General features: G+C 72.9%; 177 protein-coding genes, 1 tRNA gene and 2 pseudogenes (1 of these 180 cut by a window edge). 117 read left to right on the forward strand and 63 right to left on the reverse strand.

What is annotated here, in order from left to right; genetic code table 11:
* Both FHS88_RS08755 and FHS88_RS08760 read left to right on the forward strand, forming a co-directional pair.
* Window positions 1-1,116, forward strand: the 3' portion of a protein-coding gene (locus FHS88_RS08755) for an amidohydrolase (protein ID WP_184483650.1). 36 nt of this gene lie to the left of the window's left edge; the window shows 1,116 of its 1,152 coding nt (coding positions 37-1,152); its start codon lies off the left edge, out of view; its stop codon occupies window positions 1,114-1,116.
* A 213-nt stretch (window positions 1,117-1,329) separates the two neighbouring features.
* Entirely contained in the window at window positions 1,330-2,760 is a 1,431-nt protein-coding gene (locus tag FHS88_RS08760) for an FAD-dependent oxidoreductase (protein WP_184483651.1), read from the forward strand.
* Window positions 2,761-2,816: 56 nt separating this feature from the next.
* On the opposite strand, the gene FHS88_RS08765 is transcribed toward FHS88_RS08760, so the two are convergent.
* Window positions 2,817-3,770, reverse strand: a complete 954-nt coding sequence (locus FHS88_RS08765; protein WP_184483653.1) for an alpha/beta hydrolase — start codon at window positions 3,768-3,770, stop codon at window positions 2,817-2,819.
* A 104-nt stretch (window positions 3,771-3,874) separates the two neighbouring features.
* Between FHS88_RS08765 and FHS88_RS08770 the strand changes: the two genes are divergently transcribed.
* Entirely contained in the window at window positions 3,875-6,508 is a 2,634-nt protein-coding gene (locus FHS88_RS08770) for a bifunctional acetate--CoA ligase family protein/GNAT family N-acetyltransferase (protein WP_184483655.1), read from the forward strand.
* 220 nt (window positions 6,509-6,728) lie between these two features.
* On the opposite strand, the gene FHS88_RS08775 is transcribed toward FHS88_RS08770, so the two are convergent.
* Together FHS88_RS08775 and FHS88_RS08780 are read right to left on the reverse strand one after the other, a co-directional pair.
* Window positions 6,729-7,607 (reverse strand): helix-turn-helix domain-containing protein, encoded by an 879-nt coding sequence (locus FHS88_RS08775; RefSeq protein WP_184483657.1) that lies wholly within the window; start codon window positions 7,605-7,607, stop codon window positions 6,729-6,731.
* A 262-nt stretch (window positions 7,608-7,869) separates the two neighbouring features.
* Window positions 7,870-8,754: a 2-hydroxy-3-oxopropionate reductase gene (locus FHS88_RS08780; RefSeq protein ID WP_184483659.1), complete on the reverse strand. Its 885-nt coding sequence runs from the start codon at window positions 8,752-8,754 to the stop codon at window positions 7,870-7,872.
* Window positions 8,755-8,963: 209 nt separating this feature from the next.
* Here FHS88_RS08780 and FHS88_RS08785 point away from each other — a divergent pair, with 209 nt between their 5' ends.
* Window positions 8,964-9,524 (forward strand): hypothetical protein, encoded by a 561-nt coding sequence (locus tag FHS88_RS08785; protein ID WP_184483661.1) that lies wholly within the window; start codon window positions 8,964-8,966, stop codon window positions 9,522-9,524.
* Here the strand turns inward: FHS88_RS08785 and otnI are convergent.
* Window positions 9,506-10,291, reverse strand: coding sequence for a 2-oxo-tetronate isomerase (gene otnI / locus FHS88_RS08790; protein WP_184483663.1), 786 nt, complete (start codon window positions 10,289-10,291; stop codon window positions 9,506-9,508). The genes FHS88_RS08785 and otnI overlap by 19 nt on opposite strands.
* Window positions 10,292-10,401: 110 nt before the next feature.
* Between otnI and FHS88_RS08795 the strand changes: the two are divergent.
* The 6 genes and pseudogenes from FHS88_RS08795 to FHS88_RS08820 form a co-directional block, all read left to right on the forward strand.
* Window positions 10,402-11,349 (forward strand): annotated as a pseudogene (locus tag FHS88_RS08795) (AI-2E family transporter); the annotation flags it as partial.
* Between the two features lie 196 nt (window positions 11,350-11,545).
* A complete protein-coding gene (locus FHS88_RS08800; RefSeq protein WP_184483665.1) occupies window positions 11,546-13,129 on the forward strand; it encodes an ABC transporter substrate-binding protein in 1,584 nt (527 codons plus the stop codon).
* A 54-nt stretch (window positions 13,130-13,183) separates the two neighbouring features.
* Window positions 13,184-14,167: an ABC transporter permease gene (locus FHS88_RS08805; protein WP_184483667.1), complete on the forward strand. Its 984-nt coding sequence runs from the start codon at window positions 13,184-13,186 to the stop codon at window positions 14,165-14,167.
* Window positions 14,168-14,170: 3 nt separating this feature from the next.
* Window positions 14,171-15,085 carry an ABC transporter permease gene (locus FHS88_RS08810; RefSeq protein ID WP_184483669.1) on the forward strand — a complete coding sequence of 305 codons (915 nt, stop codon included), beginning with the start codon at window positions 14,171-14,173 and terminating at the stop codon, window positions 15,083-15,085.
* A complete protein-coding gene (locus FHS88_RS08815; RefSeq protein WP_184483670.1) occupies window positions 15,085-16,071 on the forward strand; it encodes an ABC transporter ATP-binding protein in 987 nt (328 codons plus the stop codon). The genes FHS88_RS08810 and FHS88_RS08815 overlap by 1 nt, the downstream gene beginning before the upstream one ends.
* Entirely contained in the window at window positions 16,064-17,095 is a 1,032-nt protein-coding gene (locus tag FHS88_RS08820) for an ABC transporter ATP-binding protein (RefSeq protein WP_338146476.1), read from the forward strand. The genes FHS88_RS08815 and FHS88_RS08820 overlap by 8 nt, the downstream gene beginning before the upstream one ends.
* Window positions 17,096-17,144: 49 nt before the next feature.
* On the opposite strand, the gene ggt is transcribed toward FHS88_RS08820, so the two are convergent.
* Window positions 17,145-18,827, reverse strand: coding sequence for a gamma-glutamyltransferase (gene ggt / locus FHS88_RS08825; RefSeq protein ID WP_184483672.1), 1,683 nt, complete (start codon window positions 18,825-18,827; stop codon window positions 17,145-17,147).
* A 17-nt stretch (window positions 18,828-18,844) separates the two neighbouring features.
* Here ggt and FHS88_RS08830 point away from each other — a divergent pair, with 17 nt between their 5' ends.
* Window positions 18,845-19,237: a YraN family protein gene (locus tag FHS88_RS08830; protein ID WP_184483674.1), complete on the forward strand. Its 393-nt coding sequence runs from the start codon at window positions 18,845-18,847 to the stop codon at window positions 19,235-19,237.
* 34 nt (window positions 19,238-19,271) lie between these two features.
* On the opposite strand, the gene FHS88_RS08835 is transcribed toward FHS88_RS08830, so the two are convergent.
* Genes FHS88_RS08835 through FHS88_RS08850 form a run of 4 tightly spaced genes read right to left on the reverse strand, consistent with a single transcriptional unit; the run spans window position 19,272 to window position 23,878 of the window.
* On the reverse strand, window positions 19,272-20,789 hold the full coding sequence (locus tag FHS88_RS08835) for a YifB family Mg chelatase-like AAA ATPase (RefSeq protein WP_184483676.1): 1,518 nt from the start codon (window positions 20,787-20,789) through the stop codon (window positions 19,272-19,274).
* Between the two features lie 52 nt (window positions 20,790-20,841).
* A complete protein-coding gene (locus tag FHS88_RS08840; RefSeq protein ID WP_184483678.1) occupies window positions 20,842-21,825 on the reverse strand; it encodes an OmpA family protein in 984 nt (327 codons plus the stop codon).
* Window positions 21,813-22,847 carry a dipeptidase gene (locus tag FHS88_RS08845; RefSeq protein ID WP_184483680.1) on the reverse strand — a complete coding sequence of 345 codons (1,035 nt, stop codon included), beginning with the start codon at window positions 22,845-22,847 and terminating at the stop codon, window positions 21,813-21,815. Before FHS88_RS08845 ends, FHS88_RS08840 begins: the two co-directional genes overlap by 13 nt.
* Entirely contained in the window at window positions 22,844-23,878 is a 1,035-nt protein-coding gene (locus FHS88_RS08850; RefSeq protein ID WP_184483682.1) for a histone deacetylase family protein, read from the reverse strand. The genes FHS88_RS08845 and FHS88_RS08850 overlap by 4 nt, the downstream gene beginning before the upstream one ends.
* Before the next feature lie 116 nt (window positions 23,879-23,994).
* Between FHS88_RS08850 and FHS88_RS08855 the strand changes: the two genes are divergently transcribed.
* From FHS88_RS08855 to FHS88_RS08890, 8 genes are read left to right on the forward strand one after another with little or no spacing between them, the layout of a single operon-like run.
* Window positions 23,995-25,581 (forward strand): ABC transporter substrate-binding protein, encoded by a 1,587-nt coding sequence (locus FHS88_RS08855; protein WP_246419744.1) that lies wholly within the window; start codon window positions 23,995-23,997, stop codon window positions 25,579-25,581.
* A gap of 3 nt (window positions 25,582-25,584) precedes the next feature.
* The gene (locus FHS88_RS08860) at window positions 25,585-26,571 is read left to right on the forward strand and encodes an ABC transporter permease (protein WP_184483684.1); all 987 of its coding nucleotides are present in this window, start codon (window positions 25,585-25,587) and stop codon (window positions 26,569-26,571) included.
* On the forward strand, window positions 26,568-27,413 hold the full coding sequence (locus FHS88_RS08865) for an ABC transporter permease (protein ID WP_184483686.1): 846 nt from the start codon (window positions 26,568-26,570) through the stop codon (window positions 27,411-27,413). The genes FHS88_RS08860 and FHS88_RS08865 overlap by 4 nt, the downstream gene beginning before the upstream one ends.
* A complete protein-coding gene (locus FHS88_RS08870; protein WP_184483688.1) occupies window positions 27,410-29,020 on the forward strand; it encodes an ABC transporter ATP-binding protein in 1,611 nt (536 codons plus the stop codon). The genes FHS88_RS08865 and FHS88_RS08870 overlap by 4 nt, the downstream gene beginning before the upstream one ends.
* A gap of 11 nt (window positions 29,021-29,031) precedes the next feature.
* Window positions 29,032-30,327, forward strand: coding sequence for an ArgE/DapE family deacylase (locus tag FHS88_RS08875; protein ID WP_184483690.1), 1,296 nt, complete (start codon window positions 29,032-29,034; stop codon window positions 30,325-30,327).
* Entirely contained in the window at window positions 30,324-31,580 is a 1,257-nt protein-coding gene (locus tag FHS88_RS08880) for a Zn-dependent hydrolase (RefSeq protein WP_211842523.1), read from the forward strand. Before FHS88_RS08875 ends, FHS88_RS08880 begins: the two co-directional genes overlap by 4 nt.
* A gap of 4 nt (window positions 31,581-31,584) precedes the next feature.
* Entirely contained in the window at window positions 31,585-33,084 is a 1,500-nt protein-coding gene (locus FHS88_RS08885; RefSeq protein WP_184483694.1) for a M81 family metallopeptidase, read from the forward strand.
* Entirely contained in the window at window positions 33,081-33,881 is an 801-nt protein-coding gene (locus FHS88_RS08890) for a dienelactone hydrolase family protein (RefSeq protein WP_184483696.1), read from the forward strand. Before FHS88_RS08885 ends, FHS88_RS08890 begins: the two co-directional genes overlap by 4 nt.
* A gap of 231 nt (window positions 33,882-34,112) precedes the next feature.
* On the opposite strand, the gene FHS88_RS08895 is transcribed toward FHS88_RS08890, so the two are convergent.
* The gene (locus FHS88_RS08895; RefSeq protein WP_184483698.1) at window positions 34,113-34,418 is read right to left on the reverse strand and encodes a hypothetical protein; all 306 of its coding nucleotides are present in this window, start codon (window positions 34,416-34,418) and stop codon (window positions 34,113-34,115) included.
* 166 nt (window positions 34,419-34,584) lie between these two features.
* Here FHS88_RS08895 and rpiB point away from each other — a divergent pair, with 166 nt between their 5' ends.
* The 10 genes from rpiB (at window position 34,585) to thiL (ending at window position 42,950) form a co-directional block, all read left to right on the forward strand.
* Window positions 34,585-35,055 (forward strand): ribose 5-phosphate isomerase B, encoded by a 471-nt coding sequence (gene rpiB, locus FHS88_RS08900; RefSeq protein WP_246419746.1) that lies wholly within the window; start codon window positions 34,585-34,587, stop codon window positions 35,053-35,055.
* 552 nt (window positions 35,056-35,607) lie between these two features.
* Window positions 35,608-36,948, forward strand: coding sequence for a serine hydroxymethyltransferase (gene glyA / locus FHS88_RS08905; protein ID WP_184484004.1), 1,341 nt, complete (start codon window positions 35,608-35,610; stop codon window positions 36,946-36,948).
* A 10-nt stretch (window positions 36,949-36,958) separates the two neighbouring features.
* Window positions 36,959-37,423, forward strand: a complete 465-nt coding sequence (nrdR, locus tag FHS88_RS08910) for a transcriptional regulator NrdR (RefSeq protein WP_184483700.1) — start codon at window positions 36,959-36,961, stop codon at window positions 37,421-37,423.
* A 12-nt stretch (window positions 37,424-37,435) separates the two neighbouring features.
* A complete protein-coding gene (locus FHS88_RS08915) occupies window positions 37,436-38,104 on the forward strand; it encodes a zinc metallopeptidase (protein WP_184483702.1) in 669 nt (222 codons plus the stop codon).
* 48 nt (window positions 38,105-38,152) lie between these two features.
* The gene (gene ribD, locus FHS88_RS08920) at window positions 38,153-39,262 is read left to right on the forward strand and encodes a bifunctional diaminohydroxyphosphoribosylaminopyrimidine deaminase/5-amino-6-(5-phosphoribosylamino)uracil reductase RibD (RefSeq protein WP_184483704.1); all 1,110 of its coding nucleotides are present in this window, start codon (window positions 38,153-38,155) and stop codon (window positions 39,260-39,262) included.
* A complete protein-coding gene (locus FHS88_RS08925) occupies window positions 39,262-39,873 on the forward strand; it encodes a riboflavin synthase (protein ID WP_184483706.1) in 612 nt (203 codons plus the stop codon). Before ribD ends, FHS88_RS08925 begins: the two co-directional genes overlap by 1 nt.
* Window positions 39,870-41,009, forward strand: coding sequence for a 3,4-dihydroxy-2-butanone-4-phosphate synthase (ribB, locus tag FHS88_RS08930; protein WP_184483708.1), 1,140 nt, complete (start codon window positions 39,870-39,872; stop codon window positions 41,007-41,009). The genes FHS88_RS08925 and ribB overlap by 4 nt, the downstream gene beginning before the upstream one ends.
* A complete protein-coding gene (locus FHS88_RS08935) occupies window positions 41,006-41,491 on the forward strand; it encodes a 6,7-dimethyl-8-ribityllumazine synthase (protein ID WP_184483710.1) in 486 nt (161 codons plus the stop codon). The genes ribB and FHS88_RS08935 overlap by 4 nt, the downstream gene beginning before the upstream one ends.
* Entirely contained in the window at window positions 41,488-41,985 is a 498-nt protein-coding gene (nusB, locus tag FHS88_RS08940; protein ID WP_184483712.1) for a transcription antitermination factor NusB, read from the forward strand. The genes FHS88_RS08935 and nusB overlap by 4 nt, the downstream gene beginning before the upstream one ends.
* Window positions 41,982-42,950, forward strand: a complete 969-nt coding sequence (gene thiL / locus FHS88_RS08945) for a thiamine-phosphate kinase (protein WP_184483714.1) — start codon at window positions 41,982-41,984, stop codon at window positions 42,948-42,950. The genes nusB and thiL overlap by 4 nt, the downstream gene beginning before the upstream one ends.
* 58 nt (window positions 42,951-43,008) lie before the next feature.
* Here the strand turns inward: thiL and FHS88_RS08950 are convergent, their stop codons facing one another.
* Window positions 43,009-43,560, reverse strand: coding sequence for an outer membrane protein assembly factor BamE (locus FHS88_RS08950; protein WP_246419748.1), 552 nt, complete (start codon window positions 43,558-43,560; stop codon window positions 43,009-43,011).
* Between FHS88_RS08950 and FHS88_RS08955 the strand changes: the two genes are divergently transcribed.
* The 11 genes and pseudogenes from FHS88_RS08955 to FHS88_RS09005 all read left to right on the forward strand — a co-directional run bounded on the left by FHS88_RS08955 (window position 43,559) and on the right by FHS88_RS09005 (window position 50,956).
* On the forward strand, window positions 43,559-44,161 hold the full coding sequence (locus FHS88_RS08955; protein WP_246419750.1) for a ubiquinol-cytochrome C chaperone family protein: 603 nt from the start codon (window positions 43,559-43,561) through the stop codon (window positions 44,159-44,161). The two genes, FHS88_RS08950 and FHS88_RS08955, sit on opposite strands and share 2 nt — an antisense overlap.
* Window positions 44,151-44,651 (forward strand): YceD family protein, encoded by a 501-nt coding sequence (locus tag FHS88_RS08960; protein ID WP_184483716.1) that lies wholly within the window; start codon window positions 44,151-44,153, stop codon window positions 44,649-44,651. The genes FHS88_RS08955 and FHS88_RS08960 overlap by 11 nt, the downstream gene beginning before the upstream one ends.
* 107 nt (window positions 44,652-44,758) lie before the next feature.
* Entirely contained in the window at window positions 44,759-44,959 is a 201-nt protein-coding gene (rpmF, locus tag FHS88_RS08965; protein ID WP_184483717.1) for a 50S ribosomal protein L32, read from the forward strand.
* Between the two features lie 39 nt (window positions 44,960-44,998).
* A complete protein-coding gene (plsX, locus tag FHS88_RS08970; protein WP_338146481.1) occupies window positions 44,999-46,051 on the forward strand; it encodes a phosphate acyltransferase PlsX in 1,053 nt (350 codons plus the stop codon).
* Between the two features lie 15 nt (window positions 46,052-46,066).
* Window positions 46,067-47,047 carry a beta-ketoacyl-ACP synthase III gene (locus FHS88_RS08975; protein WP_272872811.1) on the forward strand — a complete coding sequence of 327 codons (981 nt, stop codon included), beginning with the start codon at window positions 46,067-46,069 and terminating at the stop codon, window positions 47,045-47,047.
* A 153-nt stretch (window positions 47,048-47,200) separates the two neighbouring features.
* Complete coding sequence (gene dctP / locus FHS88_RS08980; protein WP_184483719.1) at window positions 47,201-48,223, forward strand: TRAP transporter substrate-binding protein DctP; 1,023 nt, start codon at window positions 47,201-47,203, stop codon at window positions 48,221-48,223.
* A 13-nt stretch (window positions 48,224-48,236) separates the two neighbouring features.
* Window positions 48,237-48,746, forward strand: a complete 510-nt coding sequence (locus tag FHS88_RS08985) for a TRAP transporter small permease (RefSeq protein WP_184483721.1) — start codon at window positions 48,237-48,239, stop codon at window positions 48,744-48,746.
* Between the two features lie 3 nt (window positions 48,747-48,749).
* On the forward strand, window positions 48,750-50,024 hold the full coding sequence (locus tag FHS88_RS08990; protein ID WP_184483723.1) for a TRAP transporter large permease: 1,275 nt from the start codon (window positions 48,750-48,752) through the stop codon (window positions 50,022-50,024).
* Window positions 50,025-50,105: 81 nt separating this feature from the next.
* The gene (locus FHS88_RS08995) at window positions 50,106-50,411 is read left to right on the forward strand and encodes an integration host factor subunit alpha (RefSeq protein ID WP_184483725.1); all 306 of its coding nucleotides are present in this window, start codon (window positions 50,106-50,108) and stop codon (window positions 50,409-50,411) included.
* Window positions 50,408-50,767: pseudogene (locus FHS88_RS09000) on the forward strand (MerR family transcriptional regulator); the annotation flags it as partial. The gene FHS88_RS08995 and the pseudogene FHS88_RS09000, both read left to right, overlap by 4 nt.
* 112 nt (window positions 50,768-50,879) lie before the next feature.
* Window positions 50,880-50,956: transfer RNA gene (locus tag FHS88_RS09005), tRNA-Pro, on the forward strand.
* Window positions 50,957-51,014: 58 nt separating this feature from the next.
* Here FHS88_RS09005 and FHS88_RS09010 read toward each other — a convergent pair.
* The 4 genes from FHS88_RS09010 to FHS88_RS09025 form a co-directional block, all read right to left on the reverse strand.
* Entirely contained in the window at window positions 51,015-52,598 is a 1,584-nt protein-coding gene (locus FHS88_RS09010; protein ID WP_184483729.1) for an ABC transporter substrate-binding protein, read from the reverse strand.
* A 74-nt stretch (window positions 52,599-52,672) separates the two neighbouring features.
* Window positions 52,673-53,614 carry a dimethyl sulfoxide reductase anchor subunit family protein gene (locus FHS88_RS09015; protein ID WP_184483731.1) on the reverse strand — a complete coding sequence of 314 codons (942 nt, stop codon included), beginning with the start codon at window positions 53,612-53,614 and terminating at the stop codon, window positions 52,673-52,675.
* Window positions 53,611-54,354, reverse strand: coding sequence for a 4Fe-4S dicluster domain-containing protein (locus tag FHS88_RS09020; RefSeq protein ID WP_338146483.1), 744 nt, complete (start codon window positions 54,352-54,354; stop codon window positions 53,611-53,613). The genes FHS88_RS09015 and FHS88_RS09020 overlap by 4 nt, the downstream gene beginning before the upstream one ends.
* The gene (locus FHS88_RS09025) at window positions 54,351-57,206 is read right to left on the reverse strand and encodes a molybdopterin oxidoreductase family protein (RefSeq protein ID WP_211842398.1); all 2,856 of its coding nucleotides are present in this window, start codon (window positions 57,204-57,206) and stop codon (window positions 54,351-54,353) included. The genes FHS88_RS09020 and FHS88_RS09025 overlap by 4 nt, the downstream gene beginning before the upstream one ends.
* A 123-nt stretch (window positions 57,207-57,329) precedes the next feature.
* On the opposite strand from FHS88_RS09025, the gene FHS88_RS09030 reads away from it, so the two are divergent.
* The 17 genes from FHS88_RS09030 (at window position 57,330) to FHS88_RS09110 (ending at window position 72,112) form a co-directional block, all read left to right on the forward strand.
* Window positions 57,330-57,947: an SOUL family heme-binding protein gene (locus tag FHS88_RS09030; RefSeq protein WP_184483737.1), complete on the forward strand. Its 618-nt coding sequence runs from the start codon at window positions 57,330-57,332 to the stop codon at window positions 57,945-57,947.
* 4 nt (window positions 57,948-57,951) lie between these two features.
* A complete protein-coding gene (locus FHS88_RS09035; protein ID WP_184483739.1) occupies window positions 57,952-58,875 on the forward strand; it encodes a nucleoside hydrolase in 924 nt (307 codons plus the stop codon).
* A gap of 177 nt (window positions 58,876-59,052) precedes the next feature.
* On the forward strand, window positions 59,053-59,238 hold the full coding sequence (locus FHS88_RS09040; protein WP_184483741.1) for a Flp family type IVb pilin: 186 nt from the start codon (window positions 59,053-59,055) through the stop codon (window positions 59,236-59,238).
* A 100-nt stretch (window positions 59,239-59,338) separates the two neighbouring features.
* Complete coding sequence (locus tag FHS88_RS09045) at window positions 59,339-59,866, forward strand: prepilin peptidase (RefSeq protein WP_184483743.1); 528 nt, start codon at window positions 59,339-59,341, stop codon at window positions 59,864-59,866.
* A gap of 3 nt (window positions 59,867-59,869) precedes the next feature.
* Window positions 59,870-60,727, forward strand: a complete 858-nt coding sequence (gene cpaB, locus FHS88_RS09050) for a Flp pilus assembly protein CpaB (protein WP_184483745.1) — start codon at window positions 59,870-59,872, stop codon at window positions 60,725-60,727.
* Window positions 60,724-62,160, forward strand: a complete 1,437-nt coding sequence (locus FHS88_RS09055) for a type II and III secretion system protein family protein (RefSeq protein WP_184483747.1) — start codon at window positions 60,724-60,726, stop codon at window positions 62,158-62,160. The genes cpaB and FHS88_RS09055 overlap by 4 nt, the downstream gene beginning before the upstream one ends.
* 11 nt (window positions 62,161-62,171) lie before the next feature.
* Complete coding sequence (locus tag FHS88_RS09060; RefSeq protein ID WP_184483749.1) at window positions 62,172-62,483, forward strand: hypothetical protein; 312 nt, start codon at window positions 62,172-62,174, stop codon at window positions 62,481-62,483.
* Window positions 62,470-63,711, forward strand: a complete 1,242-nt coding sequence (locus FHS88_RS09065) for an AAA family ATPase (protein WP_184483751.1) — start codon at window positions 62,470-62,472, stop codon at window positions 63,709-63,711. Before FHS88_RS09060 ends, FHS88_RS09065 begins: the two co-directional genes overlap by 14 nt.
* Complete coding sequence (locus FHS88_RS09070) at window positions 63,699-65,102, forward strand: CpaF family protein (protein WP_184483753.1); 1,404 nt, start codon at window positions 63,699-63,701, stop codon at window positions 65,100-65,102. The genes FHS88_RS09065 and FHS88_RS09070 overlap by 13 nt, the downstream gene beginning before the upstream one ends.
* Window positions 65,099-66,064 (forward strand): type II secretion system F family protein, encoded by a 966-nt coding sequence (locus tag FHS88_RS09075; RefSeq protein ID WP_184483755.1) that lies wholly within the window; start codon window positions 65,099-65,101, stop codon window positions 66,062-66,064. The genes FHS88_RS09070 and FHS88_RS09075 overlap by 4 nt, the downstream gene beginning before the upstream one ends.
* On the forward strand, window positions 66,061-66,981 hold the full coding sequence (locus tag FHS88_RS09080; protein ID WP_184483757.1) for a type II secretion system F family protein: 921 nt from the start codon (window positions 66,061-66,063) through the stop codon (window positions 66,979-66,981). The genes FHS88_RS09075 and FHS88_RS09080 overlap by 4 nt, the downstream gene beginning before the upstream one ends.
* A 17-nt stretch (window positions 66,982-66,998) precedes the next feature.
* Window positions 66,999-67,718 carry a tetratricopeptide repeat protein gene (locus FHS88_RS09085; RefSeq protein ID WP_184483759.1) on the forward strand — a complete coding sequence of 240 codons (720 nt, stop codon included), beginning with the start codon at window positions 66,999-67,001 and terminating at the stop codon, window positions 67,716-67,718.
* Window positions 67,715-68,203, forward strand: a complete 489-nt coding sequence (locus FHS88_RS09090; protein ID WP_184483761.1) for a TadE/TadG family type IV pilus assembly protein — start codon at window positions 67,715-67,717, stop codon at window positions 68,201-68,203. The genes FHS88_RS09085 and FHS88_RS09090 overlap by 4 nt, the downstream gene beginning before the upstream one ends.
* The gene (locus FHS88_RS09095) at window positions 68,181-68,753 is read left to right on the forward strand and encodes a TadE/TadG family type IV pilus assembly protein (protein ID WP_184483763.1); all 573 of its coding nucleotides are present in this window, start codon (window positions 68,181-68,183) and stop codon (window positions 68,751-68,753) included. The genes FHS88_RS09090 and FHS88_RS09095 overlap by 23 nt, the downstream gene beginning before the upstream one ends.
* Entirely contained in the window at window positions 68,750-70,270 is a 1,521-nt protein-coding gene (locus FHS88_RS09100; RefSeq protein ID WP_184483765.1) for a pilus assembly protein TadG-related protein, read from the forward strand. Before FHS88_RS09095 ends, FHS88_RS09100 begins: the two co-directional genes overlap by 4 nt.
* A 73-nt stretch (window positions 70,271-70,343) precedes the next feature.
* Window positions 70,344-71,249: a polysaccharide deacetylase family protein gene (locus FHS88_RS09105; protein ID WP_184483767.1), complete on the forward strand. Its 906-nt coding sequence runs from the start codon at window positions 70,344-70,346 to the stop codon at window positions 71,247-71,249.
* Window positions 71,246-72,112, forward strand: coding sequence for an aldolase/citrate lyase family protein (locus FHS88_RS09110; RefSeq protein ID WP_184483769.1), 867 nt, complete (start codon window positions 71,246-71,248; stop codon window positions 72,110-72,112). The genes FHS88_RS09105 and FHS88_RS09110 overlap by 4 nt, the downstream gene beginning before the upstream one ends.
* Here the strand turns inward: FHS88_RS09110 and FHS88_RS09115 are convergent.
* Window positions 72,109-72,864 (reverse strand): SDR family oxidoreductase, encoded by a 756-nt coding sequence (locus FHS88_RS09115; protein WP_184483771.1) that lies wholly within the window; start codon window positions 72,862-72,864, stop codon window positions 72,109-72,111. The genes FHS88_RS09110 and FHS88_RS09115 overlap by 4 nt on opposite strands.
* Before the next feature lie 51 nt (window positions 72,865-72,915).
* On the opposite strand from FHS88_RS09115, the gene FHS88_RS09120 reads away from it, so the two are divergent.
* On the forward strand, window positions 72,916-73,857 hold the full coding sequence (locus FHS88_RS09120; protein WP_184483772.1) for a 2-hydroxyacid dehydrogenase: 942 nt from the start codon (window positions 72,916-72,918) through the stop codon (window positions 73,855-73,857).
* Window positions 73,854-74,879, forward strand: a complete 1,026-nt coding sequence (locus tag FHS88_RS09125) for an alcohol dehydrogenase catalytic domain-containing protein (RefSeq protein ID WP_184483774.1) — start codon at window positions 73,854-73,856, stop codon at window positions 74,877-74,879. Before FHS88_RS09120 ends, FHS88_RS09125 begins: the two co-directional genes overlap by 4 nt.
* Window positions 74,880-75,020: 141 nt before the next feature.
* Here FHS88_RS09125 and FHS88_RS09130 read toward each other — a convergent pair whose 3' ends face one another.
* The gene (locus FHS88_RS09130; RefSeq protein ID WP_184483776.1) at window positions 75,021-76,262 is read right to left on the reverse strand and encodes a CaiB/BaiF CoA transferase family protein; all 1,242 of its coding nucleotides are present in this window, start codon (window positions 76,260-76,262) and stop codon (window positions 75,021-75,023) included.
* Between the two features lie 141 nt (window positions 76,263-76,403).
* Between FHS88_RS09130 and FHS88_RS09135 the strand changes: the two genes are divergently transcribed.
* Both FHS88_RS09135 and FHS88_RS09140 read left to right on the forward strand, forming a co-directional pair.
* Entirely contained in the window at window positions 76,404-76,886 is a 483-nt protein-coding gene (locus tag FHS88_RS09135) for a hypothetical protein (protein WP_184483778.1), read from the forward strand.
* Window positions 76,887-77,025: 139 nt separating this feature from the next.
* On the forward strand, window positions 77,026-77,592 hold the full coding sequence (locus tag FHS88_RS09140) for a J domain-containing protein (protein WP_184483780.1): 567 nt from the start codon (window positions 77,026-77,028) through the stop codon (window positions 77,590-77,592).
* Between the two features lie 38 nt (window positions 77,593-77,630).
* Here FHS88_RS09140 and bcp read toward each other — a convergent pair whose 3' ends face one another.
* The gene (gene bcp / locus FHS88_RS09145; RefSeq protein ID WP_184483782.1) at window positions 77,631-78,098 is read right to left on the reverse strand and encodes a thioredoxin-dependent thiol peroxidase; all 468 of its coding nucleotides are present in this window, start codon (window positions 78,096-78,098) and stop codon (window positions 77,631-77,633) included.
* Complete coding sequence (locus FHS88_RS09150; protein ID WP_184483784.1) at window positions 78,095-81,085, reverse strand: bifunctional [glutamine synthetase] adenylyltransferase/[glutamine synthetase]-adenylyl-L-tyrosine phosphorylase; 2,991 nt, start codon at window positions 81,083-81,085, stop codon at window positions 78,095-78,097. Before FHS88_RS09150 ends, bcp begins: the two co-directional genes overlap by 4 nt.
* A gap of 17 nt (window positions 81,086-81,102) precedes the next feature.
* On the opposite strand from FHS88_RS09150, the gene FHS88_RS21205 reads away from it, so the two are divergent.
* From FHS88_RS21205 to FHS88_RS09165, 3 genes are all read left to right on the forward strand, one after another.
* Entirely contained in the window at window positions 81,103-84,318 is a 3,216-nt protein-coding gene (locus tag FHS88_RS21205; protein WP_184483786.1) for a YhdP family protein, read from the forward strand.
* Between the two features lie 71 nt (window positions 84,319-84,389).
* The gene (locus tag FHS88_RS09160; RefSeq protein ID WP_211842821.1) at window positions 84,390-85,691 is read left to right on the forward strand and encodes an aspartate aminotransferase family protein; all 1,302 of its coding nucleotides are present in this window, start codon (window positions 84,390-84,392) and stop codon (window positions 85,689-85,691) included.
* A 37-nt stretch (window positions 85,692-85,728) separates the two neighbouring features.
* The gene (locus FHS88_RS09165) at window positions 85,729-86,205 is read left to right on the forward strand and encodes a TspO/MBR family protein (protein ID WP_184483788.1); all 477 of its coding nucleotides are present in this window, start codon (window positions 85,729-85,731) and stop codon (window positions 86,203-86,205) included.
* A gap of 6 nt (window positions 86,206-86,211) precedes the next feature.
* Here FHS88_RS09165 and upp read toward each other — a convergent pair whose 3' ends face one another.
* Window positions 86,212-86,865, reverse strand: a complete 654-nt coding sequence (gene upp, locus FHS88_RS09170) for a uracil phosphoribosyltransferase (RefSeq protein WP_184483790.1) — start codon at window positions 86,863-86,865, stop codon at window positions 86,212-86,214.
* A gap of 120 nt (window positions 86,866-86,985) precedes the next feature.
* Between upp and FHS88_RS09175 the strand changes: the two genes are divergently transcribed.
* Window positions 86,986-88,260 (forward strand): nucleotide sugar dehydrogenase, encoded by a 1,275-nt coding sequence (locus tag FHS88_RS09175; protein WP_184483792.1) that lies wholly within the window; start codon window positions 86,986-86,988, stop codon window positions 88,258-88,260.
* A 233-nt stretch (window positions 88,261-88,493) separates the two neighbouring features.
* Here FHS88_RS09175 and FHS88_RS09180 read toward each other — a convergent pair whose 3' ends face one another.
* Both FHS88_RS09180 and FHS88_RS09185 read right to left on the reverse strand, forming a co-directional pair.
* Window positions 88,494-90,848 carry a glycosyltransferase gene (locus tag FHS88_RS09180; protein WP_184483794.1) on the reverse strand — a complete coding sequence of 785 codons (2,355 nt, stop codon included), beginning with the start codon at window positions 90,846-90,848 and terminating at the stop codon, window positions 88,494-88,496.
* Window positions 90,849-90,855: 7 nt separating this feature from the next.
* Window positions 90,856-92,493 carry a thiamine pyrophosphate-binding protein gene (locus FHS88_RS09185; protein WP_184483796.1) on the reverse strand — a complete coding sequence of 546 codons (1,638 nt, stop codon included), beginning with the start codon at window positions 92,491-92,493 and terminating at the stop codon, window positions 90,856-90,858.
* 158 nt (window positions 92,494-92,651) lie between these two features.
* Here FHS88_RS09185 and FHS88_RS09190 point away from each other — a divergent pair, with 158 nt between their 5' ends.
* Window positions 92,652-93,632, forward strand: a complete 981-nt coding sequence (locus FHS88_RS09190) for a Bug family tripartite tricarboxylate transporter substrate binding protein (RefSeq protein WP_184483798.1) — start codon at window positions 92,652-92,654, stop codon at window positions 93,630-93,632.
* A gap of 160 nt (window positions 93,633-93,792) precedes the next feature.
* Entirely contained in the window at window positions 93,793-94,776 is a 984-nt protein-coding gene (locus FHS88_RS09195) for a Bug family tripartite tricarboxylate transporter substrate binding protein (RefSeq protein WP_184483800.1), read from the forward strand.
* A 19-nt stretch (window positions 94,777-94,795) separates the two neighbouring features.
* On the opposite strand, the gene FHS88_RS09200 is transcribed toward FHS88_RS09195, so the two are convergent.
* The 3 genes from FHS88_RS09200 to FHS88_RS09210 form a co-directional block, all read right to left on the reverse strand.
* Window positions 94,796-96,856, reverse strand: a complete 2,061-nt coding sequence (locus tag FHS88_RS09200; protein ID WP_184483802.1) for a hypothetical protein — start codon at window positions 96,854-96,856, stop codon at window positions 94,796-94,798.
* 85 nt (window positions 96,857-96,941) lie between these two features.
* Window positions 96,942-97,577 (reverse strand): dioxygenase family protein, encoded by a 636-nt coding sequence (locus FHS88_RS09205; protein WP_184483804.1) that lies wholly within the window; start codon window positions 97,575-97,577, stop codon window positions 96,942-96,944.
* 55 nt (window positions 97,578-97,632) lie between these two features.
* Window positions 97,633-98,217, reverse strand: coding sequence for a LysE family translocator (locus FHS88_RS09210; protein WP_184483806.1), 585 nt, complete (start codon window positions 98,215-98,217; stop codon window positions 97,633-97,635).
* A gap of 97 nt (window positions 98,218-98,314) precedes the next feature.
* Here FHS88_RS09210 and FHS88_RS09215 point away from each other — a divergent pair, with 97 nt between their 5' ends.
* Together FHS88_RS09215 and FHS88_RS09220 are read left to right on the forward strand one after the other, a co-directional pair.
* Window positions 98,315-98,782: a RidA family protein gene (locus tag FHS88_RS09215; RefSeq protein WP_184483808.1), complete on the forward strand. Its 468-nt coding sequence runs from the start codon at window positions 98,315-98,317 to the stop codon at window positions 98,780-98,782.
* Window positions 98,769-99,176 carry a hypothetical protein gene (locus FHS88_RS09220; RefSeq protein WP_184483810.1) on the forward strand — a complete coding sequence of 136 codons (408 nt, stop codon included), beginning with the start codon at window positions 98,769-98,771 and terminating at the stop codon, window positions 99,174-99,176. The genes FHS88_RS09215 and FHS88_RS09220 overlap by 14 nt, the downstream gene beginning before the upstream one ends.
* 46 nt (window positions 99,177-99,222) lie before the next feature.
* Here the strand turns inward: FHS88_RS09220 and FHS88_RS09225 are convergent, their stop codons facing one another.
* Window positions 99,223-100,677: an N-acyl-D-amino-acid deacylase family protein gene (locus FHS88_RS09225; RefSeq protein ID WP_184483812.1), complete on the reverse strand. Its 1,455-nt coding sequence runs from the start codon at window positions 100,675-100,677 to the stop codon at window positions 99,223-99,225.
* 152 nt (window positions 100,678-100,829) lie between these two features.
* Here FHS88_RS09225 and FHS88_RS09230 point away from each other — a divergent pair, with 152 nt between their 5' ends.
* Complete coding sequence (locus FHS88_RS09230; protein WP_184483814.1) at window positions 100,830-102,068, forward strand: ABC transporter substrate-binding protein; 1,239 nt, start codon at window positions 100,830-100,832, stop codon at window positions 102,066-102,068.
* A 180-nt stretch (window positions 102,069-102,248) separates the two neighbouring features.
* Entirely contained in the window at window positions 102,249-104,660 is a 2,412-nt protein-coding gene (locus FHS88_RS09235; RefSeq protein WP_246419752.1) for a recombinase, read from the forward strand.
* Between the two features lie 320 nt (window positions 104,661-104,980).
* Here the strand turns inward: FHS88_RS09235 and FHS88_RS09240 are convergent, their stop codons facing one another.
* The 5 genes from FHS88_RS09240 to FHS88_RS09265 all read right to left on the reverse strand — a co-directional run bounded on the left by FHS88_RS09240 (window position 104,981) and on the right by FHS88_RS09265 (window position 112,252).
* Window positions 104,981-106,192, reverse strand: a complete 1,212-nt coding sequence (locus tag FHS88_RS09240) for a hypothetical protein (protein ID WP_184483816.1) — start codon at window positions 106,190-106,192, stop codon at window positions 104,981-104,983.
* Window positions 106,189-108,678, reverse strand: a complete 2,490-nt coding sequence (locus FHS88_RS21300; protein ID WP_456306781.1) for an MATE family efflux transporter — start codon at window positions 108,676-108,678, stop codon at window positions 106,189-106,191. Before FHS88_RS21300 ends, FHS88_RS09240 begins: the two co-directional genes overlap by 4 nt.
* Window positions 108,675-109,613 carry a 2-hydroxyacid dehydrogenase gene (locus tag FHS88_RS09255; RefSeq protein WP_184483820.1) on the reverse strand — a complete coding sequence of 313 codons (939 nt, stop codon included), beginning with the start codon at window positions 109,611-109,613 and terminating at the stop codon, window positions 108,675-108,677. Before FHS88_RS09255 ends, FHS88_RS21300 begins: the two co-directional genes overlap by 4 nt.
* Window positions 109,614-109,860: 247 nt before the next feature.
* Window positions 109,861-111,150, reverse strand: a complete 1,290-nt coding sequence (gene eno / locus FHS88_RS09260) for a phosphopyruvate hydratase (protein ID WP_184483822.1) — start codon at window positions 111,148-111,150, stop codon at window positions 109,861-109,863.
* A 94-nt stretch (window positions 111,151-111,244) separates the two neighbouring features.
* Window positions 111,245-112,252 (reverse strand): phosphotransferase family protein, encoded by a 1,008-nt coding sequence (locus FHS88_RS09265; RefSeq protein ID WP_184483824.1) that lies wholly within the window; start codon window positions 112,250-112,252, stop codon window positions 111,245-111,247.
* Window positions 112,253-112,421: 169 nt separating this feature from the next.
* Between FHS88_RS09265 and FHS88_RS09270 the strand changes: the two genes are divergently transcribed.
* From FHS88_RS09270 to FHS88_RS09285, 4 genes are all read left to right on the forward strand, one after another.
* Window positions 112,422-113,390, forward strand: coding sequence for a S1C family serine protease (locus FHS88_RS09270; RefSeq protein WP_184483826.1), 969 nt, complete (start codon window positions 112,422-112,424; stop codon window positions 113,388-113,390).
* A complete protein-coding gene (locus tag FHS88_RS09275; protein WP_184483828.1) occupies window positions 113,390-113,944 on the forward strand; it encodes a cupin domain-containing protein in 555 nt (184 codons plus the stop codon). The genes FHS88_RS09270 and FHS88_RS09275 overlap by 1 nt, the downstream gene beginning before the upstream one ends.
* A gap of 60 nt (window positions 113,945-114,004) precedes the next feature.
* Window positions 114,005-114,340, forward strand: a complete 336-nt coding sequence (locus FHS88_RS09280; RefSeq protein ID WP_184483830.1) for a hypothetical protein — start codon at window positions 114,005-114,007, stop codon at window positions 114,338-114,340.
* Window positions 114,341-114,663: 323 nt separating this feature from the next.
* Window positions 114,664-116,085, forward strand: a complete 1,422-nt coding sequence (locus tag FHS88_RS09285; protein ID WP_184483832.1) for a M20 family metallopeptidase — start codon at window positions 114,664-114,666, stop codon at window positions 116,083-116,085.
* A gap of 9 nt (window positions 116,086-116,094) precedes the next feature.
* Here the strand turns inward: FHS88_RS09285 and FHS88_RS09290 are convergent, their stop codons facing one another.
* From FHS88_RS09290 to FHS88_RS09315, 6 genes are all read right to left on the reverse strand, one after another.
* On the reverse strand, window positions 116,095-116,793 hold the full coding sequence (locus tag FHS88_RS09290; RefSeq protein ID WP_184483834.1) for an ABC transporter ATP-binding protein: 699 nt from the start codon (window positions 116,791-116,793) through the stop codon (window positions 116,095-116,097).
* A complete protein-coding gene (locus tag FHS88_RS09295; RefSeq protein WP_184483836.1) occupies window positions 116,790-117,923 on the reverse strand; it encodes an ABC transporter permease in 1,134 nt (377 codons plus the stop codon). Before FHS88_RS09295 ends, FHS88_RS09290 begins: the two co-directional genes overlap by 4 nt.
* On the reverse strand, window positions 117,920-119,065 hold the full coding sequence (locus tag FHS88_RS09300) for an efflux RND transporter periplasmic adaptor subunit (protein WP_184483838.1): 1,146 nt from the start codon (window positions 119,063-119,065) through the stop codon (window positions 117,920-117,922). Before FHS88_RS09300 ends, FHS88_RS09295 begins: the two co-directional genes overlap by 4 nt.
* A 136-nt stretch (window positions 119,066-119,201) precedes the next feature.
* Window positions 119,202-120,014, reverse strand: a complete 813-nt coding sequence (locus FHS88_RS09305) for a DUF169 domain-containing protein (RefSeq protein WP_184483840.1) — start codon at window positions 120,012-120,014, stop codon at window positions 119,202-119,204.
* A gap of 111 nt (window positions 120,015-120,125) precedes the next feature.
* Window positions 120,126-120,938: a DUF6065 family protein gene (locus FHS88_RS09310; protein ID WP_184483842.1), complete on the reverse strand. Its 813-nt coding sequence runs from the start codon at window positions 120,936-120,938 to the stop codon at window positions 120,126-120,128.
* 75 nt (window positions 120,939-121,013) lie between these two features.
* Window positions 121,014-121,352, reverse strand: coding sequence for a hypothetical protein (locus tag FHS88_RS09315; RefSeq protein WP_184483844.1), 339 nt, complete (start codon window positions 121,350-121,352; stop codon window positions 121,014-121,016).
* Between the two features lie 482 nt (window positions 121,353-121,834).
* Here FHS88_RS09315 and FHS88_RS09320 point away from each other — a divergent pair, with 482 nt between their 5' ends.
* Window positions 121,835-123,790 (forward strand): BTAD domain-containing putative transcriptional regulator, encoded by a 1,956-nt coding sequence (locus FHS88_RS09320; RefSeq protein ID WP_184483846.1) that lies wholly within the window; start codon window positions 121,835-121,837, stop codon window positions 123,788-123,790.
* 21 nt (window positions 123,791-123,811) lie between these two features.
* On the opposite strand, the gene FHS88_RS09325 is transcribed toward FHS88_RS09320, so the two are convergent.
* From FHS88_RS09325 to FHS88_RS09335, 3 genes are read right to left on the reverse strand one after another with little or no spacing between them, the layout of a single operon-like run.
* Window positions 123,812-124,651, reverse strand: a complete 840-nt coding sequence (locus tag FHS88_RS09325) for an alpha/beta hydrolase (RefSeq protein WP_338146485.1) — start codon at window positions 124,649-124,651, stop codon at window positions 123,812-123,814.
* Window positions 124,648-125,619, reverse strand: a complete 972-nt coding sequence (locus tag FHS88_RS09330) for a D-2-hydroxyacid dehydrogenase family protein (RefSeq protein WP_184483848.1) — start codon at window positions 125,617-125,619, stop codon at window positions 124,648-124,650. Before FHS88_RS09330 ends, FHS88_RS09325 begins: the two co-directional genes overlap by 4 nt.
* 55 nt (window positions 125,620-125,674) lie before the next feature.
* Complete coding sequence (locus tag FHS88_RS09335) at window positions 125,675-126,121, reverse strand: acyl-CoA thioesterase (RefSeq protein ID WP_184483850.1); 447 nt, start codon at window positions 126,119-126,121, stop codon at window positions 125,675-125,677.
* 289 nt (window positions 126,122-126,410) lie between these two features.
* Here FHS88_RS09335 and minC point away from each other — a divergent pair, with 289 nt between their 5' ends.
* The 8 genes from minC to FHS88_RS09375 all read left to right on the forward strand — a co-directional run bounded on the left by minC (window position 126,411) and on the right by FHS88_RS09375 (window position 133,764).
* Complete coding sequence (minC, locus tag FHS88_RS09340) at window positions 126,411-127,184, forward strand: septum site-determining protein MinC (protein WP_184483852.1); 774 nt, start codon at window positions 126,411-126,413, stop codon at window positions 127,182-127,184.
* A gap of 24 nt (window positions 127,185-127,208) precedes the next feature.
* Window positions 127,209-128,027, forward strand: a complete 819-nt coding sequence (minD, locus tag FHS88_RS09345; RefSeq protein ID WP_184483854.1) for a septum site-determining protein MinD — start codon at window positions 127,209-127,211, stop codon at window positions 128,025-128,027.
* Window positions 128,027-128,314 carry a cell division topological specificity factor MinE gene (gene minE / locus FHS88_RS09350; protein ID WP_184483856.1) on the forward strand — a complete coding sequence of 96 codons (288 nt, stop codon included), beginning with the start codon at window positions 128,027-128,029 and terminating at the stop codon, window positions 128,312-128,314. The genes minD and minE overlap by 1 nt, the downstream gene beginning before the upstream one ends.
* A gap of 78 nt (window positions 128,315-128,392) precedes the next feature.
* Window positions 128,393-130,000, forward strand: a complete 1,608-nt coding sequence (locus FHS88_RS09355) for a gamma-glutamyltransferase family protein (protein WP_184483858.1) — start codon at window positions 128,393-128,395, stop codon at window positions 129,998-130,000.
* A 59-nt stretch (window positions 130,001-130,059) separates the two neighbouring features.
* Entirely contained in the window at window positions 130,060-130,965 is a 906-nt protein-coding gene (locus FHS88_RS09360) for an ABC transporter permease (RefSeq protein WP_246419758.1), read from the forward strand.
* Window positions 130,962-131,828, forward strand: coding sequence for an ABC transporter permease (locus tag FHS88_RS09365; RefSeq protein ID WP_184483862.1), 867 nt, complete (start codon window positions 130,962-130,964; stop codon window positions 131,826-131,828). The genes FHS88_RS09360 and FHS88_RS09365 overlap by 4 nt, the downstream gene beginning before the upstream one ends.
* Window positions 131,825-132,802: an oligopeptide/dipeptide ABC transporter ATP-binding protein gene (locus FHS88_RS09370; RefSeq protein WP_184483864.1), complete on the forward strand. Its 978-nt coding sequence runs from the start codon at window positions 131,825-131,827 to the stop codon at window positions 132,800-132,802. The genes FHS88_RS09365 and FHS88_RS09370 overlap by 4 nt, the downstream gene beginning before the upstream one ends.
* Window positions 132,799-133,764 carry an oligopeptide/dipeptide ABC transporter ATP-binding protein gene (locus FHS88_RS09375; RefSeq protein WP_184483866.1) on the forward strand — a complete coding sequence of 322 codons (966 nt, stop codon included), beginning with the start codon at window positions 132,799-132,801 and terminating at the stop codon, window positions 133,762-133,764. Before FHS88_RS09370 ends, FHS88_RS09375 begins: the two co-directional genes overlap by 4 nt.
* 28 nt (window positions 133,765-133,792) lie before the next feature.
* Here FHS88_RS09375 and FHS88_RS09380 read toward each other — a convergent pair whose 3' ends face one another.
* Entirely contained in the window at window positions 133,793-135,340 is a 1,548-nt protein-coding gene (locus tag FHS88_RS09380) for an ABC transporter substrate-binding protein (RefSeq protein WP_184483868.1), read from the reverse strand.
* A gap of 154 nt (window positions 135,341-135,494) precedes the next feature.
* Between FHS88_RS09380 and FHS88_RS09385 the strand changes: the two genes are divergently transcribed.
* Window positions 135,495-136,667: a 4-hydroxybenzoate 3-monooxygenase gene (locus tag FHS88_RS09385; protein ID WP_184483871.1), complete on the forward strand. Its 1,173-nt coding sequence runs from the start codon at window positions 135,495-135,497 to the stop codon at window positions 136,665-136,667.
* Here the strand turns inward: FHS88_RS09385 and FHS88_RS09390 are convergent.
* Complete coding sequence (locus FHS88_RS09390; protein ID WP_184483873.1) at window positions 136,655-137,632, reverse strand: Gfo/Idh/MocA family protein; 978 nt, start codon at window positions 137,630-137,632, stop codon at window positions 136,655-136,657. The genes FHS88_RS09385 and FHS88_RS09390 overlap by 13 nt on opposite strands.
* Before the next feature lie 107 nt (window positions 137,633-137,739).
* Between FHS88_RS09390 and FHS88_RS09395 the strand changes: the two genes are divergently transcribed.
* Window positions 137,740-138,633, forward strand: coding sequence for an NAD(P)-dependent oxidoreductase (locus FHS88_RS09395; protein ID WP_184483875.1), 894 nt, complete (start codon window positions 137,740-137,742; stop codon window positions 138,631-138,633).
* Here the strand turns inward: FHS88_RS09395 and FHS88_RS09400 are convergent.
* From FHS88_RS09400 to FHS88_RS09410, 3 genes are all read right to left on the reverse strand, one after another.
* Entirely contained in the window at window positions 138,630-140,138 is a 1,509-nt protein-coding gene (locus FHS88_RS09400; protein WP_184483877.1) for an amidohydrolase family protein, read from the reverse strand. The two genes, FHS88_RS09395 and FHS88_RS09400, sit on opposite strands and share 4 nt — an antisense overlap.
* 90 nt (window positions 140,139-140,228) lie before the next feature.
* A complete protein-coding gene (locus tag FHS88_RS09405) occupies window positions 140,229-141,305 on the reverse strand; it encodes a tartrate dehydrogenase (RefSeq protein ID WP_184483879.1) in 1,077 nt (358 codons plus the stop codon).
* 57 nt (window positions 141,306-141,362) lie between these two features.
* Entirely contained in the window at window positions 141,363-142,082 is a 720-nt protein-coding gene (locus FHS88_RS09410; protein ID WP_184483881.1) for a DUF1028 domain-containing protein, read from the reverse strand.
* A gap of 107 nt (window positions 142,083-142,189) precedes the next feature.
* Here FHS88_RS09410 and FHS88_RS09415 point away from each other — a divergent pair, with 107 nt between their 5' ends.
* Entirely contained in the window at window positions 142,190-143,200 is a 1,011-nt protein-coding gene (locus tag FHS88_RS09415) for a Bug family tripartite tricarboxylate transporter substrate binding protein (RefSeq protein ID WP_184483883.1), read from the forward strand.
* A gap of 46 nt (window positions 143,201-143,246) precedes the next feature.
* Here the strand turns inward: FHS88_RS09415 and FHS88_RS09420 are convergent, their stop codons facing one another.
* The 3 genes from FHS88_RS09420 to FHS88_RS09430 are packed head-to-tail and all read right to left on the reverse strand — an operon-like array spanning window position 143,247 to window position 145,830.
* On the reverse strand, window positions 143,247-143,972 hold the full coding sequence (locus FHS88_RS09420) for a haloacid dehalogenase type II (RefSeq protein ID WP_184483885.1): 726 nt from the start codon (window positions 143,970-143,972) through the stop codon (window positions 143,247-143,249).
* Entirely contained in the window at window positions 143,969-144,847 is an 879-nt protein-coding gene (locus tag FHS88_RS09425) for an isocitrate lyase/PEP mutase family protein (protein WP_184483887.1), read from the reverse strand. The genes FHS88_RS09420 and FHS88_RS09425 overlap by 4 nt, the downstream gene beginning before the upstream one ends.
* An 11-nt stretch (window positions 144,848-144,858) precedes the next feature.
* Window positions 144,859-145,830, reverse strand: coding sequence for a Bug family tripartite tricarboxylate transporter substrate binding protein (locus FHS88_RS09430; protein ID WP_184483889.1), 972 nt, complete (start codon window positions 145,828-145,830; stop codon window positions 144,859-144,861).
* Window positions 145,831-145,930: 100 nt separating this feature from the next.
* On the opposite strand from FHS88_RS09430, the gene FHS88_RS09435 reads away from it, so the two are divergent.
* Complete coding sequence (locus tag FHS88_RS09435) at window positions 145,931-146,308, forward strand: nuclear transport factor 2 family protein (protein WP_184483891.1); 378 nt, start codon at window positions 145,931-145,933, stop codon at window positions 146,306-146,308.
* Between the two features lie 7 nt (window positions 146,309-146,315).
* Here FHS88_RS09435 and FHS88_RS09440 read toward each other — a convergent pair whose 3' ends face one another.
* Genes FHS88_RS09440 through FHS88_RS09450 form a run of 3 tightly spaced genes read right to left on the reverse strand, consistent with a single transcriptional unit; the run spans window position 146,316 to window position 149,111 of the window.
* Entirely contained in the window at window positions 146,316-147,302 is a 987-nt protein-coding gene (locus FHS88_RS09440) for a Bug family tripartite tricarboxylate transporter substrate binding protein (protein WP_184483893.1), read from the reverse strand.
* A 22-nt stretch (window positions 147,303-147,324) separates the two neighbouring features.
* Entirely contained in the window at window positions 147,325-148,233 is a 909-nt protein-coding gene (locus FHS88_RS09445; protein ID WP_184483895.1) for a fumarylacetoacetate hydrolase family protein, read from the reverse strand.
* On the reverse strand, window positions 148,230-149,111 hold the full coding sequence (locus FHS88_RS09450; RefSeq protein WP_184483897.1) for a TauD/TfdA dioxygenase family protein: 882 nt from the start codon (window positions 149,109-149,111) through the stop codon (window positions 148,230-148,232). The genes FHS88_RS09445 and FHS88_RS09450 overlap by 4 nt, the downstream gene beginning before the upstream one ends.
* A 108-nt stretch (window positions 149,112-149,219) precedes the next feature.
* Between FHS88_RS09450 and FHS88_RS09455 the strand changes: the two genes are divergently transcribed.
* Window positions 149,220-150,470 carry an NAD(P)/FAD-dependent oxidoreductase gene (locus tag FHS88_RS09455; RefSeq protein WP_184483899.1) on the forward strand — a complete coding sequence of 417 codons (1,251 nt, stop codon included), beginning with the start codon at window positions 149,220-149,222 and terminating at the stop codon, window positions 150,468-150,470.
* Between the two features lie 6 nt (window positions 150,471-150,476).
* Here the strand turns inward: FHS88_RS09455 and FHS88_RS09460 are convergent, their stop codons facing one another.
* The 5 genes from FHS88_RS09460 to FHS88_RS09480 form a co-directional block, all read right to left on the reverse strand.
* On the reverse strand, window positions 150,477-151,010 hold the full coding sequence (locus tag FHS88_RS09460; RefSeq protein WP_184483901.1) for a hypothetical protein: 534 nt from the start codon (window positions 151,008-151,010) through the stop codon (window positions 150,477-150,479).
* An 81-nt stretch (window positions 151,011-151,091) separates the two neighbouring features.
* Window positions 151,092-152,240: an iron-containing alcohol dehydrogenase gene (locus tag FHS88_RS09465; RefSeq protein WP_184483903.1), complete on the reverse strand. Its 1,149-nt coding sequence runs from the start codon at window positions 152,238-152,240 to the stop codon at window positions 151,092-151,094.
* A 31-nt stretch (window positions 152,241-152,271) separates the two neighbouring features.
* Window positions 152,272-153,144: an SDR family oxidoreductase gene (locus tag FHS88_RS09470; RefSeq protein WP_184483905.1), complete on the reverse strand. Its 873-nt coding sequence runs from the start codon at window positions 153,142-153,144 to the stop codon at window positions 152,272-152,274.
* A gap of 5 nt (window positions 153,145-153,149) precedes the next feature.
* Window positions 153,150-153,935, reverse strand: a complete 786-nt coding sequence (locus FHS88_RS09475; protein WP_184483907.1) for an enoyl-CoA hydratase — start codon at window positions 153,933-153,935, stop codon at window positions 153,150-153,152.
* Between the two features lie 21 nt (window positions 153,936-153,956).
* The gene (locus FHS88_RS09480) at window positions 153,957-155,366 is read right to left on the reverse strand and encodes an amidase (RefSeq protein ID WP_184483909.1); all 1,410 of its coding nucleotides are present in this window, start codon (window positions 155,364-155,366) and stop codon (window positions 153,957-153,959) included.
* A 117-nt stretch (window positions 155,367-155,483) separates the two neighbouring features.
* On the opposite strand from FHS88_RS09480, the gene FHS88_RS09485 reads away from it, so the two are divergent.
* Complete coding sequence (locus FHS88_RS09485) at window positions 155,484-156,233, forward strand: SDR family oxidoreductase (protein WP_184483911.1); 750 nt, start codon at window positions 155,484-155,486, stop codon at window positions 156,231-156,233.
* An 84-nt stretch (window positions 156,234-156,317) separates the two neighbouring features.
* Here FHS88_RS09485 and FHS88_RS09490 read toward each other — a convergent pair whose 3' ends face one another.
* Window positions 156,318-157,655: an aspartate aminotransferase family protein gene (locus tag FHS88_RS09490; RefSeq protein ID WP_184483913.1), complete on the reverse strand. Its 1,338-nt coding sequence runs from the start codon at window positions 157,653-157,655 to the stop codon at window positions 156,318-156,320.
* 192 nt (window positions 157,656-157,847) lie between these two features.
* Here FHS88_RS09490 and FHS88_RS09495 point away from each other — a divergent pair, with 192 nt between their 5' ends.
* The 5 genes from FHS88_RS09495 to FHS88_RS09515 are packed head-to-tail and all read left to right on the forward strand — an operon-like array spanning window position 157,848 to window position 162,799.
* A complete protein-coding gene (locus FHS88_RS09495; RefSeq protein ID WP_338146489.1) occupies window positions 157,848-158,957 on the forward strand; it encodes an NAD(P)/FAD-dependent oxidoreductase in 1,110 nt (369 codons plus the stop codon).
* 16 nt (window positions 158,958-158,973) lie between these two features.
* Window positions 158,974-159,234: a (2Fe-2S)-binding protein gene (locus tag FHS88_RS09500; RefSeq protein WP_338146490.1), complete on the forward strand. Its 261-nt coding sequence runs from the start codon at window positions 158,974-158,976 to the stop codon at window positions 159,232-159,234.
* Window positions 159,231-160,610, forward strand: coding sequence for an FAD-dependent oxidoreductase (locus FHS88_RS09505; protein WP_184483918.1), 1,380 nt, complete (start codon window positions 159,231-159,233; stop codon window positions 160,608-160,610). Before FHS88_RS09500 ends, FHS88_RS09505 begins: the two co-directional genes overlap by 4 nt.
* A 59-nt stretch (window positions 160,611-160,669) precedes the next feature.
* Window positions 160,670-162,208 (forward strand): L,D-transpeptidase family protein, encoded by a 1,539-nt coding sequence (locus FHS88_RS09510; protein ID WP_184483920.1) that lies wholly within the window; start codon window positions 160,670-160,672, stop codon window positions 162,206-162,208.
* A gap of 3 nt (window positions 162,209-162,211) precedes the next feature.
* Window positions 162,212-162,799, forward strand: a complete 588-nt coding sequence (locus FHS88_RS09515) for a DUF882 domain-containing protein (protein WP_184483922.1) — start codon at window positions 162,212-162,214, stop codon at window positions 162,797-162,799.
* A 16-nt stretch (window positions 162,800-162,815) separates the two neighbouring features.
* Here FHS88_RS09515 and mepA read toward each other — a convergent pair whose 3' ends face one another.
* A complete protein-coding gene (mepA, locus tag FHS88_RS09520; RefSeq protein WP_246419763.1) occupies window positions 162,816-163,604 on the reverse strand; it encodes a penicillin-insensitive murein endopeptidase in 789 nt (262 codons plus the stop codon).
* Window positions 163,605-163,722: 118 nt separating this feature from the next.
* Here mepA and galE point away from each other — a divergent pair, with 118 nt between their 5' ends.
* Entirely contained in the window at window positions 163,723-164,718 is a 996-nt protein-coding gene (gene galE / locus FHS88_RS09525) for a UDP-glucose 4-epimerase GalE (protein ID WP_184483926.1), read from the forward strand.
* A 132-nt stretch (window positions 164,719-164,850) separates the two neighbouring features.
* On the opposite strand, the gene FHS88_RS09530 is transcribed toward galE, so the two are convergent.
* Genes FHS88_RS09530 through FHS88_RS09540 form a run of 3 tightly spaced genes read right to left on the reverse strand, consistent with a single transcriptional unit; the run spans window position 164,851 to window position 168,287 of the window.
* Window positions 164,851-165,138: a hypothetical protein gene (locus FHS88_RS09530; RefSeq protein ID WP_184483928.1), complete on the reverse strand. Its 288-nt coding sequence runs from the start codon at window positions 165,136-165,138 to the stop codon at window positions 164,851-164,853.
* Window positions 165,139-165,153: 15 nt separating this feature from the next.
* A complete protein-coding gene (locus tag FHS88_RS09535) occupies window positions 165,154-166,527 on the reverse strand; it encodes an HlyD family type I secretion periplasmic adaptor subunit (protein ID WP_184483930.1) in 1,374 nt (457 codons plus the stop codon).
* The gene (locus tag FHS88_RS09540) at window positions 166,524-168,287 is read right to left on the reverse strand and encodes a type I secretion system permease/ATPase (protein ID WP_184483932.1); all 1,764 of its coding nucleotides are present in this window, start codon (window positions 168,285-168,287) and stop codon (window positions 166,524-166,526) included. Before FHS88_RS09540 ends, FHS88_RS09535 begins: the two co-directional genes overlap by 4 nt.
* A 264-nt stretch (window positions 168,288-168,551) precedes the next feature.
* Between FHS88_RS09540 and FHS88_RS09545 the strand changes: the two genes are divergently transcribed.
* A complete protein-coding gene (locus tag FHS88_RS09545) occupies window positions 168,552-169,754 on the forward strand; it encodes a glycosyltransferase family 2 protein (protein WP_184483934.1) in 1,203 nt (400 codons plus the stop codon).
* Here FHS88_RS09545 and FHS88_RS09550 read toward each other — a convergent pair whose 3' ends face one another.
* The gene (locus FHS88_RS09550; RefSeq protein WP_184483936.1) at window positions 169,755-170,198 is read right to left on the reverse strand and encodes a GtrA family protein; all 444 of its coding nucleotides are present in this window, start codon (window positions 170,196-170,198) and stop codon (window positions 169,755-169,757) included.
* An 86-nt stretch (window positions 170,199-170,284) separates the two neighbouring features.
* Between FHS88_RS09550 and FHS88_RS09555 the strand changes: the two genes are divergently transcribed.
* The 18 genes from FHS88_RS09555 to FHS88_RS09640 all read left to right on the forward strand — a co-directional run bounded on the left by FHS88_RS09555 (window position 170,285) and on the right by FHS88_RS09640 (window position 191,645).
* Window positions 170,285-171,142, forward strand: coding sequence for an NAD(P)-dependent oxidoreductase (locus FHS88_RS09555; RefSeq protein ID WP_184483938.1), 858 nt, complete (start codon window positions 170,285-170,287; stop codon window positions 171,140-171,142).
* A complete protein-coding gene (locus FHS88_RS09560; protein WP_184483940.1) occupies window positions 171,139-172,665 on the forward strand; it encodes an aldehyde dehydrogenase family protein in 1,527 nt (508 codons plus the stop codon). The genes FHS88_RS09555 and FHS88_RS09560 overlap by 4 nt, the downstream gene beginning before the upstream one ends.
* An 87-nt stretch (window positions 172,666-172,752) precedes the next feature.
* Window positions 172,753-174,348: an ABC transporter substrate-binding protein gene (locus FHS88_RS09565; protein WP_184483942.1), complete on the forward strand. Its 1,596-nt coding sequence runs from the start codon at window positions 172,753-172,755 to the stop codon at window positions 174,346-174,348.
* Between the two features lie 110 nt (window positions 174,349-174,458).
* A complete protein-coding gene (locus tag FHS88_RS09570; protein WP_184483944.1) occupies window positions 174,459-176,051 on the forward strand; it encodes an ABC transporter substrate-binding protein in 1,593 nt (530 codons plus the stop codon).
* 2 nt (window positions 176,052-176,053) lie between these two features.
* Entirely contained in the window at window positions 176,054-177,649 is a 1,596-nt protein-coding gene (locus tag FHS88_RS09575; RefSeq protein WP_184483947.1) for an ABC transporter substrate-binding protein, read from the forward strand.
* A gap of 167 nt (window positions 177,650-177,816) precedes the next feature.
* The gene (locus tag FHS88_RS09580) at window positions 177,817-179,421 is read left to right on the forward strand and encodes an ABC transporter substrate-binding protein (RefSeq protein WP_184483949.1); all 1,605 of its coding nucleotides are present in this window, start codon (window positions 177,817-177,819) and stop codon (window positions 179,419-179,421) included.
* A gap of 24 nt (window positions 179,422-179,445) precedes the next feature.
* Window positions 179,446-180,387 carry an ABC transporter permease gene (locus tag FHS88_RS09585; protein ID WP_184483951.1) on the forward strand — a complete coding sequence of 314 codons (942 nt, stop codon included), beginning with the start codon at window positions 179,446-179,448 and terminating at the stop codon, window positions 180,385-180,387.
* Window positions 180,387-181,316, forward strand: a complete 930-nt coding sequence (locus FHS88_RS09590; RefSeq protein ID WP_184483953.1) for an ABC transporter permease — start codon at window positions 180,387-180,389, stop codon at window positions 181,314-181,316. Before FHS88_RS09585 ends, FHS88_RS09590 begins: the two co-directional genes overlap by 1 nt.
* Window positions 181,317-181,323: 7 nt before the next feature.
* Window positions 181,324-182,313 carry an ABC transporter ATP-binding protein gene (locus tag FHS88_RS09595; protein WP_184483955.1) on the forward strand — a complete coding sequence of 330 codons (990 nt, stop codon included), beginning with the start codon at window positions 181,324-181,326 and terminating at the stop codon, window positions 182,311-182,313.
* Window positions 182,310-183,341 carry an ABC transporter ATP-binding protein gene (locus FHS88_RS09600; RefSeq protein WP_184483957.1) on the forward strand — a complete coding sequence of 344 codons (1,032 nt, stop codon included), beginning with the start codon at window positions 182,310-182,312 and terminating at the stop codon, window positions 183,339-183,341. The genes FHS88_RS09595 and FHS88_RS09600 overlap by 4 nt, the downstream gene beginning before the upstream one ends.
* A gap of 178 nt (window positions 183,342-183,519) precedes the next feature.
* Window positions 183,520-184,023: a (2Fe-2S)-binding protein gene (locus FHS88_RS09605; protein ID WP_184483959.1), complete on the forward strand. Its 504-nt coding sequence runs from the start codon at window positions 183,520-183,522 to the stop codon at window positions 184,021-184,023.
* Between the two features lie 91 nt (window positions 184,024-184,114).
* A complete protein-coding gene (locus tag FHS88_RS09610) occupies window positions 184,115-186,505 on the forward strand; it encodes a xanthine dehydrogenase family protein molybdopterin-binding subunit (protein WP_184483961.1) in 2,391 nt (796 codons plus the stop codon).
* An 11-nt stretch (window positions 186,506-186,516) separates the two neighbouring features.
* A complete protein-coding gene (locus FHS88_RS09615; RefSeq protein WP_184483963.1) occupies window positions 186,517-187,308 on the forward strand; it encodes an FAD binding domain-containing protein in 792 nt (263 codons plus the stop codon).
* A gap of 106 nt (window positions 187,309-187,414) precedes the next feature.
* Window positions 187,415-187,819 (forward strand): oxalurate catabolism protein HpxZ, encoded by a 405-nt coding sequence (gene hpxZ, locus FHS88_RS09620; protein ID WP_184483965.1) that lies wholly within the window; start codon window positions 187,415-187,417, stop codon window positions 187,817-187,819.
* A 5-nt stretch (window positions 187,820-187,824) separates the two neighbouring features.
* Window positions 187,825-188,475, forward strand: coding sequence for a 2-hydroxychromene-2-carboxylate isomerase (locus tag FHS88_RS09625; protein ID WP_184483967.1), 651 nt, complete (start codon window positions 187,825-187,827; stop codon window positions 188,473-188,475).
* The gene (locus tag FHS88_RS09630; RefSeq protein ID WP_184483970.1) at window positions 188,472-189,734 is read left to right on the forward strand and encodes an NAD(P)/FAD-dependent oxidoreductase; all 1,263 of its coding nucleotides are present in this window, start codon (window positions 188,472-188,474) and stop codon (window positions 189,732-189,734) included. The genes FHS88_RS09625 and FHS88_RS09630 overlap by 4 nt, the downstream gene beginning before the upstream one ends.
* Before the next feature lie 160 nt (window positions 189,735-189,894).
* On the forward strand, window positions 189,895-190,641 hold the full coding sequence (locus FHS88_RS09635; protein WP_184483972.1) for a cold shock domain-containing protein: 747 nt from the start codon (window positions 189,895-189,897) through the stop codon (window positions 190,639-190,641).
* A gap of 167 nt (window positions 190,642-190,808) precedes the next feature.
* Window positions 190,809-191,645 (forward strand): flagellin, encoded by an 837-nt coding sequence (locus FHS88_RS09640; protein WP_184483974.1) that lies wholly within the window; start codon window positions 190,809-190,811, stop codon window positions 191,643-191,645.
* Here the strand turns inward: FHS88_RS09640 and FHS88_RS09645 are convergent, their stop codons facing one another.
* The gene (locus FHS88_RS09645) at window positions 191,646-192,389 is read right to left on the reverse strand and encodes an aspartate/glutamate racemase family protein (RefSeq protein WP_184483976.1); all 744 of its coding nucleotides are present in this window, start codon (window positions 192,387-192,389) and stop codon (window positions 191,646-191,648) included.
* Between the two features lie 177 nt (window positions 192,390-192,566).
* On the opposite strand from FHS88_RS09645, the gene FHS88_RS09650 reads away from it, so the two are divergent.
* Together FHS88_RS09650 and FHS88_RS09655 are read left to right on the forward strand one after the other, a co-directional pair.
* Complete coding sequence (locus FHS88_RS09650; RefSeq protein WP_184483977.1) at window positions 192,567-193,556, forward strand: Bug family tripartite tricarboxylate transporter substrate binding protein; 990 nt, start codon at window positions 192,567-192,569, stop codon at window positions 193,554-193,556.
* A gap of 49 nt (window positions 193,557-193,605) precedes the next feature.
* Window positions 193,606-194,481: an alpha/beta hydrolase gene (locus FHS88_RS09655; protein WP_184483979.1), complete on the forward strand. Its 876-nt coding sequence runs from the start codon at window positions 193,606-193,608 to the stop codon at window positions 194,479-194,481.
* Window positions 194,482-194,705: the final 224 nt, after the last annotated feature.

Raw genomic sequence — 194,705 nt, forward strand, 5'->3', positions numbered from 1 at the left:
CGACGGCATCTGCACGCCAACCCGGGCCTGACGCTCCATGAAAGCGAAACCGCCGCCTTCGTGGCCGCACGGTTGCGTGAGATGGGAATCACCGACATCGCCGAAGGTGTGGGCGGCCACGGCGTGGTGGCAACCCTGCGGCGGGGCGGGGGCAACCGCTCGGTGGGCCTGCGCGGGGACATGGACGCGCTGCCGATCCAGGAGCAGAACGAGGATCTCCCCTGGAAATCCACCATCCCCGGGGTGATGCATGCCTGCGGGCATGACGGGCACACCACGGCGCTGCTCGGCGCGGCGCGGATGCTGCTGGATGACCCCGACTGGACCGGCACGGTGCGGCTGGTGTTCCAGCCCGCCGAGGAAGGCGGCGGCGGGGCGCGCAACATGATCGCCGACGGGCTGTTCGAGCGCTTCCCGATGGAGCGCATCTTCGGCTGGCACAACTGGCCGGGGCTGCCGGCCGGGACCATCGCCGTGCATGAGCGCGCCGTGATGGCCGCGGGCGCGCGGTTCGAGATCGTCTTCGACGGCCATGCGGGCCATGCCGCGCTGCCGCACCTGACGCGCGACCCGATGGTCGCGGCGGGCCATGCCATCGTGGCGGTGCAGTCCATCGTGGCGCGCAACCTCGACCCGCTGCAGGGCGGGGTGGTGAGCATCACGGTGGTCGAGGGCGGGGAGGCGCAGAACCAGATCACCGCGCGCGTCACGCTCAAGGGCACGGCGCGCTGGCTGCGCGACGAGGACGGCGAGACGATCCGCGAGGGGCTCGAGCGCGTGGCGAAGGGCATCGCGGCCACCTTCGGCGTGCAGGCGGGCTTCTCCTTCCGCCAGGGCGTGGGCGTGACGGCCAACCACCCGGCCGAGCGCGACCTCGCGGCCGCGGCGGCCGAGGCCGTCTCGGAGGTGCGGCGCGACCTGCCGCCGGCCATGACGGGGGAGGATTTCGCCTGGTTCCTCAAGCGCGTGCCCGGCGCCTTCGTCTGGATCGGCAACGGGCCGGCGGAGGACGGGCGCGAGCTGCACAATGCACGCTACGACTTCAACGACGCGATCCTGCCCGTCGCGGCGCGCTTCCTGGCCGAGACGGCGAAGCGGGCGCTCGCGGGGGGCTGAGCGCGGGGGCGTAGGTCCGGCGCCTCGCCCGCCGGAAGGGGTGCATCCCGCGCGGCCCGGGGCCGCCAATGGTCCGCCGGGTCCGCTCCTGCCTTGCGCGGGGGTGGCGGCGCGGGGTCGTGGCCTGAGGGCCGCCGGCCGTGAGAAGGCTGCGCCGTGCCGGGGATCGGCGGCCCTCCCGCCAGGGGCGGCGGGGGCCTATGGTGCGGCGCGATGAAGCATGATCCCGCACCGGGGCTGATCGCCCTCGAATCCCGTCTGGCCGAGGCGCTGGAGCGGCTGCAGGAGCCCGCCCCGGACTGGGTGCCCGAGACGACGGCCCCCGATGGCCGCGCCGCGCTCGATGTCGCGATCCTGGGCGCGGGGATGGCGGGGCTCGCCGCGGGGCTCGCGCTGCGGCGCGAGGGGGTGCGGCGGGTGGCGCTGTTCGACCCCGCGCCGGCGGGGCTGGAAGGCCCCTGGGCGACCTATGCGCGGATGCGGACGCTGCGCAGCCCGAAGCAGCTCGCCGGTCCGGCGCTCGGGCTCGACGCGCTGACCTTCCGCGCCTGGTTCGAGGCGCAGCACGGTGCAGCCGCCTGGGAGGCGCTGGGCAAGATCCCGACCGGGATGTGGATGGACTACCTGCGCTGGTACCGGCGCGTCTCGGGCCTCGATGTGCGCAACGGCGTGGGTGTGGCGCGCATCGTGCCGGAGGGCGCGCTGTTCCGGCTGGCGCTGGCCGATGGCGGGGTGGCCTTCGCGCGGCATGTGGTGCTGGCGACGGGGCGGGACGGGCTCGGCGGGCCGCGCATCCTGGACGGCTTCGCGCCGGAATGGCGCGGGCGGTTCTGGGCGCATTCGGCCGATGCGGTGGATTTCGCCGCGCTCGCCGGTAGGCATGTGGTGGTGGTGGGGGCCGGGGCCTCGGCCTTCGACAACGCGGCTGCCGCGCTGGAGGCGGGCTGCGGGCGGATGACGATGCTGCTGCGGCGCCAGGCGCTGCCGCGGGTGAACTCCTCGAAGGCGCTGGACAGCCGCGGCTTCTGGCATGGCTGGTTCGGCCTGCCGGCGGAATGGCGCTGGCGGCTGATGCTCGCGGTGGAACGGCGCCAGACCCCACCGCCGCATGAGAGCGTCCGGCGCGTGGCCGAGCACGCGAACGCGACGCTGCTGACCGGGGCGGGGATCGAGGCCGTGGCGCGGGAGGGCGAGGCGCTGGTGCTGACAACGCCGCGCGGGGCCGTGCGGGCGGATTTCGTTATCCTCGGCACCGGCTTCCTGCAGGATGTGACGTTGCGGCCGGAACTGGCTGAGGTGGCGGGCGACATCCGGCTCTGGCGCGATGCCTACGCGCCGCCGGCGGAGGAGCGGGACGAGGCGCTGGCGCTGAATCCCTGGCTCGACGAGGGCTTCGCCTTCACGGAACGGGTGCCCGGTGCGGCGCCGCACCTCGCGCGGCTGCATTGCTTCAACTTCGCCGCGACGCTCAGCCACGGGAAGGTGACGGGCGACGTGCCGGCGATCTCGGCCGGGGCGCAGCGCCTGGCGCAGGCGGTGTGCGCGCGGCTGCTCGCGGCCGACATCGCCGGGCATGCGGAGCGGCATGCGGCCTTCGACGAGCCGGAGATCACGGGCGAGGAATGGCCGGGGGTGGCGCTGTAAGTCCCAGAGAAGGTTGAGGGGGTTGCGGGGGGAGAAGTTCCCTTCTCCCCCCGCCTTCAGCCGAGCCGCCGCGCGAGCCATTCCCCCGCCTCGCGCACCGCCTGATCGGCCTTCCCCACATGCCCGATCGCGCGCAGGAACCCGTGCAGCGTGCCGGGGAAGGTCCGGGCTTCGACCGCAACGCCCGCCGCCCGCAGGCGCTTCTCCATCGCGTGGTTCTCCGCCGCCAGCACGTCGAGTTCCGCGACATGCAGCAGGCAGGGCGGCAGGCCGGCGAGGTCGGCGCGCAGCGGGGCGGCCAGCGGGTGCAGGCGGTCGGCCTCGCGGGGCGCGTAGCAGCGCCAGTAGAACGCCATCTTCTCGCGCGTCAGGGTGTGGCCGGTGGCGAACTTGACGTAGGACGGCGTGTCGGTGCGGCTGTCGAAGACGCCGTAGTTGAGCAGCAGGCCGCGCAGCGCGAGGCAGGGGTCGGTCTCGCGCAACAGCAGCGCGGTGGCGAGCGCGAGGTTGCCGCCCGCCGAATCCCCGCCGATGACGATGCGCGCGGGGTCGAGCCCCCATTCCGGACCGTGCCGCGCGACCCATCGCACCACGGCGGCGCACTCCTCGAGCGCCTGCGGGAAGGGCGCTTCGGGGCTGAGGGCGTAGTCGGGGCCGAGCACCGCGCAGCCCGCGGCGGCGGCATAGGCGCGCATGATGTGGTCGTGGGTGTCCACGCTGCCCCAGACCCAGCCGCCGCCATGGATGTAGACCAGCACGGGCAGGCCGGCCCCGGTGGTCGGGCGATGCAGGCGGCAGAGCAGGCGGCGGCCGCGGATGGGCAGCCAGCGGTCGCTGCTCTCGGCCATGCGGGGGCCGCCCGCGGCGGCGAGCGCGAGGCCGGGCCCGTCATTGGAGACCCGCGCGGCATCGAGCGGCAGTTCGAGCCGCACCGGCGGGAAGGCGCGGGCGCGTTCTTCCATCATGGCGGTGAAGGCGCGCATCTCGGGGTCCCAGCGGTCCTGGCTCATGCTGCTCTCCTTGTGGCGGTGGGAGTGGACGCGCGGCCGGGCGGCGCGGCAAGGGGGCGACGCGGTTGCCCGCGACGGCGCGGGCGATCATGCTGCGGCGCAGGATGCTGCCGAGCCTGCACGCGCCCCGGCGGGGGGGCTTCCGCGACACGGCGCTGCTGCGGCCGGGCAGCGTGGTGCTGGTCGCGGCCGACGGCAGCGCCGAGGCGCCGGTGCTGGCGCGCAATCTCGCAGCGGGGGGGTTCCGGGGCCGGCTGATGGCCGTGGGCCCGGCCTGGCCGGGCTTGGAATCCTTCCCCGATATCGCTGCGCTGCCCGCAACACCCGACCTCGCCGTGCTCTGCCTGCCACCACCCGCACTCGCGGCGGCGATGCGCGCCCTGGCGGAGAAGGGCTGCCATGCCGCCATGGTGCCGGGGCCCGCGCCGGACCTCGGGGCGCTGGAGGCGGCAACGGGGGTGCGGGCGCTCGGGCAGGGTTCCTTCGGCGTGGCGGTGCCGGGGATCGGGCTGAACGCCACGCTTTCGCACATCCCGATCGGGAAGGGGCGGCTCGGCCTCGTGACGCAATCCTCGGCCATCGCGCGGGCGGTGCTGGACTGGGCGGCGGCGGAGAGCGTGGGCTTCAGCCATGTCGTCGGCATCGGCGGCAACCACGGCATCGGCTTCGCGGCGATCCTCGACTGGCTGGCGCGGGACCCGGGGACGGGGGCGATCCTGCTCGACCTGCGCCGCATCCGGAACCGGCGGATGTTCGTCTCGGCGGCGCGGGCGGCGGCGCGGACGCGGCCGGTGGTGGCGCTGCGCGCGGGCGGGCGGCTGGCCGACGCCTCGGGTGAGGCGGATGCGGTGATGGAGGCGGCGCTGCGCCGCGCGGGGGTGCTGCGCGTGGCGGGGCTCGAGGACCTCTTCGCCGCGGCCGAGACGCTGGCGCGGGTCCGCGTGCCGATGCGCGCCGGGCGGCCCGGGTCGGGGGACCGCATCGCGGTGGTGACGAACGGCGTCGGGCTCGGCGTGCTGGCCTCGGATGCGGCGCTGACGGGCGGGGCGCGGCTCGCGGCGCTTTCGGGGCCGGAGGTTGCCGCGCTCGCGCTCGGGCTGCCGGAGGGCGTCGGCGGGGCCAACCCGCTGGTGCTCGGCCCCGGGGAGGCGGTGCGGCTGGGCGAGGCGGCGGCGATGCTCGCCGCGCTGCCGGAGGTGGATGCGGTGGTGGCGCTGCACGCGCCCACGCCCGAGGCGGACCCCGATGTGGTGCGCGAGGCGCTGGCCGCGGCGGTGAGGGCCAACCGGGGGGCGCCGATCCTGGTCGGCTGGCCCGGCCAGGCGACGGCGGGGCCGCAGCGGGCGCGGCTGGCCGAGGCCGGTGTCGCCGCCTTCCCCACGCCCGAGGCGGCCGTGCGCGGCGTGCTCCATCTGGTGCAGGACCGGCGCAACCGCGCCGCGGCGGCGGAACTGCCGGCGCGGGAGGTGCTGGAACTCGCCCCCGACAGGTCGCGGGTCGAGAGCATCTTGGCTGCCGTGCGCGCCGCCGGCCGGCTCGACCTGACCGAGGAGGAGGCGCTGGCGGTGCTCGCCGCCTATGGGCTGCCGACGGTGCCGGGGCGGGCCGTGGCGGGGCCGGAGGAGGCGGCGGATGCCGCGGCGATGCTGGGCTTCCCCGTGGTGCTGAAGGTGCTGAGCCCGGACATCGCGCGCAAGACGGAGGTGGGGGGCGTCGTGCTCGGCCTCGGCTCGGCGGCGGCGGTGCGGCAGGCGGCGGTGGCGATGGCCGCGCGCGTCGCGGCGGCGCGGCCCGGGGCGCGCATCACCGGTTTCCTGGTGCAGCGCCAGGCCGGGCGGGGGCAGGAGCTGCGCCTCAGGCTCGGCGAGGATGCGATGTTCGGCCCCTGGATCGCCTTCGGCCGTGGCGGGACGGCGGCGGAGATCGACCCCGATGAGGGCTTCGACCTGCCGCCGCTGAACCTGCCGCTCGCGCACGCGCTGATCCGGCGCACGCGCACGGCGCGGCTGCTGGCCGGCTGGCGGGACCATCCGCCGGCGAACATCCCGGCGATCGCGGATGCGCTGGTGCGGCTGTCGCAGATCGCGGTGGATTTCCCCGCGATCCGCACGGTCGGGATCAACCCGCTGGTCGCGGACGGGGAAGGGGTGATGGCGCTCGACGCCTCCATCGCGCTGCGGCCGGAGGGCGAGCGCGGCTTCCTCGCGATCCCGCCCTATCCGTCCGACCTCGCGCGGCCCTGGCGGGGCAGGGACGGGCGCGAGGTGATGGTGCGGCCGATCCGCCCCGAGGATGCGGAGGCCCATGCCGAGGCCTTCCGGCGGCTGAGCGCGGAGGACATCCGCTACCGCTTCTTCTCGGCGCTGGCGGAACTGAGCCCGGAGCAGATCGCGCGGCTGACGCAGATCGACTACGACCGGGAGATGGCCTTCGTGGCGGTGGAGCGCGGCCCCGCCGGTGCGGACCGCACCGTGGGGGTGGCGCGCCTGATCCGCGAGCCGGGCGGGGAGCGCGGGGAGTTCGCGGTGATCGTGGACCCGGCCTGGAAGGGGCAGGGCCTCGCGCGGCACCTGATGGAGCGGCTGTTCGACTGGGGCCGCGCGACCGGGCTCGCGGAGATCGAGGGCAGCGTGCTGGCGGAGAACCGGCCGATGATCGCCTTCGTGCGGGCGCTGGGCTTCAGCGTGCAGCCGAGCGCGGAGGACCCCGAGGTGGTGGTGGCGCGCAAGCGGCTGTGACGCGCCGGGGCGAGGGCTTCGCCGTCCCGCCTGGCGGCGTGGCGCGTGCGGCCGATTCCCGGCCGACAACGGATCATCCGCGGCTGCCCGCAGGGTGGCAGGACGAGGCTTGGCTCGCGGACGCCGCACCCGCCCCGCGCGCGATGCCGGCCGGCGAAGGGCCAGACCATTCGCGCGCCGGTCCGGGGCAGGCGGTTGCGGGCCGTCGGCCCGCCCGTGGTCAGCCGCCGGCCAGCGTCTTGACCAGGGCGCGCAGGCGGGCGGCGGCCTCGGGGCCCTTGAGGGCGTCGCGCCAGGCGGCCTCGGCGACGCGCTGGTGGGTGCCCACCGCCTCGTCCGCGGCGGTGATGAAGGAGACTCCGGTCGTCGCCGTGGGATGGGCATCGGCGGCGAAGGCGCTGCCCACGACATGGGCGCGTTCGCGCCCGCGCATCACCATGAAGGAGGCGGAGGGCTCGGGGCCGGAGATCAGGCCGATCTGCAGGCCGATCGGCACGCTTTCCATGTGCTCGGCGATGGCCTCGGCCTCGGCGCGGGCGGCGAGGCGGCAGCGCATCCGCGCACGGTCGGAGACGGCGAGCCCCGCGGCGACGCCGTCGGTCAGCATGCGGGCGATCGCGCCTTCGGAGAGGATGGCGATGATGTTCGGCTTGCGGGAGAGGTGCAGGCGCTTGCGCGCGGTCAGCAGGCCGAGCATCTGCTCGGTCTGGGTGCGCGCGAGGAGGCGGTCGGGGGAGGCGTCGGCGACCTCGGTCCAGGCCTCGGCCAGCGCGCCGTCGAAGGCGTCTGTGGTCACGGGGTAGCAGAGGGCGCCGCCGACCTGGAGCACCTGGTCGGACTGCTCCTCGACCTGGCGGAGCCGCTCCTGGAAGGCGGCGGGGCGGCCGAAATACTCGACGCCGATGCCGAGCAGCGAGAGCGGCGAGATCTTGAGCAGTTCGGCCAGCCGCCGGATCGTGTCCAGCTTGATGACCTCGCCCTTCTCGTAGCGATAGAGGGCGGCGCGCGAGACGCCGAGGCGGGCGGCGATCTCCTCGGCGCGCAGGCCGGATTCGAGACGGTAGGCCCGCAATTGCTGGCCGATTTCGGCGAAACGCATGGCACTCTCCGCGGGGGAACGGTCAAAAGACCTTAACGAAGTTCAAGACGTTTTTCGAGACGAAATCTCATTCCCCGCTTCGGCGTATCGTAATCCGTTCCAGGCGCGTGGCCGTTGCCGCGCCGGTGGCCCTGCGGGCGCGGCGGGGGGGGGCGCCGCGCGCGCGGTTCCATGGCCGCGACCTGCGGGATCGGGGATGCGCGCGCGGAGCCTGCGACGCCGATGGGCGGCGGGCGAGGGCCGGAGCCCCGCCCGCCGGGCATCAGCCCTCCTCGGCGACCTTGTGCGCGGCGAGCGTCTCCAGCGCCTTGACCAGCCCCGAATGGTCGAGGTCGGCCCCGCCGGCGGCCGCGACCGCGGAGAAGAGCTGCTGGGTCGAGGCGGTGTTGGGCAGCGCCACGCCGAGGTCCCGCCCCGCCTGCAGCGCGAGGTTCAGGTCCTTCTGGTGCAGCCTGATGCGGAAGCCGGGGGCGAAGGTGCGCTTGATCATGCGCTCCCCGTGCAGTTCGAGGATGCGGGAGGTGGCGAGCCCGCCCATCAGCGCCTGGCGCACCTTGGCCGGGTCGGCACCCGCCTTGGAGGCGAAGGTCAGCGCCTCGGCCACCGCCTCGATGGTGAGCGCGACGATGATCTGGTTGGCGACCTTGCAGGTCTGCCCCGCGCCGACCGGGCCGACCAGGGTGATGTTCTTGCCCATCGCCTCGAAGAGCGGCCTGGCGCGGGCGAAGGCGGCCTCGGTCCCGCCGCACATGATGGTGAGGCTCGCCTGCTTCGCGCCCACCTCGCCGCCGGAGACGGGGGCATCCACGTAGTCGCCACCGAGGGCCGCGATCCGTTCGGCGAACTGCTTGGTGGCGGTCGGGCTGATCGAGGACATGTCGATCAACAGCGTGCCGGGCTTCAGCCCCTCGGCCACGCCGCCCGCGCCGAACAGCACCGCCTCCACATCCGGCGTGTCGGGGACCATGAGGATCACGGCCTCCGCCCCGGCGGCGGCGGTGCGGGCATCGGGGGCGACGGCGAAGTTGGCGCGGTCCTCGGCGGTGAGGCTGCGGCGCTCGACGACCGTGATATCGTGGCCCGCGGCCTTGAGGTGCCCGGCCATGGGGCGGCCCATGATGCCGAGGCCGATGAACGCGATCTTCATTGGGGTCTCTCCATTCACCTGGGCGCCACGGACGCGGCGCCGGAACCGACTGGCGGGGGGCGAGACATAGCCGAGGGTGGGGTGGAGGAACATGCCGCGCCCGGGCGACTCGAACGGCTGCAAAAAAATCCGTGGTCGAGTCAATGACCGTGATGGTAGATATCCCCAGCAGCATGGTCCAAAAAATGGCGAAGTGCCCATTTTCGCGAATGCGCGCGGCGGCGATGGCCGGGCTGGCCGGGCTGGCGCTCGGCCTCGCCACGACGCCCGCCTCGGCGCAGGACAGCTTCGTGCGCGTCACCGATCCGGGGTCGGGGCGGCCGGTGCTCTCGGTGCTCGGTTCGGGCCTCGGCATGGACTATGCCGCGCTGGTGCTGGAGATGGGCTGCCCCTCCGGGCCGGCCTGGACGGTCGAGGTCGCGGGGCTGCAGGCCCCGCGGGGCAGCCCGGTCGCCTTCGGCTTCTCCGATGCGGCGGGGCGCTGGGCCGGGGTGTCGCCGGCCGCCGTGGCCTTCGGCGAGGACCGGGTGAGCGTGCGGCTCGACCGCGGCGCCTTCCGCGCCGCGCTCGCCCGCGCCCGTGCGGCCGAGCCCGGCGCCGCGGCGGCCGAGGCCCGCATCGTGATCGGCGAGCAGATCGGCGTCGCGGTGAACCGCGAGGCGCTGGTGCGCGAGATGACGGCCTTCGCGCGCGACTGCGCGCTTGCCGCCGCGGATCCGCCCGGCCCGTCGGCGGAGCGCGCCCCCGGCCCTCAGGCCGCGCGCCGGTAGGGCGCGAACCAGCCGAGGCCCGCCGTCGTCTCCCCGGCCGGGCGGTATTCGCAGCCGATCCAGCCCCGGAAGCCGAGTTCGTCGATCCGGCGGAACACGAAGGGCCAGTTCACCTCCCCCGTGCCGGGCTCGTTGCGGCCCGGATTGTCGGCCACCTGCATGTGGGCGATCAGCGGCAGGTGCTTCTCCACGCGCTTGACGATGTCCCCCTCGGTGATCTGGCAGTGGTAGAGGTCGAATTGCATCCCGACCTTCTCCGGCCCGACGGCGTTGATGATCGCCGCCGCCTGGTCGGTGGTGTTGAGGAAGAAGCCGGGGATGTCGCGGTGGTTGATCGGCTCGATCACCGGTTTCACGCCCGCCTTGGCGCATTCCTCCGCCGCCCAGGCGAGGTTGGCGCCATAGACCGCGGTCAGCGTGTCATGCGGCACGCCCTCGGGCTTGAGGCCGGCCATGACGTGCAGGCGCGGGCAGGACAGCGCGGCGCAGTAGTCGAGCGCCTTGAGGATGGCGTCGCGGAACTCGGCCTGGCGGCCGGGCAGGGCGGCCATGCCGCGCTCGCCCTTCGCCCAGTCCCCCGGGGGCGCGTTGAAGAGCACCTGCCTGAGGCCGTTGTCCCTGAGGCGCGTGGCGATCTCGGCGGCGGGGAACTCGTAGGGGAAGAGGAACTCCACCGCCTCGAAGCCGGCCCGGGCGGCGAGCGCGAAGCGGTCGAGGAAGGGCGCCTCGTTGAACATCATGGACAGGTTCGCGGCGAAACGCGGCATGGCGGCGGGATCCTCGTGGCCTGACGAAAGGGGGCGGAGGCTAGCGGCGCGCGGGGCGCGCGGCCAGCCTCGCGCCCGGGGCCGGGCTGGGGCAGGATCGCGCCATGGCCATGGACACCCCGCGCGTGGCGCGGATCATCGGGATCGCGGCGCTGGCGGCACTCGGCGTCGCCTGCCTTCTGGTGCTGCGGCCCTTCGTCTCGGCGCTGCTCTGGGCGGTCATCCTCGCCTTCTCGACCTGGCCGGTCTTCGCCTTCCTCCGCGAAAGGCTGCGCCTGCCCGCCGGCGTCGCGGCGGGGGTGATGGTGGCGGCGCTGTTCGTGCTGGTGGGCCTGCCCATCGCGCTCGCCACGCCGACCAGCCGGGAGGAGATCGCCTCCCTGCAGGCGAGCTTCGAGGCGCTGCTGGTGCGCGGCCTGCCCGAGCTCGGCGCCTGGCTCTCGGGGCTGCCGGTGGTCGGGCCCTGGGTGCAGGACTGGATCGGGGAGGGCGAGTTCGACCTGCTCGGCCTGACGGGGCTGCTCAGGCCCCATGCGGGGGTCATCACGCAGCAGGCGGTCGCGCTGCTGCTCGCGGCGCTGTCGGGGCTCGCGGAGCTGCTGCTCGCGATCCTCTTCGCCTTCTTCTTCTACCGCGACGGCCCCGCCATGGCCGCGCGGGCGGAGGCGCTGCTCGCGCGGCTGGGCGGCGGCATGGGCGCGCGCATGCTGCGACTGAGCGCGGATGTGACGCGCGGCGTGGTCTGGGGGCTGGTGGGCACGGCGGTGGCGCAGGGCGTGCTGACCACGATCGGTCTCGCCGTCGCGGGCGTGCCGCAGCCGGTGCTGCTCGGCGTGGTCGCGGGGGTGATTTCGATCTTCCCGGTGGGCGCGCCGCTGGTCTGGATCCCCGCGAGCCTGTGGCTCTTCACCCAAGGCGAGACGGGATGGGGGATCTTCATGGCGCTCTATGGGGGGCTCGTGATCTCCTCGGTGGACAACATCATCCGGCCCTGGGCGATCGCGCGCGGGGCGCGGCTGCCGCTGCTGCTGACCCTGCTCGGGGCGGTGGGCGGCGTCTTCGCCTTCGGCTTCCTCGGGCTGTTCCTGGGCCCCGTGGTGCTGGCGGTGGGCTTCACGCTCGTGCTGGAATTCGCCGGCCAGGCGCCGGGGGAGGGGCAGACCCCTTCCCCCCCCGCCGGCCGGCGGCCTATAGGCGCCGCCTTCTGGGAGCAGCCGGGCCGGTTGACCGGTGCCGGAACGAGGGGAGATCACGATGCGAAAGTGGCTTTGGGCGGCCGCGCTGGCCGTCGGTCTCGGGGCCGCGGGCGCCGATGCGCGCACGGTGCGCTGGTCGGCCTCGGGCGATCCGAACACGATGGATCCGCACAGCCAGAACCTCGGCACCGTGACCATGGTGCTGCAGCAGATCTACGATGCGCTGATCAGCCGCACGCAGGATCTGGGCCTCGCCCCCGGCCTCGCGACACGCTGGGAGCAGCAGGAGCCGACGCGCTGGCGCTTCTGGCTGCGCGAGGGCGTGAAGTTCCACGAGGGCCAGGCCTTCACCGCCGACGACGTGGTGTTCTCCGTCACGCGCGCCCAGCAGCCGACCTCGAACTACGGCATCTTCGTGGACACGATCGACCGCGCCGTGCAGGTCGAGCCGCTGGTGGTGGACATCATCACCCGCGTGCCGGACCCGATCCTGCCGAACAAGATCGCCTCCCTGATGATCATGTCGCGCTCCTGGGCCGAGCAGCACAACGCGACGCGGCCGCAGAACACCCGCCAGCGGGAGGAGATGCACACCACCCGCAACACCAACGGCACCGGCGCCTTCCGCCTCGCCTCGCGCGAGCCCGACGTGCGCACCGTGCTTGCGCGCAACAACGACTGGTGGGGCTGGAACGAGCCCGCGAGCCGCGAGGCGAACATCACCGAGATCGTCTATCGGCCGATCTCCTCGGACGCGACGCGCATCGCGGCCCTGCTCTCGGGTGAGATCGACTTCGTGCTCGACCCGCCGCTGCAGGACCTCAACCGCCTGCGCCAGGCGCAGAACATCCGCGTGCTCGAAGGGCCGGAGGTGCGGACCATCTTCCTCGCGATGGACGTGCACCGCGACCGGCTGCTCTATTCCGACGTGACGGACCGCAACCCGTTCAAGGACCTGCGGGTGCGCCGCGCGCTCTATCACGCGATCGACATCCAGGCGATCCATCGCACGGTGATGCGCGGCCAGTCGGTGGTGACCGGCACCTTCTTCCCGCCGCAGGTCAACGGCTATTCGCGCGAGGAGGATGTGCGCCTGCCCTTCGACGCCAACCGCGCCCGCGCGCTGCTGGCCGAGGCGGGCTATCCGAACGGCTTCGGCTTCACGCTCGACTGCCCGAACAACCGCTACATCAACGACGAGCAGATCTGCCAGGCGATCGTGGCGATGTGGGCGCGCATCGGGGTGCGCGCGCAGCTCAACGCGATGCCGCTCGGGCCGTTCTTCGCCAAGATCCAGCGCGAGGACACCTCGATGTACCTGCTGGGCTGGGGCGTGCCGACGCTCGATGCGCTCTATTCCTTCCAGTCGCTGCTGCGCACCCGCGACGGCGGCCAGGGCAACGGCATCTGGAACTACGGGCGCTATTCCAACCCGCACATGGACCAGCTCATCGACATCATGGTGAACCAGTCGGGGCAGGCGCGGAACAACGCGATCCGCGAGGCGCTGCGCATCTACCGCGAGGACGTGCCGCACATCCCGCTGCACCACCAGATGATCCCGTGGGCGATGCGGGCCAACTTCCAGATCCCGCACATGGCCAACAACCAGCCCTATTTCCGCTGGGCGCGCATGAACTGACCCGCGGGCGCGGGCGCGCGGGGCAGCCCGCCGCGCCCGCGCCGGAGCACACTGATGTTCGCCTTCATCCTCAGCCGCATCCTGCAGGCGCTGCCCGTGATGTTCACGGTGGCGCTGATCTCCTTCGCGATGTTCGCCTATGTGGGCGATCCGGTCGCCATCATGCTCGGGCAGGACTACACCCAGGCGCAGCGTGACGCGCTGGTCGCCGAGCTCGGGCTCGACCAGCCCTTCTGGGTGCAGTTCGCCACCTTCGTCGTCAACGCGGCGCAGGGGGAGTTCGGCCTGTCCTACCGGCTCTCCCGCCCGGTGGCGGAGCTGATCGCCGAGCGCGCGCCGGCGACCCTCGAACTCGCCTTCACCGCGGCCGGGATCGCGCTGCTGGTCGGCGTGCCGATGGGGGTCTACACGGGGCTCTACCGCAATTCCTGGCTGTCGCGCTTCTTCCTCACCTTCAGTCTCGTCGGGGTGTCTCTGCCGACCTTCCTGATCGGCATCCTGCTCATCCTCGTCTTCGCCGTATGGCTCGGCTGGCTGCCCTCCTTCGGGCGCGGGGACACGGTGCGGATCGGCTTCTGGACGACGGGCTTCCTGACGGTTTCGGGGCTGAAGGCGCTGATCCTGCCGGCCATCACGCTCGGGCTGTTCCAGCTCACGCTGATCATGCGGCTGGTGCGGGCCGAGATGCTGGAGGTGCTGCGCACCGACTACATCAAGTTCGCCCGCGCGCGGGGATTGCCGAACCGCGTGGTGCATTTCGGCCATGCGCTGAAGAACACGCTGGTGCCGGTCATCACCATGGTCGGGTTGCAGCTCGGCGCCATCATCGCCTTCGCCATCGTGACGGAGACCGTCTTCCAGTGGCCGGGCATGGGGCTGCTCTTCATCCAGTCCGTCGGTGCGGCCGACATCCCGGTGATGAGCGCCTATCTGCTGCTGATCGCCCTCGTCTTCGTCACCATCAACCTGATCGTGGACCTTCTCTACTACGCGGTGGACCCGCGGCTGCGGATCGGGCGCGGGAAGGGGGGGCACTGAGCCATGGCCGCTGCCATCAGGCGCTTCCTCGATTCCGATCTCTGGTGGTCCTTCACGCGATCGCCGGTGACGGTGCTTTCGGCCATCGTGGCGGCGATGTGCATCCTGGGCGCGGCCTTCGCCCCCTGGATCGCGCCGCACAACCCCTTCGACCTCGCCTCGCTGAACCTGATCGACGCCTTCAAGCCGCCGGCCTGGCACGAGGACGGCGCGCGCGAGTTCCTGCTCGGGACGGACAACCAGGGGCGGGACATGCTCTCGGCCATCATGTACGGGGCGCGCGTCTCGCTTCTGGTGGGCATCTCGGCCACCGCCTTTGCGACGCTGCTCGGCGTCACGCTCGGGCTGCTCGCGGGCTATGTGGGCGGCACGCTCGACAGCCTGCTGATGCGCATCTGCGACATCCAGCTCACCTTCCCCTCGATCCTGGTGGCGCTGCTGGTGGACGGGGTGGTGCGCGCGATCCTGCCGCGCGAGGTGCATGCCGAGATCGCGCTGTTCGTCGTGATCTTCGCCATCGGCATCAGCGAATGGCCGAAATTCGCGCGCACGGTGCGCGGCTCGACGCTGGTCGAGCGCAACAAGGAGTACGTGCAGGCCGCGCGGGTGATCGGCGTGCCGCGCGCGCGCATCATGGTCAGCCATGTGCTGCCCAACGTCATGGGGCCGGTGCTGGTGGTGGCCACGCTGAACCTCGGGCTCGCGATCCTCGCGGAAGCGACGCTCTCCTTCCTCGGGGTCGGCGTGCCGCCGACCCAGCCCTCGCTCGGCACGCTGATCAGGATCGGCAACGACTTCCTGTTCTCGGGCGAGTGGTGGATCACGATCTTCCCGGGCCTCGCCCTCATCGCCATGGTGCTGTCGGTCAACCTTCTGGGCGACTGGCTGCGCGACGCGCTCAATCCGAAGCTGCGCTGATGTCGAACGCCGCACCCCTGCTGCAGGTGAGGAACCTGCGCGTCGAGTTCCCGACCAGGCGCGGAACGCTGGTCGCGCTCGACGACGTGTCCTTCGAGATCGCGCCGGGCGAGGTGCTCGGCGTGGTAGGCGAATCCGGGGCGGGCAAGTCCATGACGGGCGCTGCCATCATCGGACTGCTCGAGCCGCCGGGGCGCATCGCCGGCGGGCAAATCCTTCTCGACGGGCGGCGCATCGACAACCTCCGCTACGAGGAGATGCGCCGCATCCGCGGCAAGGAGATCGGTGCGATCTTCCAGGACCCGCTGACCACGCTGAACCCGCTCTACACCGTGGGGCGGCAGCTCGCGGAGACGATGACGACGCACCTTCCGATCGGCCCGGCCGAGGCGCGCAGGCGCGCGATCGAGTGGCTGGAGCTCGTCGGCATCCCGGCCGCGGCGCAGCGCATCGACAGCTACCCGCACGAGTTCTCCGGCGGGATGCGCCAGCGCGTGGTGATCGCGCTCGCGCTCTGCGCAGAGCCGCGGCTGATCGTGGCGGACGAGCCGACCACGGCGCTCGATGTCTCGATCCAGGCGCAGGTCATAGCGCTGCTCAAGCGCCTCGCGCGCGAGAAGGGGACGGCGATGATGCTCGTCACCCACGACATGGGCGTGATCGCGGAGACGGCGGACCGTGTCGCGGTGATGTATGCCGGGCGGATCGTCGAGATCGGGCCGGTGCGGGAGGTGGTGAAGCATGCGAACCATCCCTATTCGGCGGGGCTGATGGCCTCGATCCCGCCGCTCGACCGGCGGGTGGAGCGGCTCGCGCAGATCGACGGCGCCATGCCGCGCCTTTCGGCGATCCCCGAGGGCTGCGCCTACAATCCGCGATGCCCGCAGGTGTTCGAGAAGTGCCGGAGGCAGCGGCCCGAGCTGATGGATGCGGCCACCACGCGCGCCGCCTGCTGGCTGTTCGACACGGAGACGGACCGTGAGTGACGCGACGCCGATGTTCGAGGCGCGCGACCTCGCGCGCTACTTCGACGTGTCGCGGCCGCTGCTGCAGCGGCTGATCGCGCGCGAGGGCCGGCGCACGCTGCGCGCGGTGGACGGCATCTCCTTCACGATCCCGAAGGGGACGACGCTTTCGCTGGTGGGGGAATCGGGCTGCGGCAAGTCCACCGTGGCGCGGCTCGCGGTCGGTCTCTATGCGCCGACGGCCGGCGAGGTGCGCTTCGACGGGCAGGATCTCGCGCAGGCGCGCAGCATGGCCGAGCAGCGCCGGCGCATGCAGATGATCTTCCAGGATCCCTACGCCTCGCTCAATCCGCGCTGGCGCGTGGCGGACATCATCGCCGAGCCGATCCGTGCCTTCGGCCTCGTGCGTTCCCGCGCCGAGCAGGAGAGCCGGGTCGCTGAGCTGCTGACGCAGGTCGGGCTCTCGCCGCTCGATGGGCAGAAGTTCCCGCACGAGTTCTCGGGCGGGCAGCGGCAGCGCATCTCGATCGCCCGCGCGCTCTCCTCGAACCCCGAATTCCTGGTCTGCGACGAGCCGACGAGCGCGCTCGACGTGAGCGTGCAGGCGCAGATCCTGAACCTGATGAAGGAACTGCAGCAGCGCTTCGGCCTGACCTACCTCTTCATCAGCCACAACCTCGCGGTGGTGCGGCAGGTCAGCGACCGGATCGGGGTGATGTATCTCGGGCGGCTGGCGGAACTCGCGCCGGCCGAGACGCTCTTCCGAGCGCCGCGCCACCCCTACACGCGCGCGCTGATGGAGGCGATCCCGGACCTCGACATGACGGGGCGGGAGCGCGTGCCGGTGGGCGGCGAGGTGCCCTCGCCGATCACGCCGCCTTCGGGCTGCGCCTTCCATCCGCGCTGCCCGCTCGCGAACGAGCGATGCCGGCGCGAGAGGCCCGAGCTCAAGCCCGCGGGCGAGGCGATGGTGGCCTGCCACGCGGTGGAGGAAGGCCGCGACGACGCGATGCCGATGCCCGCCATCGCGCGCAACGCGGCGTGAAGCCAGGCCGCGCGGCGGGGCAGGGGGGCGGGTTTCCCCTCCCCGATCCTCAGTCGCCGATCGCCACGCCCTCGCGCCGCGGATCGGCGCCGCCCGCGAGCCCCTCGGGCGTGACGCGGATGATCTGAAGCCCCGAGGGCATGTCGCGGATCTGCACCTCGTGCCCGCGCGCGCGCAGCGCAGGCGCGAGCGCCGCGGCGGGCGTCTCGGCCTCGAGTTCGATGGCACTGCCCTGGGTGACGATGCGCGGCAGGGTGGCCGCCTCCTGCGCGGGCATCTCCCAATCCAGCAGCGCCACCACGGCCTGCGCGACATAGCCGATGATGCGCGCCCCGCCGGGTGAGCCGAGCACCGCATGCAGCCGCCCCGCGGCGTCGATGATGATGGTCGGCGCCATGGAGGAGCGCGGGCGCTTGCCCGGCTCGACGCGGTTGGCCACGGGGCGGCCGTCGCGCTCGGGCAGGAAGGAGAAGTCGGTCAGCTCGTTGTTGAGCAGGAAGCCGCGCACCATGATGCGCGAACCGAACAGCGCCTCGATGGTGGTGGTCATGGAGACGGCGTTGCCGTGCGCGTCCACGATCGAGAGGTGGCTGGTGCCGCTGCCGAACTCCTCGGCCTGCGGGGCGAAGCGCGTCTCGCGCCAGGGCGGGTTGCCGGGGCGCGGGTTCGCGAGCGCGCGGTCGCGGTCCATCAGCTGCGCGCGGGCGGTCAGGTAGGCGGGATCGAGCAGCCCGCGGACCGGGACCGGGACGAAATCGGCATCCGCGAGCCAGGCGTTGCGGTCGGCGAAGGCGAGGCGGCCGGCCTCGGCGAGCCAATGCGCCGCATCCGTCCCGCGCGGATCGAGCCGCGGCATGTCGGTATGCGCGAGCAGGCCGAGGATCTGCGCCACCGCGACGCCGCCCGAGGAAGGCGGCGGAAAGCCGCAGACGCGGTGGCGGCGATAGGCGGTGCACACGGGCTCGCGCAGGCGCGGCGCATAGGCGGCGAGGTCGGCGGTGGTCATCGCGCCCGGGAGCGAGGGGTGGCGCGCGACGGCGGCGACGATATCCTCCGCGATCGGGCCGCGGGCCAGCGCGGCGGCGCCCTGCTCCGCTATGGCGCGCAGCGTGGCGGCCAGCGCGGGGTTGCGCAGGCGATGCCCGGCGGGCAGCGGCAGCCCGGCCTCGGTGAAGAAATAGGCGGCGGCGCCGGGGTCGCGGCGCAGCAGCAGCATGTCGGAGGCGATGTCGCGCGCGAGGCGCTCGCTGATCGGGAAGCCCTCCTCCGCGAGGCGGATGGCGGGCGCGATCAGCCGCGGCCAGGCCAGGCGGCCATGGGCGCGATGCGCGGCTTCGAGCATGGCGACGGTCCCGGGCACGCCGACCGCGCGCCCGCTCGCCATCGCCTGCAGGAAGGGGATGGGGCGGCCGTCGCGCAGCAGCAGGTCGGGGCCGGCGGCGGCAGGGGCGGTCTCGCGCCCGTCCCAGGCGGCGATGCGGCCGGTGGCGCGGTCGAAGTGCAGCAGCAGCGCGCCGCCGCCGATGCCCGAAGATTGCGGCTCGACGAGGGTGAGGACCATCTGCACGGCGATGGCCGCGTCGAGCGCCGTGCCGCCCTCGCGCAGCACGGCGAGGCCGGCCTCGGCGGCGAGCGGATGGCCGGCGGCGACCATGTGGCGGCGCGCGGGCGTTCCCGCCTGGGCGATGCCGGTGAGGAGGAGCAGCAGCAGGATGGCGCGGCGGAGCAGCATCGCCGCATGATAGCCCCATGGCGGAACCGGGCGACACGGCGCGGCGGATGCTGCGGGGGCGGCGGGCGAACGCAGCGGGGCGCGAGGCCGAGGCAGCCGCGGCGGCGGCGCTCGCGCGCGAGGGGTGGGTGGTGCTGGCGCGCCGCGCGCGCACGCCCGCGGGGGAGCTCGACCTGGTCGCCGAGCGCGAGGGGCTGCTCGCCTTCGTCGAGGTGAAGGCGCGGCCTTCGCTGGGCGAGGCGGCCTTCGCGCTGGGCGCGCGGCAGCGGGCGCGGCTCGCCGCGGCGGCGGAGTGCTGGCTGGCGGCGAATCCCGGCCATGGCGCCGCGGGGATGCGCTTCGATGTGGTCCTGGTGGCCGCGGACGGGACGGTGCGGCGGATCGCCGATGCGTTCCGCCAGGGCGAGTGACGGGCAGGGACGCACTGCGCGCCCGACGCGGCGCTCAGGCCGCCGCGCGGCCGGGCATCCGGTGCCGGAAGGCGAGCGCCTCGGCCACATGGGCGCGGCGGATGCTCGTGCTGCCGGCGAGGTCGGCGATGCTGCGCGCGACGCGCAGCATGCGCACATGGGCGCGGGAGGAGAGGCGCAGCCGCGTCGCGGCGGTCTCGAGCAGCGTGCCGGCCTCGGCTTCGAGCAGCGGCAGCAGGTGTTCCAGCGCGGCCTCGGCATTGCTGCGCGGGCCGTCCTCGCCCCAGCGGGCGCGCTGGGCGGCGCGCGCGGCATGCACGCGCGCGGCGACGGCGGCGGAGGTCTCGCCCGCGGGCGCGCGCGCGAGTTCGGCGGGCGCGATCGGCATCACCTCGATGGTGAGGTCCATGCGGTCGAGCAGCGGCCCCGACAGGCGGCCCTGGTAGTCCTCCCCGCAGCGCGGCGCGCGGGCGCATTCGCGGCCCGGCTCGCCGAGATGGCCGCAGCGGCAGGGGTTCATCGCGGCGATGCACTGGAAGCGCGCGGGGTAGGTGACATGCGCGTGCACGCGGCTGATGGTGGTGCGGCCGGTCTCCATGGGCTGCCGCAGGGCTTCCAGCGCGGGGCGCGGGAACTCGGGCCATTCGTCGAGGAACAGCACGCCGCGATGGGCGAGGCTGATCTCCCCCGGCCGCGCGCGGGCGCCGCCGCCGACCAGCGCGGGCATGGAGGCGGAGTGGTGCGGCTCGCGGAAGGGCGGGCGGGTGACGAGGCGGCCGCCTTCGAGCAGGCCGGCGATGGAATGCACGAGCGAGACCTCGAGCGCCTCGGCCGGGGAGAGGTCGGGCAGCAGGCCTGGCAGGCGCGCGGCGAGCATGGACTTGCCCGCCCCCGGCGGGCCGATCATCAGCAGGTTGTGCCCGCCCGCGGCGGCGATCTCGAGGGCGCGCTTCGCGCTCTCCTGCCCCTTCACCTCCGAAAGGCAGGGGCCGCCGCGCAGGGCCGGGGCGGGCGCGGGCGGCGCGGGCGGCGCCAGCACCTGCGTGCCGCGGAAATGGTTGAGAAGCGCATGGATGCAGGGCGCGGCGAGCACCTCGATGCGGCCCGCCCAGGCGGCCTCGCCGCCCTGCGCGGCGGGGCAGATCAGGCCGAGGTCGCGCTCCGAGGCGCCGAGGGCCGCGGGCAGCACGCCGGCGACCGGCATGATGGCGCCGTCGAGCGAGAGTTCGCCGAGCGCCGCATAGCCCGCCGCCTCCTCCTTCGGGATGATCTCCATCGCCGCGAGCAGCGCCAGCGCGATCGGCAGGTCGTAGTGCGAGCCCTCCTTGAGGATGTCGGCCGGGGCGAGGTTCACCAGCACGCGCCTGGGCGGAAGCGAGAGGCCGAGGCCCGTGAGAGCGGCGCGGACGCGCTCGCGGCTCTCGGTCACCGCCTTGTCCGGCAGGCCGACGAGGAGGAAGGCGGGCAGGCCGGGGGCGATCTGAACCTGCACCTCGACCGGCACCGGCTCGATGCCGGAGAAGGCGAAGGTGGCGATGCGGGCGATGGTCATGGCGTCGCGCCAGCGTGGCGCGAGGCGGGGCGAATATCAACCTATACGATTTTCAGCGGCGGACGATTTCCACCCTTCGGTTCTGCGCGCGCCCCTGTTCGGTGTCGTTGGCGGCGACGGGCGCGGCCATGCCGGCGCCGAAGGCGGTCAGCCGCGCGGCGGGAATGCCGAAGTCGCGCGTCAGGGCCGCGACCACCGCCGCGGCGCGCCGGCGCGAGAGATCGAGGTTGTAGTCGAAAGCGCCCTGGTTGTCGGTATGCCCGGTGACGATGACCGAGACGGCGGGGTTGGCGCGGAGATACTTCGCGATCTCCTCGAGGGTGGGGCGCGATTCGGGGCGGGGCTCGGCGCGGTCGGTGTCGAAGCGGATGCCGTAGAGCGCGACGCGCCCGGTGGCCGCGATGGCGCGTTCCATCGCCGCGGCATCGACGAAGACGATGCGGTCGGTCTCCATCGGGCGCGTCTCGACCACGTCGATGAGCGTCACGGGCGGGCGGTTGCCCCCGCCCGGCACCGACAGGATGGCCACCCAGACATCGCCCTGCGGCCGTTCGAGCCGCAGCGCGGCATAGGCCTGGCCGTCCCAGTTCGAGGGCATGTTCGCGTTGACCGGTTGCGCCTCGGTCACCGCGAACCAGAGGTCGGCCCCGGTGCCGCCGCAGCCGCGCCCCTCGCAGGCGAAGACGGTGCGGAAGCCGTCCCGCTCCATGCGCTGCTGCCAGTTGCGCACGAGTTCGAGCGGCGAGCGCCCCTCGGGGCCCTCGTAGCGCATGCGCAGCGCGCGGCCTGCCACCGCGGTGCTGTTGGCCTCGGTGGCGCGCGGCCCGCCGGGGACGCGGTGGGCGCCCAGCACCTGGCCGGTGACGATGCGCATCTCGGCATAGTCGCGCTGCTGGCGCAGGCGCTGCACGGCGCCCTCGTAGCGCCCGACCATCGGGTGGTCGGCCCCGCCGGCCGGGGCTGGCGCGGCGCGCTGCTGCGCGGCGGCGGGCAGCGCGAGGAGCGCCGCGAGCGCGGCGACGATCAGCCTTCGCATGCGCGGGCCGCGATGCGCATCAGGCGGCGGAAATTGCCCGACCAGAGCAGCTCGATCTCGCGCGGGCCATAGCCTCGCGAGCGCAACTCGGCGGTGAGGTTCATCGTCTCCCCCGCATCCTTCCAGCCCGGCAGGCCGCCGCCGCCGTCGAAATCCGAGGACAGGCCGACATGGTCTATGCCGATTCGTGCCACGGCGTAGTCCACGTGGTCCACCATGTCCTTCACCGTCGCGGGCGACTTGCCGCCGGGCGGGGCGGGGCGGAGGAAGGCGTCGAGCGCGGTGATCTGGATCAGGCCGCCGGTCGCGCGCAGCATGTCGAGCTGCTCGTCGTCGAGGTTGCGCGGATGGTCGCAGAGCGCCCGGCAGCAGGAATGGGTGGCGACGACCGGCACGCGGGAGAGCTCGGCCGCCTGCATCATCGTGGTCTTGGCGGCGTGGGAGACGTCCACGAGCATGCCGATGCGGTTCATCTCGCGGATGGCGTCGCGGCCGAGGCCCGAGAGGCCGCCATGCTCGGCCTCGGCGTCGCCGAGTTCGGGCTTGGGGCGAGCGGCGTCGGCGAGGTCGTTGTGGCCGTCATGGGTGAGGGTGAGGTAGATCGCGCCGAGGTCGCGCCAGAGGCGCAGGCGCGAGAGGTCGCGCGCGAGCGCGTTGCCGTTCTCGACCGCCGAGAGCACGCAGAGCGCGCCGGCGGCATGCGCGGCCTCGAGTTCGGCGGCGCTGCGGCAGAAGATGCGCGTCGTGCCGTCGGCGCGGGCGCGGATGTGGCGCAGCATCGCCTCGGCGCGCGCGGCGGCGTTCGTCAGGCCCTCGATGTCGCGCCGGCCCTGCGGCGTGTAGGCGATGAACACCGCGGCCTTGAGACCGCCGCGGCGCATCTTCGGGAAATCCACGCGGCGGTCGGACTCGGAGGCGGGATCCGGCGGGTCTGGCCAGCGGATGTCGATATGCGTGTCGAGGGTGAGTGTCGCGGCGTGGATCGCGGCGGCATCCGTGGCGGCGGGCAGGGCGTCGGTCATGCGGCGCTCCAGCCGGTCAGGAAGCGTTCGAGCAGGGTGCCGATGACATCCACGTTGTAGCCGCCCTCCTGCGTGATGACGGTGGGCAGGCGCAGCGCGCCGATCATGGCGCCGGCGCGCAGGAAGCCCTCCTCGGTGACGGCGAGCGCGCCGAGGGGTTCGTCCTTCGAGGCATCGAAGCCGAGGGCGAGCACCAGCGCATCGGCCTTGAAGTCGCGGATGGGCGCGAGGGCGTAGCGCAGCGCGTCGAGCCAGCCTTCGTCGGGCGTGCCGAAGGGCAGGGGCAGGTTCATGTTGCGGCCATCCCCGGCACCAGCGCCGCGTTCGGCCGTGCGCCCGACGAACCAGGGATAGTAGTTGTCCGGGTCGGCATGGATGGAGATGGTCAGCACGTCGCCGCGCTCCCAGAAGATGCCCTGGGTGCCGTTGCCGTGGTGGCTGTCGATATCGAGGATGGCGACGCGCGCGGCCCCCGCATCCCGCAGGTGCTGCGCGGCGAGGGCGGCGTTGTTCACGTAGCAATGACCGCCCGCGCGTGCGGCATAGGCGTGATGGCCGGGCGGGCGGCAGAGCGCATAGGCGGTGCCGCCCTTCGCGGCCTCCGCCGCCGCGGCGAGCGCGCAGGCCGCCGCAGCCTGGATCGCCGCCCAGGAGCCGGGGCCTATGGGGCAGGCGGTGTCGGCGGTGTACCAGCCGGTGCGGGCGATGATGTTCGCCCCCGTGCGTCCGCCCTGGGCGACCATCTCCGGCACCGGATGGATGTTTGCCACGACCTCCGGCCCGGGATCGGGCAGCTTCGCCCATTCCGCCGCGGCGGTGGCGAGGAAGTCGAGGTAGTCGGCGCGGTGCACGGAAGCGAGCGCGCCGGGTGGGAGCGGCGGGGGCACGGCGGGGGCGAGGCCGAGGCGGTGCAGCGCGGCCTCGAGCGCGGCGGCGCGGGCCGGCACCTCGAAGTTGCGCCGCACCCGGCCGCGCTGGAGGAAGAACTCGGGCGTGTGGCCTGCCTGGTCGGGATGCGCGAAGGTCTTCATGCTGCCGCGAGGCTAGGCAGCGCCGGGCGGCTTGTCCACGCGGGGGCGGGCGGCGCGGCTTGTGGATGGCAGCGGCGCGGGGATAGCCTGCGGCCTTCGTCAAGGGAGACGACACGATGACCCTTTCGCGCCGCGGCCTGCTGGCCGCCGCTTCCGCACCCGTCCTGATGAGCGTGCAGGACGCGCTTGCCCAGGGCGTCGCGCCGCGCCGCGGCGGCACGCTGCAGATGATGCTGACCCCCGAGCCGCCGGTGCTGCAGATCGGCGTGAACCAGCAGGGGCCGACGCTGGTCGCAGCACCCAAGATGTTCCAGGGGCTGCTGACCTTCTCGCCGACGCTCGAGCCGCAGCCGCTGCTGGCCAAGTCCTGGACGATCAGCCCGGACGGCAAGGAATACGTCTTCAGCCTGCAGGAAGGCGTGAAGTGGCACGACGGCCAGCCCTTCACGGCCGATGACGTCGTCTTCTCCATCACGAAGTTCCACATGGAACTCGCGCCGCGCGCGCGCGCGATCTTCCAGCTCATCGAGACCTGCGAGGCGCGCGACCCGCTGACCGTGCGCATCGTGCTGAAGCAGCCCTTCCAGCCCTTCCTGCTGATGTTCGACGCCACCGCCGCGGCGATGGTGCCCAAGCACCTCTTCGACGGGCGGGACTACCGCACCGCGCCCGCGGTGCAGCGGCCCGTGGGCACGGGGCCCTTCCGCTTCGTCGAATGGCAGCGCGGCAACTTCATCCGCCTCGACCGCAACGAGGAGTACTGGAAGCCGGGGCAGCCCTATCTCGACAGCATCATCTACCGCATCATCCCCGACAGCCAGAGCCGGCGCCTCGCCCTCGAATCCGGGCAGGTGCTGCTGAGCCAGACCAACGACATAGAGCCCTTCGACATCCCCGCGCTGCGCCAGCGCCAGAACCTCGAGGTGCATACCGCGGGGTGGGAATACTTCTCGCCGCTGTCCTGGATCGAGCTGAACCACCGCGTGAAGCCGCTCGACGACGCGCGGGTGCGGCGGGCCATGTCCATGGCGATCGACCGCAACTTCATCGTCAACCGGCTGTGGTTTGGCGTGGGCAAGCCGGCGACCAACCCGGTGGCGAGCACCACGCGCTTCCACGATCCGGCCGCGCGCCTGCCCGCCTTCAACGTGGCCGAGGCGAACCGCATCCTCGACCAGGCGGGATACCCGCGCAATGCGCAGGGCGTGCGCTTCACGCTCAAGCACATGGCGCTGCCCTATGGCGAGATCTGGACGCGGCTTTCGGAATACCTGCGCCAGGCGATGCGCAACATCGGCATCGCCTTCGAGATGGAGAGCACCGACGCCGGCTCCTGGGCGAGGCGCGTGGGCAACTGGGAATACGAGACGACGATCAACTTCGTCTACCAGTTCGGCGACCCGACGCTCGGCGTGGAGCGGACCTATGTCAGCACCAACATCCAGCGCGTGACCTTCACCAACACCGGCGGCTACGCCAACCCCCAGGTGGATGCGCTGTTCCTGCGTGCCCGCACCTCCGCCGCCGCGGCCGAGCGGCAGGCGGCGTTCAGCGAGGTGCAGAAGCTGCTGATCGAGGAGGTTCCGCAGATCTGGCTGATGGAGCTCTCCTTCCCCACCATCCACGACCGGCGCGTGCGCAACGTGATCACCACCGGTCTCGGCGTGCACAAATCCTTCGACGACGTGTTCATCGCCGGCTGAGGAATGGAGCTTTCGAGGCTGCCGGGCTTCCTGCTGAGGCGCGGCATCAAGGCGGCGGTCGTGATCCTCGCGATCGTCGTCTGCAACTTCCTTCTGATCCACGCCGCGCCCGGCGATCCGGCGAGCGTCATCGCCGGGCAATCCGGCGCGGCGGACGAGCGGTTCCTCGCGCAGCTGCGCGAGCAGTTCGGGCTGGACAAGCCCTTCCACGTGCAGCTCTGGATCTACCTCAAGGGCGTGCTGACGCTTGACCTCGGCTTCAGCCACCGCCAGCAGCAGCCGGTGTGGACGCTGATCAGCGACCGCCTGCCGGCGACGCTGCTGCTGACCGGGGCGGCCTTCGCCTTCGCGGTGACGGCGGGGGTCACGCTCGGCACGCTGGCCGCGCGGCGCGTGGGGCGCTGGGCGGATTCCGTCATCACCGTCATCGCGCTCACCTTCTACGCGACGCCGATCTTCTGGGTCGGGCTGATGCTGGTGCTGTTCTTCTCGGTCTGGCTGGAATGGCTGCCGAGCTTCGGCATGGCGACGGTGGGCGTGGAGCTGAGTGGCCTCGCGGCGGTGCTGGATGTGGGCAAGCACCTGATCCTGCCGGCGGCGACGCTCGGGCTGTTCTACCTCGCGGTCTATGCGCGGCTGACGCGCGCGACGATGCTGGAGGTGGCGGACCAGGACTTCGTCAAGACCGCGCGGGCCAAGGGCGTGCCGGAGGGTCAGGTGGTGCGGCGGCATGTGCTGCGCAACGCGCTGCTGCCGGTGATCACCTTCGCGGGCATCCAGGCGGGGCAGCTGATCGGCGGCTCGATCCTGGTCGAGACGGTCTTCGCCTGGCCCGGCATCGGGCGGCTCGCCTTCGACGCGCTGCTCGCGCGGGACTATGCCGTGCTGCTCGGCGTGTTCTTCTGCACATCGGTGATGGTGGTGCTGTTCAACCTGCTGACCGACCTGCTCTACGCCGTGGTGGACCCGCGCGTGGAGGTGGAGGGATGAGCGACTTCTGGCGGCGCTTCCGCCGCAACCGCGGCGCGGTGGTCGGGCTCGTGATCCTCGTGCTGGTCTTCCTGCTCGCGGCCTTCGCGCCGCTGCTCTTTCCCGGCAGCCCCTGGGACATGGCGACCGCGCCCTTCGTGCCGCCGGGCGAGGAGGGGATGCTGCTCGGCTCGGACAGCCTGGGGCGGGACGTGGCGGCGGGCATCGCGCATGGGGCGCGCATCTCGCTGATGGTGGGCGCGGTCTCGACCATCGCGGCGCTGTCGATCGGCGTGAGCCTGGGCGCGATCGCGGGCTATCTGGGCGGGATCGCGGATGACGCGGTGATGCGCTTCACCGAGTTCTTCCAGACCATCCCCTCCTTCGTCTTCGCCATCCTGCTGGTGGCGATCTTCACGCCGAGCATCGGCTCGGTCGTCTTCGCCATAGCCGTGGTGTCCTGGCCGCCGGTGGCGCGCGTGGTGCGCGCCGAGTTCCTCTCGCTGCGCTCGCGCGAGTTCGTCCAGGCGGCGGAGGTGCTGGGAAAGTCGCGCCTGTCCATCGTGCTGACGGACATCCTGCCCAATGCGCTCTCGCCCATCGTGGTGCTGTCCTCGCTGATGGTGGCATCGGCGATCCTGCTCGAGAGCGCGCTCTCCTTCCTCGGCCTGGGCGATCCGAACCTCATGACCTGGGGCTTCCTGATCGGGGCGGGGCGGAGCGTGATCCGCCTCGCCTGGTGGATGAGCGTGTTTCCCGGGCTCGCCATCTTCCTCACCGTGCTGGCGCTGAACCTGGTGGGGGAGGGGCTGTCGGATGCGCTGAACCCGCGGCTGGCGCGCCAGCGGGGAGGCGCGGCATGAGCCTGCTCGCAGTCGAGGGGCTGACGGTCGGCCTGCCCGCGGGCGGGGACCGGCCACATGCGGTCGAGGACATCACGCTCCGCGTGGATGCGGGCGAGATCCTCTGCGTCGTGGGTGAATCGGGCTCGGGCAAGTCCATCACGGCGAATGCGGTGATGGGGCTGCTGCCGAAGGGGCTGCCGGTGAAGGCCGGGCGCATCGCCTTCGAGGGGCAGGATCTGCTCGCCCTCAGCCCCGAAGGCATGCGCCGGCTGCGCGGCGCGCGGCTCGCGATGATCTTCCAGGAGCCGATGACGGCGCTCAATCCGGTGATGCGCGTGGGCGAGCAGATCGCCGAGGCGATGCGCGTCCATGGCGCGGGGGCCGATGCTGCGAGGCGCGTGCCGGAGTTGCTCGCGGCGGTGAACCTGCCGGACCCGGCGGCGACCGCGCGCTCCTACCCGTTCCGGCTCTCGGGCGGGCAGCGGCAGCGGGTGATGATCGCCATGGCGCTCGCGCTCGAACCCTCGCTGCTGATCGCGGACGAGCCGACCACCGCGCTCGATGTCACGACGCAGATGCAGATCCTGCGCCTGATCCGCGAGATCCAGTCGCGCCGCGGCACGGGCGTGATGTTCATCACCCATGATTTCGGCGTGGTGGCCGAGATCGCGGACCGCGTGGCGGTGATGCAGCACGGGCGAATCGTCGAGCAGGGTCCGGCGGCCGAGGTGCTGAACCGGCCCCAGCATCCCTATACCCGGGCGCTGATCGCCGCCGTCCCGCATGGGGCGGCCGCCGCCGCGCCGCCGCCGGCCGACGCGCCGCTGGTGCTGCAGGCGAAGGGCATCGAGAAGACCTATCGCCGCCCGGGCGGCTGGTTCGGGCCGCGGCCCGTGGTGCGCGCGGTGCACGACGCCGACTTCGTGCTGCGCAAGGGCGAGACGCTGGGGCTGGTGGGCGAGTCCGGTTCGGGCAAGTCCACGCTCGCGCGCTGCGTCGTGCGGCTGGTCGAGCCTGAGAAGGGCGAGATCCTCTTCGAGGGGGGCGATCTGCGCCCGCTCTCGCGCGGGGCGTGGAAGCCCTATCGGAAGAAGATCCAGATGGTGTTCCAGGACCCCTTCGCCTCGCTCAACCCGCGCCGGCGGGTGGGCGAGATCATCGCCGAGGGGCCGATCACGCACGGCACGCCGCGCGAGGCGGCGCTGCGGCGCGCGCGGGAACTGCTCGCGCTGGTGCAGCTCGATGCCGGCGCGATGGATCGCTACCCGCACGAGTTTTCCGGCGGGCAGCGCCAGCGCATCGGCATTGCGCGCGCCCTCGCCATGGAGCCGGAACTGCTGATCGCCGACGAGCCGGTCTCGGCCCTCGATGTCAGCGTTCAGGCGCAGGTGCTCGCGCTGCTGGCCGACATCCGCGCGCGCCTCGGCCTGACCATGCTGTTCATCACGCATGACCTGCGCGTCGCCGCGCAGGTCTGCGACCGGATCGCGGTGATGCAGCGCGGGGCGATCGTGGAGCAGGGCGCGACGGCGGAGGTGTTCGGCAACCCGAAGCATCCCTATACGCAGCAATTGCTGGACAGCATCCCGGGGCGCGCCTGGACGCCGCCCGTGATCGCCGCCTGAGGAGCACGCCAATGACCGAACCGCTCGATCCCGGCGCGCGCCGCGCGATCCTCGAGGCCGTGGATGCGCTGCGCGAGGATGCGCTGCGGATGCTGGAACGCCTGGTGCGCTGCCCGTCCACGCTGGGCAATGAGCAGTCCGCGCTGAACGAGATGGCGCGGATCTACGAGGGGCTCGGCCTCTCGCCGCGGCGCGTGCCGACCGATGTGGCCGCTCTCGCCGCGCATCCCGGCTTCTCGCCGCCGCTTGTGCCCTATGAGGGGCGGGACAATGTCGTCGCGGTGTTCACGCCGCGCGAGCGCAAGGGGCGCAGCCTCGCGCTGCAGGGCCATGTGGACGTGGTGCCGGAAGGCGCGGCCGACATGTGGGCCACGCCGCCCTACGAGCCCTCCATCCGCGGCGGGCGCATGTACGGGCGCGGCGCGGGGGACATGAAGGCGGGCATCGTCTCCTATGTGACGGCCTTCAGGGCGCTGCGCCTCGCCGGTTTGCAGCCCGCGGCCGAGGTGCAGATGCAGTCGGTGATCGAGGAGGAATGCACCGGCAATGGCGCGCTCGCCGCCATGCTGGCGCTGCCCAAGGCCGATGCCGTCATCATCCCCGAGCCGGGCCCCGGCCTGCCCGCGATCTACACCGCCGAGGTCGGCGTGGTCTGGGCCTGGGTCACGGTCTCGGGCCGGCCTGCCCATGTGCGCGACATGCAGGCGGGGATCAACGCCATCAAGGCGGCGAACGCCATCGCCGCGCGCTTCGAGGACTACCAGGCGGAGATGAACCGCGCCGAGCGCATCCACCCCGCCTTCCGCGGCGTGAACCACCCGGTGAACGTCAATCTCGGCACCATCGAGGGTGGCGAGTGGAACAGCTCCGTGCCGACGCGCTGCCGCATCGGCCTGCGCGTGGGCGTGATGATGGGGCGCACGGCGGCGCAGACCAAGGCCGACATCGAGCGCATCGTCGCCGACGCAGCGGCCGATCCGGCGCTCATGGGCGCGACCGTGCGGCTGGAGTTCAGGGGCTTCATGGCGGACCCGTGCGTGTTCGACATGGAGGCGCCGATCGTGCGTCTCGCGCGGCGCAACTTCGCCGATGTCTCGGGCGGCGCCTTGCGCGACTATCCGGCGACGGGGCTGACGGATGGACGCTTCTTCGCGCTCTACCAGGGCACGCCGGTCGCCTGCTTCGGCCCCGACGCGCAGGAGATCCACGGCATTGACGAGAGCGTGGGGCTCGACTCGATGCACGACATCACGCGCACCATCGCGCTGACCATGGCCGAATGGTGCGGGCTGGAGAAGGCCGCATGACGACGAACGTCCCCCTTTCGGGGCAGCGCCTCTGGGACAGCCTGATGGAGATGGCGCGGATCGGCGCCACGCCGAAGGGCGGCTGCAACCGCCAGACGCTGACCGACCTCGATTCCGAAGGCCGCCACCTGCTGCGCCGCTGGGCTGAGGCGGCGGGCTGCACGCTGCGGGTGGACCGCGTCGGCAACATGATGCTGACGCGGCCCGGGCGCGACCCCTCGCGCAAGCCGGTCGCCTTCGGCAGCCATCTCGACACCCAGCCCACGGGCGGGAAGTTCGACGGCGTGCTCGGCGTGCTGGCGGGGCTCGAGATCCTGCGCGCCGTGCACGAGGCGGGGATCGAGACCGAGGCGCCGCTGATGCTCGTCAACTTCACCAACGAGGAAGGCGCGCGCTTCTCGCCGCCGATGATGGGCAGCGGCGCGGCCATGGGCCTTTTCACCGAGGCCGAGGTGCTGGCCAAGCAGGACAGCGAGGGCAGGACCTTCGGCGCGGAACTCGCGCGCATCGGCTGGCAGGGGGAGGCGGATCCCGCGATCCTGCGAGACATCGCCGCCTTCATCGAACTGCATATCGAGCAGGGCAGGCTGCTCGAGGATGCCGGCTGCGCGATCGGCGTCGTCACCCATGCGCTGGCGCAGAACTGGCTGGAGGTGACGGTCGAGGGCGAGGAGGCGCATGGCGGCTCGCCCATGGCCGGCCGGCGCGACGCGATGATGGCCGCGGCGCCGCTGATCGCGGCGATCGAGCAGATCGCGCTCGCCACCCGCACCGCGGAGGGCGAGCCGGGGCGCGCGACGGTCGGGCGCCTGAGCGTCTATCCCGACAGCCGCAACATCGCGCCTTCGCGCGTGTGGTTCTCGGTGGATACGCGGCACCACGACCCCGCGCTGCTCGCGCGCATGGCGGAGGCGATCCGCGCGCGCGCGGCGGGCGTCGCCGCGTCGCGCGGGGTGCGGATCGCGGTGGCGGATTTCTGGCATTCGCCTCTCACGCCCTTCGATGCGACGCTGGTCGGGCGCGTGCGGGATGCGGCGCGGCGCCTCGGCTACCGGCACATGGACATGCCGACCGGCATCGGCCACGACGCGGTCTACGTCGCGCGGCGCGTGCCGACGGCGATGATCTTCTGCCCCTGCCATGGCGGCCTCAGCCACAACGAGGCCGAGAGCATCACCCCGGAATGGGCGGAAGCCGGGATGCGCGTGCTGGCCGATGCGGTGCTCGCCACCGCGGGCATCGCGAAGGGCTGACCCCATGACCCGCATCGCCATCGGCGGCTTCCTGCACGAGAGCCATTCCTTCGCGCCGCTGCCCACGGGCTGGGCCGAGTTCGTGAAGCCCGGCGGCTTTCCGCCGCTGCAGAAGCGCGACACGCTGCTCGACGCGCTGCGCCCCACCTCCTGCCCCGCCGCCGGGGCCATCATGGTGGCCGAGGAGGAGGGTGTCACGATCGCCCCGCTCGCCTGGGGCTTCGCCAACCCCGCCGGGCCCGTCACCGCCGAGGCCTTCGAGCGCATCGCCGCACTCATCATCGCCGCGCTGTCGGATGCGCTGGAGGAAGGGCCGCTCGACGGCGTCTATCTCGACCTGCACGGCGCGATGGTCGCGGTCGGCTTCGACGATGCGGAAGCCGAGCTGCTGCGCCGCGTGCGCGCGGTGGTCGGGCCGGATGTGCCGATCGCCGCGAGCCTCGATCCGCACGCCAACATGACCGCGGCGATGGTCGCGCATGCGGATGTGCTGGTGCCCTTCCGCACCTATCCGCATGTGGACATGAAGCCGGCCGGGGCGCAGGCCGCGCGGCTGCTGCTGCGCATGATCCGCGAGCGCCGCCGCCCGGCCAAGGCGTTCCGCGAGATCGACTATTGGACGCCGCTTCCCGCGCAATGCACCATGGTCGCGCCGATGGCCGAGGTGATGGCGGAACGCGCCCGCCTCGCCGAGGCGCCGGGCATGTGGGAACTCGGCTTCTGCTTCGGCTTCCCCTACGCGGATTTCCCGGGCTGCGGCATGGCCATCGCCGCCTTCGCCGACACGACGGAGCAGGCGGCCGAGGCGGCGGACGCGCTGGCCGGATTCATCGCGGCGAAGGAGCCGGAATTCGCCCTCGGCGTGCTGCCGGCGGCCGAGGGCGTGGCGCGCGCCATGGCCGGTTCGGGCAAGGGGCCGGTCGTCCTGGCCGACACCCAGGACAATCCAGGCGGCGGTGGGCATGGGGACACCACCGGGCTGCTCGCCGAACTCATCCGCCAGGGCGCCGAGGGCGCGGTGCTCGCGCCGATGAACGACGCCGAGGCCGCCGCCGCCTGCCATGCGGCGGGGGAGGGGGCGACGGTCACGCTCGATCTCGGCGGCAGGAGCGACGGCGCGCCGCTCGCCGTCACCGCGCTGGTCGAGCGCCTGAGCGACGGGCGCTTCACCCTGACCGGGCCGATGGGCAGGGGCAACCCGGCCGATCTCGGGCCCTCGGCGCTGATCCGGGTCGCGCCGGGCGTGCGCGTGATCGTGGTCAGCCGCAAGATGCAGGCGCATGACCAGGCGATCTTCCGCTTCCTCGGCATCGAGCCGGCGGAGCAGGGGATCGTCGCGGTGAAGTCGAGCGTGCATTTCCGTGCCGATTTCCAGCCCATCGCGCGGGAGGTGATCGTGGTGGCCGCGCCGGGGCCGGTGGTGGCCGACCCGGCGGTGCTGCCCTTCACCAATCTCCGCCCCGGGCTGCGGCTGCGGCCCGGCGACAACCGGCGCACGCCGTGATCGCGCGGCTGCTGGCCACGGCGCTGATGCTCGCCCCCTTCGCGGCGCGGGGCGAGGTGGTCTCGATCCACGCCGAGGATGGCGCCGCCTTGCGCGCCATGGTCGTCGAGCCGGCCGCGGGGGTGGCGCGCCGGCCGGCGGTGGTGGCGCTGCATGGCTGCACCGGCCTCGCGGCGCCCGACCGCCCGCTGCGGCTGCCGGCGCGCGAGACGGACTGGGCCGCGCGGCTTTCCGCGCTCGGGCACCGGGTGGTCTTTCCCGACAGTTTCGGCAGCCGCGGCCTGGGCCCCGCCTGCGGGCGGGCGGAGCATCCGGTGCGCCCCGGGGGCCTGCGCGCCGGGGATGCGCGCGCGGCCCTCGCCTGGGCGGCGGCGCAGGCGGACGAGCCGCCGGGCGGGGGCATCCTGATGGGCTGGTCGCATGGCGGCAGCACGGTGCTGGCGACGCTCGGCGCGCCGCTGCCGCCGGGCCTGCTGCGGGCGGCGATCGCCTTCTATCCGGGCTGCGGCGCGCTGCTCGCGGGTGCGCCGGGCTGGGCTGCGCCGGTGCCGCTGCTGATGCTGCTGGGCGAGGCGGATGACTGGACGCCGGCGCATCGCTGCGAGGCCCTGGCCGCGCGGGCGCCGGAGCGGATCGAGCTCCGCGTCTTTGCCGGCGCGCACCACAATTTCGACCATCCAGGGATACCCATCCGCTCCCGCCTGCTGCCCAACGGCCAGACGGTGACGACGGGCACCGATGCGGCGGCGCGGGAGGGCGCGATCGCGGCGGTCCTGGGCTTCCTCGCAAGGCGCTGAGGCCGCGGAACACGGGTCTGACCTTCGTCCGCGGGGCATCTGCCCGTCATGCCGCGCGCGGCCGGCCCCACAGCCCCGCGCCCCGTCGCAGCGGGTGATCCGTGCAGCGGAGCATAAGGTCATGCCGTTCGCCTGCCTGTTTCGGCGCAGGGCCGCTGCAGCAGCCCTCCGGGGGCTTCTTCCGCAGGCCGGATGCCGCCCCGCCGCAAGCGTAGCCACGCGCTCCGGGCATCAAGGGCGGTCCGCGCCGAGGGCCGCGAGCGCGGGCGCCAGCGACGCCGGCGGCGCACCTGCCGGCCAGGTGACGCTGTGCCCCTGGCCCTCTCGCCTCAGCGTGAGGGAGCAGGTGAGGTTGCCGGGCGGGGCGGAGGCGAGCCGCTCGAAGCCCGCCGCCTCCAGCAGCGCGAGGATCTCGGCGTAGGACGGCCCTTGGCGCGGAACGGGCACGGCCTCCAGCGGCGCGCCGGCGCGGGCGCGGCGCAGGGCGAAGGCGCTCCCGTCCGGCAGCAGGCGCAGGCCGGAGCCGCCGCCGGTCACGCCGCCGCCGCAGAACCGATCGATGGCGTCCGCGGGTTGCGCGGCGGCGGGCGCGGCGGGGAGCAGCAGCGCGAGGAGCAGGGCGCGCGCCGGCCCTTGCCCGCGGCGGGGCCTGCGCCGATAAGGCGCTGCCGCCGGGCCGGGGCGCTGCCGGCTGTCCCCGGCCATGGCGGACGATCTCCGCGGGAACAGCATCATGGACACCATCGCCATCGCCTCCGACCATGCCGGTCCGCAGCTCCGCGCCGAGTTGCGCGCGGCCCTCGAAGCGGCGGGCCATGCGGTGCTGGACCTCGGCACGGACGGCACGCAGTCGGTGGACTATCCCGATTTCGCCGCCGCCGTCTGCCGCGCCGTGACCGAGGGCCGGGCGCGCTTCGGCGTGCTGGTCTGCGGGACCGGCATCGGCATGGCGATCGCGGCGAACCGCCACCGGGGCATCCGCGCCGCGGTGCTGCACGACACCACCGAGGCGCGGCTGACGCGGGCGCACAACGACGCCAACGTGGCCTGCTTTGGCGCGCGGACCACGGGCGTGGAGACGGCGCTGGACGCGCTCCGGGCCTTCCTCGCGCAGCCCTTCGAGGGCGGGCGGCATGAGCGGCGGGTCGCGAAGATCGAGGCGCAGAACGGTTAGGGCGGCGGCGTCTCGCCCGCCTGGGCGCGGCGCGCGGCGGGCCCGCGGCCTGCGCGGGGCGAGCCCGGTGCCGGAGGGCGACGCGGCGAGCTTCGGCCCGGATCCGGCGTTCCCGCCGCGGAGGCGGGGACGAGCCGCCCGCGTCCGTGTGCTGGCCATGGCCGGCAGCGATCCCCGGCCCGCTGGGCGTGCCTGGGCGGGCGCGGAGGCTCTCACGACAGGGGCTGGAACGGCGCCCGATGCCGGCGCGAGACGCGGCGGTCGCGGTCCGGGCCGTTGTTTGCCCGTGGAGTCGCGCCGGCAGGGCAGTGTCGCGCCGGCCATGCCCCGGCCGGAGCGGCCGTGCCGCGTGCCGCCGTGGCCCGTTCGCGGCGCGGAGGGCAGCGCGTCCCGGGCCGCGCGAACCCTTCGGAAACCGCGCCTTGGCGGGCGCTTCCGGCGCGCGCCCCCGGTCCGTCGCGGGCCTTCGGATGCAGGCGTCCGGAGCCGCGCCCGCATGTGATGGCTGCGCCTTGCCAAGCCCGCCCGGCCCGGCGCACAACCGCCGGCATGATGCGACCCGCCCCCGCCCCCCTTCGCGCGCCGGAAGGCCCCGTCTCCGGCGTCGCGCCCGCAGCCGCCTTCTTCGCCGCCGGCCTCGCTGAGGCGGACCCCGACCTCGCCGCCGCGGTGGCGCAGGAACTGGCCCGCCAGCAGGACGGGATCGAGCTGATCGCCTCGGAGAACATCGTCTCGAAGGCGGTGCTCGAGGCACAGGGCAGCGTGCTGACCAACAAATATGCCGAGGGCTATCCCGGCCGGCGCTACTACGGCGGCTGCGAGGCGGTGGATGTGGCGGAACGGCTCGCGATCGAGCGCGCCTGCGCGCTGTTCGGCTGCGGCTTCGCCAATGTCCAGCCGCATTCCGGGGCACAGGCCAACCAGGCCGTCTTCCTCGCGCTGCTGCAGCCGGGCGATGCCTTCATGGGCCTCGACCTCGCCGCCGGCGGGCACCTGACGCATGGCTCGCCCGCCAACCTCTCGGGCAAGTGGTTCAGGCCGGTGCCCTACACGGTGCGCCGCGAGGACCAGCGCATCGACATGGAGGAGGTCGCGCGCATCGCGCGGGAGAGCCGCCCGAAGCTGATCATCGCCGGCGGCTCGGCCTATGCCCGGCACTGGGATTTCGCGCGCTTCCGGCAGATCGCCGACGAGGTGGGCGCGTATTTCATGGTGGACATGGCGCATTTCGCGGGCCTCGTGGCCGGCGGGGCGCATCCCTCGCCCTTCCCGCACGCGCATGTGGTGACCACCACCACGCACAAGACGCTGCGCGGCCCGCGTGGGGGCATGATCCTCACCAATGACGAGGCGCTGGCGAAGCGGTTCAACTCGGCCGTCTTCCCGGGGCTGCAGGGCGGGCCGCTGATGCATGTCATCGCCGCCAAGGCGGTCGCCTTCGGGGAGGCGCTGCGGCCCGAGTTCCGCGCCTATGCCGCCGCCGTCGTCGCCAACGCCCAGGCGCTGGCCGAGGAGCTGAAGGCCCAGGGCCTCGACCTCGTGACCGGCGGGACCGACAACCACCTGCTGCTGGTGGACCTGCGGCCCAAGCGCCTGACCGGCAAGGTCGCGGAGGCGGCGCTGAACCGCGCCCACCTGACCTGCAACAAGAACGCCATTCCCTTCGACCCGGAGAAGCCGATGGTCACCTCCGGCGTGCGCCTCGGCAGCCCGGCCGGCACCACGCGCGGCTTCGGCGTCGCGGAGTTCCGACAGATCGGCCGGCTGATCGGCGAGGTGCTCGACGGCGCGGTGGCCGCCTCCAACGCCGATGGCGTGAATGCGGCGGTGGAGGCCGCGGTCAAGGCGAAGGTGCTGGAGCTCTGCCGCCGCTTCCCGGTCTATCCGGGCTGAGGGGCGCGCGATGAAGTGCCCCTTCTGCGGCGCCGAGGACACCCAGGTGAAGGACAGCCGCCCGGCCGAGGACGGGGCGGCGATCCGGCGCCGGCGGGCCTGCGCCTCCTGCGGGGCGCGCTTCACCACCTTCGAGCGGGTGCAGCTGCGCGAGATCACGGTGCTCAAGACCGATGGCCGCCGCGTGCCCTTCGACCGCGAGAAGCTCGCGCGCTCGATCCGCGTGGCCTGCCGCAAGCGGCCGGTGGACGAGGACCGGATCGAGCGTCTGGTCAATTCCATCCAGCGCCGCCTGGAGACCGAGGGCGAGACCGAGATCCCCTCGCGCAAGATCGGCGAGATCGTGATGGAGAGCCTGCGCGAGCTCGACCAGGTGGCCTATGTCCGCTTCGCCTCGGTCTATCGCAACTTCAGCGAGGCGAAGGATTTCCAGGCCTTCCTCGGCGAGCTCGGCTCCGCGGGCAGCGCGGACTGAGCCATCGCGCCGATGATCCCGGCGCTGATCCTGCTGGTCCTCGCGCTGGTCCTCGGGCCGACGGCCTATGTGCGCTGGGTGATGGCCCGCCACGCCGCCGACCGGCCCGACCTGCCGGGCACGGGCGGCGAGTTCGCCCGGCACCTGCTCGACGAGGCCGGGCTGCACCACGTCGCGGTGGAAGCGACCGACGAGGGCGACCACTACGATCCGGCCGTGCCGGCGGTGCGGCTTGCGCCCGGGCATCTCCATGGGCGCTCGGTCACGGCGGCGGCGGTGGCGGCGCATGAGGTGGCGCACGCCGTGCAGCACGCCGAGGGATCGCGGCTCTTTGCCCTGCGCCTTGCGCTGATGCGCGCGGTGACGCCGCTGCGCCTTGCCGCCGCGGTGGCGCTGACCGTGCTGCCGCTGGGCGGCGCGGCGGCGGGGGCGGGGCATCTCGTGCTGCCCTCGCTGCTGCTGGCGCTGGCGCTGTTCGGGCTGTCGGTGCTGGTGCATCTCGTCACCCTGCCGCTCGAGTTCGATGCCTCCTTCGGCCGGGCGCTGCCGGCGATCACGCGGGGCGGGTATCTCTCGGGGCGCGACCTCGGCGCGGCGCGCGCGGTGCTGCGCGCGGCGGCGCTGACCTATGCCGCGGGCGCATTCCTGTCGGTGCTGCAACTCGCGCGGGTGGTGCGGTAGGGCGGCTTGCCGGCGGGGCGGGGAAGGTGGACAACCCCGCAGCCCCCGATGTCCGACGACCTGCACCACATGCGCGCCGCGCTGGCCCTGGCCCGGAGGGGCCTCGGCAACACCTGGCCGAACCCGGCGGTGGGCTGCGTGCTGGTGCGCGATGGCCGGGTGGTCGGGCGCGGCTGGACCCAGCCCGGCGGGCGGCCCCATGCCGAGACCGAGGCGCTGCGCCGCGCCGGTTCGCGGGCGCGCGGGGCGACGGCCTATGTCACCCTCGAGCCCTGCTCCCATCACGGCCGCACGCCGCCCTGCTGCGACGCGCTGGAGGCGGCGGGCGTCGCGCGGGTGGTGGTGGCGATGCGCGACCCCGACCCCCGGGTGGACGGGCGCGGCCTCGCGAGGCTGCGCGCCGCGGGCATCGTGGTGGAGGAGGGGCTCTGCGCCGAGGAGGCCCGCGCGCTCAATGCCGGCTTCTTCCGCCGCATCGAGGCCGGGCTGCCGGTGCTCACGCTGAAACTGGCCTCCACGCTCGACGGGCGGATCGCCACCGCGGCGGGGGAGAGCCGCTGGATCACCGGGCCCGCGGCGCGGCGCGCGGTGCATGCGCTGCGCGCGCGGCACGATGCCATCCTGGTGGGCTCGGGCACGGTGCTGGCCGACGACCCGGACCTGACCTGCCGCATCCCGGGGATGGAGCGCGTGCCGATGCTGCGCGTGGTGGCCGATGCGCGGCTGCGCACGCCGCTCTCGGCGCGGCTGGTGGCGACGGCCCGCGCCACGCCCACCTGCATCGTGACCGTGCCGGGCCATCCGCCTGCCGCCCTCGCGCCCTTCTTTGCCGCCGGGGTGGCGGTGCAGACGGCCCCGGCCGGCGAGGGCGGGGGGCTCGACCTGCGCGCGCTGCTCGCCGCCCTGGCCCAGCGCGGGGTGACGCGGGTGCTGGCCGAGGGCGGGGCGGGGCTCGCCGCGGGGCTGCTGCGGGCGGGGCTGGTTGACCGGCTCGCCTGGTTCCACGCGCCGGGGGTGCTGGGGGCCGAGGGGCTCCCGGCGGCCGAGGGCTTGCGCGTCGGGGCGCTTGCCGCCATGCCCCGCTTCCGGCGCGTTGCGCTCGCCCCCCTCGGCGCCGATGTGCTGACCGAGTTCGAACGCATCGAGGAGATGCCCTGATGTTCACCGGGATCGTGACGGCCCTCGGCACGGTGCGGGAGGTGCAGCCGATCGGCGGCGGGCACGACCTGCGCCTCGTGATCGGCACCGCGCCCGAGTTCCTCGCCCGGCCCGTCCCGGCCGCGATCGGCGCCTCGATCGCCTGTTCCGGGGTGTGCCTGACGGTGGTGCATCTCGCCGCCGACGCTTTCTCGGTGGACTGCTCGGCCGAGACGGTGGCGAAGACCACGGTGGGCGGCTGGAGGCCGGGGACGCGGGTGAATCTGGAACGCGCGTTGCGCCTGGGCGACGAGCTCGGCGGCCATCTGGTCGCGGGGCATGTGGACGGGGTGGCGGAGGTGGTCTCGGCCACGCCGGAGAACGCATCGGTGCGCTGGCGCTTCCGCGTGCCGGCGGCGATCGCGCCCTATATCGCGCCCAAGGGGTCGGTCGCGATCGACGGCGTCTCGCTGACGGTCAACGAGGTTGACGGGGAGGTGTTCGGCGTCAACATCATCCCGCACACCGCCGCGGTCACCACCTTCGGGACGCTGCAACCGGGGGACAGGGTGAACATCGAGGCCGACATGATGGCGCGCTACGTGGCGCGCCTCCGGGAGTATCAGCGATGAGCACGACGGATGCGGGCCAGCCCGTCCGCACCTCCTTCCACGACTTCATCTCGCCGACCGAGGACCTGCTCGAGGAGGCCCGCCGCGGCCGCATGTTCATCCTGGTGGATGACGAGGACCGCGAGAACGAGGGCGACCTCGTCATCCCCGCGCAGTTCGCCACACCGGATGCGATCAACTTCATGGCCCGACATGCCCGCGGGCTGATCTGCCTCGCGCTGACCCAGGCGCGCGTCGAGCAGCTCGCGCTGCCGCTGATGGCGCAGTCGAACGGCACGCGGCACCAGACCGCCTTCACCGTCTCGATCGAGGCGCGCGAGGGCGTGACGACGGGCATCAGCGCGGCCGACCGCGCGCGCACGGTCGCTGTCGCCATCAACCCGGAACTCGGGCGCGAGCACATCGTGACACCCGGCCATGTCTTCCCGCTGGTGGCGCGCGAGGGCGGCACGCTGGTGCGCGCGGGCCACACCGAGGCGGCGGTGGATTTCGCCCGCCTCGCGGGACTCAATCCCTCGGGCGTGATCTGCGAGATCATGAACGACGACGGCACCATGGCGCGCATGCCGGACCTGGTGGCCTTCGCGCAGCATCACGGCCTCAAGCTCGGCACCATCGCCGACCTGATCGCCTATCGCCGGCGGACCGAGCGGCTGGTGCAGCGCGTGGAGGATTGCACGCTGCAGCAGGCGGTGGGCGGCGAGTGGCGGGCGGTGGTCTATTCGAGCACCGTCGCGCGGGGCGAGCATCTCGCTCTGGTCAAGGGCGATGTCGCGGGCGGCGAGCCGGTCCTGGTGCGCATGCACGCCGTCTCCCTGCTGAACGACATCGTGGCCGGGCACGGCACGGAGGAACTGCACGGCGCGATGCGCATGATCGCGGCCGAGGGGCGCGGCGTGGTGGTGCTGCTGCGCGACACGCGCGCCGATGCGGTCTCCGACCAGGTGCGGCGCGGGCGCGGGCGCGCGGCGGCGCCCGAGCTGCGCGACTACGGCATCGGCGCGCAGATCCTGGCCGATCTCGGCGTCACGCGCATGATCCGCCTGTCCAACCATCCGCGCCCGATCGTCGGCCTCGAGGGCTACGGCATCGAGGATGTCGAGACGCGGCCCATCGTGAAGGACGGCGCGGCGTGAGCACCCTCGATGCCCCCGAGCGCGGCGCGGCCGCGCTGGCCGGCCCCGCGCCGCGCATCCTGGTGATCCAGGCGCCCTATTACCGCGAGGTGGTGGAGGGGATGCTGCGCGGCGCGCGCCGCGTGCTGGCCGATGTGAAGGCGAGCGTCGAGGTCGTCGAGGTCGCGGGCGGCTACGAGCTTCCCGCGGCCCTGGCGATGGCGCTGAAGGTGCCGGGACGCTGGGACGGCTTCCTGCTGCTCGGCTGCGTGGTGAAGGGGGAGACCGACCACTACACCTTCATCTGCGAGGCGATCTGCCACGGCGTGATGGAGATTTCCACGCGCAGCGGCGCGGCGATCGGCTTCGGGCTGCTGACGGTGGACACGCTCGCCCAGGCCGAGGCGCGCTCGCGCGACGACCGCATGAACAAGGGCGCGGAGGCGGCCCATGCGGTGCTTGGCCAGGTCGCGCTGGCGCGGCGCTGGGGGCTTGCGGGATGAGCCAGAACCGCCCGAAGCCCGCCGGCCGGCCGCGCACCGGCGCGCGAGTCGCCGCCGTGCAGGCGCTGTTCCAGTCCGAGCAGACCGGCGAGAGCGCCGAGACGGTCGCGCAGCAGTTCATCCGCCACCGCATCGGCGCGGGCGAGGGCGGGGAGGCCTTCGAGGAGGGCCGCGTGCCGCTCGCCCATGTGCCGCTGTTCGAGGCCATCCTGACGGCGGCGGCCTCGCGCGCCGAGGAGGCGGATGCCGCGATCCGCGCCCATGTCGCGAAGGACTGGACGCTCGAGCGCCTCGATCCCGTCCTGCGCGCGCTGCTGCGCGCCGCGGCGGCCGAGCTGCTGGCGCCACGCGAGCCGCCGGCGCGCGTCGTGATCAACGAGTACATCGACATCGCGCGCGGCTTCCTCGACGAGGAGACCTGCCGCTTCGCCAATGGCGTGCTCGATGCCATGGCCCATGCGCTGCGGCCGGCGGAGTTCGGGGCGGCGCGGTGAGCCTGCCGGCGGAGTTCGCGCTGATCGCGCGGCATTTCCGGCCGCTGGCCGGGGAGGGGGCGCTCGGCCTCGCCGACGATGCCGCGGTGCTCGACATCCCGGCGGGGCGGCGGCTTGTGGTCGCGGCCGATGCGATGGTCGAGGGTGTGCACTACCTGCCAGCGGATCCGCCCGAGACGGTGGGGCGCAAGCTGCTGCGCGTGAACCTCTCGGACCTCGCGGCGATGGGCGCGGCCCCGCTCGGCTACCTGATGACGACCTCCTTCGCGCGCGGCACCGCCGATGCCTGGATCGCGGCGTTCGCGCGCGGGCTCGCGGAAGACCAGCGGGCCTTCGGCCTCGCGGCGCTCGGGGGCGACACCACGGTGACGCCCGGCCCGGCCTGCCTGTCGCTGACCATCCTCGGCACGGTGGCGCCGGATGCGGTGCTGACGCGCGCCGGCGCGCGCGCGGGCGATGATGTCTGGGTCTCGGGGACCATCGGGGACGGGGCGCTCGGGCTGCGCGTGCTGCGCGGGGAACTGCCGGGCGATGCCGAGGGCCATCTCGTGCGGCGCTACCGGCTGCCGGAACCGCGGCTGGCGCTGGGCGGGGCGCTGGCGGGGCTCGCCCGTGCCGGGCTCGATGTCTCGGACGGGCTGGTGCAGGACCTCGGGCATCTGTGCCGGGCGGCGGGCTGCGGGGCGGTGATCGAGGCGGCCGCGGTGCCGTTCTCGGCGCCGGCGCGCGCGGCGCTGGCGGCCGATCCCGCGCTGCTGCCCGTGCTGCTGACCGGCGGCGACGACTACGAACTGCTCTTCGCGGCCGCACCCGCGGACCGCGCCGGGATCGAGGCGCGGGCGGCGGCGGCGGGTGTCGCGGTCACGCGCATCGGCGGGTTCGTCCCGGGCGCGGCCGAGGTCACGGTGCGCGGCGCGGACGGGCAACGCATGTCGCTCGCCAGCGGCGGCTGGAGCCATTTCTGACGGGCGGCGGGCGGGTTTCCCGCCCCAGCCTCCGCCGGCCGCTGTCTTCAGGCCGGCGTCACCGCCGGCCGGCGCCGGCGCCGAAGCTCGCCGGATTCGAGCCCGAGACCGGGCCCCCTTCCATGCCCGGGCGGCCGAGATTGCCGAACAGCGCCTGCAGCAGCGTCCGCTCGTTGCCGGGCACGGGGGTCTCGCGCGAGACCATGCGCACGTCGCGGCCATCGGCCTCGGTCAGTTCGCGCACGCCGCTGACCACGCCCTGCCGGTTGAAGGAGATGGCGACGACGCGGCGGTCCGCGATCTCGAGGAAGCGGCCAGGCGCGATCCGGCTCTGGGCGCTGATGTAGTACCAGTTGTCGTCGTCGAAGGTGCCGCGGGCGGTGGGCGAGCCGAGCAGCGCCTCGACATCGGCGCGGGTCTGCACGCCGGGCGTGATCTGGCTGAGGCGCTCGGCATCCACGTGGTTGCCGCGCGCCACCGGCGCGGGGCCGAGCCTCTCGTTCAGCCAGCCGCAGCCGCCGAGCGCGAGCAGGAGGAGCAGCGGCGCGGCGCGGAATGCGTTGACCGATCGGGGGTGGCGGGCCATGTCGCGGGAACGGATAGACAGCATGCCGCCCCCGGGTCAACCGGAGAGGTGGCCGGAGGCGGTGGACAGCATGGGCATCCTCGGGATGTTCCGCCGCCGGCCGCATGAGCGGGCCGGCTTCGAACTCTATGGCGCGGCGGTCGCGGCGGCGCGGCAGCCGGCGCTGTTCGAGAGCCTCGCCGTGCCCGACACGGTGGAGGGGCGCTTCGACCTCGTGAGCCTGCATGTCGGGCTGCTGATACGGCGGCTCCGGCGCGACCCCGATGCGCGCGGGCCCGCGCTGGCCCAGGCGGTGTTCGACGCGATGTTCGCGGACATGGACCTGAACCTGCGGGAGATGGGGGTGGGCGACCTCGCGGTGGGCAAGCGCGTGCGCCAGGCCTGGGAGGCCTTCCACGGGCGCGCCCTGGCCTATGAGGCGGCGCTCGATTCGAACGAGCCGGACGCCCTCGCCGAGGCGCTCGCGCGCAATGTCTGGCGCGGCGAGGCGCCGGAGGGCTGCGCCGGGCGGCTCGCCGCGATTGCCCGGGCGCAGGATGCCGCGCTGGCCGGGCAGGACATCGCCGCCATGGCGGCGGGGAGGGTGCGCTTCCTCGCAGCGGAGGAGCTTCTGCATGACGCCTGAATTCTCCCGCATCGTCACGCTCGCGCGGATTCCCGAGGCCGGGCGGGAGGAGCGGCTGGAGGCGCAGCCCGCCGAATGCGCGGCCCTGGCGCGCCGCTTCGCCATCCCGGCGGTGAACCGGCTGCGGGCGGTGCTGCGGCTGCGGCCCGAGCCGGGCGGGGCGGTGCTCGCCGAGGGGCGGATGGAGGCCGAGGTGGTGCAGGATTGCGTGGTCACGCTCGAGCCTGTGGTCCAGGCGGTGGAGGAGGCGGTGGCGCTGCGCATCCTGCCGCCAGGGGGCGCCTTCTCCGAGGATCCCGAGGGGCCGGACGAGGTGGCGGCGGAGGGCGATGCGGTGGATCTGGGCGAGGCGCTGGCCGAGCAACTCGCCCTCGCGCTCGATCCCTACCCGCGCGCCCCGGGCGCGGCGCTGCCGGGGGAGGGGGACGGCGAGGCCGAGGCGCCGCCCACCGGCCCCTTCGCCGCGCTCGCGGCGATGCGCCGGGGCTGATCGCGGCCCGCGGCTTGCGCCCGCGGCTTGCGTCGGAGGGGGGTGGGTGCTAATGCCCCGCGCTCCCGCTATCCTGCATGACTGCTTGAAGAAAGAGGCTCGGCGCCATGGCCGTTCCGAAGAAGAAGGTTTCGCCCTCCCGCCGCGGCATGCGCCGCAGCCATGAGGCGCTGAGCGCCCCGTCCTACCAGGAGTGCTCCAACTGCGGCGAGCTGAAGCGGCCGCATCACGTCTGCTCCCACTGCGGCCACTATGATGGCCGCGAGGTGGTCGCGGCCGAGCGCGTGGGCACCACCATCCGCAGCTGAGCGGCGGTGGCCATCACCCCGCGCACGGGCCGCTGAGCGGTGCCCTCCGAGCAACCGCCCTTCGCGCTCGCGATCGACGCCATGGGCGGCGACGCGGCGCCCGAGGTCGTGCTGGACGGGCTCGAGCTCGCCGCCGAACGCCATCCATCCGCCCGCTTCCTGCTGGTGGGGGACGAGGCGCGGGTGGGCGGCGCCCTGGCCCGGCGCAAGCGCGCCGCGCGCGCCTGCAGCCTGCGCCATGCGCCGGACGCCATCCCGGGCGACATGAAGCCGACCGCCGCGCTGCGCGTGCGCGGCTCCTCCATGCGCGTGGCCATTGACGCGGTGGCGGCGGGGGAGGCATCGGGGGTCGTCTCGGCCGGCAATACCGGCGCGCTCATGGCGCTCGCCAAGATCGTCATCAAGACGCTGCCCGAGATCGACCGGCCGGCGCTCGCGGCGATCGGGCCTTCGGCGCGCGGGGACGTGGTGCTGCTCGACCTCGGCGCGAACGTGCAGTGCGACGCGCGCAACCTCGTCGAGTTCGCGGTGATGGGCGACGCCTTCGCGCGCGCCGTGCTCGGCCTGACCAACCCCTCGATCGGCCTGCTGAACGTGGGCAGCGAGGAGCTGAAGGGCGACGACCGCGTGCGCCACGCCGCCGAGGTGCTGCGCGATTCGCACATCGGCGCGCAGTTCCGCGGTTTCGTCGAGGGGCACGACATCACCGCCGGCACCACCGACGTGGTGGTGACCGACGGCTTCACCGGCAATGTCGCGCTCAAGACCGGCGAGGGCGCGCTGAAGCTGATGCGCGACCTGCTGCGGCAGGTCTTCACCAGTTCCGTTCCGGCCCGGCTCGGCTATCTGCTCGCGCGCCCCGCGCTCGACCGGCTGCGCGAGTGGATGGACCCGCGCCGCTACAACGGCGCCATCCTGATCGGGCTGAACGGGGTGGTGGTGAAGTCCCATGGCGGCACCGACGCGCTGGGCTTCGCCCATGCGGTGGATGTCGCGATGGACATGGTGACGCACCGCTTCAACGAGCGTATCCGTGAGGGCCTCGCCCGCCTTTCCACGCCCGGCCCGCGCATCGCGGCCGATCCACGCTAGGGGTTCGCTTCCCTCATGGTCCTGCGCGCCACCATCGCCGGATGCGGCGGATACCTTCCCGCGCAGCGGCTTTCCAACGACGAGCTTGCGGCGCTGAAGGGGCTCGAGACCTCGGATGCCTGGATCCGCGAGCGGACGGGAATCGGCTACCGGCACTTCGCCGCCGCCGAGGAGACGGCCTCCGACCTCGGTGCCGCGGCGGCGCGCGAGGCGCTCGCGCGCGCCGGCGCCGATGCGGCGGAGGTGGACGCCATCCTGGTCGCGACTTCGACGCCCGATTCCGGCTTCCCGGCCACCGCCGTGCGCATCCAGGCGAAGCTCGGCATCACGCGCGGCTTCGCCTTCGACATGTCGGCGGCCTGCACGGGCTTCATCTACGCCCTCGCCGTTGCCGACAGCCTGATCCGGGTCGGGCAGGCGCGATCGGTGCTCGTGATCGGGACCGAGGTCTATTCGCGCATCCTCGATTGGACCGACCGCAGCACCTGCGTGCTGTTCGGCGACGGCGCCGGCGCGGTGCTGCTGCGCGCCGAGGAGGGGGGCGGCACGAATGCGGACCGGGGCATCCTCTCCTGCCACCTGCATTCGGACGGCCGCTTCGGGGACATCCTGCACATCGAGGGCGGCGCGGGCTCGACTGGCGGGCCTGGCCTGCTGCGCATGGCCGGGCGCGAGGTGTTCCGCCACGCCGTGACCAAGCTCGCCGCCGTGGTGGACGAGGCGCTGGACGCCAACGGCCTCGGCCACGAGGATGTCCGCTGGCTGGTGCCGCACCAGGCGAACCTGCGCATCATCGAGGCGATGGGCCGCAAGCTGCACCTGCCGCCCGAGCGCGTGGTGGTCACGGTGGACCGGCACGCGAACACCTCCGCCGCCTCGATCCCGCTCGCACTCGCCGAGGCCTGCGGGGACGGGCGCATCAGGCCGGGCGACCTCGCGGTGCTCGAGGCGATCGGCGGCGGGCTGACCTGGGGCGCTTCTATCGTCCGCTTCTGAACGGCGCCGCGCCGCTCGCCTGCGCGGTGGTGCTCCATTGACAGCACCGCGGCCTCGCGTCGTAACGTCGCACCGGCGGCGCGCGACGCGCGCGCCCACTGGCCAACATGCAGGCACTCGCCGGCGAGCGAGGCCGGGAGGGAGGATCGGGCCATGAATCGCCGTCCATTCATGTTCGGCGTCGTCGGCGGCGCCGCGATGCTCGCCACGCGCGCCGCGCAGGCGCAGGGCGAGCAGATGCGCATCTCGCTCGATACCAACCCGACGCATGTGCGCAACCGCAACACCGAGCATTTCGCGCAGCGGGTGCGCGCCGAGCTGCCGCGGCTCGCGCCGCAGGTCTTCCCCTCCGCGCAGCTCTTCCGCGACCGCGACGTGCCGCGCGCGCTGCGCCAGGGCGGCGTCGAGATGGGCATCCCCGGCTGGTGGAATCTCGACGGCATCGCGCCCGATGCGGCGCTGCCCTCGCTGCCGATGTTCTACGGCCTCGAGCCTGCGATCCTGCACCGCATCCTCGACGGCGCGGCGGGCCAGCAGATCAACCGCAAGCTCGAGGAAAGGCTGCGGGTGAAGGTGCTGGGGCGCTGGTTCGACCTCGGCGCGCAGCATTTCTACACCACGTCCAAGCCGATCAACGGCTTCGCCGACCTGCAGGGCCTGCGCATCCGTCATCCGGGCGGCTCGGCCAATGCGGCGCGCATCCGCACGCTCGGCGCCAATCCCGTGCTGGTGCCCTGGCCGGACGTGCCGCTCGCGCTCAGCCAGAACACGGTGGATGGCCTCGTGACCACGCATGAGAGCGCGAACACGGCGAAGCTATGGGATGCAGGGGTGCGCCATTCCTTCGAGGACTTCCAGACCTTCAACCAGTACATCCCGATGGTCAGCCAGACGCTGTGGAACAAGCTGAACCCGCAGGAGCGCCAGACGCTGACGCGCATCTGGGAGGAGACGGTGGACAAGGAGCGCGGCGAGGCGGCGACGGCGCAGCGCGAGGCGCGCGACATCCTCCTGCGCAACAACATCTCCATCAAGACGGCGACCCAGCAGGAGGCGACGGATGCCCGCCGCCGGCTGATGGCCACACAGGACCAGGTGGTGGCCGAGATCGGCATCGACCGCGAACTGGTCGCGGGGGTCCTGCGGGAGATCCGCGCCGCCGGCGTCGGCGTCTGACGCGCCCGCGGCGATGGATTTCGCCCCGCCCGCGGAGGCCGCCCATCGCGGCGTGATCGGGCGCATCGATTCGCTTGTCGTCGGTGTGCTCGGGATCGCCGCGCTGTCGCTCGCCTCGGTCAATGTCGCGCTGCGCACCTTCGCCCCGCAGCACGCGATCGAATGGGGCGACGAGGTGCAGGTCTATCTCGTGGTGTGGGCGGTGTGCCTGTCCTTCGCCGCGGTCACCGCGGCCGACAGGCATGTGAAGGCCGACCTCTTCGTCGGCATGATGCCGCAGCCGGTGCAGCGGGCGCTCGGGCTTCTCGGGGACGTGCTCGGGCTGGTGATGGCGGGCATCCTGTGCTGGCTCGCCATCCTGGTGACGCATGAGAGCTGGGATTTCGGCGACGTCTCGACCACCACGCTGCGCTTCCCGCTATGGATCTACCAGGCCTCGCTGCCGGTCGGCATGGGGCTGATGGCCTTCACCTACCTGATGCGCGTGCTCGCGCGCCTCGGCCTCGGCAGGCGCGGGAACTGAGCGATGATCTGGGCGCTGTTCGGCGGGCTGCTCATCCTCGGCGTGCCCATCTGGCTGGTGATGGGCTCGACCGCCTTCCTCGCCTTCGTCAGCGAGGGCCAGGCGCTGCTGCCCATGGCGCAGAAGATCGTGGACGAGCTGAACTCGACCACGCTGCTGGCCGTGCCGTATTTCGTGGCCGCCGCGGTGTTCATGGAGCGCGGCAATGTCGCGCGCGCCCTGATCGACGCGGCCGAGGGCTGGGTGGGCGGCATACCGGGCGGGCTCGGGCTTGTCTGCGTCGCCTCCTGCACGGTGTTCGCGGCGATGTGCGGCTCCTCGGTCGCGACCGCCATGGCGATGGGCACGGTGCTGGTGCCGGCGATGCTGCGCGCGGGATACGAGCGGCATTTCGCGGCAGGGATCGTCGCGGCCTCGGGCACGCTCGGCATCCTGATCCCGCCCTCGCTCGCCTTCGTGGTCTATGGCGTGCTGGCGGACGAGGCGATCACGCGGCTGTTCCTCGCGGGCGTCATCCCGGGGCTGATGCAGGCGGGGGCCATCGCGGCCTGGGTGATCTACTACGCGAAACGCCGCGGCTATGCGCGCGAGCAGAGGATCGAGCCCGGCGAGCGCTGGCGGCGGACTCTGTTCGCGCTGCCCGCGCTGTCGGTGCCGGTCATCGTGCTGGGCGGGCTCTATGGCGGCGTGGTGACGCTGACGGAATGCGCGGCGCTTTCCGCGGTCGTGGCCCTGGCGCTCTCGGTCTTCGTCTACAAGGGCATCCCGCCCTCGCAGGTGTTGAGCGTGATGGCCGAGGCGGTGCGCAATGCCGCCGCGATCATGATCATCATCGCGCTGGCGCTGATCTTCGGCCACTGGGTGACCGAGGCGGGTGTCGCGACGCGGGTGGTGAACTGGGCGACCGGGCTCGGCCTCGAATGGTGGCAGTTCCTGATCGGCATCAACCTGCTGCTGCTGTTCCTCGGGATGTTCCTCGAGGTGTTCTCCGTCCTGCTGCTGACCATGCCGGTGCTGCTGCCGCTGCTGCAGCCCTTCGACATCGACCCCGTGCATTTCGGCGTGGTGGCGGTGATGAACATGGAGCTCGCGCTGCTGACGCCGCCGGTGGGGCTGAACCTCTTCGTGCTGGCGGGCATCCTTCGCTGCCCACTCTCGGAGGTGGTGCGCGGCGTCTGGCCCTTCATCGTCATCATGGGGCTGCTGCTGATCCTTGTGACCTATGTTCCGGCGATCGCGACCTTCCTGCCGGACCTGGTCTATGGCGCGCGGCGGTAGCCGCTGGCGCGCGACAAGGTTGACGGCGGACCCCTCGGGCGGGTTTCATTTGCCATGAGGGACTTAGGGGGCCTTCCGGGCATGAACACGGTCACGCGCGCGCAGCTTGCGGAAGCGATCTACACGAATGTCGGGCTGTCGCGGAACGAGAGCGCGGCGCTGCTCGAATCCGTGCTGGAGCGCATCTCCGGCGCGCTGGAAGCGGGCGAACCGGTGAAGATCTCCGCATTCGGCACCTTCCTGGTGCGCCAGAAGGGCCAGCGCATCGGGCGCAACCCCAAGACCGGGATCGAGGTGCCGATCCTGCCGCGCAAGGTGCTGTCCTTCCGCCCCTCCCAGGTGCTGAAGGCGCGCATCAACCACGAGCCCGCCGGAGCCGAGGAATGAGCGAGGACCTGCCGGCCGAGGAGGGGCGCGCGAAGCCGCGCAAGGCGCCGACGGCCTTCCGCACCATCAGCGAGGTCGCCGACGACCTGCACATCCCGCAGCACGTGCTGCGCTTCTGGGAGACGAAGTTCCCGCAGCTCAAGCCGCTCAAGCGTGGCGGCGGGCGCCGCTACTACCGGCCCGAGGATATCGCGCTGCTGCGGCGCATCTCCGACCTGCTCTACACCCAGGGCTACACGATCAAGGGCGTGCAGAGGCTGCTGCGCGACGGGACGGATGAGGGGCCGCAGGCCGCCGCCATGGGCGAGTTGCCGCTCGGCGACCCGCCGCCGGCGGCCGAGGAGCAGGAAACCGCGGCGCTGCGGGAATGCCTGGCGGAGCTGGAGGCGATCGCACGCGAGTTGCGTGCACTGGCGGCCTGAGGGGGTGGAAAGCCGGCGCGTCCGGTGCTAAACGGCGCGCCTCGGTCGGGCAGTAGCGCAGCCTGGTAGCGCATCAGTCTGGGGGACTGGGGGTCGTGGGTTCGAATCCCGCCTGCCCGACCATTCTCGTCCGAGTCTGCGAGCTTCGAGGACCGCGCCCGGAATGCGCGCAGTCGTCGCTCTACCCCCTCGTAACCGCTTGCGGCAGGAACGCGCCATTGTAGTAGGGCGTTACTGTCAGTGGCTTGCGCGCGGCGTACACATAGGCCGGGTGGTACACCATGTGGATGATCGCCTCCTCCCCGATGGCGATCTCAGCGGCGCGAGCCAAAAGGGCGTTGCGCCTTTCGGTATCCATCTCGGTCAGCGCCTCCGCCAGCACTGCATCGGCGCGGGGGCTCGAATGGCGGGTGCGGTTGGCGGTGCCGAGTCCGCGCTCGCGGTCGAAGGTATGGACCAGGGCGCGATAGGCGTAGGAGACATTGTCCGCCCCGTATTGCGCCGCCATGACGCTGAAGGTCTGGCGCGAGGCGGCCGGGAAATAGGCCGCGTTGGGCAGTGTCGCGACCTCCGTGCGCACGCCGATGCGCGTCCAGAACTGTGCGATGGCCTGGGCCACCTTCTCGTCATTGGGGTAGCGGTCGTTGGTGGCGTGGATGGTGAGCTGGAAGCCGTTCGGGTATCCCGCTTCGGCGAGCAGCCTTCGCGCGCGATCCACATCCTGCTGAACGACGCGCAGGTTCGTCGAGGTACCGGGCGTGCCCTCCGGCAGCAGGTTGGAGGCGACGGTCGCGGCCCCCTCCATCACGCGCTCGACGATCGCCTGGCGGTTGAGCGCGAGAGAGAGCGCCTGGCGAACCCGCGCGTCCTTGAGCGGGTTGCGCGTCATGGGCTGGCCGCTGGCGTCACGCACGAAGGGCGAGGCGTCGCGGTCCATGTCCATCGCCACGTACATCACGCGCATGCCCGCGATCTGCGTGACGTTGAGGTTCGGGTCGCGGCGCAGCCGCGCGATGTCGGGCACCGAGACCTCGTCCACCGCCTGCACGTCGTTCGACAGCAGCGCCGCCATGCGGCTGGCGTCCGAGGCGATGACCTTGAAATGCGCAGCCTCGAAGGCTGGCGCCGGGCCGTACCAATGCGGGTTGCGCCGCATCTCGACGAATTCCCCGAAGCGGTAATCGGCGAGCGTGTAGGGTCCAGAGAAGAGGCGCACGTTCCGTGCGTTGAAATCCGCGGTCCTGATCTCCGGCCCAAGCGCCTTCGACAGAACGGCGATCTCGGTCATGTCCTCGACCATGAAGGGGTAAGGCTGCGCGGTGCGGATGTGGAGCGTGCGCGCGTCCTTGACCTCGGTGCCGGTGATGGCGCGGACGAAGATGTGATAGGCCCCGGCCGAGCCGGTGATGGTCGGCACGCGGGCAATGGAATAGGCGACGTCCTCCGCGGTGATCGGGCTGCCATCGCTGAACTTCGCATCGGCGCGCAGCTTGAACTCCCACACCGTGTGGTCGCCGATGGTCCGCCAGGATTCGGCGATGCCGGGCTCGGGCTTGCCGTCATGGCTCATGCCGACGAAGCGGGCATGCAGCGCGCGCAGGATGGACTGCTCGCCCGAAAGGCGGAAATGCGGGTCCATCGAGGTGGGGCTGAGCTTGAGCCCGCAGCGCAGCGTGGCGCCCTGGGCGCGGGCGAGGCGCGGCAGCCCGAGCGCCGCCGTCGTGGCCGAGGCCGCGATGGCCCTGAGGAAGGTGGAACGCTTCATGGATGTGCCTCCCCGGTTCGTGCGGGAGGTGATCCTTGGGGAAGCCGGCCCGGCACGCAAGCGCGCCGGGGAAATCAGGCGCGAGGCTCCTGGCCGTAGTACAGCGCCACGGTATGCGTCGCCTCGGCGAACATCAGCCAGCGTTCGGCTAGCAGCCCCACCAGCGCAAGCCCGGTCGCGGCGAAGGCGAAGATGCCGCCGAGCGCACCGCCGAATGGCAGCGCCAGCGCCAGCAGCACCGCGGGCGCCGCGAAGCCGGCGAGCGAGGCGATGCGGCGCAGCCGCTGGGCATGCACGCGGCCGATGCGGAAGGCCATCTCCCGCAGCAGGTAGTTGGTCTCGGTGTGCGGCGGGTCGAGCGGGCGGACCTTGCCGATGAAGCCGAGGCCGGTGGCACTCTCCATCGTCGCGACGGGTGGCGCGGCATCCACGCTGCTCCAGTAGGCGCGCTTGAGGATGAACGCCGCGGCGCCGAGCACCGCCGCGATGGCCGCCGGCACCGCCGCAGCCCCCCAGAAGGCGGCGAACAGCGTGAGCAGCACGGCGCCCGAGAAGGCGCCGAACAGCAGGTATCCCGGCGTGACCAGCGGATGGTGCCACTGCCGGATCGGCTTGAGCGAGGCGTAGATCATGCCGGTGCAGAACACCGTTGCCGCCGCGCCGATGGCCGAGAGCAGCCCCATCAGCGTGGTGAAGGCTCCGCCGCCGCCGATGACGCCGACGAAGAACAGGCCCGCCGGCGCGAAGGTCGCGACCGCCGCAACACCCTCGCGCGAGAGCCAGGAGGATCGCCACTGGCTGAGCGCGCGCCAGGCGCGTTCCGGCCGGCCGAGATGCGCGGTCGAGGAAAGCAGCCCGAGCATGATGAGCAGCAGCGCGATGCCGACGGCCAGCGCGCCGAAGCCCGCCGAGGACGGCACGAGCCCGAGCGGACGCAGCAGCCCCATCCAGAACAGCAGCCCGTAGCCCGCACCCGAGGCGACGGTGAAGACGATGATCGAAGGTGCTGGATTCATCGCGACAGCACCTTGTCCACCCAGCGCAGCAGCGGGTTGGTGATCTGCGAGGGCAGCGGGCCCGGATCGCGCGGCGGCCCGGCATCGGGCTTCGGTGCGCGGCGCGGCGGCAGGTAGCGGTTGACCGGCTGGTAGCCGAGCTCGGGCATCAGCGCGACGCCGCCACGCTCGGCGACCAGCTTCGAGACGGCGCTGTCGGGGTCGCCGAGGTCGCCGAAATGCCGCGCATTGGCCGGGCAGGTGGAGACGCAGGCGGGCACGCGCTGCTTCTCCGGGATGTGCTCATTGTAGATGCGATCCACGCAGAGCGTGCACTTCTTCATCACCCCGGCATCGTCGTCGAACTCGCGCGCGCCATAGGGGCAGGCCCAGGCGCAAAGCTGGCAGCCGATGCAGATGTCGGTGTTGACCAGCACGATGCCGTCCTCGGCGCGCTTGTAGGATGCGCCGGTGGGGCAGACGGTGACGCAGGCCGGCGTCTCGCAATGCAGGCAGGAGCGGGGGAAGTGGACGGTGCGCCCCTCCTCGCCCTCGCCGGCCTCGTAGGAATGGACGCGGTTGAACCACACACCCTCCTGACCGGCGGAATAGGGGTTGCGGTCGGGCAGCGGCGCCATGTGGCCGCTGGTGTTCCATTCCTTGCAGTTGGTCGCGCAGGCGTGGCAGCCCACGCAGGTGTCGAGGTCGATGACGAGGCCGAGCTTCTTGGCCCCGGGCGGGGGTGTGGGCAGCGAGGTCACGGCTTCGCCCCCCCGGCGTGGTAGCGCAGGATGTCGGGTGGTTCGGGCATGTTGGGCGGCGGGTGCAGCATGGTGGGCAGCGGATCGGTGACGCCTTCCTCGCCCGGCGCGCATTTCGTCACGCGCACGCGAAGGTCATACCAGGCGGCCTGGCCGGTGACGGGGTCGGCATTCGCGAGGCGCGGGCCGGCCTGGGCGGGCAGCCATTCGCTGATGACGTGATTGAGCAGGAAGCCGCGCGTGGCCTCGGCCGCATCGGGTGTCAGCATCCAGGCGCCGGCGCGCTTGCCGATGGCATTCCAGGTCCAGACCGTGTCGCGGTTCACCCCTTCCATCAGGCTCAGCTGCGCCTTCACGCGGCCGGAGCGGCTTTCCACCCAGACCCAGTCGTCCTGCGCGAGGCCCATCTCCTCGGCCCGGGCGCGCGCCATGTAGAGCTTGTTGGCGCCGTGGATCTGCCGCAGCCAGGCGTTCATCGTGCCCCAGGAATGGTACATCGCCATCGGCCGCTGCGTGACGGCCGAGAGCGGGAAGGGCTCGGTGTCGTGCTGCTGCTGCTCGAGCGGCGCGTACCAGAAGGGCAGCGGGTCGCAATAGGTGCGCACGCGCTCGCGCAGGTGCTCGGGCGGCTGCTTCGCGCCGTGGCCTTCCGCCGCGAGGCGGAACTTCTGCAAGGGCTCGGACCAGATCTGCAGCACGATCTGATCCGACTTGCCGATCAGCCCCATCGCCTTGGCATTGGCCAGGTAGGTCGCGTTGGCGTGCTTGAAGTAGGATTCCTCCGGCGCGAGGTGATGACGCCAGAAGCAGCCATTCTCGATGTAGCGCTGCAACTGGTCCGGGTTGGGTTCGCCCACACCCTTCTTCGACCCGTCCTCCCCGCGCCATCCCGCGAGCGGGCCGATGCCGGGCATGCGCTGGTGGTTCACGATGTAGTCCGGGTAGTCCTTGAAGCGCGGCGATCCGTCCTCCTTCACGAAGGCGGGCAGGCCGAGGCGGGCGCCGAGTTCGATCAGCACCTCCTGGAAGGGGCGCACGTCGCGGTCGGGCTTGACCACCGGCCGGCGGATCGCATCGCCCGGCCCGTGCGAGGAGCCGATGGGCCGGTCGAGGATCGAGATGCAGTCCCAGCGCTCCAGATACGTCGTATCCGGCAGGATCAGGTCGGCGTAGGGGACCGTCTCGCTGAAATAGGCATCCGAGTAGATGACATGCGGGATGACATAGTCGCCGTTCTCGTCCTGCGCGGTCAGGCAGGCGATGGTGTCGAGGGGGTTCATCGCGCTGTTCCAGGCCATGTTCGCCATGAACATGAACAGCGTGTCGATGCGGTAGGGATCGCCCTTCGCGGCATTGCCGATGACCGTGTGCATCATGCCGTGCAGGCCGAGCGGCGCCTCCCAGGAGAAGGCGTGGTCGATGCGGATCGGCGTGCCGTCCTCCTCCACAAGCAGGTCGTCCGGGCCGTGGGTGAAGGAGAGGATGTTGCCCGCGAGCGGCGTGTTCGGCTTCGCCCCCTTGCCGGCCGGGCCGGGGCCGGGCGGGATCGGGCGCGGGAAGGGCGACTTGTAGCGCCAGGAGCCCGGCGTATCGACCGCGCCCAGCAGCATCTGCAGGATGTGCAGCGCGCGGCAGGTATGGAAGCCGTTGGAATGCGCGCTGATGCCGCGCATGGCGTGGAACGCCACGGGGCGGCCGACCAACGTCTCGTGCTTGCGGCCCCAGACATCGGTCCAGGGGATGTCGAGCGTCAGCGGGTGGTTGAAGGCGATGTCGGCGACCTCGGCTGCGAGGCGCCGGATGCGCTCGGCGCTCACGCCGCATCGTTCGGCCACCGCCTCGGGCGCATATTCGGTGCCGAGATAGCGTTCGGCCATCAGGTGGAAGACCGGCTGCGCCTTGCGGCCGTCCGGCAGCGTGAACTCGCCGACCAGCACGGGCGAAAGGTCCGCGGTTTCCGCCGCGATCGCGCCCCGCGCGCGGTCCCACGCCAGCGGCTTGCCATCGGCATCGCGGGCGAACAGCCCGTCATCCGCCCCGCCCGGGTTGCGCACCACGAGCCAGGGCGCGTTGGTGTAGCGGACCAGGAACGCGCCATCCACGCGGTCGGTGCGCAGCAATTCGTGGATCAAGGCCATGATGAAGAGGCCGTCCGTGCCCGGGCGGATGCCGACCCATTCATCGGCTACGGCGGAATAGCCGGTGCGCACCGGGTTCACCGAGACCACCTTCGCGCCCCGCTTCTTCAGCGCCGCGAGGCCGGTCTTGATCGGGTTGGAATCATGGTCCTCGGCCACGCCGAACAGCATCAGGTAGCGCGCGTGCTCCCAGTCCGGCTCGCCGAATTCCCAGAAGGACCCGCCGATGGTGTAGAGCCCGCCGGCGGCCATGTTCACCGAGCAGAACCCGCCATGGGCGGCGAAATTGGGCGTGCCGAACTGCGCCGCCCAGAAGCCGGTGAGCGACTGCGACTGGTCGCGGCCGGTGAAGAAGGCAAGTTTCCGCGGGTCCGTCTCCCGCACGTTCTTCAGCCAGCCGGTGGCGATCTCCATCGCCTCGTCCCAGGAGATCTCGGCGAACTCACCCGAGCCGCGCGGGCCGATGCGCTTCAGCGGTGCCCGCAGCCTGGCCGGGGCGTAGTGCGTCATGATCCCGGCGCTGCCCTTGCCGCAGAGCACGCCCCTGTTCACTGGATGGTCCGGGTTGCCCTCGATGTAGCGGACGCGGCCATCCTTCAGGTGCACCCGGATGCCGCAGCGGCAGGCGCACATGTAGCAGGTGGTGGTCTTGACCTCGTCGCCCACCGGCGCCGAGTAGATGATCCTGTCGCTTGCGCCACCATCGGCCGGCATCGTCGTCTCCCGCACTCGCGCACCGGAGTAGCGCATGGCCCGGCGGCCGCGCAAAGGGGGGCGGGTGGACCGGCCGCACGCGGCGCCCATATCCTGAGTCGAAGCAAAAGCGGAGGGAAGGCCATGCCGGCGACCCTGCCGGTGCTGTTCGGCACGCTCTTCATCGGGACGCAGAGCGTCTTCGGCATCCGCGCGGGGACGGTCGAGCCGCCCTTCGCCGTGGTGGACAGGCTGGGCGCGTTGGAGATCCGCCAGTACGGCCCGCGCGTGGCGGTGGAGGTGCATGTGGCCGGCGCCGAGGATGCGGCCCGTGCCGCGGCGGTCGAGCGGCTGACGGCCTTCGTCGGCGGGGCGAACCTGCGCGGCGAGGAGGTCGCCGCCGCGCTGCCGGTCGCGCAGCGACCCGAGGGCGCCGATCCCGGGCCGGGCGAGGCGCGGCTCTGGGCGGTGCGGATCCACCTGCCGATGCATGCGCGCATCGCCACCCTTCCGCCGCCGGATGACGGGGCGCTGCGCCTGCGCGCGCTGCCCGCGAAGACGGTCGCGGTGCTGCGCTTCACCGGCGTGCCGCGGCCCACCAGGACGGCGGAGCGGCGCGCCGCGCTGGCCGGGATGCTCGCCGGGTCGGGCTGGCAGCCGGCCGGTGCGGCGGAGGCGTGGTTCTACGACCCGCCCTGGACGATCCCGGCCCTGCGGCGCAACGAGATCGCGGTGCCGGTCCTCCCGCGCGAGCCCGGATAGGCCCGTGGCTCCCCGCGCCTGCGTCATCGACACCGATCCCGGCACGGATGACGCCGTGGCGCTGTGGCTCGCGCTGGCGAGCGAGGAACTCGACATCCGGCTGGTGACGGTGGCGGGGGGCAATGCCGGCCTTTCGAATACGCTGCGCAATGCGCGCGCGGTGGTCGGCCTCGCCGGCCGCGCCGTGCCGGTGGTGGCGGGGGCCGAGGGACCGCTGCTCGGCGCCTTCGTACCGGAGCCGCGCGTGCATGGGGCGGACGGCCTCGGCGGCGTGGTCCTGCCGGAAGGGCCGCCGGCCGCGCCCGGCATCGCGGCGGATGCGATCCGCGCCGTGCTGCGCGCGCAGGCGGAGGTGACGCTGATCGGCATCGGGCCGGCGACGAACCTCGCGCTCGCGCTGGCGACGGAGCCCGCCCTCGCCGCGCGGGTCGCCGAGATCGTGCTGATGAGCGGGGCCTGGGCGGAGGGGAACATCACGCCCTCGGCCGAGTTCAACGCCTGGTCGGATCCGGAGGCGCTGGCCGTGCTGCTCGCCTGCGGGCGGCCGCTGACGCTCGCCACGCTCGAGCTGACGGCGCAGGCGCTGGTCACGCCGGGGCGGATCGCCGCGCTGCGCGCGGCTGGGGGCGGGCGCTGCCTCGATGCGGCGGCGCGGATCATGGAAGCCGTGCCGCCCTCGCGCCGCTTCGGTCATCGCGGCCACCCGCTGCACGATCCCTGCGCGGTCGCCTGGCTGCTCGCCCCCGCGCTCTTCACCGCGCGCGAGGCGCATGTGCGCGTCGAGTGCGGGCCGGGGGCCGCGCGCGGCCGGACCATCATCGACCGCTGGGGGCGCGGCGGCGAGGCGGCCAATGCGCGGCTTCTCGAGACGCTCGACGCGGACGGGTTCTTCGCGCTGCTGGCCGAGCGGCTCGCGCGGCTGCCGTGAGGCCGGTCAGGGTCAAGGGGCCTTAACCGAGTTTTCAGCTCTGTCTCGCTCAAATGGCCGCGAGGGCCCGCTCCGCCGCCCTTGGTGACGCGGACGGGACTGCTCGGTGGCCGGCAGGATGCCAGGCGTCCAACCCCCCACGCGCGCCGCGCGGCGCGCGCTCTCGGAGACCCGACCATGGTGAAGACGACGCTGATGCGCCTCGCGGCGCTGAAGGCCGACACGCGCGGCGTGACGGCGATGGAGTACGGGCTGATCGCGGCCTTCATCGCGGTGGCGATCATCGGCGGCCTGACGCTGCTCGGCGGCAATCTCGACGCGATGCTGAACGGCATCGCCGCGAAGTTCGTCTCGCCTCCGTGACCGGCGCGCGGGCGGCGGGTGGAGCGCCCGCCGCCCCGTCGCGGCCTGCACGCGGCGCGCTAAACGCTTCCTTCATGTGGGCCCCGCGACAATCGCTGCGATGGTCCCGTATCCCTCCCCGCTGACCGACATCGCGCTGGTGCTGGCGCTGGGCCTCCTGGCGGCGGCGGCGGCGTCCGACATCGCCTTCCGGCGCATCCCGAACGGGATCGCGGCGGCGCTCGCGCTGGCTGCGGGCGTGCGCCACGCCGCGTCGGGCCCCGCGGTGCTGGCCGTGGCGGCGGGCGTCGCCGGCATGGTTGGCGCCGTGGCCGCGCTGCTGTGGCATCGCGGGCTGCTCGGCGGCGGGGATGTGAAGCTCCTGGCCGCGGCGGCGCTGCTCGTGCCGCCCGCTTCGGTGCCGGTGCTGCTTCTGGCGGTGCCCCTGGCCGGCGGGGTGCTGGCGATTCTTCATCTCCTGCTTCGCCCGGTGGCGGAAGTCTGCGTTGGCCGCCCGGCGCGCGGCGCCTCGGTGGCGCGGCGGCTGCTGCGGCACGAGGCGCGCCGCATCGCCCGCGGGGCGCCGCTGCCCTACGGCGTGGCGATCGCCGCCGGGGCCGCCTTCGTCATGATCGGGCCGGGGGGCTGAGTGATGGCGCTGCGGCTCGTCCTCATCGTCGTGGTGCTGGTCGGCGTCGCGGCCCTCGGCCTGATCGGGGTGGTCGCGCTGGCGCCGCCGCCCGCGCCGCCACCCTCGGCGCAGGCGCCGCCGCCGGCGCGCGTGAGCATCCTCGTCGCCGCGCGCGGCGTGCAGGCCGGCACGCTGCTCAAGCCCGAGGACATCGCTGCGCGCGAGGTTCCGGCGGCCGAGGCGCGCGACGGCGCGCTGCGCGACGGGCCCGAGGCGCGGATCGAGCTGATCGGCGCGATGGTGCGGCGGACGCTCGCCGCGGGCGACGTGCTGAGCCTCGATGGCGTGCTGCGGCCCGGCGAGAACGGCTTCCTGGCGGCGGTGCTGGCGCCCGGGATGCGCGCGGTGACGGTCGGCGTGGACGCCGTCTCGGGCGCGGCCGGGCTGATCTGGCCGGGCGACCGCGTGGACGTGATCCTGACCCAGGCCTTCGACGAGAGCGAGGCGGCCCCGGCGCGCCGCGTGGCCGGGGAGACGGTGCTGACCGCCGCGCGCGTCATCGCCGTGGACCGCCATCTGGTGCAGGGCATGCAGCCCGGCGCGGTCGGGGATTCGCTGCGCGAGACGAACCGCACCGTCACGCTCGAGGTCTCGCCCGAGCAGGCGACGCGCGTCGCGGTGGCGATCCGGCTGGGCAGGCTGTCGCTCGCCCTTCGCGCGGCGGGCACCCCTGTCGAGGAAGGGATCGCGCAGCGCCCCGTCTGGGGCGGCGATGTCAGCGGCGCATTCAACCCCGCGGGCGCATCGGCATCGGGTGCCGGCGCCACCATCCGCGTCTTCGGAGGCCCAGGACGGGTCGAGGAGATTCGCTTCCGATGAATGCACGACGACTCTGCCGCGGCCTTGCGGCCGTGCTGCTGCTGCCCGCCTTCGCCGCCGCGCAGCCGGCGGCGCCGGAAAGCCTGCCGGTGGTGCAATCCCCGCCCGGCCTCAGGATCGAGCGCATGACGCTGGAAGCGGGGACGGGGCGGGTGCTGGTGCTGTCCGCCCCGGCCGCGAGCCTCTTCGCGGCCGACCCGCGCATCGCGGAGATGCGACCCGCGAGCCCCACCAGCGTCTTCGTCTTCGGCGTGGCGCCGGGGCGCACCACGCTCGCGGCGATGGACGCGGCGGGCGCGCCGCTGGTTCAGTGGGAGGTGACGGTCCGCCCCTCCGCCTTCCTGGTCTCGGACCTGCAATCCGCGCTGCGGCGGGCCTTCCCGGGGAACCGCAGCCTGCGGGTGGAATCCGGCCCGGGCGGCATCGTGTTGAGCGGCACCGTCAGCGCGCCGGCCGATGCCGAGCGCGCGCAGGGGCTGGTGCGCTCCCGCCTGGAAAACGAGCGCATCGCCATCGACAACCGCATCGCCGTCACCGGCGTGACGCAGGTGAACCTGCGCGTGCGCGTCGCCGAGGTGTCGCGCGAGGTGACGCGGCAACTCGGGGTGAACTGGCAGGCGCTCGGCACGATCGGGCGCATCGGCACGCTGGTCGGCGGCCCGGCGGGCGCGGCGCTTGAAACCTTCAACCTCGCCTTCGACCGCACCAACCCCTCCGACCGCATCGGCCTCGGCTTCCGCACGGGCAGCGCGGAGCTGCGCGACATCAACGCCATCATCGATGCGCTCGCGCAAGACCGGCTGGTCACCATCCTGGCGGAACCGAACCTCACCGCGACCTCGGGCGAGACGGCCTCCTTCCTCGCGGGCGGCGAGTTCCCCATCCCGGTGAGCCAGCGCGAGAACCAGGTGACGATCGAGTTCAAGCAGTTCGGCGTCGGCCTCGCCTTCGTCCCGACGGTGCTGTCCGACGGGCGGATCTCCTTCCGCATCCGCTCGGAAGTCAGCGAACTGTCCGAGCAGGGCGCGGTGCGCCTGCTGGCGGGCAACAGCAACGCCATCACCGTCCCTGCGCTGACGGTGCGGCGGGCGGAGACGACGGTGGAGCTCGGCTCGGGCCAGGCCTTCGCGATCGCCGGGCTGCTGCAGGATTCCTCGCGCCAGACGGGGCGCGCACTGCCCTTCGCGGGCGAGGTGCCGATCCTGGGAGCGCTGTTCCGCTCCGACCGCTTCCAACGCAACGAGACGGAACTCGTCATCATCATCACGCCCTACCTTGTGCGGCCTGCCGACAACCCGCGCGCCGTCGCCGCGCCCACCGACGGCTTCGTGCCGCCCAATGACGTCGAGCGCATCCTGCTGCTGCGCCAGACCGGCCGCGGCGGGCCGCCGCCGCGCGGCCTGTCCGGCAATCCCGGCTTCGTGCTGGATTGAGGGACGCGGCGATGCGGCGCGCGACGATCCTGCTGCTGCTTCTGCTCCCGGCCTGCGGGCAGATCGATCCCTATACGCGGGAGGGCGTCTGGCGGCCGCGCGGAGCCAACGAGGCCAACCTGCACCTGCATGTCGCGGTGCCCGCGCATCTCGACCGTGGCGTGAACGAGCCGCGTGCGGATGGGCATGTGCAGGCGGCGGCGGTGACGCGCTACCGGACGGACCGGGTCAAGGCGTTGCCGGCTTCGGGCGTGTCGCGCATCCAGGCGACCGGGCAGGGCGGCGGGTCGGCGCCCGCGGGCGGTGGCGATGGCGGGCGTTGACGGCCCCGACCGCAACCCGCCGGCGGCGCCCCAGGCGACGGCGCTCGCCGCGGATCGCGCGCCGCTGGTGGCCTTCGTCACGGATACGGAGTCCGATGCCGTGCTGCGCGAGACCCTGCTCGCCGAACTCGGCGAGGGGGCCGAGGTGCGCCGCGGCGACGTGCTGGCGGCAACGCGGGCGCTGAAGCGCAGCACCACGCCCCTCGCGCTGATCGTGGATGTGAGCGGCGTGGAGCAGCCGCTTTCTGCGCTCGAGGAGCTCGCCCTGGTGGTCGAGCCCGATGTGCGCGTGCTGGTGATCGGCGAGCGCCAGGACGCGGCCTTCTACCGCCAGCTTACGCGCGGACTGGGCGTGCTGGAGTATCTGTTCAAGCCGCTGACGCAGGAGATGGTGGCCCGCCACCTGCTGCCCTATCTCCGCCAGGGCACAAGCCCGCGCGACATGCATCTGCGGGGCGGGCGCGTCATCACCGTCACGGGCGTGCGCGGCGGCGTCGGCGCGACGACGATCGCGGCGAACCTCGCCTGGCATCTCGGGGAGGAGGCGCGGCGTCACACGGTGCTCCTGGATGCCGACCTGCATGGCGGGGCGGCGGCGCTGCTGCTCGGGGCGCGGACGGCCAACGGCTTGCGCTCGGCGCTCGAGCATCCGGAGCGCGTGGACGAGCTCTTCGTCGAGCGCACCGCCCAGCCGGCGGGGGAGCGGCTGCACGTGCTGGCGGCGGAGGAGAAGCCGCTCGATCCGGTCCTTTGCCAGCCGGGAGCGGCGGCGCGGCTGATGGCGATGCTGCGGCGGCGATACAACTTCGTCGTGGTGGACCTTCCCGCGCGCAGCGGGACGATGGCGCGGGAGATCCTCGACATGGCGCATCAGCGCGTGCTGGTGACCGATGCCTCGCTCGCCGGCGCGCGGGAGATGCTGCGTTTCGCGGCCATCCCCAATGCACCCACGCAATCACGTCGGGCGCTCACGGTGCTGAACCGCGCGGGCCAGCCCGGCATGTTGAGTGAGGCGCAACTGGGCGAGGCGCTGGGCGAGGCTCCGGAACTCGTCATTCCGTGGCTGCCGAAGGTGGTGCCCTCGGCGGCCGATCTGGGTGAGGCGGCGGCGCGGCAGCGCGGGGCCTTTCGCAACGCGATCCTGAGGCTGGCGCAGGATGTCGCCTCGATCCGCACGGAAGGGGAGGGGGAGGCGAGGAAGGGCCTCTTCGCGCGATGGTTCCGCTAGACATCCCAGCCCCGGCCTTCGGACGGCGCGTCCGCGAGGAGGCGTCGCCGGCGCCCGTCCTGCCGCCCGTGCAGACCGAGGCCACGCCGGAGGCCGGATCGGTGGTGCCGGCCGCGCCGGCAACGCCGCAGCAGCGCCAGAAGGCCGAGTTGCGGACGCTGTGCCTCGCGCGCATAGATCCGGCCTCCGTCGCCGCGCTGCCGCAGGAGGCGCTGTTCGCCGAGGTCGAGCGCATGATCGCCGAGATCGCGGATGCGCAGCGCATCGGGCTTTCGGCGCGCGAGCAGCGCGAAGTCGCGGCCGAGCTGGTGGACGACATGCTGGGCCTCGGTCCGCTCGCGCCGCTGCTCGAGGACGAGACGGTCACCGACATCATGGTGAACGGCCCGTTCCGCGTCTTCGTGGAGCAGCGCGGGCGGATCGTGCTCTCGCCGGTGCGGTTCCGCGACGCGAGCCACCTCGCGGGCATCGCGCAGCGCATCGCCGCGCAGGTCGGGCGCCGGATCGACGAATCGAGCCCGATGGTGGATGCCCGCCTGCCGGACGGCAGCCGCGTGAACATCATCTTCCCGCCGCTGTCACTGCTCGGCCCATGCCTTTCCATCCGCAAGTTCGCCAAGCGCAAGATCGACTTCGCGCAGATGGTGCGCAACGGCTCGATCTCGCCGCAGATGGCCCGGGTGCTCGAGATCGCCGCGCGGGCGCGGCTCAACATCATCATCTCGGGCGGCACGGGCTCGGGCAAGACGACGATGCTGAACGCGCTGTCGCGGCTGATCGACCCGTCCGAGCGCATCGTCACCTGCGAGGACGCGGCGGAGCTGCAGCTCCAGCAGCCGCATGTGATCCCGCTCGAGACACGGCCTGCCAATCTCGAAGGCCGCGGAGAGGTGACGCAGCGCGACCTCGTGAAGAACGCTCTGCGCATGCGCCCCGACCGCATCATCCTCGGCGAGTGCCGCGGCCCAGAGGCCTTCGACATGCTGCAGGCGATGAACACGGGTCATGACGGCTCGATGTCCACCATCCACGCGAACACCACGCGCGATGCCGTCACACGCATCGAGAACATGGTGCTGATGGGCCAGACGAGCCTGCCCGCGCGTGCGATCCGCCAGCAGATCGTCTCGGCCGTGGACCTGATCCTGCAGATCGAGCGCATGCGCGACGGCGTGCGCCGCTGCACGCAGATCACCGAGGTCTGCGGGCTGGAGGGCGAAGTCGTGGTGCTGAACGACATCTTCCAGTGGGAATACGAGGGCGAGGAGCCAGGCGGCCGCCTGCGCGGGTCCTACCGCGTGAGCCGCGCGCGGCCCGGCTTCGCGCCGCGGCTGGCGTATTTCGGGCTGGACCGCGCCTGGTACGCCGCGCTCGAGGAGGCGGGGGAATGAGCGGCCTGCTCGCCCTGCTTCTGGCGCTGCTGCTCGGCATCGGCCTGGCGCTGTGGGGGCTGCACAGCACGGGTCGGAACGGGCGCGGGCGGCGCCTTGCCGAACGCTTCGCGGCGCATTCGTTGCCTCACGCGCGGGTGCGCATGGCGAGCCGCGTCGCCCAGCGCGCGCCGCGGGCGGCGTGGCTGCGCATGCCCGAACCGCTGGAGCGCCGGCTGTCGCAGATCTTCGGCTGGGATGCTGAAAGGCTCGACCAGTATCCTCTGTCGCCGCCGCTGCTGGTGCTGCTGGCGTCGCTGCCGGCCATGATGCTGGGGCTGCAGGCGATCCGGATGCTCGGTGGCGTCGGGTGGCTTCTCACCGCGGCGGCCTGGGTGCTGCTGGCGCGCTGGGGCTTCGGCATGGTCCACAGGCGGCGCGCCGATGCGCTCTACCGGCAGTTGCCGGATGCGCTGGGCATGGTGGTGCGCGCCGTGCGCGCCGGCATTCCGGTGGTCGAGGCGCTGCGGACCATCGGCAAGGAACTGCCCGATCCGACCGGGGCGGAGTTCCGTCGGCTATCGGACCAGCTCGCGATCGGCATTCCGATGGAGGAGGCGCTGCGCCGCCTGGCGCGGCGCTCGGGCCTGCCGGAATACCGTTTCTTCGCCGTGGCGCTCTCGCTGCAGAACAGCGCGGGCGGCAATCTGACCGAGACGCTGGACAACCTCGCCGATGTTGTCCGCAAGCGCGTCGCGACGCGGCAGCGGGGCCACGCGCTGGCGTCCCAGGCGCGGGCCAGCGCCTATGTGCTCTCGGCCGTGCCGGTCTTCGCCGCCGGGGCTCTGCTGGTCATCAACCCGCGCTACATCCTGGTCCTGTTCAACGACCCGCGCGGCAACATGGTGCTGGCCTTCGCGATCGGCTCGCTCGCGCTCGGGCTGGGCACGATGAAGACCATCATCCGGCGGTCGCTGTCATGACGCGGGCGCTGGCGCTGCAACTCGCCATGGGGATCGTGCTGGCGATGCTGCTGGCGATCCTTGTGCTGTTGCCGCGGCTGCGGCGCGCGGAGCGCCTGCAGGCGCGGATCGCCGCCTCGCGCGGCGTCGTCGAGGTGCGCCGGCCAGAGTCAGCACCCCTGCCTCAGCGCATCGCGCGGCGGATCGGGCAGGCCGTGATGGCGAGCGGCATCGTCAAGGGGGAGACCCTCGCCGAGCTCCAGCGCACGGTGGTGGCGGCAGGCTTCCGTGGCCAGCGCGCGGTGGCGGTCTTCATCGGGGCGAAGGTGCTGCTGATGGTCGCGCTGCCCTTCGTGATGCTGCCGCTTTCGGCCGGGATGGGGCCGATGGGGCGGAACCTGCTGGTGGCCGGCGGCGCTGTGGCGGGGCTCGTGCTGCCCGACATGGCTCTGCGGCGGATGCGCGAGGCGCATGCGCGGCAGGTGGAGCGCGGCCTCGCTGACGCGCTCGACCTGATGGTGATCTGCGCCGAGGCCGGGCTGCCGCTGGAGGCCGCGGTGGACCGCGTGGCGAGCGAGATGGCCGAGGCCAACCGCGCGGTCGCCGCAGAGTTCGCCAATGTCGGCACCGAGCTCCGCATTCTCTCCGACCGCCGCCAGGCGCTGCAGAACATGGGTGAGCGGACGGGCCTCGAGAGCCTGCGCCGCCTGGGCGGCACGCTCGCGCAGACGCTGCAATACGGCACGCCGCTGTCGCAGGCCCTGCGCACGCTGGCGGGCGAGTTGCGCCACGAGACGTTGATGCGCTTCGAGGCACGCGCGGCGCGCCTGCCCGCACTGCTCACGCTGCCGACCATCGCGTTCATCCTGCCCTGCATCTTCTTCATCGTCGGCGGGCCCGCCGTGCTGCGGGTGCTCGACATCGCCGCGCGTCCCTGAGCCGAAGGAGTTGGCCCATGCGCAACCTCGTCCTTCCCATGCTTCTCGCCGGGGCTCTGGTGGCCTGCGCGGGCGCCCCGGTCGAGAGCGACCAGCGCCTGCGCGTGGCGGGCGCGGCGCTTGCCTCCGGCAACACGGCGGCGGCGCTCGCGATCGCTGCACGCATCGCCCAGGAGAACCCGCGCGATGCGTCGGCGCAGCTCCGCCATGCCGAGATGCTCGCCGCCGCCGGGCGCTGGTCTGAAGCGGCCGAAGCCTATCGCCGCGCGGTGGCGGCGGATGGCGCTTCGGCGCCGGCACGGCTCGGCCTCGGCCGCGCGCTGCTGCGCGGGGGCGATCCCGTGGCGGCGGAGGCCAGTTTCCGCGAGGCCGTCTCCGCCCTGCCGCGCGAACCGGGCGCGCTCAGCGGGCTCGGCGTCGCGCTCGACCTCCAGGGGCGGCATGCGGAGGCGCAGCAGGCCTATCGCGGCGCGCTCGCCCTCAATCCCGCGCATGCGGGGGCGCGGACCAATCTCGCGCTGTCGCTGACGCTCTCCGGGCAGGGTGCGGAGGCGGTGCGGATGCTCGAGCCGGTGGCGCGTGCCCCGGAGGCGACGCCGCGTCAGCGGCACAACCTCGCTCTGGCCTATGCGGCGGCCGGCGACGCGCCGCGCGCGGCCGAGCTGATGGCGCCCGAACTGGGCGAGACGAGCCGGGAGGCAGTGGTGGCCTGGCGGGCCGCGCTGTCGGGCTCATGAGGCGCCGCCGCGCGGGCCGCGGCTCCATCGCGCTCGAGTTCGCGCTGACGGGGCCGCTGCTGATGGCGCTGATGATGACGGTGCTGGAAGGCGCGTGGCAGGCGCTGACGGCCGCGACGCTCGACATCGGCGCGCGCGAGGCGAGCCGCTTCGGCGCGACGGGCGCCGCAGCGCCCGACTGGCTGCCGCCGCCCGCCCCGGCCAGCCGCGAGGAGGCGGTCCGGCGCATCGTGCTGTGGTTCGGCCCGCATGTGCTGAATGCCGATCGCCTGAGCGTCACGGTCGCGGCCTTCGCCGACCCGCAGCAGCTCGGCATCCCCGGCCAGGGCCAGGCGGGGGCGGGTGGGGCGGGCGCGACCGTGCTCTACGAACTGGCCTACGAGCAGCCCTTCCTGACGCCCTTCCCGGCGCTTCTGCTCGGCCGCGGGGCGATCCCGCACCGTTCCCGCATGGTGGTCCGCAATGAGCCCTTTCCGCCTGCGTGAGCGTCTTCGGCGGGGCTCGGTCGCGGTCGAGTTCACCCTCGTCGCGCCGGTGCTCGCGCTGCTCGGGCTCGCGGTGCTCGACGTTGTGGATTTCCTGCGCACCTCGCTCCGCCTCGAGCGCACGGCCGGCGAGGTCGCGAACGTCACTGCCCAGTACCAGGTTCTGCGCGAGGAGGATTTCGCGACGCTGTTCGATCTCGCGGGGCGGATCGCGGCACCCTATCGCGTCACCGATGCGGATGGGGCGGTGATCGTCTCGGGCCTCGCGAACCAGGGGCAGGGGCCAGTGGTGTTGTGGCAGCGGCGGGCCGGCTCGTCCGGCTACGCCAGCGCCTTCGGCGCGCAGGGCGGGGCGGCGAGCATTCCCGCACGCTCGGGCGACCTCGTACTCGCCATCGGACAGGGGGCCGTGGTCGCTGAGGTGTTCCTCGCGCGCGAGCCCTGGCTGCTCTCGGGGCGCTTCCTCGCCGGCGCGCCCTTCTCGCGCCTGCAGAGCTTCGCGCTGCAGCGGCCGCGCATGGTCTCCATCCTGAGGGTCTCCGCGTCATGACGCTCCTGCGACGCCTGAGGCGCGACCGGCGCGGCGCGGTCGCGATGCTGGCGGGGCTTGCCGCCATCCCGCTGCTCGCCATGGCGGGCGCCGCGGTGGACCTGACGCGGCTCTACATCCTCCATTCGCGGCTGATCACGGCGGTGGACGCCGCGGCGCTGGCCGGTGCGCGCGCGATCAACGACCTCGACCGCGACACGCAGATCCAGCGCTGGTTCTGGGCGAACTTCACGCGAACGGGCTCGCAGGCGACGAGCGGCTTCCTGGGCGCGGAGGTGACGCAGCTCAGCATCACGGTGGACCAGGAGGCGCGCATGGTGCGGGTGCGCGCGCGCGCGGCGCTGCCCACCACCGTGCTGCGCCTGTTCGGCCAGGACGTGCTGGTGGCGAGCGTGGACCAGGCGGCGCGGCGGCAGGACCGCGGCATGGAGCTCGCGCTCGTGCTCGACGTCACCGGCTCGATGGCCGGCGCGCCGATGACGGCGCTGCGCGATGCGGCGACGGAGCTGGTCAACATCCTCTACGGGCCGAGCGAGACCATCCCGAATTTCTGGGTCTCGGTCGTGCCCTATACCGCGATGGTCAACATCGGCCGCGGGCGCACGGGCTGGCTCGAACCCGGCAGCCTCAACCCCGCCGACTATGGCAGCACGGTCTGGCGCGGCTGCGTCTTCGCCCGTCATGTGAACGGGGAGGACGAGACGGACACCCCGCCCACCATCGTGCCCTTCCGTCCCTTCCTGTGGCGTTCCACCGTCAACCGCTACAGCCCCAACCTGGGCGACAACGAGTGGACGAACGCCACCATCACCGAGCCCAATCCGGAAAACCCGCCCTCCGACGCGGCGCAGAACGCGCTCGGGAACAACGCCCGTGGGCCGAATCTCGGCTGCCCGCGCGCGATCCTGCCGCTGACCGCATCGCGCAGCGTGGTGCTCAACGAGATCGCGAACCTGCGCGCGACGCATCGCGGCGGCACCATGGCCAATCTCGGCCTTCAGATGGGATGGGCGACGATCTCCCCGCGCTGGCGCGGCCTGTGGGGCAGCGCCACGCTGCCGCAGGACTATGATACGCCCTACATGGACAAGGTCGTCGTGCTCATGACCGACGGCAACAACGAGTGGTACGACTGGCCCGAGGGCGCGCCCGGCGCCTGCCGGACCACGGGCAGCAACCCGCCCTGCCGCAGCGGCTACACGAGCGACGGCGACACCGACATGTCCGCCTATGGGAGGCTGCGGGAGAACCGGCTCGGCCTTGTCGCGCCGCTGACCAATGCGCGGGCGCTGACCGAGATCAACGCCCGGATGGCGCGCATGTGCACGCGCATCAAGGCGCGCGGGGTCATCGTCTACACCATTACCTTCAACGTCACGAATGCCGCGACGCGCGACCTCTATCGCGCTTGCGCGACGCAGCCGGAATACCACTTCAACAGCCCCGATGCCGCGGCGCTGCGCGCCGCCTTCCGGGAGATCGCGGGGCAGCTCGCCAATCTGCGGATCGTGCGCTGAGGCCCGGGGCGGTGCGTTGACGGGCCTCGGCGCGTCGCCCTAGCGTCGAGCGCATCCCGAGCAGGAGCGCGCGATGAGATTGCCCGGCCATGGGCGCTACGCCCACAGCGCCATTCCGCAGCGGCCCGACTATGACTGGCCGAACGGGGCGCGGCTCGCGCTCGTGGTGTGCAACAACATCGAGGCCTTCGCCTACCGCGCCGGGCTCGGCTCCGACAGCACCGGCACGCCGGCGGTGCAGAACCAGCGGAACTACGCCTGGCGGGACTACGGCAACCGCGTGGGGCTGTGGAACCTGCTCGACATGCTGGACGAGCTCGAGATCCCCTGCGCGCACAACGTGAACGGCGCGGTGCTCGATGCCTGCCCCGAGATCGCGCCGGCGCTCAAGGCGCGCGGCGACGAGTTCGTCGGGCACGGCCGCACCAACGCCGAACGCCAGGACGGGATGTGGGAGGAGGATGAGCGGCGGCTCATCGTCGAGAGCCGCGACGCCATCATCCGTCATGCCGGCGCGGCGCCGGAAGGCTGGCTCGGCCCCTATATCGCGCAATCGGCGGTGACGCTCGACCTGCTGAAGGAGGAAGGCTTCTCCTACGTCATGGACTGGCCGGCGGACGACCAGCCCTTCTGGATGGCCACGCGCGCCGGCCCGATCCTCTCCGTCCCGTATTCCGTCGAGCTGAACGACAGCCCGGCGCAGCTCGCCCGCCAGCATACGGGCCGCGAATTCGCGCAGATGATCGTGGATCAGTTCGACGAGATGCTGGAGCAATCGAGGAAGCGGCCGCTGGTCTGCTCGGTGGTGCTGCATCCCTTCATCGTCGGCCAGCCCTTCCGGCTGCGGGCGCTGCGTGACGCGCTGCGCCACATCCTTTCGCACCGCGAGCGCCTCTGGGTCGCGAGGCCGGGCGAGGTGGCCCGCTACGCCGCCTCGCTGCCGAAGGGCGTGGTGCCGGGGTCGGAGATGCTGCCGTGACTCGCGCGCTGCCCGCCTGGCGCTCCCTGCTCTACGTCCCGGCGAGTGCGGAGAAGTTCGTCGCGCGCGCGCATGAGCGCGGCGCGGATGCCATCATCCTCGACCTCGAGGACGGTGTGGCGCCGGCCTCGAAGCCCGCCGCGCGCGCCGGGCTCGCGGCCGCCGTCGCGAGCGTGCGGCGCAACGGGGCCGATGTGCTGGTGCGCATCAACCGCCCGCTTCGCGTCGCGGTAGAGGACATCGCCGCCGCGGTCACCGCCGGTGCCGATGCGCTGGTCTGCACCAAGGTCATGGGCCCGGACCATGTGCGCCTGCTCTCGGAACTCGCCGCCGAATCCGAGGCCGCTTGCGGACGTGCGGCCGGGACCGTGCGCTTCGTCGTGCTGATCGAGGATGCGGCCGCGCTCGCCCACGCGCAGGCCATCGCGGCGGCCGATCCGCGCGTGGTGGCGCTCGGCGTCGGCGGCGAGGATCTCGCCACCGATCTCGGCGCCGAGCCGACGCCCGATGCGCTCGACCTGCCCAAGCGCATGGGCCTGGTGGCGGCGCGCGCGGCGGGCGTGCTGCCGCTCGGCTTCATCGGCACGGTGGCGGGGCTGAAGGATCTCGAGGGCTATCGCGCCATGCTGCGGCGTTCCCGCGCCATCGGCTTCGCCTGCGCCTCCTGCGTGCATCCCTCCCAGGTGCCGATCATCAACGAGGAATACGGCCCGCGCCCGGAGGAGGTGGAGCGCGCGCGGCGCCTTGTCGCGGCCTTCGAGGCGGCGCTGGCCGAGGGCAGGGGCGCCGTGGCCTTCGAGGGCGAGATGATCGACAAGCCGATCGTGGAGCGCGCGCGGCGGCTGATCGCGCGGGCAGGCTAGACGACGGCGGTCATGCCGCCATCCACGAAGATCAACTGGCCATGGACGAAATCCGAAGCCGGCGCGGCGAGGAACACCGCGGCGCCGATCAGTTCCTCCACCCGCCCCCAGCGTCCGGCCGGGACGCGCTTGCACAGCCACTCGGTGAAGGCCGGATCCTGCACCAGCGCGCTGGTCAGTTCCGTGTCGTAGTAGCCGGGCGCGAGGCCGTTCACATTGACGCCGTGCCGCGCCCATTCGGCGCAGAGCGTGCGCGTGAGCATGCGCAGCGCGCCCTTGCTCGCGGCATAGGGGGCGATGGTCGGGCGGCCGAGTTCGCTCTGCACGGAGCATACGGTGATGATCTTGCCGCGGCCGCGATGGACCATGCGCTTGCCCGCCGCCTGGCAGCAGTACCAGACGCCGTCGAGGTTCACCTCCATCACGCGCCGCCAGGTCTCGGGCGGCATCTCGGTCGAGGGCGCGCGCAGGTTGATGCCCGCATTCGCCACCAGGATGTGCAGCGGGCCGTGCGCGGCCTCGATGGCGGCGATGCCGGCCTCGACCGCCGCGTGGTCGGTCACGTCGAAGGCGGCGGTCACCGCGCCGGGCACATGCGCGCGCGCGGCTTCCAGCTTCGCCGCGTCGCGGCCGTTCAGCACCACCTTCGCCCCGGCCTCGGCCAGGCCGCGCGCCAGGGCGAGGCCGATTCCCTGGCTCGATCCTGTCACCAGGGCGAGCGTCCCGCTCAGGTCGAACAGCGCGCGCGACATCGGCGTTTCCCCGTGTTAGGTCCGGCGGCAGGCTAGGGGGAGGGACCGCGGATGGACAAGCCGGGCCTGCTGGTGGTGGGCGTGCTGCCCGATTGGGATCTCGAGGCGCTGGGGCGCCGGTTCACGCTGCATCTGCTCTACGAGGCGCCCGACCGCGCCGCCTTCCTCGCGCAGCAGGGGCCCTCGGTCCGCGCCATCGCGACCAAGGGCGAGCTCGGCGCCGATGCGGCGATGATGGATGCCTGCCCGAACGCGAAGATCATCGCCTGCTACGGCGTCGGCGTGGATGCCATCGACCTCGCCGCCGCCCGCGCGCGCGGCATCGCGGTGACGAACACGCCCGATGTGCTGACGGAGGAGGTGGCCGACATGGCCTTCGCGCTGCTGCTCGCGGCCGCGCGCGCCATCCCGGAAGGCGATGCCTATGTGCGCAGCGGCGCCTGGGCGCGGCAGGGTCCGATGCGGCTGACCACGCGCGTCTGGGGCAAGCGGATGGGTATCGTGGGCCTCGGGCGGATCGGCCGCGCCATCGCGCGGCGGGCCGAGGGCTTCGGCATGGCCATCGCCTATTCGGGCCGCACGAGGAAGGACGTGCCCTACGCCTTCCACCCCAGCCCCGCGGCGCTCGCCCCGGAGGTGGACATCCTCGTGGTCTCGGCCGCCGGCGGGGCGGCCACGGCGGGGCTCGTGGACCGCGCGGCGATCGAGGCGCTGACGCCCGGCGCGATCTTCGTCAATGTCTCGCGCGGCTCCGTGGTGGACGAGGCGGCGCTGATCGCCGCGCTGCAATCGGGGCGCATCGCCGCCGCCGGGCTCGACGTGTTCCGCAACGAGCCGGCCATCGATCCGGTCTTCGCGACGTTTCCGAATGTGGTGCTCTCGCCGCACCAGGCCTCGGGGACGGTGGAGACGCGCAAGGACATGGGCCGGCTGATGCTCGCCAACCTGGAGGCGCATTTCGACGGGCGGCCGCTGCCCACCCCCGTGCCGTGAGCCGCGCCGTCGTCATCCACGCCGCCCACGACCTGCGCGTGGAGGAGCGCCCGGCCGGCGAGCCCGGCCCGGGCCAGGTGCGCGTGCGCATCGCCGCGGGCGGCATCTGCGGCTCGGACCTGCACTACTTCCTGCATGGCGGCTTCGGCGCCATCCGCGTGAAGCACCCGATGGTGCTGGGGCACGAGGTGGCGGGCGTCATCGAGAGCCTCGGGCCGGGTGTCGCGGGCCTCGCGGTCGGGCAGCCGGTGGCGGTGAACCCCTCGCTGCCCTGCGGACGCTGCCGCTACTGCCAGGAGGGCGCGCAGCAGCATTGCCTCGATATGCGCTTCTACAGCAGCGCGATGCGGGAGCCGCATGTGGATGGCGGCTTCCGCGAGGCGCTGATCTGCGAGGCCGCGCAGGCGGTGCCGCTGCCCGAGGGACTCGACACCACCACGGCGGCCTTCGCCGAGCCGCTCGCCGTCTGCCTGCACGCCGCGCGGCAGGCGGGGCCGCTGATGGGGCGGCGGGTGCTGGTCACGGGCTGCGGGCCGATCGGCGCGCTCGCCATCGCCGCCGCGCGCCTGGGCGGGGCGAGGGAGATCGTGGCGACGGATCTCACCGAAGCGCCGCGCAAGGTGGCGCTGGCGATGGGCGCGGACCGCTTCCACGCCGACCCCGAGGCGCTTTCGGCCTATGGCGCGGAGAAGGGGGTCTTCGATGTGGCGATGGAGGCCTCGGGGAGCCCGCGCGCGCTGCTCGGCATCCTGCCCGTGCTGCGGCCCGGCGGCACCATCGTGCAGATCGGCATCGGCAACGACGCGCCGGTGCCGATGTCGGTGCTGGCGGCGAAGGAGATCACCTGGCGCGGCACCTTCCGCTTCCATGCCGAGTTCGCCATGGCGGTGGAGGCGCTGGCGGCGCGGCGGCTCGATGTCGCGCCGCTGCTGACCGAGCGCTTCCCCATCGAGCGCGCGGCCGAGGCCTTCGCCCTGGCCGCCGACCGCGCGCGCGCGATGAAGGTGCAGATCGCCTTCTGATACCCTGTGGACACGGGATTGCCCTTTGTCCGCGGGACATCAGGATTTGCTTCCGCGCGCGGCCGCCCCACCAGCCCCGCGCGCCACACCAGCGGCCTGAAGGTCAAACCTGTCGCCCGCTTGTCTGAGGCGTCCCGGCCGTCAGGGCGTGGCCTCGCGCACCACCCCGATCCCGCGCAGCCGCGCGAGCTCCTCCGCCCCCAGCACCGGTGCGAGGATCTCCTCGTTGTGCTCCCCGAGCCTCGGGGCGGGCCGCGCCAGCACCCCGGGGGTGGCGGAGAGCCGCGGCACCAGACCGTGCATCGGGAGCCAGCCGCCCGGCATCTCCGCGTCCGGCACCTCGATCAGCGCCTCGCGCTCGATGGCGTAGGGATCGCGCTCGAGCATGGCGGTGTCCATGATCGGGCCGATGGTCACCCCGGCGGCGTCGAAATGCGCGAGCGTCTCCTCGAGTGTGCGCTCGGCGATCCAGCCGCCGATCACCGCATCGAGTTCCTGCCAGTGCCGCAGCCGGGCCGGGTTGTCGGCGAAGCGCGGATCGCTGATCATGTCCTCGCGCCCGATCGAGCGGAACAGCTTCTCCGTCATGCCCTGGGTTGAGGCGGAGAGGCAGACCCAGCCGCCATCCTTCGTCCGGTAGGCGTTGCGCGGGGCGGTGTTGGTCGAGCGGCTGCCGGTGCGGGGCTTGCGCTGGCCCGTGATCCGCCAGTTCGCGATCTGCGGCTCCATCACGGCGAAGAGCGGCTCGAACAGCGAGACATCGAGCACCTGGCCCGTGCCGGTCGCCTCGGCGTGGCGCAGCGCGATCATCGCCGCGGCCGCGCCGTAGAGCCCCGCAAACGCATCACCCATGAACATCGGCGGCAGCACCGGCTCGCGGTCCTCGAAGCCGTTGACCGCGGCGAAGCCGGAATAGCCCTCGACCAGCGTGCCGAAGCCCGGCTTGTGGCGGAACGGCCCGTCCTGGCCCCAGCCCGAGATGCGCACGATGACGAGGGCGGGGTTGATCGCGAGCAGCGCCTCGGGCGCGAGGCCCATCGCCTCCAGCACGCCGGGGCGGAAGGATTCGACGAACATCGCCGCACCCTTGGCGAGCGCCTTCACCGTGGCGATGCCCTCGGGCCGCTTGAGGTCCAGCGCGACCGACTTCTTGTTGCGGCAGATCGTCTTCCAGGAGGTCTCGATGCCGCCGACGCGCCAGGCGCGCAGCGTGTCGCCCTCGGGCGGTTCGATCTTCACCACCTCCGCGCCATGGTCGGCGAAGACCTTGGTCAGCACATTGCCCGCGACGAGGCGGGAGAGGTCCACGACGCGCACGCCCTCCATCGCGCCGCGCGCGGCCGGATCGAAGGTCTTCCTGTGCGGGGCGCGTGGCTCCGTCATCGCTGGTATCCCATGGTGCTGGTGGTTGTGCGGTGGACCGCCCCAGTCTCGCGCAGCCGGCCGCGGGCCGGAAGCCGCGGCGTGAGCGGCGCATTAACCCGCGCCTGCGAGGATGCGGCGGGATCAGGAGGTGCGGCCGCGATGACGCCCGAGAGGCCGTTCCGCGAATGGCCGCTCGAACAGCTTGCCGAGCAGGCGATGCTCCATCCCGCCGATGCGGGCCTGCTCGCCGCGCTGGCGGCGGAGGCCGGCTGCCGCCCGGGCGCGCGCGCCAAGGCGATCGCCGCGCGGATCGGGCGCCTGCTCGCCGAGAGCGCGATGCGCGAGCGCCGCGCGGAGGAGGCGCGGCTGCGCGCCACGCTGGCCGCCGCGGCGGAGGAGATTGCGCGGCTGCGCCAGCGCCTCGCCGCGCGCGAGGCTGCCCAGGCCGATCCCGGCCCCTATCGGCGCGTCCACCTCACGCCTGATGCGCCGGCCTGGCTGGTGGCCGAGGTGCGGCGCGCCTTCCGCCGCCGCTACCACCCGGACGGCCAGGCCGACCCCGCGAGGCGGCGGCGGTCGGAGGAGGTGTTCAAGCGCATCGAGGCCGTCTTCGCCGAGATCGAGCGTCTGCGCGGGAAATGACGCGGGAGGGGCCCGCATGCACGCCACGCGGGCAGGATCCGGTGCGGGAGAGGCCGAATCGGCAACCGCTGGTGCGTGGTTTCGGCCCCGCATTGCTGTCATTGTCGCGAATTGAGACGGAACGGAAGATTCGCGGGCGATGTCCGGCGCGGCCCAGCACACCTCCTGGCGGCACATGACCAACTGGCCCTCGGGCCGGCTGCTCGAATACGCCGAGGCGCATCCGCACGACGCCGATCTGCTGGAATTCATCCATGGCGAGCTCGGCCGCCGCGATGTCGAGGTCGCGGCGACGGCGGCCCGCCGCGTGGCGCAACTCCTCGCGCGCGCGCAGGGGCGGGCGAACGGCGCGGCCGAGGCCTCGGTCGAAGGCGCGGCCTCCGAAGAGGCGCAGATGCTGATCGCCACGCTGCGGGCGCGCCTGGAGGCGGCCGAGCGCCGCGTGCGCGAGGCCGAGGCCCGGGCCTCGGCGGCCGAGCGCGCGCTCGCCTCCGAGCCGCTGCCCTCGCGCGGCGGGGCGCTGATGCGGCGGGTGCATCTCGCCGAGACGGCGCCGATGTGGCTGGTCGAGGCCGCGCGGCGCGCCTTCCGCCTGCGCTTCCACCCCGACCGCTTCACCGATCCGGCGATGAAGCAGCGCGCCGAGGACACTTTCAAGGAAGCGGAGGAGATCTTCCGCCAGATCGGCGCCGCGGGCGGGCAGTAGCCGCCCCAGGCCACGGGCGGGCCCCCGTCCGCTGCGCTTCAGAGCGCGGCCGCGGCCTCCAGCACCTGGGCCGCGTGCTGCTCCGGCTTCACCTTGCGCCAGATCCTCGCGATCTTCCCGTCCGCGCCGACCAGGAAGCTGGTCCGCTCCATGCCCATGTAGGTCTTGCCGTACATGGATTTCTGCACCCACACGCCATAGGCCTCGGCCACCTTGTGGTCCTCGTCCGAGGCCAGCGGGAACTCGAGGCCGTATTTCTTCGCGAACTTCTCGATGGGCGGCAGCGGATCGGGGCTGACGCCGATCACCTCGATGCCGATCTTGCCGAGCTGGGGCAGCGCCTCCTGCATGCCGCAGGCCTGCTTGGTGCAGCCCGGCGTGTCCGCCTTGGGATAGAAATAGAGCAGGTAGGGCCTGCCCTTCAGCGCGGCGGAGGAAACCTCCCGCCCGCCCGATGCCTTCATCCGGAAGGCCGGTGCCTTCTTCCCCTCGGCGAGTTCGCTCATGCGCGGTCCCCCTGCGTGTCCGGCCGGCCGAGGCGCCGCTCGAAGATCGCGCGCACCGCCGTCGCCGCTTCCGCCATCTGTGCGTGGAGTGCGCGGAGGTCAACGGGCGCGCCCTCGGCCTGCCGCAACCCGCAGGCATGAACGAGCGCGGAGGCGACGCTCTCGGGCAGCGCCTCCTCCCGCCAGCGGCCCACGGTCAGGCGCAGCAGGCCGCTGATCGTGCGCCAGAGATGCTCGGCGGCGATCAGGCGGCGCGCCTCCTCCGCATCGAGCGCGCCCGCATCGGCGAGGCGTGCGAGGGCGATGCGCGTCGTGGTCGCGAGCACGCCCGGATGCGCGCGGGCATGCACGAGCTGCAGCGCCTGGGCGATGAACTCCACCTCCACCAGCCCGCCGCGGCCGAGCTTCACGTCCCATGGCCCGTCGGGCGGCAGGTCGCGCAGCATGCGCGCGCGCATCGCCACCGCGTCGGGGATGGCCTTCCCGGCGGCGTCGGGGCGCAGCAGCGCCTCGCGGATCGCGGCTTCCACCTTGCGCCGCAGCGCCGGCGGGCCGGCGATGACGCGCGCGCGCGTGAGGGCCATGCGCTCCCACGTCCAGGCCTCCTCGGCATGATAGCGGCGGAAGGCGGCGAGAGAGACGGCCACCGGGCCCTTCGATCCCGAGGGGCGCAGGCGCATGTCCACCTCGTAGAGCTTGCCCTCGGCGCCGGGTGCGGTGATCGCGCCGATCACCTGGTGCGCGAGGCGGGCGAAATACTGGCTGACCGGCAGCGGGCGGATCGCTGGCGCGCCGCGCCTCGCGCGGCCCTCGCTCGTCTCGGCCGCGGGCGCATGGTCGTAGATCAGGATGAGGTCGAGATCGGATCCGGGCAGCATCTCCCGCCCGCCGAGCTTGCCGAGGGCGACGACGGCGAGCGCGCCGCCCTTCACCTTGCCGTGTCGCTCGGCGAAGGCGCCCGCGACATGGGGCAGCAGCCCGGCGATGGCGGCGTCGGCGAGGTCGCTGCGCGCCTCGCCCGCGGCGTCCACGTCGAGCGTGCCCTCGAGCGCGGCGGCGTCGATCTCGAACTTGCCTTCGAGCACCAGGCGGCGGGCGGCCTCCAGCGCCTCCTCGAAATGGCGCGCGTCGCGGAGCTGGGCAGGCAGGGCGGCGGCGGCGTTGCCCACCGTCCCGCCGGCGCCGACCAGCAGGCCCTCCAGCGCGGCGGTGTGGCGCGCGAGGTGGTCGGCGAGCTGCGGCGCGGCGCCGAGAATGCCGGCGAGGCGCTGCATCAGCGCGGGGTTGCGCTCGAGCAGGCTCAGCACCTGCACCCCCGCGGCGAGGCGGGCGAAGACGCCGTCGAGCCGCGCCAGCGCCGCATCGGGGTCGCGCTGGCGGGCGAAGGCGGCGAGAAGGGCGGGCATCAGCGCCGTCAGCAGCTCGCGCGCCCGCTCGCTGCGCGTCGCGCGCGTGTGCCCGTGGTGCCAGCCGCGCACCATCGCCGCGACGCCCGAGGGGTTCGCGTAGCCCATGGCGCGCAGCGTCGCGATGGTCGCGGGGTCGTCCTCGACGCCGGTGAAAACGAGGCTGCCCTTGACCTCCTCGGCGGCGAGCGTCGGCTCGGCCTCGAACATGCGGCCGTAGTGGTGCTCCACCGTCTCCATGTGCCGGGTGAAGGCCTCGCGGAAGGCCGCCTCGTCGGCGAAGCCGAGGAAGGAGGCGATGTTGGCGAGGCCCTGCGCATCCTCGGGCATCCTGTGGGTCTGGCGGTCCGCCACCATCTGGAGGCGATGCTCCAGCGTCCGCAGGAAGACATAGGCGGCGGAGAGGTCGTTGACCGCGCGCGGGTCGATCTTGCCCGCCGCCGCGAGCGCTGTGAGCGCGCCGATGGTGGTCGGGCTGCGCAGCCCCGGGTCCCGCCCGCCCCAGATCAGCTGCAGCACCTGGGCGGTGAACTCGATCTCGCGGATGCCGCCGCGGCCGAGCTTCACGTCGTGGCCCTCGACCTGAATGGTGGCGTTGGCGCCGCGCCCGCCCTTGTGGGCATGGATCTGGCGCTTGATGGAATGGATGTCGGCGACGGCGGCGAAATCGAGGTGGCGGCGCCAGACGAAGGGGCGGATCTCGCGCAGGAAGGCCTCGCCCGCCGCGCGGTCCGCGCCGACGGGGCGGGCCTTGATCATGGCCGCGCGCTCCCAGTTCTGGCCCATGCTCTCGTAGTAGGTGATGGCGGCGGGAATGGAGACGGCGAGCGGCGTCGCCGCCGGGTCGGGGCGCAGGCGCAGGTCGGTGCGGAAGACGTAGCCCTCGGCGGTGCGTTCCTCGAGAAGCCGCACCAGGTCGCGGGCGATGCGGACATAGACGGCGCCCGCCCGGTCGGCGTGGTAGGCTGCCGCCATCGGATCATAGAGCACCATGAGGTCCACATCGGACGAATAGTTCAGTTCCCGGCCGCCGAGCTTGCCCATGCCGAGCACGACGAGGCCCGAGTTCCGCCCGACGAGCCGCGGCTCCTCCCGCTGCGCGCCCGGAAGGCGGAGCTCGCCCCGCGCCGCGGCCTCGCGCAGCAGATGCGCGCAGGCGGCGTCTATCGCGCCCTCGGCGAGGTCCGAGAGCGCGCCGGTCACGCGCTCGAGCGGCCAGAGCCCGGTGATGTCCGCCACCGCGGCCGTCAGCGCGCCCTGCCGCTTGGCCTGCCGCAGCACCGAGGCGAGTGCTGCGCGCGGCGTCTCGGGCGGGATGCGGGCGAGCGGGGCGAGGGCGCGCGCCATCGCCTCCTCCGGCCCCTCCGTCGCGAACAGCAGCAGCGTCTCCGATTCCCGCGCCGCGAGTTCGGCGAGGTAGGGGCTGTGCCCGCCCAGCGCATCGAGCAGCGCCGCGCCGGCGCGCGAGGCGGCGAAGGCGCGTTCGGCCTCCCCGCGTTCCGCGAAGGCCTCCCGCGCCAGGGCGGCGGCGGCGGGGTCGAAGGGTCGGGGCAGGCGCCCGGGCGAGTAGCTGGTCGGCATGGGAAGGCAGGGGACAGGTGAGGCGGGTCGCGGGTCAAGCCGGGCGCTGGGCCAGCCGGCTGTTCAGGGCCTCGATGGCGCTGGCGGCGGCGGGCGGGCTGGCGGTGGGCGCCCTGGCCTGGAGGCTCGAACAGGGGCCGCTGGAAGTGCCCTGGCTGGCGGAGCGCGCAGCGGCCGCGTTCAACAGCCCGGGCGGGCGCACGCGCATCGGGATCGAATCGGCCGAGCTCGCCTGGTCGGGCTGGCGGAGCGGGCACCGGTCGCCGCTCGACCTGCGGCTGCGGCAGGTGCGGGCGGTGGACTCGGATGGCCATGTGCGGGCCGAACTGCCCGATGCGGCGGTCTCGGTCTCGCTGTCCTGGCTGGTGCGAGGCGTCGTCGCGCCGCGGGCGATCGAACTCGGCGGGCTGCGGCTGCGGGTCGTGCGCGATGCCGAAGGGGGCGTGGCGCTCGACCTCGGTTCGCTGACCGAAGGCGAGGCGGAGGCGCCCGCCGCCACGCGGCAGGCGCCGGCGGGCGATGCGGTGCTCGCGGTGCTCGCGGAACTCATGCGCCCGCCTTCGGAGGCGACGCCGCTCGCGGCGCTGCGCCTCGTGCGGATCAGCGAGGCGCGCCTCGAGGTGGAGGACGCGCAGCTCGGCCGCGCCTGGTCCGCGGAGGTCGCGAACCTCGCCCTGACGCGGCGCGCGGGCGGCGGGATCGAGGTCGCAGGCAGGGGCCATCTCGCGCTGGCCGCCGAGCGCGTCCCGCTGCGCATCGGCGGCGCGCTCGACGGCGCGACGGGCCACGGCACCCTCTCGGTCGGGCTGAGCGCTCAGCGGCCGGCGGCGCTCGCCCGCGCCGCGCCGGTGCTCGCCCCGCTCGCGGCGCTCGATGCGCCGGTCTCCCTCGTTCTCGATGTGCGGCTGCAGGGCCTTGCCGTGCCGGGGCTCGCCCTGGCCCGGCTGCGGGCGGGGGCGGGGGCGCTCGACCTCGGCCGCGCGGGACGGGTGCCGATAGGCTCCCTCGAGGCGGATGTGACCCTCGACGAGCGCACGCTGCGCATCGAGCGCGCGGTGCTGCACCCCACGCCGCCCGTCGCGGCCGGTGCGGCGCGCGCGCCGGTGATCCGCGCGCGGGCCGAGGCGCGGGAGGAGGACGGCGCCTGGCAGGCGGAGGCGAGCCTGACGCTCGACCGCGTGCCCATGGCCGAGCTCGCCCATTACTGGCCCGCCGGCATCGCGCCCAATGCGCGGCGCTGGGTGACGCAGAACATCACCGAGGGTGTCGCGCGCGACGGCCGCTGGACCCTTCGCGCGGAGGGCGACATGCAGGGCGCGCTGCGCGTCACCGCGCTCGACGGCGAGGTCATCGGAGAGGAGCTGACGGTCCACTGGCTGCGCCCCATGCCGCCGGCCGAGGATGCGGCGGGGCGGGTGCGCTTCGCGCTCGATGGCATCACCATCGCGCTCGAGGGCGGCACCCAGTCCGGCACGAGCATCGCGGTGCGGCAGGGGGAGCTGCGCTTCGACCTCGCCGCCGCGCCCGAGACGCTGGAGATGGACCTCGACCTCGCCGGGCCGCTCGCCGATGTCTGGGGCCTGCTGCGGCATCCGCGCCTCAACCTCTTCCGCGAGCGCCCGCCGCCGATCGCCGAGATCACCGGCGCGCTGCGCGAGGGGCGGCTCTCGATCGCGCTGCCGCTGCTCGCCGACATCCCGAACGAGGCGCTGCGCGTGCGCGCCACGGGCCGCGCCGCCGATGTGCGCATCCCGCGCCTGGTGCTGGGCCAGACGCTCGAGCGCGGCGCCTTCGACTTCGCGGTGGACACGGAAGGGATCCGCACCACCGGGACGGCGAGCGTGCTCGGCGTGCCGCTGCGCATCCAGCAGGAGGCGGATTTCCGCGCCGGCCAGCCGGGCCAGGTGGTGGCGCGGGAGGTGGTGACGGGCCGCGCCGATGCCCGCCAGATCGCCGCCTTCGGCCTCGATCCGCGGCCCTTCGTGCAGGGGCCGGTCGGGCTCGAGATCCGCAGCGAGACGCGGCGCAACGGGCAGGGCCGCGTGGCGCTGCGCGCCGACCTGCGCGAGGCGGTGCTCGCGGTCGAGCCGTTGGCCTGGACCAAGCGCGCCGGCGTCGCGGCGAATGGCGAGGCGGTCTTCGTGCTGCAGAACGGGCAGCTCACCGCCATCAACGACATCCGCATCCAGGCGCCGGATGCGCTGGTGCGCGCGCGCGGCACCGAGGTCCAGCGCAGCATTCCGAGGCGCGTGGAGATCCAGCAGGCCACGCTCGGGCAGAGCCGCTTCGCGGGCGAGCTCATGCCGCCCGCCCGGGCCGGTCAGGGCTGGACCATCGCGCTGCGCGGGCCGGTGCTCGACCTCGCGCCGGTCCTCTCGCGCCCGGCCGAGGCCGCCCCGGAGGCCGCGCGCGAGCCGGCGGGCGAGGACGGGCCGACACGCCTCGATGCGCGCTTCGAGCGCGTGCTGCTCGGGCCGGACCGCGCCCTGACCGGCATGACCGCCAGCGCCACGGTGGACGGGGCGGGGGTGGTGCGGGCCGCGCAGCTGCAGGCGCGCCTTGCCGGCGGCGGGGCGGTGCAGGCCTCGATCGCGGCGGAAGGCGCGCGGCGGCGCCTGAGGCTGACGAGCGAGGATGGCGGGGCGCTGCTGCGCGCCTTCGGCGTGCTGCGCACCATCCAGGGCGGGCGGCTCAGCGTGGATGCCGCCTGGCCGAGCCTGCGTCCGGGCGCGCCGCTTGCCGGCACGGCCGAGCTCGAGGAGTTCGCGGTGCGCGAGGCCCCGGCGATCGGCAAACTGCTGCAGGCGATGTCGGTCTATGGCGTGTTCGAGGCGCTCTCGGGCGAGGGGCTCGGCTTCGCGAGCCTGACCGCGCCCTTCACGCTGACGCGCGAGGCGCTGGTGCTCGAGGATGCGCGCGCCTTCTCGGCCTCCCTCGGCATCACGGCGCGGGGGCGGATAGACCGGCTGCGCGAGACGATCGACATGGAGGGCACGATCGTGCCGGCCTATGTCTTCAATTCGCTGCTCGGCCGCATTCCCGGGCTTGGCCGGGTGTTCAGCCCGGAGAGGGGCGGCGGCGTCTTCGCCGCGACCTACCGGATGCGCGGGGCGCTCGCGGATCCCTCGGTCTCGGTCAATCCGCTGGCGGCGCTGACGCCGGGCTTCCTGCGCGGGATCTTCGGCATCGGGCAGGCCGACCCGACGCTCGCCGCGCCGGAAGGCGGGCGCTAACCCGCCGCGCGCGGCGGTGACGGCCCGTCCGGACTGGCCTAGCCTGCACCGGCACGGAGAGCGAGGCGATGATGACCGGCCTGCCGAAGACCGCCGAGGAACTGGCGCTGATGGAGACCGCGCGCCGTGTCCTGCCCGGCGGGACCTTCGGCAACTTCCCCGCCGACATCGTGATCCGCTCCGGCAAGGGCGGGCATGTGTGGGATGTCTCGGGCAACGAGTATGTGGACTTCCTGCTCGGCTCGGGCCCGATGTTCATCGGCCATTGCCACCCGCGGGTGGATGCGGCGGTGATCGAGCAGATCGGCCGCGGCACCACCTTCTTCGCCAACAACGAGCACGGCATCCGCCTCGCGGAAGCGATCGTGGAGGCGGTGCCCTGCGCCGAGCAGGTGCGTTTCCTCTCCTCCGGCACCGAGGCCGATCTCTATGCCATGCGGCTCGCGCGCGCCTATCGCGGGCGGCCGAAGATCGTGAAGTTCGAGGGCGGCTACCACGGCATGTCGGACTGGGCGCTGATGTCGCTCGCGCCGAAGCGCCTCGCGAACTTCCCCGCCCCGGTGCCCGACAGCCCCGGCATCCCCGATGCGCTGCGCCACGAGGTGCTGGTCGCCCCCTTCAACGACGCCGAGGCCGCGGTGCGGCTGATCGAGGCGCATCAGGAGGAGATCGGCGGCGTCATCATGGAGCCGCTGCAGCGGCTGATCCCGCCCAAGCCCGGCTTCCTGCAGGCGGTGCGCGAGGTGACGGCGCGGCTGTCCATCCCGCTCATCTTCGACGAGGTCGTGACCGGCTTCCGCTTCGCCTATGGCGGCGCGCAGGAACTGTATGGCGTGACGCCGGACATCTGCACCCTCGGCAAGATCGCGGGCGGCGGCTTCCCCCTCGCCGCGGTCGCGGGAAAGGCCGAGATCATGGCGCTGTTCGACCGCGCCGCGGCGGGGGAGGAGCGGTTCCTCATGCAGATCGGCACGCTCTCGGGCAACCCCGTCGCGGCGGTGGCGGGGCTCGCGACGCTCGCGGTGCTGCGCGAGCCCGGCACCTACGAGGCGGTCTTCGCGACCGGCCGCGCGCTGATGGAGGGCCTCTCGCGCCTGATCGCCGAGGCCGGCATCCCGGCGCAATGCCTCGGCGAGCCCGTGCTGTTCGACGTGGTCTATGCCGAGGGCGAGATGCGCGACTACCGCGCCCTGCTGCGCCAGGACACGGCGATGCAGAGGCACGTGAACGCGGTGCTGCGCGCGCACGGCATCCTGAAGGGGGACAGCAAGTACTACCTCTCCACCGCGCATACCGCCGAGGACGTGGCCCGCACGCTCGAGGCCTTCCGCGCCGCGCTGGCGACGCTGCCGGCCTCGCGCAGCGCGGCATGAGCCTTCCCCCGGCGCCGCGCAGGGCCATCTGAAGGCCATGGACTGGATCGCCATCCTCGGCCTGCTCGGCTTCCTCGGCGCGAATTTCCTCGCCGCACTCTCGGGCGCGCTGTTCCCGCCCGGGGAATGGTACCGCGGCCTCGCGAAACCCGCCTGGAACCCGCCGGACTGGGCCTTCGGCCCGGCCTGGACGGTGCTCTACGTGATGATCGCGGTCTCGGGCTGGCTGGTCTGGCGCAAGGCGGGCTTCGCGGGTGCGGCGGTGCCGCTCGCCGCCTATGGCGTGCAGTTGCTGCTCAATGCGGCGTGGTCGGCGATCTTCTTCGGGATGCGCCGGCCGGATCTCGCCTTCTACGAACTCGTGGTGTTCTGGGTGGCGATCCTCGTCACCATCGTCCTGTTCTGGCCGGTGCACCGGACGGCGGCGCTGCTGCTGCTGCCCTATCTCGCCTGGGTGAGTTTCGCTGGCGCGCTGAACCTCACGCTGTGGCGGATGAACCCGCTCCGCGGCTGAGCTCCCTCACGCCGTGCCGAAGATCCGGTCGCCGGCATCGCCGAGGCCGGGGCGGATGTAGCCGTGGTCGTCGAGCGCGCGGTCCACCGCGGCGGTCCAGAGCGGGACATCCGGGTGGGCCTCGTGGAAATGGCGGATGCCCTCGGGCGAGGCGAGCAGGCAGACGAAGCGGATCTGCCGGCAGCCGCGCGCCTTGAAGCGCTCCACCGCCGCGACCGCCGAATTGGCGGTGGCGAGCATCGGGTCGAGCACCAGCACCAGCCGCTCCGCCACATCCGCCGGGGCCTTGAAGTAGTATTCCACGGCTTCGAGCGTCGTCGGGTTCCGGTAGATCCCGACATGAGCGACGCGCGCGGCGGGCAGCAGCGCCAGCATGCCGTCCAGCATGCCGAGGCCCGCGCGAAGCACCGGGGCCAGCACCAGTTTCCGCCCCGCGATGCGCGGAGCCATCATGGGTTCGAGCGGCGTCTCGATCGGCACCTGCTCCACCGGCAGGTCGCGCGTGACCTCGTAGCAGAGCAGCATGGCGATCTCGCCGAGCAGGCGGCGGAACTCGGCCGAGGGGCAGGCGGCCTCGCGCATCAGGCCGAGCTTGTGCTGGATCAGCGGGTGGCTGGCGACATGCAGCGCCGCTCTCGTCTCCTTCTCCGCCGCCGACATCGCCACGCTCTCCTTGCCTGTGGCCGGCCTGCATGGCGCAAAGCGCCGCCGCGCGGAAGCCCTGGGCAGGAAATCGCCAAAAGGTTGATAAATGCCCAGACATGAGCAACTGATTGGGTCATGCCCGACACCGGCCTGCTGCGCGATGCCGCCCTGCCGAACCCGCTGCCTGCGGGGACGGTGGCGGTGATCGGCCTCGGCTATGTCGGCCGTCCGATCGCGCTGGCCGCCGCGGCGGCGGGATTCGCGGTGAGCGGCTTCGACCTCGACCCCGCCGCGGCGGCGGCGGCCGAGGCGGCGTGGCGGGGCTTGGGGGCGCCGGGCCGGCTGTCCGCCACCGCGGATCCCGCGCGCTTGCCGGCCGCGCAGACCTGGCTGATCTGCGTGCCGACGCCGCTGGACGCCGCCGGGCGGCCCGACCTCTCCCTGGTGGAGGCGGCGCTCGCGACCTGCGTCGCGCGGCTCGTGCGGGGGGCGCTGGTCTGCCTCGTCTCCACCTGCCAGCCCGGCGCGACCAACGGCACCTGCCGCCGCGCCATCGAGGCGGCGGGCTTCGCGGTGGGGCGGGATGTCTTTCTTTGTGTCAGCCCGGAGCGCGAGAATCCCGGCGCGACGGACGGCCCGCGCGACGTGCCGCGCCTGCTCGGGGCGACGGATGAGGCCTCCCTCGCGCGCGGCCGGGCCTTCTGGGAGCGGGTGGCCGGGCGCGTCATCCCGGTGGCGAGCCCCGAGATCGCCGAATGCGCGAAACTGCTCGAGAACACCTATCGCCTGGTGAATGTCGCGCTGATGGACGAGTTGCATCGCGGCTTCGCGGCCCTTGGCGTGCCGACGCGCGCGGTGGTGGAGGCGGCGGCGACGAAACCCTTCGGCTTCGCCCCCTTCTGGCCGGGCGCGGGGGCGGGCGGGCACTGCATCCCGGTGGATCCGGAGTTCCTGCAGATGGAACTGGCGCGGGTGGGCGCGGCCTCCTCCCTGCTCGCAGCGGCGGCGGAGGCCAACCGGGCCCGCCCGGCGGCGGTGGTCGAGGGCGTGGCGCGCGCCTTGGGTGGCAGCCTCGCGGGGCGGCGGGTGCTGGTCATGGGCGTGACCTACAAGCCGGGCGTGGCCGACCTGCGCGGCGCGGCGCCGCTCGCGCTGCTGCGGCTGCTCGCCGCGCGCGGCGCCGAGGCGCTGTGGCACGACCCGCTGGTGGCGGAGGGCCCGGGCCCTCTCGCCCCCTTCGTGCGCGCGGCCGACCCGGCGCGCTGCCCCGGCGGGCCGCCCGATGCGGTGGTGCTGGGCACGCCGCAGCCGGGCTTCGATCTCGCGGCGTTGCCGCGCCTCGCGGCGGTGGCGGTGGATCCCTTCGGCCTGGTGCCGGGCGGCGCGGCGGCGGGTGTGCGGGTGGTGTAGGGCCGGCGGGCGCGAGGCGTGACCATGCGCCGGCCGGCATCGCAGCGCCGGGCGACCGCGGCGCGGCGGGCGGCAGGTGATCCGACGCCCGGCGCGCATCCGCATCCGCATTCGTGCAGCCGCGCGCAACCGCCCCGGCAGCCGCAGCAGCGCGGGCGCGATCAGCAGCGCCCGGGAGCGAGGCGCGGCGGGCGGCAGGTGATCCGACGCCCGGCGCGCATCCGCATCCGCCCTCAGGCGAGCGCGCGCAACCGCCCCAGCAGCCGCAGCAGCGAAGGCGCGAGCAGCATCGCCCGCCCGAGCGCATGCCGTGCCTCGCGCCCCTCCGGCAGCCCCTCGGCGCCGAGCAGGTCCGCGACCCCGCGCGGCATCACCGGCACGCGCCCGGCCAGCAGCGCCACCGCCAGCGCGTGCCGGTCGGGCGCCTCCATCGGGCCCTCGCCGCGCAGCGCCGCGGCAAGCCGCTCGGCGCCCGGCTCCCATGGGCCCGCCTCGGCAGGGCCCGGCGTGGGGCCGGCGGCGAAGGCGGCGGCGGCCTCGGCCTCGGCGAGGATGCCGGTCGGCGGCGGCATCGCCTCCGTCACCAGGGCCTGGGTCTGGAGCAGCAGGGCGCGCCGCGCCGCCCGCGCGGGCACGGCGATGTCGAGCGCGCGCAGCATCGCGGCATGGGAGGGCGCGTCGCGGTCATCCCCCGCGCACCAGGCGATGATCGGACCGGCGAAGCCGCGCGCGCGCAGCGCCTCGGCCCAGGCCGGCCCGTCATGCGCGCCGGCGATGCGCAGCACGAGGTCGGCCTCGGGCGGGCCTTCCGGCGCCTCCCGCGCGAGGGCGAGCGCGACGCCCTGCGCGGCGAGCGCAGCACGGGCCTCCGCCAGGGCGGCCGGGGAGACGGTCTCGGCGCAGGCCGGCTCGATCAGCAGCCAGCGCGCGGGGCGGCCGGGCGCACCGAGCGCGCCGCGCAGCCGCGCGCCGATCTCGGCGGCGCGCCCGGGTGGCGGGGCCGGCCGGATGTGGCGGTCGCGCGCGGCCACCTGCTCGGCGGCGAGCGCGGCACGGCGGCCGCTGCGCTGCGCCGGATGGGTCCGGTAGAAGGCGGCGGGCCAGGCGGCCGAGGCGATGCGCGGCCGCGCGGCGGCGGCGCGCAGCCAGAACTCGTAGTCGAAGACCGCGCCGAGCGAGGCGTCGAGCCCGCCCAGCGCGGCATGGAAGTGCCGTGCCACCAGCACCTCCGGCTGGAGGAAGAAGGCGCCTTCGCCCCAGCGGCCGAAGACATCCGCGAGGCCTTCGGGGGTGAAGCCCTGGGGGCCATCGGCCAGCGCCCGCTGCACGCCGGTGATGCGCCGCGCGCGATGGATGACGGCGAAGCCATGCACCAGCCCGGCATCCGGCCGCGCCGCCCAGGCCGCGCCCAGGTGGTGCAGCGCGCCAGGCGCGAGCAGGTCGTCGGCATTGATCCAGCCGAGGAGATCGGCCTCGCTGCCCGCGAGACCCCGGGCGATGGCCTCGGCGGGGCCGGAATCGGGGCCGGTGAGGACGGCGTGCAGCCTGTCCCGGTGGCGGGCGAGGATGGCGGCGGTGCCGTCGGTCGAGCCGCCATCCACCACGACATGCTCGACCGCCGGGTAGTCCTGGCGGGCGACGGAGAGGATCGTCTCCTCGAGCCAGGGACCGGGGTTCAGGCAGGGGGTGACGAGACGGATGCGCGGCCAGCGCGCGCCGGGCGGCAGCAGCGCCTCGAAGGCGGCGCGGGCGGCCTCCGGCGGGGCGGCGAAGGGCCAGGGCAGCTCGCCGAAATGCGGCCAGGCGGCGCCGGCCATCATCGCCTCCCCCGCGGCGGGCAGGGCGGCGAGGATCGCCGCCGCGCGCGCCGCATCCCCCGCGGCCAGCGCGGCGTAGCCCGCGTTGAAGCGCGCCGAGGCGTCCTCCGGCTCGGCCGCATGGGCCGCGGCGAAGGCGAGCGCGGCGCGGGCGGGGCGATGCGTCGCGGCATGGGCGAGGCCGGGAAGGCTCGCCTTCGCGCCCCGGCCATGCTCGAGGAGCCGCGCGCGCCCCGTTTCCCCCGCCGCCGCGCCGAGGGCGCGCAGCAGGTCGTCCCGCCCGGCCTCCTCCGCGAGGCGCGCCAGTTCGGCGCCGTCCGCGGACGCGAGCAGGGAGGGCTCGGCACAGGCGGCGGCGGCCATGGCCTCGAGCAGGGGCGTGTCGGGCGCATCCTGCAGGCTCTGGCGATAGGCGGGCAGCCCGGCGGCGAGCAGCAGGGCGCGGATGGCCGGCCGCGCCTGCCCGGCGGCGGCGCGGCGGGCGAGCGCCGCCGCCCCGGCCACCTCGCCCAGCGCCGAAAGCCGGTCTGCCACCATCGCGCCGATATCGGCGAGGCGCGCCTCGGCCCCGTCCTGCAGCGCGGGCATGGCGAGGGCAAGCGCCGAGGCGGGACGGGCGAGGCGCGCATGCAGCAGCGCGGCCTGAAGCCGCAGCAGCGCCTCGTCCGGCGCGGCGGCGACGGCCTCTGCGCAGAGGCGGACGGCGCGCTCCGCATCGCCCTCATCCGCGGCCGCCTGCGCGGCGGCGAGCAGGCGGCGGGCCTCGGGCACCGGCAGGCTATTCCGCCGCGCGGGCCGGGGCAGTCGCCGGCAGCACGGCGGCGAGCGAGGTGCGGACCACGATCGCCGCCGGGCCGGGCGCGGCGAGCGCGGCATCGAGCGCCGGCAGGTCGGCCGAGGTCTCGAGCCGCGTCACCGGCACGCGGAAGGCGGCGCACCAGGCGGCGAAATCCGGGTTCTCCAGCGTGGTGCCGCTGACGCGGCCGGGATGGGCGTGCTCCTGGTGGATGCGGATGGAGGCATAGGTGCCGTTGTCCGAGAGCACCATCTTGAGCGGCGCGCCGCGCGCCACCGCCACCGCGAACTCGCCCGCCGTCATCAGCGCGCCGCCGTCGCCCACGCAGGCGATCACCTGGCGGCCGGGGTGGCGCAGCGCGGCGGCGACGCCGGCCGGCACGCCGAAGCCCATCGCCCCGCTGACCGGCGCGAGCAGCCGCTGCGGCGGCTTCCACATGACCTTGCGATAGAAGGGCGCGCCGAAGGTGCCGGCATCGAGCGCCACGATGGCATCCGGCGCCGCCACCGCGCCGATGCGGCGCGCGACCTCGGCGAAGGCGATGCCGTCCTCGTGCTGCGCCGGCCTGACCCCGGTATCGGCGAGGTGCAGCGCGCGCAGCCGTGCGTTCCAGGCCGAGCGCCCGGCCGGCGCCGAGGGCGCCTCGGCGGCCAGCGCCCCGATCACCGCTGGCGCATCGGCGGCCAGCGCCAGTTCGGCGGGGAAGAGCCAGCCGAGGAAGCGCGGCTCGGCGCAGACATGAACGAGGCGCTGCCCGGGCGCGGGCCAGCTCCAGCCCTGGGTCGTGATGTCGGTCAGCCGCGTGCCGAGGGCGAGCACGAGATCGGCCTCGGCGAAGGCGGCGCGCTGCGCATCGGGGTTCCTCAGGCCGAGATCGCCCGCATAGAGCGCATGGTCGTTCGGAAAGAGGTCCTGGCGGCGGAAGGAAACGGCGACGGGCAGGTGCCAGCGTTCGGCGAAGCCGCGCAGCGCCTCGCGCCCGCCGGGGCGGTCGAAGGCATGGCCGGCGAGCAGGATCGGCCGCTCGGCCCCGCGCAGCAGGGCGGCAAGGCGGGCAGCCTCGGCCGGGGCGGGGGCGGCGGGGGCGGGCAGGGTCGCGGAGGGCAGCGGCGCGGCGCAGGGCCCAGCGAGCACATCCTCGGGCAGGGAGAGCACCACCGGCCCCGGCACGCCCCCCATCGCCATGGCGTAGGCCCGCGCGATCAGTTCCGGCACCTGGTCGGGTTCCGTCGCCTCCCCCACCCATTTCGCGATGGCGCCGAACATGCGGGCGTAGTCGATCTCCTGGAAGGCGTTGCGGCGCAGGTCGCGCTTCTCGACCTGGCCCACCAGCAGGATCAGCGGCACCGCGTCCTGTTCGGCGGTGTGCACGGCGATCGCGGCATTGCAGGCACCGGGCCCGCGCGAGACCAGCACCACGCCCGGCCGCCCGGTCAGTTTCGCGTCCGCCACCGCCATGAACCCCGCCCCGCCCTCGGAGCGGCAGGTGACGAGATCCATCGCCGGATGGGCGTGCAGCGCATCGAGCAGCGCGATGTAGGATTCGCCCGGCACGCAGAAGGCGCGGTCGATGCCCTGGCCGGCGAGGAAGGCGATCAGGCGCTCTGCGGCGGTCGGCATCGGGCGGCGGTCTCCGGCGTTCTTCCGCCCTTCCGATAGCGCGGCGCGGCGGGATGATCCATGCGGGGGCTGGCGGGCGCGGCCTTTCTCGTCGAGGATCGCGCCGAATGAAGGGCACGGCGGCGTTGCCGATGCCCGACGCCAGGGAGACGTCCGCCATGCCGAATCGCCGCTCGACCCTTGCCCTCGCTCTTGCGGGGCTTGCCGCGCCGTCCCTCGCGCGGGCGCAGGGTGCGGCCGGCTGGCGGCCGAGCCGGCCGGTCCGCCTGATCGTGCCCGCCGCGCCGGGCGGGTCGAACGACATCGTCGGGCGCATCCTCGCCGAGCCCGCGGGGCAGATCCTCGGCCAGCCGGTGGTGATCGACAACCGCGCCGGCGCGGGCAGCGTGATCGGCAGCGAGGCCGCCGCGCGCGCGCCCGCGGACGGGCACACGCTGCTGATCAACAGCTCGCTCGCCACCGTGCCGGCGATGGTCCTGCGCATGCCCTACAACACGCTGACGGATTTCGAGGGCGTGGCGGTGGTCGGCTTCTCGCCGCACCTGCTCGTGGTCAATCCGCGCGTCGAGGCGCGCACGGCGCAGGAATTCGTGGCCCTGCTGCGCGCCAATCCGGGCCGCTTCAACTACGCCTCGGCGGGGATCGGCAGCGGGCCGCATATCGGCGGCCTGCTGTTCATGAGCCGGATGACCGTGCAGGCCGAGACGGTGCATTATCGCGGCGGCGGGCCGGGCGTCGCGGCGATGGTCGCGGGCGAGGCGCATTTCGGCACGCCGACCATGGCCTCCTCGATCGGGCAGGTGCGCGCGGGCGCGCTCAGGGCGCTCGCCGTGCTCTCCGAGGAACGCAGCCCGGCCCTGCCCGACGTGCCGAGCGCGCCGCAGGCGGGCCTGCCCGGCGTGGTGCATGAGGAGTTCTTCCCCATCGTCGCGCCCAAGGGCACGCCGCCCGAGGCCATCGCGGCGCTGGGCGCGGCCTTCCGCCAGGCGATCGGGCAGAGCGCGGCGCGGCTGAACGAGACCACCGGCGTGACGCCGCGCGCGGGCTTCGAGACCAGCGCGCAGGTGATGGCGCTGGTGCGCGACGGGGTGGAATCCTACACGCGCATCCTGCGCGCCGCGGGCGTGCAGCCCGAATAGCGCGAGGCGGGGCGGCCCGCCGGACGCCGCGCCGCCCGCGCGCGCGATGCCGGCGGGGCGCCACCATGGCATGCGGGGCTGGCATCGCGAGCCAATCGCGCTAAGGAAAGGAAAGAACTGTGGCGGGTGTTCCCGTCCAAGCAGAGTCAGGGAGACGTCCATGTTGCTGAATCGCCGCTCGACCCTTGCCTTCGCCCTTGCCGGCCTCGCCGCGCCGAGCCTCGTGCGGGCGCAGGGTGCCGCCGGGTGGCGGCCCTCCCGCCCGATCCGGCTGGTCGTGCCCTTCGCGCCGGGCGGGTCGAACGACATCGTCGGGCGCATCATCGCCGAGCCCGCGGGGCAGATCCTCGGCCAGCCCATCGTCATCGAGAACCGCGCGGGCGCGGGCAGCGTGATCGGCTCGGAGGCGGTGGCTCGCGCGCCGGCTGACGGCCACACGCTGCTCATCAACAGCGCCCATGCCACGGTGCCGGCCATCGTCGCGCGCATGCCCTACAACGCGGTGACCGACTTCGAGGGCGTCGCGGTGGCCGGCTTCTCGCCGCATTCGCTGGTGGTGAATGCGAGGGTCGAGGCGCGCACCGCGCAGGAACTCGTGGCCCTGCTGCGCGCCAATCCGGGCCGCTACAACTTCGCCTCTGCCGGCATCGGCTCGGGCGTGCATCTCGCGGGCCTCGTGTTCATGAACCGGATGAACGTGCAGGCCGAGATGGTCCACTACCGCGGCGGCGGGCCGGGCGTCGCGGCGCTGGTCTCGGGCGAGGCGCAGTTCGGCACGCCGACCATGGCCTCCTCCATCGGGCAGGTGCGCGGCGGCGCGCTCAGGGCGCTCGCCGTGCTGTCCGAGGAGCGCAGCCCCGCCCTGCCCGACGTGCCGAGCGCGCCGCAGGCCGGCATCCCGGGCGTGATCCACGAGGAGTTCTTCCCCATCACCGCGCCCAAGGGCACGCCGCCCGAGGCCATCGCGGCGCTGGGCGCGGCCTTCCGCCAGGCCATCCAGCAGAGCGCGGCGCGCCTCAACGAGATGGCCGGCGTCGCCCCGCGCGCGGGCTACGAGACCAACGCGCAGGTGATGGCCCTGGTGCGCGAGGGTGTCGAGAACTACACCCGCATCCTCCGCGCCGCGGGCGTGCAGCCCGAGTAGCGACGGCGCGCGGCGGGGCCTACCCGCCGCGCTGCATCAGCGCGATGACGGCCCGCTGCCAGGCCTCCCAGGCCTGGTCGGCGGCGGCGCCGGCCTGCTCGGCCTCGCGGCTGGCGGCATTGAGGCGGCGGCGGGCCTCCTGCAATTCGGGGCCGGTGCGGTCCTCGGCGGCCTGGCGGGCGCGGGCGAGCGCCTGGTCCGCGCTGCGCCACGCGCGCGCCTTCAGCCGCGCGTCGTCGAGCAGGCGGCGGAGGTCCCGCATCGCCTCGACCACCGCGACGAGGTCGGCGCGGCCCGGCGCGCCCTCCGGCACGCGGGCGAGCAGCTCCTGCAGGCGTTCCATGGTGCCCGGCCCCCCGGGCAGTCGGCGCAGGTTCTGCTCGATGTCGAATTGCTGCCAGCGCAGCAGGATCGGCTCGCCGAGGCCGGTGTCCCACAGCGCGAGCTCCTGGCGCAGCGCGCGCTCGAAGCCGAGCTGCAGCGTGCGTGGGGAGCCGTCGAGCTCGGCCTCGTGCCGCAGGCCGTAATCGCCCTGGGAGACGATGGGGAAGGTCGGCGTCGCCCCCGGCCGCGCCGGCACGTCCACCACCATGGTGCCGCGCGCCCCGCGCGGGTCCACCGCGAGGGAGACGACCTCGGTGCGCGTCCCGTTGACGATGACATAGCCGCGCCGCATGCCGATCCCGGTGACGCGCTCGGTGGTGCTGGCGGTCTGCGCGAGCGTGACGTCGCGATCCCGCCCGAAGGCGAGCACGCGGGCATCGCCGGCCGGGATGGCCCGAATCTCGGCGTCGCCGAGGAAGACGCCGGCCTCGTTGCCCTCCGCGCCATAGACCGTGGCGAGGCCATCGGGCAGGGTGTGCGGAGTCGCGTTGCGGATGCGCACCGCCTGGAGCGGACTGCGCGCCGAAAGATCCTGCACCCACCAGATGCGCTCGGCTGGCAGGCGGACATCCACGAAGGGGACATTGGCGGTCTCGCCGCTGCGGATCGTCACCGGCTCGGCCAGCACGAAGGCGACGCGGCCGGCCGAGGCCTCGGCGGCGGCGGCGGCCGCGGGTGCTGCGGTGCCGCCGATGTCCGCGCCCACCGCGGGCGGGGCCGCGCGGAGGCGCGCGAACTCGCCCGTGGGGGCGCTCAGGGCCGGCGCGGGGGCGGGGGGCGGCGGCGTGACCGGGATGGGCCTTCCGCCGGTGTCCGGGCGCACCTGCACCGCGCCGGCGATGCGCACCGGCAGTTCGGGGCGCGGGACGGTGATCGGCTCGTAGATGCGCTGGCGGAAGGCCGCGGCCTCGCCCGAGACGAGCGCGAGGCGCACGCCCTCCCAATCGCTGCCGGAGGCGTTCTCGACCACCGCCCAGCCCTGCAGCCGCGCCTCTGCCGTGCCGCCCGCCGCTCCCACCGGCGGCACCAGCAGCCGGTAGGAGGGCTTCCACAGCGGCGCGCCCGCGACATAGAGCACGGCCACCTGCCGGGCGCGGTCGGCGCGCAGGCGGATCTCGATCCGGCGCTCGTCGGCGCTGCGCGCGGCCGCGAGCGCCTCGGCCGCGCGCGCGACGCGGGTCGCGAGCGCCTGGTCGGTCAGCGTCACCTCGTCGCCCTCCCGCAGCAGGACGGTGCGCAGGCCGGTCGGCGTGATCAGTGTCAGGCGCAGCCCGCCCGCGCTCGCCGCGCCGCCCTGGCCGCCGGCGACCGGGGGCACCTCGGCGGCATCGGCGATGCGGCCGCGCGCCCCGCCCGCCTCGGCCTCCTGGCCGCGCAGCGCGGAGAGCAGGCGCTCGCGGCTCTCGAAATCCTCCGGGCGCAGCGGCAGGCCGCGGAAGGCCTCCCCGGTCAGGTCCCGGGCGGGCAGGCGCACGCCTTCGACCGTGCCGGCGGTGTCCACCACGATCAGGCTGCGCAGCAGGTCGTCCACATCGTCGGTGGGCGCGCGGAAGGTGACCGAGGCGTCAGGCGCGACCTCCCCGGCGCGCTCGATCTGCGCGAGGCCGGCGGAGGAGAGGGTGACGCTGCGCACCGGCAGCTCGGTCGCGAGCGCGGTCGAGGCCGCGAGCAGGAAGGTGAGGGTCAGGCGGCGCATGGCGTTATCCTCTTCACCGGGGCGCGGAGGGTAGGAAGCCGCCCCGGCGCGGTCCAGTGACGAGGCCTCGACCGACCGAAGCGCTTCAGGCCGCGAGCACGATGTCGAAGACGGCGCGGAGCGCGCCAGGCTCGAGGCGCTCGGCGGGGAGGAAGGGGATGACCACCGCCTCCCGCGCGCGCGGGTCGCGGATGCGGTTGAGCAGGCCGTCGCGGGCGTTGAGCGGCTCCCCCGCCACATAGAGCTGGGTGACGAGGCCCGCGCCCGCCCGCGGCGTGACCTGCACATGGATGTGCGGCGTGCGGCCGGGATAGGGCGCGGGGCGGATGGTGCGGAAGGCGTAGGCGCCGCGCGCATCGGTCAGCGCGCGGCCATAGCCCTGGAAATGCGGGTCGAAGCGCTCGGTGCCGGGCGCGCGGGGATGGCGGTAGATGCCTTGGGCGTCGCATTGCCAGATCTCGACCAGCGCGCCGGCCAGCGGCGTGCCATGCGTGTCGGTGACGCGGCCGGAGAGGTGGGTGACGGTGCCCATCGCCTCGGCCGCCGCGCCGCGCACGCGAACGAGGTCGGCATCGGTGTCGGCGGGAAAGGCCACGGGGTAGAAGGGCCCGCGCGTCTGAGCGGGCGTGGGGATGCGCGGCTCGGCGGCGAGCGCGCCCGGCAGGATCAGGCCGGGTGTGGCGAGCAGCACGCCGCGGCGCGGCAGGGCGGGCGGGATCATGGGTGCAGTCTGGCAGCGCGCGCCCGCGCTGCGTGTTGCGAAATGCGACCGCCCGTCACATCAGCGCGGGAATCAGCGAGGCGACCAGCAGCAGGGCCATCGCGATGTTGAAGGCCTGCAGCGAGTTGCCGTTCCGCAGCAGTCGCGCGGCGCCCGCGCCGAGGCCCGCCCAGACCAGCGTGCAGGGCAGGCAGACCAAGGCGAAGGCGCCGGCGATCAGCAGCGTCTCGGCCAGGATGTCGCCCTGCGGCGTGGTGAAGGCGGGAATGGCGGCGAGGGCGATCATCCATGCCTTCGGGTTGACCCACTGGAACAGCGCCGCGCCCAGGAAGCCGAGCGGCGGCCGCGACGGCCCTTCGCCGGGCGCGCCGGCGCGGGCGATCTTCCAGGCGAGAACCAGCAGCCAGGCCGCGCCGCCCCATTTCAGCGCCGCATGCAGCAACGGCCAGGCGGCGAAGGGGCCTGCGAGGCCGAGCCCCACGATCACCAGCATGGCGGCGAAGCCGAGCGCGATCCCCCCCTGGTGCGGCAGCGTCGCGCGCACGCCGTGATTGGCCGCCGCCGCCGCGACCATCAGCACATTCGGCCCCGGCGTGATGGACATGGCGATGGCGAAGCCGAGCAGGGGCAGCGTTTCCATTGGGCGATGGTAGGGCAGTCATGCTGACCTTTCCATGCGCTCTTGCCGGACCGCTCATGCGCGTGTGGCATGGCGCCTGCCACACAAGGAGGACGCCATGCCCGAGGAGACACCCGAACAGCGCCTCGCCGCGCTCGGCCTGCGCCTGCCCGCCGTGCCGAAGCCGATCGGGACCTATGTGCCGTACCGGATCGAGGGCGGCTTCCTCTACACCTCGGGCCAGGGGCCACGGGGGCATGAGGGGGTGGCCCTGCGCGGCAAGGTGCCGAGCGAGGTCGGCATCGAGGCCGCCTATGCCGCGGCGCGCGCGGTGGGGCTGAACCTGCTCGCCACCGCGGCGGAGGCGGCGGGCGGGCTGCACCGGCTGAAGGCGGTGAAGGTGCTCGGCATGGTCAATGCCGCCCCGGATTTCGAGGATCACCCGAAGGTGATCAACGGCTGCTCCGATCTCTTCGTCGCGGTGCTGGGCGAGAATGGCCGGCATGCGCGCTCGGCCGTGGGCATGGGCTCGCTGCCGGGCCGCATCCCGGTGGAGATCGAGGCGATCTTCCGTGTCATCGGCTGAGGATGCGGACCCCGCGGCGCAGCCCGCGGCGGTTGCCGCCGCGCTCGCCGTGCTCGACGCGCACATCGCGGCGCTGAATGCGCGCGATGCGCCGGCGATCGCCGCGACGCTGCATTTCCCGCACTACCGGCTCTCGCCCACGGCGATGAAGACGTGGGAGACGCCGGCAGGCTACCTCGCCGACTTCCTGGCCCGCGCCGGGGCCGGCTGGGCGGCGAGCGTCTGGGAGTTCCGCCGCCCGGTCGCCGCCTCGGCCGAGAAGGTGCATCTCGACGTGCAGTTCGCGCGGCTCGATGCGGCAGGCGCGGTGATCGGCCGCTACCGCTCGCTGTGGGTGGTGACGCGGCGGGACGGGCGCTGGGCGGTCGCGCTGCGATCCACCTTCGCGCCCTGAGCCTCGCGCCGGCGGGCCAAGGGATGGATCCCTCGTCCGCCGGGCGTCAGACGCGGTTGCGCGTGACGAGCCGCCCCGGCTTCTCCCCCGTCGCGCCCTTGCCCGCGACATAGGTCGGCACGCCATTCGCCCACACCTCCTCGATGCCCGCGCTCGCCTGCTTCGGCTGCTCGAAGGTCGCGCGGTCGATCACGGTCTCGGCGTCGAACAGCACGAGGTCGGCATAGGCGCCTTCGCGGATCACGCCGCGGTCCACCATGCCGAACAGGGTCGCGGTGCGCCCGGTCATCTTGTGGATGGCGGTCTCCATGCTGAACAGGCGCAGCTCGCGCGCATAGAGGCCGAGCACGCGCGGGAATGTGCCCCACAGGCGCGGATGCGGATGCGCGTCGTGCGGGATGCCGTCCGAGCCGATGACCGAGGCCGGGTGCGCCATGATCCGGCGCACATCCTCCTCGTCCATCTGGAAGGTGATCTGGCCCGCGGGCAGGAGGCGCTCGGCCGCGGCGCGGATGTCGGTGTTCCAGCCGCGCGCGATGTCGGAGAGATACTTCCCCGCCATCTCCGGGTGCGGGATGGACCAGGTGATCATCACCTTCACGTCCTCGCGCAGGCGGTCCGGCATCAGCACGGTGGAGCCGGCCGGGTAGGGATACATGTCGAAGAACACGTCCTGCGTCTGGTTGTAGGCGTCGAGCAGCGCGAGCGTCTGCGTCGAGCGCCCGTAGTTCTCCGGCATCGAGCATTTGTGGTGGCTGACCCAGACCGGCACGCCGACGCGCTTGCCGATCTTCGCCGTCTCCTCGATCGAGGCGAGCACGCGGTCGGCCTCGTCGCGCATGTGGGTGACGTAGATGCCGCCGAAGGCGCGCAGGGGTTCGGCGACGGCGATCACCTCCTCGGTCGTCGCATGCATGTTGGGCGGGTAGTAGAGGCCGGTGGAGAAGCCCGAGGCGCCCTCGGCCAGCGACTGCTTGAGGCGCAGGCGCATGTGCTCGATCTCGGAATCCTTCGCCGGGCGCATCACGTCGCCGTCCATGGCTTCCACCCGCATGGTCTGGTGGCCCACCAGGGCGTAGGTGTTCACCTCGGACCCGCGCTTCTTCAGCTCATGCGCGTAGTCGCCGAAGCTGTCGAAGCGCCACCAGCCCTCCTCGCCGATCAGGTCGAGCGGCGGCGGCGGCAGGCGCTTGAAGCGCGCAGGCGCGAGGCTGACGCCGCAATTGCCCACGACCACGGTGGTGACACCCTGGCTGATCTTGCAGGTCATGCAGTCCGGCCCGCACATCACGGCGCGGTCGTCATGGGTATGGGCGTCGATGAAGCCGGGGGCGAGCGCGCGGCCGTTCGCGACCACCTCGCGATCCGCGCTCGCGGCCCCGAGGTCGCCCACGGCCACGATGCGGTCGCCGGTCACGCCGACATCGCCGCGGCGGCGCGGCGCGCCGGTGCCGTCGAAGATGGTGGCATCGCGGATAATGAGGTCGCAGCGCAGCGCCATGGCCGGTCCTGTCCTGGAACAAGGGAATGTGACCCGCGGATGATGGACCGGCTCGGCCCGTCGCGGAACCCGCCCCTTGCGGGCGGGCACGGGCGGCGGCCAGCATGGCGCGGGGCGGCAGCCGCCCGTGCAGCAGAAGCGAGGAACGCCAGATGACAGACTTCAACCGCCGCCAGGTGCTGGCCGGCGCCGGCATGGCCGGGGCCGCGCTGGTCGCCGTGCCGCGCGCCCGCGCGCAGGACCAGGTGATCCGTATCGGCGTGCTGGCGGATTTCTCCGGCCCCTATCGCAGCACCTCCGGCCCGACGAGCCTCGCCGCCGCGCAGCAGGCGGTGGAGGATCTCGGCATGGCGAACCGCGGCATCCGCGTCGAGGTGCTGCAGGGCGACCACCAGAACCGCCCCGACGCCGCGCTGGCGCTGGCGCGCCGCTGGATCGACCAGGACGGCGTGGACATGATCTGCGAGGTGAACAACTCCGCCATCGCGCTCGCGGTGGCGAACCTCGTGCGGGAGAAGGACCGCATCCAGCTCGTCTCGGGTGCCGCCACCTCGGCGCTGACCGGGCCGCAATGCAGCACCCACACCATCCACTGGACCTACGACACCTGGATGTTCGCCAATGTGGTGGGCGGCGCCACCGTGCGCTCGGGCGGCGATTCCTGGTACTTCATCACCGCCGACTACGCCTTCGGCCACCAGCTCGAACGCGACACCGGCGGCTTCGTGACCCGCGCGGGCGGGCGCGTTCTGGGCTCGGCCCGCTATCCCTTCCCGGGCACGACGGATTTCTCCTCCTTCCTGCTGCAGGCGCAGGCGAGCCGGGCGAAGGTGGTCGGCCTCGCCATGGCCGCTGGCGACATGGTGAACTGCGTCAAGCAGGCGCACGAATTCGGCCTGACGCGGCGCGGCGCGCAGCTCGCGGGCATGATCATGTTCGTGCAGGATATCCGCGGCATCGGGCTCGAGGCCGCGCAGGGGATGGTGATGTGCGAGGTCTTCTACCACGACCTCAACGACCGCACCCGCGCCCTGGCCAGCCGCATCCTGCGCCGCACGCCCGACAACATGCCGAGCCAGGAGCATGCCGGCACCTATTCATGCTGCATCCACTACCTCAAGGCGGTGGCCGAGATCGGCGTGGCGCGCGCCAAGCAGTCGGGCATGGCCGCGATCGAGGTGATGAAGCGCATGCCGACCGACGACGACGCCTTCGGCCCCGGGCGCATCCGCGAGGACAACCGCAAGATCCACCCGGCCTATCTGTTCGAGGTGAAGTCGCCCGCCGAGAGCCGCGGCATGTGGGATTTCTACAAGCTGCGCGCGACCGTGCCGGCCGAGGAGGCCTTCCGCCCGGTGGCCGAGGGCGGCTGTCCCCTGGTGCGGGGCTGATCTCCGGGCGGGGCTGCCGCGCAGGCGGCCCCGCGCCGCGATTCCCGGGGTGACCACCACCTGTAGCGGCTGGCGCGCCTGGCCTCCACAAGATGTGGTGGCGCCGAACTGATATCCAGGATACCACTACGCCATGCCGGAGCGCCGCGGGGGCGGCAGGCGGGAAGGGGGACCTGGACGATGGACGGGATGCAGGCAGGGGCGCGGCTGGCGCCGGGCGGGTTCATGCGGCCGGTGCCCGGTGCCGCCTTCGGCGAGGAGCCGCTGCCGCCCCGCCCGCTCGATCCCGGCATGGGCCTCGCCGTCGCGCGGCGCACCGTCTTCCGCGAGGCGGATGCCGAATGCTTCGGCCGCGTCGCCGACCGTGTCGCCGCGGGCAACATGTCCCTTCTCGGCCGCCCGGCCACGGCGCGGGACCGCATCGAGCAGGCGCGGCTGCGCAACGCCATCGCCACCGGCGCGCTGATCACCTCCGGCCGGCATCTCCAGCACGGCGACCCGCAGCAGGCGGGCCGCAACATGGAGGTCTTCACCAACTGCGCGACCGCCATCGCCTCCTTCGCGAAGTTCTACCTGCTGCTGAACGGTTCCGGCGTCGGGCGCGCCTATGACGATGCGCTGGTCGCGGTGGACTGGGCGCGGGCGCCCGATCTGCTGCTGCGCCTCTCGCCCGAGCATCCGGACTATCCGCGCGACCGCGCGGCGCTGCATCGCTTCGGCCTCGATTTCGGCCTGCTGCCCTGGGGCACGGGGGAGGGGGAGTTCGACGAGGAGGCGATCCGCCGCTTCCTCGCCGCCGAATGGGTGGAGGAGGCGCCGGCGGAGGCCATCCTGCACCGCATCGCCGACAGCCGCGAGGGCTGGGCGAAGGCAGTCGAGCATCTGGAGAGCCTCGCCTTCGCCGGCGCGCGGCAGCGCCCGCTGCTGCTCGACTTCTCGGCCATCCGCCCGCGCGGCAGCCCGATCGGCGGCATGCAGGGCCGGCCGGCCTCGGGGCCGCTGTCGCTGATGCGCGCCTTCATGGCGATCCGCCGCGAGGTGATCGGCCCGGCGCGCGAGGGGCGCCTGGCCGAGCCCTGGGAACAGGCGCTGCTGGTGGACCATCTTCTGTCGGTCGAGGTTCAGGTGGGCGGCGCGCGCCGGGCGGCGCGCATGGCGACCAAGAACTGGCGCGACGCCGGCGTGCTGCGCTTCATCCGCTCCAAGTCGGAGGGCGGGCTGTGGACGGCGAACCATTCGGTGATGGTGGACCGCGCCTTCTGGCAGGGCGTGCAGGCGGCGCGCGCCGGCTCCGGGCGCCCCGAGGACCGGCACGCGCTCGCGGTCTTCGAGGAGGCCACGCGCTGCGCCTTCATCAACGGCGAGCCCGGCTTCATCAACGGCGACCTGCTGGAGGACCACCGCACCGGGCGCGCGCGCGAGAAGCCGGTGCACCATGACGGGCGCGACGTGCGCTCCGCCCGCTACCGGGTGGAGCACGCCGCGGGGCTGCTCGCCGATCTCTCGGCACGCGCGGCGGCGGCGCATTTCCCCTGCACCACCAACCCCTGCGGCGAGATCGTGCTGCACGTCACCGGCGGCTATTGCGTGATCGCGGATTTCGCGCCGCTGCTCGCCTGCCCGGTGGACCCCGCGATGCTGACGCCCGGCGCGATCCCGGATGCGCTCGCCGCCGCATGGGATGCGCGCGTGGAGGATGCGGTGCGCCTCGGCGTGCGCTTCCTGATGCGCGCCAACACCATGGATGCGCTCTATGCCGAGGAGGTGCGGCGGACGAACCGCATGGGCATCGGCCCGACCGGCCTGCACGAATGGGCCTGGGCGCGCTTCGGCCTCGGCTTCGAGGACCTGCTGGACGAGGCGCGCTCCGCCCCCTTCTGGGACGCCCTCGCGCGCCTGTCCGCGGCGGCCAAGGAGGAGGCCGACGCCTATGCCGAGGAACTCGGCCTCGCGCGGCCCTTCACCGTCACCACCGTCAAGCCGGCCGGCACGACAAGCAAGCTGTTCGGCCTGACGGAAGGCGCGCATCTGCCGGCGCGGCGGCAGTATCTGCGCTGGGTGCAGTTCAAGGGCGCAAAGGGGGAATCGGGCGAATGGCTGCCCGATTCCGACCCTCTGCTGGCCGACTACGAGGCGCGCGGCTACCCGGTGCGCCCGCTGCGCTCCTTCCCCGGCATGAGCATCGTCGGCTTCCCCACCCTGCCGCTGATCCAGCGCCTGGGCCTGGGCGAGCGGCTGAAGACCGCGCCGGAGGCGAGCCCCGCGGAGCAGTATCGCTGGCTCGCGCTGATGGAGCGCCACTGGATCGGCGCCGAGCGCGGCAACCAGATCTCCTACACGCTGAAGGTCTATACCGACCGGCACGACCTCGAGGCCTTCCGCGCCATCCTGCTGACCCACCAGCCGCAGGTGCGCTGCTGCGCGGTGCTGCCATCCGCGCCGGATGCCGCGCTCGGCTACGAATACCTGCCGGAGGAGGAGGTGGACGAGGCCACCTTCCAGGCCATCGTCGCCGCCATCCGCGACCCCGCGCTGCACGAGGCGCTGGACATGGCGCATCTGGCCTGCGCGAACGGGGTCTGCCCGATCTGACGATAGGCGGCGCACCCCTCGCGGCAGCGTGGTTCCCGGTTGCGCGGGGCGGCAGCGTAGCCGGGGTGACGTGACGCGCAGCGCCCTCCCGATGCCGACCGGCACCGCGTCGGGGCTTGCGTCCGCTCGCTGACGCGAGGCGCTGGCTCGGTGTCATCGCGGGGTTGCGGCCGTTGGACGAGACCGGATCGCCCCCGCGGGATGTCATGCCCGCGGGCGAAGGGTCTGGCCGTTTGCCGGCCGGCATCGCACCCGGACCTGCGGTTGTGGCCGTGCGCCGATGACCGGCGGACTCATGTCGGGCCCTCCTCCGCCCGGCATCACCCCGCGTCCAGCAGCCGCATCGCCGCCTCCGGTCCGGCGAGGATCTCCGTCATCCGCACGAGATCGGCGGTGCCGATGCCGGGCTTGCCGCGCAGCGCGGCGATGCGCTCGGTCACACGATGCGCGGCGGCATCGAAGGCCGTGGCCGCGCCGAGCCCGCGCCCGGCCTGTTCCAGCCGGCGCACCTGCCGCGCGGTGGCCTCCAGCGCGCCGATCGCGGCATCGTCCGCAGCGCCCGAGGCAAGCGGGGCAAGCACGGTTTCGGCCGCCTCGGCATAGGCCATGCGGCAGGCCTCGGCAGCCTCACGGCGGATCGCGGCGATGCGCTGGCGGCGCTCGGCGCGCTGCGCAAGGCGCGAGTCCGCGAGATCATCCAGCGCCTCACGGAACGCCTCCGCCATGCCCGCCGCCCCCGCGGGATCGGCGAGCGGGATCTCGGGCCGGCACTCCGCGAGCCATGCGTCGAGCACGCGCTCGGCGAGCGCCGGCGGAGCGCCTGGCAGGTCCGCCGCGAGGGTGGCGACACCGCCCGGCTTCGCGGCCTTCAGCATCAGCGTGGAGAGCGCGGCGGCGAGCACCGCCGGCCCCTCGGCCATCGCGGCGAGCAGGGCGAGCCTCGTCAGATCCTCCGGCGGGCCGAAGCGCGCGGCGGCGAGGGCGGCCCAGAGCGGGCCGGCGCAGCGCCATGCGCCCGTGGCCAGCGCCGCGGCCTGGCGGTAGTCGACCGGGGATAGCCCCGCCTCCTGCCAGCCCGGCGGCGGGGCGGGGCCGGGGCCGGCCTCGGCGGCGAGACGCCAGAGCCGGCGTCCGGCGGCGTCGATCGCGGCATGGTCGGCGAAGCTGCGCCCGGCGGTGGCGGCCTCGATCTCCGCCGCCGCCGGGCCGATCGCGGCGCGGATGGCGCCGGCCAGCGGCAGCAGGGCGGTGCGCGGCAGCGTTCCTTCCTGGCGGCGCCAGGCGCGGGCCTCGAGGATGGCGCCGTCGAGCGGGAGGAACAGCAGGCGCGTGAAGGCGATGGGCCGCGGCGGGCGCAGGCGGCGCAGCCGCGGGCGGGCGGCATCGAGCAGCGCATCGGCCTCCCGCCGGTCGGGCAGGCTGTCGAAGACCGCGACGACCTTCGCCAGCACCGCGTCCGGCGCGGCGGCGACGGCATGGCGCAGCCGCCGCGCCTCGGCCGAGAGCGTGACGGGGCCCGGCTGCGCCGTCATGCCGCGCGCGCCCGGATGCGCTCGTTGCGCGCGACGATCTCGATCAGCCGGCCGCTGCGCCAGTCCTCGTTCGCGCGGACGATGCGGCGCAGGCGGGTCGGACGCTCCCAGTCCTCCGAAAGCCCGACCCATTCCTCGACCTCCCGCGGCATCACGGGGGCGAGCAGCGCCATCTCCCACAGCGCGCCCTCGCGGCATTCCGGCCGCGCGTCGCGCCAGAGCTCGCAGATGATCTCCCAGCCGTCGAGCAGCCAGTCCGGGCGGCTCGCGCGGCGGGCCAGCGGCTGCGAATCCTCGCGCCAGGCGCGCAGCAGCGTGGGCGTGTCCGAGAGCAGCCCGTCGAGGTCGCGGAAGGCCGCGGAAGCGCAGGCGAGCGTGAGGCGCGCGGCATCGGTCACCAGCGCCGCGCCGTGCTGCTCGCCCGGGTCGGGGCTGCGCGCGACCCAGAGCTCGACCTCGGAAACCATCGTCTCGATGCGGGCGAGCAGGTCCCGCGTGCGGGAGACGGTGCGATCACCCGGCACGCCGACGCCGCAGAAGGCGCCGGCGAGCGATTCGAGCCAGGCCGCGATGATGTCGGCGCTGACGCCGAGGCGCGGGGCGAAGCGCGCCACCGCGCGGCGCGCGCGCTGCTCGATGTTCGCCGGCGTGTCCGCATGCGGCGGGATGCGCGCCTCCTCGGCCGATTCGGTGCGGCGGATGAGGTCCAGCAGCAGGAGGAAGTTCGCGCGCATCCGCGCCGCGCCCTCCTCGTTCCGCGCGGCCGCGGCCGCGGCCGCCGCCTCGCGCCCGGCGAGGCCCTCGGCGGCGACGGCGCGGGCGACCTCGCGCACGAGGCTCGGCGTGATCGCGGCCTGGTCGGAGAGGCGCTGCCAGAGGCGGCGGTCGTGGACGGTGGGCGTGCAGACCTCGGGCAGGGCGTTCCAGGGCACGATGTAGAAGCCGCGCCCGCCGGAGGGGTTGGAGATCACGACCTCCAGCCCCGCGCGCGTGTCCGTGGGCCGGATGCGGGCGCCGAGAAGGAAGGGCGTGGTGAAGGGCACCGAGGCCCCGCGTTCGAGGAAGGTGGCGGGCTGGTAGGCCCCCCTTCCAAAGCGTTCCAGGGCTTCGCGGCTGATCTCGCTCATCGCCCGCCATGCTGCGGCAGGGCGGGTAAAGGAGGGATGAGCGCGGCCCCTCAGCGCCAGATGGCCGGGCGCACCGAGACCGCGACCAGGACGCCATAGGCCGCGAGCCCCGCCGCGATGGCCGCGAATGCCCCGGCGAGACCGGCCCCGGTGAAGGCCGCGAGCAGCCATCCCCCGCCCACCGCGAAGCCGAGCCGCGCCAGGGATGCGGCGAAGGGCCAGCGCATCCGCCCAGCCCCCTGGCAGGCGAAGTAGAGCGCCATGCCGAGCCCGAACGGCCCGAAGGACGGCCCGACCCAGCGCAGGAAAACCACCAGCGCCTCCTGCACCGCGGGGTCGGCGGCGAAGAGGCGCGCCAGCGGCCAGGGCAGGGCCGCCGCGGCGATGCCGATGGCTCCGCAGAGCCCGGCCGAGAGCAGCCCGCCCCGCCAGGCCGTCGCGCGCCCCCGCCCAGTCCCCCGCGCCGACGCGCCGGCCCACCAGCGAGGTCAACGCCACGCCGATGCCGAAGCCGATCGGGATCATCAGGAACTCGAGCCGCACGCCCACTCCATAGGCCGCGATCGTGGCGGGGCCGTGCCGGGCCACCAGCGCCGTCATCAGCACGACGGTGAGGTTGGCGATGGTCGCCATCGCCGTCGCCACGCCGCCGACCGCGAGGATGCGGCGGAACAGGGCGGCATCGAGGCGCGCGGCGAAGCGCGGCCGGAAGCCCGCCCCGCCGCGCAGGATGATGATCCCCATCGCCGCGGTGGCCAGCGCGAAGGCCACGAGATAGGCCACCGCCGCGCCGGCGATGCCCCAGCCGAGGCCGAGCATCAGCAGGCCCGAGAGCGGCGCCTCGATCACCCAGGCCGCCGTCATCACCATCGCCGGCAGGCGCATCTTGCCCGCCCCGCGCAGCACCGCGCCCAGGATGTTCGACAGCCACACCAGCACCGCCCCGCCGAACAGGATGGAGGCATAGGCGACGGCGTGCTCGAGGATCGGGCCGGTGCCGCCGACGGCGCGGAACAGCCAGGGCCCGAGGCCGAGGGCGATGGCGCTGGTCAGCATCCCCATGCCGAGCGCGATCAGCACCGCGTGCTTCACGAGGCCCGCGGCCTCCTCCATCCGCCCCGCGCCGATCGCGCGCGCCACCGCCGAGGTGACGCCGCCGCCCATCGCGCCGCCCGAGGTCATCTGCATCAGCATGATCAGCGGCAGCACCAGCGCGTAGCCGGCCAGCGCCTCGGTGCCGAGGCGGCCGATGAGCGCCGCCTCGGCCGTCTGCGCGATGGCCTGCACGAAGGTGACGAGCACCGTCGGCGTGGCGAGGCGGCCGATCTCCGCGAGGCTCGCGGGCGGCGCGGCGCTCACGCGACCCGGTGCAGCAGCGCCTCGCCGGCGGCGAGGCGGCGGACATTCTCGGCCGCGATGGCGAAGGAGCGGTCGAAGGTGCCGGTGGTCAGCCAGGCGACGTGCGGCGTGACCACCACGTTCGGAAGGGCGAAGAGCGGGTCGGCCGGGTCGGCGGGCTCGGCGGCGAAGACATCGAGGCCGGCGGCGGCGAGATGCCCCGAGCGCAGCGCCGCCACGAGCGCCGCCTGGTCCACGAGGCCGCCGCGCGCGGTGTTGACCAGCACCGCGCCGGGCTTCATGCGCGCGATGGCCTCTCTCCCGATCAGCCCGCGCGTCTCATCCGTCTCGGGGATGTGCAGCGAGACCACGTCGCTTTCCGCAAGCAGCGCGTCGAGGTCGCGGAACGCGCCGAGCGCGTCCGGTTTCGGCGCGCGCGCCGTGTAGAGCACGCGGCAGCCCAGGGCGGCGAGCACGGGCGCGAGCAGCGCCGGCACGGCACCGTAGCCGATCAGCCCGACCGTCCGCCCGCCGAGTTCGAACAGGCTGTCCTGCAGCGCGGGCGGCTGCGCCCAGCCGCGGCCGGCGCGCGTCTCGGCATCGAAATGCGCGACGCGGCGCAGCGCGCCGAGCGTCAGCAGCAGCGTCAGTTCCGCCACCGCGCGCGAATTCGTGCCGGGCAGGTTGCACACCGCGACCCCGCGCGCCCGCGCCGCCTCGATGTCTATCGTGTTCACGCCGACACCGATCTTCTGGATCAGCCGCAGCCGCGGCGCGGCGGCGAGATGGGCGGCGGTGATCGGCCTCAGCACATGCCAGATCACCTCCACCCCAGGCAGCACGGCGGCGAAGCCGGCCTCGTCCGCCTCGGGCACGATGGCGAGATCGAGCCCTGGCAGCGCACGCAGCCGCGCGGCAAGGCCGGGACCGGCGGCGTAGTGGAGGAGGACCTTCATGGCCTGGGGCCGGAGGGGCTCTGCCCCTCCGGACCTCCCCGCCAAAGGCCGAAAGCCCTTTGGAAACCATGCGTTTCATCGGGGATTTCGGGCAGGGGCACCGCGCGCCAGGCGCGAAGGGCCGGCCCTCGATGCCCCTGCCCGAAATCCCCGATCGAGTCCCGGTGTCCAGAGGCCTTTCGGCCTCTGGTGGGGTGGGGTCCGGGGAGGGGCAAAGCCCCTCTCCGGCCGCATGCGATGAACCCGCTCACCGCGACCTTCCCAGCACCGCGCCGCCTGCGAAGCGGGCGTGGTTGCCCAGGGTTTCCTCGATGCGCAGGGCTTCGTTCCATTTCGCCATGCGTTCCGAGCGCGCGAAGGAGCCGACCTTGAGTTGCCCGACACCCCAGCCGATGGCGAGGTGGACGATGGTGACGTCCTCCGTCTCGCCCGAGCGGGCGGAGACGATGCCGGCGTAGCCGACCTCGCGCGCGGCCTGCCAGGCGGCCAGGGTCTCGGTCAGCGTGCCGCGCTGGTTGGGCTTGATCAGCACGGTGTTCGCCGCACCCTGGCGTGCCGCCTCGCGCACCCGCGCGGCGTCGGTGACGAGGAAGTCGTCCCCCACCACCTGGATGCGCGCGCCGGCCTCGCGGGTGAAGGCGGCGAAGCCCTCGGCGTCGTCCTCGGCCAGCGGGTCCTCGATGGAGACGATGGGATAGGCGTCGAGCCAGCCAAGGAGCATGCGGATCATGCCCTCGGTGCCGAGTTCGCGGCCTTCGAGGCCGAGGCGGTAGCGCCCGCCGCGGCCGAAATCCGTGGCCGCGATGTCGAGCGCGATGGCGACCTGCTCGCCGGGCTTGAACCCTGCGCGCCCGATGGCCGAGACGAGGGTTTCAAGCGCCTGCTCGTTGGCATCGAAGGCAGGCCACCAGCCGCCCTCATCGGCCACGCCCTGCAGCAGGCCGCGCGCCTTCATGATGGCGCCGGCGGCGCGATAGACCTCCGCCGTCCAGTCGAGGGCCTCGGCGAAGGAGGTGGCGGCGGGGCAGACCACCAGGAAGTCCTGGATGTCCACGCGCCGCCCGGCATGGGCGCCGCCGCCGAGGATCTGGATCTGCGGCAGCGGCAGCAGCGTGGCGCCTTCGCCGCCGAGGTGGCGCCACAGCGGCAGCCCGGCGGCGGCGGCGGCGGCGTGGGCGGCGGCCATGGAGACGGCGAGCGTCGCATTGGCGCCGAGGCGCGACTTGTCCGGCGTGCCGTCGAGGGCGATCAGCGCGGCATCCAGCGCGGCCTGGTCGGCGGCGTCCATGCCGGCCAGGCGCGGGGCGATCTCCTCGTTCACCGCCGCGACCGCGCCCTTCACGTCGTAGCCGCCGAAGGCCGTGCCGCCGTCGCGCCGGTCGAGCGCCTCGCCGCTGCCGGTCGAGGCGCCGGCGGGCGCGATGGCCCGGCCCCAGGCGCCGCCGGCGAGGCGGATCTCGGCCTCGACCGTCGGCCGGCCGCGGCTGTCCCAGACGCGGCGGCCGCGGATGGATGCGATGCTGGTGCTTTCGGTCATGGGCCTGTTTCGACGCTTCCTCGCTTGCGCCCCCGGCGTAGCCCAGGCGGCGCGGCGGGTCCACGCGCCGGGGCGCGGGCTGGTCCGACGCGGGTCAGGCGCCGATCTCCTCGCCCCAGGCGAGGCGGATGGTCTTGAGCCGGTCCGGCGGGTTGGCAAGAAGGTGCCGCGCGACGCGCCGGATCTGCTCTTTCGAGGCCTCGTCGGTCAGGTATTCGACCGGGCTCTTGCCGTCCACGCGGGCGAGGAAGAGGCCCGGCAGCAGGCTCGCGGCGCGCGCCTCGACCACCGCCGGCGCCTCCCAGGTGACGGAGGCGAGGTAGGCGGCGGCCAGGGCTTCGAAGCATGTCAGGAAGGCGGGGGCGGCGGCCGGGGTCCACAGGCATTTCAGCAGCAGGTGGTTGAGGCAGAAGGCGATGTCGAAGGCCGGGTCGCCCCACCAGGCGCATTCGGCGTCCAGCAGCACCGGTCCCTGTGGCCCGGCCAGGATGTTCTTCGGGCTGACATCGCCATGCACAAGCGTGCGCTTCGTCGCGGCGGTGCGCGCGGCCAGCGCCTCGAGCCGCGGGGCGAGGTCGGGATGGGCGCGCGCCGTCGCCAGCAGGTAGGGTTCGAGGCGGATCGCGTGGAACAGGCTGTCGGTCGGGAAATCGGCCGAGAGTTCCGGGCGCTGCGCCGCATGGGCATGCAGGCGCGCGAGGCGGCGGCCGACCTCGGCGGCAAAGCCGGCATCCGCCGCCCCGTCCTTCAGCACCGCCTTCCAGACCGGGTGCCGGTCGGGCGCCAGCCATTCCATCGCGAGCGTGCCCGTGGCCTCGTCCTGGCCGAGCAGGCGGGGGGCGAAACCGGGCACGGCCTCGGCGGCGCGGGCGAGCCAGCGGGCCTCGTAGCGGTTGCGCACCACCGGGGCGCGCCAGTCGGCGGCCACCTTCAGTTTCGGCAGCGCGCGCTTGATGCAGAGCTCGCGCCCGTCCGGCAGGCGGACACGCCAGATGTCCGAGGAGACGCCGCCCGCGAGCGGCTCGCCCTCGGCGCGGGTGCCGGGCGCGAGCAGGCGCATGGCCCGCAGGCCCTCGGCGAGTTCCTCCGGCAGTGGTCCCATGCGGCCGGAGGCTAGAGCAGAACGGCGGAGGCGGGAATCAACCCGGCGGCATCGGGCCGGATCACGGAATCCGGAGCGGGGCCCGGCCGCGCCGCGCGGGTGCGGCCCGTGCCATGCATGGCGGCGGCGGGCGTGCTAACCTTCATGCGCGAACAGCGACGGATGACGGATGAGCAAGGACGATTGGTCGATACCGGAGCATCTGCAGCCCGATCCCGGCGAATGGTCCTTCGATCTCGACGCCGCGCTCGGCGCGGTGGTCGGGTTGCGCAGCCTGGTGCCGCCGGATGCCTTCACCGCGCGCGTGCTCGGCACCGAGCGGGAGGGATCGGGCGTCGTGATCCGCGACGGGCTGGTGCTGACCATCGGCTACCTCGTGACCGAGGCGGAGACGATCTGGATCAGCGCCGCCGACGGCCGCGTGGTGCCGGGCCACACGCTGGCGGTGGACCAGGAGACCGGCTTCGGCCTGGTGCAGGCGCTGGGCAGGCTCGGCGTCGCGCCGCTGGAGATGGGCGACAGCGAGGGCGTGCGGATCGGCGCGCCGGTGGTGCTCGCCTCGGCAGGCGGGCGGGCGCATGCGGTCGCGGCCAAGCTCGTGGCGCGCCAGCCCTTCGCGGGCTACTGGGAATACCTGCTCGAGGACGCGCTGTTCACCGCGCCGGCCCATCCCTCCTGGGGCGGGGCCGGGCTGATCGGGCCGGATGGCCGTCTGCTCGGCATCGGTTCGCTGATCCTGCAGCAGGGCGAGGAGGGGCGGCGGCTCGACCTCAACATGGTGGTGCCGGTCCATCGCCTCTCGCCGATCCTGAACGACCTCGTGACCTATGGCCGGGTGAACCGGCCGGCGCGGCCCTGGCTCGGCCTCTACGCGACCGAGGACGAGGAGGGTGTGGCGATCGCCTCGCTCGCGCCCGGCGGCCCGGCCGAGAGTTCCGGCGTGCGCAGCGGGGACCGGGTGCTCGCGGTGGACGGGGCGGTGGTGACGGACCTCGCGGAGATGTGGCGGGCCGTCTGGGCCTGCGGCGATGCCGGGGCGACGGTGCGCCTGAAGCTTGGCCGCGCGCGGGGTTCGCGCGACGTGGCGGTGGTCTCGGGCGACCGCGCTGCCTTCCTCAAGGCGCCGAGGATGCATTGATGGGCGGCATCCTCGTCGTGCCGCCCGGCGCGGGCGAGCAGCACTGGCAGCCGCAGCCGGCCAATGGCTGGATCGAGGTGCTGAGCGCGCCGCGCCTGCCCGGCGCGCCCCCGGGATTCTCGGCGGGGCTTCAGGAACTGCCGCCGCTCGGCAAGATCCGCGAGCACGCGCATCCCGCGCAGACCGAGATATTCTGGATCATCGCCGGGGAATGCCTCGCGCGGCTCGACGGCACGGTGCGGCGCATCCGGGCCGGCACCTTCATGGTCGCCCCGCCCCATGCGCGGCACGGCTTCATCAACGACGGCGGGGCGCCCTTCCGCATGCTGTGGATGCTGGTGCCGGCGGGGCTCGAGGAATTCTTCGTCGCCATCGGGCGGCCGAAGCAGGCCGGCGCGCCGGACCCCACGCCCTATCCGCGGCCCTCGGAGACGGGGGCGATCGAACTCGCGACCGTGTTCGAGACGCTCGACCCGCCGCCCGAGCCGCCCTGGGACACCGCGCCGATCACCGACCCCGCGGTGCTGGAACCGATGCGGCGGATCGCCGTGTGACGGGATCACCTTGCCCGGCGCCGCTGCGGGCCTATGGTCGTGGGACGAAGGAGTGAGCCCATGCGCCTGCCCCCCATCCCGGTTGCCGTCCGTTTCATGGTGCTGCACGGGCTGATCGGCTTCGGGCTGTCCGCCCTCTTCGTCGCCGCGGTGCTGTGGGCCGACCCGGGCGGTGTCGGCGCGCTGATCCTGAGGCATGGCGGGGCGCCGGTGATCGCGCTGCTGTGGTTCTTCAGCGGCCTGACCTTCGGCTCGGTGCAGATCGGCACGGCGGTGATGCTGCAGGACGGGCGCGACGACGCGCCGCGCGGCGGCCGGCGGCTGAGGCTGCCGCAGGCGCTGCGATGGCCGCCCGCGGCGGTGCCGGCGCGCATTCCCGCGGGACGCCGGGGCTGATCCGACCGCGCGGCGACGGCGCGGAGGGCAGCGGCAAGTGGCGGCCGCTCGCCCCCGGGCGCGGAGTGGCTGCGGCGGCGATGGCGCGGAGCGACCAGCGCTGGTCCGGCACGGCTGCGTCCTTGTCCCGAATGGGATGGTCCAATGCCAGCAGCGACAGGATGCATGACGCGCGGCATGGCGGCTTCCTTCGCGGCTGTGCCCGGATGCTGGCCGCCCGCGCGGCCAAGGTCCGGCGCAGCGCATCGCGGCCCCGCGGCTGGACGTCGCGGGTGGCGCGCGCGAGAGTGCCGGCCGTTTCCAGCATCGAGGGACCGGCGGGCATGCAGAACACCGAGGAAGTCTGGCGCTACGTGGACGCGAAGGCGGAGGACGCGATCGGGCTTTCCGACCGCGTCTGGGGCATGCCGGAGCTCTGCTACGCCGAGGTCCGCTCCTGCGCCGAGCACACGGCGATGCTCGAGGCGCACGGGTTCCGCGTCACGAGGGATGTCGCGGGCATCCCGACCGCGGTGATGGGCGAGGCGGGGGAGGACGGGCCGGTCATCGCCATCCTCGGCGAATACGACGCGCTGCCGGGGCTTTCGAACGAGGCCGGCGTGGCCGAGCACAAGCCCCTGCCGGGGGACGGGTCGGGGCATGGCTGCGGGCACAACCTGCTGGGCGCGGCCTCGCTGCTCGCGGCCTCGGCCGTGAAAGACTGGATCGAGAGGAACGGCATCAAGGCGCGCGTGCGCTACTACGGCTGCCCGGCCGAGGAAGGCGGCGCGGCCAAGGGCTTCATGGTGCGCGAGGGCGCCTTCGACGACGTGGACATGGCGATCTGCTGGCACCCGGCCGCCTTCACCGGGGTGAACGAGGCGGTCTCGCTCGCCAATACGCGCATCGACTTCGCCTTCACCGGGCGGTCCTCGCACGCCGCCGCCGCGCCGGAGCTGGGGCGCTCGGCGCTCGATGCCGTCGAGCTGATGAATGTCGGCGTCAACTACATGCGCGAGCACATGCCCTCGGATGCGCGCATCCACTACGCCTATCTCGATGCCGGCGGCATCGCGCCGAACGTGGTGCAGGGCAGCGCGAAGGTGCGCTACCTGATCCGCGCGCGGGATCTCGTGGGGCTGAACCAGCTCGTCGCGCGCGTGCGCAAGATCGCCGAGGGCGCGGCGCTGATGACCGAGACCAGCGTCAGCACGAAGGTGGTCTCCGCGGTGTCGAACCTGCTCGGCAATACGCCGCTCGAGCGCGCGATGTACGAGAACATGCTGCGCCTCGGGCCCCCGCAGTTCGACGAGGAGGACCGCGCCTTCGCGCGCGAGATCCAGAAGACGCTGTCGGAGGAGGACATCGCCGCGGCCTACCGGCGGCACGGGCTCGAGCCGCAGCGGGACAAGGCGCTCTGCGACATCATCGTGCCGCTGGATGCCAAGGGGAAGGGCGGCGTCGGCTCGACCGACGTGGGCGACGTGTCGTGGAAGGTGCCGACGGTGCAGGCGCGCGGGGCGACCTATGCCATCGGCACGCCGGGGCATTCCTGGCAGCTCACGGCGCAGGGCAAGTCGGGCATCGCGCACAAGGGCCTCGTGCATGTGGCCAAGATCATGGCCGGCACCGCGGTGGACGCGATCCGCAACCCCGATCTGCTCGCCGCGGCGAAGGCCGACCACAAGGCGCGCACCGACGCCCACCCCTATGTCTGCCCGCTGCCGCCGGACGTGAAGCCGCCGGTGGGGATGTCCGCGGACTGAAGGGGGACGCTACGCGACCGCTTCGAGCCGCCCGTCGCGCAGCGCGACCATGCGGTCGAAGCGGTCGAAGATCTTCTCGTCATGCGTGACGACGAGGATCGCCGCCTGCTGCTCCCGCGCCACCTGGCGCAGCAGGTCCATCACCACCCGCGCGCGCTCGGAATCGAGCGCCGCCGTCGGCTCGTCGGCGAGGATCACCCGCGGGCGGTTGGCGAGCGCACGGGCGATGGCGACGCGCTGCGCCTCCCCGCCCGACAGGCGCGCGGGCTTGGCCGTGGCGCGGTGGCCCACCTGCAGGTAGTCGAGCAGGTCGCGCGCCCGCGCCCGCGCCGTTCCGACGTCGGCGCCGGCGAGCGTCATCGCCAGCGCGACATTGTCGGTCGCGTCCAGGAAGGGCAGCAGGTTGTGGAACTGGAAGATGAAGCCGATGCGCTCGCGCCGCAGCCGGCGCAGATCCGCGACCCGCCAGGCCCCGTCCCAGACCGTCTCGCCGCCGAGCAGCAGCCGCCCGGCGCTCGGCTCGAGGATGCAGGCGATGATGTTGAGCAGGGTGGACTTGCCGCTGCCCGAGGGGCCCTTGAGGCCCACCACCTCCCCCGCGCCGACGCTGAGATCCACGCCGTCCAGGGCGCGGACCGCCGTCTCGCCGGCGCCGAAGACGCGGCCGATCCCCTCCACCTGCACGAGCGGTGCCGTCGCGCCGCTCATCCGCCGAGCGCCTGCTGCGGCTCGATCCGGAGCGCGGCGCGGATCGAGACCAGGCTGCCCAGCACGCAGATCGCGCCGATCACGCCCGCCATCACCGCGACCTCGGCCGGGCCGAGCGCGACGGTGCGCGGGAAGAAGCCGCGGGTGGCGAAGACGATGAGGACCGCCGCCGCATAGCCGGCCGCGCCCAGGAGGAGCGCCTGCTGCAGCACCAGCCCGACGATGGTGCCGTCGGAGGCGCCGATCAGCTTGAGCGTCGCGATCTCGCGCAGCTTGTCCATCGTCATGGTGTAGATGATCAGCGCGATGATCACCGCCGAGACGAAAAGCAGCACGACGGTGAACATGCCGAGTTGCACGCGGGCGCGATTGACGACGGAGCGGGTCAGCAGGTCGGATTGCTCGGCATCGGTCAGCGCGCCGAGATGCTTCCAGCGCCGGGCCGTCTCGGCCACCTGGGCCGGGTCCGCGCCCGGGGCGAGGCGCGCGATCACCGCGTTCACGGTGTCGGTGCCGCCGCCGCCGGTCCCGGCCGCCTGGGCGCGCCGTGCGGCCGGCGGCGCGAGCTTGAACTGCAGCTCCTGGCTGTCGCGCAGCGTGACAAAGACCAGCGGGTCGCCACCCGAGGCGACCAGCCCGCGCGTGGTGCCCACCACGCGGTAGCGGTCCCCGCCGAGCAGCACGGTGGCGCCGACAGGCAGCCTCGCCCGCGCGTCGGCCACCATCTCGAACCGCGCACCGCCCAGCGCCCGGCCGCTCGCGATCGCGTCGGGCCCGCCGGGGCGGCCCGGCTCGTAGCCCATCACCTGCACGCGCAGCACGCCCTGGGGGGCCTGCATCTCGGCGGTCCGCAGCGTGATGGCGCCGGCCGCGGCAACGCCGGGCAGGCGCGCCACCATCTCCCGCACGTCGCCGGGCAGGCGCGAGGATTCGGCGAAGGGGCCGCGCGTGCCGGATTCGACCACCCAGAGATCCGCCCGCAGGCTGCGGCTGAGCGCGAGCGCCTCGGCCACCACCCCCTGGTAGATCCCGATCATCGAGAGCGCGACGCCCATCAGCAGGCCAAGGCCCACGCAGGTCATGAGGAAGCGCCCGAGGCGGTGGCGGATGTCGGCGAGGGCGAGGTTCACGGGGCCGGGACCGCGCGCGCCGGGCGCCCCTCCGCGAAGCCCGGGCCGACGCGGATCGCGACCGGCAGCTCCTCGGGCAGGCCGTCGGTGATGGCGGCGCGGCCATCCATCAGCCGCGCGGCGAAGCGCACCTGGCGGCGGGCGAGGCGGCCCTGCTCGATCACCCAGACCGTGCCGGTCGCGCCGTCGAAGCCATGGATGGCGTTCTCGGGCACCAGCCTGGCGCGCGCCAGGCGGCCGGTCTCGATGATGACCTCGGCCTGCTCGCCGATCACCGGCATCTCCGGGCAGGCGAGGCAGCGGACATGGACGCGGCGTTCCTCGGTGACGCGGTCGGCCTCGAGGCCGATGCGCACCACCTCCGCGCGGACGGGGCGGCCGGGGCGGCTGCGCAGGGTGACGGTGGCCGGCTGGCCGAGGGCGATGTCGCCCGCGCGGCCCTCGTCCACGAAGGCGAGCGCCCAGAGGCTGTCGGGCGCGATCAGGGTGAAGATCGCCTCGCCCGGGTTGACGGCCGCGCCCGCCTCGCGCTGGCGGGCGATGACGATGGCATCGTAGGGCGCGCGCAGCGTGTGCTTGGCGAGCGCCGTTCGCTCCGCGGCAAGATTGGCCTGCGCCTCGGCCTGCAGGGCACGGGCGACGGCCGCATCGGCGCGGTTCACCGCGAGGTCGGCCTGCGCGGCGGCCGCCTCGGTCTCCGCGAGTTCGGCCGCCTCCAGGCTGCCGACATTGCGGTTGGCGAGTTCGCGCCGGCGCCGCGCCGTGGCCTGGCGTTGGGCGAGCAGCGCCTCGGCCCTTTCGCGCTGGGCCTCGGCGCGCTGGGCCTGGGCCTCGGCGGAGAGCATGGCGGCCTCGGCGCGGGCGAGGCGAGCCTCCTGGCTCGCCGTGTTCAGCCGGGCGAGCGGCTCGCCCGCGGCGATGCGGTCGCCATGGTCGGCGAGCACCTCGGTGAGCGTCCCCGCCACCTCGAAGCCGACACGGGAGAGGATGCGCGCCTCGACCGTGCCGAGGCCGAAGACGGTGACCGGCACGTCATTGGCCGGCACGGCGACGGGAACCGCGAGCGGCCGCTGCGTGGCGTACCACCACCCCCCGGCCGCAGCGGCTAGGAGCAGGAGGGCGAGGGCGACCACACGGCGCATGGCGGCTTTCCGAATATCAGACTTAACTAATTTACCGCGTCCAGCCATCCGCCGCTAGGCTGGGGCGTCGGGATCCGCGAGGCGACGACGCGGAAAGCCGGCGCGGAGCAACGCATGGCAGGCGCGCGGGTGGCCGTCATGTCTTGCCCGCGTAGGATTTTGCCATGCCTTCCGCCGGATCCGCCTGCGGCCCGTAGGGCATGATCGGGTAGCGCAGCCCTGCCTTCGACAGGCCGATCAGGCCTTCGACCGCGACGGCGAGGTCGGCGGGCGGCAGGGCCATCAGCATCTCGTCATCCGCCACGCCGCCGTAGCGGCGCTCGGCGTAGCAGGGAATGGAGAGCGACGGCGCGCGGTCGCGCAGGGCCTTGCCCCAGGAATCGGCGCAGGCGCTCTCCCCGGTGATGGAGAAATCGAAGCGCCTGTAGGTCTTCCACTGCAGCCCGTTGATGAAGAGGATCATCTGCGCGGGGTTGGCGTAGAAGAGGCAGATGTCGGGCGGATCAAGCCGCGCGCTGCGCAGCGGCGAGACGCAGAGGCCGGCATAGCGCGGGGGAACGCGCGGCATCTCGGCTTGGTGCTTGCGCGCCGCCTCGCGGTTCTCGAACCACACGCCTTCGAATTTGCGGCCCGAGAGGTAGAGCTCGGAGGGTTCGTTCAGCCCGATCACGCCGCCGCAGTTCGAGAAGCCGGGCACGTTCTCGTGCGTGATGCCCATGGTGAAGCCGGCGATGCGCGCCTGGGTGACGAGCTGGCAGGTGGAGAAGGTGCGGCCCTGCGGCGGGCGGCGCAGCCCCGGGATCTTCGCCATCTCCTCGGCGCTCTCGAAGAGCTTCATGCCGAAGGGCAGGGTGCGCAGGCGGAGCAGTTCGGTGAGCTGGCGGGCGAGCTCGGCGATCTGCTTCGCGTCGAGCGGCCGGGCGCCGGCCTCGGGCGGGGCGTCGGTCATGGGCGGTCCTCCTCGCCCCGATGATGCGCCGATGCGCGGCGGTGTCCAGGAACGGCGAAGCCGCCGGTTCGCGCGCACCGGCGGCTTCTGACCGTTCCGTCCGCGTGGGGATCAGGCGGTCGGCGCGGTTTCCCTGGCGGCGGCCATGGCGGCGAAGGGGCAGCCGGCGCTGCGGCGCTGGCGGCGGACCTCGGCGGCATAGCGGCCGGGCTGATGCTCCTCGGCGCTCGAGGGGATGACGATGCTCTCGCGGTAGGCGTCCCACTCCGCATCGCCCCATTGGGTCAGGGCGTCCGTCACGGTGGAGGCGTTCAGCACCGCATCGGCATAGGCGAATTGCGGCACCGGCATCACCTGCAGGATGGGGCGAAGCTGGGTTATCTGCACCGGGGTGTCGGTGCGGGTCAGGCGGATGTTCGTGAAGAGGGGGCCGAACCACTTGTCGAACTCGACCACGCCTTCGAACTGGTCATAGGCCGGGTTGCGCGGCAGGTTGGCCGGGGCGCGGCTGAGCAGCGACCAGCCCGGCGCGGTGCGCACGAAGAGGCCGGTCCACATCTGCACGACGCCAGGCTCGGGCAGGCCCGTCAGGAAGGGCGGCGAGAAGCCGCGGATGTCCTCGGGCACCTCCTCGTCGAAGCGGGCGCGGAAATGCGGGTACTGCACGGCGCCGAGGCCGAGCGGCATCCATTCGTGCTCGAGTTCCTCGCAGGTCCAGAGGATCTCGTTGCCGTCCCACATCAGGCTGAACTCGAGCGGGGCGGTGATGTGCCAGCCATAGCCCGAGGCGGTGGTGACGGCGTCGCAGTAGCGGAAGGCCCGCGTGGGCAGCCCGCCGAGCGCCGAGCGGTCGGCGCGCTCGGGCGCCGGGATGCCGGGGATCAGGCGGTGGAAGGCGACGATCGGGGTGCGGTCGTGACCCATGGCGATGCCTGCTCGGGTGCTGCGGTGGCGGACGACAGGGCAGGGGACCCGCGCGGGGTCCCCCAGCCCCGAGGCTCAGACGCGACGCATGCCGGCGCCGATGCGGACCGCGCCCTTGTCGGCGACGGAGGCGGGGGTGCGCATGCCGGCGCCGATGCGGACGGTGCCCTTGTCGGCGACGGAGGCCGGGGTGCGCATGCCGGCGCCGATGCGGACGGTGCCCTTGTCGGCGACGGAGGCGGGGGTGCGCATGCCGGCGCCGGTGCGGACGGTGCCCTTGTCGGCGACGGAGGCGGGGGTGCGCATGCCCGCGCCGGTGCGGACCGCGCCCTTGTCGGCGACGGAGGCCGGGGTGCGCATGCCGGCGCCCACGCGGACGGTGCGGGTGTCGAGGACCTTCGAGCTGGTGGTCATGATCGGCGGTGCTCCAAGAGGAAAAGGACCGTCTGGCTGGTCCAGACGTCCTCAATCTGTGGTTTCACAACCGCCTTGACAAGCAATCTTTCCTACTTGTGCAAGAATTATTTCTCTATACAATATGAGATAGGAATTTGATCAACACGTTCGCGTGACCAGCACTTCAAAGGCCCTCACCATGACTCACTCCAACGCGAAATTCATACGCGGCTGACGTGGTTGACGCGATTTTCACGGAGACCGATACAACTTATTAGTTATTGCCGTGCCGCGATCTGTGCCGAACTGGATAACGGCAGCACGACTCCGCCGCGCAGTGGCGCCTCGCATATCGCCGGAAGGGGGAAGCGGCGACCGGCATGCATCCCGATCCGCCCCTGCGCACGGCGTTTGTTGGTCCGCCGAATCCGCGTTAACACTGCGTGATCATGGCAGATCTCGCTTTGGGCCCCGGGCAGGACAGCAGACCTTCCGGCGCCTTGGACAGCACCGTGCTTCTCGGCGCCCGCCCGGCGATCCGGTTGCGCGTGACCATGCTGGGCCGGATGGATGTGCGGGCGCTGACGGGCGAGTCCCTGCTGCCGAGATCGCGCAAGACGCGAGCCTTGCTGGCGATCCTCGCCCTGGAGGCCCCCGGGCTCGTTTCCCGCCAGCGCATCGCCGAGCTCCTCTGGAGCCGCCGCGGCGAGGAACAGGCCCGCGGATCGCTCCGCCAGGCCCTGCACGAATTGCAGGAGGCGCTCGGCCCCGAGGCGAAGGCCCTCATCGTCGCGACGCGCGAGACCGTCGCGCTGAACGACGAGGGCGTCTGGACCGATGCGCGCGCCCTGCCGGCCCTGGCGCGGGACCGGCCCGAGGCGCTCGACCTGCTCAAATCGGAGCTCCTCGCGGATCTCGACGGCCTCGATGCCGCCTTCGATTCCTGGCTGGCCGACCAGCGCCGCCGGATCCGCGACATCGCCCTCGATGCCGCCTCGGCCCGCCTCGCCGCCGCGGCGACGCCGGAATCGCGCGCGCAGGAGGCCCGCCGCGTCCTTGCCATCGACCCCGCCCAGGAGCCGGTCTGGCGCGTCCTGATCCGCGCGGAGGCGGAGCGCGGCGACCGCGGCGCCGCCTTCGCCGCCTGGGAGGAATGCCGCCGCGTCTTCGCCGAGCGGTTCCGCGGCGCGCCCTCGCCCGAGACGGCGGCGCTCGCGGAATCTCTGCGCGGCGAGGTCGCCGTGCCGCCGCCCGCACCCCCGCCGCGCAACGCGGCGCGCGGCGCGCGCCTCGGCGTGATGCCGCTGCGCTTCCTCGGCGGCGATCCCGATCCGGAGGTCTCGCTCGGCCTCGCCGGCGAGATCACCGCGGCGCTCGCGCGTTTCCGCTGGCTGACGCTGGTGGACAGCACCTCGATCGAGGCGGCGACGCGCCAGGAAGGCGGGGGTGAGGCGCTCGACCTCGACTTCAGCCTCTCCGGCACGGTGCAGCGCGCCGGGGACCGCGTGCGCGTCACGCTGCGCCTGACCGACCATCGCAGCCCGGAATCCGTCGTCTGGGCGGAGCGCTTCGACCGCGACGCGAACGACCTGCTGGCCCTGCAGGACGAGATCGCGGCCGAGGTGGTGGCGCGGATCGACCCCGAGATCCTGCTCATCGAGGCGAACCGCGCCGCGGTCCGCGCGCCGGTGCAGGCGACGGCCTACGACCTGCTGCTCCGCGCGATCCCGGCGATCTACCGGCTCGACCGCCAATCCTACGAACTCGCGGGCTCGATGCTCGCCGAGGCGACGCGGCTCGAGCCGGATTATGCGCCGGCCTTCGCCTGGTATGCCTATTGGCACCTCTTCCTGGTCGGGCAGGGCTGGGCGACCGCGGGCAGCGAGGTGCTGGCGCGCAGCGAGGAGCTCGCCTCGCGCGCCGTCGCACTCGACCCGTCCGATGCGCAGGCGCTCGCCGTGCTCGGCCATGTGCGCGCCTTTCTCCATCATCGCGTCGAGGAGGCGGTGACGCTCTACGAGCGCGCGCTGGCGCTGAACCCGAACCTGCCCATGGCCTGGGTGTTCTCGGCGCTGGCGCTCTCCTACAAGGGCGAGCATGCGGAGGCCCTGCGCCGCTGGGAACGCTACAAGCGGCTCGCGCCGCTGCATCCGCATGCCTTCTTCTTCGACTCGGCGCGGCTCGTGCCGCTGCTCATGCTGCGCCGGTTTGAGGATGTGGACGCCGATGCGCGCCAGGTCACGGCGCTGCATTCGGGCTTCACCTTCCCTTACAAGCTGTGGCTGTCGGCGCTCGGGCACCTCGGGCGGCGCGAACAGGCGTCGGAGGTCCGGGCGAGGCTTGTCGCCCTCGAGCCGGATTTCGACCTGGTCAAGGCGCGCCAGCGTTCGCCGCTGCAGACGCCGACCGACCTCGACTTCTACCTTCTTGGCCTGCGCAAGGCCGGCCTGACCTGATCCCCGGCCACCGCGCGCCGCTCACCGCAGCAGTTCCGCCGCGGCGCGGAGCAGGACGCCGTCCGGGCGGCGCAGCGCCTCCAGCACGCGGAAATGATCGGCGCCGGGGATGGGGATGAGCGGCCCGGGCGCCTGCGCCTCGGCCCGGACGCGGTGGAAGACGCGGGACTGCCGGCGCAGTTCCGGCAGTTCGTGCCCGCCATAGGCGATGGCCATCGGCTTCCGCGCCACCGGGCGGCGTATCGGCGAGAGGTCGGAGACCTCGGCCTCGGTCAGGCGCAGCTTCTCGTCGATCATGGTGTCGCGGATCGGGGCGAGTTCGTGGATGCCCGAGATGGCGAGGGCGGCGGTCACCGCCGGATGCTCGGCGGCGAGCGCGGCGAGATGCCCGCCCGCGGACCAGCCCGAGACCACGATCGGCCCGCCGATGCCGTGCGCCGCGCCATGCGCCGCCAGCCAATCGAGCGCGCGGCTGATCTGCCAGGCGATGGTCGTCAGCGAGGCCTCGGGCGCCAGCGTGTAGCCCGGCAGCGCGGCCGACCAGCCCATGGCGAGCGCGCCCTCGGCCATGATGGCGAAATCCTCGCGCCGGTTGCGCTGCCAGTAGCCGCCATGGATGAAGACGAGGCAGGGGGCGCCGGCGTCGCGCCCCGGGTAGAGGTCCCATTTCTCCCGCCCGGCCTCGCCGTAGGGGATGTCGAGATGCCCGGCATGGGCGGCGCGGAAGGCGGCGGAGGCGGCGTTGCGGGCTGCGATCTGCTGCGCGCTGTCGGGCACCATGCCGGTGTTGTCGTAGGCGTCGTCGCGTTCCTTCTGCGACCAGTACCGCCAGCCCTCGGCGAAGGCGTAGGGCGTGCTCACGGCGCGATGACGCGCACCGGCGCGCCGGCGTTGAAGGCCTCGATCGCCTCGACGCAGCCGGCGTAGTAGGCGCGGTAGTTCTGCTGCGACACGTAGCCGAGATGCGGCGTCAGGATGGTGTTCGGCGCCGACAGGATCGGGTGGCCCGGCGGCAGCGGCTCGGTGTCGAAGACGTCGATCCCCGCGCCGGCGATGCGGCCTTCCTTCAGCGCCGCGATCAGCGCGTCCTGGTCGATCAGCGGCCCGCGCGAGGTGTTCACGATGAAGGCCGTGGGCTTCATGCGCGCGATATCCTCGGCGCCGACGATGCCGCGCGAGCGGTCGGAGAGGATCAGGTGCAGCGTGACGACATCGGCCTCGCGGAACAGCGTCTGCTTGTCCACGCGCTGTGCGCCGATCTCGGCGGCGCGTTCCTCCGTCAGGTTCTGGCTCCAGGCGATCACCTTCATGCCGAAGGCCTGCGCGACCTTCGCGACGCGCCCGCCGAGCTTGCCGAGGCCGACCACGCCGAGCGTCTGCCCCTCCAGCGCGGTGCCGACCGAGGTCTGCCAGCGCCCCTCCCGCAGCGCCTGCTGCTGCGCCGGCAGGTCGCGCATCAGGCCGATGATGAGGCCCCAGGTGATGTCCACCGTCGGGTCGCCGTGCGAGGGCGTGCCGCAGAAGACGATGCCGCGCTCGGCGCAGGCCGCGGCGTCGATGGAGCGGTTGCGCGCGGCGGTGGTGATCAGCAGGCGCAGATTGGGCAGGCGCTCGATCAAGGCGCGCGGGAAGGGCGTGCGCTCGCGCATGGCGAGGATGGCGTCGAAGGGCTCGAGGCGCCGCACGAGAGCCTCGCGGTCGGTCAGCGTGTCGCGGAACGCCGTGATCTCCATCCCGGCGAGCCGTTCCCAGGGCCCCATGGACATCGCGACACCCTGATAGTCGTCGAGGATGGCAAGGCGCTTCAGCGGCGCCGGAGGCTGGCTCATGGATCGTCTCCGTCGGGTTCGCGCCTAGATCGCGCCGGCGCGGCGGCGACGCAAGTCAGCCGGGAGCGGGCAGGGTGATCCCGGCAAGCGCGCCGCGGAGCAGCGGGGGCAATGGCGTCGGCGTCTTCTGCGTCGCGCGGTCCACATAGACATGGACGAAGTGGCCCTCCGCGCTCGCGCTGTCCTCCCCGTTGCGGAAGATGCCGATCTCGTAGCGCACCGAGGTGTTGCCCGCCCGCCCGCAGCGCAGCCCGGCCGTCACCTCGTCGGGGAAGGCGATGGGCGCGAAGTAGCGGCACTGGGTTTCCACGACGAGGCCGATCACCGGCGCGGTCGGGATGTGCAGGAAGCCGGTGTCGGTGAGGAAACGCGCCACCACCGTGTCGAACCAGGAGTAGTAGGTGACGTTGTTGACGTGGCCATAGACGTCGTTGTCCATCCAGCGCGTCGGGATGGTGAGGAAGAAGCGGTAGTCGGCGCGGGTGCCGCGGGTCCTGCTCATGTCGGGGTTCCGGTGCGCGGATCGCGATGCTCCCGCGCGGGGCGGGGCTTGCTCGGGGTTGTGGGCTGCATGGGGCCATCCTGCGCAACGCATGGCGGGCGCACCAGACCCGCCGATTCGCCGCTGGCATGTCCTGGGAGGATCGCGGCATAAGGCCTTGCCCGGACAGGAGCGCCACGCCGCGCCCTTCGCCGGGACTCGTGACAACGCTATATCTGGTGGTGTGGCGGCCTCATCGGACACAATCCGTATGGTTCCGTCCCCCCCGGATGAACGCTTCTGGAGCCCCATGTCCGCCGCGCCTCGGCCCGATACACCGCCCCGCCTCGAGCCGTTCCGCCTGCGCGGCGCGAACTTCAACCTGCTCGTGCTGCGGCTGCTCGATCCGCGGCCGGAGGCGGTGGTGCCGGCGATCGGCGACCAGTTCCGCCGCGCGCCGGGCTTCCTGCGCTTCGCGCCGGTGGTGCTGGGCCTCGCCGACCTCGAGGTGCCGCCCGACCAGGTGGATTTTCCCGGCCTGATCGCCGGGCTGCGGGGGCTCGAGATCGTGCCGATCGGGACCACTGGCGGCACGCCCGAGATGCGCAACGCCGCGATGGCCTACGGCCTGCCGCCCATCCGCAGCGCTGGCGGCAAGGAGAGCGAGGAGCCCGCGCCGGCACCCACCGCCGCCGCGCCGGCCGAGCCGCCCGCCTCCGCGCCGCCGCCTCCACCGCAGCCCGCCGGCGCCATGCGCCCGACCATGGTGGTGGACCAGCCGGTGCGCGCGGGCCAGCGCGTCTGGGCGCAGGGCTGCGACCTGATCGTGACCGCGACGGTGAATGCGGGCGGCGAGGTGATCGCCGACGGCAACATCCACGTCTATGGCGCGCTGCGCGGCAGGGCGATCGCCGGCGGCGGCGACAACGCCGAGGCGCGGATCTTCGCGCAGAACTTCGACCCCGAGCTCATCTCCATCGCCGGCTACTACGCGGTGCGCGAGGGGCTCGCGGGGGCGCCGATCGGCCGCGCGGTGCAGGTTCGCCTCACCGGCGAGCGCATGCGCTTCGACCCGATCGGCTGAGAGGCATTCGAGGAGGCAGGGGACATGGCACAGGTCGTCGTCGTCACTTCGGGCAAGGGGGGCGTGGGCAAGACCACATCCTCCGCCGCCTTCGCCACCGGGCTCGCGCAGCGGGGCAAGAAGACCGTCGTCATCGACTTCGACGTGGGCTTGCGCAACCTCGACCTCATCATGGGGGTCGAGCGGCGGGTGGTGTTCGACATCGTCAACGTCATCCAGGGCGAGGCGCGGCTGAACCAGGCGCTGATCCGCGACAAGCGGGTGGAGACGCTCTCGATCCTCCCCGCCTCCCAGACGCGGGACAAGGACGCGCTGACCAAGGAGGGCGTGCAGAAGATCATCGAGGAGCTGGCGAAGGAGTTCGACTACATCCTCTGCGACAGCCCCGCGGGCATCGAGAAGGGCGCGCTGCTCGCACTCTACTTCGCCGACCAGGCGATCGTGGTGACCAACCCCGAGGTCTCGAGCGTGCGGGATTCGGACCGCATCCTCGGCGTCCTGCAGTCGCGCTCGAAGCGGGCGGAGGAGAAGCGGGATCCGGTGAAGGAGCACCTGCTCGTCACCCGCTTCGACCCCGCGCGCGTCGAGCGGGGGGAGATGCTGAAGCTCGAGGACATCCAGGAGATCCTCTCGATCCCGCTGCTCGGCGTGATCCCGGAGAGCGAGAGCGTGCTGCGCGCTTCCAACACCGGCACGCCCGTGATCATGGACGGCGAGAGCAACGCCGGCCAGGCCTATGCGGATGCCGTCGCGCGCTTCCTCGGCGAGGAGAAGCCGCACCGCTTCCTCGAACCCGAAAGGAAGGGTCTGTTCAAGCGCCTGTTCGGGGGGAGGGCCGCCTGATGTCCTGGATCGACTTCTTCCGCGGCAAGCGCAAGGAGCCGGCCAGCGCCGCCGCCGCCAAGGAACGCCTGCAGATCGTGCTGGCGCATGAGCGCATCGGCCGCACGCGCGAGGATTTCCTGCCGAAGCTGCAGCAGGAACTCGTGGCCGTGGTGGCGCGCTATGTCGCGATCGACCCGGGCAAGGTGAACGTCAATCTCGACCGCGGCGGGGACATGTCCACCCTCGCGATCGAGATCGAGCTGCCCGCCCCGGCGGCGATGCGCGTCGCGGCCCAGGCGCGCTGAGCCCGGCGCGCCGGGGGCTGGCCTTCCGGCGCGGTGCGGCTACCGTGCCCTTCCGGACGAAGGCGGGAGGGCAGGCAGATGGCCTATGAGGGGATCCGGGCGCATCGCCCCTTGATCATGGGCCGCCGCGGCGCGGTGGCGACCAACCATCCGGTCGCGACCGCGGCCGGGCTCGACATCCTGCGCGCGGGCGGCACGGCGGCGGACGCGGCGGTGGCGATCTCCCTGACCCTCGGCGTGGTCGAGCCGCACATGTCCGGCCTCGGCGGGGATGGCTTCTACCACCACTGGTCGGCGCGGAGCGGGCGTGCGGAGACCTTCGCCGGGACGGGCCAGGCGCCGCTCGCCGCGACCGTCGCGCGATACAAGGCCGAAGGCGGGATCCCGAACCGCGGGCCGCTCTCCATCCAGACGCCGGGCAAGGTGGCGGGGCTCGCCGCGCTGCACGCGGCGCATGGCGCGAGGCCCTGGGGCGCGCTGTTCGGCCCGGCGATCGAGGCGGCGCGCGAGGGCTTCGCCGCGACCCACGCGCTGCGGCATTTCATCGGCGAGAACCGCGCGCATATCGCCGCCGATGCGACGAGCCGCGGGATCTGGCTGGCGGGCGGCGCAGCACCTGCGGTGGGCAGCATCATCGCCCAGCCGGCCCTTGCCGCGACCTTGCAGCGGCTTGCCGCCGGCGGGCCGGAGGAGATCTTCCGCGGGGCGCTCGCGCGCGACCTTGCGGCCGATCTCGACGACGCCGGCGCGCTGGTGAAGGCGGCCGATCTCGCGGCCGTGGCGCCGCTGCGCGCGCCGCCCATCGCGATACCCTGGCGCGGCTTCGAGGTGCGGCAGACGCCGCAGCCTTCCATGGGCTTCGCGCTGCTGCAGATGCTTCGCATCGTCGAGGGTTCCGACCTCGCCGCGCTCGGATGGGGCAGCGCGGCTCTCGTGCACCTGATGGTGGAGGCGAAGAAGCGGGCCTTCCTCGACCGCGAGGCCGAGGCGGGGCGTGAGAATCCGGACATCGCGGCGCTGCTGTCCGATGCGCGGTGCGATGCCCATGCCGCGGCGATCGGCGAGCGCGCGGCGCGCCTGCCGGTGCGCGCGACGGCGGAGGCCGACACCACCTATTTCTGCGTGGTGGATGCCGAGGGCAATGCCGTCTCGGCCATCCAGTCCATCAACGGCGCCTTCGGCTCCGGCGTGACAGGGGCGCGGACGGGCATCCTGCTGAACAACCGCATGTCCTACTGGCATCTGGAGGAAGGGCACCCGAACGCGCTCGCGCCGGGGCGGCGCGTGCGGCACACCATGAACGCGCCGATGGTCATGAAGGACGGCAGGCCGTGGATGGTGTTCGGCACGCCCGGCGCCGACAACCAGGTGCAGGTCAACTTCCAGGTGCTGGTCTCCTGCGCCGTCTTCGGCTTCGACCCGCAGCAGGCGCTCGAGGCGCCGCGCTGGACATCGAGCCAGCCGGGCCAGGAGTCCAACTACCCGCATGCCGGCGACGAGGTGCTGACCATCGAGCGCGGTTTCGGCGAGACGACCATCGCGGGGCTGCGCGAGCGGGGGCACCAGGTGAAGGTGGTGGGCGACCTCGAAGCGGCGTGCAGCGTGGCGGCGATCCGGCTTCTCGACAACGGCGTGCGCATGGCCGGGTCCGACCCGCGGCGCGACGGATGGGCGGCCGCGTGGTGATGCGGGCCTTGCGGGGCGGGGCGCGGGACGCCTAGGCTCGGAGCGGGATGCTTCTGTTCTTGCTGAGACGGCTGGGTGTTGCTGTCCTCGTCGCGCTGACGGTGCTGACGCTCGCCTTCCTCCTGACGCGGGTGTCGGGCGACCTCGCCATCTCGATCGCGGGACCGAACGCGACGAGCGAGGACATCGAGACGATCCGTCGCGTCTATGGCCTCGACCGGCCGGTCTGGGTGCAATACCTCGACTGGCTCGGCCGTGCGGTGCAGGGCGATTTCGGCGAGAGCTACTTCTTCCGCGACCGCGTGGCGAACCTGATCCTGGGCCGGATGCCGGTGACGCTGACGCTCGGCCTCGTGGGGCTGTGCATCGCGCTGGTGGTCTCGCTGCCGCTCGGCATCCTCGCCGCGGTGCGGGAGGGGACGATGCTCGATCGCGCCGTCGGCATCGTCGCGCTGGTCGGCCAGGCGATGCCCTCCTTCTGGCTCGGCCTCGTGCTGATGATCATCTTCGGGCTGCAGCTCGCCTGGCTGCCGATCTCGGGCGTCGAGAGCTGGCAGGGCTACATCCTGCCCGGAGTGGTGCTGGCCTTCTCGGCCATTCCCTCGCTGACGCGCCTGACGCGCTCGGGCATGATCGAGGCGCTGTCGTCGGACTACATCCGCACGGCGCGGGCCAAGGGGCTGACGCGCTTCTCGATCCTGGTGAAGCACGGCTTCCGCAACGCCGCCATACCGGTCGTCTCGATCGCGGCGGTGCAGCTCGGCTTCATGCTGGGCGGCTCGGTCGTCATCGAGACGGTCTTCGCGCTGCACGGCGTGGGCTTCCTCGCCTGGGAGAGCATCAGCAAGAACGACTTCCCCGTGGTGCAGGCGGTCGTGCTGGTGCTGGCGCTGATCTATATCGGGCTGACGCTGCTCGCCGACCTGCTGAACGCGGTGCTCGACCCGCGGCTGCGCACCGGATGAGCGGGGCGGTCGTCACCGGCTCGGCGCGCCGGAGCCTCATGCGCAACTGGGGCTTCCTGGTGGGGGCCGGGATTGTCGGCTTCTGCGCGGTGATCGCGCTGATCGCGCCATGGATCGTGCCCTACGATCCCTTCGCGATCGACCTCGAGCGCCGGCTGGTGCCGCCCTCCTTCATGGAGGGCGGCGACCCGCGCAACTTCCTCGGCACCGACCAGCTCGGGCGCGACTACCTCTCGCGCCTGATCTACGGCGCGCGGATCTCGATGGTGATCGGCGTGCTGACCGTCATCACCTCCGGCCTGATCGGGATCACGCTGGGCGTCCTGGGTGGCTTCTACGGCGGGAAGATCGACGATTTCGTGGTGTTCTGCATCACCACGCGGCTGTCCATCCCGGCGGTGCTGGTGGCCCTCGCGGTGGCCGCGCTGCGCGGGTCCTCCTTCATGCTGGTCGTGCTGGTGCTCGGCCTTCTGCTGTGGGACCGCTTCGCCGTCGTGGCGCGCTCCACCACCATGCAGATCCGCAACCTCGACTACGTGGCGGCGGCCTGGTGTGCGGGCGTCTCGCGCTGGTGGGTGCTGACGCGGGAGGTGCTGCCGAACATCGCGACGCATCTCGCCGTCGTCGCGACGCTGGAGATGGCGCTCGCCATCCTGCTGGAGGCGGCGCTCTCCTTCCTCGGGCTCGGGGTGCCGCCGCCGCTGCCCTCCTGGGGGCTCATGATCTCCGAAGCCAAGGAGTACATGTTCTTCGAGCCCTGGGTGATCATCATCCCCGGCGCCGCGCTGTTCGTGCTGGTGCTGGGCGTGAACCTGCTGGGCGATGCGCTGCGCGACATGATGGGAACGGACCTCAGCCGGTGAGTGCGCTGCTCGAGATCCGCGACCTGCGCGTGACCATCGGCAGCACCGCGGCGGTACGCGGGGCCTCGCTCAGCCTGGACAAGGGCGAGACGCATTGCCTGGTGGGCGAGAGCGGCTGCGGGAAATCCATCACCGCGCTCTCGGTGATGGGCCTCCTGCCGCGCGGCGCGGTGCGGGAGACGACCGCGCTGCGCTTCGCCGGCGAGGAGATCGGCCATTACGGCGAACGCCAGATGGAGCGCCTGCGCGGCGACCGCATGGCGATGATCTTCCAGGAACCGATGACGAGCCTGAACCCCGCCTATACCGTGGGGTCCCAGATGACCGAGGTGCTGCGCCGGCATCGCGGCACGCCGCGCGCGCAGGCGGTGGACCGGGCGGCCGAACTGCTCGCGCGCGTCGGGATCACGGCGCCGGGGCTCAGGCTCGGGCAGTTCCCGCACCAGCTTTCGGGCGGCCTGCGCCAGCGCGTGATGATCGCGATGGCACTGATGTGCGACCCGGAACTGCTCATCGCGGACGAGCCGACGACGGCGCTGGACGTGACGGTGCAGGCGCAGATCCTGCGGCTGCTCGCGGGCCTGCAGAAGGATCTCGGCCTCGGCATCCTGCTCATCACGCACGACCTCGGCATCGTCGCGCGCGTCGCCGACCGCGTCTCGGTGATGTATGCGGGCGAGGTGGTCGAGAGCGCGCCGACGGCGACGCTCTTCGCCGCCCCGCAGCATCCCTATACGCGCGGCCTGCTCTCCTGCGTGCCGGTGCCGGGCAAGGTGAAGCGCGACGAGCCGCTCGGCAGCATTCCCGGGGTGGTGCCGCGCATCCGGCCGGGCTTCACCGGCTGCGGCTTCAGGGACCGCTGCGCCGAGGCCACGCCCGCCTGCGCGGGGACCATCCCCCGCCGCGATCTCGGTTCGGGCCATGAGATGCTCTGCGTGCTCGATCCCGGCCGGGACGGGAAGGCGGCAGCGTGAGCGCGACCGCGGCGATCGAGGTGCGCGGCCTGAGGCGGGAGTTCCGCGTGCGGCAGGGCATCTTCGCGGCGCCGAAGCGCGTGATCGCGGTGGACGACGTCTCCTTCTCCGTCCCGCCTGGCAGCGTGCTCGGCGTGGTGGGAGAGAGCGGCTGCGGCAAGTCCACCCTGGCGCGGCTGATCCTTGGCCTGTTGCCGCCGACGGCAGGCGAGGTGCTGGTGGATGGGCAGCGCCTTGCGCAGATGGATCGCCGCGCGCGGGCAAGGCTGATCCAGCCGGTATTCCAGGATCCCTTCGCCTCTCTGAATCCGAAGCGCCGGGTGCGGGATATCGTGGCGATGCCGCTGATCGCGCAGGGCAGCATCGGGCGGGCCGAGGTCGAGCGTCGCGTCGGCGAGGCGCTGGAGCGCGTCGGTCTTTCGTCCGACCAGGGCGCGCGTTTCCCTGCCCAGCTTTCCGGCGGGCAGCGGCAGCGCGTGGCGATCGCGCGTGCGCTGGTGCTGCGGCCGCGCATCGTCGTCTGCGACGAGCCGACCAGCGCGCTCGATGTGAGCGTCCAGGCGCAGATCCTGAACCTGCTGGCCGAGCTGCGGCGCGACCTCGGCCTGACCTACCTGTTCATCAGCCACAATCTCGCTGTCGTCGAGCACATCGCGAGCGAGGTGGCGGTGATGTATCTCGGCCGGATCGTGGAACGGGCGGAGAGCGAGCGGCTCTTCGCCGCGCCGCGGCATCCCTACACGCGCGCGCTGCTGGCCTCGGTGCTGACGCCCGAGCCGGGGCTCGGGGTGCCGGATGTGGGGCTCGGGGATGTCATGCCGGATCCGGCGAATATCCCGCCGGGCTGCCGCTTCCACCCGCGATGCCCGGTGGCGGTGGCGCAATGCTCGGCGGAATCGCCGAGGCCCGCGACGGATGCCGCGGGCCTCGTGGAATGCCACCTGGCCCGGCACGCCGCGTAGGTTCCGCGTCGCGCCGGGCGGCGCGCGGCTACTTCCACCGCGCGAGGTAGAAGCGCGGGAGTTCGTCCGGGAAGGTCGGGAACTCGAGCTCGCGGCGGAAGCCGAAGGTGCTGACATAGGTGTGCAGTGGCAGCCAGTAGGCGCGCTCGGTCGTCAGGCGGATCGCGCGGTCGTAGGCGGCCTTGCGCGCCGCCTCGTCGGCCGTCGAGCCGCCTTCCTCGATCAGGCGCGTCACTTCGGCATCGCGCGCATAATCGTCGCCCCCGCCGCCGAAATAGTTCGGCATGATCGCCGAGACGTCGTTGATCGAGTAGGAGCCCCAGGAGCCCATCTGCATCGCCAGCTCGCCGCGCTGCGAACGCTGGATCTGCGCGGCCACCTGCATGAGGTTGAGGTTGGCGCGGATCCCCACGGCGCGGAGGTAGTTCTGCACCGCCTCGGACCACTGCCTCGGCTGCACGTAGGAGGTCAGCTCGATGTCGAAGCCGTTGGCGAAGCCGGCCTCGGCCAGAAGCGCGCGCGCCTTGTTGGGATCGTAGTCGTAGCGCACGGCGGCTGCGGCGTTGCAGCCGAACTGCGAGGGGAAGCAGGGCGTATCCGGCACGCGCGAGCCGCCGCCGATCAGCCGCTCGGCGATCGTCTTGCGGTCTATGGCGTGCCAGACCGCCTGCCGGACCTTGAGGTTCGTCATCGGGTTGCCGGCGCCGCTGCGCCCCGCGGCGTCGAGGTTCAGGAAGCCGACGCGCATCGATTCCTGCCGCGTCGCCTGGAGATAGGGCATGCGGTTGACGTTGGCGATCTGGTCCGGGTTCATGTTCCAGATCCAGTCCACGCGCTGGCCGAGCAGCTCGGTAAGCTCGGTGGCGGCATCGCCGATGTAGCGGGCGACCAGCTTCTGGATCGCGGGGCGGCCCTTCGGGCCGCCCTGGTAGTAGTCGTCGAAGCGCTCGAACTCGACGCCCGAGGCCACGTCCACCCTGGTGAAGCGATAGGGCCCGGTGCCGATCGGCGCGCGCGAGAAGCCTTCGGGCCCGACGCGCTCGCGATAGGCCTTGGGCCAGATCGGCATCACCAGCGCGGCGTATTCGAGCGCGGCGGGCGTCGGCCGCTTCATGTGCAGCCGGATGGTGTTCTCGCCGGTCTTCTCCGCGCCCTGGATCCAGGCGTAGTTGGAGGGCGTCGAGGTGCGGGTGTTCGGGTCGGCGATGGTGTTGATGGTGAACACCACGTCATCGGGACCGAAGGGGCTGCCGTCGTGGAACTTCACGCCCTGCCGCAGCGTGAAGTCGAGCGTCTTGCTGTCCGCCCAGCGCCATTCGGTCGCGAGCGCGGGCACGATGCGGAAGGTCTCCGGATCGCGGTGCACGAGGCCGTCGAAGGCCTGGTGGCCGATGATGAGACCCGTCCGCTGGCTGTTGAAATAGGGGTCCACATTCGGCACGGCGTCGCGGAAGGCGATGCGGAGCGTATTCGCGGCGCGCTGCGCCTCCGCGGGCCTGACCAGGACGAGAGGTGCCGCGAGCGCAGCCGTGCCAGCCGCGAAACCCTGGCCAAGAAGCCGGCGCGAGATCGTCATGGTCCCATCTCCCTGCTGACCGGGGGAGCCTAGGGAATGCCGCACCCTCGCTGCAAGCCCGCGCTTGGGCGCCGCATCCGGCGCGGCGGGATGCGCGTCTTGCCGGCGCGGCCCGGCTCGCCGTTATCCTTGAGCGTCAGGGAGGACGGAGCGCATGCGCACGCAGGTCGGTATCGTCGGCGCTGGCCCCGCGGGCCTGCTGCTCGCGCGGATGCTGCAGCAGCGCGGCATCGAGAGCGTGGTGCTCGAGGCGCGCTCCCGCACGCATGTCGAGGGCCGCATCCGGGCCGGGCTGCTCGAGCAGGGCTCGGTCGAGACGATGACCGTGGCGGGCGTGGCCGCTCGCCTGCATCGCGAGGGCCTGGTGCATCACGGGCTGCATCTGCGCTTCGGCGGCAAGGACCACCGCATCGCGCTCTCAGACCTGACCGGCCGCACGGTGACCATCTACGGGCAGCAGGAGGCGGTGAAGGACATGATCGCGCTGCGGCTCGCGGACGGGCTGCCGCTATTGTTCGAGGTTTCCGGCGTGTCCGTGCAGGAGATCGCCACGACGCGGCCACGCATCGCCTTCCGCCATGACGGGCGGGATCACGTCCTGGAATGCGATGTCGTCGCCGGATGCGACGGCTTCCATGGCGTGTGCCGCGCTGCGATCCCGGCCGGTGCGCTGACCGTCTTCGACCGTCCCTATCCCTTCGCCTGGCTCGGCATCCTCGCGCGCGCGCGGCCGATGTCCGAGGAGCTGATCTATGCGCGGCATGCCCGCGGCTTCGCGCTGGCGACGATGCGAAGCCCCGCCATCAGCCGGCTCTACCTGCAATGCGCGCCGGAGGAGGATCTCGCGGCCTGGTCCGACGACCGCATCTGGGCCGAACTCGCCTTGCGGCTCGGTGCGCAGGAGGGAGAACTCGAGACCGGGCCGATCCTGCAGCGCGGCGTGACCGCCATGCGCTCCTTCGTGGCCGAGCCGATGCGCCATGGGCGGCTGTTCCTCGCCGGGGACGCGGCGCATATCGTGCCGCCCACTGGGGCGAAGGGGATGAACCTCGCCATCGCGGATGTCCGCGTGCTGGTCCGCGCGCTCGAGGCCTTCTTCGCAGGCAAGGGGGAGGCGCTGATGGATGCCTATTCCGCCACCTGCCTCGACCGGGTGTGGAAGGTGCAGCGATTCTCCTGGTGGATGACGCAGCTCCTGCACCGCTACGACGGCGGCGATGCCTTCGAGGAACGCCTGCGGCTCGCCGAGCTCGACTATCTCGCGGGCTCGGCGGCGGCGCAGGCAAGCCTCGCCGAGAACTATGTCGGGCTGCCCTACGCCGATTGAGCGAGGATCGCCTCGACCACCTCCTGGACCTCGAGTGCCTCGCGCAGCGTGGCGAGGTGGTGCGCCTGCCCCCGCGTCATGGCCGCCACGCCGTCGAGCTGGCGCTTCAGCACCAGCGGCCGCATCCGCTCATTCGGCAGCGCATCGGGTGCCGCGGACCAGGTGCCGTCCGCGGCGCGGCGCTCGGCGAAGGACCAGTCGCGCAGGCGGATCGCCCCGGAGGGGCCTTCCAGGCGCCATTCATTGTGGTCGTCGGCGAGGGTCGTGCCGACGCCCCCGCTCAGCGCGACGGGAACGCCGCCCGCGCTGAGCCGCGCGGCGATCGCGCGTTCGGACCGGCCCGGTGCGTGGTAGCTGGCGCGCGCCTGCTCGAGCGCGAGCGGGCCGAGTTGCCGCCGCGTGAGGAAGAGGAAGTGCGAGACAACCTCGCGCGTGAATCCCCCCTGCTGCGGCGCGTCGAGCCATGCGGCGGCGTCGCGCTGCCAGGAGCGCGGCCAGGCCGCGAAGGCGGTGGTGATGGCGAGTTCGCGCGGCGCGCCCACCGCACCCTGCTCGCGCCATGCCGTGAGCTGCGCCACGGCGGGCGAGGAGGCCATCGGGAAGTTCACCGCCGCGCGGGCCCCGGCGGCCTCGGCGGCGGCGACGAAGTCGCGCGCCTCGGCGAGGTCCACCGCCAGCGGCTTCTCGAGGAAAACGGCCTTGCCCGCCGCGAGGGCCGCCTTCGCGTGCGGGAGGTGGAACAGCGGCGGGGCGGCGACGTAGAGGCAGTCGCAGGCCGCGATCACCGCCTCGGCCGAGGCGAGCATGGGCACCTCCGGCGCGGCGGCGGCGAGGCGCGCCACGGCTTCCGGCGCGGGATCCCAGACCCCGGCGAGGCGCACCTGCTCATGCCCCGCGGCGAAGCGCGCGAGGCGCTCGCCCATGATGCCGAAGCCGACGATGCCGAGGCCGATCCGTTCCGCCATGTGACGACTCCCTTCGCGTCCGGCGTCCTGTATCGGCGCTGATGGCGCGTCTTGTCACCTCCCGGCCGGTGGCGGAGCATGCGCGGCGCGAGCGGAGGAGAACGCGGATGAGCACAAGAGCCGGACCTGTCGGCTTCATCGGCCTCGGGATGATGGGGTTGCCGATGTCGCGCTGCCTCGTCGCGCGCGGCCTGCGCGTGCTGGCCTGCGACACCTCGGACGCGGCGCGCGCGGCGCTGGCCGATGGCGCGCCGGAGGGCAGCGTCGCCTTCGCGCCCGACCCCGCCGCGGTCGCCGCCGGCGCGGAGGTGGTGGTGCTGATGCTGCCGAACAGCCGAATCGTCGCGCAGGTGATGGAAGGCCCGCGCGGGTTGCTCGCCGCGGCGCGGCCTGGCCTGCTCGTGATCGACATGGGCTCCTCCGAGCCCGGCGAGACGCGCAGGCTCGCCGGATTGCTCGCGGAGCGCGGTGCGGCGCTGATGGATGCGCCGGTCTCCGGCAGCGTGGCCAAGGCCAAGACCGGCACGCTTGCGATCATGGTCGGCGGCGATGACGCGGCCTTCGCCAGGGCCGAGGCGGTGCTCAGGGCGATGGGCGAGGCGATCATCCGCACCGGCGAGGTCGGCAGCGCGCATGCGATGAAGGCGCTCAACAACTTCGTCTATGCCGCGGGGCTGCTGGCGACGGCCGAGGCGCTGCGCATGGGCGAGGCGCTGGGGCTCGACCTCGGCATCCTGACCGATGTGATGAATGCCTCTTCCGGGCGCAACATCGCGACCGAGACCAAGGCGCGGCAGGAGATCATCAGCGGCCGCTACGCCGGCGGCTTCCAGCTCGGGCTGATGCGCAAGGATCTCGACACCGCCGGCAGCATCGCCGCGGAAACCGGGGTGGCCGCGAGCCTGCTCGCGCTGTGCCGCGAACGCTGGGCCGAGGCGGTCGCGGCGCTCGGTCCTTCCGTGGACAACACGGCGATCCACAAGATGGTTCGCAAGGGCTAGGCGGGCGCGTCGCAGAGATACTGGCGCAGGTGGTAGGGCTGCGCCGCGAAGGCCGGGCAGAAGGATGCGACGACCGGTTCCAGCTTCTCGTAGAGGTCCTTGAACTCCGCGTTCAGGGCCTCGAGCCGCTCGCGCGCGGCTTCGGCCTCCGTCGCGACTTTCGCGAGATCGAGCGTCAGCAGCCGCCGCTCCTGCACCACCATGCGCCCGCCGATCATGACATGGCGCACCCCGGTGCCGTCCTCGGCATGGACGAGCTGGTTGACCGACCAGTTGTGCGGGATCCAGTTGACCGAGGCGAGGTCGAGGAAGACGATGTCCGCCTTCATTCCCGGCGCGATCGCGCCGATGTCGCTGAAGCCGAGTGCGCGCGCCGAGCCCTCGGTCGCGGCGGTGTAGATCTCCTCGACGCCCGCCCAGTGGCGCGGATCGGGCGTCTGAACCTTGGACAGCATGGAGGCGTAGCGCATCGCCTCGTACATGTTCTGGTTGTCCGAGCAGTTGGCGCCGTCGGTGCCGATGCCGACAGTCACGCCGAGGTCGCGCGCGCGGCGGAAGCGGAACATGCCGTTGCCGAGGCGCATGTTGCTGCCCGGGTTGTGGGCGAGCGAGGCACCCCTGTCGCGCAGCAGCCTGAGGTCGTCGTCGTCGAGCCAGATGCCGTGCGCGGCGGTGAAGTCCGGGCCGATCAGGCCGAGGCTGTCCATGTGCCCGACCAGCGTCCTGCCGTAGCGACGGATGCCGGTCAGCGCCTGGACCTTGCTCTCGCCCATGTGGCTGTGCAGGCCGACCTTGTGCTCGCGCGCGAGGTCCCGGCAGGCGCAGAGGAAGGCGTCGGAGCAGTGGTGCGGAATGGTCGGCGCCACCGCCGCGCGGATGTCCTTGCCGGCCCAGCGCCAGTTCGCCAGCACGCCGCGCATGGCGTCCAGCGTGCGTTCCCAGGCCGGCAGGCGGAGCCTGTCCACGCGGGCCTGCAGTGCCGGGGGAAGCGCGTCGTAGAGGCCGGGTATGGCCTCATACACCGTGCGGTCGGCGACCATCGGCGCGATCACGGCGCGCATGCCGACCTCGTGATAGGCCTCGGCGACGGCATCGAGACCATCGGCCGTCGGCAGCGGGAACTCGTAGTAGAGGTCGTAGGCCGCGGTGCATCCCTTCAGCACCATCTCGGCCGCGACGATCCGCGTCGTCAGCTTCTTGTCGGCCAGTGCGCGGTTGCCGCCGATCCAGGGCGCGGCGGCGAGCAGCAGTTCGAGCGTCCACTTGTCGCCCTGGCCGCGCGAAAGGCCGCCATGGCCATGGGTGTGCGCGTTGATCAGGCCGGGATGGATCAGGCAGCCGGTGGCCTCCATCACCCGCGCATCGCCCGGCGCGGCGAGGTTGGTGCCGACCTCGCGGATCACGCCGTCGGTGATGAGCACATCGGCCGGCGCGGCGCGGCGCAGCCCGGGATCGGCGAGCAGCGCGCCGCGGATCAGGAGGCTGCCGGGTGCGGTCTCGGCCATGACAGGGCTCCCCTTCCTCGGCGCAGGGCGGATGGTGCAGGCGCGCGCGCCGCCCGATCATGGCGAGAGGCGCCCTCGCCGGGCAAGGCGCTAGGCGTTCGCCCCGGCGAGCGCCGCGATCACCGCATCCGTGACCTGGGCGGTGGTGGCGCTGCCGCCGAGATCGGGCGTCAGCACGTCGCCGCGTGCGGTGACCGCCTCCACTGCACGCATCAGGCGGCGCGCGGCTGCCTCCTCGCCCAGATGCTCGAGCATCATCGAGGCCGTCCAGAAGGCGCCGAAGGGGTTGGCGATGCCCTTGCCGGTGATGTCGAAGGCCGAGCCGTGGATGGGCTCGAACATCGAGGGCCGCCGGCGCGACGGGTCCACATTGCCCGTCGCCCCGATCCCGAGCGAGCCCGCCAGCGCCGAAGCGAGGTCCGACAGGATGTCGGCATGCAGGTTGGTGGCGACGATGGTGTCCACGCTGCCCGGCTTCATCACCATGCGCGCGGTCATGGCGTCCACCAGCATCTTCTCGACCGTCAGCGCGGGATACTGCGCTGTCACCTCCGCGCAGACCTCGTCCCACATCACCATGCCGTGGCGCTGCGCGTTCGACTTGGTGACGACGGTCAGGTGCTTCCGCGGGCGGGACATCGCGATCTCGCAGGCATGGCGGCAGATTCGCGCGACGCCCTCGCGCGTGAAGACGGCGACATCCATCGCCACCTCGATCGGCAGGCCGCGATGGGCCCGGCCGCCGACGCCGGCGTATTCGCCCTCGGAGTTCTCGCGCACGATCACCCAGTCGATCTGCCGGCCGAGATCCTCGCGCAGCGGGCCGCGCACGCCGGGCAGCAGGCGGGTGGGGCGGACATTCGCGTACTGGTCGAAGCCCTGGCAGATCGCGAGGCGCAACTCCCACAGCGTGATGTGGTCGGGGATGTCGGGCGCGCCGACCGCGCCGAAGAAGATGGCATCGAAGCCTTCCAGGCGCTTCAGCCCGTCCTCGGGCATCATGCGGCCGGTGCGGCGGTAGCGCTCGCTGCCCCAGTCGAAATGCTCGAAGGCGAGGGCGAAGCCGCCCTGCGCTGCGGCGGCGGCTTCCAGCACGCGGCAGCCCGCGGCGATCACTTCCGGTCCGATCCCGTCGCCGCCGATGGCGGCAATCCTGTGCTGGCGCATGCGCATCCCTCCTGTGGCGGCGCCTGAGTGCCGCCGGCGCGGCGCAGGCGCAAGCCCTCAGCGCCGGAAGCGCAGGTCGAGGCCGCGGGCGCGCCAGCCGGCCTCGATGGCGTCAAGGTCGGTAAGCCCGGCGGGGTTGGCGCGCGAGGGCCGCGTCGGCAGGCTGGGCTCCGCCTGCACGCGCCACAGCGCGAGCAGCCGCGACAGTTCGTCGAGCGGATCGGGGTGGTCGTCCACCCGCAGGTTGATGTCGGGGAAGTCCTCGGTGGTGGTGACCAGAAGGGCTGCGGATTGCCGGCCGCGCCTGTCCCCGCCGGCGGCCTGGCCGGCATGCAGCGCCGCCATCAGCCGTTCGGGGAAGGCGAGGTCGCGGCGGCGGTCGAAGACCTCGGCGGTGTCGGCGATGACCCGTGCATTGGCCAGCATGTTGCCCGCGACGCTGAACCCATCCCCCGCGACCGAGCCGCACCATTCGACGCAGTTCGCGCCGGTGAAGGCGGCGACGCGGCCCGCCGCGTCCACGGCATGGAGCTGGCGCAGGCCGCGCCCCTCGTCCCCGGCGAGCGCGCTGTCGAGCGCGAGCTGCGGCGAAAGGCCGCGCGCCATGGCGTCGAGCACCGCCGGGCCGAGATAGCGGTTGCTCATGGACTGGGTGGAGACGGCGCCGACGCCGCTGCGCAGGAAGGGGCAGGCGGCGCCGACGGCGAGATTGCAGGTGGTGACGGCGACGGCGAAGGCGCCCGTCGCGGCGTCGCGGGCGACGATGGACCAGGTCATGACGGCTCCCTTGGCAGGTCCGCGCATCCTGCACCGTCAGAGCACGGTTGACAGCGGGGCGCGCTCGCTGAGATGTGCACACCAAGCCAAAGGGAGGATGCCGGAGCATGACCCATCACACTCGTTCCCCCGCCGCCGGGATGCTGACGCGGCGCGGTGCCCTCGGCGCGCTGGCGCTCGCGGCCGGCGCGCCGGGCCTCGCCCGTGCGCAGGGTGCCTGGCCGAGCGCACCCGTGCGGCTGATCGTGCCCTTCGGGGCGGGCGGGGCGGTGGACACGCTCTCGCGCGCGGTCGCCAACGCCTTCGGGCCGCATTCCAACGGGCAGCCCATCGTGGTCGAGAACCGCTCGGGCGCGGGCGGCACCATCGCCGGGCAGTTCGTCGCGCAGTCGCGGCCGGACGGGCACACGCTGATGATGGCCGACCTCGGCGCCAATGCCATCGGCAAGGTGCTGCAGCCGAGCCTCGCCTACGACCCCGCCACCGCCTTCACGCCCATCATCCATCTGGTGAACCTGCCCATCGTCATCATCGTGCGGGCGGGCTCGCCGATCCGCACGCTCGATGACCTGATCGCCCGCGCGCGGGGGCAGCGTGATGGCCTGACCTACGCCTCGCCGGGCGTGGGGCATGTGACCCATCTCGCGCCCGAGCTGCTCGCGCGGCGGGCCGGGGTCCGGCTGACCGCGGTGCACTACCGCAGCGGCGCCGACGTGCTGCGCAGCGTGCTGGCGGGGGAGACGGAGTTCTCCTTCCCCTCCGTCTCCACGGCGCTGCCCTTCATCCAGCAGGGCCAGGCGCGCGCCATCGCCATCGGCACGCCGCGGCCCGTGCCCTCGCTGCCGGGCGTACCGGCCGTCGCGGCTCAGTTCCCGGGCTTCGAGGCGATGACGTGGCACGGCATCTCCGGCCCGGCGGGCATGGAGGCGGGCCTCGTGCAGCAGATCAACGCCGCCTTCCGCGCCATCATCACAAGCGCGGAGGTCAAGTCCTTTGTCGAGACGCGGCAGGCGGCGGAGGTGGTCGCCGGCACGCCGGCGGAGTTCGCCGCCCTGGTCGCCGGCGACATCGAGAAATGGACGCCCGTGATCCGCGAGGGGAACATCCGGGCCGAGTGAGCGACACCGGCCCCGGCCGCGCGCAGGGCGCCGCCGGGGCCGGTAGTCAGCAGCCAAGGCGCTCGGCGAGGTCCTCGAAGGACGCGGCCACCACGTCCCAGTCCGCTTCCGCCCGCGTGTCGGTCGTCTGGTCGGGCCCGTGCTCGGTGGGGCGGAGCACGAAGGCGGTGCGCAGCCCGGCCTTGCGCGCCGCGGCGAGATCGCCGTTGTGCGCGGCGACGAGCGCCATCTCCGACGGCGCGAGCGCGAGCACCTCGGCCGTGCGGATATAGGCTTCGGGCTGCGGCTTGTAGGCCTGCGCGACCTCGGCCCCCAGCACCGCGTCCCACGGGATGCCGGCGCGTTTGGCCATGTTGGCCAGCAGCAGGATGTTGCCGTTGGACAGCGGCGCGAGGAAATGCCGCGCGCGCAGCCGGATCAGGCCGGGGATGGTGTCCGGCCAGGGGTCGAGCCGGTGCCAGGCACGGTTGAGCCAGTCGAGCTCCTGCGCCGGGATGCCCGCCGGATCGAGGCCATGATCGCGCAGCACCGCATCGAGGTTTTCCCGGTGCAGCACGTCGAGCCGCGTGAAGGGGCGGCGGCCCGAGCGCACCTCCTCCATCGCCGGCTGGTAGCGCCGGCGCCAGGCATCGGCGAAGGCGTGCGGGTCGATATCCGCGCGGCCATGGCGGACGAGGAAGGCGCGCGCGTCGCGCGCGACGCCGCTGCGCCAGTCCACGACGGTGCCGAAGACGTCGAAGACGAGCGCCTTCACGCCGGGCAGCGCGCTCATTCCGCGGCCTTCGGGGCCTGCTGGGCCCAGCGCGTCTCGAACTCCCACACCTCGGGGAAGCCCATCAGTTCCGTCATGCGCTTGAAGCCGTAGGACTCGCCGAGGGCGATGCTGTCGCCGGTCTGCTTCAGGTGGGAATAGACGCGCTCAAGCGCGGCGGCGACGGCGAGGAAACCCACCGCGGGGTAGATCGCGATGGCGTAGCCGATCTCCTTCAACCGTGCCGCGGGCAGGATGGGCGTGCGGCCGCCCTCGACCATGTTGGCGAGGAGCGGCTTGTCGATGGCGCGGCCGATGGCGCGCATCTCCTCCTCGCTCTCCGGGCTTTCGATGAAGATGATGTCGGCGCCGGCATCGGCGAAGATGCGGCCGCGGCGGATCGCCTCCTCGAGGCCGAGCGTGGTGCGCGCATCGGTGCGCGCGACGATCAGGAAGTCCGGGCTCTTGCGCGCCTCGACCGCGACCTTGATCTTCAGCGCCATCTCCTCGGCCGGGATGACGCGGCGGCCGGGGGTGTGGCCGCACTTCTTCGGCATCTCCTGGTCCTCAAGCTGGATCCCCGAGATGCCCGCGGCCTCGTAGCCCATGACCGTGTGGCGGACGTTCAGCAGCCCGCCATAGCCGGTGTCGGCATCGGCGATCATCGGCGTCTTCACGCCGCGCGCCATCTGGCCCATGCGCGCGACCATGTCCGTGTAGGTCGCGATGCCGGCATCCGGCACGCCGAGATGCGAGGCGACGGTGCCGAAGCCGGTGCCGTAGAGGCAGTCGAAGCCCATGCCGTCGGCGACCTTGGCCGAGATCATGTCGAATATGCCGGGGGCGACGATGAACTTCTTCTGCTCGAAGGCCCGGCGGAGGGCGGGGTTGGCCATGGAAATGGTCCTTACTGCTGCGGTCGGATGTGGCCGGCCTGGGCGGCGGCGGCCCAGATGCGGTCGTCGCGCTGCATCGCCTCGAGCAGCGCGGGGGCGGGGCGGAAGTCGCGCTCGACGCCGAGCGTCACCAGGCGCTGCTGGAAGGTCGCGTCGTCGAAGACGCGCCGCACCGCGCCGCCAATCTGCTCGACGAGGGCGGGGGCCATGCGTGGCGGGCCGAGCAGCGCCACCCAGCCGGAGAGGTCGAAGTCGCTGACGCCCTGCTCGGCCGCGGTCGGCACATCGGGGAAGAAGGGTGTGCGCGTGCCGGTGGAGACGGCGAGGATGCGGACGCGGCCGGTCTGCATGTGCGGCGTGGCGCTGACCGTGCTGGTCCAGCCGACAGGCAGGTGGCCGGCCACGATGTCGTTCATCAGCAGCCCGCCGGAGCGATAGGCGATGTCGGGCGTCTCGATCCCCGCGCGGCGGGCGAGCTCCTGTCCGATGAAGGAGGACAGCGCCTCGGTGCTGCCGGTGCCGACGCGGCCCGGGTTGCGCTTCGCGTAGTCGATCATGCCGCGCAGGCTGTCGAAGGGCTGCGCGCTGCCGGCCACCAGCACCATGGTGTTGCGCGTCAGCATGGCGATCGGCGTGAAGTCGCGGATCGGGTCGAAGGGCATCGAGGGCAGGTGGTAGCGGTTCATCACATGCGTGCTGACCACCATCAGCAGCGTGTGGCCGTCGGGCTCGGCGCGCGCGACGGTCTCGGAGCCGATCACGCCGGCCGCGCCCGCGCGGTTCTCCACGACGATCGGCTGCGGGAGCGAGGGGCGGAGCGCTTCCGCCATCGCGCGGGCGAGGATGTCGGTGCCGCCGCTTGCGGCATAGGGCACCACGAGGCGGACCGGCCGCGACGGCCAGGCGCCCTGAGCGGCGAGCGGCGCGGGTGCAGCGAGGGCGGCGGCGGCGGCGAGCAGCAGCGAGCGACGGGACGGGATCATGGGTCGGTTCCTCCGGGCCGGGACATTCCACCGGCTCGCCGCCCCTGTAAACGCCCCGCATTCCGGTCCAGGATCACCGCCAGCCGAAGGAGGACCCGCCATGCCATCCAGCGACATCGCCGCCATCGAAGCCGTGTTGCAGACCTATTTCGACGGCCTCTACGAAGGGGACACCGAGAAGCTCGCCAGGGCCTTCCACCCCTGCGCGCATCTCTACTGGGACAAGGACGGCGTGGTGCAGGACCTGCCGCGCGAGCAGTGGTTCGAGATGGTGCGCAGCCGCGGCAGCGCGAAATCCAAGGGCCTGGCGCGCGACGACCGGATCCTGATGCTCGACCAGTCGGGGCCGGAGACGGCGCTCGCCAAGGTCGCCTGCCAGCTCCCGCCGCGCTACTTCACCGACTACCTCGTCTTCCTCAAGACCGCCGAGGGCTGGAGGATCGTCAGCAAGGTCTATCGCGCCGACATCCGCGAGTGACGGCGCCTCAGTCCACCCGCGCGCCCGAGGCGCGGACGATCGGCACCCAGCGTTCGATCTCCGAGGCGATGAAGGCCCGCGTGGCCTCTGGCGTCATGTTCTCGGGGATGGTGTTGCCGAGCGCGATGATGCGGTCGCGCACCTCCGGCGTCTTCAGCACCTCGCTGATCTGCTCGTAGAGGAACTGGCGGATCGGCAGCGGCGTGCCGAGGGTTGCCGACCAGGGCGTCCAGGTCGTGGCCTGCCAGGCCGGCAGGCCCGCCTCGGCGGCCGTCGGCACGTTGGGGGCCATCGGGCTGCGCTCGGGCGTGCCGATGGCGAGGCCCACCACGCGCCCCTCGCGGATGTGCTCGGCGACAAAGGAGATGGTGTCGGACTGGAACATGGTCCGCGCCCCCAGAAGGTCCTGGAACGCCGCGGCCGAGCCGCGATAGGGCACATGCGTCGCCTGCACGCCGAGCAGGTGCAGCAGAAGCGCCGAGGCGATGTGCCCGGTCGAGCCGTTGCCCGAGGAGCCGTAGGGCACCTGCCCGTTGCCCGCCGCGAGCGCGGCGCGGAACTCGGCCAGCGTCCGGACGTTCATCGAGGGATGGGCCACCAGCACGATGGGCGAATGGCTCGAGATGGTGATGTGGTCCACGCCGGTCAGCGGATGGACGCGCAGCCTCTCGCCATAGAGGCCGACATTGAGCGTGTGCGAACCGAGCGCGCCGACGAGCAGCGTGTAGCCGTCGGGTGCGGTCTGCGCGACCGTCTCGAAGGCGACCGTGCCGCCGCCGGAGGGGCGGTTCTCCACCACGAATTGCTGGCCGAGGCGGGTGGAGAGCGCGCCCGAGATGATGCGCGCGTTCATGTCGGCATTGCCGCCCGCGGCGAAGGCGACGATGACGCGCACCGGACGGTTCGGATAGTCGGTGCCCGGCGCGCGCGGCTGCGCGAGCGCGGGCAGGGCGAAGGCGGCGAGCGCGGCGCCGAGCAGCATCCTGCGGATCATGGCGTGTCCTCCCGGTTTCTCGTTATGCGATCCTGTGTTCCAGCACGCCCACGCGCTCGACCTCCATGCGCAGGCGGTCGCCCGGCCTGAGGTAGCGCGGCGGGTCGCGGAAATGCCCCACGCCTGCCGGCGTGCCGGTGGCGATCACGTCGCCCGGCTCGAGCGTCATGTAGCGCGACAGGAAGGCGATCAGCGCGGGGACGGAGAAGATCAGGTCGCGCGTGTTGCCGTGCTGGACCTCCTCCCCGTTCAGCCAGCAGCGGAGCTCGAGCGCCCAGGGCTCGCCCACATCCTCGGGCGTGGCGATGCAGGGGCCCATGGGGCAGAAGCCGTCCATGCCCTTGGCGAAGGAGGTCATGGGCAGCGGCACGTCGAACTGGAACTCGCGCGCGCTGATGTCGTTCAGCACCGTGTATCCGGCGACATATTCGAGGGCGGTTCCCTCGCTCACGTCCCGCGCGCGGCGCCCGATGACGACGCCGAGCTCGGCCTCCCAGTCCGGCTTGGTCACGGCGGGCGGGATGCGCACCGCCGCGCCGGGGCCGGTGACCGAGGAGGCGGGCTTGAGGAAGATGCGCGGCATCTCGAGCCGCGGTCCGCCGACCTCCTTCGCGTGGTCTCCGTAGTTGCGCCCGACGCCGAGGATCTTGCCCGGGCGCAGCGGCGCGAGCAGGCGGACCGAGGCGAACGGCAGGCGCAGCGCGGCGTTCTCGGGCCGCGCTGCGAAGGCGAGGGCGCGCCCGGCGGCGACCATCGCGGCCTCGCTGCCGATCAGCGCGACCATGTCGGCGGGAATGGCCGCGGCGGCGGTGTCGGGCTCGCCGGCCGCACGCATCGCCGCGGCGAGGGCCGGGCGCAGCATCGCCACCGCATCGCCGAGGATGCCGCCCAGCGCCGGGCCGGAGGGCGTCTCGCAGGTGACGAGCCTCATGCCGCGAGCGCCGCGTAGTCGAGGCTCGCCATGACCTGCACGCGCAGGATGAAGCGTGGCTCGTCGGGGCCGTAATCGGCGACGGCGTTGTGCAGCGTGCCGATATTGTCCCACATCAGCACGTCGCCCTCGTTCCACTGATGCTCGTAAAAGTACTTCTCCTGCGCCTGGTGGCGGAACAGGTAGTCGAGCAGCGCGTCGCTCTCCGTGCGGTCCATGCCTTCGACATGCATCGCGTAGCCGGAATTGCAGTAGAGCACGCGCCGCCCGGTGATCGGGTGAATGCGGACCATGGGTTGCGGGACGGGCGGCTTCTTCGCGCGCTGCTCGGGCGTGAGCGGGCCGCGGATCGAGCCCGGACGGATGCGCATCATGTCCCAGAACTTGGCGAAGTCATGGATCGCCGTGCGGCCCTCGATGCGCTGCTTCACCTCCGCCGGCAGGTCGTCATAGGCGGCGTGCATGTTGCGGAACTGGGTGCAGCCCAGCACCTTGCCGTTGCGGCGCGGCACACGCTTGGCGTGCAGGACGTTCGCCAGCGCGATCTCCTTCGAATAGGACATGTCCGTGTGCCAGCCCTGGCCTGCGTCCGACAGGCCGATCGGCTTGCCGTCGGCATCCTTCATGTTGGACAGGTGCATCACTTCCGGATGCCCTTCGGCGTGGAAGATGTTCGCGACATTCACCTCGAGCTCGCCGAAGCGGGAGCCGAAGGCGGACAGCGCCGCCGCGTCGAGGTCCTGGTCCGGGAAGCACAGCACGCCATGCTGGCCGAGCGCGCGCAGCAGGGTCCGGAACTCGTCCGCCGTCACGTCGCGGGAGAGGTCCACACCCTCCACGCGCGCGCCCAGCCCGGCATTGTTCGGGGTGATCCGCATCGGACGCTCCTCGGTTCTTGATTGGAGGCGAGGGTGCGACGGCGGCGCGCAGCCGTCAACGAGGTGGCATGCTTCCGCGCCCCTTCATCCTGCGCCAGCATGGCGGGCATGGAATCCGCAGCGAACGAACCGCGCGTCATCGTCATCGGCGGAGGCATCGTCGGCCTCTGCGTGGCCTGGCATCTGGCCCGGCGGGGGCTCAGGCCGCTCGTGCTGGAAGCGTGGAGGGCTCACGCCGCGTACACGGGGAATGCGGGGGCGATCAGCCATGGCTCGGTCGCGCCGCTCGCCATGCCGGGCGTGCTGCGGCAGGTGCCGAAGATGCTGACCGACCGGGAGGGCGCGCTGCACATCCCGGCGCGCTACTGGCTGAAGGCGATGCCGTGGCTGCTGCGCTTCGTCGCCTCCGCACGGCCCGCGCAGGTCGAGGCCGCGGCGGGCGCCATGGCCTCGCTGCTCTTCGGCGCGCTGGAACGGCACCGCGAGATCCTCGCGGCGGAGGGTGCGCTCGACCTGATCCGGGAGCAGGGGCAGCTCTACGTCTATCGCTCGGCGGAGCAGATGGCGAAGGACGAGCCGGCGCTGGCGCTGCGCCGCCGCCATGGCCAGCGCATGGAGGTGCTGGACCGCGCCGCGCTCGCGGCGCTCGAACCGGAGATCGCGCCCGCCTACCAGGCCGGGCTGTTCCTGCCCGACCATGGCTCCTCGGTGAACCCGGCGCGCTTCGCCCGCGTGGTGGCCGAGGGCGTGCGTCGGATGGGCGGGGAGATCCGCGAAGCGGAGGTGCGCGCCATCACCACCGAGGGCAGGCGCGTCATCGGCGTGGCGACCGACGCCGGCGACCTGCCCGCCGATCGCGTCGTGCTGGCTGCCGGGGCCTGGTCGGCGCGGCTGCTGGCGCCGCTCGGCATCCGCGTGCCGCTCGAGACGCAGCGCGGCTACCACGTCATGCTGCCCGATGCCGGGGTGCGGCTGTCGCGCGTGGTCTCGCCCTATGACCGCAAGGTGTTCATCACGCCGATGGAGGAGGGGCTGCGCGTGGCCGGCACGGTCGAGTTCGGCGGCCTCGACGCGCCGCCCAACGAGGCGCGGGCGCTGCTGCTGCTCAAGGATCTGCGCCAGGTCTTCCCGCACGCGCGCACGGAAGGCTTCACCACCTGGATGGGCCATCGCCCCTGCCTGCCCGACAGCCTTCCCGTGATGGGCCCGGTGAAGGCGTGGAAGGGGCTGTGGTGCGCCTTCGGCCACGGACATCTCGGCCTGACCGGGGCGGCGCCGACGGGGGCGCTGGTCGCGGCGGCGATGGCCGGGGAGAAGCCGAATTTCGACTTCGCGCCCTTCGCCGCGGAGCGGTTCTGAACGGGCCTAGAGGGTGAAGGCCACGGCGCCCGTGAAGCGCAGCACGGGCGGTTCGGGGTCGTCGGTGATCGGGTAGTAGGCCGGGATGCCCGTCACCTCCTGCGGGCCGTGCAGCGGGTCGAGGATGGTCCATTCGTCGGCGCGCGCATTGGCGAAGCCGACCACGACGAAATGGCCCACCACCGCGGCATCCACCTCCCATTCCGCGAAGGCGAGGGCGGGCTTGCGGAAGGCGACGCGGCGGTCGAGTTCGGCACGCAGCGCGCCGCGGTCGGTGTAGGTCGCGACCTCGTTCGGCACGGCCATGTTGCGCAGCACCGCGGAGAGGTTGTTGATCTCGGCCCCGGTATGCGGGTTCCAGGGCTTGGGGAAGGCGCGGGAAAGCGCGATGACGCCGCCCTCGTCGGCGATCGGATCGGCCTGGTGGACATTCGCCCACATGATCAGGCAGCAGGCCGGCCCGCAGGTGACCTGCGTCTTCTGCTTGTAGGTCCGGTAGGTCCGGCGATGCCTGTCGGTATAGGTGGTCATGCTGGTCATGCGGTGCGTCCGTTCCTTGGGCCTTGGGGGACAGGATGGCGCGAACCGGCTCGCGGGGCTGTGAAGCCGATCACAGCGGCATCACGCCGCGAGCCGCAGGATGGCCTCGAGATCCGACGCATCGCGCACGGGCCGGGGGTTCGTCGCGATCGGCGCATCGCCCGTCCAGCGCGCGGCGAGGCCGGGGATCTCCGCCTCCGCGATGCCCTGTTCGGACAGCCGCGTGGGAAGGCCGAGGCCGCGCACGAAGGCCTCGATCGCGGGTCCGGCCTCCTCGCCGCCGAAGATGTGCGCGATGGCGCGCTGGCGATGCTCGTTGACTGGCGCGTTCCAGCGCATCACCGCGTGCAGCATGAGGCAGGAGGTGATGCCGTGCGGCACGCCGCGCGCCGCGCCCAGGATGTAGCCGATGCCATGGCTCGCGCCGACCGGCACGCCGGACCATCCGCCCATCACCGAGAGCCAGGCGGCCTGCTGGCAGGCCGCGCGCGCGGCGAGGTCGGCGGGGTGGCGCTGCACGCGCGGCAGGTTTTCCGCGAGCATCAGCATCGCCTGCCGCGACACCGCGTCGGAGAAGGGCAGGGGGGCTGTGGAGCACCACCGCTCCGCCGCGTGGTCGAGGGCGCGGATGCCGGAGGAGAGGAAGAGCGGCGCCGGCGTCTCGAGCGTCGCGGCGGGGTCCAGGATCACCGCGCGCGGCACCATCCAGGGATCGAGCGCGCGGTGTTTCCGCCCGGCCGCGAGGTCGGTGTAGCCCGCATGGGGCGCGAACTCGGCGGCCGAGAGCGTGGTCGGCACCGCGACGATGCGCGGGGCGGGCGGCGCCCCGTCCCAGTTGTCGGGCTGCGCGCCGCGCGAGGCGGCCGCGGCGACGAGCGTGCCGGCATCGGCGATGCCGCGCCAGGTCGCGAGGCAGGCGACCTTGGCGCCGTCGATCACCGAGCCGCCGCCGATCGCGACGACGCGATCGGCCTCCTGCTCGCGCAGCAGCGCGGCGAGCGCCAGCACGTCCTCGACCGGGCTGTGGGCGCGCATCGCGGCGAAACTCGCTGCGAGGCGGTCGCCGATCGCCGTCCGCGCGGCCGCGACCAGGGTGCTGCCGGCGAGCGAGCGCGTGGTGACGAGCGCGATGCGCGAGGCGTCCCGGATCTCGCGCGGCAGGGCCTCGGCGAGCGGGATGCCGTGATGCACGCGGCCCTGGGCGGGCCATTGATGCAGGTGGGGGGTCACGGTCTCCTCCCTGGCGCGCCCGTCCCGCGCCTCAGCCGCGCTGGGCCCGGTCGGCTTCGTTGCGGGCCTTGATGCGCGCGCGGGCTTCCGCCCATTCGGTATCGCCCCAGGCGAGGTAGTCGTGGAAGCCGCCGCCCGCCGTCAGCCAGTTGCCGCCATCGAGGGCGATGGTCTCCCCGTTGATCCAGATCGGCGAGAGCAGGAAGGCGGCGAGGTCGCCGATGTCCTGCGCGGTGCCGATGCGCCGCATGGGGTTGCGCTCGGCGGCGCGCGCGGCGGGATCGTTCTCGCCGGGGCGCAGGCGGGCGAACATGCCCTCGGTCGGGATGGTCCCGGGCGCGATGGCGTTGAGGCGGATGCCGTGTCGGCCCCATTCCACCGCGAGGGATTTGGTCATCGCGTCTATGCCCGCCTTGGACATCGCCGAGGGCACGACGAAGGGCGCGCCCGTCCGCACCCAGGTGACGATGATGGAGACGACCGCCCCGCCCGTGCCCTCGCGGATCCAGCGCTTGCCCAGCGCCTGCGTCACCTGGAAGGTGCCGTGGAAGACGATGTCGGCGATGGCGTGGAAGGCGCGGGGCGAGAGATCCTCGGTGCGGCTGACGAAATTGCCCGCGGCGTTGTTGATCAGATGCGTCGCCGGCCGGCCCTCGGCCCACATCGCGGCAACGGCGGCCTCGACCGCCTCGGGGTCCTTGATGTCCACGGTGCGGTGCGCGGCCATGCCGGGATGGGCGGCGTTCATCGCGGCGGCGGCCTCGGCGAGCACCTCGCCGCGGCGGCCCCAGATCTCGACTGCGGCGCCAAGGGCCAGCAGCCGCTCGGCCATCATCCGCCCGAGGCCGGTGCCGCCGCCGGTGACCAGCACGCGCGCGCCGCGGAAGAGGTCGTCGCGGAACATCGCCCTCACTCCGCGGCGAGGAAGCGGGTGAAATCGGGCTTGCGCTTCTCCTGGAAGGCGGCCACCGCCTCGGCCGCCTCGGGGCCGCGCAGCAGCTCGCTGAACTTCGCGAACTCGGCGCTCATGTGCGCGTCGAGCTCCGCCGCGCCGGGCTTGCGCAGCAGGCGCTTGGTCGCGGCCAGTGCGGCTGGCGGCTTGGCGGCGAGCTTGCGCGCGACGCCGAGGGCATGGGGCATCAGCCCGTCCACCGGCAGCACCATGTTGGCGATGCCCGCCATCACCGCCATGCCCGGGGTGAAGGCCTCGCCCAGCATCAGCAGCTCGTTCGCCATGAGCTGCCCCGCGCGCTGCGGCACCAGCAGCGAGGAGCCGCCCTCGGGGCACAGGCCGAGATCCACGAAGGGCATGCGGAACACCGCGTTCTCGGCCGCATAGACGAGGTCGCAATGCAGCAGCAGCGTGGTGCCGATGCCGATGGCATAGCCCGCGACCGCGGCGACCACCGGCTTCGGGCAGTCGCGGAGCGCGTAGAGGAAATCGCGCGCCGGCGTCGGCACGGAATCGTCTGGCGTGGCGCTGCGCGTCCTGAAATCCCCGACATCGTTGCCGGAGGTGAAGCACTCCGTCCCGCCCGTCAGCAGGACGGCGCGCACCGAGGGCTTCTCCGCGGCCTCGCGCAGGGCGTCGCGCATGCCGGCATACATCGCCCGCGTCAGCGCGTTCTTCTTCTCGGGGCGGTTGAGCCGGATGATGCGCAGGCCGTCATCGTCCAGCAGTTCGATCTCGCTCATGCCATCCTCCCTCGGGCGCGGTCAGACCATGATCGGCGGAACCGCGCCGGCGATCCAGCGGGCGATCGCCGTCACCTTCTCGTCCTGGTGCGGCTGGCCGGTGACGGCGATGCCGAGCGGCATCCCGTCCACCGCCATGCGCGGCACGGTGACGACGGGGCATCCCAGCGCCGAACTCGCGGTGTTCATGATGGGGTTGCCCGTGGTGTGCAGGATCCGGTTGGTCGAACCGCCGGTATCGCCGGGCAGCGGAGCGGGGCCGCAGGCGGGCAGGCCGATGAAGGCGTCCACCTCGCCCGCCAGCGCGGCCTGGGCGTGGCGCATCTCCTCGCGCTGGTGCAGGCGGGCGCGATACTGCGCGAGCGTGACCGAACAGCCGAGCTCGAAGCGCGCCTTCAGGCTCTCGCTCAAGGCATCCGGGTTCTTCGCCATCATGTTCGCGACCGACCAGGCGCTCTCATAGGCGCAGACATCGGTGGCGAGCGCCATGGCGCCGGTCACGCGCTGCTCGAGCCTTTCGAGCAGCGGGTGGTCCTCGCGGGTGATCACGGCCACGCCCTCGGCGCGCAGGGCCGCGAGCGCGCGCTCGAAGGCTGCAGCGGCCTTCGGTTCCACCACTGCCCAGCCCTCGGTCTGCAGCACGGCGAGGCGGCGGGGCTTGAGCGGCGGCGGCGGCGCCTCGGCGGTGAAGTAGAGACCCGGCGCGCCGGGATCGCCGCCGACGCGGGTGACGATCTCGACCGCGATCCGCCACATGTCCTCCGCGCAGCCGGCATGGATGCCCGCGGTGGACTGGCTGAAGCCCTGCCGTTCGCCGCGGTTGATCGCGCCCTGCGTCGGCTTGAGCGCCCAGTTCGCGTTGAAGGAGGCGGGGCGGATCACGCTGCCCAGCACCTGCGTGCCGATCGCGGCCGGCAGCATGCGCGCGCTGATCACCGCTGCCGAGCCCGAGGAGGAGCCACCCGGCGTCCGCCGCAGGTCGAAGGGATGGCGCGTGGGGCCGGGATGCGACATGCCGAGTTCGGTCGTCACGGTCTTGCCGACGATCACCGCGCCAGCCTGGCGCAACGCCTGCACCAGCGCGGAATCCCGCCCCGGCCGGTTGCCCTTGTAGAAGGCGCTGCCCATCTCGGTCGGCAGGTCGCGGGTCTCCAGCAGGTCCTTGATGCCGATGGGAAGGCCGTCGATGGGCGAGAGCGGGGCGCCGGCGCGGTAGCGCGCCGTGCTCTCGTCCGCGGCGGCGCGCGCGCCCTCCTCGTTCAGCGAGGCGAAGGCCATGACCTGCGGCTCGAGTTCGGCGATGGTCGCGAGGCATCGTTCCAGATAGGCGCGCGGCGTGTCCGTGCCCTCGCGGAAGGCCGGCACCGCGTCGTGGAAGGTGAGCGGCCGGAAGGTTTCGGGCGAATAGGATTGCGGCGGCGGCAGGGGCATGGCGCGTCTCCTCGGCTCCGTCATGCTCGCCCGCGGGGCCGCGCGCGGCAAGGCGGCGGGCTGACAGGCGCGCCGCTCTCGGCGAGGATGCGCGGCGAGAGGAAGCGGGAGGTCGGCATGGCTCGACGCGTGATGATGGTGACCGGCGGCGCGCGCGGGATCGGGGCGGCGACCGCGCTGCTCGCCGCGCGGCGCGGCCATGACCTGCTGCTCACCTACCGCAGCCAGGCCGCGCGCGCCGAGGCGACCGCCCGCGCCTGCGAGGCCGAGGGCGCGCGGGTGGTGCTGGTGCAGGGCGATGCGGGGGCGGAGGCGGACATCCTCGCGGCCTTCGCCCGCCTCGATGCCGAGTTCGGGCGGCTCGACGTGCTGGTGAACAATGCCGGCATCACCGGGCCGCGGCGGCTGCTCGCGGAGACGACGGAGCAGGACTGGGTCTCGGTGATGATGCCCAATGTCGTCGGCCTCGCGCTGCATTGCCGGGAGGCGGTGCGGCGGATGTCCACGAGGCGCGGCGGGCCGGGCGGCGTGATCGTCAACGTCTCCTCGCGCGCGAGCGAGATCGGCGGCGGCGGGGAATGGGTGCATTACGCGGCGAGCAAGGGTGCGGTGGACACGCTGACCATCGGGCTCTCGCGCGAGGTCGCGGCCGAGGGCATCCGCGTCAATGCCGTCAATCCCGGCCTGATCGAGACCGAGATCCACGCCGCCGCCGGCATGCCGGACCGCGTGGCGCGGCTTTCCGGCGGCGTGCCGATGGGCCGGGGCGGCCGGGCGGAGGAGGTTGCGGAATGCATCCTGTTCCTCGCCTCGGATGCGGCGTCCTATGTCTCGGGCGCGCGCCTGCCGGTGGGCGGCGCGCGATAGCCCCCGCACGAACGGGCGCGCCGAGGTTCCAAAGAAGGTTGAGGGGGGCGCGGGGGGAGAAGTTCCCTTCTCCCCCCGCCCTTCTCACGCCTGCGCCAGCACCGGCTTCCGCGCCGCACAGAATTCCTCCACCGCCGCGAAGAAGCGCTCGCAATCGGCATCGGTGACCGGCAGCATCAGCGCGACCATGCCCCGCCGCGCGAGATACATGCCCGCGGCGAGCATGTCGAAGAAGAAGAGCTCGCGCATCTGCTCCTCCTCGATGCTCGCCTTGTAGGGCGCGGTGACGGGCCCGGGGCGGAAATGCGGCGTCATCATCGAGCCGACGCCGGTGAAGTGCATCGCGACACCGTGGCGCGCGCAGGCGGCGTTCAGCGCGTCCCGCAGACGCTCGCCGCGCGCGTAGAGTGCTTCGGCGGCGGTCTCATCGAAGATCTCGCCGAGCGCGACGCAACCCGCGGCCATGGACAGCACGTTGTTGTTGAAGGTGCCGGCGTGGGGCATGGCGCCGGCGCGGTGGCCGTCGAAGACCGCCATGACCTCGGCCCGCCCGCCGAAGGCGCCGAAGGACATGCCGCCGGCCATGTACTTGCCGAAGGTCGTCATGTCGGGCGTGATGCCGAGGCGCTGCTGCAGGCCGCCGAAGCCGTGGCGGCTCGTCATCACCTCGTCGAAGATGAGCAGCGCGCCGGTCTCCCGCGTGGCCTCGCGCAGCGCCTGCAGGAACTCCCGCGTCGCCGGGATGCAGCCGGAGGAGCCCTGCATCGGCTCGACGATGACGGCGGCGAGCGCCTCCCCGGCCTCGCGGATGGTGCGCGCCGCGCCGTCGGGGTCGTTGAAGTCGGCGAAGCGCATGGGGATGGGCAGGTTGACCGGGGAGACCGGCGTGCCGACCGGGAAGGTGAAGACGCCGCCGTGGTAGCCGCCGCGGAAGGCGAGCACCTCGGTGCGCCCGGTGAAGCCGCGCGCGCCGGCCAACGCCATGATGTTGGCTTCCGTGCCGGAATTGGTGAAGCGCACCTGATCCACCGAAGGAAAGCGGCCGCAGATCAGCGCAGCGAGCCGGCCCTCGTTCTCGCCCACGGCGGCGAGGTTGATGCCGCGGTCCATCGCGGCCTTCACGGCATCGAGGATGCGCGTCTCGGAATGGCCGAACAGGCCGGCCGTGTATTCGCCGCAGAGGTCGAGGTATTCGCGCCCGTCGGCGTCCCACAGCCGCGCGCCCTCGCCGCGCGTCATCGCGGTGGGGAAGGGGGTGTAGAAGAGCACGGTGCGGGTGTTGCCGCCGGGCATGACCGCGCGCGCCTTCGCGTGGATGGCGGCGCTGTTGGGCCGGGCGGCGCTGTAGGTCTCTCGGGCCTCGGCCAGGGCGGCCTCGAGGTCGCTGTTGCGCGGATCGCGCGGGGCGTCGAGCGGGCTCATGGCGGTCTCCGGCCTTGCGTGGGGCGAAGGCTCGCGCCCGGCCGGCGTCGCGTCAACCGCCGGCCGGCGCATGCACCGCCTTGCCGGCCGCGATGGCGACGACGGCAAACCTCTGACCTGCGCCTCATCGAACCGGGCGGGGCGGTTGACGCCGGGCGGGCCGCGCCGTCCCATGCCGGCATGAACATCCGGTTGTCTGATGCCATCGTCGTCGGCGGCGGCCTTGTGGGCGCGGCCATCGCGCTCGGCCTGCGCGATGCGGGGCTCGACACCGTGCTGCTGGACGAGGGCGACATCGCGCATCGCGCCTCGCGCGGCAATTTCGGGCTGGTCTGGGTGCAGTCGAAGGGGCTCGGCGCGCCGTGGTACCAGCGCTGGACGCGCGGATCGGCCGGCGAATGGTCCGCGCTTGCCGCCGATCTCGCGGCGCGCACGGGGCTCGACCTGGCGCTGCGCCAGCCGGGCGGCGTGCATCTCTGCCTCAGCGAGGAGGAATTCGCCGACCGTGCCGCCCGCATGGCGCAGATGCAGGCGGAAGCCGGCAATCACGGCTTCGAATACCGCATGATTCGCCGCGACGAACTGGCGGCGATGTTGCCCGGCCTTGGGCCCGCCGTGGTCGGGGCCTCCTTCACGCCCTATGACGGGCATGCGAGCCCGCTCGCGCTGCTCCAGGCGCTGCATCGCGCATTCACCGAAGGCGGCGGCGCCTATGTGCCGGAGGCGAAGGTGAGGGGCGGGTCCGCCGCGCCGAGGGATTTCCGCGTCGAGACCGCCGCCGGCGCCTTCGCCGCCCCGCGCATCGTGCTCGCCGCCGGGCTCGGCAACGCCGAACTCGCGCCGCTGTTCGGCCTGCGCGCGCCGGTCCGCCCGCAGCGCGGCCAGATCCTGGTGACCGAGCGCGCGCGGCCGGTCCTGCCCATGCCGACCACCACCATCCGCCAGACCGGCGAGGGCACGATCATGCTCGGCGACAGCATGGAGGAGGTGGGCTTCGACACAGGCCAATCCCCGCCGGTCATGGCGCAGATCGCGCAGCGCGCGGCGCTGTCCTTTCCCTGGATCGCGGATCTCAACATCGTCCGCGCCTGGTCCGCGCTGCGCGTGATGGCGCCCGACGGGCTGCCGATCTACGACCAGTCGGAGCGTTTTCCCGGCGCCTTCACGGCGAACTGCCATTCCGGCGTCACGCTGGCCGGCGCCCATGCGCGGCTGCTCGCGCCGATGATCGCCGCGGGCAGCCTCGATCCGGTGCTCGCCCCCTTCTCCGCCAGGCGCTTCGATGTTCCGGCCGCGGCCTGAGGCGCGCCCCGCGACGGTGAGCGTGCTCGTCGAGGGCCGCGCGGTCGCGGTGCCCGAGGGCGCCTCCGCCGCCGCGGCCATGCTGCTTGCGGGCCTCATTGCGACGCGGGAGAGCGCCGTCTCGGGCGCGCCGCGCGGGCCGCTTTGCCTGATGGGCGTCTGCTTCGACTGCCTCGCCGAGATCGACGGCGTGCCGAACCGCCAAGCCTGCATGGTGCCGGTGGCGCCGGGCATGCGGATCCTGCGCCAGCGCGGCGCGCGCGAGGCGCTGCGGTGACGCGCCGTGACCTCGCCGTGATCGGCGCCGGGCCGGCCGGCATGGGGGCCGCGATCGAGGCGCGGGCGCGCGGGCTTTCGGTGCTGGTGCTCGACGAGAATGCGGGGCCGGGCGGGCAGGTCTTCCGCGCCGCCCTCGCCTGCGGGCGGGATCCCGCCGTGGCGCCGGAGATCGCACCGGGCCTGCCGCTGATCGAGGCCTTCCTGGCCTGCGGCGCGGAATACCGGCCCGCGACGACGCTCTGGCACCTCGACCCGGAGGAGGGCGTGCTGTCCCTCGTCTCGGGTGGGGTGGCAACGGAGGTCGCGGCCCGGCGCGTGGTCCTCGCCACCGGCGCGCAGGAACGCCCGGTGCCCATCCCCGGCTGGACGCTGCCCGGCGTGATGGGGGCCGGGGCGGCGCAGATCATGCTCAAGACGGCGGGTGCGGTGCCGGCGGGGCGGACGGTGCTGGCGGGGCAGGGGCCGCTGGTCTGGCTGCTGGCCGTGCAGCTCGCGCGCGCCGGCGCGCCGCCGCTGGTGCTCGAGACGCGGACGGTCTCGATCGCCTCGGCGCTCGCGCGGGCGGGCGGGGGGCTGCTGGCGGGGCGGCGGATGCTGGCCAAGGGCCTCGCCCTGATGGCCGAGGCGCGGCGCCTCGGCGTGCGGGTGGTTGCCGGCGTCCGCGGCCTGCGCGCCGAGGGCGCCGGGCGGGTCGAGCGGGTCGCCTGGGAGGGTGGCGGCGCGCCCTGCGACACGCTGCTGCTGCACGAAGGCGTGATCCCGTCGGTCCATGTCTCGCGCGCGATCGGCCTCGACCACGCCTGGGATGCGGCGCAGGCCTGCTGGCGGCCGGTCACCGATGCCTTCGGGGCGACGTCCTGCCCCCGCGTCGCCGTCGCCGGGGATGGCGCAGGCATCGGCGGCTGGGAGGCGGCGCTGGCGGCGGGGCGGCTCGCGGGCCTCGACGCCGCGCGGCGGCTCGGTGCGCTGGACGAGGCGGGCTTTGCCGCCGCCGCCGCGGGCCCGCTCGCCGCGCGCCGGGCGGCGCTGGCGCTGCGGCCCTTCCTAGATGCTCTCTACGCCCCGCCCGCGGCCATCCTCTCGCCGCATGACGAGACCATCGCCTGCCGCTGCGAGGAGGTGACGGCGGGCGCGATCCGCCGCGCCGCGCGGATCGGCGCCACCGGCCCGAACCAGATGAAGGCCTATCTGCGCTGCGGCATGGGGCCGTGCCAGGGGCGCCTCTGCGGGCCGACCGTGGCCGCGCTGATCGCCGAGGCGCGGGGCATCGCGCCCGAGGCCGTGCCACCCCTGCGGCCCCGCGCGCCCTACAAGCCGATCACGGTGGGGGCGTTGGCCGCGACTGCGGCCCCGGCGCAACAGGGTGTGGCATGAAGGTGCCATACCTGATCGGAATGATTGGAATCCGGCGCCACCGACGTTACGAAAGAGACATGCGCCGAGCCCTTCTCCTTTCGTTCCTCTCCCTGCCCCTGCTCGCCCGGCTGCCGGCCGTGGCGCAGGAGGCGCCCGCCAGCCTCGCCGCGAGCGACGGCGCGGTGGCCCGCCTCGCCGAGCGCCTCGCGCGGCTCGAGGAGGACGGCCTCGACCCGCGCCACTATGCGGTGCCGGACCCGGCGGCGGCCGTGGCGGACCCGGCGGGGTTCCGCGCGGCGGTGCTGCGCTCCGCCCAGGCGGCGCTCGCGGACCTGCTGCTCGGGCGCGTCAGCGGCCTGCGCGGGCGGGTGGATCTGCGGCGCGACCCCGGCAGCGTGCCGCTCGGCGCCTGGATGGCGGAACTCGCCTCCTCCGCCGAGCCGGCCCAGGTCATCGAGCGCGCGGCGACGCTGCATCCCGACGCCGCACCGATCAAGGCGCTGCTCGCCTCCTACCGCGCGGTGGCGGCGGCGGGCGGCTGGCCGCGCATCACCGGCGACACCCGGCGCACCCTCGAACCCGGCAGCACCGATGCCGCGCGCGTGCCGCAACTTCGCGCGAGGCTCGCCGTCCATGACCCCGGCCTCGTCGAGGGGGCGGCGGCGTCCAGCCCGGTCTACGACGAACGGCTGGTCGCCGCCGTGCGCGCCTTCCAGGCGAGCGAGGGGCTCGAGACGGATGGCCGCGTCGGCGCGATCACCTGGGGCGTGCTGAACACCCCGGTCGAGAGCAAGATCGCGCAGCTCCGCGTGGCGCTCGACATGCGGCGCGCCCAGCCCGCGCCCTCGCCCGAGCGGCGGATCGAGGTGAACATCCCGCATTTCCGGCTGTATCTGCTGGAAGGCAACCGGGTGGTGCGGGACATGGCGGTGATCGTCGGCCGGCGGGACCGCCAGACGCCGATGCTCAACGTCCGGCTGACCGCCGTGCAGTTCAACCCGCCCTGGGGCGTGCCGGCCCGCAATGCGCGGGAGGACATCCTTCCGCGCCTGCGCGCCAACCCGGAATCGGTGCGCGCCCGCGGCTTCCGCATCTTCGAGCGGGTGGATGGTGAGACCGTCGAGGTGGATCCCTCGATGGTGGACTGGACCGCCTACAACCGGAACAACTTCCCCTACTTCATCCGCCAGGATGCGGGCGACGCGAATGCGCTCGGGCGCATCAAGTTCGTCATGCCCAACAACGACGACATCTTCATGCACGACACGCCGGACCGGCACCTGTTCAGCCGGGGCCAGCGGGCCTTCTCCTCGGGCTGCATCCGCCTCGAGCGGCCCATGGAGTTGCTTTCCGACGCGCTTTCGGGCACCAGCGGCTGGGACCGGTCCCGGGTGGACCAGGTCCTCGCGAGCCGCCGGACCGTCAGCACCGCCATCGCCAGGTCCATTCCGGTGCGGCTCCACTACACGACTGTCATCGTGGAAGGAGGCCAAGTGGTCATGCGCCCCGACATCTATGGACTGGACGCCGAATACGCCCGTGCCCTCGACCGCGCGACCAGCCAGCGCGTCGCTTCCCTGGAAGGAGGGGCGGCACGCGGCACCGGGGCGCGCTGAGGCATGGCGCGCCTCTTCCACGGGTTCCGCTGCCCCTGTTGCGAGCCGGCGGTCGCGAGGCGGCGCGAGGTGATCCGCGCCGGGCTCGGCGGCCTTGCCGCCCTTGCCCTGACCCCGGCGGTCGCCGCCGCCCAGGCGGCCGGCGGCGGGGCGCGCGTGCTGCGCATCCGCCGCGTGCAGACCGGCGAATCCTTCGCGGGCGTCTATTGGCGCGACGGCCGCTATGACCGCGACGCGCTGCGGCGGCTGGACGTCATCTTCCGCGACCCGTCCATGGACGAGGTGACGCCGATGGACCCGCGGCTCTTCGACGTGCTGCACACCATCGCCCGGCACCTCGATTCCGACGAGCACTACGAAGTGATCAGCGGCTACCGCGCGCCGGAGACCAACGCCGCGCGGGCGCGGCAGTCGCGCCGCGTCTCGCGGGTCTCGCTGCACATGTCCGGCATGGCGGCGGATGTGCGCCTGCCCGGCCGGCAGGCCATCGCCATTGCCCGCGCCGCGGCGGACATGCAGATCGGCGGCGTCGGCCTCTACCGGCGCGACGGCTTCGTCCATCTCGATTGCGGGCCGGCCCGCCGCTGGTGAGGCCGCTGGGCGCGCCTCAGCGCGCCGCGAGCACCGCCGCGCAAGCCGCCGGCAATTGCGGCGGCGGCCCCGGCGGGCGGGGAACCGGCCGCCGCGCCTCCGGCGAGAGCCACCAGTCGAGGCTGGCATCGCAGCCGTCGCCGGGCGGCGGCGGGGCGATGTCGCGGCACTCGGGCTGGCCCGGCGGGCAGCGCAGGCGGATGTGCATGTGCGAATCATGCCCCCGCCAGGGCCGCACGCGGCGCAGCCACGCCTCGCCGCGGTGGCGCGCGCAGAGTTCGCGCTTGATCGCGTGGTTGACAAGCAGGCGGTCGAGGCCTGGCATCTCCGCGGCGAGGCGGATCAGCGCCGCGTGGCGGTCGGTGAAGCGGCGGGGGTCCACGCCCGTCTCGTCGGGCAGCACGAGGGAGGTGATCCGGATCTCCTCCCGCTGCGAGGCCGGCACGCGCGGCTTGGGCCCGAGGTCGAGCCAGATGTCGGCATCGAGGCCGTTCTGGTGGCTGGCATGGCCGAATGTCATCGGCCCGCCGCGCGGCTGGGAGAGGTCGCCGATCCAGAGGTCGGGGAATCCCTGCGCCCGCGCGCGCCCGGCGAAATCCTGCACCCAGGCGATGGTCGCCGGATGCGCCCAGTGGCGGTTGCGCGAGACGCGCACCGCCTGCCACCCCGGCCCCTCGTCGGGCAGGCGCACCGCGCCGGCGATGCAGCCGAGGCCGGTGCCGCCGATCACGCGCGGCGGCCCGCGGGTTGGCGTCGCGACCGCGCCCCAGGCCTCGGCGCGGCTGTCGGGTTGCGCCGCGGCCATGGCCGGAAGGAGAAGCGCCAGAATCGCGCCAAGGACTGCCTTGCCCATGCCCGATTGCTAGAGCACATCGCGCCCCGGCGGAAACGCCCCGAATCGTGACGGCGTGCCGGAGGAAGGCTTGGCTCGTTACCTTGTGACCGGCGGCGCCGGCTTCGTCGGCAGCCATGCGGTGCTCGCGCTGCTCGACCGCGGCGATGAGGTCGTGGTGCTCGACAATCTCAGCCAGGGCCATCGCGCGGCGGTGCCCCTGGCTGCGACCTTCGTGCAGGCCGAGCTCGGGGACGCGCGGCGCGTCGCCGAGGTCTTCGCATCCTGGCGCTTCGATGCGGTGCTGCATTTCGCGGCGCTGTCCATCGTCGGCGCCTCGATGCGCGAGCCGCTGCACTACATCGCCGAGAATGTCGGGCATTCGCTGCGCCTCGCGGAGGCCGCGATCAAGGCGGGCTGCCTGCGCTTCGTGCTCTCCTCCACCGCCGCGCTGTTCGGCGACCCCGACCACGTGCCGATCGACGAGGAGTGCCGCATCGCGCCCTCCAACCCCTATGGCGACAGCAAGCGCATGGTCGAGGAGGGGCTGGCCTGGGCCGCGCGCATCCACGGCCTGCGCTATGCCGCGCTGCGCTACTTCAACGCGGCCGGCGCCGACCCGCAGGGCCGGGCGGGGGAGGACCACGAGCCGGAGACGCATCTCGTGCCGCTCGCGATCGACGCCGCGCTCGGCCGCCGGCCCGCGCTGACGGTGTTCGGCGACGACTACCCCACGCCGGACGGCACCTGCATCCGCGACTACGTGCATGTGACCGACCTCGCGGCGGCGCATCTCGCGGCGCTTGCGCGGCTCGAGACGCATGGCACCTGCCGCTACAACATCGGCAGCGGGCATGGCGCCTCGGTGAAGGAGGTGATCGCGGCGGTGGAACGCGTCGGCGGGCGGCCGGTGCCGCACACGATCGGCCCGCGCCGGGCGGGCGACCCGGCGGTGCTGGTCGCGGCCTCGGACCGGCTGCGCGCCGAGACCGGCTGGGCGCCGCGCCTGGGCAGCCTGGACGACATCGTCCGCACCGCCTGGGCCTGGCGGGAGGCGCACCCGCGGGGCTACGGCGACCGCGGGTGACAGCCGGCGGAGCTGGCACCCGCCGTCCCGCTCGCGTGCGGCCGGCCGACCGGCCCGGTGCGCGCAGACAGCGAAGCAACGGCGACGGCTTCGCTCGCCCGCATCAGCCGCGCGGTCGCGGCACAGCGGCCTTCAGCCTTCGAAGCGGAAGGCGGTCGACACCTGGGTGTCGGCCCCGGCGGGCGCCTGCTGCTGTTGCTGCGGCTGCGCCTGGGCGCGCACCCGTTCCTCGATCTGCCGGAGCAGATTGCCGAACCCGTTGACCAGGGCCGGGAACTGCGTGACCGGGATGCAGAGCGTGCCGCAAGGCTGCGCCTTGCCGTCCGGCGCGGTGACCGCGAGGGTTATCCGCGCGACGCCGTGGGCGACCTGCGCCTCGATCACGCCGTCGGCGAAGAGGGTGGGGCGGATCTCGGCCATGCGCGTCTCCCGATGCTACTGCTCGCGGAAGGCCCGCGTGAAGCTGTCCACGATGGGCTGGGTGATGTAGCGCAGGAAGGACCGCTCGCCCACCTGGATCATGGCCTCCACCGGCATGCCGGGGACGAGCTGCACGCCCGGCAGGCGCTGCAGCTGGTCCGGGTCGATCACGATATGCGCGCGGTAGTAGCTCGTGCGCGTGCGCTCATCCACGGTCACGTCCTGCGCGACGAAGGTGACGTGGCCGTGCAGGAAGGGCACCAGCCGCTGCTTGAAGGCGGGCAGCCTGACCTCGGCCTGCAGGCCGACATGGACGATGTCGATGTCGTTGGGCTGGACGTTCACCTCGGCCACCAGCCGGTCCTGGGCGGGAACCAGGTCGAGCACCGGATCGCCCGGGCGGACCACGGCGCCGATGGTGAAGAGGCGCAGGTTCAGCACCGTGCCATCCTCGGGTGCCACGATATCGCGCCGGATCGCGACATCCTGCGCGGCGCGCAGCCGCTCCTCGACCTCGGCGAGGCGCGTGCGGATCTCGCGCCGTTCGGCCGCGACCTCCTGCCGGCGCTGGCTGAGGATGCTCGCGATGGTGTTGCGTGCCTCCGCGATCACCTGCTGCGCGCGGTCGAGCTGGCCCTGGAGCTCCTCGCCCTGGCCTTCCAGCCCGGCGGCGGCGCGCTGCAGCGCGAGCAGTGTCGGCAGGCGCTGCAGTCCCTGGCGGACCAGGGTGCGGGTGAGCTCCTCCTCCTGGCGGATCAGTTCGAGCTGCTGGCGCTGCGCGCGCAACTGGCCGGAGGCGCCGGCGATGATCGCATCCTGCTGGCCGATCCGCGCCTCCTGCACCGCGACCTGGCTGAGCAGGCTCGCGCGCCGGGCCTCGAAGACCGCGCGCTGGCCGGCGATGGCGTCCTGCGCGCGCGGCTCCGGCGCGGCGAGGAGCTCGGCGGGGAAGGTTATCTCGCGCGCGTCCTCGAGTTCGGCGGCCAGCCGCGCATCCTGCGCGAGGAAGGCCCAGCGCTGGCTGCGCAGCGTCTCGAGGTCGGCGCCGGCGCGGATGTCGTCGAGGCGCATCAGCGTCTGCCCGGCGCTCACGCGGTCGCCGTCGCGCACCAGGATCTCGCGCACGATCCCGCCTTCGAGGTGCTGCACCGTGCGGCGCGTGCCCTCGACCTTGATCATGCCGGGCGCGATCGCCGCCTCGGTCAGCGGCGCGAGCACCGACCAGGCGGCGAAGGCGCCGAAGAACACGGCGATGGCGACGAAGCCGAAGAGGATGGTCCCGCCCGTGCGCGGCCGCGCCGGCACCGCGGGCGCGGGCGGGATGACGAGCTGGACGGCTGGCAGGCGCTCCTCGCGCGTCGCGATCGCCTGTGTGGCCTTGCCGCTCATCCCTGCGCCCCCCGTCCCTCGACGCGCTGGGCGGGCGCGGGGATCGGCGCCGGCGCCGCGGGCTTGAGGAAGCGCTTCATCACATCGGCGCGCGAGCCGAACATCTCCACCGCGCCCTCGCGCATCACCAGCACCTTCTCGACCCCCTGCACCAGCACCGGGCGGTGGGAGACGAGCACGACGGTGGTCTCGCGCCGCTTGAGTTCGTCGAGCGCGCGCAGCAGCGCCGTCTCGGCCTCGCCGTCCAGGTTGGAGTTGGGCTCGTCGAGCACGATCATCCGCGGGTTGCCGAACATGGCGCGGGCGAGGCCGATCTGCTGGCGCTGGCCGCCCGAGAGATGCTGCCCGCCGTCGCCGATCTCGGTCTCGTAGCCCTTGGGCAGGCGCAGGATGGTCTCGTGCGCGCCGGCCAGCCGCGCGGCCTCGTAGACCGCCTCGGCCGGGGCCTCGGCCATGCGCGAGATGTTCTCCCGCACCGTGCCGTCGAAGAGCTCCACATCCTGCGGCAGGTAGCCGACATGGCGGCCGAAATCCTCGCGCTGCCAGGTGTAGACATCGGCGCCGTCGAGACGCACCGCGCCCGTGTTCGGCTGCAGCGTGCCGGTCAGCAGGCGGATCAGCGTCGTCTTGCCGGCCGCGGAGGGGCCGATGATGGCGAGGCTCTCGCCGGGTTCGAGCGCGAAGGTCACGCCCTTGATGACGGGCACGTTCGTGCCGGGGAAGGCGAAGGTGACGCGCTCCACGGCGAGGCGGCCGCTCGGTTCGGGCAGAGGCTTGCCCTCGGGGCGCAGGCGCGGCAGCACGAGGAAGGCCTGCAGCCGCCGCCAGGACTGCCGCGCCTGCACGAGCTGCTTCCACCCGCCGATGAGCTGCTCCACCGGCGCAAGCGCGCGGCCCATGATGATCGAGGCGGCGATCGAGGCGCCGGCGGTGAGCTGCTGCTCCAGCACGAAATAGGCGCCGACGCCGAGGATCGCGACCTGCACCGCGAGGCGGAGGAACTTCGTGCCCGCGACGAGCGGCACCGCGCGGTCCATGGCGCGGTTCATCGGCGCCGTCATCTCGGCCACGCTGCGCCGCCAGCGCGCCATCACCGCCGGCAGCATGCCCATGCTGTCGATGACCTCGGCGTTGCGCAGGATGGATTCCGCCCGCCGCTGCGAGGCGAGCGCCGCGCTGTTCGCCTGCCGCAGCAGCCGTGCGGTCGCGATCTCGTTCAGGATCGTCAGGCCGAGCAGCAGCGCGGCGCCCGCCGCGGCCACGGCGCCGAGCACCGGATGCAGCGCGAGGATGACGAGGAGGTAGATCGGCACCCAGGGCACGTCGTAGAGCGCGAGGGCGCCGGGCGAGGCGATGAAGCCGCGGCAGACGGCGAGGTCGCGCAGCGCCTCCATCCGGTAGGGGCGGCCGCGGAGCTGGCTCTCCACCGCGCGAGCGAAGCCTTCCGGGGCGACCTTCTCCTCCATCCAGCCCCCGATGCGCTGCATCACGCGCGAGCGCGCGCCCTCGAGCAGCGCCAGCAGGGCTAGGGCGGCGATGGCGATCAGCGTCAGGTAGAGCAGGGTGTTGAGGTTGCGCGTGGAGAGCACGCGGTCGAACACCTGCATCATGTAGATCGAGACCGTGAGCTGCAGGACGTTCACGACGCCGCTGAACACGCCCACGGCCAGGAGCTGCCGGCGGCAGGCCGCGAGCGCGCGCGCCAGCGGCGTGTCCGTCGGGCGGCTCTCGCCGGGCAAGGCGCGGGCGTCAGTCGCCATGCCGCCACGCGCGGCCGCGCGCCGTCCCGTCCGCCCTGTCGTCCATGCCCCGTCCCGCCGCCATCCTGGCGCCCCGATTCCCGCCCTGCCACCGCAGCCGCAACGCAGGCTCAGCCCGGCCTCTTCCGCCGCCCCCGGCCCGCGGGAGGCTGGTTGCCCGGCCCGAGTGGACCATATCACGCCACGGATCAATGTGACGTTAGCGACAATGCGCGACCCGCCGGCCCCGCCCGGCCGTCGCCCCCGACGGAGCCCGGAAACGAGATGGACAAGGCCGAGACGCTGGCCCCCCAGGATGCCGCCGAGTCGCCCGGGCTCGAGCTGACCATCCTCATGCCCTGCCTGAACGAGGCCGAGACCCTCGGCACCTGCGTGCGCAAGGCGATGGACTACCTCGCCCGCAGCGGCATCCCGGGCGAGGTGCTGGTCGCCGACAACGGCTCGACCGACGGCAGCCAGGCCATCGCGGAGTCGCTCGGGGCCCGGGTGGTCGCGGTGCCCGAGCGCGGCTACGGCGCGGCGCTGATCGCGGGCATCGCGGCCGCGCGCGGGCGCTTCGTCATCATGGGCGACAGCGACGATTCCTACGACTTCACCGCCCTCGACCCCTTCGTGGCGAAGCTGCGGGAGGGCTACGAGCTCGTGATGGGTAACCGCTTCAAGGGCGGCATCAAGCCGGGCGCGATGCCGCCGCTGCACCGCTACCTCGGCAACCCCGTGCTCTCGACCATCGGGCGGCTCTTCTTCGGCAGCCCGGTCGGCGATTTCCATTGCGGCCTGCGCGGCTTCGACCGCGACGCCATGCGGCGGCTCGAACTGCGCGCGCCGGGGATGGAGTTCGCCTCCGAGATGGTGGTCAAGGCCACCGTGCAGGGCCTGCGCATCGCCGAGGTGCCGACCACGCTCTCGCCGGACGGGCGCTCGCGCCCGCCGCATCTGCGATCATGGCGGGACGGTTGGCGGCACCTGCGCTTCCTGCTGGTGTTCTGCCCGCGCTGGCTGTTCCTCTACCCCGGCGCCGGGCTGTTCCTCGCCGGGCTGATCGCCATGGCGCTGCTGCTGCCCGGGCCGGTGCGCCTCGGTGGGCTGACCTTCGACGTGCACACCCTGCTCTACGCCTCCGGGGCGATGATCATGGGCTTCCAGGCCGTGCAGTTCTGGGCCTTCGCCCGCATCTACGGCGCGCAGGAGGGGGTGGTGCCGGAGGAGAGGCGGCTGACGGCGCTGCTCGCCCGCTTCGGGCTGGAGCCGGCGCTGGTGGTCGCGGGGCTGCTGGTGGTGCTCGGCCTCGGGCTCGGCGTCGCGGCGGTGGCGATCTGGGGGGCGGAGCGCTTCGGGCCGCTGCCGGGAACTGGGGCGATGCGGGTGGCCATCGCCTCTGTCACCGCCATGGTGCTCGGGCTGCAGCTCGCCTTCGGCGCCTTCTTCGTCGCGCTGCTCGGGATGATGCGCGCGCCGCGGCGCTGATCAGCGGAAGACGAGGCTGCGGGAGAGGAAGAAGTTGCTGAACATCCCGGCGATCGAGCCCGCCGCGACGCCGAGCACGGGATGCGCCGCGACCAGCGGCACCCAGGTCACGAGCGCCGCATAGGTCCCGTAGTTGAGGACGAAGCCGCCGAGATTGACCACGACGAAGAGCGCCCATTGCCGTCCCGCCGGCCCGCTGCCGCGCCCGCGGAAGGTCCAGATGCGGTTGAGCGCCCAGGTCGTGGTCGCCGCCGCGACGTAGGAGATGGCGCGGCCGAGATAGAGCCCCGCGCCGAGCGCGAGCGCGCCGTAGAGCACGGCCGTGTCCACCACGAAGCCGATGCCGCCGACGACGCCGAAGCGCAGGAACTCCTGCGCCAGCGCCGCGCGCCCGGGGCCAAGCAGGCGCGTCAGCGCCGGGCCGATGATCGGGATCTCCGCCATGGCGCGCGGTTTAGGGCCAAGCCCTCGCCTTGCCCAGCCGGCAGGCGCCTGCCACCCTCCGCGCCCGTTGCGGACGAGGGGATGCGATGGTCGCGGTGGTCGGTCTCGGCAACATGGGCCTTGCGATGGTGCGGCGCCTCGCCGCGCTCGGCGAGAAGCCGCGCGTGTGGGATCTCGAGCCTGCCAGGCGCGAGGCCGCGGTCGGGTTCGGCGCCATCGCGCCGGCAACGGTCGCGGGTGTCGCGCAGCCGGTCGTCCTTCTCTCCCTGCCGAACGAGGCCGCGGTCGCCTCGGTGCTCGACGAGCTGATGCCGGCCCTGCCGCGGGACGCCGTGGTCGCGGACACCTCCACGCTCTCGCCGGTCGCGGCGCGGGCCTTCGCCGCGCGCGCGGCGGCGGGGGGCATCGCCTATCTCGACGCGCCGGTCTCGGGCGGGCCGGCGGGTGCCGCGGCGGGCACGCTCGCGATGATGGTGGGCGGAAGCCTCGCGCCGCTCGAGCGGGCGCGGCCGGAACTCGGGCGTATCGCCGCCCGCATCCTGCATGTCGGCGGGCCGGGGGCGGGGCAGGTGGCGAAGCTCGTGAACAACCTGCTGGTCGCGACGCATCTCGTGGTGGCGGCGGAGGCGCTGCGCCTCGGCGCGCGGGCCGGCGTCGCGCCGGAGGCGCTGCTGCCGGTGATCAACGGCGCCTCCGGCCGCTCGGCCGCGACCGAGGTGAACTGGCCGCGCTGGATCGCCACCGGCGCCTTCGATTCCGGCTTCACGGCGGGGCTGATGCGCAAGGATGTGCGGCTTGCGCTGGCGCTCGCCGATCAGGCCGGAGCGCCGCTCGATGCGACGGAGCGGGCGGCCGCCGCGTGGGAGGCCCTGGCTTCCGAGGTGCCGGATGGCGAGGATTTCAACCGGGTGGCCGCGGCCATCTTCGAGGGGCGCGCGCCATGACGGCGGCGGCTGCGCGCGAGGCGGTCGAGGCGGGGGTCGCAGCGCTCCTCGGCGGGCGCATCGGCAGCCTGGTGGATGGCGCGATCGTGGATGGGGCAGGGGCGCGGGTCGCGCTGACCGATCCGGCGAGCGGTCAGGAGATCGCCGCCTATGGCGCGGCGGAGGAGGGGCTGATCCGCGCCGCTTGCTCCGGCGCGGCGCGCGCGCAGCGGGCCTGGATGGCGCTGTCTGCGGCCGAGCGCGGGCGGCGGCTCTGGGCCATCGGCGGGCTGGTGCGGCGCGAGGCCGAGGCGCTGGCGAGGCTCGAAGCCGGGCAATCGGGCAAGCCGCTGCGCGACGCGCGGGCCGAGGCCGCGCGCGTCGCCGAGATGGCCGAATACTGGGCCGGCTGGTGCGACAAGATCGAGGGCCGGACGGTGCCGGTGCCCTCGGGCCACACGGTGATCGTCCGCCGCGAGCCCTATGGCGTGGTGCTCGCCATCACGCCGTGGAACGCGCCGCTCTTCACCGCCGGCTGGAACGTCTTCCCGGCGCTGGCGGCGGGCAATGCGGTGCTGCTCAAGCCGTCCGAGTTCACGCCGCTGACCTCGCTCGTGCTGGGGCGGCTGTGCGAGGAGGCGGGGCTGCCGCGCGGGCTCGTGCAGGTGCTCTGCGGGCCGGGGCAGGGGACCGGCGCGGCGCTGCTGTCCGCGCCCGAGGTGGCGCGCGTGACCTTCGTCGGCGGGCCGCCGGCGGGGGCCGCGGTGGCCGCGGCCTGCGCGACGCGCACCATCCCCTGCGTGCTGGAACTCGGCGGCAAGTCTGCGAACATCGTGTTCGCGGATGCCGATTTCGCCGCCGCGGTGCAGGGCGCGCAGCAGGCGATCTTTGCTGGCGCCGGGCAGTCCTGCGTGGCGGGTTCGCGGCTGCTCGTGCAGCGTTCGATCCATGACCGCTTCCTCGCCGCGCTGGCGGAGGCGGCGGGGCGCATCCGTCTCGGCGATCCGCTCGACGCCGCGACCGAGATGGGGCCGGTCGCGACCGCCCGGCAGTTCGCGCATGTGCAGGCCATGATCGGGGAGGGGGCGCGAGCCGGCGCGACGGTGATGGCTGCGCCGCCGCCGCCGGGCCTGCCGGAGGGCGGCTTCTGGGTGTCGCCGACGCTGCTCGCGGGCTTGAGCAACGCGGCGCGCCCGGCGCAGGAGGAGATCTTCGGCCCCGTCGTCGCCGCCATCCCCTTCGAGGACGAGGCGGAGGCGATCGCCATCGCGAACGACACGCGCTTCGGCCTCGCCGGCGCGGTCTGGACGCGCGATGTGGGGCGCGCGCACCGCGTCGCCGCTGCCGTGCGCGCGGGAACCTTCTGGGTGAACGGCTACCGGACCATCCATGTCTCGGTGCCCTTCGGCGGCTTCGGGACCTCGGGCTACGGGCGCTCCTCGGGGGCGGAGGCGCTGGCGGAACTCACCCAGTCCAAGGCGGTGTGGATCGAGACCGCGGAGACGCCGGCGCTCGGTTTCGGCCACCGGCCGGCAGGGTATTGAGCCGGGCGCGGCGCCGCCCGGGGGTGATTCCCCGTCTGAAGGAACTGCTCTAGGCTCCCGCCGGCTTCATCCGACGGAGACCTTCCGATGTTCCGACGCGACCTGCTGGCCGGCGCGGCGCTTGCCGCCGCCCTGCCGCGCTTCGCCATCGCCCAGCCGGCGCGCGAGCGCGTGCTGCGCTACGTGCCGCACGCCAACATCCCGAACATCGACCCCTTCACCAACACCGCCTTCATCGCGCGCGACCACGCCTTCCTGGTCTATGACCAGCTCTACGGCATGGACGAGCAGTTCCGCCCGCAGCCGCAGATGGTCCAGGGCCATGTGGTCGAGAATGGCGGCCTGCTCTGGCGCTTCACCCTGCGCGAGGGGCTCCGCTTCCACGACGGCACGCCGGTGCGCGGGCGCGACTGCATCGCCTCCATCCGCCGCTGGGGACGCCGCGACGCCTTCGGGCAGGAGCTGATGGCCCGCGTCGCGGAGATGACGGAGGAGAGCGACCGCGTCTTCGCGATCCGCCTCAACCGCCCCTTCCCGAAGATGCTCGAGGCCTTCAGCAAGGTGACGACCTCCTGCCTCTTCGTCATGCCCGAGCGCCTCGCGAACGTGGACCCCTTCACCAACATCAGCGAGGCGGTGGGCAGCGGGCCCTATCGCTTCGTGCAGAACGAATGGGTGCCGGGCTCCTCGCTCGCCTATGTGCGGAACCCGGACTATGTGCCGGTGCCCAATGGCACGCCCTCCATGACCGCCGGGCCGAAGGTCGCGCATTTCGAGCGCATCGAATGGCGGATCATCCCCGATGCCTCGACCGCCGCGGCCGCGCTGCAGGCGGGCGAGATCGACTGGTGGGAGCAGCCGACCGCGGACCTCTTCCCGCTGGTCGCACGCAACCGCAACATCGCGGTGGACATCATCAACAACACCGGGCTGATCGGCATCTTCCGCCCGAACCACCTGACGGCGCCGTTCAACAACCCCGCGGTGCGGCGCGCCGTGGTCACCGCCGTCAACCAGATGGACTTCATGACCGCCGTGATCGGCACCTCGGGCGTCGAGGGCAGGCCCAACCTCCGGCGGGAGGGTATCGGATACTTCGCGCCGGAATCGCCCTCGGCCTCCACGGTCGGGCTGGACCGGCTGAAGAAGAGCGTGGACCAGGCGCGCGCTGAACTGCAGGCGGCGGGCGCGATGGGCGCGCGGCTCGTGCTCCTGAACGCGACCGACCTCTCCTCGATCAACGCCGCGACGCTGGTGGGCGCGGACCTGTTCCGCCGCATGGGCTTCAACGTGGATCTCGTCAGCGCGGACTGGGGCACGGTGGTGCAGCGGCGGGCGAGCAAGAACCCGCTCGAACAGGGCGGCTGGTCGGGCTTCTTCACCTTCTGGTCGGGCGTGGACCACTGGAACCCGGCGAGCCACGCCTCCATCCGCGGCCATGGCGACGCCGCCTGGCCGGGCTGGCCGAGCATCCCGGCGATCGAGGCGCAGCGCAACGCCTGGTTCGATGCGCCGGACGACGCGGCGGCGAGGGCGGCGACGACCGATATGCAGCGCATCGCCTTCGACGAGGTGCCCTATGTGCCGACCGGCATGTACTACCAGCCGACGGCCTATCGCCGGAACCTGACCGGCATCCTGAAGGGGCAGCCGCCGCTGTTCTGGAACGTCCGGCGCGTCTGACGTGCCGCTCCCGTGCAGCCCTCCGCTGCCCCGAGGTGGCGCGGAGGGTTGCCGATCCCGCCCGGGGCTGGTCTGATCGCGGCGGGAGACCACAAGACGGGAGACACATCATGGATCGTCGCAGCCTGCTTGCGGGCGGCATGGCGCTTGGCGCCACCGCCGCCCTGCCGCGCGTGGCCACCGCGCAGCCGGCGCGCAACCGCATCCTGCGCTTCGTGCCGCAGGCCAACCTCACCAGCCTCGACCCGATCTGGACCACGGCCTACATCACGCGCAACCACGGGCTGATGGTGTTCGACACGCTCTACGGCACCGGCCGCGACTTCCAGCCCTATCCACAGATGGCCGAGGGCCATGTCTTCGAGCAGGACAACAAGGTCTGCACCATCACGCTGCGCGCCGGGCTCCGGTTCCATGACGGCGAGCCTGTCCGCGCCATCGACTGCGTGGCGAGCCTGCAGCGCTGGATGCGCCGCAGCCCGATGGGCCAGAAGCTCGCGACGGTGCTGGACGAGCTCGCCGCCCTCGACGACCGGCGGCTGCGCTTCACGCTGAAGCAGCCCTTCCCGCTGCTGCTGAGCGCGCTCGGCAGCGTGAACACGCCGATCCCCTTCATCATGCCCGAGCGCCTCGCGCGGACGGACCCGTTCCAGCAGGTGCGCGAGGCGATCGGCTCGGGCCCCTACCGCTTCAAGGCGGACGAGTTCAATTCGGGCAGCCTCGTCGTCTATGAGAAGTTCGCGCAGTACAGCCCGACGCCGGTCGGCACGCGCAGCCTCACGGCGGGGCCGAAGGTCGCGAACTTCGATCGCGTGGAATGGCTGATCATCACCGACGCGGCGACGGCGGCGAGCGCGCTGCAGACCGGCGAGATCGACTGGTACGAGCAGCCTACGCCCGAATACCGGCAGCTCTTCGCGCGCAGCCGCCAGATCAAGGTCGAGGCGATCGACCCGCTGCCGAACGGGGCGGTGCTGCGCTTCAACCACCTGCATCCGCCCTTCAATGACAAGCGGATGCGCCAGGCGATCCTGCCCGCGGTGAGCCAGGAGGACCACCTGATCGCGATCGTGGGCACCGACCGCGCGATGTATCAGGCGCCGACCGGCGTGTTCACGCCGGGCACGCCGCTCGCGACCCAGGCGGGGCTCGAGCCCCTGACCGGGCCTCGCAGCGTGGACCGCGCGCGGGCTCTGCTGCGCGAGGCCGGCTACACCAACCAGCCGATGCGCCTGATCGGGCCGACCGACATCCTGGCGCCGGCGGCGCTGACGCAGGTGGGCGCGGACATGTTCCGCCGGCTTGGGATGAACATGGATCTCGTCGTGACCGACTGGGGCACCGTGGTGCAGCGGCGCGCCAGCCGCGAGCCGCTCGAGCGCGGCGGCTGGTCGGTCTTCTACACCGCGTTCGGATCCTACGATTTCCTTGATCCCGCCGGGCATTTCCCGATCCGCGGGAATGGCGCGAATGCGTGGTTCGGCTGGCCGACGATTCCGCGCCTCGAGGAGCTGCGCGACGCGTGGTTCACCGCGCCGAACCTCGATGCGCAGAAGCGCATCGCCGAGGACATCCAGCGCACGGTGATGGACGAGCTGCCCTACGTGCCGCTCGGCTCCTACCTGTCCATGACGGCGATGCGGACGGATCTCGTGGACCGGGTCGCGGGCCCGGCGATGTTCTGGGGAATCAGGAGGGGCTGAGCATGACCATCGGACGACGTTCCATCCTCGCCGGCGGCGCCGGGCTCGCGGCGGGCGCGGGGGTCTCCGCGCCCGCGCTGTCGCAGGGGTCGGCGGCGCGCACCTTGCGCGTGATACCGCAGGCGAACCTGACCAGCCTCGATCCCGTGTGGACCACCGCGGTGGTCACGCGGAACAACGCCTTCATGATCTACGACCAGATCCTCGCGACCGATTCGAAGGGCGACGTGAAGCCCCAGATGGCGCAGGGCTGGGAGACGAGCCAGGACGGGCTGACCGTCACCTTCACGCTGCGCGACAACCTTTTCTTCCACGACGGCGAACGTGTCCTGGCCAAGGACTGTGTCGCCTCCATCGACCGCTGGCGCCGGCGCGATTCCTTCAGCCAGGTGCTGTGGCCGAACGTGGCGGAACTCGCCGCACTCGACGACCGCCGCTTCCGCTTCCGCTTCCACCGCCCGACGCCGCTGATGCTGATGGCGCTCGGCCAGACCCAGTTCCCCTGCTTCGTGATGCCCGAGCGCATCGCCAGCACCGACGCCTTCACCCAGATCCGCGAGACCATCGGCTCGGGGCCGTTCCGCTTCCTGCGCGACGAGTGGAATCCGGGCCAGCGCGCCGCCTGGGCGAAGAACGAGCGCTACGTGCCGCGCGACGAGCCGCCGGACGGGCTCGCCGGCGGCCGCGCCCCGCGCATCGACAAGGTCGAGTGGACGATCATCACCGACCCCGCGACGAGTGCGGCCGCCCTCGCGCAGGGCGAGCAGGACTACTGGGAGTATCCGCTGCACGACCTGCTGCCGATGCTCCGCCGCAACCGCAACGTGGTGGTCGAGCAGCGCCTGCAGGACGGCACCTACGGCGTGTGCCGCTTCAACACGCTGCAGCCGCCCTTCAACAACCCCGCGATCCGCCGCGCCGTGGCCATGGCGGTGGACCAGCGCGACTACCTGCGCGCGGTCGCGGGGGATGACCCGGCGGGCTGGGGCGTCTGCGAGGGCGTCTTCACCTGCGATACGCCGCTCGCAAACGAGGACGGCAGCGATCTCCTGAAGGTGCGGAGCATCGAGCGCGCCCGCGCGGCGCTGCAGGCGGCCGGCTACAATGGCGAGAAGGTGGTGCTGATCGCGCCGGGCGATTATCCGCAGATCAACGCGCTCTCTCTCGTCACCGCGGATATCATCCGCCGGCTCGGGATGAATCTCGAACTCATCTCGGCGGACTGGGGCACGCTCGTGCAGCGGCGCACCAGCCGCGAGCCGGTGGAACGCGGCGGATGGTCCGTGATCCATACCACCTCCTCGGGGCAGTCCCTCGCGCTGCCGGTGTTCCACCTGTTCCTGCGCGCCAACGGCGCCAATGCCTGGTTCGGCTGGCCCGACGTGCCGGAAGTGGAGCGCCTGCGCGCGGAATGGGTGGAGAAGGGCGGCGACCCGGCCGAGAGCCAGCGCATCGCGCGCGCCCTGAACCGCGCCGCGATGCGGGAGATGTACTACATACCGCTCGGCTACTACTGGCAGCCTTCGGCATGGCGCCGGAACGTCACCGGTGCGTTCCGCGCACCGGCGACGGTATTCTGGAACATCGCCAAGACCTGACACTGCTCTGGCACGGCGCGTGCTGCACCGCAGCCGCGTCGGGCTTCGGCCAGCGCTCCGCCTCGCCCGTGGGGTTGGGGGGCGCTGGCCGTGCGCCCATGAATGATGCAATCTGGCGTCCAACCGGGCAGATGAGGCCCGCGAGGATACGAACAGGGAGACGGCGAATGGACCGCAGAACTTTCCTCAAGGCCGGGGCCGGCGTGGCGACGATCGGCGCATCCGGCACCATTGCCGCGCCGGCGCTGTCGCAGGGCGCCGCGGCGCGCACGCTGCGCTTCGTGCCGCAGGCGAACCTCGCGAACTTCGATCCCATCTGGGGCACGCAGTATGTCGTGCGCAACGCCGCCTGCCTCGTCTGGGACACGCTCTACGGCTTCGATTCCAACCTCACGCCGCAGCGCCAGATGGTCGAGAGCGAGGAGGTGACGGACGGGGGCAAGACCTGGACCTTCAGGCTCCGCGAGGGCCTGCGCTTCCACGATGGCGAGCCGGTGCGCGCGCAGGACGTGGCGGCCTCGCTGAACCGCTGGGCGGTGCGCGACGGCATGGGCCAGATGATCCGCGCCATCCAGGAGGAACCCGTCAGCGCGGTGGACGACCGCACCTTCCGCTGGCGGCTCAAGCAGCCCTATCCGAAGATGCTGGTGGCGCTGGGCAAGAACAACACGCCCATGGCCTTCATCATGCCCGAGCGACTGGCGCGGACCGATCCTTTCCAGCAGGTGTCGGAGTTCATCGGGTCCGGTCCGATGCGCCTCGCGCGCAACGAGTGGGTGCCGGGCGCGCGCGCGGTGTTCACGCGCTTCGAGCAGTATGTGCCGCGCAACGAGCCGCCCTCCTGGCTCGCCGGCGGCAAGCGCATGAACGTCGACCGCATCGAGTGGATCATCATGCCCGACCCGGCGACCGCCTCGGCGGCGCTGATGAACGGCGAGATCGACTGGTGGGAGAGCCCGCTGACCGACCTCGTGCCCGCGCTGCGGCGCAACCGCAACGTCCAGGTGGACATCCAGGACCCGCTCGGCAACATCGGCTCCTTCCGCTTCAACCACCTGCATGCGCCGTTCAACGACGTGCGCGCGCGCCGCGCGGTGGCGATGGCGCTCAGCCAGGAGGACTACATGCGCGCGGTGGTCGGCGACGACCGCAGCCTCTGGCAGACGCTGCCCTCCTTCTTCACCCCCGGCACGCCGCTCTACACCGAGGCGGGAGGCGAGATCCTCAAGGGTCCGCGCAACCTCGACGCGGCGCGCCGGCTGCTCGCGGAATCCGGCTACAACGGACAGCCCATCACCGTGCTCGTGGCGCAGGACCAGGCGCCGCTCAAGGCGATGGGGGAGGTGACGAACGCGCTGCTGACCTCGCTCGGCATGAGGGTGGATTTCGTCGCGACCGACTGGGGCACGGTGGGCCAGCGGCGCGCCTCGAAGGCCCCGCCGGGCCAGGGCGGCTGGCACATCTTCCACACCTGGCACGCCGGCGCCGACTGCACCAACCCGGCGGCCTATCTCGCGCTGCGCACCCATGGCGACGGCGCGTGGTTCGGCTGGCCCTCTGACGAGGCCGTCGAGGCGGCGCGGCTGAAGTGGTTCGACGCCCCGAACCTCGAGGCGGAGAAGGCCGCTGTCGCCGAGATGAACGCGGCGGCGATGCGGCACGTCACCTACATCCCGACCGGCTTCTACAAGGTCTTCCAGGCCTGGCGGCGGAACGTGACGGGCGTGGTCGGCGCGCCGATCCCGTTCTTCTGGAACGTCTCCAAGTCGTGACCCACTGACAGGTAACCCGCGCTCATGTTCGCTTACGTCGTCCGGCGCATCCTCGCCACCATCCCGGTGATGGCGGTGGTCGCGCTCTTCGTCTTCAGTCTCCTCTACATCGCACCGGGCGACCCGGCGGCGGTGATCGCGGGTGACCAGGCTACCCCCGAGGATGTCGAACGCATCCGCGCCAGCCTTGGCCTCGACCGCCCCTATCTGGTGCGGTTCGGGGCCTGGGTCTGGGACATCATGCGCGGGGATCTCGGCGTCTCGATCTTCACCAACCTGCCCGTCTCGACCATGATCCAGCAGCGGATCGAGCCGACGCTCTCGCTGATGGTCGTGACGCTGCTGCTTGCGGTCTCGGTCGCCGTGCCGCTCGGCGTGCTCGCGGCGTGGAAGGTCGGCACCTGGGTGGACAACGCGGTGATGAGCTTCGCCGTGCTGGCCTTCTCGGTTCCGGTCTTCGTGGTGGGCTACCTGCTCGCCTACATCTTCGCCCTCGAACTCGACTGGCTGCCCGTGCAGGGCTACACGGCCTTCAGCCAGGGGTTCTGGCCCTGGCTCGAGAACCTGATTCTGCCGGCCATCGCACTCGGCTCCGTCTATATCGCGCTGATCGCGCGCATCACTCGCGCGACCATGCTCGAGGTGCTGCAGCAGGACTACATCCGCACCGCGCGCGCCAAGGGCGCAGGGCAGCGTTCGATCCTGTTCCTGCATGCGCTGAAGAACGCGGCCGTGCCGATCGTGACGGTCATCGGCATCGGCATCGCGCTGCTGATCGGCGGCGCGGTCGTGACGGAAAGCGTCTTCGCCATTCCCGGCCTCGGCCGGCTGACGGTGGATGCGATCCTGCGGCGCGACTACCCGGTGATCCAGGGCGTCGTGCTGCTGTTCAGCTTCGTCTACGTGCTGGTCAACCTGGCGATCGACCTTCTCTACACCCTCTTCGACCCGAGGATCCGGTACTGATGGCCTCCGCAAGCGTTCTCAATCCGGCGGATGTCTCGCCGGGCTCGGTGAAGGTCGCGGAACCGACGCGCGACATCATGCCCCCCGTCAAGGTCCGCAAGGGCCTCTGGGGCTTCATGTGGCGCAACCCCACCATCGCCGTCGGCGGGACGATCCTGCTGCTGATGGTCATCATGGCGGTGTTCGCGCCGCTGTTCTGGACGGTGGACCCGACTGCGCTCGCGCCGGCCCGCCGCACGCGCGAGCCTTCGCTGGAACACTGGTTCGGCACCGACATGCTGGGCCGGGACGTCTATTCGCGCGTGGTCTACGGCGCGAGGGTCTCGCTCATCGTCGGCTTCGCGGTCGCGCTGTTCTCCTCGATCATCGGGCTGACCATCGGCCTCGTGTCGGGCTTCGTGCGCTGGGCCGACGGCATCATCATGCGCATCATGGACGGGCTGATGTCGATCCCGTCCATCCTGCTCGCCATCGCGCTGATGGCGCTGACGCGCGGCTCGGTCGGCAACGTCATCCTCGCCATCACGGTGGCCGAGGTGCCGCGCGTCTCGCGCCTGGTGCGGGGCGTTGTGCTCTCCTTGCGCGAGCAGCCCTACGTGGATGCGGCGGTCGCGGCGGGCACGCGCACGCCGGTCATCATCTGGCGGCACATCCTGCCCAACACCATCGCGCCGATGACGGTGCAGGCGACCTATGTCTGCGCCTCGGCGATGATCGTGGAATCCATCCTCTCCTTCATCGGCGCGGGGACGCCGCCGATCATCCCCTCCTGGGGGAACATCATGGCCGAGGGCAGGGCGCTGTGGCAGGTGAAGCCCTACATCGTCTTCTTCCCCGCCGTGTTCCTGTCCATCACCGTGCTCGCCGTGAACATGCTCGGCGACGGCCTGCGCGACGCGCTCGACCCGCGCATGGCCAAGAGGATCTGAATCGACCATGGCCCTTCTCGAAGTCGAGAACCTCCAGACCCATTTCCGCGGCGCCGACGGCGTGAACCGCGCCGTGGACGGCGTGTCCTTCGAGGTCAATTCGGGGGAGACCGTCGCGATCGTCGGCGAGTCCGGCTGCGGCAAGTCGGTCACCGCCATGTCCATCCTGCGGCTGATCCCCGAGCCGCCGGGCAAGATCGCGGGCAGCATCCGCTTCAACGGCAAGGACCTGCTGAAGCTCTCCGACCGCGAGATGCGCGACATTCGCGGCAACGAGATCAGCATGATCTTCCAGGAGCCGATGACCTCGCTGAACCCGGTGCTGACCGTGGGCCGGCAGATCGGCGAGACGCTCCGGCTGCATCAGGGCATGAACAAGCAGCAGGCCGAGGCGCGTGCGGTCGAGATGCTCAAGCTCGTCGGCATCCCCGAGCCCGAGCGGCGGGTGAAGGAGTATCCGCACCAGCTCTCGGGCGGCATGCGCCAGCGCGTGATGATCGCCATCGCGCTCGCCTGCAACCCGAAGCTGCTGATCGCCGACGAGCCGACGACCGCGCTCGACGTGACGATCCAGGCGCAGATCCTCGACCTCATGCGCGACCTCAAGCGCACGGTGGGCGCGGCGATCGTCATCATCACGCACGATCTCGGCGTGGTGGCCGAGGTCGCGGAGCGCGTCATCGTCATGTATGCCGGGCGCAAGGTCGAGGAGGCCGAGGTCGGGCGCCTCTTCCGCAATCCGCGCCATCCCTACACGCAGGGGCTGCTGGGCTCGATGCCCAAGCTCGGCTCCTCGCTCACCGGGGAGGAGACGCGGCTGCAGGAGATCCCCGGTCTGGTGCCGAGCCTGAAGAAGAAACTCGATGGCTGCGTCTTCGCGAGCCGCTGCGCTTACGCGACCGACCTCTGCCTCAAGGTCGCGCCCGGCCTCGAGGAGAAGGCCGAGGGTCATATCGCGGCGTGCCACTACGCCCTCAAGGAGAGTGTCGCCGCATGAGCGCCCCCATTCTCGAAGTCAACGACCTCAAGAAGCATTTCCCGATCCATGGCGGCTTCTTCGGCGGCACCACTGGCTATGTGTATGCGGTGGATGGCGTCTCCTTCTCGATCGCGAGGGGGGAGACGCTCTCGCTGGTCGGGGAATCCGGCTGCGGGAAATCCACGGTGGGCAAGGCCATCCTGCGGCTGTTCGACATCACGGGCGGGCAGGTCGTCCTGGACGGGCAGCGCATCGACGACATGCCGAGCGGCAGGCTGCGGCCCCTGCGGCGGCGCATGCAGGTGGTCTTCCAGGATCCCTTCAGCAGCCTCAATCCGCGCATGCGGGTGCGTGACATCCTCGCCGAGCCGATCCGGAACTTCGGCCTCGCGAGCGATGCCGCCGACATCGAGCGCCGCGTCGGCGACCTGATGGACCGCGTGCGCCTGCCACGCGACGCGGTGGGCCGCTGGCCGCACGAATTCTCGGGCGGGCAGCGCCAGCGCATCTGCATCGCGCGCGCGCTCGCGGCCGAGCCCGACCTCATCATCTGCGACGAGGCGGTCTCCGCGCTCGACGTGTCGGTGAAGGCGCAGATCGTGAACCTGCTGCAGGACCTGCAGAAGGAACTCGGCCTCGCGATGCTGTTCATCAGCCACGACCTCGCCATCGTCGAGCACATGACGCATCGCGTGGCGGTGATGTATCTCGGCAAGATCGTCGAGGTCGCGCCGAAGCGCAGCCTGTTCGCCGCGCCGAAGCATCCCTACACCGAGGCGCTGCTCTCCGCCGTGCCGGTGCCCGAGCCGGGCGCCCAGCGCGAGCGCATCATCCTCAAGGGCGACGTGCCCTCGCCGATCAAGCCGCCCAAGGGCTGCCGGTTCCATACCCGCTGCCCCTACGCCTTCGACCGCTGCAGCAGGGACGAACCCGTCCTGCGCCAGACGGAGGAGGGCCACTGGGCGGCCTGTCACCTGCACGACCGCCCGGCGGCCGAGAACCCGCTGGCCGGCGAGCGCGGCGCGGCGGTGATCGCCCATCACTGAAGGGGCGCCGCGACCGGGCGCGCCGCACGGCCGCCTGGTGCCGGCGCGTCCGCAGGGCGCGCGGCGTGCCCGCCCTCGCGGCCGCGCTTGACGAAGCCCGCCGGGCGAGGCGAGGCTTGCGCCCGGACGCCGGCACGCCATGTGCCCGGCCATCAACGTCACTTCGGGGAGATGCACGATGCCGCAGGTCACGCTGACCGTGAACGGCCAGTCCCACACGGCGGAGGTCGAAGGCCGGACGCTTCTCGTGGAGCTGCTGCGGGAGAAGCTGCGCCTGACCGGCACGCATGTCGGCTGCGACACCAGCCAGTGCGGCGCCTGCGTGGTGCATGTGAACGGGGAGAGCGTGAAATCCTGCACCACGCTCGCGGTCATGTGCGACGGCGCCAGCGTCACCACCATCGAGGGGCTTGCGAAGCCTGACGGCACTTTGCACCCGATGCAGGAGGCCTTCCGCGAGTATCACGCCCTGCAATGCGGCTTCTGCACGCCGGGCATGGTGATGTCCGCGATCGACCTCGTGCAGAAGAACCCGCAGGGCCTGACCGAGCAGCAGATCCGCGAGGGGCTCGAGGGCAATCTCTGCCGCTGCACCGGCTACCACAACATCGTGAAGGCGATCGCCGCCGCCGCCGAGGTGATGCACGGCAGGCGGTCCGAGATCGCGCGCGCCGCCGAATAGGCGGCGCCCCGGGCGCGCCGCGCCCCAAGATCACGGCACCGGCAAATCCCGGGCCGACCAAGGGACAACCCTCGAGGGAGGGGACAGGGACATGAACGTGGTGGCACCGTTCGAAGGCATCGGCGCGAGCGTCCGGCGCAAGGAGGATTTCCGCTTCCTCCAGGGCCGCGGCGCCTACACGGACGACTTCAACCGCCAGGGCCAGCTCCATGCCTGGATCCTGCGCAGCCCGCATGCCCATGCGCGCATCAGGGCCGTGGACACGGCGAAGGCGGCCGCCATGCCGGGCGTCGTCGCGGTGTTCACCGGCGCCGACATGGCGCGCGACAATGTCGGCGGCCTGCCCTGCGGCTGGCAGATCCACAACAAGGACGGCTCGCCCATGGCCGAGCCGCCGCATCCGGTCCTTGCGCAGGAGAAGGTGCGCCATGTCGGCGACCCGGTCGCCGTGGCCATCGCCGCAACGCGCGAACAGGCGCGCGATGCCGCCGAGGCGATCGTCGTGGACTACGAGGTGCTGCCCGCCGCCGCGACGATGGAGGCCGCGCAGAAGCCCGGCGCGCCCGTCATCCATGACGGCGTGCCGAACAACCTCTGCTACGACTGGCACATCGGGGACAAGGCGGCGGTGGACGCCGCCTTCGCCGGCGCGAAGCACGTGGTCACGCTCGACCTGGTGAACAACCGGCTCATCCCGAACGCGATGGAGCCGCGCGCGGCGCTGGGCGAATACGACCGCACGACGGGCGAGTACACGCTGACCACCACCAGCCAGAACCCGCACGTCATCCGCCTGCTGATGGGTGCGAATGTGCTGCACATCCCGGAGAGCAAGCTGCGCGTCGTGGCGCCGGATGTCGGCGGCGGCTTCGGCTCCAAGATCTACCATTACGCCGAGGAGGCCATCGTCACCTGGGCGGCGGGCAAGCTGGCGCGCCCGGTGAAGTGGACGGCCGACCGCAGCGAGTCCTTCATGTCCGACGCCCATGGGCGCGATCATGTCTCGCATGCCGAACTCGCCCTCGACGGGAACGGCAAGATCCTCGGCCTGCGCGTCTCGACCCAGGCGAACATGGGCGCCTACCTTTCCACCTTCGCGCCCTGCGTGCCGACCTATCTCTACGCCACGCTGCTCGCCGGCGTGTACACGACGCCCGTCATCTACTGCGAGGTGAAGGCGGTCTTCACCAACACGGTGCCGGTTGACGCCTATCGCGGCGCCGGCCGCCCGGAGGCGACCTTCCTGCTCGAACGCCTGATGGACGTGGCGGCGCAGGAGACGGGCATCGACCGGATCGAGCTGCGCCGGCGCAACTTCATCCCGACCGATGCCTTCCCCTACCAGACGCCGGTCGCGCTGCAATACGACAGCGGCAACTACCATGCGACGCTCGACCAGGCGCTCGCCGCGGCCGACTGGGCCGGCTTCGAGGCCCGGCGCGCCGAGGCGGCGAAGCGCGGCAAGCTGCGCGGCATCGGCTGCTCGACCTATCTCGAAGCCTGCGGCATCGCGCCGTCGGCCGTGGTGGGCAGCCTCGGCGCGCGGGCGGGCCTCTACGAGGTCGGCACCATTCGCGTCCATCCGACCGGCAGCGTGACGGTGCTGACCGGCGCGCACAGCCACGGCCAGGGGCACGAGACGACCTTCGCGCAGCTCGTTGCCGACAAGCTCGGCGTGCCGGTGGCGCAGGTGGACATCGTGCATGGCGACACGGCGAAGGTGCCCTTCGGCATGGGCACCTATGGCAGCCGCAGCCTTGCCGTCGGCGGCAGCGCGATGATGAAGGCGATGGACAAGATCATCGCCAAGGGGAAGCGCATCGCCGCCCACCTGATGGAAGCCTCGGTGGACGACATCGAGTTCGACCGCGGCACCTTCCGCGTCGCGGGCACGGACCGGACGAAGTCGTTGGTGGACATCTCGGTGGCCGCCTACGTGCCCCACAACTACCCGATCGAGGAGCTGGAGCCCGGCCTCGAGGAGACCGCCTTCTACGACCCGAAGAACTTCACCTATCCCGGCGGCTGCCACATCGCCGAGGTCGAGATCGACCCCGAGACCGGCAAGGTCGCGGTGGTCAACTTCACGGCCGTGGACGATGTGGGCCGCGTCATCAACCCGATGATCGTGGAAGGCCAGGTGCAGGGCGGCGTGGCCCAGGGCATCGGCCAGGCGCTGCTCGAGAGCTGCGTCTATGACGCGAATGGTCAGCTGCTCTCGGGCTCGATGATGGATTACACCATGCCGCGCGCGGACGACCTGCCGCCCGTGGGCGTGGCGACGCACACCACGCTCTGCACGCACAACCCGCTTGGCGTGAAGGGCTGCGGGGAGGTGGGCGCGATCGGCTCCCCGCCTGCGGTCATCAACGCGGTGGTTGACGCGCTGCGCGACTACGGGGTGCGGACGCTGGACATGCCGGCGACGCCGGCCAAGATCTGGCAGATCATCAATGGCGGCCGCCGGATGGCGGCGGAGTAGGGGACAGCACCATGTACGATTTCGCCTACCACAAGCCCTCCACCGTCGCGGATGCCGTCAAGCTGCTGGCCGACCCGGACGCCAAGGCCGTCTCCGGCGGGCATACGCTGATCCCGGCGCTGAAGCATCGGCTCAACAAGCCCTCGGCGCTGGTGGACCTCTCCGGCATCGCGGAGATGAAGGGCATTCGCCGCGCCGGCAACGCCATCGTCATCGGCGCCCTGACCCGCCATGTGGAGGTGGCGGACAGCGCCGAGGTGAAGGCGGCCATTCCGGCGCTCGCCTACCTCGCGGGCCATATCGGCGACGTGCAGGTGCGCAACCGCGGCACGATCGGCGGCTCGGTCGCGAACAACGACCCGGCGGCGGACTACCCGGCCGCCGTGCTCGGCCTCGGTGCGACGGTCCACACCTCGAAGCGCAAGATCGCCGCGGACGAGTTCTTCCTCGGCATGTTCACCACCGCGCTCGAGCAGGATGAGATCCTCACCGCGGTCGAATTCCCGATCCCCGAGAAGGCCGGCTACGCCAAGATGAAGAACCCGGCGAGCCGCTACGTCATGGCCGGCGTCTTCGTCTCGAAGGGGCCGATGGGCGTGCGCGTCGCGGTCAACGGCGCCGGTCCCTGCGTCTTCCGCCAGGCGGAGATGGAGAAGGCGCTCGCGGCGAACTGGTCGGCGGACGCGGTGGCCGGCATCCGGCAGTCGGCGGAGGGGCTGAACAGCGACATCCACGGCAGCGCCGAGTATCGCGCGCATCTGGTGACCGTGATGGCCAAGCGGGCGGTGGCCGCGGCAGGCTGAACAGCGCCGCATCCGTCGCGAAGGGCCGGGCCGCCATGCCCGGCCCTTTTGCGTTCCGGTGCGACGCGCGGCATTCTCCGCCCGTCAGACGGGAGAGCATCGCGCCGTGGAGATCGACAACCCCGAGGTCATCGCCGAGGTCCGTGCCGTCTTCGACCGCTACGAGGCCGCGATCGCCGCGAACGACACGGCGGTGCTCGACGCCTGCTTCTGGCCCGACCCGCGCACCGTGCGCTTCGGCGTGACCGAGATCCTCTACGGCATCGAGGCGATCCGCGCCTTCCGCGCCAGCGTCAGGTCCTACGCGCCGCGCATCCAGAAGCGGGTGCAGATCACGGCCTTCGGGCGGGACTTCGCCTGCACGCATCTCGAATACGAGCGCGTCGGCACCGGGCTGATCGGGCGCGAGACCAAGATCATGGCGCGCCTGCCCGATCACGGCTGGCGCGTCGTCTCCGCGCATGTCTCGCTGCTCGCGGGGCAGGATCCGGGCCGCACCCAGAAGGGATGAGCAGCATGGGCCAGACCGTCGAATGCTTCTACACGCTCTCCAGCCCCTGGATGTACTTCGCCGGGCCGCAACTCACCGACATCGTGCGGCGACACGGCGCGACGCTGGTGCTCAGGCCCTATGACTTCCGGCTTGTCATCAAGCACACCGGCGGCATCCCGCTGCGCACGCGGCCCGAGCCGCGCCAGGACTACCACGCGCTCGAGCTCGACCGCTGGTCGCGGCACCTCAAGATGCCGATCAAGCTCAAGCCGAAGCACTACCCGCCGACCGACCAGCGCCCGGCCGGGCGCATGGTGATGGCCGCGCAGGCGCGCGGGATGGACGCGCAGGCGCTCTCCCATGCCATCCTGCGCGCGCTCTGGCTGGAGGAGCGCGACATCGCCGATCCGCGCGTGCGCGTGGCCATCGCCGAGGAGGAGGGCCTGCCCGGCGAGGCTCTTCTGCGCGAGGAGGAGAGCCAGTCGGTCCTGGCCGAATGGGACCGCAACAACCAGGAGGCCGTGCAGCGCGGCGTCTTCGGCGCGCCCACCTTCTTCTGCGGCGACCTCTGGCTCTGGGGGCAGGACCGGCTGTTCTTCCTCGACCAGCATCTCTCGGGCGTGCAGGTGCAGTCCGGCCCATCGAGGGTGATCGCCAAGATCCGCGCATCATGACGCGGCATGTCGTGGTGATCGGCGCCGGCATCGTCGGCGCCTGCTCGGCCGTGGAGGCGCTGCGCGAGGGCTTCCGCGTCACCATCCTCGACCCGGCCGATCCGGGCGGGGAGCAGGCGGCCTCCTACGGCAATGGCTGCTGGCTGAGCCCGATGTCGGTGATCCCGCCCGCCGTGCCGGGGCTGTGGAGGAAGGTGCCGAAATTCCTGATGGATCCGCTGGGGCCGCTGGCGATCCGTTGGTCCTATCTGCCGCGCGTCGCGCCGTGGCTCATGCGCTACCTGCGCTCCGGCTGGACCTGGGAGCGGGTGGCCGAGACGGCCCGCGCGCTGCGCCCGCTGGTGGTGGATGCCCCGGCGCTGCACAAGGCGCTCGCCGAGGAGGCCGGCGTCGGCCATCTGATCGAGCGGCGCGGCCTGATCTACATCTACCCCTCCCGCGCCGATTTCGAGGCCGAGGCCAAGGCCTGGGAGATCCGCCACGCGGTCGGCGTGCGCTGGCTGGAACTCGGGGCGGAGGAGCTGCGCCAGCGCGAGCCGGATCTCGACCGCCGCTACGGTTTCGGGGTGATGGTGGAGGAGGGAGGGCACTGCACCGATCCCGGCGCCTACACCGCCGCCCTCGTCGCCCATGCGGTGGCGCAGGGTGCGCGCCTTGTCCGCGCGCGCGCCACCGGCTTCGCCATCGAGGGCGGGCGGCTCGCCGCCGTGCGCACGGATGCGGGGGAGGTGGCGGCCGATGCGGCGGTAATCGCCGCCGGCGCCTTCGCGAAGCCGCTCGCCGCCGCCGCCGGGGACCGCGTGCCGCTCGAGACCGAGCGGGGCTACCATGCCGAGGTGGCGGCGCCGGAGGTCGCGCCGCGCCACGGGCTCATGCCCTCGGACGGGAAGATGTCCATCATGCGCACGGCGCGGGGCCTGCGCTGCGCCGGGCAGGTGGAGATCGCGGGCCTCGATGCCGCGCCGAACTGGAAGCGGGCGGAGATCCTGCGCGACCACCTGCTGCGCTGCTTTCCCGGCCTGCCGCGGGACCTGCCGGCGGAGCGCGTGAAGGTCTGGCTCGGCCATCGCCCCTCGATGCCGGACGGCAAGCCCTGCCTCGGGCGGTCGCGCGCCAGCGCGGACATCCTGCACGCCTTCGGGCATGGGCATACGGGGCTCGTCGCCGGGGCGCGCACGGGGCGGGTGGTGGCGGCGCTGCTGGCTGGGCGCGAGCCGGAGATCCCGATCGCGCCCTTCGACCCGGCGCGCTTCGCCTGAGCGCACCGGGCCGCGCGAATCGGCAGGCGGCCGGTTCCCTGGCGCGCCGGGGCCAGCCGCCTCACGGATTTCACTCGCTTTCCACGGTCCGGGGTGCCATGGTGCCAATCAGCGGCCCTGCATCCCGCAGGATCGCGTCTTTGTGTGGACCTGCAGGATCGTGTCTGAATTCGAGAACCAGGGTGGCGGCGGCCAGATCGAGGCCGAAGTGAAATGGTACAACAGCCGCAAAGGCTTCGGTTTCGTCCTTGGGCCGGACGGTGCTGACGTTTTCTTCCACGCCTCGGCGCTGACCGAGGCGGGGATCGAGCCCCCCGATACCGGCGACAAGCTGGTGTGCGAGATCGGCACGGACCGTCAGGGCCGGCGCCTCGTGACGCGCATCATGGAACTGAAGCGCGGCGAGGGCGGCGGCGCGCGCCCGCCGCGGCGCGAGTTCGGCGGCGGCGGCTTCGGGGACCGTCCCCCGCGCCGTGACTTCGGCGACCGTCCCCCGCGCCGCGACTTCGGCGGCGGCGGCTTCGGTGGCGGCGGCTTCGGGGATCGCCCCCCGCGCCGTGATTTCGGCGACCGTCCCCCGCGCCGCGATTTTGGCGGCGGCGGCGGCTTTGGTGGCGGCGGCTTCGGGGACCGCCCCCCGCGGCGCGAGTTCGGCGACCGTCCCCCGCGGCGCGACTTCGGCCGCGACGAGGGCGGGCCGACCTACGACATCAACGGCACGGTCAAGTGGTTCGACCAGGTCCGCGGCTTCGGCTTCGTGACGCCCGATGATGGCGGCCAGGACGTGTTCCTGCATTCCTCGGTGCTGCAGCGCGCCGGCAAGCAGGACGTGCAGCAGGGCGAGAAGGTCTCGCTCGAGGTGCGCGACGGCCAGCGCGGCCGCCAAGCCGTGAACATGAAGGGCTGAGCCCCCGCGGCCATCGCTTCGAAGGGCCCCGTCGCCGGCCGGTGACGGGGCTTTTTCATGCGCGGCGCCGGATGCGATTTTTCCCGCGGCGTTAGGCTTGTCTTCACCTTCGTGCGCCAGAGTGAGGCGACGGCGGGAATATCCCGCCCTGCGAAGGGAAGATCCCGATGAGCCTGAACTCGGTGAACACCAATATCGGCGCCATGGTGGCGCTGCAGTCGCTCAACCGCACCAATGAGGCGCTGAACGCGACGCAGAAGCGGGTGTCCACGGGCTACCGCGTCTCCGATGCCAAGGACGACGGCGCGGCCTTCGCCGTGGCGCAATCCGTGCGCGCCGATGTCGCGGGCCTGACGGCGGCGAACGAGCAGCTCGGCGGCGTCAAGGGCGTGCTCGATACCGCGCTCGCCGGGCTCCGCAAGGTCTCCGACACCATGATCAAGGTGCGCGAGACGCTGGTGCGCCTTGCCGACGACACGCTGAACGCCGACCAGCGCGCGCAGTACGAGGCGCAGTACGGCGCGCTGCGCACCCAGATCCAGAACTTCATCGAGGACGCGACCTACAACGGGCGCTCCCTGCTCTCGACCACCCCGCCCGTCGGCGGCAATATCACCACGACGCGCAACGAGGCGGGCACCACCTACACCCTCACGGCGGTGGACGGGCTCGCGGATCTCGTGGTGGCCGCGGCGCCGACCAACGCGGCCGCGGCACAGGCGGCGATCGCCGCCGGCGGCGACTGGCCGACCATCAACACCGCCATCGCCGATGCGCTGAATCGGTTCGGCTCCGACGCCCGCTATGTGGACGCGCAGATCGCCTACAACCGCGACAAGCTCGACAGCCTCGAAAGCGGGCTCGGCGCGCTGATCGACGCCGATCTCGCCAAGGAATCCGCGCGGCTCCAGGCGCTGCAGATCCGCCAGCAGCTCGGCACGCAGTCGCTCTCCATCGCGAACCAGGCGCCGCAGTCCCTGCTCAGCCTGTTCCGCGGCGGCTGATCAGCGCCAGCGCCGCGGCCGCAGTCCGCCATACAGGTAGGTCCCGAGCGAGACCACGTCATGCACCGGCAGGCCGAGGGCCTGCTGCAGCGCGGCCGCATAGGGCGGCATGTTGGTGCATTCCAGCACGATCGCCCCGACCTCGGGATGCGCCGCGACCAGCGCGCGCCCCGCGTCGAGGATGTCCTGCTCGGCCGCCGCGGCATCGAGCTCCGCCTTGTCCTGCCTGACCAGCACCCGGTACAGCTCGCGGCCGTTCTCGATGCCCGCCACCGGCGTGTCGGGCGCCATGCCGGCGGCGGCGAAATGCGCAGGCGTCAGCGCGGCCCGGCTCGCCGTGATCACCCCGACGCGCCGCCCCGGCGGCAGCATCGCCTCCACCCAGGGCACCTGCAGCAGGGCGGAGGTGGCGACCGGCACCTCGACCGCCGCCGCGATCTCCTTCTGGAAGATGACGAGGAAGCCGCAGCTCGTTGTGATGGCCTCCGCCCCCAGCGCGACGAGGTGCCGCGCGGCGGCGATGAAGCCGGGCAACAGACCCTTCGCGCCTTCGATCACCACGCGCTCCGGCGTCGCGCCCGGCACCACGGTGAACAGCACCGGATGCGGCCAGGTCGTGCCGTTGCCGATATCGCCCGGAATGCGCGGAAACCGCGTCTCGAGCATGATGATGCCGAGCGGCGCGCCCTGGACGGGCTTCCCCCCGCCGCCAAACCGCGCAAGGCTGTGATCGGGAGATGCCATGACCATGGGGATGGAGCCTAGGGCAGTGTCAGGCAGGCTGGAACCGCGCGTCACTGCCGGCTGCGCACTTGGCGCCCGACCGCGGGGGCGGGGGCGCGCCCCAGGACAAGGCCAGAAGCGCTGCCGGCGCGGGCCGGGCATCGCGCCGCGCCGCCGCCTTTGCAGGAGACCGGGATGATGTTCCGACGCACCATGATCGCCGCGGCGCTCGCCGCCGCCACCAGCCTTCCGGCGCTGGCCCAGGATGCGCCCTGGCCGAGCCGCCCGGTCACCATCATGGGCGGCTTCCCCAATGGCGCGGGCACCGACATCTACGCGCGCCGTCTCGCGGAGCCGCTCTCGCGCGCGCTCGGCCAGCCCGTGGTGGTGGACAACCGGACCGGCGCGGGCGGCAACATCGGCTCCGACCTCGTCGCGAAGGCGCGGCCGGACGGCTATACCTTCTACCTCGGTACGGCGGGCACCCACGCGATCAATGCCGCGCTCTACAGCCGCCTGCCCTTCGACGTCATCCGCGACTTCACGCCGGTGGTGCTGCTGGGCGACGTGCCGAACGTCCTGATCGTCAGCCCGGAGCGGCGGCCGAACCTCACCTCCTGCCAGGCGGTGCTGGCGGCCGCCCGCGCACGCCCGCAGGCGCTGAGCTACGGCTCGACCGGCAACGGCGCCTCGACGCATCTCGCGGGCGCGCAGTTCGCCACCGCCGCGGGGGTTGACCTGCTGCACGTGCCCTTCCGCGGCCAGCCGGGCGCGATGGGCGCGCTGCTCGCCGGCGACACCGACCTCTTCTTCAACCAGACCGGCGCGGCGATGGGCCCGATCCGCCAGGGGCAGGTGCGCGCGCTGTTCGTGCTGACGCGCGAGCGCCTCGCCGCGCTGCCCGATGTGCCGACGGTGGCCGAGGCCTGCGGCCTGCCGCCGATGGACACCTCGACCTGGTACGGGCTCTTCGGGCCGGCGAACCTGCCCGAGCCCATCCTGCGCCGCATGAACGCCGAGGTGAACCGCATCATCTCCTCGCCGGAGTTCCGCGACTGGCTGATCAACAACCAGGCGATCACGCCGCCCGCCGCGCCGAACAGCCCCGAGCAGTTCCGCGAGACGCAGCGCGCCGATGTCGCGCGCTGGGCGGAGGTGGTGCGGCGCTCCGGCGCAAGGGTGGATTGAGGGGCGCGCGCATGACGCCGCGGGGCATGGCGTGTCGCCGGGGCCGGCCGTGACCATCCTGCGGCGGCGCACCGTGCTTGCGGCCGGGCTGGCGCTGCCGGCCGCCGCCCGCGCCCAGCCCATCCGGCCGGGCAGCGGGCGGATCGAGATCCCGGAACCGGCCGGCGCCATCGCGGCGCCGATGCCGATCTGGTTCCACCGTCCGGCCGGCTGGACGGGATCGGGCAAGGTCGGCGTGGTGATGCACGGGCTGCAGCGCGACGCCGACCGCTATCGCGACGAATGGCGCCCCTTGGCCGAGCGCCACGGCTTCCTGCTGCTGGTGCCGGAATTCTCGCGGGAGAAGTTCCCCGGCACACGCTGGTACAATTTCGGCAATCTTCAGGACGATTCCGGGGCCGCCACGCCGCCCGCCGCATGGTCCTACGGCGCCTTCGATCGCGTCGTGGCGGCGGCGATGGATGCGGCTGGCGCCACGCGCCCCGGCTTCGTGCTTTACGGCCATTCTGCCGGCGCGCAGTTCGTCCATCGCTACATGCTGCTGACCGGTGCGCCGCGCGCCGAGGCGGTGGTGGTCGCCAACAGCGGCTCCTACACCTTGCCGCGCTTCGACCGCCCCTTCGTCGAGGGCCTCGGCGGCACGGCGGCGGACCCGGCCGTGCTGCGCGCGGTCTTCGCCCGCCCGGTGGTGGTGCAACTGGGCGAGGCCGACACCGACCCGAACCACCCGAGCCTGCCGCGCCAGCCCTGGGCGGTGGCGCAGGGCAGCCATCGCTTCGCCCGGGGCTGGCACTTCTTCGACGCGTCGCGGCGCGCGGCCGCGGACATGGGCGCCCCCTTCGCCTGGCGGGTCGTCACCGTGCCCGGTGTCGGGCATTCCAACCGCGAGATGGCGGAGCACGCCGCGGCGATGCTGTTCGGCTGAGGGCGAGCGCTGGTGTCATGGACGCCGCGGAGGGCCTCCGCCCTTCGTCGGCGCCTGCGCTGATCTGCGGCTCATGTCTTTGCGGCGGTTCGGATCCTGCGCCCCTGCCGCGGCGCCGCCCATCCGCTTACCGCAGGATGATCTCCACGCGCCTGTTCTGTGGTTCGCGTGTGTTGTCCGGTGTCGGGACCAGCGGCTGGGTCTGGCCGAGGCCGCGGGTGACG

Source organism: Neoroseomonas alkaliterrae, assembly GCF_014199195.1.
In the GTDB taxonomy this organism is placed as follows: domain Bacteria; phylum Pseudomonadota; class Alphaproteobacteria; order Acetobacterales; family Acetobacteraceae; genus Neoroseomonas; species Neoroseomonas alkaliterrae.

Excerpts from the sequence above, each read along its gene's own strand:
- nusB (WP_184483712.1), top strand. The coding sequence starts at position 41,488 with ATGAGCCAGAACCGCCCGAAGCCCGCCGGCCGGCCGCGCACCGGCGCG.
- FHS88_RS09425 (WP_184483887.1), bottom strand. The coding sequence starts at position 144,847 with ATGGCCAACCCCGCCCTCCGCCGGGCCTTCGAGCAGAAGAAGTTCATC.
- FHS88_RS09570 (WP_184483944.1), top strand. The coding sequence starts at position 174,459 with ATGGATCGTCGCAGCCTGCTTGCGGGCGGCATGGCGCTTGGCGCCACC.
- FHS88_RS09280 (WP_184483830.1), top strand. The coding sequence starts at position 114,005 with ATGCGCCTGCCCCCCATCCCGGTTGCCGTCCGTTTCATGGTGCTGCAC.
- FHS88_RS08950 (WP_246419748.1), bottom strand. The coding sequence starts at position 43,560 with ATGCTGTCTATCCGTTCCCGCGACATGGCCCGCCACCCCCGATCGGTC.
- FHS88_RS09420 (WP_184483885.1), bottom strand. The coding sequence starts at position 143,972 with ATGAGCGCGCTGCCCGGCGTGAAGGCGCTCGTCTTCGACGTCTTCGGC.
- FHS88_RS09555 (WP_184483938.1), top strand. The coding sequence starts at position 170,285 with ATGGTCGCGGTGGTCGGTCTCGGCAACATGGGCCTTGCGATGGTGCGG.
- eno (WP_184483822.1), bottom strand. The coding sequence starts at position 111,150 with ATGACCGAAAGCACCAGCATCGCATCCATCCGCGGCCGCCGCGTCTGG.
- FHS88_RS08855 (WP_246419744.1), top strand. The coding sequence starts at position 23,995 with ATGACCCTTTCGCGCCGCGGCCTGCTGGCCGCCGCTTCCGCACCCGTC.
- glyA (WP_184484004.1), top strand. The coding sequence starts at position 35,608 with ATGCGACCCGCCCCCGCCCCCCTTCGCGCGCCGGAAGGCCCCGTCTCC.
- minC (WP_184483852.1), top strand. The coding sequence starts at position 126,411 with ATGTCCGCCGCGCCTCGGCCCGATACACCGCCCCGCCTCGAGCCGTTC.
- FHS88_RS09545 (WP_184483934.1), top strand. The coding sequence starts at position 168,552 with ATGGACAAGGCCGAGACGCTGGCCCCCCAGGATGCCGCCGAGTCGCCC.
- FHS88_RS09285 (WP_184483832.1), top strand. The coding sequence starts at position 114,664 with ATGCAGAACACCGAGGAAGTCTGGCGCTACGTGGACGCGAAGGCGGAG.
- ribB (WP_184483708.1), top strand. The coding sequence starts at position 39,870 with ATGAGCACGACGGATGCGGGCCAGCCCGTCCGCACCTCCTTCCACGAC.
- FHS88_RS08860 (WP_184483684.1), top strand. The coding sequence starts at position 25,585 with ATGGAGCTTTCGAGGCTGCCGGGCTTCCTGCTGAGGCGCGGCATCAAG.
- FHS88_RS09175 (WP_184483792.1), top strand. The coding sequence starts at position 86,986 with ATGCCCGACACCGGCCTGCTGCGCGATGCCGCCCTGCCGAACCCGCTG.
- FHS88_RS09510 (WP_184483920.1), top strand. The coding sequence starts at position 160,670 with ATGCGCCGAGCCCTTCTCCTTTCGTTCCTCTCCCTGCCCCTGCTCGCC.
- FHS88_RS09275 (WP_184483828.1), top strand. The coding sequence starts at position 113,390 with ATGGGCGGCATCCTCGTCGTGCCGCCCGGCGCGGGCGAGCAGCACTGG.
- FHS88_RS09580 (WP_184483949.1), top strand. The coding sequence starts at position 177,817 with ATGGACCGCAGAACTTTCCTCAAGGCCGGGGCCGGCGTGGCGACGATC.
- FHS88_RS09190 (WP_184483798.1), top strand. The coding sequence starts at position 92,652 with ATGCCGAATCGCCGCTCGACCCTTGCCCTCGCTCTTGCGGGGCTTGCC.
- FHS88_RS09290 (WP_184483834.1), bottom strand. The coding sequence starts at position 116,793 with ATGAGCGGCGCGACGGCACCGCTCGTGCAGGTGGAGGGGATCGGCCGC.
- rpmF (WP_184483717.1), top strand. The coding sequence starts at position 44,759 with ATGGCCGTTCCGAAGAAGAAGGTTTCGCCCTCCCGCCGCGGCATGCGC.
- FHS88_RS09550 (WP_184483936.1), bottom strand. The coding sequence starts at position 170,198 with ATGGCGGAGATCCCGATCATCGGCCCGGCGCTGACGCGCCTGCTTGGC.
- FHS88_RS09640 (WP_184483974.1), top strand. The coding sequence starts at position 190,809 with ATGAGCCTGAACTCGGTGAACACCAATATCGGCGCCATGGTGGCGCTG.
- FHS88_RS09610 (WP_184483961.1), top strand. The coding sequence starts at position 184,115 with ATGAACGTGGTGGCACCGTTCGAAGGCATCGGCGCGAGCGTCCGGCGC.
- FHS88_RS09590 (WP_184483953.1), top strand. The coding sequence starts at position 180,387 with ATGGCCTCCGCAAGCGTTCTCAATCCGGCGGATGTCTCGCCGGGCTCG.
- FHS88_RS08775 (WP_184483657.1), bottom strand. The coding sequence starts at position 7,607 with ATGCGTTTCGCCGAAATCGGCCAGCAATTGCGGGCCTACCGTCTCGAA.
- FHS88_RS09055 (WP_184483747.1), top strand. The coding sequence starts at position 60,724 with ATGAATGCACGACGACTCTGCCGCGGCCTTGCGGCCGTGCTGCTGCTG.
- FHS88_RS08990 (WP_184483723.1), top strand. The coding sequence starts at position 48,750 with ATGATCTGGGCGCTGTTCGGCGGGCTGCTCATCCTCGGCGTGCCCATC.
- FHS88_RS08850 (WP_184483682.1), bottom strand. The coding sequence starts at position 23,878 with ATGAAGACCTTCGCGCATCCCGACCAGGCAGGCCACACGCCCGAGTTC.
- nrdR (WP_184483700.1), top strand. The coding sequence starts at position 36,959 with ATGAAGTGCCCCTTCTGCGGCGCCGAGGACACCCAGGTGAAGGACAGC.
- FHS88_RS09065 (WP_184483751.1), top strand. The coding sequence starts at position 62,470 with ATGGCGGGCGTTGACGGCCCCGACCGCAACCCGCCGGCGGCGCCCCAG.
- FHS88_RS09605 (WP_184483959.1), top strand. The coding sequence starts at position 183,520 with ATGCCGCAGGTCACGCTGACCGTGAACGGCCAGTCCCACACGGCGGAG.
- minD (WP_184483854.1), top strand. The coding sequence starts at position 127,209 with ATGGCACAGGTCGTCGTCGTCACTTCGGGCAAGGGGGGCGTGGGCAAG.
- FHS88_RS09390 (WP_184483873.1), bottom strand. The coding sequence starts at position 137,632 with ATGGCGGAACGGATCGGCCTCGGCATCGTCGGCTTCGGCATCATGGGC.
- FHS88_RS09600 (WP_184483957.1), top strand. The coding sequence starts at position 182,310 with ATGAGCGCCCCCATTCTCGAAGTCAACGACCTCAAGAAGCATTTCCCG.
- FHS88_RS09315 (WP_184483844.1), bottom strand. The coding sequence starts at position 121,352 with ATGACCACCAGCTCGAAGGTCCTCGACACCCGCACCGTCCGCGTGGGC.
- FHS88_RS09615 (WP_184483963.1), top strand. The coding sequence starts at position 186,517 with ATGTACGATTTCGCCTACCACAAGCCCTCCACCGTCGCGGATGCCGTC.
- FHS88_RS09210 (WP_184483806.1), bottom strand. The coding sequence starts at position 98,217 with ATGGAAACGCTGCCCCTGCTCGGCTTCGCCATCGCCATGTCCATCACG.
- FHS88_RS09130 (WP_184483776.1), bottom strand. The coding sequence starts at position 76,262 with ATGACGGAGCCACGCGCCCCGCACAGGAAGACCTTCGATCCGGCCGCG.
- FHS88_RS09560 (WP_184483940.1), top strand. The coding sequence starts at position 171,139 with ATGACGGCGGCGGCTGCGCGCGAGGCGGTCGAGGCGGGGGTCGCAGCG.
- FHS88_RS09535 (WP_184483930.1), bottom strand. The coding sequence starts at position 166,527 with ATGAGCGGCAAGGCCACACAGGCGATCGCGACGCGCGAGGAGCGCCTG.
- FHS88_RS09650 (WP_184483977.1), top strand. The coding sequence starts at position 192,567 with ATGTTCCGACGCACCATGATCGCCGCGGCGCTCGCCGCCGCCACCAGC.
- FHS88_RS09630 (WP_184483970.1), top strand. The coding sequence starts at position 188,472 with ATGACGCGGCATGTCGTGGTGATCGGCGCCGGCATCGTCGGCGCCTGC.
- FHS88_RS09470 (WP_184483905.1), bottom strand. The coding sequence starts at position 153,144 with ATGTTCCGCGACGACCTCTTCCGCGGCGCGCGCGTGCTGGTCACCGGC.
- FHS88_RS09445 (WP_184483895.1), bottom strand. The coding sequence starts at position 148,233 with ATGAGGCTCGTCACCTGCGAGACGCCCTCCGGCCCGGCGCTGGGCGGC.
- FHS88_RS09305 (WP_184483840.1), bottom strand. The coding sequence starts at position 120,014 with ATGACCGACGCCCCGCCCGAGGCCGGCGCCCGGCCGCTCGACGCGAAG.
- dctP (WP_184483719.1), top strand. The coding sequence starts at position 47,201 with ATGAATCGCCGTCCATTCATGTTCGGCGTCGTCGGCGGCGCCGCGATG.
- FHS88_RS09075 (WP_184483755.1), top strand. The coding sequence starts at position 65,099 with ATGAGCGGCCTGCTCGCCCTGCTTCTGGCGCTGCTGCTCGGCATCGGC.
- FHS88_RS09045 (WP_184483743.1), top strand. The coding sequence starts at position 59,339 with ATGGTCCCGTATCCCTCCCCGCTGACCGACATCGCGCTGGTGCTGGCG.
- bcp (WP_184483782.1), bottom strand. The coding sequence starts at position 78,098 with ATGAGCGAACTCGCCGAGGGGAAGAAGGCACCGGCCTTCCGGATGAAG.
- FHS88_RS09215 (WP_184483808.1), top strand. The coding sequence starts at position 98,315 with ATGCCCGAGGAGACACCCGAACAGCGCCTCGCCGCGCTCGGCCTGCGC.
- FHS88_RS08805 (WP_184483667.1), top strand. The coding sequence starts at position 13,184 with ATGTTCGCCTTCATCCTCAGCCGCATCCTGCAGGCGCTGCCCGTGATG.
- cpaB (WP_184483745.1), top strand. The coding sequence starts at position 59,870 with ATGGCGCTGCGGCTCGTCCTCATCGTCGTGGTGCTGGTCGGCGTCGCG.
- FHS88_RS09405 (WP_184483879.1), bottom strand. The coding sequence starts at position 141,305 with ATGCGCCAGCACAGGATTGCCGCCATCGGCGGCGACGGGATCGGACCG.
- FHS88_RS09240 (WP_184483816.1), bottom strand. The coding sequence starts at position 106,192 with ATGACGGCGCAGCCGGGCCCCGTCACGCTCTCGGCCGAGGCGCGGCGG.
- FHS88_RS08810 (WP_184483669.1), top strand. The coding sequence starts at position 14,171 with ATGGCCGCTGCCATCAGGCGCTTCCTCGATTCCGATCTCTGGTGGTCC.
- FHS88_RS09565 (WP_184483942.1), top strand. The coding sequence starts at position 172,753 with ATGTTCCGACGCGACCTGCTGGCCGGCGCGGCGCTTGCCGCCGCCCTG.
- FHS88_RS09225 (WP_184483812.1), bottom strand. The coding sequence starts at position 100,677 with ATGGCGCTGCGCTGCGACCTCATTATCCGCGATGCCACCATCTTCGAC.
- FHS88_RS08975 (WP_272872811.1), top strand. The coding sequence starts at position 46,067 with ATGGTCCTGCGCGCCACCATCGCCGGATGCGGCGGATACCTTCCCGCG.
- FHS88_RS09080 (WP_184483757.1), top strand. The coding sequence starts at position 66,061 with ATGACGCGGGCGCTGGCGCTGCAACTCGCCATGGGGATCGTGCTGGCG.
- FHS88_RS08835 (WP_184483676.1), bottom strand. The coding sequence starts at position 20,789 with ATGACCATCGCCCGCATCGCCACCTTCGCCTTCTCCGGCATCGAGCCG.
- FHS88_RS08760 (WP_184483651.1), top strand. The coding sequence starts at position 1,330 with ATGAAGCATGATCCCGCACCGGGGCTGATCGCCCTCGAATCCCGTCTG.
- FHS88_RS09060 (WP_184483749.1), top strand. The coding sequence starts at position 62,172 with ATGCGGCGCGCGACGATCCTGCTGCTGCTTCTGCTCCCGGCCTGCGGG.
- FHS88_RS09515 (WP_184483922.1), top strand. The coding sequence starts at position 162,212 with ATGGCGCGCCTCTTCCACGGGTTCCGCTGCCCCTGTTGCGAGCCGGCG.
- FHS88_RS09085 (WP_184483759.1), top strand. The coding sequence starts at position 66,999 with ATGCGCAACCTCGTCCTTCCCATGCTTCTCGCCGGGGCTCTGGTGGCC.
- FHS88_RS08875 (WP_184483690.1), top strand. The coding sequence starts at position 29,032 with ATGACCGAACCGCTCGATCCCGGCGCGCGCCGCGCGATCCTCGAGGCC.
- FHS88_RS09395 (WP_184483875.1), top strand. The coding sequence starts at position 137,740 with ATGAGCACAAGAGCCGGACCTGTCGGCTTCATCGGCCTCGGGATGATG.
- FHS88_RS09435 (WP_184483891.1), top strand. The coding sequence starts at position 145,931 with ATGCCATCCAGCGACATCGCCGCCATCGAAGCCGTGTTGCAGACCTAT.
- FHS88_RS08845 (WP_184483680.1), bottom strand. The coding sequence starts at position 22,847 with ATGACCGACGCCCTGCCCGCCGCCACGGATGCCGCCGCGATCCACGCC.
- FHS88_RS09585 (WP_184483951.1), top strand. The coding sequence starts at position 179,446 with ATGTTCGCTTACGTCGTCCGGCGCATCCTCGCCACCATCCCGGTGATG.
- FHS88_RS09335 (WP_184483850.1), bottom strand. The coding sequence starts at position 126,121 with ATGAGCAGGACCCGCGGCACCCGCGCCGACTACCGCTTCTTCCTCACC.
- FHS88_RS09485 (WP_184483911.1), top strand. The coding sequence starts at position 155,484 with ATGGCTCGACGCGTGATGATGGTGACCGGCGGCGCGCGCGGGATCGGG.
- FHS88_RS08985 (WP_184483721.1), top strand. The coding sequence starts at position 48,237 with ATGGATTTCGCCCCGCCCGCGGAGGCCGCCCATCGCGGCGTGATCGGG.
- FHS88_RS09095 (WP_184483763.1), top strand. The coding sequence starts at position 68,181 with ATGAGCCCTTTCCGCCTGCGTGAGCGTCTTCGGCGGGGCTCGGTCGCG.
- FHS88_RS08815 (WP_184483670.1), top strand. The coding sequence starts at position 15,085 with ATGTCGAACGCCGCACCCCTGCTGCAGGTGAGGAACCTGCGCGTCGAG.
- FHS88_RS09490 (WP_184483913.1), bottom strand. The coding sequence starts at position 157,655 with ATGAGCCCGCTCGACGCCCCGCGCGATCCGCGCAACAGCGACCTCGAG.
- FHS88_RS08765 (WP_184483653.1), bottom strand. The coding sequence starts at position 3,770 with ATGAGCCAGGACCGCTGGGACCCCGAGATGCGCGCCTTCACCGCCATG.
- FHS88_RS08840 (WP_184483678.1), bottom strand. The coding sequence starts at position 21,825 with ATGCGAAGGCTGATCGTCGCCGCGCTCGCGGCGCTCCTCGCGCTGCCC.
- FHS88_RS09195 (WP_184483800.1), top strand. The coding sequence starts at position 93,793 with ATGTTGCTGAATCGCCGCTCGACCCTTGCCTTCGCCCTTGCCGGCCTC.
- FHS88_RS09365 (WP_184483862.1), top strand. The coding sequence starts at position 130,962 with ATGAGCGGGGCGGTCGTCACCGGCTCGGCGCGCCGGAGCCTCATGCGC.
- rpiB (WP_246419746.1), top strand. The coding sequence starts at position 34,585 with ATGGCGGACGATCTCCGCGGGAACAGCATCATGGACACCATCGCCATC.
- FHS88_RS08780 (WP_184483659.1), bottom strand. The coding sequence starts at position 8,754 with ATGAAGATCGCGTTCATCGGCCTCGGCATCATGGGCCGCCCCATGGCC.
- FHS88_RS08995 (WP_184483725.1), top strand. The coding sequence starts at position 50,106 with ATGAACACGGTCACGCGCGCGCAGCTTGCGGAAGCGATCTACACGAAT.
- FHS88_RS09400 (WP_184483877.1), bottom strand. The coding sequence starts at position 140,138 with ATGGCCGAGACCGCACCCGGCAGCCTCCTGATCCGCGGCGCGCTGCTC.
- FHS88_RS09540 (WP_184483932.1), bottom strand. The coding sequence starts at position 168,287 with ATGGCGACTGACGCCCGCGCCTTGCCCGGCGAGAGCCGCCCGACGGAC.
- FHS88_RS09090 (WP_184483761.1), top strand. The coding sequence starts at position 67,715 with ATGAGGCGCCGCCGCGCGGGCCGCGGCTCCATCGCGCTCGAGTTCGCG.
- FHS88_RS09165 (WP_184483788.1), top strand. The coding sequence starts at position 85,729 with ATGGACTGGATCGCCATCCTCGGCCTGCTCGGCTTCCTCGGCGCGAAT.
- FHS88_RS09025 (WP_211842398.1), bottom strand. The coding sequence starts at position 57,206 with ATGCCGGCCGATGGTGGCGCAAGCGACAGGATCATCTACTCGGCGCCG.
- ggt (WP_184483672.1), bottom strand. The coding sequence starts at position 18,827 with ATGCTGCTCCGCCGCGCCATCCTGCTGCTGCTCCTCCTCACCGGCATC.
- FHS88_RS09450 (WP_184483897.1), bottom strand. The coding sequence starts at position 149,111 with ATGCGGATCACCCCGAACAATGCCGGGCTGGGCGCGCGCGTGGAGGGT.
- FHS88_RS09185 (WP_184483796.1), bottom strand. The coding sequence starts at position 92,493 with ATGCCGACCGCCGCAGAGCGCCTGATCGCCTTCCTCGCCGGCCAGGGC.
- FHS88_RS09105 (WP_184483767.1), top strand. The coding sequence starts at position 70,344 with ATGAGATTGCCCGGCCATGGGCGCTACGCCCACAGCGCCATTCCGCAG.
- otnI (WP_184483663.1), bottom strand. The coding sequence starts at position 10,291 with ATGCCGCGTTTCGCCGCGAACCTGTCCATGATGTTCAACGAGGCGCCC.
- FHS88_RS09455 (WP_184483899.1), top strand. The coding sequence starts at position 149,220 with ATGGAATCCGCAGCGAACGAACCGCGCGTCATCGTCATCGGCGGAGGC.
- FHS88_RS09310 (WP_184483842.1), bottom strand. The coding sequence starts at position 120,938 with ATGGGTCACGACCGCACCCCGATCGTCGCCTTCCACCGCCTGATCCCC.
- mepA (WP_246419763.1), bottom strand. The coding sequence starts at position 163,604 with ATGGCCGCGGCGCAACCCGACAGCCGCGCCGAGGCCTGGGGCGCGGTC.
- FHS88_RS09595 (WP_184483955.1), top strand. The coding sequence starts at position 181,324 with ATGGCCCTTCTCGAAGTCGAGAACCTCCAGACCCATTTCCGCGGCGCC.
- FHS88_RS09120 (WP_184483772.1), top strand. The coding sequence starts at position 72,916 with ATGGACAAGCCGGGCCTGCTGGTGGTGGGCGTGCTGCCCGATTGGGAT.
- FHS88_RS09380 (WP_184483868.1), bottom strand. The coding sequence starts at position 135,340 with ATGACGATCTCGCGCCGGCTTCTTGGCCAGGGTTTCGCGGCTGGCACG.
- FHS88_RS09330 (WP_184483848.1), bottom strand. The coding sequence starts at position 125,619 with ATGAGCCAGCCTCCGGCGCCGCTGAAGCGCCTTGCCATCCTCGACGAC.
- FHS88_RS09115 (WP_184483771.1), bottom strand. The coding sequence starts at position 72,864 with ATGTCGCGCGCGCTGTTCGACCTGAGCGGGACGCTCGCCCTGGTGACA.
- FHS88_RS08955 (WP_246419750.1), top strand. The coding sequence starts at position 43,559 with ATGCCGCCCCCGGGTCAACCGGAGAGGTGGCCGGAGGCGGTGGACAGC.
- FHS88_RS09255 (WP_184483820.1), bottom strand. The coding sequence starts at position 109,613 with ATGAAGGTCCTCCTCCACTACGCCGCCGGTCCCGGCCTTGCCGCGCGG.
- FHS88_RS09625 (WP_184483967.1), top strand. The coding sequence starts at position 187,825 with ATGGGCCAGACCGTCGAATGCTTCTACACGCTCTCCAGCCCCTGGATG.
- FHS88_RS09140 (WP_184483780.1), top strand. The coding sequence starts at position 77,026 with ATGTCCGGCGCGGCCCAGCACACCTCCTGGCGGCACATGACCAACTGG.
- FHS88_RS08915 (WP_184483702.1), top strand. The coding sequence starts at position 37,436 with ATGATCCCGGCGCTGATCCTGCTGGTCCTCGCGCTGGTCCTCGGGCCG.
- FHS88_RS08925 (WP_184483706.1), top strand. The coding sequence starts at position 39,262 with ATGTTCACCGGGATCGTGACGGCCCTCGGCACGGTGCGGGAGGTGCAG.
- FHS88_RS09230 (WP_184483814.1), top strand. The coding sequence starts at position 100,830 with ATGACAGACTTCAACCGCCGCCAGGTGCTGGCCGGCGCCGGCATGGCC.
- FHS88_RS09430 (WP_184483889.1), bottom strand. The coding sequence starts at position 145,830 with ATGATCCCGTCCCGTCGCTCGCTGCTGCTCGCCGCCGCCGCCGCCCTC.
- FHS88_RS08800 (WP_184483665.1), top strand. The coding sequence starts at position 11,546 with ATGCGAAAGTGGCTTTGGGCGGCCGCGCTGGCCGTCGGTCTCGGGGCC.
- FHS88_RS08830 (WP_184483674.1), top strand. The coding sequence starts at position 18,845 with ATGGCGGAACCGGGCGACACGGCGCGGCGGATGCTGCGGGGGCGGCGG.
- FHS88_RS09480 (WP_184483909.1), bottom strand. The coding sequence starts at position 155,366 with ATGCCCCTGCCGCCGCCGCAATCCTATTCGCCCGAAACCTTCCGGCCG.
- FHS88_RS09270 (WP_184483826.1), top strand. The coding sequence starts at position 112,422 with ATGAGCAAGGACGATTGGTCGATACCGGAGCATCTGCAGCCCGATCCC.
- FHS88_RS09040 (WP_184483741.1), top strand. The coding sequence starts at position 59,053 with ATGGTGAAGACGACGCTGATGCGCCTCGCGGCGCTGAAGGCCGACACG.
- minE (WP_184483856.1), top strand. The coding sequence starts at position 128,027 with ATGTCCTGGATCGACTTCTTCCGCGGCAAGCGCAAGGAGCCGGCCAGC.
- FHS88_RS08770 (WP_184483655.1), top strand. The coding sequence starts at position 3,875 with ATGCTGCCGAGCCTGCACGCGCCCCGGCGGGGGGGCTTCCGCGACACG.
- FHS88_RS09410 (WP_184483881.1), bottom strand. The coding sequence starts at position 142,082 with ATGACCTGGTCCATCGTCGCCCGCGACGCCGCGACGGGCGCCTTCGCC.
- FHS88_RS08885 (WP_184483694.1), top strand. The coding sequence starts at position 31,585 with ATGACCCGCATCGCCATCGGCGGCTTCCTGCACGAGAGCCATTCCTTC.
- FHS88_RS09160 (WP_211842821.1), top strand. The coding sequence starts at position 84,390 with ATGACCGGCCTGCCGAAGACCGCCGAGGAACTGGCGCTGATGGAGACC.
- FHS88_RS09530 (WP_184483928.1), bottom strand. The coding sequence starts at position 165,138 with ATGGCCGAGATCCGCCCCACCCTCTTCGCCGACGGCGTGATCGAGGCG.
- FHS88_RS09205 (WP_184483804.1), bottom strand. The coding sequence starts at position 97,577 with ATGATCCCGCCCGCCCTGCCGCGCCGCGGCGTGCTGCTCGCCACACCC.
- FHS88_RS08865 (WP_184483686.1), top strand. The coding sequence starts at position 26,568 with ATGAGCGACTTCTGGCGGCGCTTCCGCCGCAACCGCGGCGCGGTGGTC.
- FHS88_RS09460 (WP_184483901.1), bottom strand. The coding sequence starts at position 151,010 with ATGACCAGCATGACCACCTATACCGACAGGCATCGCCGGACCTACCGG.
- FHS88_RS09475 (WP_184483907.1), bottom strand. The coding sequence starts at position 153,935 with ATGAGCGAGATCGAACTGCTGGACGATGACGGCCTGCGCATCATCCGG.
- FHS88_RS09355 (WP_184483858.1), top strand. The coding sequence starts at position 128,393 with ATGGCCTATGAGGGGATCCGGGCGCATCGCCCCTTGATCATGGGCCGC.
- upp (WP_184483790.1), bottom strand. The coding sequence starts at position 86,865 with ATGTCGGCGGCGGAGAAGGAGACGAGAGCGGCGCTGCATGTCGCCAGC.
- FHS88_RS09015 (WP_184483731.1), bottom strand. The coding sequence starts at position 53,614 with ATGAATCCAGCACCTTCGATCATCGTCTTCACCGTCGCCTCGGGTGCG.
- FHS88_RS09200 (WP_184483802.1), bottom strand. The coding sequence starts at position 96,856 with ATGCGCCGCCTGACCCTCACCTTCCTGCTCGCGGCCTCGACCGCGCTC.
- FHS88_RS09235 (WP_246419752.1), top strand. The coding sequence starts at position 102,249 with ATGGACGGGATGCAGGCAGGGGCGCGGCTGGCGCCGGGCGGGTTCATG.
- FHS88_RS09010 (WP_184483729.1), bottom strand. The coding sequence starts at position 52,598 with ATGAAGCGTTCCACCTTCCTCAGGGCCATCGCGGCCTCGGCCACGACG.
- FHS88_RS08960 (WP_184483716.1), top strand. The coding sequence starts at position 44,151 with ATGACGCCTGAATTCTCCCGCATCGTCACGCTCGCGCGGATTCCCGAG.
- FHS88_RS09575 (WP_184483947.1), top strand. The coding sequence starts at position 176,054 with ATGACCATCGGACGACGTTCCATCCTCGCCGGCGGCGCCGGGCTCGCG.
- FHS88_RS09070 (WP_184483753.1), top strand. The coding sequence starts at position 63,699 with ATGGTTCCGCTAGACATCCCAGCCCCGGCCTTCGGACGGCGCGTCCGC.
- FHS88_RS09385 (WP_184483871.1), top strand. The coding sequence starts at position 135,495 with ATGCGCACGCAGGTCGGTATCGTCGGCGCTGGCCCCGCGGGCCTGCTG.
- FHS88_RS08880 (WP_211842523.1), top strand. The coding sequence starts at position 30,324 with ATGACGACGAACGTCCCCCTTTCGGGGCAGCGCCTCTGGGACAGCCTG.
- FHS88_RS09150 (WP_184483784.1), bottom strand. The coding sequence starts at position 81,085 with ATGCCGACCAGCTACTCGCCCGGGCGCCTGCCCCGACCCTTCGACCCC.
- FHS88_RS09100 (WP_184483765.1), top strand. The coding sequence starts at position 68,750 with ATGACGCTCCTGCGACGCCTGAGGCGCGACCGGCGCGGCGCGGTCGCG.
- FHS88_RS08785 (WP_184483661.1), top strand. The coding sequence starts at position 8,964 with ATGCGCGCGGCGGCGATGGCCGGGCTGGCCGGGCTGGCGCTCGGCCTC.
- ribD (WP_184483704.1), top strand. The coding sequence starts at position 38,153 with ATGTCCGACGACCTGCACCACATGCGCGCCGCGCTGGCCCTGGCCCGG.
- FHS88_RS09135 (WP_184483778.1), top strand. The coding sequence starts at position 76,404 with ATGACGCCCGAGAGGCCGTTCCGCGAATGGCCGCTCGAACAGCTTGCC.
- FHS88_RS09415 (WP_184483883.1), top strand. The coding sequence starts at position 142,190 with ATGACCCATCACACTCGTTCCCCCGCCGCCGGGATGCTGACGCGGCGC.
- FHS88_RS09265 (WP_184483824.1), bottom strand. The coding sequence starts at position 112,252 with ATGGGACCACTGCCGGAGGAACTCGCCGAGGGCCTGCGGGCCATGCGC.
- FHS88_RS08870 (WP_184483688.1), top strand. The coding sequence starts at position 27,410 with ATGAGCCTGCTCGCAGTCGAGGGGCTGACGGTCGGCCTGCCCGCGGGC.
- FHS88_RS09645 (WP_184483976.1), bottom strand. The coding sequence starts at position 192,389 with ATGGCATCTCCCGATCACAGCCTTGCGCGGTTTGGCGGCGGGGGGAAG.
- FHS88_RS09030 (WP_184483737.1), top strand. The coding sequence starts at position 57,330 with ATGCCGGCGACCCTGCCGGTGCTGTTCGGCACGCTCTTCATCGGGACG.
- FHS88_RS09300 (WP_184483838.1), bottom strand. The coding sequence starts at position 119,065 with ATGCGCCGTGTGGTCGCCCTCGCCCTCCTGCTCCTAGCCGCTGCGGCC.
- FHS88_RS09440 (WP_184483893.1), bottom strand. The coding sequence starts at position 147,302 with ATGATCCGCAGGATGCTGCTCGGCGCCGCGCTCGCCGCCTTCGCCCTG.